The sequence below is a fragment of the Neobacillus sp. Fa239 genome, assembly GCF_055395235.1.
The window spans coordinates 5,243,015-5,473,700 of record NZ_AP041611.1 but is presented as its reverse complement, the minus strand read 5'-3'; the positions used below and the strand labels follow the sequence as shown (position 1 = coordinate 5,473,700).

Below are 230,686 nucleotides of genomic sequence, written 5' to 3'. Positions count from 1 at the left end.
TAACCCGGTAGCCGGAGGAGTAACCATTGGTTCAGGTGTCGGCCCATCAAAAATCAGCCATGTCGTTGGAGTTTGCAAAGCCTATACATCACGTGTTGGTGACGGACCATTCCCTACGGAATTATTTGATGACATCGGCAATCGCATTCGTGAAGTAGGCCGTGAATATGGGACTACAACCGGACGCCCGCGCCGTATCGGCTGGTTTGATAGTGTGGTTGTCAGCCACGCCCGCCGTGTCAGCGGATTAACGGACTTATCCCTTAACTCCATTGATGTCTTAACAGGCATTGAGACGTTAAAAATCTGTACAGCTTATCGCTATAAGGATAAGATTATTACAGAATATCCGGCGAGCTTGAAGATCTTGTCTGAGTGTGAACCGGTATATGAAGAGTTACCAGGCTGGACAGAGGATATTACCGGCTGCAAATCATTAGATGAATTGCCAGTAAATGCACGACACTATGTAGAGCGTGTCACTCAGCTGACCGGGATTCCATTATCCACCTTCTCCGTCGGACCGGATCGTGAGCAAACCAATGTTGTGCGCAGTCCTTGGAGACAGATCTAATATGAAATGAAGAGCCCTCCTTTTATGTGAGGGCTCTTCCTGTTTGTAAGGGCAGGAAGAACAGTTTCTATTGTCTTTGGAGCTGTTTTTTTATCGATATTGGTCAATTAAAGAACCTCTAAATGCCTGTAATGCAGCATTATTGAGGATCTCGGTAAAATAAGGGGCACTCTAAATGCCCGAGCGCCAGCAATTTTGGTGATCTCGGTAAATAAGAGACTCCTTAAATGCCCGAGCGCCAGCAAATTTGGTGATCTCGGTAAATAAGAGACTCCCTAAATGCCCGGGAGGCAGCAAATTTGATGGAATCGGTAAATAAGAGGCACTCTTAATGCCCGAGCCCTGATCTTTTCATGTATTTCGGGCATTAAGAATGTTCCCAAAAGGCCTATTACTATCTATTAGAGTGCAAAAAAATTAATTATAGGTTACCATTATTAATTTTTTTAAAAAAACTATTGCATATATTATTAAATCCATGATATTATAAAAAGCGTCGTCACGAAACGATAAAGAGTACGAGCCATTAGCTCAGTTGGTAGAGCATCTGACTTTTAATCAGAGGGTCGAAGGTTCGAGTCCTTCATGGCTCACCAAAGTTTTTTACGGAAGCAAAATAACTTCCATTGTTAGGCCCCTTGGTCAAGCGGTTAAGACACCGCCCTTTCACGGCGGTAACACGGGTTCGAATCCCGTAGGGGTCATGGCACATAGCGGTCGGTAAGCGACTGGCAAGGACGGTTGCCTTGCTGACTGCTATATTCAAAGTTTGGTCCGGTAGTTCAGTTGGTTAGAATGCCTGCCTGTCACGCAGGAGGTCGCGGGTTCGAGTCCCGTCCGGACCGCCACTTTTACATAGATAAGATATGGCTCAGTAGCTCAGTCGGTAGAGCACGTTGAATAAGCTACATCGAATCAACAACAGCGTACCCATCGAATTGCATCTTGAATAAGCACTCTGAGATGGGGACGAAGGACGACCACTATCAAAGTTTAGGACACAATTTTATATATGGCTCAGTAGCTCAGTCGGTAGAGCAAAGGACTGAAAATCCTTGTGTCGGCGGTTCGATTCCGTCCTGAGCCATCCTTAAATTAAAAAGAAGCTAACCCTCTGGGTTAGCTTCTTTTTATTTGTAGAAGTTTTTTGTAGGAAAATGTCAGTAATTATACATTTTGGTTACATTTCCAATACAAATAAAGTTTTTTATATAAATTATGGTAAATTGGAGAAGTCGAAATTTGTAAAAAAATATTTAATAGATTAATAGAACTAGTTTATTAGAATCATCGTTTATGGAGGAACAACTCAATGATACAATTGCTAAGAATGGCAGTAACCTCCGCCATCGCAGCCTCTGCCATCATCTATTCCACTGGTCCTGTACATGCTGATGAAGCAGCCTTACATAAAAGTCCGGATCTGACAGAAGCAGCCGCTATTACCGTTAACGGCAAGCCGATTGTTTTCTTAAATAACGAAAAGTCCGCTGAAGACGTAATTGAAAAACTTAAGCTTCAATATGTGACAAAGGATCAATTAAATAAGCTAAATACATTGGCCAAAAATTCACTGCCCCCGTTAAAGAAGAATGAAACTCGGGTTTTAGGTGTGCAGTTTTCTGAAAACGTTACCATTCAGGAAGAAAAAGCTTCTGCCAATAAAATTCTCACAGAGGAAAAGGCAATCGCCTTGTTACAAAAAGGGACACTATCAGAAGAGCAATATGTTGTGAAAAAAGGCGATGTCCTAAGTTCCATTGCCAAAAAACACAATTTAAAGCTCTCAGAATTATTAGCCTTAAATCCAAAGGTTAAAGTGACCTCCATCATTCAAATCGGTCAAAAAATAAATATTACGGTTCCGAAACCATTTGTTCATGTGTTGGTTGAAAAAGAAGCCAATAAAAAAGAAGTGATTCCATACCAAACCCAGGTCATCAGCCAATCATCCTTACCTAAAGGCGAAACAAAGCTAAAACAAAAAGGCAAAACAGGTGAAAAAGATGTTACATATATGATTTCGGAACAAAACGGGCTAACGGTTAAAAAAACAGTCGAAGCTCAAAAAGTTCTACAGAAGCCAATAAATAGCATTATCATTAAGGGAACAAAAGAGATTCCATCAAGAGGGGATGGCACGTTTGCCTGGCCGACCAATGGCGGCTATATTTCCAGTACCATGGGATATAGATGGGGCCAGTTTCATAAAGGAATTGATATTGCCAGACCCAATAATCTAACCATCAAAGCGGCTGATAATGGTGTCGTGATCTTCGCAGGCTGGGATGGAGATTTTGGGAACAAAATTGAAATCGACCATCGAAATGGATTTCATACGATTTACGGCCATATGTCTTCACTAAAGGTCCATGCCGGTCAAACGGTTAAAAAAGGCCAGGCGATTGGCATTATGGGCCAAACCGGCGATGCGACAGGGGTTCACCTGCATTTTGAAATTCATCAAAACGGAGTCTTAAAAAATCCGCTTTCCTATCTTAAATAAAACCAAGAAGAGGCTGTTTTTTTAACATCCTCTTTTTTTTTCCCAATGTTGAGAAATGCTACTAATAGGTGAATTTAAACAGAAACAATGGTAAAGTAAAATAGAGTATATATGACTTTTAAAGGATTTTTCATAATTAGCATCCATTTGAACAAAGGAGGAATGAGTATGGAGAAGAAAATTCTTGTCGTCGATGATGAAAAGCCGATTGCAGATATTTTGCAATTTAACTTAAAAAAAGAAGGATACAATGTCTTTTGTGCTTATGATGGAAACGAGGCCGTTAAAATGGTGGACGAGATCCAGCCGGACTTAATTCTATTGGATATCATGATTCCATTATTAGACGGGATGGAAGTATGCCGTGAAGTCCGCAAGAAATATGAAATGCCGATCATTATGCTTACCGCAAAGGATTCTGAAATTGATAAGGTCCTCGGACTTGAGCTCGGCGCAGATGACTATGTCACAAAGCCGTTCAGCACACGGGAATTAATTGCCCGTGTCAAGGCGAATTTGCGCCGCCATCAACAGTTTAACTCCCCGCCGGATGAAGAGGAGGAAACAAATGAAATTGAAATTGGTTCTCTGGTCATCCATCCCGATGCTTATATCGTCTCAAAACGAGGGGAAACGATTGAATTAACCCACCGCGAGTTTGAACTTCTCTACTATTTGGCCAAACATATTGGTCAAGTCATGACAAGGGAACATTTATTGCAAACCGTTTGGGGATACGACTATTATGGAGATGTACGTACCGTGGACGTTACCGTCAGACGACTGCGGGAAAAAATTGAGGATAGCCCAAGCCATCCAACCTGGATTGTCACCCGACGAGGGGTTGGATATTATCTGCGCAATCCTGAACAGGAGTAAATGCCTTCATGAGAAAGGTTGGTTTCTTTCGCTCAATACACGTTAAATTTGTCATCATCTATGTTCTGCTTCTTTTGGTTGCCATGCAAATTATTGGTGTTTATTTTGTGAAGCAGCTGGAAGAAACATTAAGGACTAATTTTCAAACGTCGTTAAAAGAGCGCGTAAATTTACTTGCTTATAATATTGTAGAAGAAATGCAAAAGGAAAGAGCACCTGAAGACCCGCCGCTTGAAGAAGACATAAAAAAAATCCTTAGAGATTTTTCAGCGGGCGATATTTCAGAGGTACGGGTGATCGATGCCCGGTCGTTAAAAATTCTTGGTACCTCTGACCCTAATAATCAAGGGATTGTCGGTGAAAGGACAACAGAGTTAAGGATCAAACAATCCATTACACTAGAAGAGGAACAAAGCAGTATTTTAATTGACCCGCAATCAGGGCACCGGATTTGGGTCCTCTCTACGCCAATCAAATCGGGGAAAAAGGTAATCGGGGCCATCTACCTTGTCGCCAAAATCGAAAATGTCTTTCAACAAATGAAGACGATCAATGGAATCTTTGCTTCAGGGACAGCGATTGCTTTATCGATTACGGCCGTTTTAGGTATTCTGCTCGCCCAAACCATCACAAGGCCGATTGCCGATATGAAGAAGCAGGCATTGGCGATGGCCAAAGGGAACTTCTCCCGGAAGGTAAAAGTATATGGATTTGATGAGATTGGTACGTTAGCCATTACGTTTAATAATTTAACGAAAAAGCTCCAGGAAGCACAAGCGATGACAGAGGGTGAAAGACGAAAGCTTTCCTCTGTTTTGTCCTATATGACAGATGGAGTCATAGCGACAGACCGGAAAGGGCGCGTCATTTTGATCAATGAACCAGCAGCCGAAATGCTAGATGTTTCACGTGAAACAGTCCTTTCGCAGCCGATTGTCTCTCTGCTTGGTCTAAGTGATACCAATACCTTCGAGGACTTGCTGGAAGAAAGTGATTCGTTAATTTTGGATTATAGTACAAAAACGAAGCCCTATATTCTCCGTGCCAATTTTTCCGTGATTCAAAAAGAAACGGGCTTTGTGAATGGCTTAATTGCCGTTCTTCATGATATTACCGAACAGGAAAAAATTGATGCGGAACGAAAAGAATTCGTGGCCAATGTGTCCCACGAGCTGCGAACACCGTTGACAACGATGAGAAGCTATTTAGAAGCGTTAGCGGAAGGTGCCTGGCAGGATGAGGAGCTTGCTCCGAATTTTTTAGAAGTTACGCGCACTGAAACAGAACGAATGATTCGCTTAGTCAATGATCTTCTTCAATTATCAAAAATGGATAGTACCGATTATAAGCTGTCCAAAGAATGGGTTAACTTTGTTGATTTCTTTGATCGCATCATTGATCGGTTCGAGATGTCGAAGGAACAAAATGTTACCTTCAAGAGAAAGCTTCCAAAAGAAGCGATTTTCGTTGAAATTGACGAGGATAAGCTGACACAGGTTCTGTACAATATTATTTCTAACGCCTTAAAGTACTCTCCTGAGGGCGGAAAAGTTACCTTCTCTATTAAGGAAGAGGAGGAAAGAATTATTGTCAGCATATCAGATCAGGGAGTGGGAATTCCGAAGGAAAATATCGGAAAGATTTTTGACCGTTTCTATCGGGTCGATAAAGCAAGAACCAGGAAGCTGGGCGGTACAGGTTTAGGTTTGGCCATTGCGAAAGAAATGGTGAATGCACACGGGGGAGCCATCTGGGCTTCGAGTCAGGAGGGAAAAGGAACCATCATCTCCTTCTCTCTGCCATATGAACGTTCCGAAGAGGATGAATGGTCATGAGATACGAAAATATTAAGTCAGCTATATTAACAATTCTCGTGTTACTAAGTATCGTGTTAACTTGGAATTTATGGACATATCAGCCTGATTACGAAACGATGAAAAACAGCAATGTGGTCGCAGAGGTTTCGATCAGTGAAAAACAAGAGGTACAAAAGATCATTCGTCCTGACCAAGTGCTTTATCATATAAAAGGTGAGCATTATGGGACGACCAATTCAACCGATTTAGATAAAATGGTTAAACAAATGAGTCAGTGGAGTTTCTCTGCTCTCAAAAACGATTCTGGTAAAGTGGGTAATGTTGACGACTTGGCCCATGCAAACGGGAATGTTGAACTTATTTTCCCTGGAGAGGTACCCATTGCCTTATATCGAAGTGTTTTAAATTTTGAAGAGAGAAAACTACCTGATTTCAACTTTGACCGGATTATTATTAATGCTGAGAACTCAGGAAAGGATAATGGAATCGTTTATTTTGCTTCATCACAGCACCAGCAGGTTTATACCAGCCATATTTCTGCTACCTTTCTAAGGGATTTCAACCGGAATTATTATAAAAATGCGGTACGTCTGCTGCGGTATTTTTCCTATAAAGCCTCTTCGAAACGGACGATTTTTTTACCTGAGAGCACAACCGTCATGAATGAATATAAATATTTACCTGTTACCCTTGATTCTGAAGTATTCAAAGAAGCGCTCTTCAGCGATCCAAGCTTTGTTCAAAAGAACTTGGTTCCGCAGGGAGAAGAATACACGAATGGTTCCAGTAAAATGAATGTCTATTATGATACGAATATGCTTTCATATGTGAATCCGACCGCTGAAAGTGGTTTTTCGACAAATGCCTATGACTTAGTGAAGAAAAGCATTGATTTTGTTAATGAGCATGGAGGATGGACAGATCCATACCGTTATGTTTCAAAGGATGAGGCAAATCAATCGGTTATTTTCCGTTTATACAGCCTTGAAGGGTATCCAGTATTTAATAATCAGGGCAATTCCGAAATTAAAGAGGTTTGGGGAAAGAATGATATTAATCAATATGTACGTCCGGATATTTCCATGGAACTCCCACTTAAGTCAGAAACACAAAAGATTACCATTCCCTCCGGACATGAGATATTAAAATATTTAGAAAGCAAAAAGGATTTTAAACCTGAACTGCTTAATGGAATGACTTTGGGTTATCGCATGCAAAGGGATGAAGTGGAAGGCAGGCTGATTCTCTTAGAACCCGCCTGGTTTTACCTTTATAATAATAAATGGACCGAGATTACAATGGATGACTCTGGAGGCTTAGGGCATGGATTGGAGTAAAATTAAAACCATTTTTATTATTACGTTCTTAATTTTAGATGTCTATCTTTTATTTCAATTCCTGCAAATCCGTGATGCTAATAAATATGAATTGGTGACCGAGGCCACATTCGAGGAAAAACTGAAAGCAGATGAAATTAAGTACGTAGACTTTCCAAAGGCACCCATTAAAAATCAATACCTTAGTGCAAAACCGAAAATATTTAATAAAGGAGATTTGGCAAAGTTAAAGGGAAAATCCTTCCTCTTAAAAAATGGAACCAGCATTCAAATGATATTGGACAAGCCCCTTCAATTGAGCACAAAATTCGAACCGGCAGAGCTTGCCGACCTTTTAAAAGAGAATGTCCTATACGGCGATCATTATCAATTTTGGGAAGAAAATAAAAAGCGAAAAACGATCACCTATTTTCAAGAATATGACAACTTCCCTTTGTATCAAAACATTAATGGAATGATTACCTTTCATATTAATTCTGATAATCAAATTGTTTCTTATGAACAAACCTATCTTGAGGGAATGGAAAAGCTGACAGCCAAAGAGGAGATTCTCCCGCCATTGAAGGCGATTGAGACGTTGCATCAAAAGGGAATCCTCAAATCAAAAAGTAATATTACAAAGATTGAGCTTGGATATTCAACCTTGATTCAGCTTACGGCTTCTCAAGTTCTGGCACCAACATGGCGTTTTGTCGTAAATGATAAAGAGAGTTTGTTTGTCAATGCATTTGAAGGGCAGATCATCCAATTTTCGAGCGATGGAAAAAGTACAGTGGAGTGAGTAGAATGTCATTACAATTCAGCATCTTAGCAAGCGGAAGTACAGGGAATGCCCTTTATGTGGAGTCAGAAGAACATTCCTTTTTAGTCGACGCCGGTTTTAGCGGAAAGCAAATGGAAGGTCTTTTTCAGCAAATTGGCCGGGATATGAGTAAGCTTTCAGGCCTTTTTGTAACGCATGAGCACAGCGACCATATTAAAGGAATTGGCGTGCTGGCCCGCAAATATAAACTGCCTGTCTATGCAAATGAGAAAACCTGGCGGGCAATGGACGGATTGGTTGGCGAGATTCCAACAGATCAAAAGTTTATTTTTAATATGGAGACAGTTAAAACGTTCGGTTCAGTTGAAATTGAATCCTTTGGCGTCTCTCATGATGCGGCTGAACCGATGTTTTATGTGTTCCATCATGCTGACAAGAAGCTAGTCCTTATTACAGATACCGGCTATGTCAGCGATCGGATGAAGGGCATCATCTCGAATGCAGATGCTTATATTTTTGAATCCAACCATGATGTGCAAATGCTCAGAATGGGAAGATATCCATGGAATATTAAGCGAAGAATCTTAAGTGATGTCGGCCATGTTTCCAATGAGGATGCAGCAGTTGCGATGAGCGAAGTGGTCGGTGACAAAACGAAAAGAGTCTATCTGGCTCATTTAAGTCTGGATAACAATATGAAGGATTTAGCCAGGATGTCGGTTGCACAGACCCTTCAGGAACGTGGATTCATTGTCGGTGAACAATTCGATTTATATGACACAGATCCAAAAATACCAACGGCTTTAACAGCCGTATAGACGGAAAAAGAGTGAAACCTTGCTAACAGGTCTCACTCTTTTTTGCTTTTATCGAATGAAATAAATTAGCAGTTTGGTGTGCATAATGATACATATAAGCCAAAATAGAAATATTTTTTTCATTGGTAAGAGAGGAATGGTGTGATTTGGGTTATTATGATGATCATTCAGGCAGAGTGAAAAGAGGCCGGAGCGGCATTTTGATTTCCAGTATTGTGAGTGCGATTCTTGGAGCAGTTCTGGTGATTATTGCAATTCCGGCATTGTCCAATCAAGGAATTCTCCCTTATAACATTCAACCCCATCAGAATCTTGCAACCGATTCGAATATGAATAATCAGCCAAATGTGGTTCAGGAACAAGTGGCCCTTAATGTAAATACAGGTACGACACAGGCGGTTGCAAAGGCTGCTGATGCTGTAGTTGGTATCACCAATATTCAATCATCGAATTTTTGGTCGGACAATGGCAGCAAATCGGATCAAGCAACAGGGTCCGGTTCAGGAGTTATTTACAAAAAGGTTGGGAATAGAGCTTTTGTTGTCACAAACCATCATGTGGTGGAAGGCGCCACGAAGCTGGAGGTCAGTCTGTCCAATGGGGTCAAACTGCCAGCAAAGCTCTTGGGCAGTGATATTTGGACCGATTTAGCCGTAGTGGAGATTGACGGAAGCCAGGTCAAAAAAGTAGCGGTTTTTGGCGACTCTGATAAATTAAAGATGGGTGAACCCGTAATGGCGATCGGAAACCCGCTTGGACCAACCTTTTCCGGTTCTGTGACAGAGGGAATTATTTCAGGTCTTAAGCGGACGATTCCTGTTGATATTAATCAGGATGGCGTCATTGACTGGCAGGCAGAGGTGCTGCAAACCGATGCAGCCATTAACCCTGGTAATAGCGGCGGTGCTCTCATCAATATTGGCGGGCAAGTAATTGGAATCAATTCGATGAAGATTTCTCAAACAGCCGTTGAAGGAATTGGACTTTCCATTCCGATTAATTCTGCGAAGCCGATTATTTATGATCTTGAGCATTACGGAAGCGTCAAGCGGCCCTATATGGGGGTTGATTTAAAATCTGTTTCGGAAATCCCTGCCTATTATCAATCTGAAGCATTAAAGCTGCCTCATGATGTAAATTATGGTGTAGCCCTTAGACAAGTGGAATCCCATTCACCAGCAGCGCAGGCAGGATTAAAAGAATTAGATGTGATCGTGGAAATTGACGGGCAGCGGGTAAATGATGTCATCGATCTTCGAAAACATTTGTATGAGAAAAAGAAAATTGGCGATCTCATGAAAATAAGATTTTACCGGGCCGGAAAATTGATGGAGACTACCCTAAAATTAACCGGTGCTGTTACCCAATAACAGGATTTAGTGAAGCAGGAAAGTGAGTTGGAGACTTCCCTGCTTTTTTTTGTGGTATGATGGATAAGGATTTCCGGCTGAGTATGACGGAAGTAGATAACGTAAACAATAGGACTATTGGAATTTTTAGTGGGAAAGGTGAAGATGAATGATTTATTGCTGTGAAGAACATGTGGAAATTGCCTTGGATGAGGTTGTGGATGAATATGAAACTTATCCTGTTTTATCGAAAGTAGATGTGGATAACTTATCTACAAGCTGTGAATATTGTCAAAATGCGGCTGTATATATTGTGGCGAACAAGTGATTCCATACAAGATGTGGATAAAAAATGTGTATATGTGGATAACTTTTGTGGATAAGTTGTTTGTAACCTGTTTGTAATCATTTTGTAAAGGGCTGTGGATTGTGAATATCTCGATCATAACGGTTGGCAAATTAAAAGAGAAATATTTAAAGCAGGGGATTGAGGAGTATTTAAAAAGATTAACCGCCTACGCAAAAGTAGAAGTTTTCGAGGTAGCCGATGAAAAGGCACCAGAGGAATTAAGTGAATCAGAAATGTTGCAGGTGAAGCAAAAAGAGGGAGAAAGAATTTTAGCAAAGGTCAGCCAAGATACATATGTGATTGCGCTCGCCATAAACGGCAAAATGCAATCATCGGAAGAACTGGCGGATACGCTCGATAAATTAGCTACATACGGCAAAAGCAAAATCGCTTTTATAATCGGCGGGTCATTGGGGCTGAGTGAGGAAGTATTAAGGCGATCGAATGAACAGCTGTCTTTCTCGAAGATGACTTTTCCCCATCAGTTGATGAGATTGGTTTTGGTGGAACAGATTTACCGGGCATTTCGGATTAATCGGGGAGAACCGTACCATAAGTAAATTTAGTCAAATGCCTCCCCTTAAGGTTGGGGAGGCTTGAATATAATAAGTTTTCGGATGGACTGTGATCCGCTTTTCTTTCGTGAGGATCCGCTTTTATCGGTTGGGTGATCAGGTCAATCATCCAAGCTGATAAATAGACGGAGAAATTCCGCTTAATTGGTAAATAAAATAAAAAATTGCTTAAATAGATGGAGAGATTCCGCCTATTGACTTGAAAAACATGAAAATAGGGCCATTTTGCTATGTATAATCGGAAAACTTCCCCTTATTTTCCCCGAAAAGAGCTCCATTCTGCATTTAACCGAAAAACCTCCGCTTATTTTACTATCGCTCTTTACTCAAATTAAGGACAAGAATTCCTATTTAGATGAAAACCATCGCGGGACGACTATTAAAGGTCTACAAGTTCACTTCAACCTGCTTTGCAACATAAATTTCCCCTTTTTGCTGATACTTTAGGATAAAACTAGCCGGGACGCAATTATATGTGATGGTTAAACCTACATCCGCGATCAATTGATTACCGGCTACCTTCCAGTTGACAGATTGATGTAACGGGAATCGGTGGTGATAATAGGTTTTGCCGCATTGATTCTTCGCTTTCCACAATTGCTTACGGCCCTTTACCTGTATGGTTTTGTCAGTAGCCTTAATCATGAAATCACGCTCAATTGTGTGTACGGGGTCATCGATATCCATTTCTTCGTAAGCTTTTCCGTCTGCTGTTTCTACACGCTGAATGATATGTGCTTCTTTTTGTACTACCGATGTACCAGTACCTAATGTTAAGATGACCACAATTTCTTTTTGACCGTCATGATTAATGTCAACCACATGTAATTCTGGTTTGCGCTCTTCTCTCATTTCCACTTCCCATCTATACGTTTCAACCATCTCATTCTTAATTTTTACATGAAAGTCTTTATAGATGTTTTCTTGGAGGTTAGGAGTCGCGTAAAGGTAGACCCCTTCTTTCTCATTACTGGCAACCAGTTTTTGCTTCGGCACCGGTGGTTGTTCAGCAAAAACACCACTTGAATCACAGAGCAATATCGTACAAAGAATTGCTAAGATTCTTTTCATTACATGCCCCTCTTTCCTGTTATCTTGATTTAGTATGTTTCAAGGCGAACTTTTAATTCTCCTTGTATTGAAAGGGAATCTCTATACATTTAAAATGTATAGACCGCAAAATTAATCAAATATTATTCTTATTAATAATGATTTTTGGGGGTCTATTCGTGTTAAAGAGGGTTTTCCAAATCTATCGAGAAGATCTCTTAAGTGTTGCCACTAACTGGGCCGCAGCAGCAATCATTCTTGCCTTAATAGTTCTGCCATCGCTTTATGCTTGGTTTAATATTGAAGCCACATGGGATCCGTATGGAAATACCAGGGGGATCCCCATTGCTGTTGTTAACAACGATACCGGTGCTGTATTAAAAGGCCGGGAGATCAATATCGGCCGAGAGGTTATTCAAGCCCTCAGGAAAAATAAGTCGCTTGGTTGGAGATTTGTTGATTCAGTGGAGGCTGACAGCGGAGTGAAGCAAGGGAAATATTTTGCGAGTATCACAATCTCAAAAGACTTTTCATCCAAAATTGCGACTATCCTAAGCGACAACCCCAAAAAGCCTGTGCTAATCTACACAGTAAATGAAAAAATAAACGCCATCTCTCCTAAAATTACCGTTAAAGGAGCAGAAGGTCTGCAGGATGAAATCAGTAAAAATTTCGTTAAGACAGCTAGTAATGTCATTTTTACCATTTTTAATCAACTTGGAATTGAACTTCAGAAGAATTTGCTGGATATCGAAAAATTAAAAACCATGATTTTTTGGCTCAACGACCATTTAGAAGAAGCTGAAACCATTATTCATACAGCCGATCAGGACTCAGCTCAAGCACAAAAAATTGTAGGGGACCTGCAAAGCTATGTGACAGAAGTGCAGGGCATAATAGACGAAGCCAAGGGACTATCTGGACAAGTAACAAACTTTCTTGATAAAAATAAAGAAGCATTTTCGAATCTTGGACCAACAGTTAAACAGAATCTCCTCTATATGCAGCAAAATGCGGCTTCTATCGAACAATTAACAGGGCTACTATTATCTCCAACCGCCAGTCAAGAAGATAAAAAGAACGCTTTAAATGACAGTGTAACTCGGTTAAACACGCTGATTCATTTGGAAACATTATTGATCAACCTGTTTGAAAATTTAAATGGATTAGGAAATAACCCTGTTTTTAGTCAACAGCTAGCCAGCATGACTAAAGAAAAGGCAACTTCAGAAAATCTATTACATATGTTAACCGCCATTCAAACCCAGGCTGGCCCTTCACAAGCACTCGTCAAGCAAGCGGGTGAGGCGTCAAAGGCTGTTACATCAAGACTTACTCAATTGACGGCCAATTATGATACGGAGTTGGCACCGAAAATTCAACAATTGAGTGAGTCTGTAGAAAGCATCCCGATACATGCTAATGATTTCTTCACTAAAGCAGATCAAACACTGCCACAGATTAAGAGAATTCTAAATGATGCATCAAACGGCATTGCCATTGGTCGAAGGGATATTGCTCTGATTAAACAGGATTTTCCCGGTGTGAAACATAAGATTGCTAAACTCGCGAATCAAATTCGCCAATTTGAAAAAACGGCTAACATCCAGGAGATAATTGATTTGTTGCGAAATAATGCGATGAAGGAAAGTGATTATTTTGCAGAGCCGGTTTTAATGAAGGAAAAACGATTATTTCCTATTCCAAATTACGGTTCAGCGATGTCACCCTTTTATACGATATTGTCGCTCTGGGTAGGGACAACGCTATTAATTTCACTGATCCCAGTTGAGATTCCAGCAAATGAATTCAGCCCGAACCAGGTATATTTGGGAAGGTTTTTAACCTTTTTTACATTTTCCTTATTTCAGTCGATTATCGTCACTCTAGGGGATCTTTATCTATTAAAGACATATGTAGCTGCGAAACTATGCTTTGTGTTATTCGGGTTATTAATTAGTGCAATATTTATGTTAATTACGTATACACTAGTATCTATTTTTGGAAATGTAGGGAAAGGATTGGCGATTGTTTTACTCGTTTTACAAGTATCAGGTTCAGGTGGAACATTTCCGATTCAAATTATGCCGCCATTCTTTCAAAGACTTAATCCGCTTCTGCCCTTTACTTATGCCATCAGCCTCATGAGAGAAAGTGTTGGTGGCATTCAATGGGACGTAGCCAAAAAGGATCTTGCTATTTTCCTGTTCATTGTGATTATAACCCTGTTGTTTGGGTTGCTCCTGAAAGGACCCATTGATAAATGGGGCAGCGGGTTAAAAAGAAAGGCGAGAGAAAGCCGGCTTATTCACTAGTCGTAGCCTTTTCCATTGAAGCGATTAAGAAAGTGTTCGATCCAACTGGATAACCAAAAGGGGCTGTACTAAAAAACCATTTTGGTCTTATAGTACAGCCCCAACTATTTTTCGAAGATTAAATATCCAGCGATGCCGAGGATACCTTAAATACTTTGGTTATTACAAATAAATAAACGGCACCAATGATAATCCAGACCACGCCAAGTTTAATGGCTGTTGGATCCATTCCTTTTATAACATAGCCAATGACCAGGAATCCAATAAGCGGTAGGATCAGGTGACGAACATACTGCTTTGATTTTTGACGAATGATATAGTGATTAATAACGGATACATGAAGGACAAGGAATCCGGTAAGGGCCCCAAAATTTACGATATTGGTTAGGACATCAATTCTGCTTTGGAAGAATAATCCCACGGCCAACGAAACAACTGCGACAAGAATCGTGCTAATGTAAGGGGTTTTGAACTTCGGATGTACCTTTGCAAGGACAGCAGGCAATTTCTTATCGCGGGCCATCGAATATAAAATTCTCGAAATCGCAGCTTGAGCGGCAAGCGCGTTGGCAATTCCCCAAGAAAACGCAGTTGCAACAATGGTTAAATTCTTTAACCAGGTACCACCTGCTTTACCGGCAATTTCATAGAAGGCTGTGTCGAGATTAGCTAATTTCATTCCTGCACCAAGGTCGCTGGCAATCCATGTCTGAATGATAAATAATGCGCCTACAACAAGAAGGGCTGTAACGGTTGCTTTTCCGATTACTTTACTACCACCTTTAACTTCCTCAGATAATGTGGAGATTCCATCAAAGCCCAGGAAAGATAATACAGCGATCGAAACGGCACCCATCACAAGTGATAAATTAAAGGAGCCTGGATTATAAAGCGGCTTCGTTGTTAAATGTCCATTTCCCATTCCGTGAGAGAGTGCAACAAGACCGACAACGATGAAAATTCCCAATACAATAAATTCTAAAATTAAGATGATTTTATTGGCCTTTGCTGTAAACTCTACGCCAAATACGTTAATTACTGTATTTATCGCGATAAATAAAACCAGCCAGACCCAAATCGGGATAGACGGGATTAAAGCGGTTAGGGCTGCAGCACTGACAAGATACAAGAGCGCTGGAACCAAAATATAATCTAGCAAAATGGCCCATCCGGCAAGGAAGCCTACTTTGTCATTAATTCCTCGCTGGGCATATGCATAAACGGATCCAGCAATTGGGAAAGCTTCGGACATTCTTGCATAACTCAGCGCTGTGAAAATCATTCCGAACATCCCGATCATATACGCCAAAGCAACCATTCCCTTAGAGGAATCGGTAATATAGCCGTACACACCAAAAGGGGCGATAGGGACCATGAAAATCATTCCGTATATCAATAAATCCCAAAATGTTAGTGCTCGTTTTAACTCCTGCTTGTAACCGAAATTTTCTAATGACATGCTGTTTCCCTCATTTCTTTAGATTGTAATTTCGAGCTGTCGAATGATAGACATCGGTAATTCAAAACGTGCGGTTTTCAATGGGTCGACCACCTGCGAAATCTGTAAATTCCCGCCAATGCTTAGCAGGAAAGTCGCGTCATGCTTGGAAATCCCAGCTTCTGCTTCCAAAAATGCCACCATATTTTTAGTTGCAGCAACGGCTGAGTCATCAAGACTTTTTTCAGAAGCAATAGTATAAAGTGCATGCTCTGTTTTGACCATTGGAACGTTCCACTGCTTACCTTTGATGACGTTGACAGTAACGGTGACTTCCCCTGCAATTTCTACACCGCAAACGGAAACCTCTCCATCACCCATTGCTGCATGAAGGTCTCCCATTGCTAACAGGGCACCAGGAACATTGACTGGTAAATAAAGCGTTGATCCCTCAGTAATCACTTTTGAGTCCATGTTCCCGCCGTGTTTATCAGGAGTTCCACAGGAAATCGATTCTCCATTCGCAGGAGCTGTTCCAATAACGCCGATCATTTTATTTAAAGGCAATTCGATTTTATCTAATAAAATCACCTTTTCTTCACGAATGGGAACCATCTGGATAACATTTTCGCTTAAATCCTCTCCCAGAACCCCAAGACCTGGTCCAGTCATCATAACACCTTGGTCAGTAAGATGGATTTTTTCAATTTTTACCTCCAAGATATCTCCCGGTTCTGCTTCTTCTATAAAAACGGGTCCGGTTGCAGGGTTGATGCGGTCCCAGTTTAATGAATGATAAGGGGTATCAATGGACGTAATCTGATCTTCAAAGCAATCACAGGTTTCAAATACGACAGTTGAACCGTTCTCTACTGAAAGAACTGGTTTATTTTGATCCGACATAGCGTAAATTAAATTCTTTTTTTCAACTCGATACATAGTAAATCCTCCTCATAAATAGTTAGAAAATATCTAGGTACTCCTTTAATTCCCAATCCGTTACATGAAACATGTATCGCTCGAGTTCTGCCTCGCGCAGTGCAAGATAGTCATTGATAAAGGACTCACCGAGCATTTCCTTGAAAAATGGATCCTGTTTTAAATCATTCAGTGCCTCCCATAATGACCTAGGAAGCGGTTCAAAGTCAGCCGTGTAAGCATCCTGACTTTGCAGGGGAAGAGCAGGCTCTATCTTATTGCGAATACCGTCTAGTCCCGCTGCCAGGATAGCGGCAAGTGCTAAATATGGATTGGTGTCTGCTCCAGGGAGCCGGTGTTCCAACCTGGTATCTATTCCCCGATTATTAGGGATTCGGATCATGGCACCGCGATGTTCATATCCCCAAGTGTTGGTCGACGGAGCAAATGAATACGGTTTCAGTCGCTTGTAACTGTTTACTGTTGGATTGACAAGTACACATAAGGCTCTGGCATGCCGCTGCTGCCCGCCAATAAACCAGCGGCACAAATCGGACAATCCATCCGGTGCAGATGCATCTGCAAATAAGTTCCCGGCTTTTTCATCATGAAGCGATAAATTTAAATGAGCACCACTGCCGCTCATATCGTTGACGGGCTTGCTCATGAATGTTGCTTTATAGCCTTTTTCATGGAGAATTTCCTTAATGCTTGTCCGATAATAAAAAGCCATATCGGCAATTTCTAAATTCCAAAATGGGGAATGGGTCACTTCAAATTGACCGGAACCATACTCCGTATTGGCTACTTCTGGACCTGCCCCCATTTCAGCAAGGCCTTTCAGTAACGAAACAAATATATCTTCCACTTGAGATTGTTTCGTTTCTGAAAAACAGTGTAATCCTTTCCACGAAGGTTCCAGTCCATTTTCCGTTTCTTTAAAAGCGTAAAATTCATACTCAAACGCTCCATAGACACGAAGACCAGCTTTTTTATATTCATCGAGAACTCTCCTCAACACGTAGCGCGGGGCAGTTTCGATTGGTGTTCCATCTGCGTTGTAAAGATCTCCAATCAGCCTCGCCATACCGGATTTATATGGGAGGGGACCAAACGTCGGGAAATCCGGCTTAATTTCCCAGCTTGGAAATCCCCCGTGAAATCCTGATCCAACTTTTGTTTGTACATGTTCAGATGTATCCATGGAAAATAGCACGGAAGGAAAGGAAATACTTCCATTTTGCCCCATCTCCAAAAACTTTTGTGCCGGTATATAACGTGCGCGTGCGATATTGGAGTTATCATTCAGAGACATTCTTACAGTATGAATTTGGTGATCTCGAATCATTTGTTGAATATGAGTCTGCCAATCAGATTCTAGCAATCTGCCTCTCTCCTCTTTTCATTTATGAACCATTTGCGTTAACTTATTTTTGAATATACAGTAAATTTATAATTATTTCAACAATTTTTATTTTCGATTATTGACGTTGGTTAAAAAATGAACCATAATATTATGAAAGTATTAATTTAACGGCGGTTCATTATTGTTTGTATTTTTTGTAATTGAACCAAAAATGAGGTGTAATAGCTTGGATTTCTCTTATATTGTAAAAAGCCCTTCAAGTATCAAGTTATTTGAAATGATCAAACGTCTAGCCAATTTTCCAACAACTGTTTTAATTGAAGGTGAAGTAGGGTCAGGAAAAAAAATGATTGCCGAAAAAATTCATAGTTTAAGTGATCGGTCGAATCGGTCCTTTGTTAAAATAAGCTGTGGTTCGTTTACGGACCATGAGTCCGACCCTGAGTTATTTGGAACGGACCACACATCGGTTCCAGCCGTTAAAAGAAATCCAAGTTTGGTAGAGTCTGCCGATCAGGGGACACTTTTTCTTGAAGAAGTAGGGGAATTAAGTTCAAAATTACAAGTTAAGTTACTGCGGTTTTTACAAGAACGGGAAAATGATAGGGCTGGTGGAAGCTGGTCTAAAAAATTAAATATACGGATCATTGCGAGCTCAACCATACCTATCGCTCAACTCGTCAAGGAAAAGAAATTTCGAGAGGATTTATTTTATCGACTGAATGTCGCTTATATTCCTGTATCTCCATTGCGCAATCGTCCAGAAGAAATCTTGCCATTGATTGATCATTACCTTCAATATTTCTGTAAGGAATACAAAATAAAGAAGTGGTTCAAAAATGAGACGCTAGAAATTTTAAGAGTTTATCCCTTTCCCGGTAATATCCTTGAACTGAGGAATTTAGTTGAGATTCTTTGCGTCAATACCACTGCGGAATATATTGAGCCATCAGACCTTCCCGGCTATATTCATCCGAGTCCTGTGCCCGCAGGGTCATTGGATTCACAAGTGGGTGAGTTTGAGAGTTTGCTGATTAAACAGGCTCTTGAAATGGACGGGAGTATTCGCAAAGCCGCAGGCCGTTTGCAAATTAGCCATGCTACCTTATTGCGGAAAATGCAAAAATGGGGAATTGAGAAGTAAGGAAGGAGGACAATGTATCGTACGATAAACTTTGTTTAGAAATCACCTAGAATTAAAGCCCTTGGTTACTTCTATTGATAGTAACCAAGGGCTTTTGGTACTGAGTAACTTTTTAATACTCAGTTACCGTCTTGGCTGTAGTGGAATAGTACCTTTTTTAAAAATGCAGGATTCGTGATATGATATTCTAAAAAATCTTTAAAGATAGATATAAGGTGTATGATATGCTTGGAAATTAAACAATTAGAGTGTTTTATTGAAGTTACACGTACAGGTAATTTTACCAATGCTGCTGAAAATCTGTTCATGACGCAGCCTGCCCTCAGTAGGATTATCAAATCATTGGAGGATGAACTCGGAACCCCTCTTTTTATTCGATCAAGAAAAAAGCTGACGCTAACAGATGCAGGACGTGTTCTGGAAAACCATGCATTAAAAATTGAAAAACAATTACGGCTTTTGGATGCTGATCTCGATAAGATGCTTATGCTAAAAAGAAGACATGTCCGTATCGGTCTACCTACGATCACCAGTACCATTTTTTTCTCAGAATTAATTGCTTCGTTCCATCAAGAATATCCAGAGGTGACATTTCAATTGGAAGAGGATGGATCAAAGCTGATTGAAGAGAAGATTGTTAATGATTTACTCGATTTTGGGGTTGTTGTTCTATCTGAAAAAAACGATAATCTCGATAGTTATAGATTTGTCCATGAGAAATTAAAACTAGTTGTACCCTCGTCACATCGTCTTGCGGGGAAACAGAAGGTGTCCTTGCAAGAGCTTAAAGAAGAGGGATTTATTATGTTCAACCGGGATTTTGAGTTAAGAAGTCTTGTCATCACCGCTTGCAGAGAAGCTGGTTTTCAACCGATTATTGTTTCGGAAACATCACAATTGGATTTCATTCAAGAATTGGTTGCATACAATATCGGTATCACTTTACTTCCTGAAAGTACATGTCTGGAACTAACAAATGATTTTCATACGGTAGCCGTAACCGACCCGACGATTGAATGGAATCTAGCCATGATATGGAAAAAAGACGCAAACTTATCACAGGTTGCCAAAGAATTTATCCGATTCGCAAAAGTAAAGCTGGCGGAGGCTGATCCGAACCAAGGTTTATAGATTGAGTCCATATTGTAAGGAGGTTGTCTGTATGACAACCTCTATTTTTATGTTTAGGCTAAGAAGCGCTTTCATACAGTTTTGTTATGCTTTCTATGTCCTATTGGCATTGTATCTTACCACTGAGGATGTATTATAATGACCTAGTCAAAAATTCTAATGCTGAAGTAACACTTCAAAAGCATTTTTATATAAGGTGATAATAAATGGAAACAAAGAAAATAAAAGAAACGCGTGTAGTTCAAACCGATCAAGTACTCATTAATGATTTAAACAATTATTATACATTATTCGGTGGAGTTTTAATGAAGAAGATGGATGCTTGTGCGACGCTTTCCGCCCGCAGGCATTCACGAGTAAAGGAATGCGTTACGGCATCGACCGACTCCGTTAATTTTCTTGAACCGATCCGAGTTAGTGATTCGGTTTGTATTGAATCATTTGTCAGCTATACAGGTAAAAAGTCAATGGAGATTTTCTGTAAGGTGATTGCGGAAGATCTTGAATCTGGAAATCGTAGAATCGCGGCTACAGCATTCTTCACATTCGTTCCTTTGGATGAAAATAAAAGACCGAAAGAAGTGCCAGCTGTTGTTCCAGAAACAGAGGAAGAGAAATTTCTTTATGAAACAGGAAAAGAACGGGAAAGTATCCGCAAGATAAAAAGGGAACAAAATAAAGAACTCGTGTCCAAGCTTACACTGGATAAACCATGGGATTAATACGATTCAAAGGGGAGATATTATATGGTAATCGCAACAAGTTATAGCGAATTAAAAAATGCGCAAATGGCGATCGAAAACTTTATTGAAACAAAACCATCTATTTATGAAAAATTTATCAATATCATTAAACTAACTCGTCAATTTCAGTATGGTTATCAATATATGGGCTCATTAATAATGGATGAGGATTCAAGTAAATTCCAACCTATGTCACAGGATAATTATGTATTGTCTGTCTATAAGCGTGAAATTGAAAAATTAAAAACAGATAATAGATTCTTAGATTTAAAACAGCTCCTAAAAACGTATAAACCCGTTAGTTATGCTAATATTAGCAAGTTGGCATTAGGAGAAAACCCAAGAGCATTAGTTGGTCCAACGGTGGTCCATTAATAGCTTGAAAAGCATAAAAAAGGGCTGGCTCAAAAGTCATTTCTCAATGACCTTTTGAATCAGCCCTGTTCAATTTCAGATTGGCCGTTTCGCTTTTGAATCGGCGCATAAACGGTTTTCGCCCGAAAAGAAATCCTTTATGCTTTCTTGAATGATATTCTAAAATCCCTTCCCCTAAAGAAACAAAGGAAAACATGGATAAAGTGATAAAAAGAGAGCTGAATAAAGGAACCCATGGAAACGCATCAAAGTCGATTAAAACATCGAACAAAAAACTCGGCCATATTATAGCAGTATTATCCATTAAATAAGCACCGCTTATTTGTTGGATAAATTTCTGGGAAATAAAAATTCCAAAAATCCCAAGCTGACCTAGTAAAAATAACATACTTCCCAAATGCTGCACAAAATAGGCAACCCACTGAGGATAACAACCCGGCCAATAATATCGTTTCCACAGTCCGAATGGTTTGGACCCGGCTACAATCCCTGCCTCAAAATAGCTTTCTTTTTGAATGAGTGTCACGCCTTTATAGACAACTTCTCCTACTTTTCCCAATTCAAAGATAATAAGAAAGCTGATCATCCAAATCGCCCGGTGCGGCGAAAAGATAAAAAATGGAATGGTCGATACGATAATAAAGTAAAAAAATAGGGGTATTCTTGAAAATAAATAATTCCATCCCTGTAACAACACCCTGAAAAAGGGCAAATGGGCTGAAGCGACACCAAACGGGATCGCAAGTAAAAAGGTAATAAAAGAGATGGAAAGAACGGCCGTTAAGGTCCCGCGGGTACCCATAATGAGGGCACTATAGATATCCCTGCCGGATTTGTCGGAACCTAATAAGAAATCTTGATTTGGAGCAAATGGAGGGATCCTAAAATCCAAATTGCTCTTTGGCCCTACGACATATTTATGTGGTGTGACATGTGGATCGACATGAGGCAAATAAGGACCGAAGATAAAAATGATGGCAAAGATGCTGCAACCTATTATTCCGATCCATAAAGAGGGGATCTTTCTCATTTGAACATTCCCCCTTTTTTTGGATTAAAAACAAATTCAAGTATTTGGTTGATCCACTGTGCGAAAAGCAAAAGAACCAGAATCAGTAAACTAAAGCCAATGACAGCAGGTACATCAATGGGAAAGGACTCACCAGCAAAGAAAATACTTTTAATATGTATGGCCGTTATTAAACGATAACCGATACCGTGATACATGGTTAAAAATTCGACGACAAACATACCGGAAAATAATATTAAGGTAATAGGCATAAAATGCTGAAGTAATTTTGGATAGCAATTTTTTAGAATATGTTTCCAAAGCATTACTCGGTCAGGAACACCTTTTGCTTTTGCTGTTTTAATATAATCTTTTTCATCTTCTTCTTCTAATGCTTGGAAAGTATATTTTGCGATAATAAACGCCGGGTACATACTTAAAAATACGATTGGCAAAAAGGGGCTGTACCATTCATCATTCCCGTACATATGCAATCTAGGAAAACCATAGTGCATGGCCAGGTATAAAAGGGTCTGAAAGAGGAAAATCAGGAAAAAGTCAGGAACTGATTGCCCCAGCCATGTAGAGCCTCTTCCCAAAAAACTCCCCAATTTATTGGTTTGAAACCGATAATCGAAGACACCTTTGCAGATTCCTGTAAAGATACTAAGCAGCATGGCAGGAAGCAGAACGATAATACTCCTTTTAAAATAAAGCCAAAGTTCCGTTTCCACAGGTTCATTATAAATGGTCGTCCCAAGGCTTTTTTCGATTTGTACTTCTTTCAAATAATCATAAATATTTTGTTTATAATGATCCCAAGTAAAATGATAGGACATGACATCGGTAACACCAACCCGGTGGGATTGTGTCTCGCGTGGCAATAAGACTATTAGGATGATGATGATGGCCATACAAACCCAAAGTAGAAGACTGCCTAATAAACGTAAAAAAAGATTCAATGATCCAATTACCTCCAAAATACAGCAAGGAGGAGTTCCTCTATCCATAATATTACAAATCAATCTATTAATTCAATGTTTTTTCTAATAATTCTAACTTTTCTTGAAAGTAAACAAATGCGTTTACACGTTTACGAAAAGTATACATGTGGTGCACAAAGACGTTTACATGTTTACAAATGTGTTTGCATCCTTTGATACCAATATGTATACGAATTTAGTTTACATATACACATATTTGTTTACATGTTTACTCTACCTTCATAAGAAGCTCCTAATCTCTCTTAATATTTTGGATGAGTTAAAAGTATTTGTTGGAATTGGAATGCATATAAACAAATGTATTTGACATAGCCAATTTTTTATATTGGATGTTTTCTAAAAGATTGTGGTTTAAAAAGTTTATGTGAGAAGTAGATTGGAGTGGAATGTGTGAGACTCCTCGAAAAAGCTATCACATTCCTTTGTGTGGGCGGTGAGTATCATAGTGACAAGTGTAAAAGGCAGCCTGTCACTGTAAAGATAATTCTTGGAAGCTTTCCTCAGCGTAGCGGTAATCATCCACTCTTCTTTTTAGTTAAATAGCAACAAAGTTTACGAAAGCAGCTTTTAAATTTGATTTGATCTATCCATTAAATTCCCCCCCACTTAAAAGGAGGTCTTACCAAAGGATAGATTAACGAACTGGCCAGGGAACGGCAAGTAGGCTATTTGTTAATGCAACCCAAACGTTAAAGAATATATGTAAGGAGATTTAGTTGTGGCAATAAGATAAAACAGGAAGGGCTGTCCCTTATTACTTTGAAAGTCAGACATTGAAAAATGGTATCTGTTTACAAAAAGCGTTTACGTGTATACGAAAAGTAAACATAATGTGCACAAAGGTGTTTACACGTAGACAGATGTGTTTACATCCTTTGAGATCAACATTTATAAGGATTTGTCTTGCATTTACCATATATGTTTTCAAGTTCGCTATAGGATATTGTAAAGCTTCAAATTTTGGATGTGTTAATGGTAATTGTTGAATTTGGAGCGCATATAAACAAGAGATTTTGATACAGCTAACTTTTTATATTGGTTGTTTTCAAAAAGATTGGTGTTTTTAAATAGTTTTTGTTAGAAGTTGATTAGAAAGGTAGGTAAGACTCCTCGAAAATGCTATCGCATTTCTTCGGACGTATGTAATTTTCTTGGATGCTATTCAATCTTCTTCGGGAGCAAAAAAGAATATATGTGAGGAGATTTAGTTGTGGCAATGAGATAAAACAGGAAGGGCTGTTCCGTATTAGTGACTGTCCCTTATTGCTTTCAATATCAGAAATTAGGAAAAATATATCTGTTTACAAAAACGTTTACAAGTATACAAAAAAGTAAACAAATTGTATACATTTATGTTTACGTGTTTACGAATACGTTTACTTCCTTAAATGACAACATGTGTACGAATTTGTTTACTTGTATACACAAATGTTTACAAAACAGCTTCAGTTTACAAGATGTTTACAGGTTTACAGTTTTATTTCTTTTTGCTTTTGCTCATTGTAGAATTTATTAAATTTTTATACTCTATTTATTGTGGAATCTATTAAATTTCTATACTCTATTAATTAGTAAATAGATAAATAATTACTTAATCTATTAAAAAAGGAAGGCTGATTATAATGAAATCTAGAATTGCGGCTGTTGATGTAGGAAATGACTCGATTAAGGCTATTTTTGGAGAAATGGATTATGAATTAAATATACCTAACATTGTTGCAAGAGATACTGAGGATCGTCCTGTAATAGGCATAGAGGAATTAGATACGAAAAACCCCCTTGAAGGAATTCATGTCAAGGTGCACTCCCCTGCCTTGAAAGAAAATAATTCCATTTATCGTGTGGGTCACTTGGCTACCAAAATGAATAATGCGACAGAATTGGATCCAGGAAGCAGTAAATCAGAAGAAGACCAAACACTAGTCATGCTGTTTACCACACTGGCCTTAGATGCAGTGAGATCACAAAATGCCAATGTGTTCACCAGAAATAAGAATGTGATTGATGCGAACTATACGCTCGGAACCGGTCTCCCCCTTCGTGAAGTGAAGGAAGGAAAGGATGCTGGATATCGCTCTAGATTGGTTGGTTCTGTGCATCAGGTGGAATTTCTCGTTACACCAAAGTACCAAGGTTTAAAGGTCAATATTAAATTCGAAGAAGTAAAGATTTATCCGGAAGGATTTGCCGCATATATTAATCTGTTGATGGATAGTCAGCTAAAGATTATTAATAAAGATTTAATTGATAAAAGAATCATCATTCAAGATATCGGAGGATTATCGACAGATATCGCGGTCATTAAGAATCGAAATGTCGATGATGATAAGGCACAAGGATTTAATCTCGGGGTATCGGAATCATTAGAGGCAATCAGAGAAGAAATTAGATCGAAGCATGGTGTAGAATTAGACAGCCGCCGGGATGTCGTTGAAATTATTACGAGGAAAAATGACCGCAATCATATTATGGTTCGAGGAAGCCGGACTAGTGTTCATGATATTACGGACCGCATCCTTCTTGAACTAGCCAAAAAACAATATCGATTATTGCGCAATGTATGGCTGAAAAACTCGCAAACAGAAATTTGCTACTTTGTTGGCGGCGGGGCGAATGTATTAAAAGAATATATTAAGACATTAAATAATAATTTAGATGGATATAATATAGAATTCTTTGAAGACGAAAAAGAAAGTATTTGGATGATGGCAAATGCTTATTATAAGCTTATTACTGATTTTATCAGAAAGACCGAGAAGCCTAAGGTGCCACAAGAGGTAATTAAGAAATAATATAGGGTGATCATATGAAAAAATCCACTGCCAGTGAGATTAAACGGGGCCAAGCGATTTCATTCCGCGTCCCTTCGGATACACCTGACCATTTATTAAAGCATTTGCAAAAACTAAAGGATACGGAGAGAAGAAACTTCTCCAGTAAAATTGCTGAGTTTGTCATGCAGGGTGTCGGCCATTCTTTCACAAGGGAAAGGGAAACAGTTACGGTTCCCCTCCCCCATCGATTAAGTAAAGCACAAAGAGATTGGCTAAAGCATGAACATTCGGAGGCATTGCTGGGCAGTATTATTTTTCAATTGCTTTCAGACCCTGTTCGTGCTTCTTCACTGCTTGCTTCAATGAATAGTAATTCATTGAATATTGACGACGCATTGTACCTGCAGGAAGAATTTATTTCAAAGGAAATAAAGACTGAAAATCCAATAACTTTTGCGGAAACTGCTGCAGCTGCTGATTTAGATAACCTCGATGATGACTTGGATGACTTTGACTGGGAAAACGCGAAACAAAGTCAGCCTGCCATCGAGGAAAAAGAAACAGAAGAACAAGAAAATGATCTGGACAGCCTCTTAGGCGATTTTCTGGCTAAAATGAATAAATAAAGGGGTCAGTCCCCCGCTGCTTTAAAGCAGCGGGGGACTGACCCCTTCTTTAAATCCAGCCTTTTTTCTCCGCGATGCTGGCGGCTTCTGTTCGATTTTTGGCATTTAGTTTATGGATGATTTCGGATATATAGTTGCGGACTGTACCTGATGATAAATAGAGCTCTGAAGTGATTTCTTTGGTGGATTTACCTAATGCCGCGAGGCGCAAAATTTCTTGTTCTCTTGATGTGAGCGGATTCTCCTCGCGAATCACATCAAATGTCAGCTCCGGACTGAAAATTCGTTTCCCTGTTATACATTTACGGATGGCACTTGCCAGTTCGTCAATCTCACCATCTTTAAGAAGGTAACCGTGCACCCCAATTTTAACGGCACGTTCAAAATATCCGGGGCGGGCGAAGGTTGTTAAAATGATGACCTTTGACCGCGAGGCCTGCCGCACCAGCTCCTCAGCCACCTCCAACCCGTTCATAACAGGCATTTCAATATCCATTAAACAGACATCCGGCTCAAGCCTTAGAATGGAGGAAAGTGCTTCTTCGCCATTCATCGCCTGGCCAATGACCATCATATCCTCTTCCAAATCAAGTAAGGAGCCGAGCGCTCCTAACAGCATTCGCTGGTCTTCAGCAATAAACAGTCGAATCAAATTGCTGCCCCCTTTTCAGCTTTTTTAATAATTGGGAAGGAAATTTTCAAGACGGCACCGTGATGGTTTGAGACCGCAAGTCCACCGTCAATTAATGCCAGTCTTTCTTCCATCCCTCGCAGCCCATTTCCAAAAGATTTACTTTTATTAAGACCCATCCCATCATCCTGGATCACAATGATCATTTTTTCAGTAGATTGAGAGATTGATATTTTGCAATGTGTCGCCCCGCTATGTTTCACAATATTCGTGGCTGCTTCTCTTATACACATGCTGACAATGTTCTGCGTAAAGGGAGGGATATTTGATAAATCGACCTCACCATCATACTGATAGGTAATTCCAGCTGCCCTTAAAATGGGCTGAATTTGGACGAGCTCCTCGGCAATCGTGATCGCCCTCATATCGGAAACGAGTTCGCGGACCTGCTTTAAGGCGGACCTCGAGGTGATTTCCATTTCCCTTGCTTCCGCCTTAGCACGCTCCGAGTCGACGGTAACTAACCGTTGGACAAGCTGACTTTTTAACGTCAGAAGGGAGAGTGTGTGCCCGAGTGTGTCGTGAAGATCGCGGGCAATGCGCACGCGCTCTTCCCTTTTCACGAGCTCCTCAATTTGCTGGTTCGCCTGATCAAGCTTTCGCTCCAGTTCCATCCGTCTATTCATCGAGCGAATGCCAAAGGGGGAACATAGGATGATGACAATAAAAGGAAGGAAATAAAACAGCTGTGCAGGTGATTGTACCGATTTAATGTGATAGAGAAAGGGAATCAATTCAACAAATGCAAGACTGATCAGTCCCCTGTTAAATTTTGTTTTTCCACGATAAAAGCCAATAAAGTTTGCAGGAAAAAAGCCGAGAAAAATATAATTTATGTTATAAAAAAAGCTAAACAGGAAAATAATAGACAGCTGCAGGGCCAGCCAGTAGGTAAATGCCCTTTTTCCCATGCTGCAATACAGCTGTCGATATGTGATTAAAAATAAAGCCACTAGGATAAAACCGATCATTTGTTTCAACCCTGTTTCCGTTGTTAAAGAAAAGATCGGGAATAATAGATAAATGAGGAAAATATAAGGAAAAAAGCCAAATTGCTTCGGAAATATTGTGATCCTTTTTTCTGGCATCCGCATCACACCGCTTCTTGTTTTCTTCTAATATATTTAGATATTACCATGAACAAGGCAAGGTAAGTGATTAAAATTAGAATGTTTTTCCAGTCAGGCGAATTGCCACTGACAATCTGCCATGCGCCGTTCCCAAAATGATAGGAAGGAAGCCAGTGGCCGATATTCTGCATCGTCTTCGGCATCATTTCAAGCGGAGTCCACATACCGCCGGCTACGGCTAAAACCATATAGATGACATTGCTGACACCTGAAGCGGTTTCGACTCTTTTCACCATTCCAATCAATGTACCTAAAGCCATAAATGGAAGTGCTGCGACTAGAATCCATAATCCGCTTGCCAGCCATTCGATTGGTGACAGCGATATGCGATTGATGAAAGCTCCGGCTATAAAGATAACGATAATGGATAAAAGGTGTATCACACTTTGACCGATGAGCTGTGAAGCAAAGTACACGCGGTCGGAAAGTGGTGTGAGACGAATATAAGTCGACCAGCCTTGAGTGCGTTCCTGCACGATGCGAATCCCGAGAGTCATGATGGATGAACCCATCACACTAAAGGCAGTCATTGACATTAAATAATGCGCCTGCCATTCTTTTTGGTCCACAGCATGCGTGTTCACCACTTTTGTAAAAATGTAATAGAAGATAATCGGCATGGCGAGGGACCAAAACACAAAATACCGATTCCTTAAGACTCTCTTGATTTCTGCTTTGCATTGCATTTGAAATGCCTTCATTTTACATTTCCTCCTTATTGCCGCTTGTTAATTGTTCAAACGCTTCTTCCAGGTTTCCGCGCTCAATTTGAATATCATAAGCTCCGATCTTTGCCTCGAAAATGAGTTCAAGCAATCTGTCCGTATTGTCAGATTCCAGATAAACTCGGTCATTTTTTCTAAAAACCCGTTCAATTTCCGCATGCTTATACAGCATCTCCAGCGGTTGTTCAGGTGTTATCATAAAGGATATCGACTGCTTTCTAATGCTGGCTTTGATTTGCATGGGTGTTCCATCTGCAACGATTTTGCCTTCTTTTAATAATAGGATTCTTCCTGCTGCATCGTCTGCCTCCTGTAAATAGTGAGTCGAAAAAATAATGGTTTTTCCTTGTTCACTAAGAGAGCGGATGGTTTGCCAAAAGCGGCTTCTTGAAGATATATCCATACCGACAGTCGGCTCGTCGAAAATCATTAATTCCGGGTTGCCTGCCAATGCCAAGGCAAAGCTGAGGCGGCGCTTTTGCCCCCCGGACAATTTTTCTGCTCTCGTTTTCAAATCCTGCTCAGTCAGTCCTGTTAAGCTGATTAGTTCGTTTATTGGCAGTGGATGCGGGTAATAACTGCAGATAAGTTCCAGTATTTCACTAACCTTTAACCCTGGGATGACACTAATCTCCTGCAGCATGGTTCCAAGTTTTTCGCGAACCAGTTTCTTAGCGGGATCCTGTTGAAAAAGCTTAATTTCTCCGACCGTTGGTTTAAGCAGCCCGAGGATCATCGAGATCATTGTTGTCTTTCCAGCCCCATTCGGTCCGAGAATGGCCACCACTTCACCCTTTCCAATCGAAAAACTCACCTGATCAACCGCTGTTTTATGCTGAAACACCTTGGATACCTGCAATACACTCAACACTTCATTCATCATCCGAACACCTCCAGTTTTCTTACTATCATTGTATAATGCTGGAAATGGGAATCTTAGTAAGCATTGTCATCAATATCAGGTGACAAATGTCATAAAAAGAGGGGTCATTCCTCCGCTGCTTTAAAGCAGCGGGGGAATGACCCCCTATATTTTTGCAACGTATTGGTCGCTGTGCCGTAGGCCGCGGTCGTCCTGCCGTCCCTTGGGCACCAGGTCGAGGAATTGGTAGGTGATGTTCATCATGTCAATGCCGCGGGCATAAGTGGAGTAGGTATGAAATATGCTTCCATCTTCATCTTTGTAGAATACACTTACACCTTCTCTGTCCGTGCTCATTGGATTTTGGCATGTGTAGTTGTAATAGGCTTCATTCTTATCTACTTCCTCTTCCGTGAAGGAAGCTTGGAAATCATAATTAAAATCCGTATACTGTGAAGAATACCAAGGAAACGACCAGCCCATCCGCTTTTTAAATGCATCAAGCTTTTCCAGCGGTGCCCGGGAAATACAGATGAAGGTGACGTCACGATGATTTAAGTGGGGGATCATCCCGCTGTAGTGATCTGCCCAGAAGGAACAGTGCTTGCAGCCTTGATCCCAGTCAGGATTGAACATGAAATGATAAACGATCAGCTGACTTCTTCCTGCAAACAGGTCCGTCAATGGCATCTGGCCATCAGGCCCGTCGAATTGGTACGACTTACTGACGGTTTCCCATGGAAGTTTTCTTCTCGCATTTGTTAGTTCATCCCGCAATCTGGTAAATTCCTTCTCTTTTTGAAGCAGTTCTTTCCTTGCTTCAATCCACTGATCATGCGGCAGGATTTTGTTTCCGTCCATAACAACACCTCTTTTGCGACTTTACCAGTCCTATTATCTCCCATGCGGAAAGAGATATGCTTTGCTTTCAATCTGGAATAAATGAAAAGTCTCTTTCTGAGCAAATGATAAATCGATTATTGGGAAAAGGTGTATAATAGTAAAGTTAATTTATTTGAGCGGGAGTAGAGATCATTGGATAAACAAAATAGCAAGTATCGCTGGGTTGTCTTTGCCTCGGTACTGTTTACTTATTTTTTAATCGTAAGCCAAAGAACGGCACCGGGATTAATTACCGATCAGTTGATGAAGGATTTCAGTGTGTCCGCCTCGATGATTGGATTAATGACCAGCATTCAATTTTTGGCCTATGCTGGTTTGCAGATTCCGGTCGGAATCCTGGCGGATCGCTTTGGTCCCAATTTTTTCCTTGTTTGTGGGGCATTGCTTAATGGATTGGGAACTGTTATATACAGTTTAGCCCCGAACGGAACCGTCCTCCTCTTTGCGAGATTATTGGTGGGAATTGGCGATGCGACAATATGGGTCAATTTGGTTCTGATCTTAAGCCAGTGGTTTAAAGTAAAGGAATTTGTCGGATTACTTGGTATTGCTGGCGTGACAGGGAGTTTGGGCTTCTTATTGGCGACCGTTCCTTTTTCGGCATGGATTTCCTTAACGGGATGGAGAATGCCATTTTTGACAATCGGAATTCTTTTATGTCTTTGTGGTTTAATCCTTTATTTTGTCCTCGTGAAAAAACCAAAACAAACCATAAAGTCCGCTTCTCCATCGATGAAAATAGTCAAAAAACAAGAAAATATTATCCTTTTATTAAAGCGGATCTTTTCTGACCGCCAAGCATGGGCAACCTTCTTCTGTCACTTCGGTGCTGTTGGTACATATGTTGGTTTTATCGGTTCATGGGCCGTGCCGTATGGGATGCACGTTTATGGAATGACGCGTTCAGGTGCGAGTCAGCTTATTATGCTTGGTTTAATAGGGGCCATTATTGGCGCACCGTTGACATCATGGATATCAAGCCGTATGGATTCGATCAAACGTCCCTATGTCACGGTTCATATCTTCATTTTTTTAAGCTGGGCATCTTTCATTTTGTTTAATGGCAAGCCGCCGGTTTACATGCTGGTCATTCTCTTTTTCATTATCGGATATGGAAATGGTGCCAGCGCTTTAACCTTTGCCGTTGTTCGTAAATCCTTCCCAATGAAAGAGGTCGGAGTGGTTTCAGGATTTGCCAATACAGGCGGCTTTTTAAGCGCTGTATTGTTACCGAGTATCTTTGGGAAAGTATTGGATCATTATCACACTGCTGCAAGCAGTGTCGGGTACCACTATGGTTTTATTATTCCGGTCCTATTCTCATTTTTAGGCTTTGTTGGGGGAGTTCTTATTAAGGAAAAACCACAAAAGGAAACGCAAAAGGCAGCTTTGGAATAGTTTGGCTTATTTTTTAGGTTGACGATTGGATTCCGGTTCATTATGATGGTTAGAAGAGAATACCCGTACTGTGACGGGAGAGGTTCATAGCTGAAACCCTCTATAAAAAACTATGGATATATGGACTTTTTCCTATCCTCGTTTTTTATTGATTGGTTTACAAGCGGCTCTCTTGAAAGGTGGCGGGTTCCATTTTTCAAGGGGGTTTTTTCATGTCAGGACGTAAGCACGAAGAAGGATTAGAGGATTTAACCCTATTAGGGAATCAACATACACAATATTCATTTGAATATGCACCGGAAGTATTGGAGGCAGTAGATAATCTCCATTCCAATCGCGATTATTTTGTTAAATTTAATTGCCCGGAATTCACGAGTCTTTGCCCATTAACAAAGCAGCCGGATTTTGCAACGATGTACATCTCGTATGTGCCGGATAAGAAAATTGTCGAAAGTAAATCACTGAAATTGTATCTTTTCAGCTTCCGAAACCACGGTGACTTCCACGAAGATTGTGTCAATATCATCATGAACGATCTCATTAAGTTACTGGACCCAAGATATATTGAGGTATGGGGAAAATTCACGCCGCGCGGAGGTATTTCCATTGACCCATGGTGCAATTATGGAAAACCAGGCACGAAATATGAAGAAATGGCCCAATTCCGCTTGATGAATCATGATCTATATCCAGAGAAAGTGGACAACCGTTAAGCTTAAAAAACAAGAAGACCTTGGATTCCAAGGTCTTTTGTATTTAAATTGATAAATAATCCTAATGGTCCTGTAAACAAGCTGAAAGATACCCTATAATTATTTGATGGTGGCAGGCACCTGAGAAAAATTCCTAAATACTTACAATTAATATTCGATTAAATTGCTTTATAATAATGGAGGATAGTCATATAATTAAAGTTGCGAATTTTTTAGATGTGTATGAATTTGATAGAATTAGAACTTAACTGAAATAACAACTAGATTACATTTGTTTTATTCTAGATAAATCAATGAATGCCTCGTGGCCCATTTTTTTGGCGGGACGAGGGCAGGACATAAAATGGGGAGAAGAACGTATGAATAATAAGGCAGTTATTTTAGGATGCAATTATTATATCGGCCTGAGCGTAATCCGCTGCTTAGGAACGAACGGGATCCAGACAGTGGCGGTGGATTATTCGGATGAAAATACTTACGGGGCAAAATCAAAATATACTACTGAACGGCTGATCGCCCCTCATTATAAAAATGAATCAGAGAAATTTGTTCAATTTTTAATAGATTATGCAAAGAAACAAAGTGCCAAGCCCGTATTGTTTCCGTGCCATGATTCCTATGTGGAAGTCATTGATGAATATTTGGATGAAATCCGAAAATATTACCTGATTCCACAAACAGAAAAAGGCCTTTATACGAAGGCAATGAACAAAGAAGTCCTGCACAGGATTGCTATGGAAAAAGGAGTTAATGTTCCAGAGACGGTAAGGGTCAATGAAGAAAACCTTTTTGAAAAAGTGGAAAGCATCTTGAAATACCCTTGTATCGTCAAACCAACGGATTCGCCGACCTTCGTGGCAAAATTTAGAAGGAAACTTTTTAAGGTTCATAATCGTCAAGAATTACAAGAAGCGTTAAAGAAGGCCGAAGAGGCTGGCTTGGAAGTCATCATACAGCGGATTATTCCCGGCTTTGATGACCATATGCACACGTTTGATGCGTATTTAGACCAAAATTCAAAGGTCACCCATTGGGCAACCTTTCAAAAGTTCCGTCAGTATCCGATCAACTTCGGTGCGTCCGTTTATACGGGTCAAAAATATATCCCGGAGCTGTATGAAATCGGCGGTAAATTTTTGGAAGAAATCGGCTGGAAGGGCTTTGCCGAAATTGAATTTAAAAAGGATGCCGAAACCGGCAAGTTCTATTTAATTGAAATCAACGTGCGGACGACTAATTTTAACACGCTCATCAATAAAATCGGCCTTAATATGCCTTATATTGCGTATCGCGAGTTGACTGGAAACCCGCTTCCGCCAAAGGCCATCAAAGAGAATACCGGCCAGGTGTTCTGGTACGGGTATGAAGATATGCTGGCAGTAAAGGATTATATTAAAGAAGGTCAGCTTTCCGTCGGCAACGTATTTGCCTCCTATTTTAAAAAGCATGCCTATGCGATTTGGGATTGGAAGGATCCTGCTCCAGGAATTTCCTATGCAGGGATTATTGCCGGTAAGTTTGCCAAGAAAATTTTCAAGTAAATTTCAAAGAGGATAATGGAGTTGATTAAATGTTATTGACCGAAGTAATGAAGGGCCTAGAGTTTGAGCCGATTAAGGGAGATGTAAATATTGAAGTAAACTCCATTGCCTATGATTCAAGAGAAGTAGTAGAAAATGGCCTTTTCGTTGCCATTTCCGGCTTTACCGTTGATGGCCACCGCTTTATTGAAAAAGCGATTGAAATGGGTGCGACCACCATCATTGTCGAGCAGGACATTTGGGTGGAGGATTATGTCACCATCCTGAAAGTCGCCGATTCCCGTAAAGCATTAGCAAGAATTTCTGCAAATTTCTACGGGAATCCGACGGAAAAATTAAGCTTAGTTGGAATTACCGGAACGAACGGAAAAACTTCGACAAGTTACTTTATTAAATCGATCTTTGAACAGGCGGATAAATCCATTGGGCTGATTGGTACAATCGGAACGCTGATGGATAATAAGCTCATCAAGACTCAAAATACAACACCAGAATCGTTGAACCTGCAGCGGACATTTTCGGAAATGGTTCAGTTAAATACAGATGAATGCATTATGGAGGTCTCCTCCCATTCCTTAAGCTTAAACCGAGTGGCTTATTGCCATTTCAACACCGGGATTTTTACGAATCTATCTCCAGATCATTTAGAAATGCATCATAGCATGGAGGAATATTTTGAAGCAAAGGCCATGCTATTTGACATGACCCGCGATTATAATATTGTCAATCTCGATGACCATTATGGCCGCTTGCTGATTGATCGAATTAAAGACTATCATGTGAATCTAGTAACCTATGGAATGAATCAAGACGCTGATATATTTGCCACGGATATTGAATACCATGCCGACTATACGAATTTTACAGTCCATACACCGAAGGGAAGCATTGGCATCCGCGTCAATATTCCAGGGGATATTTATGTTTATAATAGTTTAGCGGCGATTGCATGTGCGTACTGTCACAATATTACGTTGGAAGAAATCCAGCAGGGAATTATGGCGGTTGAAAACATAAAAGGTAGATTTGAAGTGGTCTATAAGGACAAGGACTACCGAATTGTGATTGACTTTGCCCATACGGAAGATGGGCTGGAAAAGGCGCTGACGATGCTTCGGACCCATACGAAGGGGAAATTAATTGTCGTCTTTGGTGTCTATGCACCTGATAGTGAAATTGGTAGATTAAAGCGGCGAGCCATGGGTAAAGTGGCAGCGAAGTTTGCCGACCTGGCGATTGTCACCTCCGATAATCCGAAAGATCTTGATCCGAATTTTATTATTGAAGAAATAGTCGAGGCCATCGAAGAAGAGGATGGAAACTATAAAGCCTTTGTCGACCGGGCCGAAGCGATTCAATATGCCATTTTAACGAGCAGTAAAGAAGATACCATCTTAATTGCCGGCAAAGGGCATGAAACAGCCCAAATTGTTGGGAAAAAAGAAATTCCCTTCAATGAAACAGAAATAGTCATGGCAACCTTAAGGGATAGTAAACAATTAGTTTATTAATATCATAACGGATAATAATTAAAGCATTACGAAAGGTGACGAATATGTGTGGTTTTGTAGGTTTTGCAGATACAAAGGCTAACTTGGATAAAGCAGCAACAATTAATAACATGATGGACACCATCATCCATAGAGGACCGGACAGCGGCGGCGTATTTACTGATGATCGAGTGGCTTTTGGCTTTAGACGTCTTTCGATTATTGACTTATCAGACGAAGCAAGCCAGCCAATGTACAACGAAGACAAAAGCTGCGTCTTGATTTTTAACGGTGAAATCTATAATTTTGAAGAAATCAGAGAGGACCTTGTTGCTAAGGGTCATATATTTAAGAGCCACACTGACAGCGAAGTCATCATCCATGGCTATGAAGAGTATGGCGTTGATTTACTGCAAAAGGTTCGCGGAATGTTTGCCTTCTCCATTTGGGACTCCAAAAAGCAAACGATGTTCCTTGCGCGTGATTTCTTTGGGATCAAGCCGCTTTACTATACTCAAAATACAAACGATCAATCATTCATTTTCGGTTCTGAAATTAAAGCATTTTTGAAGCACCCTGAATTTAAGAAAGAATTGAATAAGGATGCCTTAAAGCCATACTTGACATTCCAATATTCCGTACAGGATGAAACCTTCTTTAAAGGTGTTTATAAGCTGAAGCCTGGCCATTATATGATTTATAAAGATGGCAAAACCGAAATCAAGCAATATTGGGATACCGGCTTCGACGAGAAGGAAGACAGCTTAGAGCATTATGTGGAAAAAATCAAACAGGCAGTGGAAGAATCCGTTAAATATCACAAAATCAGTGATGTAAAGGTTGGTTCGTTCTTATCAGGCGGGATTGATTCCAGCTATATTACGTCCCTATTAAAGCCAAACAAGACGTTTTCTGTCGGCTTTGCAGATCACGAAGGTATTTTTAATGAGACAAACCTTGCAAAGGATTTATCCGATATTTTGGGGATTGAAAACCACAAGACCGTGATTAATGCGGATGAGTGCTTTGAGAAGCTCCCTACGATTCAGTACCATATGGATGAGCCGCAATCCAATCCATCTTCTGTACCGTTGTATTTCTTAGCGGAGCTTGCCAGCAAGCATGTAACCGTTGTGTTATCAGGTGAAGGCGCGGATGAAATTTTTGGCGGTTATGAATGGTACCGTCCGACTCCGGCAATGGCGAAATATGAAAAAGTCCCATTTGCGGTTCGCCGCGGTGTTTCGAGAGTGGTAAAGAAGCTTCCGAAAAACCGAATCACTGCCTTCCTTGAAAAAGGCGGCTTAAAAGTGGAAGAAACCTTTATTGGCGAGGCAAAGGTTTGGGATGAGAATGATGCTTTAAATGTATTAAAGGATGATTATAAAAAAGCTCCTTCCGTTCAAAGCATTACCAAAAAGGTTTATGACAAGGTTCAAAACAAAGATGATGTCGCGAAAAAGCAATATCTTGATTTGAAGCTTTGGCTGCCGGGAGATATTTTATTAAAAGCGGATAAAATGAGCTGTGCCCATTCGATTGAGCTGCGCGTTCCGTTCTTAGACAAGGCTGTCATGTCAATGGCTTCAAACATCCCAACTCCGCTTCGCGTAAACGAGCAAAACACAAAGTATGCCCTACGGACGGCCGCAAAAGAAGTATTGCCGGAAGAATGGGCCAACCGTCCGAAAGTCGGCTTCCCGGTTCCAATCCGTTATTGGCTCCGTGAAGAAAAATACTACAATCTTGTCAAAGATATGTTCACATCCGATATGGCCAAGGAATTCTTTGACACTGATGAATTGATGAAATACCTTGATGCCCACTACAACGAAAAGAGCAACTATGCTCGTTATATTTGGACTGCTTATGTGTTCCTCGTTTGGTATAAGAAGTTTTTTGTGGAATTATAATCTTTTAGAAAAGCAGGTGGTAGAATGAAAAGCTTGGGCGTTATCGGGGGGATGGGACCGAAAGCAACCTCAGTATTTTTTGATAAAGTTGTGGAAAGTACGGCTGCCGATAAGGATCAAGACCATATCGATATGGTTATCCTTAACCATGCCACCTTACCCGATCGAACAGAAGCCATCTTGACCAATCGTGAAGCATTATTTTTAGAAGCCGTGAAAAAGGACTTCAAGCTTTTAGAATTAGCAGGGGTTGCGAATATCGCCATCCCTTGTAATACATCTCATTATTTTTATGAAGAAATGCAGGCGCTGACGGATATCCCGATTATCCACATGGTGGATGAAACCTTGAAGTCCATCTATTTGACCTATGGCGAAAACACCAAAGTCGGGATTTTAGCTACAAAGGGGACAATCAGCAGTGGCATATATGAAAAAGAATGTAATAAATATAATATGAAGCTGCATGTTCCGAATGAAGCTGTCCAAAAACAAACGATGGATATCATTTATAACATTAAAGGCGATGTTGCCATCGATCCTAATTCGTTAGAAGATCTAGTCCGCGATCTCATTTTCCATGAAAATTGCAGCTGTGTGATTCTCGCCTGCACAGAGTTGTCTTGCATTCAGATAAGTTCAGATGTAGCAAAGTACTGCGTCGACGCAATGAATGTCCTTGTTGAGCGGTCCATTGAGTTGTCTGGAGCAATATCTAAAAATGCAAAAAATAATGCGATTCCTTTATTTTCGTAATTTGCTAGTTTGGAGGATTCGTAGTGGAGGGTGGGATAATGATGGTAACCAATCAAGCTGAAAAATTTGCTGAATTTTTGTCGGAATCGTTTCGTGATGGTGTCAGCTTTCGTGAACTGAGGCTTTCCGTGGAAGAAGTGGATTATCTGAAAAAAAGATATCCCAAAGCCAGTGTGAAAAAGAGTCCAGCACGACAATACGCGGAGGATAAGTCCTGGTATGAAGTCAGCCTCATCTCCTCTATGCATTCTGTAAACGAAACCGAACTGGAAGCAATCCAAAGAGAAAATCAGAAATTAAAACAAGAGCTGGAGACGCTGAAAAAGTCGATAGCAATTTTATAAAGAGAAATTGCCCACTAAAAAGCCCAAACAAATCGTTGGGCTTTTTTTTATGAATTGGAATAAAATGTACATAAAAAGAAAATTTGTTGGAGGGAATATGGAGCTGCCAAAAAATCTTATTCTATCAAATGGATCGCTAAATGGTGATATAATTTTGAAAAAAGAAGTCCTTTATAAAGGGATAAACGGCAATCTTGTCGAACGGTTCTATCTTTCTCCAACGGAAAGCTATGTGTTTAAGCCATTATCGGGTAATGGGAGTAATGAGGTATGGGTCTATGAGCATGTCCTCCCTACGTTTCCACTAATCTATCCAAAAATGATTGCTCATTCTTCCAATTGGGTCATTTTTGAGGATCTTGGCGAGCTATCCCATGATTTTCAGGAGGAAAGTGTGGTCGGAGTTGTCAAGCAGATGGCGAACTGGCACTCTCTCCCCTTCGAGCACTTACTATCAGCACCTTTAGCAGGCCTAAAACCAAGCTTTGAGAAAATAGTGGCGGACGTCCTCTCGAAAAGACAGGAAATGGAGCAATTATTGCTGAAGTTGAAGATCGAAGAAAAGTTTATTTTCAGTGTTTATTCCCTGCTTGAAACAGTGGAATTTTCTCGGGAAATAGTTTTGTCTCATGGGGATCTGCATATTGGGAACTATGCAATCAAAAATAACCGTCTCATTGTTTTGGACTGGGAGCATGCCCATATCAACCTGCCCTACTGGGATTTATACCATCTGCTTGATATGTCCCATCCCCTATTTCCTAAAAGGATGACCAGTGAACTTCGCCGGCAGGCTCTGGATACCTATCTGGATAACATAGCCGCTGCGGTTGACTGCGAGGCCTTCATCAAGGAGTATCATTTATTTTCATCCGCCTTCTCGATATGGATGCTATTACTTATTTTCAATGACCTGCATTCTGAAAAAATGATATGGCCGAAGGAACGGCTCGAGGTGCAGTTGGAGGAGACGGTATTAAGCCTGGTTCAATGTGGAAGTTCATTATTATAACTGTGCAAAGAGGATGACCTGTCCGGTCATCCTCTTTTGATTGGTTATGCTCTTTGTTCAAATGTAGCCGCAATCCCTACAACAACATTAACGGCTTTTACCATGTTATTAACGGAAATAAACTCGAATTTCCCATGGAAGTTTTCGCCACCGGTAAAAATATTTGGGGTTGGCAAGCCCATGTAGGAAAGCTGCGAGCCATCTGTACCACCGCGGATCGGTTTAATCAATGGCTTAATATCCAATGTCTCCATTACCTGTTGGGCAATATCGACGATTTCCTTAACAGGCTTAATTTTTTCGCCCATGTTGTAGTATTGATCCTTCAATTCAAGCGAAATCTTATCTTCGCCGTATTTTTCTTTTAATTCATTTACAATCTGCTCAATAAACGCTTTTCTGGCGTTGAATTTTTCCCGGTCGTGGTCACGGATAATATAGTTCAGCTTTGTTTGTTCCACATCACCATTGAAAGAAATCAGGTGATAAAAGCCTTCATATCCTTCCGTATATTCCGGTGCTTCTTCTGCCGGAAGCTTGCTATGTAATTCCATGGCAATTTTTGCAGAGTTGATCATTTTGCCTTTGGCGGAACCTGGGTGAATATTGTTTCCTTGAATCGTGATTTTTGCACCCGCTGCGTTAAAGCTTTCGAATTCCAGCTCTCCTAGCGGACCGCCATCCACCGTATAGGCAAACTTGGCATTGAACGCTGCAACGTCAAACTTATGCGGTCCTCTGCCGATTTCTTCATCCGGTGTGAACGCAACGCGGACCTTACCGTGCTTAATTTCCGGGTGCTGAATGAGGTACGCCATTGCAGTCATGATTTCGGTTATTCCAGCCTTGTTATCGGCGCCGAGCAGTGTGGTGCCGTCCGTAGTAATCAGTGTATGGCCTTTATATTCTTGAAGACTTGGGAAATCCTTTGGTGAAAGAACAACCTTTAAAGCCTCATTAAGAACGATGTCACCGCCATCATAGTTTTCATGTACTTGCGGTTTGACGTCTTTGCCAGTGAAATCTGTCGCCGTATCCACATGAGCAAGGAATCCGATAGTTGGGACTTCTTTATCCGTATTGGATGGAAGCGTTGCCATTAAATAGCCGTTTTCATCCAAACTCACTTCCTGCATTCCGATGGCCTTTAATTCATCCTCAAGCATATGCAGCAATGTCCATTGTCCAGGCGTCGAAGGACATGTTTCACTGCTCTCATTCGATTGTGTGTCCACTTTTACATAGGAAGTAAATCTTTCAATGATCTCGTTCTTCACTTTTGCATACAACTCCCTTTTTGTGTTTCGTACATGTTTTATAATAGCACTTTATGGGTGGCGGTACACCTTTTTGAGTAGGGATAGTGTGAAGAATAGGCGGCTGCAATTGTCGCATAGTGAGTGCCAACTGTCGGATGGGTGCTTCCAACTGTCGCATAGCGAGTGCCAACTGTCGGATGAGTGCTTCCAATTGTCGCAAAGCAATCCAATTGTCGGATAGGCGGTTCCAACTGTCGCATAGCGAGCTCCAACTGTCGGATAAGCAACTCCAATTGTCGCTTTAAATTTTGCTAAGGTCCATTATATATGATCGATGTCGAAACGACCCTTCAATGTCCATATCCATACTTTGCAAAATGCGTTTTGCCATTTGAATATCCTCAACTTTTAGAAACTCCCTGCACTCACGATTTGTTATACTTCTTTGAAACAGTAAAAACCATTCAAGTAATGCTCTTTGATGGGCTAGTTGGTCAGTCGCCTGGCAAAACGGGCAAACCCATGTCCTAGGATGCTTCACCATCCCAATTCTACCGCACTTTTTACAAATGGCCCCTGGCTTAATATCCCCGAACGGTATGTGATAGGCTTCGCAAACTGGCTTTGGTATATAACGATGATGACTGTTAAGGAGCTCGGTGGTCAGCCAGTTAAAAGATCTAAATCCAACTTTTTGGCTTGTTGTGGGATGCTTCTAATATAGGAGGGAATCAAGTTGGGGAATAAGATCTTTGTTTTCGCCGGGGGAACGGCAACGATTTGTTTTGGATAAGCAAGGACTACCGCACCGAAAACGGGGAGGCTTATATTGTGACGTCGGAGCCATACGCCCATCAGCTCACAATTCCGTTCCAATTGAACAACCGGGCTTTCAAATCCATCCTTTTGACCATTCTCCCTTGTGCGAATCAATTGAGGTGGATTATCCTTGAACTCCAAAATCCCGGCTATATTTTTCACCTCGAGGACAACCCCATAAGAAGGTGTCATAAACCATGTATCAATTTGAGAGTCTGAAGTAGGCGATAAATCGTGGAAAATGCGGTGCTCGAATGAAAAAGGATGCTTGCGGAAGAGTTCTGCAACCCTTTCCTCTCCGCCAATTCCGGCTTCAAGCGAGGCTTGTTTCGCGGCTAACACTGGGAGGATGGGATGGCCACACGACAACCGATTTTGTGCGGAAATGATGCCTTCCAGTGAAAGGGACCAATCTCGATCTTTTACACTAATATGCTTTCACCTCCTTACACACCCATCTTAACACACCTCAAAAATTTAGGCTAAAAATTCCATTGACCACTATTGACCTAACTGGTCAACGTAGTTACAATAGCATTGACCAAATAGGTCAATGGAAACTAGAAAGAGGGCTGCCAGAATGTTTTCAAAATTTATGAACCTCGACCCAGAAAAACAAGACCGCATCATCAATGCTGCTATGAATGAATTTGCCCAAAAAGGCTACAATCTTGCATCGACCAATGAAATCGTGAAGGAGGCTGGCATTTCAAAGGGGCTGCTGTTCCACTACTTCGGAAATAAAAAGCAAATGTACTTGTTTTTGTTTGATTATTGTTATGACATCATTGCCGATGAGTTTTACAAAAAAATCAATCTAAAAGAAACCGATTTTTTTAACAGGATTCGTGAAGCAATTATTATCAAAATGGAGTTAATGAACAAATACCCAAACCTATTTAAGTTTATGGAAGAGTCTTATATGGAAGACTCTGCCGAAATAAAAGTGGAAGTTGAAAAAAGGTTCAAGGAAGCGACGGGCATTAATATGGGTAAGGTTTACGAGGGCATTGATTTTACAAAGTTCCGTGAGGACATGGATATCCAAAAGATCATGAAAATCATTTCATTTACCTTTGAAAAACTTAGTGAAGAGGAACTCCAGAAAGCGAAGCAAACCCCTTCACACCAGCTTGATTATCAAAGGATTCAACAGGAAGCTGAAGAATATTTCGAAATTTTAACAAAAGCTTTTTATAAATAGAGGGGGCTGTCACGATGAATGTGATTGAGCTTAATAACCTGACAAAGACATATGGAACACAAAGAGGCATATCGAACATCAGCTTTAGCGTCGAAGAAGGTGAAATCTTCGGGTTTATTGGCCCAAACGGTGCCGGCAAATCAACGACGATCCGAACGCTTCTTTCACTCATTTATCCCACCAGCGGCAGCGCCACTATTTTTGGAAAGGATACCATCAAATTCGCTCCAGAAATTAAAAAGGAAATCGGCTACCTGCCATCCGAAGTCTTTTACTATGACAACATGAAAGTAAAGGACCTGCTGAAGTACTCCGCCAGCTTCTATAAAAAGGATTGCCGCAAAAGGATGAATGAATTAGCAGAAATCATGGACCTTGACCTCAACAAGAAAATTGATGATTTATCCTTTGGGAACAAGAAAAAGGTCGGGATCGTTCAGGGGCTGCTGCATGAACCAAAGCTCATCATACTGGATGAACCGACAAGCGGCTTGGATCCCTTAATGCAGCAGAAATTCTTTGATTTATTAAAAGAAGAGAATCAAAAAGGAACGACGATTTTATTCTCCTCCCATATTTTGAGTGAAGTTCAAAAACTTTGCGACCGGGTTGCCATCATCAAGGAAGGCAAACTGATCAAATTGGAAAAAATAAGTACCTTAAAAGAAAATAATCATAAAAAGTTTAAGGTGGAAACGAAGGCGCCAATTGAGCATTTCAATATACCGGGTGTCACCAATCTGGAAGTGAAGGACCATCATCTCAGCTTTTTGTATAGCGGCAATATCAACCTGATCATGAAAAAACTATCGGAAATCGATCTGACCAATCTTTGGATTGATGAGCCGGACCTAGAGGAAATCTTTATGCACTATTATGAGAAGGAGTAATCGGCCATGAATATGTATCTCCATGAGTTGAAGGCCTATCGGAAATCAACGATTATATGGACGGTTTCTGTTGTGGCATTAATGGTCTTCTTTATGTCTCTTTTTCCTGGTTTAACAAAGGATGCCGATCAATTCAAAAAGCTGCTTGAAGCCTATCCGGAAGGGGTAAGGAAAGCCTTGGGCATTTCACTAGACAGCATTACCTCCCTATTAGGCTTTTACTCTTATACGTTTTCTTATGTGGTATTATGCGGATCGATCCAGGCTATGAATCTAGGAACCTCGATTCTTTCAAAAGAGATTCGTGAAAAAACGGCGGACTTTCTGTTAACAAAACCGGTCACGAGGAAACAAATTGTCACCGCCAAGCTGATGTCCGTGTTGACCTCCATCGCGATCACCAATATCGTCTATCTGGCAGCAGCCGTTATAACGGCAGATGCCGTCAGCAAAAAGTCATTTGATATGAACAGCTTTTTATTAATTTCACTTACGGCGTTCTTCATTGAATTGATGTTTATTGCACTGGGAATATTTATTTCAGTGCTTGTGCCGAAAATTAAATCCGTTTTGCCGATCTCACTTGGGACGGTATTTGGCCTTTTTATCTTAAATTTGTTTGGCGCGGTGATTGGCGAAAAGGCTGTTCGCTATCTCACACCATTTAAATATTATGACACGGCTTATATAATAAAGCACTCAAACTATGAAGCTGCCTTTATCATCGTTGAAGTGGTGTTCATTATTGTGACAATAGCCGCGAGTTACCTGATTTATTCCAAAAAGGACATACATGCGGTATAAGGGGGTGCGGTCATGAATTTATTTTTACGGGAAATGAAAGCGACGAGGAAATCATTGATTATTTGGTGTATCTGCCTTTTGTTTATGGTAGTAGCCGGGATGAGCAAGTACGAAGCGTATTCTAGTTCCTCGGGTCAATCGATCAACGAGTTGATTTCGCATATGCCGAAATCCCTGCAGGCGCTGATGGGGGCAGGAGTTTTAGATTTATCCTCCATCATTGGGTTTTATGGGATGGTGTTCGCTTATTTACTAATAATGGCGGCCATTCACGCGTTAATGCTTGGTGCGAATATCCTGGCAAAGGAAGAGCGCGATAAAACAGCCGAATTTTTAATGGTGAAGCCGATTTCGAGAACGAAGATCGTCACGGTTAAGCTTGTGGCGGCACTTGTCAATATCCTGATATTTAACCTTGTTACCTTAATCTTTTCTCTCATAATGGTGGCTAAGTATAGTAAGGGGGCACCGCCGCATAAAGAAATCTATCTCTTACTCACCGGATTGTTTCTCTTACAGCTCATTTTTATGACTATTGGCACAGGAATTGCTGCCGTGAGCCGGAAGCCAAAACGGGCTGCTTCTTTTGGCACAGGAATTCTCCTCATCATGTATATTCTATCGATTGCCATTGATATGAATCGTAAATTGGAAGTTTTAAAATACCTGACTCCTTTTAAATATTACGAAGCGAAAACGGTATTGGTAGACGGAGCGCTTGATCCCGTTTTTGTGACAGTGACTTTTGCTGCCATCGCTGTTCTAATGGCTGTTACGTATGTTTTTTATAAAAAAAGAGATCTTCATGTTTAAAGGATAACCGACATTCGTTCGATTATTTTTTTTATTGCATATTTATTATTTTGTTTGTCGGAATTTAACGAATAATTTATTTTTTCTAATATAATAAATAGATTGACTATTAAATAAATTCTGAATTAAACTAGAGGTGCTATCCAAAAAATAGAAAAGGGGGAAATTTTTTAGCAAAAAAATAGTAGTTTTATAGTATGAAAAAAGGGGGAAAAATGGTGAAAAAGAGAAGTTTACCGCTCTTATTGATTTTACTAATGGTATTCTCTAGCGTTGCACAAGCCGCACCGCTGTCAGCAGGACAGAGCGTTGCAAGCCAAGTAGCTAAAGCTGTGCATAATTATTCAAAATCAATAAGTAATAGCACTGAAGGAAAGAAATATAAATTTGGTGATAAGGTTCGTGTCATTGTTGAAGTTGATGGAGCTCCGGCCATTACATATGCAACTCAGCAAGGCAAACAATATAGTGAACTATCAAAATCTGTAAAAGCACAACTACAAAGCAAAATACTTAATAAGCAACAGGCTGTTAAAAATCAGATTGAGCAGAAATCAATCTCGATGCAATATAAGCAAAATTTCACAACTACATTTAATGGATTTAGCGGTGTGGTTGAATATGGGCAAATCCCAGCCATTAAAAGCATTGATGGAGTTACAAATGTAACGATTGCTCATGAAATTCAGCGCCCTGAAGAACAGCCTGATTTGAAATATAGTAAGGCGATTGTGCAGGCACAAGAAGCATGGGATAACTATGGCTACAAAGGTCAAGGGATGGTTGTTGCCATCATTGATACCGGAATTGACTATACCCATAAGGATATGGTTATAAGTGATCCTTCTCAAGCTGCTTTAACGAAAGATAAAGTAGATTCACTTGTTGCTGAAAAAGGGCTGCCTGGTAAATTCTATACAAATAAGGTTCCATACGGCTATAACTACTATGATGAAAATAGTGAAATCAGGGACCTGGGTCCAAATGCCTCCATGCACGGAATGCACGTTTCCGGTATTGTTGCCGCAAATGGTGATGAAAACAATGGCGGAATTAAAGGGGTCGCCCCTGAAGCACAATTACTTGCTATGAAAATTTTTGGTAACGATCCTGAAATGAAATCTACTTGGAGTGACATTGAAATCAAAGCCATTGATGATTCAATCAAACTTGGTGCCGATGTCGTTAATATGAGCTTGGGTTCTACAGGCGCATTTGTTCAGCCTGATGATCCTGAACAGGAAGCTATTCAAAAAGCAGTAGATAATGGCGTGTTAATGTCCATTTCAGCTGGTAACTCCAATAACATTGGTGACGGTTATGCAAATCCATTCGCGACTAACCCAGATAAAGGTGTAGTAGGTGCACCTGGATTAGCGAACAGCTCTATTCAAGTAGCTTCTCTTGAAAACAGCTATATTGATTTAGATGCGATTACCTATTCCGTTGACGGAACAGTAGGTGGAAAGGCTCCATTCCTTTCTGCAAGTTCAGTAGATCCGAATAAACAAACACAAAAGAAATTTGAAGTCCTTGCGGCAGGAATTGGTAACCCTTCCGACTTTGAAGGTAAGGATTTCCATGGAAAATATGCATTAGTTAAACGTGGAACGCTTAACTTTGTAACTAAAACATTAAATGCCCAAGCTGCGGGCGCTGCAGGGATCATCGTTTACAACAATACAGATGGCTTTGTCAGCATGGCAACGGAAGCAGACATCACCATTCCTCAATTATTCATGTTAAAGAGTGACGGAGACAATCTGAAAGCACAATTAGATGCTGGCAAAAAAGTAGAAGTGGAATTCCAGGGTGACAAAACAACTGCTGTCAATCCAACAGCAGGCCAAATGTCTAGCTTCACATCTTGGGGTGTAACACCGAACTTAGACTTCAAACCTGAAATCACAGCACCAGGTGGAAATATTTATTCCACTTTAAATAACAACACTTATGGTGTAATGAGTGGTACTTCAATGGCTGCTCCACACGTTTCAGGCGGATCTGCATTAGTGCTTGAACGCGTGAAAAAGGATTTTGCTAACCTTACAGGCGCTGAAAAAGTACAAATGGCGAAAAACCTATTAATGAACACAAGTCAGGTTGTCATTGATAAGGGCAGCACATATAATAAAGCTCTCGGTCTGAACAACCCATATTCACCTCGACGTCAAGGTGCCGGTTTAATGCAATTAAATGCGGCTTTAAGCACACCTGTCGTGGTAACAAATACTGCAACAAATGAAGCAAAAGTTGCTTTAAAAGAAATTGACGGCAATAAAGCAACATTTACGCTGAAAGCTCAAAACTTCTCTGACAAAGATGTAACCTATAAAGTGAATGGGAATGTGCAAACTGATTTAGCATTATTTAATAAAGATGGTGTACCTGTTGACCAAGGCGAAGCTCAAGGAATCTATAAAGCAGATGGCAACTTTGATCCTAATACAGGTGTTGGCGAATTCCCAATTTCATTTAGCCAGGATCAACTAACCGTTCCTGCGAATGGAACTGCAACTGTTGACGTTACTGTTGATTTATCAAATAACGTTGATTGGGCATATGGCGCTCCACTAGACCAAATTTTCAAAAACGGCTATTTTGTTGAAGGTTTCGTATCTTTGACAGATGTGAGTGATGTAAATCCAGTTATTTCTGTACCATACGTAGGCTTTAAAGGTGATTGGAATAAAGCACCGATCTTAGATGACATGATCTATGACAGTAAAGCTGTTACTTCCTTCTATAAGCAAGCAGGAATGCTTACTCATGCTGGGAAAGATCAAAATGGCAACGACAATTTCGATTACTTAGGATACAATCCAGTAGATGCTTCTTTAAAATCCAGCACAATCGCTATTTCTCCTAATGGAGACGGTGTGAATGATGATGCAATGGCATATCTATCATTCTTGCGTAATGCAAAAACAGTAGAATATAAAATCGTAGATAAAGACGGAAATGTTCTACGCAAAATTAAATCCGACGAATATGTTCGTAAAAACTTTAATGATGGCGGAAGAGGACTTCAAGTTTACTTAGATCCATCAACTGCTTGGGATGGAAAAGTAAATAACAAAGTCGTTCAAGATGGTCAATATTATTATGAAATTGACTCTACCCTTGATTACCCAGGAAAAGATCCGCAAGTATTGAAGGTTCCAGTTACTGTTGATACAGTGGCACCAAAAGTTTCCGCAAGCGTTTCTGGTGACAAACTAACGATCAATGGATCGGATGATGGTTCAGGTATCGCTTATTATGATGTTTTGGTAAATGGTACTTCTGTTTTTGGTGAAAAGGATAAGCCATTAGCAGGAAATACTACAAGCTATACATTCAAGGAAACTCCAAAGGTTGGTTCGACAGTTGATGTAGTGGCATATGACTTTGCAGGAAATAAAACGGATACAGTGGTAGATGGAGTTAACGATACAACGATTCCTTATATCTACGTTACATCCATTGGTGCAACAAATGCTTATACTACACATGAATTACCTGTTTCCGGTTATGTGACCGATGAATCAAAAATTCGTGAAGTAACAGTTAATGGTAACCCTGTTGACTTAACATGGAACGCTGATAAGAAAGAATATGATTTCAGCACAAAAGTTACCTTTGATAGTGATGGAATTTACGCTGTTCCTATTTCAGCTACAGATGTAGCCGGAAATACCATTTCTTATAAGGTTCGCGACTTAATTATTGATGCAACGGCACCTGTCATTAATGTCGATGCCCCAACAAACGTGAAAGCGGATGTGGATTCTGTAGACCTTCATGCAACGATTTCGGATAATTTTGATCAACTCCGTTATTTTGTAAATGGAAATGAAGAATTCTACAAGCCTTCTAATGGATTATATGAAATGAATGGCGTCAGCCAGGATGTAACCACACATGTTTCACTTGAACCAGGTAACAATACCTTCACGCTTAAGCTTGTTGACCGTGCGGGTAACGTTACAACGAAAGAAGTCAATATCTTCCGCCGTGCAGCGACACATAATGTGAGCTATATTTATAACGGCCAAACATATTTGAAAGTACCTGTTGCTGATGGTGGTACCGTAACAGCACCACAGGTTCCAAGCTTCCCTGGTTATACGTTTATTGGCTGGTATAAAGATGCAAGCTTCAGTGCAAAATATGACTTTAACGCTCCGATTACAGATGATACAAATATTTATGCACTTGTCGTTCCAAATCCTGCTGCACCAGCATCTGCTAAGGCGGCATCTGCAGGATATGATAAAGTAACCGTCAGCTGGTCTAAAGTAGCCGGTGCAGTTGGTTATGATGTATACCGCTCAACATCCAAAACAGGTACATTTACAAAAGTTGCAACCGTAAGTGGCAGCGCAAGCAGCTACACGAACAGCGGTTTAACAACTGGTAAAACTTATTACTATAAAGTTGTGGCTTTTGCGACTGTTGATGGAACAAAGGTAACTGGTTCTGCTTCAGCAGTAGTAGGTGCTGCACCAGTTCTTTCCGCACCAACAGGTCTTAAAGCTTCAAAAGTCAGCAGCACTTCAATTAAGACTTCTTGGTCTTCAGTGAGTGGTGCAACCGGCTATGAATTGTACCGTGCCACTTCTAAAACTGGCAGCTATACGAAGGTGAAATCTATTTCTTCTACTAGCTACACTAATAGTGGCTTAGCGAAAGGCAAAACTTATTATTATAAAGTTAGAGCCTATCGTTCTGTGAGTGGGTCAAATGTATACAGCTCATACTCCAGCGTTGTATCACTTGGCTTATAAAAATAATTGATAGCAATGGTTTGAGGATGCCTTTCGTTTTGGGGCATCCTCTTTTATTATTCTTCTCTTCTTAATAACTGTCGAAAAAATATTACCTTTTATGAAATATCGACATTCAAGGGCTAATTCTGGTCCTTTTTTGTTTTGTTGAGGGCTTTTTTGTAAAGAAATAACCTTTTTGTTTTACCAAAATATTACTAATTTTTCAAAAAAATAGTGATAAAATTCTTTTTGTAACTAAATCTACTACAAAAGGACTATGTTTAAGTTTTAGTAGTTTTTTAAAAGTAGATTGAATCTTAAAAAAAGGAGGGGCATTCTAGCTTACAAACAGATATCAGAGGGGGAGAAAAGCAATTGGTTAATTGGAAAAAATCACTTGGCATGACCGTACTATCTGCAGGACTTGTTTTTAGTTCATTTGCACCGATTTCTTTTGCGAAGACATCGACATCGCAGCCACTAATTATGCAAAAATTCATTAAAAAGCAAACGAATAGTGATACGGCAAAATTGCCCTTTCTTGATCAACATAGCGGGGGTCCATTCGATATGGGACTCGTAAATGAGGACAAAATACTTAAGCTTTTAATCAAGCAAGGTATTGTAAGTAAAAATGCTTCTAAGCGTGTGAAAGAACTGCAGATGCAGTCTTATTTTGCAAAGCGTGCGGATAAGGCTGCAGCACTAGGTACGAATCAACAAGAAATGAAGAAAGTCCGGGCAGCTATGCAGAAAAAAGCAGGGCTTAAGATTAAACCTGCAGGGGTCCCAAAAGCCGAAAGTACAACAAAATCAAATGTAGTTGCGAATAATTCCTCCGTAGTTGGACCTCTTAAAAAGGATAATTGGACGGGTACAGAGCGAAAAGATAAGGTTCTTGTTTTGTTAATAGAATACCCTGATGCACCACACAATCAAATTACGGAAGCAGACAATCCTGTGTTACTGTACAGCAATTACAGCAAGCAGCATTATCAAGATATGATCTTTGGAAACAATGGTTATACGGGGCCAAACGGTCAAAAATTCCTCTCGGTTAAACAATATTATGAACAGCAGTCAGGGGGAAGCTATACCATAGATGGTCAAGTATCAGATTGGTATCAAGCAAGCCACAATGCAGCCTATTACGGTGCAAACGACCCGCAGTATGGAAGTGATCAAAACCCGCGTGCCTTAGTCCAGGAAGCATTAGCACACGCGGCTCAAGATCCTTCTATTAATTTAAAAGATTATGATCAAGAGGATCCGTTTGATCTAAATGGTAATGGTAATTATCATGAACCGGATGGAATCATCGACCACCTCATGGTGATCCACTCTGGTGTGGGAGAAGAAGCCGGCGGTGGTTCGCTGGGTGCCGATGCGATTTGGTCACATAGCTGGGATTTAGGCCAACCGACTGCCATTCCAAATTCACAGTCAGATGTTGATTATTGGGGAGGCCAAATGGCTGGCTATGCCTATACCATTGAACCTGAAGACGGCGCCTCTGGTGTTTTTGCCCATGAGTTCGGACATAATTTGGGATTGCCGGATGAATACGATACTGGCTATACACATGGCGGAGTTGGAGCGCCAACTGGGGCCTGGACCATTATGTCGCAGGGTAACTGGGCAGGGAAACTTCCTGGAACAGAACCGACAGGCTTTAGTCCATATGATAAGAGCTATCTCCAATCCACGATGCCAACACTGAACTGGTTTAAGGATGTTGAATATAACCTTAATGATCTTAAAAACGGAAAGAACGTTAAATTAGATGAAGCAAGTGTGAAGGGGACCAATGCGGATGGCGTCAAAATAAAACTTCCGGATAAATCCACAACGGTTAATAAGCCTACCAGCGGTCAGTATGAATACTTTAGCGGCAGCGGTAATAATCTAGTCAACGGTATGATTACCCCTGTTGATTTAGCAGGGAAAACCTCTGCACAATTAACATTTAAAACATGGTATAACATTGAAAAAGATTTTGACTATGCCTATGTAGGAGTTTCGACAGATGGGCAAAATTTCATTCCACTCCCGGGAAATATCACATCAAATGATAATCCATATGGCCAAAATCAAGGAAATGGCATAACGGGTAATTCGAATGGCTGGCGAGATGCAACTTTTGATCTTTCCGCATTTGCAGGACAGCAAATATATCTCATTTTTGCTTATGTGACGGATCCTGGCGTTGCCTTACCTGGCTTTTATGTAGATGATATTCAGTTGACAGCAAACGGAAATTCCGTTTTAAGCGATGATGCTGAAGGGACGAATTCGCCATTTATGTTAGCTGGATTTGAGAAGAACAATGGTATTACCATGACCAGTCAATATTATCTATTAGAATGGCGTAACTATGCCGCCGCTGATGTCGGCTTAGCTCATTTGGCAGAAGGAAACTCCTTATTGAGCTATGATCCTGGTCTTGTTGTCTGGTATGTTGATAATAAGTATACCGATAACTGGGTCGGGGATCATCCTGGCGATGGATTCCTCGGGGTGGTGGATGCCCACCAGGAAACAGCCTATTGGAAGGATAGCAACCCGTATGATGGATATGATGAATTCGGGCCTGCAGGAACATTTGAGCAAATTCAGGATGCTGCCTTCTCATTACGCAAAACGGATAATACTTATTTAGACTATAGAGATCTTTTCGGAACCTATCTGTCTTTAAATTCACAGCCTGCAGCGACTGTATTTGATGATTCAAGGGATTACAGCAATGCTGGTCAAATCTATGCAGGCCGCGACATTCCTCAGTTTGGCTTGAAGATACATGTTACCGGTCAAGCGAGTGATATGTCTGTTGGAGCAATCGAGCTTCATGCAGGTACCAGTCATTCTATTCAGCTAAATCCATTAAGCAAGTCAGTGTATTCTAACCAAAAAGGTTTTAACCAAGTATCTGTTTCGGGACTCGTCGATGATGACGGTTCTGGTGAGAGCTTGAAAGTGAAATATGAATTACTGAATAGTAAAGCAAAGGCGATCTCCAGTTATACTGAGACCTTAACAGGACTCTATCAATCTTTCGTCCATACCCTTACATTGCCTAGTAAGACAACTACAGGAAATTATTATGTAAAGGTGACAGCAACCGATGAAAGCGGAAAGTCAATATCTAAACAATTAAGCTTCAAAGTGGATAACGATGCGCCAACTGTAATAGTAAATCATAACGGCAGCACCACGGCAGTAAAAACTGTATCTGTAAAAGTCACTGTTAATGGAGCCGTGTCAAGCACACTCGGTTATGTTTGGACGCAGTCACAAGCAGCCCCTGCCACTGGCTGGAAGACCTTTAAGAGCGGTTCAACCTTAACCCTTTCAGGTAAAAAAGGAAAATGGTATTTACATGTACGGGCGAAGGATTCAGTGGGGAATTCAATCAATTGGAATTCGAAGTCCTTTAGTTTAAAATAGTCTAGCAAAGACATTCAGGCTGAACCTAAAGGTCATTACCTTAGACCTTTTAGCTCAGCCTTTTTTTTATTTCGCCATTTGTATCCATTTATTAGCCATTCTATGGCTTCCTTTTTTTATGCAATTTCCATTTTCTATTTTAAGTATATATGTTTTTTTTTGGAACATAATATGTTTTTGTAGTGAAGTTTACGTCCAATAAGTATTGGGCGTGAGCTTTTAAAATTTAATTATATTGATTACATGTGTTAATATAGTTCAAAAAGGAGGAGAAATACATGACTGAAAATCAAGCCTTACCACCGAAAACCTGTACAATTGATCGACTTGTAACGGTAGCAGACGATGTTCAAAAGGTTCTTACAGGAGCCAAAACAGCAACGCGCCGCAATGGAAGATACGCGGATCCAGGGGAAATTATGACCCTTGAGGGCCGTCAATTTATTGTGGAAAAAGTATATTCGCAAAGCTTGGGTGAGCTGACAGATGATGACGCCCGCCGCGAGGGCTTCGAATCTGTCGAAGACTACAAACAATCGATTCTCGCCATGCACCCGGGTATGCCGTGGCTGCCGCAAATGAGGGTGTGGGTGCACGAGTTTCGTCCTGTAGAATAATAAGTACATATATGGGTTTTTGGGCAACAGTTCTTTTGATTAAAGGACTGTTGTTTTTTATTAATGGGCGGTTCCAAATGGCCAAAATAAGAAAAAATGCAGCTGTTCGGTAAATAGGAGCGTCTCCAAAAGCCCGAAATGAGGAAAAAAGCGGCTGTTCGGTAAATAGGAACAGTTCCAAACTGTTTAAAAATAATTCGCATTCCGAAGTTTTAAAATTTGTTTATTGAATCAGGTCGAAATTATAATAGATTTATCTATCAAAATACTTCCTCATTACAAAACCAGGGGTGAACATAACGTGAAATTTCTTAACAAATATATAAGGAAGTATTGGAAGCTTTTTTGTACTGCCATTTTATTTGTAACCTTTGAGGCGATTTGCGACCTGTTGCAGCCGACCATCATGTCTAAAATTATTGATATTGGGGTGGCGAGCCGTGACATCCACTATGTTTTGAAAATGGGCGGGGTTATGCTCTTGATAACGGCATTCGGAGCAGTGTCGGCCTCGACCAGAAGTGTCGTGGCCAGTACGGTTTCACAAAACTTTGGAGCCGAGCTGAGGTCCGATTTATTTAAAAAAATTCAGACGCTCTCCTTTAGCAACATTGATAAGTTTGACCGCGCTTCCTTAATTACACGGTTAACCAATGATGTAAACCAGGTTCAAGTTTTTGTAAACGGTTTAATGCGCGTCTTTGTAAAAGCCCCGTTATTAGCCATCGGTGGATTGATCATGGCATCCCGCTTAAATCTCCGCCTTGCGGTCGTCCTTGCGGTTGTCGTTCCAATCGTGGCGCTTTTGATCGTCTTCAATATGAGAATGGGCTTCCCGCTTTTCTCGAAGGTGCAAAAGGCGTTAGACCGGGTCAACGGTGTTATGAGGGAATATTTATCAGGCGTCAGGGTGGTTAAGGCTTTTAATCGGATTGATATTGAAATCGAAAAGTTCGGCGTGGCTAATAATCACTTTAAAGATCAATCGATTTCAGCTACAAGGTTAATGTCTATTTTTAGCCCTGCCATCATGCTCACCGTAAACCTTGGTATCGTTGCTGTGCTATGGCTGGGGGGGCTGGGAGTGAGTTCAGGCCATATTCAGGTTGGTCATATAATTGCATTTACCAACTACATGACCCAGATTTTATTTTCATTAATGGTCGTTTCCATGGTTTTCAATTGGTTTGTCAGGGCCAGAGCCTCAGCCGGAAGAATTGGCGAAGTTTTCTTAGAGGATAATCTGCAAACCTGGAAGGAAGAAGTGGGCGAACTTCCATTTGAAAAAGGAAGAATTGATTTTGAGAATGTTTCCTTTTCCTATGAGGGGATGAATGGTGAGGCTGTTCTAAAAAATATTAATCTGACGATTCTCCCTGGAGAAACTGTAGGAATCATTGGTTCAACAGGATCAGGAAAAAGCACGCTGGTCGGGCTGATTCCTCGCTTTTATGATGTAACCTTGGGAGCCATCAAAGTGGATGGTGAGGAAATTGGGCAGGTGGATCCGAAAAGGTTAAGAGAGAAAATTGCGATGGTGCCGCAAAAGACGATCTTATTTACAGGTAGTGTCGCTGAAAATATTCGCTGGGGCAGTGAGCAGGCAAGCACGGAGGAAGTCGAAGCGTCCGCAAGAATAGCTGGAGCCCACGAATTTATATCAGCTGCACCGGAAGGCTATGATACATTAATCGGTCAAGGCGGCGTCAATTTTTCCGGCGGCCAAAAGCAGCGGATTTCGATTGCCCGTGCGTTAATCAAAAATCCGGAAATATTAATATTGGACGACAGCACTAGTGCAGTCGATGTCGCTACTGAAGCGAAGATTAAGGAATCCTTGAAAAAATACGCAAAAGGACTTACCTGCCTGTTAATTGCCCAGCGGATAACCTCCATTATGGACGCCGATAAAATTGTCGTATTGGATAATGGCGAAATTGTCGGAGTTGGCAAACATGAAGCATTGTTAAAAGAAAGTAAAGTCTATCAGGAAATCTTTCAATCTCAAATGGGTAAGGAGGTGCTGTAAATGGCGAAGGAAACTGTACAGCCGCAAACCCCCCCGCCCATGCCGGGCAGACCTGGCGGCTTTGGAGGTGCCAATCGCAGAGGTGCCCCTGTTATTAAGCCAAAAAACTTAAAGGGAACTCTAAAGAGGCTGTGGCATTACGTTGGGAAAGAACGAAACATGCTTACCGTTATTTTTCTGTTTATTGTGATTGATTCTGTGATAACGCTCTTAGCCCCTTACCTAATTGGTAAAGCAGTTGATGCCATGAGCCTTCATAAGGGGAAAGTGGATTTTAGTGTACTTGAAATAACAATCGTATTATTAATCATCGTCTATTTCTCAGATGCGATTCTTACCTTTTTGCAAGGCTGGCTGATGGCAGGTGTTTCACAGCGAATTGTGAAGAACCTCAGAGATGCCCTTTTTAATAAAATGCAAAAGCTGCCGATTGCCTTTTTTGATTTAAGAACGCATGGCGAGCTGATGAGCCGGCTGTCGAATGACGTAGATAATGTAAGCAATACGATTTCTCAATCCACCACACAGCTCATGTCGGGTTTGGTAGTAATTGCAGGATCGCTGATTATGATGATTGTTTTAAGCCCTATTTTGACGTTAGCGAGCTTAATTACCGTTCCTCTTGTCTATTTACTGACCCGGACGATTGCCAAACGGACGAGTGTCTTGTTTAAAGGAAACCAGATCCAGCTGGGGAAATTAAATGGTCATGTGGAAGAGACCATCTCAGGTATTCATGTCGTCAAGGCATTTAATCATGAAGATAAAGTGATCGAAGAATTTGACGAGGTCAATGAGAAGCTCCGCGAGGTCGGCCTCAGGGCGCAGATTTGGTCCGGCTTTTTGATGCCGATCATGAACGTCATCAATAATCTTGGCTTTGCGGTTGTGGCCGTGGTCGGGGGAATCCTCGCCGTTAAAAGCTTAATCACGATTGGAGCGATCGCCAGCTTCCTTACCTACTCAAGACAATTCGTCCGGCCGCTTAATGACTTGGCCAATATTTTTAATGTATTGCAGTCAGGTGTGGCGGGTGCTGAGCGGGTTTTTGAAATCCTCGATGAGCAAGAGGAGCCGGCGGATAAAGAGGGTGCGATACAAATAGAAAACCCCAAAGGTCATGTTATCTTTGATAATGTCACCTTTGGGTACCGACCTGATGTGCCGATTTTAAAAAATATCAATTTTGAATCGCCAGTTGGAAGCAGTACCGCATTGGTAGGGCCGACAGGGGCTGGAAAGACAACGGTTGTTAATTTATTAACGCGTTTTTATGATGTGACGAGCGGCAGGATTCTTTTAGACGGCCGAGATATCCGCGATTATACGAGGGACTCCTTGCGCAGATGCTTTGGCTTTGTTCTACAGGATACGTATTTGTTTTCAGGAACAATCAAAGAGAACATTTTGTACGGAAAGCCTGATGCGACTGACGAAGAAGTCGAGGCGGCGGCTAAAATGGCCAATGCCGATCCCTTTATTAAGCGCCTGCCCAATCAATACGAAACCGTTTTGTCGGAAAATGGCGGAAACTTAAGCCAGGGACAGCGTCAGCTTTTGGCCATTGCAAGGGTGATTTTGGCAAAGCCCTCCCTGCTTATTTTAGACGAAGCCACGAGCAGTATCGATACACGCACCGAACTGCATATCCAGTCAGCCTTGTTAACGTTGATGGAAGGCAGAACGAGCTTTATCATTGCCCATCGATTGAATACCATCCGTGATGCCGATACCATCATGGTGATTGATCAGGGGCAAATCATTGAAAGCGGTAGTCACGATGCCCTCATGCAGCAGCAAGGCAGGTACTATCAAATGTTTTTCAATCAGTTTAAAAATATGGAAGGGGCATTGGATTGACCGTGCTCCCGTAGGTCTGGTTCGCTATAAAATGCGAATCAGACCTTTTTTCGGTCGGGAAAATTTTAATCTATCGATAAGATTTGGGAAATATGGTTCGTTCCTTTCGGAGCGAACCATATTTTTTTGTCGAAATTTTAGGACAACTGTAAAGACACGTGTTAAAATACTAAATGGCAATAGATGCACTTTTCATACCTAAAACTACTTTTAATGGGAATAATTTTATTAATGAATCTCTAACTGGGGGGAACGATGTGATCAACGAACAGGATATTTATAAAAGAGGGGCAGCAATAAACAAAGATGCCTCCAGCCGGAAATTGCTTGCCATTGCCGGGACAGGCTGGATGTTTGATGCCATGGATGTGGGAATGCTTTCCTTCATCATTGCGGCGCTTAAAGAGCAATGGAAGCTAACCCCTGAGCAAATGGGCTGGATTGGCAGTATCAATTCAATCGGAATGGCTGTTGGTGCCTTAATCTTTGGGTTAATGGCGGACCGAATGGGCCGGAAAAATGTCTTTATGATTACCCTTTTGATTTTCTCCGTTTGCAGTGGAGCATCAGCCTTCAGCACAACACTCACGATTTTCCTTGTACTAAGGTTTTTCATTGGGATGGGGCTTGGCGGTGAACTTCCAGTCGCGTCGACACTTGTCTCCGAAAGTGTACCGGTTGAAAAGCGCGGAAGAACGGTCGTTTTATTAGAAAGCTTTTGGGCGGTTGGCTGGTTAATTGCCGCATTGATTTCCTATTTCATTATTCCAAAATTCGGCTGGCAGGTAGCCATGCTCATTAGTGCAATTCCGGCATTATATGTGCTCTACTTACGTTTAGGTTTGCCTGATTCACCCCGCTTTACGTCGGTAACGAAAAAAGAAAAGATCTCTGCCTCACAGGGTCTTGCCAAATTATTTTCTAAAGATTATAGCCGGCAGACCACCATGCTGTGGATTGTTTGGTTCTGCACCGTATTTTCCTATTACGGAATGTTCCTATGGCTTCCAAGCGTCATGGTCTTAAAAGGTTTCACCCTAATTAAGAGCTTTGAATATGTCCTAATTATGACATTGGCACAGCTGCCCGGCTATTTTACAGCGGCATGGTTAATTGAAAAGTTCGGACGAAAATTTGTTTTGGTCGTCTATTTAATTGGTACCGCTATAAGCGCTTATTTCTTTGGAACAGCCAACACAACGGCCCTTTTAATGGGATCCGGAATATTATTATCCTTCTTTAATCTTGGGGCATGGGGCGGCTTATATGCCTACACCCCTGAACAGTACCCAACCATCATCCGCGGAACCGGAACCGGAATGGCTGCTTCATTTGGCCGAATTGGCGGCGTGCTCGGTCCACTCTTAGTCGGGTATTGGGTGGCACAGAAAATGTCCATTCCAACGATCTTTACCATCTTCTGTATTGCTGTCTTAATCGGGGCTGTCGCAGTCTTTTTCTTAGGTAAAGAGACAAAGAAAAAAGAATTAGTATAATGTTTTAAGGAGAGATTTCTTTTACGGGAGTCTCTTTTTTTACTTTATAAATAATATCAGAATTATTCGAAATTCAAGAAAAAACAGGTTTTGACATGATTTTACTACGGTAACGTGATAAAAACACTACGGAAACCGTAATAATTTAAATATTGTCTTTTTTCAAAACTATTTTAAAATAATGGACAATTTTACTAGACTTATAGAGATATATTTTGTACAATGTTTTCAGAATATTATTTTTATTAGGAACAGTAAGATAAAAAACAAACAGGGGGTAGACTTATGAAGAAGAAAAAAGTAACAGGCGTTATCGCATCATTTTTGGTTGCGGCAAGTGTTATGGCCGGCTGTAGTGCTTCAACTAGTGGAAATGCCGGGGGAAACGGAGATAAAGTAATTAAAATTGGAGCAAACCTTGAACTATCCGGCGGTGTAGCTTCTTACGGTCAATCAATTAAAGAAGGTATTGACTTGGCAATTGCTGAAATCAATAAAAAAGGAATCGATGGAAAAAAATTAGAGCTTGTTAGTGTCGATAATAAATCCGATGCTTCAGAAGCAGCAAACGGCGCCATCAAGCTTGTCAGCCAAGATAAAGTATCCGCGATCATTGGTGCGGCAACAAGCGGTGATACATTAGCGCAAGTACAAATTGCCCAAGGTAATAAAGTGCCTATCTTGACTCCTTCTGGAACAAGCCCAGATGTTACTTTTAAAGATGGCAAGTTAAATGATTTCGTATTCCGTACATGCTTTATCGATCCATTCCAAGGAACGGTTGCAGCTAACTTTGCAACAAATGAACTAAAAGTGAAAAAAGCTGCCATCATGATTGACAATGCAAGCGATTATGCAAAAGGTCTTGCGGCTTCCTTCACAACCGATTTAACTAAAAACGGCGGATCAGTTGTTTCCAAAGAAGCTTATGTGGCCAAGGATACTGATTTCCATGCAACATTAACACGTATCAAAGCTGCAAATCCTGAATTTATCTTTATCCCTGGTTATTATGAAGAAGTGGGGCTGATTATTAAACAAGCCCGCGAAATTGGTCTCAATGTTCCAATTATCGGTGCTGACGGTTGGGATTCTCCTAAACTTGTAGATTTAGCAGGAGCTGCTGCCTTAAATAATACGTATATCACCAACCACTATTCTTCTGGTGATACAGATGCAAAAGTACAAGATTTCGTAAAAGCATTCCAAGCAAAATATTCGAAAGCACCAGATGCCTTCAATGCATTAGGTTACGATTCAGCTAACTTTATCGCGGATGCGATCAAACGTGCCGGCAGTGCTGACCCGCAAAAAATTCAAAAAGCACTTGCAGAGACAAAAGGTCTTTCACTTGTAACTGGAACAATGACACTTGATCAAAAACATAATCCTATTAAATCAGCTGTTATCCTTGAATACAAAGACGGCAAACAAACATTTAGAACAAAAGTTAATCCTCAATAAAATAATGAACTAAAAGAATAGGGAGAATTTATGTCTCCCTATTCCAATTTATAGAGAATTGAAAATCAAAATAGTTGAATGTCCTTTTGAAGGAGTGTATAGGATGGAATATATCCAGCAGATAGTCAACGGCATTTCCTTGGGCAGTATTTATGCTTTGATTGCCTTAGGGTACACGATGGTATACGGTATAGTAAAACTTATCAATTTTGCTCATGGAGACGTCTTCATGATTGGGGCATTTATTGGATTTTATTCAATTACTGTTTTTCATTTAAATTTTTTCCTGGCTTTAATCATTTCCATGGTGGTTTGTGCGATTATCGGAGTCCTTATTGAGCGGATTGCGTATAAACCATTAAGAAATGCGACTAGGATTGCAGCCCTTATAACCGCGATTGGGGTATCACTCTTTATTGAATACGGGACCATTTATGTCCGCGGGGCACAATTAGCGGCATATCCCGACAATCTTGTTCCATTTAAGGATATTAAAGTATTTGGTGTAATCATCAGCGGACAGTCCTTGCTCATTTTGGGAACATCGATTGTTTTAATGCTATTGCTTCAGTTTATGGTTCACCAAACCAAAATCGGGAAAGCAATGCGTGCGGTTTCTCATGATATGGATGCTGCGCGGTTAATGGGGATAAATGTTAATAATACGATTTCCGCAACCTTTGCGATTGGATCGGCACTTGCTGGTGCCGCTGGTGTTATTTTTGGCATGTATTATACGAAAATTGACCCGCTAATGGGGATTATTCCAGGATTGAAAGCATTCGTTGCCGCTGTATTAGGCGGAATTGGCATCATCCCTGGTGCGATGGCGGGTGGGCTTGTGCTGGGCGTAATTGAGTCGCTCGTAAGTGCATTTGGCTTCTCATTGTGGCGTGATGGTGTAGCATTCGTGGTTTTAATTTTAATCCTGATTTTCCGCCCGGCCGGTCTTTTTGGAAAAAATATCAGGGAAAAAGTATAGGGGGTGGCTAAACGATGAAAATATTAAAACAAGCTAAGGGATTCTGGGGCTCAATCGTTTTAGCCGTAATCTTCGGAGTGGTAACACAAGTTCTAATCAATGGCGGAACTTTAAACATCTTCTATGTAAATACATTGTTTAATATTGGAATTAATATTATTCTTGCAGCAAGTCTGCATTTAATCATTGGAATTACCGGTCAGTTCTCCATTGGCCATGCCGGATTTCTGGCAATTGGGGCGTATGCTTCTGCCATAATGACCATGAAGTTTTCGATGCCGTTCCCGATTGCCTTATTGGTCGGAGGTGTCGCAGCTGCTATTGCAGGTCTTATTATTGGCATCCCAAGTCTTCGTTTAAAAGGAGATTATCTTGCGATTGCCACGCTGGGCTTTGGAGAGATTGTCAGAATTATCTTTTTAAATATTGATTATATCGGTGGCGCGAGCGGGATGACCGTTTCCCACCTCACCACATGGCCATGGTTGTTTGCCTGCGTGCTGGTGTCCATTGTAGTTATCGTCAACTTTACTAATTCTACACATGGTCGTGCTTGTATTTCCATTCGTGAAAATGAAATCGCGGCCGATGCCATGGGGATCAATACCACCTATTATAAGGTCGCAGCCTTTGCGATCGGCGCATTTTTTGCCGGTATTGCCGGTGTGTTATATGCACATAACTTTTATATCATCCAGCCGACAAACTTTGGATTTTTGAAATCATTTGATATTTTAATCTTTGTTGTGCTTGGCGGTTTAGGCAGTATGTCAGGTGCTGTCATTGCAGCGATCCTTTTAACGATCATTTCAACCTACTTACAAGACTTCCCGGAACTGCGAATGGTTATCTACAGCTTAGTATTAATCGTGATGATGCTTTACCGTCCACAAGGATTATTAGGAACGAAAGAAATTACCTCTTTCTTTAAAGGCCGGAAATCCGTTAAAGGAGGAGTTCAAGATGCAAGCAAACAAACCGTTGCTTAAAGTGGAAAATGCAGGAATCCGATTTGGCGGATTAAAAGCAGTATCAGACGTCAACCTTGAATTAAAGCAGGGCGAATTAGTTGGATTAATTGGACCAAACGGAGCTGGTAAAACTACTTTCTTTAACCTTTTGACAGGTGTTTATGTTCCAACAGAAGGAAGTGTTAATTTAGACGGGGAAAAATTAAATGGCCTGGCTCCCTATAAAATTACCAAAAAAGGAATCAGCCGTACCTTCCAAAATATTCGCTTGTTCAGTGAATTATCAGTTCTCGATAACGTAAAGGTTGCCTATCATTCGCTTGCGAAGCATTCCATGTTGAGCTCGATCTTTCGCCTCCCTTCCCATTTTTCCGGGGAAAGGGAAATGGAAGAAAAGGCCATTGAATTCCTAAAGATTTTTAATCTAGAAGGATTTATGCATGAAAAGGCAAAGAACCTGCCGTACGGTCAACAGCGCCGGCTCGAAATTGCCCGTGCGCTTGCGGCAAATCCTAAGTTGCTGCTTCTTGATGAACCGGCTGCCGGGATGAATCCGCAGGAAACCGAAGAATTGATGAAATTGATCGCATTAATTCGCGAGCGATTCTCGTTAACCATCTTACTAATTGAGCATGACATGGGTCTTGTAATGGGTGTATGTGAACGCATTTATGTACTAGATTCCGGTCAGCTAATTGCTGAAGGTAACCCTGAGCAAATTAGGAATAATCCTAAAGTCATCAAAGCATACCTCGGTGAGGAGGTCGTCTCTTAATGTTAAAAATAAATGATATTGATGTATATTATGGTAATATTCATGCCTTAAAGGGTGTTTCCCTAGATATCAATCAGGGTGAAATTGTTACATTAATCGGTGCGAACGGTGCGGGGAAAAGTACTTTGTTAAAGACAATTTCAGGATTACTAAAGCCGAAAAAGGGTGAGATCCTTTTTGAAGGAAAAGCCATCGGCGGCAAAGTGGCGCAGTCGATTGTGAAGCTTGGTTTATCCCATGTTCCAGAAGGACGCCGTGTGTTTTCTAATATGTCCGTTGAGGAAAACCTCGAACTAGGCGCATACCTAAGGAATGATAAACAAGGCATTCGTGAAGACTTTGAAAAAGTTTATCAGCTTTTCCCTCGCCTTCATGAGCGGAAGAAACAGCTGTCCGGCACGCTCTCAGGTGGAGAACAGCAAATGCTCGCCATGGGCCGCGCTTTGATGGCACGCCCTAAGCTTTTACTTTTAGACGAACCGTCAATGGGACTTGCCCCATTATTAGTGAAAACGATTTTTAAAATTATTCAAGAAATCAATCAAACCGGAACGACCATATTGCTGATCGAGCAAAACGCGAATATGGCGTTATCGATTGCTGACCGTGCCTATGTCATTGAAACCGGAAAGATTGTCGTCTCCGGCTCATCTCAAGAGCTTAATCAGAGCGATCAAATCAAAATGGCCTATTTGGGCGGACATTAAGAAAAGGGGTATCGATGTCGATACCCCTTTTTCAACATTAATATTATTTTTCTAGACCAGAGTGCTCTCGATCCAGGCTCTCAAAGATAGAAGCATCAGTTTTTTTAACAGAAGTGTCCTCGAGGCATGCGTTCAAGGACACAAGTCGTAGATTTTTAGACCGAAGTGTCCTCGACCAACCATTTATTATTATATGTCCAGATCCACCTGCTCCCGTTGTTTCGGGCTCAATTGATGTCTGATTTTTATCGCGTAATCCTCAAAAAGCTGCTCTAATCCCACCGAGGCAAGTGAAAATACATCCGCATAGTTCTTCGTGACTTCCCATTTCAATTCATTTTTCCCGCAAATGCTATAGCGGTTTAATTCTTCAATTTCCTTCTTAATCTTCGCTAATTCCCCAGCCTGCTTCTCTTCGGCAAGGGCGAGCAGCTGATCAATTTTATCAATATAAGTCATTGATTTTTCAATTTTCTTCTCAATATCAAGGAAACCAGCTGGATCGATTAGCCCATATTTCAGCTTAAATTGATTGAGCCGGTTTGCCGCCTCATAAGTGGCTTTAACAATATCGTCTCTTGTCATTTCATTGGTTTCATAGCTTAACATATGCTTCCAGGAAGGCTGTGCAATCGCCTTGCGGTGGTCTTCAAGCGTACGGCAGAATTTTTTGTAGCCGTACCGTTCCGGATGCTCAAAGGCCGGGCTTGCCGGATCAAGGAAAGGTGCAAGCGGAGCAACAAAGTAATAGAGTCGTTGATTCTGCCCGCAGTCAAGATGAATTTGCTCGCAAAATTCGATGTTTTCTAAGGCGCTCTCATAGGTCTGACCGGGTATGCCGACCATGAAAAATAAATCTATTTTTTTGCAGCCGTGTTTTAATGCGAAATTTAGCGTATCAATGACCTTTTGATTGGTACAGTTAAATTTCCCGTTTAAACGCCGCAAATCTTCATCATGGGTTTCAAGCGTGATTTCAATACTATATTTTGGAACGCTTTCATTGATTTTTTCAAAGTATAGTTCATCGGCATATTGAAACAATTCAAAGACAATTTCATTTTTTACTTTGACTTTTTTAAGACGGCTAAAAAATTCATCCACATATTCCGGACCGCCCTGCCGGAGGTCATGGAGAATAAAAATAGGTGCGCGGCTAAAGCGCTGGATAAATTGAATATCTTCGATCAGCTTCGCCGGTGATCTTAAGGCAAGGGCATTTCGTTTGCAATTTTCGTGATAGGCATCCCTTGAACCACCGCAGATGAGGCAGTTTTGCGTGCAGCCTCTCGCTGTGAGTAAAGCCGTGTTAGGGTATTGCAGCCAGCCGTTATAGGGCAGCGGGTCTAGGAAACTATGATACTTGAACACGGAACGAATGGTATACCGGTAGCCAGGCACATCAAACTCATCCAGATCCTTCGGGACATAGGTAAGCGGATTGCAGCCGTATTCGTTGCCGTTCTTCCAGGTGAGGTTCGGGATATCTGTGTAGTGGGTATTTCCTGCTTCAATTTTGTTCATTAATAGGAGCATAAGCTTTTCAGTGGAGTCACCGCGCATCACAAAATCGACGCATGGATATTCAATGAGCTCTGTATGATAGTAGGTTGCGGATAGTCCGCCAAAAATAATGGGAGTTTCTGGGTGGAGTTTTTTCACAATTTTGGCGAGTTCAATGCTGCCATGGGCATGGGGGAGCCAGTGTAGATCAATTCCAAAAGCACTTGTATGAAGGCCGCGCAATTTTTTTTCTACATCAAAGTTTTGATTCATCAGCATCCGATTGGCAATATTGATAATTCTCACCTTTAGCCCATACCGTTCCAGGTAATCAGCGATGCTGGTCAGTCCAATGGGATACATTTCAAAGACCGGTGATGACGGTACCACGTCACTAATAGGTCCTGCAAGGAGGGAATTTTTGCGGAAATCATAAACACTTGGTGCATGCAACAAAACTAAATCGTATTTCATCCAAGTCACCTTCTATTGTAAATTATTCCAATTCACTTTAGTTTACAATAATTTTTGTTTCAGTGAGTGACAAAGAAGTGACAATTTTTAGGTGATTCTATCGAAAAGAACCCTGAGGATCATTTTTTTCCTGCTATAATAAATTTATAAAATTTGTCGGTAAGGGGTGGATGAAAATGGCACAAGCCAAAACAAATGCCATGCGCATTCTCGATGCCAAAAAGATTTCATATGAGATGCATACATACGATAACAAAGATGGAAAAATTGATGGGATTTCTGTGGCTGAGAAAATTGGCAGAGATCCAAAAGAAGTATATAAAACCCTTGTGGCCCAAGGAGCGAGCAAGGCCATTTTTGTTTTTATTATCCCTGTAGAAGAAGAGCTGGATTTGAAAAAAGCAGCCAAAGTGACTGGAGAGAAGAAGGTTGAAATGATTCCTGTTAAGGATATCCAAAAGTGGACTGGCTATATACGAGGCGGCTGTTCTCCGATCGGGATGAAAAAGGAATATCAAACTTTTCTTGATGAAAGCGCCATGAAGCATTCATCCATTGCCGTCAGCGGCGGGAAAATTGGCGTCCAAATTGTGTTAAAGCCTGAGGATATAAAAGAAGTGGCAAAGGCTGAATTTGTTGATTTAATTAAATAGCAAAGGAGCGCCGAGGATGCTCCCGGACTTCACCGGGGAAAGCGGGTGCCCTGAGCGGAGGTCCAGCCAAAATAAAAAATAGGCACTCACCTATATCATGACTTTGAATATGATAGGTTGAAACCACGATAAAGGGTGTGTCAACAAGTGGCTGGAAAAATTAAAAATTACTTCGCCGGCGGCAATACGGCCAGGGGATTTCATAGTCTTTTTGATTCCAATCTTCAAGGGCTTGACCGTTTATTTATTTTAAAAGGCGGACCTGGAACCGGAAAATCCTCTTTAATGAAAAAGCTTGGCAACGAGTTTGTTGAAAAAGGCTATGATATTGAATTACTGCATTGCTCTTCAGATAACAATTCAATTGATGGTTTAATTATCCCTGCCTTAAAAGTAGGGATTGTCGATGGCACGGCACCGCATGTGATTGAACCAAAGGCGCCTGGCGCTGTCGAGGAATATATTAATCTTGGAGAAGCTTGGGACAGAGCTAAACTTTCCCAGCATAAGCTAAAAATTCAACGGCTGACCAAACAAATAAGTGAATCCTTCCAGACCGCATACGCTACTTTTAAGGAAGCGTTAGACATCCATGATGAATGGGAGAAAATCTACATTAGCAACATGGACTTCGATAAAGCCGATCAATTGACCAATAATTTAATTGACAGCTTTTTTGGAAAAATAAAGCTGAATAAAGAAGCCAATATTCGCCATCGGTTCCTCGGCGCGGCAACACCAATGGGAGCTGTTGATTTTGTTCCGAATTTAACGGAAGAAATACCAAAGCGTTATTTTATTAAAGGCCGTCCCGGCTCCGGTAAGTCGACAATGCTGAAGAAGCTTGCAGCTGCTGCTGAAACAAGAGGTGTCGATGCAGAGGTTTACCACTGCGGCTTTGATCCAAACAGCTTAGATATGGTGATTTTCAGGGAGCTTGGCATTGCAATTTTTGACAGCACAGCCCCTCACGAGTATTTCCCAAGCCGGGACGGTGACGAGATTATTGATATGTACGAAATCTTGATTGCATCAGGGACAGATGATACTTTTGCAGAGTTTATCAGCAAAATTTCTGCTCAGTATAAAGAAAAAATGACAGAAGCTACATCCTATTTGGCAAAAGCCAAGGCTTTGCATGATGACCTCGAAGACATCTATATTTCTGCCATGGATTTTACTGTCGTTGAAAAAATTCAAGCCAGAATTGGCCGGGAAATAAATGAGCTTGAGTCCATAAACAGCTAGTTGCTGGCTTATCACCTAAAATAGGCAAAGTGCATACTTTAAAAGGAATCTAGATAGAAAGGAGTAATGTCCTTGAATTATTTTTATTATCCGTATTTCGGATATGGCTATCTATCACAAAATCCTTATGAAGATGCTCTGAGACAGCAAGGGGTTGTGCCTGGGCACGGTTTCCCAACCTCACCACCGCCGTCCGGGGGTGGCCACCATGGGTTTACGCCGCCACCGCCACCGCCGCCGCACGGGGGAGGCTTCGATCATGGATTCCCGCCGCATCATGGGGGAGGACATCATGACGGGCCGCCAACTGCACCGCCGCCATCCTTCATCCCTCATGAAACAGTTGGAGCATATGCGGTTGATCCTGGCGGAATCAGGCATTGTTTATATCGCTACACCTATATTTGGCTAAACAACGGCAGGAGCTTTTGGTTTTATCCAACCTATGTTGGCAGAACCTCCATTGCAGGATACCGCTGGCGAGGCAATCACTGGCAATATTACGGAATGGATCTAAGACAAATCCGCTCGTTTAGCTGTCAATAAAAAAAGGTGCCGGGGTTCCGGCACTTTTTAATTTAGTGAAAGTAAAACAAAAATGTAAACGTTTAGATTTTGAATATTGACGAAAATTGGTATAATTTGATATGATAAAGACAAATGATAGCGGTTTCATATGGGAAAAAAGCTATAAATATATGAAATCTAGTAAAAATGTAACATATATAACATTATTAAAATACTAAAATCTAAACGGTTACATTTACAGGTGGTGTTAATCTTGAGTTCAACTATACGGGATGTTGCAAAACTTGCAGGAGTATCAGTTGCAACAGTTTCCCGAGTAATAAATAAATTAGGCGGTGTCCGGCCGGAAACAGAAAAGCGAATTGAATGTGCAATGGAGGAGCTTCATTACATTCCCAATGTATTAGCCAGAAGTGTAGCCTCTAAAAAAACAAAGCTGATTGGCATGATTGTTCCTGACGTTGAAAATCCATTCTTTGCCGCGGTGTATAGCGGAGCGGATAAAGCTGTCAGGGAATATGGTTATACCACCTTCCTCGGAGGCTCAAATGATACGGAGGAACGGGAAGATGAACTTCTGCAAACGATTCTTGAGCATCAGGCCAGTGGAATTTTGTTAACTCCTGCAAGAGTGAAAACGGGTTGGCTGGACCGGATTGGCAGCCGCGTTCCCATTTGTTTAATTGATCGTGATACCCCTGGTGCTGATTGCGATCGTGTATTGGTTGACAATCGACGTGGAACCTATGAAGCGACAAAACTGTTTATTCAAAAAGGGCATAAAAAATTATCCATTATTACAGGACCGATGGATAGTACACCAGGCAGAGAGAGATTTGAAGGATTTAAACAATGCTTGGAGGATTTTGGCATTGAGTGGGATCCGGATTATATTCAGATAGGGGATTTCCGGGAAGGTTCAGGCTACCAATTAGGAAAACGGCTGCTGGAGATGCCTGATCCCCCGACAGCGATTCTTAGCAGTAATAACTTAATGACAATTGGATTGTTGGAAACGATTCATAATAGCAACTTCCAAATAGGGACAGACGTTGGAGTGATTGGGTTTGACGATCTTCCAATCGCAACGCTGATGAAGCCAAATTTAACGGTGGTCTCAAGACCGATGCGTGAAATGGGTGAATGTGCAGCAGACATGCTGATGCAGCGTATTCAAAATCCAGAAATGGCAAAACGAACCGTCATTATGACACCGCATTTAATTGTGCGGGGTTCTGAATCGATTCATCGATAAAAAGGGAGTGTTCATATGGAGAATCAAAAAAATGGTGTAGCAGTTATTGGCAGTATGACAACTGATGTGACAGCAAAAGCGGCGGCCTTACCGCGGCGCGGTGAAACCGTTTTAGGAGAAGAATTAACGATTGTCTCCGGAGGGAAGGGTTCCAATCAAGCTGCCATGGCGTCGCGAATGGGAGTAAACACATGGATGGTTGGCTGTATTGGCACGGATGCCTTTGGGAACGTCGTACTTGATAGTCTCCATGAACATGGTGTGAATACTGATTTTATAGATCAATTAGCAGATCAAAAAACAGGTGTGGCTCATATCCGAGTGGATCATACAGGGAATAACGATATTGTGATTGTGCCAATGGCCAATAACCAAACAAATCCAGGACGGGTGGACCGTTTCTTTGCTTCAAATTCAAGTGTCAACACCCTTTTATTGCAGTTGGAAATTCCAGTTCCAACCGTTGTGTATGCGGCAAAAGCAGCAAAGGAGAGAGACCTTACCGTTATTTTCGATCCGGCTCCTGCTGCTTCCTTCCCGGATGAACTTTATCAATATGTTGATATCGTCACACCGAATGAAACGGAAGCCTCGGCATTAACCGGCATTGAAGTCTCTGATTTGGATACAGCGAAAAAAGCAGCTGCGATTCTATTAGAAAAGGGTGTCAAGCTGGCTATTATCACCCTTGCCGAAAATGGTGTGTTAATCGCTGATGCCAATTCCGAGCGCCACCTCCCTTCTTTTAATGTAGAGGTTGTAGATACAACGGCTGCTGGCGATGCCTTTACAGGAACGCTTGGGGCTTGTATTTCTGAAGGGAAAACCATTGAAGAGTCTGTCCAATTTGCGATGGCTGCAGGGGCGCTGACTGTTACAAAAATCGGGGCACAGCCTTCGTTGCCGACAAAAGATGAAGTCATCAAACTAATGAACGGGGGATTATAAGATGAAAAGTACAGGTGGAATTCTCAACCCGCAGCTATCAAAAGTTATTGCGGAAACAGGACATACGGATTACATAGTCGTTACGGATGCTGGACTGCCGATCCCTCAGGAGGTAGAACGAGTAGACCTTACCATTCAGCCAAATCTGCCAAAGTTTTTAGATGTGTTAAAAGCAGTTTTAAGTGAAGTAGTGGTAGAAAAAATTATTCTTGCCGAAGAATTACCAACCATCAGCCCGGAAATGCATGAAGAAATTTTGGCACTTTTTCCAGAGGATTTAGAAGTCGTTTATCTTCCGCATGTGGAATTTAAGCAAACGACAAAGTCTGCACGGGCAGCAGTTCGATCCGGTGAGTTTACACCATATGCTAACATCATTTTGCAGGCGGGAGTTGCGTACTAGAAAGGTGGTATTCCAATGAGCATTCGTCTCGAGCATATCAAAAAAAGCTTTGGGGATAACGATGTACTAAAAGGAATCAGCTTAAACATTGAACCTGGCGAAGTCGTTGCGCTTGCGGGAGAAAATGGAGCAGGAAAATCTACGCTCATGAAAATCTTGTCAGGTGCTTTACACCCTGATTCCGGTCAAATTTTTGTTGACGAACAGCAGGTAACTTTTCATACCCCGCAGGATGCAATGGCCTATAATATCCGAATGATATATCAAGAAATGAATTTAATGAGAGATTTGACCGTTGCAGAAAATTTATTTCTTGTCGATGAAAAGAAACGGTACGGGAAGTTCCTTTCCAACAAGAAGAAAATGTTCGAAGATGCAAAAGCCTTTTTAGGGGATATGGGGCTGAATATAAACCCGAGAATCCCGGTTTCACACCTTGCGGTAGCTGAACAGCAAATGGTTGAGATCTCCAAATCTTTGGTTAAAGAAGTAAAGCTTTTGATTATGGATGAGCCAACCGCTGCTTTAAATAAAGAAGAAACCGATCGATTATTTGATCAAATACGCCGACTTAAAAGCAAAGGAATTTCAGTCATTTATATTTCCCACCGACTGGATGAAATTTTTGAATTGGCGGATCGAATTGTCGTCTTGCGAGATGGACAGTTAGTTTTGGAAGCACCCATAAAAGAGGTTGATCAAAAACAAATTGTCACATCGATGGTTGGAAAACAAGTTGATAATTTTTATCCAAAGGAACACAATACAGATCCATCAGTCAATCGATTTGTTGTAAGAGGGCTGACGAAAACGCCGTACTTCGAGGATGTCTCCTTCCATATTGCCAAAGGTGAAGTACTTGGGATTGCAGGTCTCTTAGGCTCAGGGAAAACGGAGTTATTAAAAGCTTTGTTTGGTGATCTGAAGATAGATGCCGGCGATATGACAGTAGATGGAAAATCTATCAAATTAAATCGCCCTATTCATGCGATTAAGCAAGGAATAGCGTATTTAACTGCGGATCGTAAGCAGGAAGGATTAATTATGGATCTATCAATCTATAACAATCTTTCACTATCATCTCTAAAGCAATTTTCAGGTGGTTTTGGCATTGTAAATCGGAGAAAAGAACAGAAAGTATCCGATGATTTTATTCAGCAGGTGAACGTAAAAGCAGCATCACCACATATTGCGGTCCGCAGTTTAAGCGGCGGAAACCAGCAAAAGGTCGTATTTGGAAGATGGATGATGACCGGCCCGAAAGTTTTCATTATGGAAGAGCCAACACGTGGGGTAGACGTTGGTGCCAAATCCGAAATTTATCGAGTCATTAATTATTTAACGGCTCAGGGCATTTCAGTCCTGCTCGTAAGTTCCGATATTCCAGAATTAGTGGCGATGTCCGACCGGGTGATTGTATTACGGGAAGGCAGCGTCATTCAAGAGCTGACGGGAGATTCCATCACCCAACATAATATTCTGCATTATGCACTAAGAGGGGGAGCACATTGAAAGCGATCCGAGTACTATTTTCAGAGATGCAGGCACTCGTTGTCTTAATCATTTTGGTTATCATTGCAGCATTTTTATCACCGGTATTCTTAACCATCACCAACCTGCTCAATATCTTGTTAATGGTTGCTGTAACGGCGATTCTTGCGATTGGACAAACCTACATTATTATTCTTGCAGAGATTGATTTGTCTGTCGGTGCGGTTCTCGGACTATCAGCAGCGATTACGGCAGGATTTCTCTCACATGGAAATTTAATAGTAGGTTTATTAATAGGACTGCTTGTAGGACTTGTCGCAGGACTAATTAATGGACTGTTGGTAACGGTTGGAAAACTGCCATCGTTCATTGCTACTTTAGGAACGATGACAGCCTTCTCAGGTTTGACTCTTGTCTATACACAAGGAAATCCTATTTCGATTTCATCGACATCATTCTCCTTTATCGGACAGGGATTTATTGGAGGGGTTCCATTCCCTGTTTGGTTAATGATTATTCTTTATGCGGTATTTTGGATTCTATTACACAGATCACATTTTGGCCGTTATGTTTTTGCAACAGGAGGAAATGAAGAAGCTAGCCGTTTATCAGGTATTAACGTAAAACAAGTGAAACTATGGTCATTTGTTATGGCTGGAATATTATCAGCCATCGCTGGTTTTATCATCACCTCCCGCTTAAACTCTGCTGAGCCAACATCTGGCAGCGGATTAGAATTGGATGCCATTGCTGCCGTTATTCTTGGTGGTACAAGCCTAACCGGCGGGAAAGGCGGTTTGATTGGGACAGTTATTGGAGCAATCATTTTGGGCGTTTTAGATAACGGAATGAATTTATTGAATGTATCAGCATTCTATCAAGGTGTAGCGAAAGGGGTGATTATCCTCTTAGCAGTGTTACTGGACCGTAATATGAAGTCATTGTCATCGCTTGCTCGTATTGCCAGCTTTAAAAAATCTGCCTAAAACATTGGAGGTATTCAAAATGAAGAAATACGTTGCCGGAGCTTTAAGTGCTTTATTAGTAGGAGGAATCCTTGCAGGGTGCAGTTCTCAATCGAATACTGATGGAAAGTCAAAAACGGCTTCTTCCTCAGGTAGTAAAGAAGTAGATATGATTATCAGTACACTTAACAATCCATTCTTTGTTTCGTTAAAAAATGGTGCGGAAGCAGAAGCGAAAAAACAAGGTTTCAATTTGGTTATTCAAAATGCAAATAATGATAACCAAACAGAGTTAAACTTGATTCAAACCGATATCTTGAAAAAGCCTGCTGCGATCGTAGTGGATCCTGTAGATAGCAACGCGATTGTTGCATCGATTAAACAAGCCAACCAAGCTAAAATCCCAGTTTATGCATTTGACCGTAAGCCGGATGGCGGCGATTTAGAAACCTTTATTGGATACGATGCCATTAAAGCTGGCCAAACAGCAGCTGATGCTTTAGCAAAATCATTAAATGAAAAAGGAAATGTCATTGAAATCCAAGGAATTATGGGCACAAACGTGGCACAAGATCGCAGCAAGGGATTTGAGGATGAAATTGCCAAATATCCTAATATTAAAGTAGTTGCCAAACAACCGGCAAACTTTGACCGTGCGCAAGCGCTTAATGTTATGACTAACCTCATCCAGGCACATCCGGATGTAAATGGAGTATATGCAGCGAATGACGAAATGGCGATGGGGGTTGTTTCTGCATTAAAAGCTCGTAATCTGACTGGAAAAGTTCTTGTCGTTGGAAATGACGGTATTAAGGATGCATTAGACGGCATTACAAGTGGTTCATTGGCAGCAACAAATGCCGAATCACCATTCTATTTAGGAATGCAAGTTTCTGACATCGCTAAAGACATCCTTGATGGAAAGAAAGTTCAAGCAGCAACTACATTAGAAGGGCAGCTTGTAAATAAAGATAATGTTAGTCAATATTGGGATCACCTAAAACAAATTGGCGATCCGCAAGATTAATTACCTTATAAAAGGTGCCGGGGTTCCGGCACCTTTTATTGTGGGTTTGTTTTGGCTTTCTGGCTCTTTACATTTTTTTTATTTCCTTTGCTGCTGTCACCGCTCATAAATTCGCTGGAAAACTCATTTCCCAGTTGAGGGGCATTTTGATTTTTGCTGCCTTTATTAAACTTTTTGGTCATAAATAAACTCCTTTCTAAATGGCTACTATTATTTTTTCTATAATTACCTTCTTTATGTATGGTGATAGTGGTCTTGAGAGATAAAATTCTTATTGAGTTGTATCTTTTTAATCCCTCAATTTGGTAAAATGTACAAAACTGCCGTAAAAATGTACAAACCTTTCGGAAACATGTACAAAACTCGCAAAATCATGTACAAAACTACCAAAAACATGTACAAAACAAGATTTGTCCATATTAAAATTGAAACAAATGGAAAATGTGAGGTTATGGCCAATGCAGTATATAGAATTGATTACAAATCTATTTGAAAAAAGCCGTAATGTGGCCAATTCAGGACCTATGGAAAAATATATGAAGAACCATCTTCCGTTTTTGGGGATTAAGATGCCGGAACGAAAAGAGCTGGAAAAGCAATTCTTTAACGAAACGGGTCTCTTAAAAGAGCCGTTTAACAAGGATTTTGTTTTACAGCTATGGGAAATGCCGGAACGGGAATACCAATATACCGCCTTAACCTATATCGGAAAATCATTGAAAAGGCTGCAAAAATCCGATTTAGGATTCATAGAAAATTTGATCACCACGAAATCGTGGTGGGACACGGTGGATACGATCGCCCCAAACTCTGTCGGAGCCATTGCACAAAGGTTTCCGGAAGTGATTGGTGAAACGATTGATAAATGGTCTACGAATGAGAACATGTGGCTGAGACGAGCGTCTATCCTTTTTCAACTAAAATATAAACAGGAAACAAATGAGCATCTTCTCTATCAATACATACAGAAAAATGCCGACAGCAAGGAATTCTTTATCCAAAAGGCAATTGGCTGGGCATTAAGGGAGTATTCCAAAACCAATCCGGCTTCCGTTAAAGCATTTATTGAAAATCATCAGCTTGCTCCATTAAGCGTCCGGGAAGGCAGCAAGTATGTATAAGCTGAATTTGGGCGAGAATATTCTAATAATTCCATTTTGTATATTGTCAGCAACAATATCGATGGAAGGGGACTTCCCCGGAAAAAATTGGGTGGATTTGAATTAACATATGGATAGCTTTGATATATAATTTTTACAAAAAGGAAGGTTTCACATGAGCACAAAAAGTAACCAATTGCAAAAGGGATGGACACTGATTGCCCATGCTTCCTACCAAGTTTACTCCAATAAAAATGGCTATGTCCTTATTGATGAAGACAACGATGTGGCACTAAGGTTTGCCTTACAGGAAAATGAGGTCGAAATCCTCGGCAGCAATTGGAATTTGAATTATAAAATCAATCTTGGCTTTAAAACGATCAAGATCATAAACACGCCGGATGAATAGGATTCGGAAGTGGTTCCCGAGAGTAAATGCGCGGTATCCGAGAGTAAGCGCACGGTACCGTGAGTAACGAGAGGCTATCCGAGAGTAAAGCCGCGTATCCGAGAGTAACCGCACTGCATCCGAGAGTAACCCGACACTATCCGATAGAAAACCTACACTTTCCAAAAGTAAAAAAGGGCCATCACAACGCGTGAGGCCTTTTTTCTATAGAATTTCAATTTTTAACGAATTCACTTGGGACACGAGCAGGTCTTCATATTTTTGCTGGGCTTCGTAATCGATTTCTTGGATGCCTGCTTTTGGATTTTCTTTTTTAGCTTGGGCGAGTAATTCCTGCTGTACTTTTTTAGTTAGGACAATTAACGTATATTGCTGTTTTTCGATATCCCAGAATTTCTTTTCACCGTGGGCTTTAATCATCGCTTCAGCTGATTTATACGTTTTGTACTGCTCACGGGCTTTGGTTAACTCTTTGGTTACTTCCGCATCGGTTGCGGTATAGCCTTTTTCCTTCGCAATTAAGCCCATGGCGCGCAGGCGGATGATTTGCGTTAGGATTTGGTTTTTATCTTCAGCCATTTTTTCCTGTGATTTCAAATAGGCCAATTCTTCATCAAGCTTTTTGCCGCTGAATTGCTTGTGTGCGGCCTCACGGTTGATCGCAAGCTGCAGATAATTGATAAATTTATAGAAGTCGACATCGTCATTGGTAATCCATTTTCCATTAATCAGTGCCACACCAGCGGGCTTTTTCACCGTAAGGTCAACGGTTTGTTCCGTTTTCTTGCCGCCTTTTTCAAACGTTAAGTCGGCCTCGTATTTTCCGGTCATTGGTAGCTTTACTTTACCTGAATAAGTGCCGTTCTGTCCTTCTGTTAACGTCGCATTATAAGTGCCGTGGTCCATATTGGCCATCGTAAATGCCGCCTTCACCTTAAGGCCGGTTACGGCTTTTGTGTTTTCGGTTACTTTTATTTTAAAAGGGGCAGCCTTATCCTGATGAAAATAAAGTGGCTTTGTAAAATCAATTTTGTAATCGGGGCTTGAGCTGCAGCCCGCGAGCCCGGCAATCAATAGCAGGATCACCAGCATGAGTGATTTCTTCACGATTCCATCCCTCCTAAGTTGTGAGTGGTTAAAAATTCCTCTACCGAGTATTTTTCCATTTTTCCATTATTTAAATAGGCAACATGTGTACAAACCTGTTTGATTTCATCAAGATGGTGGGAAGAAAGCAGGATTGTTTTAACATGCAGCGACTTTAGCACGTCTAAAATTTCTTTTCGTCCCATTGGGTCAATGCCGCTTGTCGGTTCATCCAGTATCAGCAGGCTTGAATCCTGATAAAGCGTGATGGCAAGGCCAAGGCGCTGCAGCATCCCTTTTGAATATTCTTTGACCTGGACATTGCGGTCATCCCATAAGCTGACCGAATTCAACACTTGCTCAATCCGCATCTGATCCGATGTCTTTGAAACCGCCTCGGCAAAAAAGGTCATATTTTCAAGGCCGGTTAACATCGGATAAAGCATGAATTTTTCGGGCAGGTAGGCAATCGCCTTTTTCCATTCCTGATTTTTCTTGGTGACTTCAATGCCATTAATCGAAATGGTTCCCTTTTTGACGGGAAGAAGTCCAAGCAGGCTGTTAATGAATGTTGATTTACCGGCACCGTTTCGTCCGACAAGGGCACAAATTTCATTCTTGCTTACCTCTAAATGAATCGAATCGAGAACCGTCTTTTTTCCGTAGGATTGGATTAAATCCGTTACCTTAATCATTCAAAGCCCTCCTTGCGGTGAAATAGGATCGCAGCGGCCGTTGAAACAATCAACCAGAATACGAGATTTCCTAATAGGAAGAACACTGGCTTCGTCCACATGAAGGCCTGAAGGAGGCGCGACATATGGCCGAAGGAATAAACGCCCATTCCTGTTTCTAAAAACATCCGGACCGCCTGAAGCGGATTTAAAAAGTATGCGCTCGAAAATAGGTTTACATTTTCATGGGTTACATGTGGAAGAAAGGATAGCATGATAAAATCATGTAAAAAGAAAAAGTAAAACCAGACAAAAATCGTATAGCCGATAATTTGCATTCTGGAACGGCTGAAGCTGCCAATTGCCGCGCCCATTTGGATAAACACAAGGGCCATCGTGACAATTGCCGCAATAAAGATGAAATAGCTTTTGATATCAAGCTGAAAGTTAAATTTTAAGAAAGCTAGATAAAGAACGAACCAGATCAATAATGGAACAAGAACGACGGTATAGAGACCGAGGCTTTTCTTGACCAAAAAGCTTGGATAGCTGTCTCTTTTCGTTAGCAGCATGATTAACGTTTTTTGTTCCTTTTCTTGAAAAATCGAAAAGGCGCCGATAAACAAGCAGAGAATCGGGATGAAATAAATGATTGAATCGAATAAATTGATTAAGAGAATATAGAAGCCTTTATCAAATGAAAGGGCACTGGAACGAAACAAAATGCTGACAGAAATGAGAACAATGATGCTTAAACTGAGCCAAAGCCCTTTACCCCTTATATTTTCCTTCCATTCCTTCCAAATGTATTGCATAGTTGATGTCTCCCCTTTAGTAAAATCAGCACTCCGAGCAGTGCGATTACAATGACAATTGCTGTGGTGTGGCTATTCTTTGCGCTTCCTACCAGTGGGTGCGGATCGTTAAACATCACGTCTTCTCCCTGCACGAGGGCATTCATTTTTTCAAAGATAGAAAGTGCAGGACTTTTTAAAAATAAACTGGTTAATTCCTGATCCTCCATCAGTTGATGAAGCGAAGATTGATAGGTTATCGGAAAATCCCCGATGCCGTCCTGGTTTAAATCGGTAAGGGGGAAGCCCCGACCCCAGTCATTTCCTTTGCCATTTTGGCTCCAGGCGTTGTTTTCTCCTTGTCCTCCAAGAGTCACTGCGGGAATCGTATTTTCGGTAATTTGGTTTAACGTAAACGTCTGTTCATTGGAGCTGGCCCAAAGCTCGACGCCAATTTGGTTTTGAATGATTTTATTGTGGCGAAATAGATTTCGCGTTGCTTGATCAATATATAAACCTCGTTGATTCATGTAAAAGGTATTGTTTTCGATTTTATTGTCATTTGCTGACAAGAGCATTAGACCAAAGGACTGATTTCCGTAGTTGATAATAAATTGGTTGTTTTCCAAGTAAAGATGGTTCGAGTTCATGATCGAGGCGCCGCCGGTGTTCATCGTAAAAATATTGTTTTTAAAAACATTGTTATCCGAATACATGTAATGCAGACCGTAACGCGTGTTGCTAATCTTGTTGCTGTAGCTTTTGTTGCCATTCCCGTAGATGAAGTACATCCCGTCACGGGTGCCTTCAATGGTATTGTGAGAAAGGACATTATCATGTGAATAGGACACATTTAGCCCGTTTCCCTGACCGGCAATTTCGCCTTTACCCATCCCTGTAATATGGTTATAGCGGATGGTATTATAGTGAGCCTTGCTTAAATAAATCCCGTGAAAAGAGCGGCGGATGTCCATGTGTTCGATCAGATTATGATTCGTATAAATCTTGATTGCGGCATATTCCTCACTGGAGTTGCGGTCCATGCTGCCATCGGTTACTTTGAGATGGCTCAAGTGCACATGCGGTGCCTTCACCTCGATGACATTCCCAGTGAAGTCCCCTTTAATCACGGTGTTCGCTGCGCCGATAATGGTCATTGGTTTTTTGATGACAATATCGCCGACATAGGTTCTATTTTCAAGCTTCAATACCGCTCCCTCTTTCGTGGAGTCGATGATTGATTGCAAGTTGTCGGCTGCCAAATTTTTCTCAGGTTTCATAAGGAAAAAGAGAGAAAAAACGAAAAGAAGAAGCGTCCATTTTTTCATTTTTTTCGATCCTTCCATAAAGGAATCAATAGCAGCATAAAGCCTGCTATTAAAAAGTAAGCGCCATAGCCGAGAGAGCTATGTGTAATAAAGTTGGCGACTCGGTTTTGCCCTAAGATCGGCGGAACAAATGGGGCAATTTTTATTGGTGCATGCGGGTCGAGATTGGTTCCAAAATCATGGAGGGCTTTATGAAGATCAAGAACGCCAAGTGTGCCGCCAAGAATAAGCCCGACAATTAGGATATAAAGAACCAGTTTTTTTCTTAAAATGGCCGTTAAGAGTGTAAAGGCTGCTAATCCCCAACCAAGGTAGGAGAGGTACGACAATTCGGGAAAGTTTTTTGCACTGAAATTCTTCATCCCGATGTAATGGTTCAGCCCGTTTATAATATCGATTTGTCCTTCAAGCTTATTCGGATAAACGATAATGTTTAATCCTTCCGGGTATTGAGGTGCAATAAACAGCATCTTCCACCATGGGAAATGAAGGGAAATCACAAATAAGACAGCCGAAACAGCAATTATTAACGAAGAAATAATCGATAATTTATTGTGTGAATCAGCTTTTTCGTTTTTATTCTTTGAAGGTACCGATAATTTTTTGTGAATAGCATTCAAGTTAACCACTCCTATATAGAAAAGCGGAAGCGCCTTGGTCAGCCCCGACAAGCGCTGGAGGGCCAGACGGTGAAGTCGTTCTTTGACTTCATCGGCTGGACCGAAGCGACCTCGAGGGGCTAGGCGCTGCAGCTAGACAATTCTAGTGAAAACGTGAAATGGATGAGGGTATCAATCTTCTAAATTGATACCCTTACATCTAAGTGTCCTAGTTTTTGCATCTGGGTAAGATGCTGTGTCTAATGTGTTATTGCTTAGGTTTTACAAGGAAATAACCGTTCATTTCTTGGTGTAGCGCAGAGCAGAAGTTTGTGCAGTAAAGCGGGAAGGTACCAGCTTTATTGGCATAAAAATCAAGTGTATTCGTTTCACCAGGCTGAACTTCCATGTTCAAGTTGTAGTCATTAATCGCAAAGCCGTGGGTGATATCTTCATCGAAATCGATGTCGGTTAAGTGGATAATGACATGGTCACCTTGATTGACCTCGATTGTGTCAGGCCGTTTGGCTTTATGGTCAAAGACAAATCGGGATCTCATCGCGATACCGTAAACTTCGACGGTGTTTCCATGACGGACAATTCGTGTATCCGATGTTTTGTAAACCGCATCCTTATTATTCGGATCCTTCGGATAAACGTTAATGCTGTGAATCTTATCGGCCTTAATCATTTGCGCATAGTGCGGTTCAGGATTAGATGGAACTGTATCAACAACCTTCATTTTCGGACCACTGATATCAATTAACTGCATCGTTTCCGGATGTGAAGGTCCAACAGATAAGAAATTGTCTTTTGACAGCTTGTTCAGTGCAACGAGCCAATGTCCATCAGGGGAAACTGTGTCACCTTCAGCAGCAACAGAGTGTCCTGGAGAATATTGAACTGGCACGCGGTCTAATACTTCACCAGTATTTGGATTCCACTTCACGATTTCAGAAGAAATGAACATCGTGGTATAAGCCATACCTTTGTTATCAAATTGTGTATGAAGTGGTCCAAGAGCGTTTTCTGGGTTAACTTCACGCTGCATGACAGATTTGTAATTTAAAACTGGAATACCATTTCTTGTGCCGGCAAAATCTTTGTTAGCAATAGCCTTAAATGCTTTTTCAAATGAGAATACGGTCATCGAAGGTGCCAATTTACCGGAGGCAATGAAGTACTTGCCATCAGGCGTAACGTCAACACCATGTGGTGATTTGGCAACCGGCACTAAATAAATGCCGCCTTTTTGTTTTTCAGGGAAAATCATTTTTTGGCCGTTAACATCAGTGTACTTGCCTTCCTTCACCATTTGCGCAAGCTCTTTCCAGTTGAAAAGAACGATGTAGTCACGGTCTGCCTGTGATGCATTGATTTCCTCTGTTGTTGTTGCTTCTTCTGTATTATAAGTGGTTAAAACAGCCCAATCGCCGGAGCTTTTCTTACCAGCGTCGGATAAGTCATAGGACCATGGTGGAAGGGCAACCTGATAAGCGATATTTAACTTTTCCTTCTTCTGGTCAAACGTTAACGCGCTCATGACGCCGCGGTATTTGGAATGATAATTATCAAGCGATTCATATTTCTGTCCTAGCGGAACCGCAAAGCGAGTTGGTAGGAACATGTACTCTGTGTTTTGCGTAACGAAGGCCGCACAGTGCGGACCGGCTGTATTCGGAACCTTGATAATGTCTCTTGTTGTCCAAGTGCTTAAATCGATGGCCGCTGCACGGCTGTTTCCTACGTCTGTGGCAAACAGGAACTTACCATCGTAATCACCGTTTGTTTCGGAAAGGGCTGGATGGTGAAGATCTCCCCATGTATAGCCGCCAAGCATTTTTTTGGTTCTGGAATCAAAGCCGTATCCTGTTGCCGGATCCGGTGAGAAGACCGGTATCGTACGAATTTCACGCATCGATGGCACACCGTATACAAATAACTGACCAGAGTGACCGCCGGAATCGATTAAGTAATAATCATCTTTTTTCCCAAATGGGACATAAACTTTTTCTGCATCGCTTTTATTGGTGCTGCTTACTGCTGCGGTATTTGTTCCCGAAGAGAAGTTAGCATAGGAGATCGTTGCGGCCAAGAATCCAGCAGCAAAACCCGAAGCGATTGGAATCCATTTCTTCATTCGTTTGCACCACCTTTTTTATTTCGTTTCAGATGCTTTCTTCAGTAATGCTATAACCTGCTTACGCTCTCCGTTGGTTAATGGTCTGCTTCCAAGTACACCTGACATAACAGCAGAGTTTGGTTTGGTTAGGAATTGTTCAATCGGAATACCGTGTTTATCTTTTACTTCAACATAGGCATGTGACAGGTCCGGACCAACTTGACCCCCATGTATATTTAAGGCACTCACGGAGTGACAGCTGATGCATCCTCTTTTTACGATGATGTTATCTTGATTAGCCGAAACCGTTGTCGCAGCTGGTTTAGATGTATCAGCACTTTGAGCCTTAGTGGAAGAGGTATCTGTTGTTTGCGTTTGCGTAGCAGCAGCTTGAGACTTTCCTGAATCGCCCATCATCACTTCAAACACAAGGTAGCCAAGACCAAATCCGAGTACTGCAAAAATAACAAAACTGATTAATGCCTTTTTCACTTTTTTCCCTCCTTTTATCTCTAATGAACATCTTCATCGTAATTTGTATTGAATGGCAATCATGTGACGTACGTCACACTGAATTTTGGGATTTTGAACGTTATGTGAAATGGCTTTCAAAGCCTTGCTATAGCAGGGCTTTGAAAAATTGAACGTTTTGTGAATCTCGTCACTTCTTCTTATTAGGATGTTGTTTACAATGGTATTACCAATAACTTTGAAAAGGATGGTGGAATAAGGATGATTCGAATTGATTGTTTAAAAGACCCGTACTTAACGGTAGTTCATAACGTCAAAACGGAGGAGCTTTTGCGAAAAATCGATATTTTTAAAGATTTATCGCCGCAGTCTCTAAAGGTTGTTGAAAAACGAATCCAATCATTTTCGTATAAAAAAGGAACAAGGATCATTACGGAAAATGATGCGGCCAGAGGTGTTTTCTTCATTCACAGCGGTGCCGTAAAGCTGACCAAACAGGATGAGAACGGAAATGAGGTCATTGTCTGCATCAAACAAAAAGGAGATATTTTTGCGGAGGCCTGCTTGTTCACCAAACGTGAAGAGTGCTATCCGGCCACAGCAACGATGCTTGAGGATGGCCGCCTGCTGTTTTTAGATAAACATGAGCTTGAGCGGGATTTATATGAAAACCCCGAGCTCTCGATTCAAATGATCCGCTACATGAGCGATAATTTGCGGGAAATGACGTCCACTTTAAGGGACGTGGCGCTGCTTGATGTGTACGCGAAAACCATAAAGCAATTAGAACGGCTCGGGAAAAAGTTTAATACGGGCGTGAACCGCTGGAATATTGAAATCCCCTTAACAGTTCAAGAGTTTGCGACGGTCGTAGGAACCACACGCGAAAGTGTCAGCCGCGTTTTCTCCACATTAAAAAAGCAGGAAATGATTGAAATGAAATCACGGAAGATTATCGTTCTTGATTGGTGCAGATTTTGCACGCTGCTGCATCCGGAATTGTAGATTTTAGTTGGGTGTGTAAGTCTAGTTTAGGGAGATTATAGAGTCGGGGACAGTAGCAAAGGTTCCTTTTTATAAAAAAATGAAGCCCTTCACGGTGAAGGGCTAGTTGAATTTGTAGGTCCAGAAGCGCTCGTTGTTGATCCAGTTCATGACTTGCGGATCTTTGTTGGCCAGTTTTTCGGACATGTTGCCGATCATTTGCTCGGTTTGGGAGCGATGGGCTTGAATGGCAGCTAGCTTTTTTTCAGCTACCGCATTGATGTTGTTGATGATATCCGGTTCGCCAAGCTCTTCGACACAATTATTTGAGAAGGCGACGCAGTGCAGTTTTGGCCGTGCGGCCTCAGGAAGCTTTTCGACAGCGCGAATGACGGCCGCACCGGTTGCCTCATGGTCTGGATGCACGGAGTAGCCTGGATAAAACGTGATAATAAGCGAAGGATGTAACTCATCAATTAAGGATGAAATGACATTCGTCAGTTTTTCATCGTCTTCAAATTCGATCGTTTTATCGCGGAATCCCATCATTCGTAAATCCTGGATGCCCAAGACGGCCGCGGCGTTTTTTAGTTCTTGTTTTCTAATTTTCGGCAGGTTCTCCCTGTTGGTAAATGGGGGATTGCCCATGTTTCTGCCCATTTCACCAAGCGTCAGGCAGGCATAGGTAACAGGGGTTCCATTCTGAACATGTGTGGCAATCGTCCCCGACACACCAAATGCTTCGTCATCGGGATGGGGAAAGACAACCAACAGCTTACGTTCTTTTTCCATAAGACATTCTCCTTTCCGTTCTTTATTCGAATGGGGTCGGGCTGATTTCTAAAGCGACGGCAAGCTTGCCTTTGCTGTCATGACCGGCGAGAAGCAAGCGGCCCTGCTCATCGATTTCAGAATGCGTAATCCCTTCTGCATATACCCAACCGAGGTTTATTTTAAGACCCACACGGTATGGGCCGTTTCCGGTAATTTTCCCTATTTCATAGCGGACAAGGGCATTGCGGATATATGCCCCCGCTGAAAAGAAGGATTGGTCAAAGTGGGACGCATAGGCACCGTTGGTCGTTTCAAGGTGAATATATACATCTTGATTGGCAAAACGATTGATAGCTTCTTGGACGCTGGTAAGATCAATGATTTCCAAAGCTCATGGCTCCTTTCCCTTCAAAACTGACGAAAGATTCTCTAACCTATTTTTATTTAATAATGTTACTATCATACTAAAATCAGTTGGAAAATGCGAAATCCTTGCTTAAAAAAAGTTGAAGTTCGAGGGATTACTGTAAAATTTCCCATAAGTATATTATGATTATTTTATAGAAGAAATAAGAAGGTGCGTTCATGAAGGCAGCGGCAATTATTTTATCGGGCGGGAAATCGAGCAGGATGGGCTCGAATAAAGCCCTATTAAAAATAAATGAACAAACCAATATCGAGAGAATGGCCGGGCAGCTAAGCACCTATTTTGATGAAATAATTCTGGTTACAAATGAACCGAAGGACTATCAATTTCTGGGGTTAAAAACAGTCGCCGATCAATATCCCGGCATGGGTCCGTTAGCAGGACTTCACGCCGGGCTAACGGCGTCCAACTATGAAATGAATTTCATAACAGCTTGTGACCTGCCGTTTCTTTCCGGCAAACTGGCTTCAGACCTTGTGAAAAAAATAGCCGATTATGATGCGGTCGTGCCCGTCATCGACGGGAGGCAGCAGCCGCTGTTTGCCGTTTTTCACAAAAGAATTACCAAACTGGTTGTCCAATGCCTCAAAAGCGGGGAACTAAGAATGTCGGAGCTCTTGGCCAAACTTCATCCGTATTACATTACTGAAAAAGAACTGCAAATCGCCAGTCCTGAGCGGGTCTTTTTTAACATGAATAACCCTTCGGAGTACGAAAAAGCAAAGAAATGGGCACAATGCGAGGAGTAACAGTGGAGTATTGCGACAGGGAGATTGAAAGCAATATAATAAGAGTATCGCCTATGAAAGAGGTTAACTATGAATTACGAAATTTCAAAAGAGCCGATCAATATACAGCAGGTCATAGATAAAGTCATCCAGCGCGAGGCCGGTGCTATCACCACATTCATCGGAACGGTCCGCGAATTAACGTATGGGAAAAAAACCTTGTTCCTCATCTATGAAGCCTATGAATCGATGGCGGTGAAGAAGCTCGAGCAAATTGGCACGGAAATCGAGGCGCGCTGGCAAGGCTCCAAGGTGGCGATTACCCACCGGGTCGGAAAGCTGGATATTACCGATGTAGCGGTCGTCATTGCGGTTTCAACGCCGCACCGTGCGGACGCCTATGAAGCGAACCGCTATGCAATTGAACGCATTAAGGAAATTGTCCCGATTTGGAAGAAGGAGCATTGGGAGGATGGCGAGGAATGGAAGGGAAACCAGCTGGAAACCGTGGCCTATCCAACAGGAAAACCGGAGGAGAGCGATTTACGTGAATAAAGTGTTGTTTTTTGCTCATTTGCGCGATGCGGTTGGCGAGGAATCGCTAACGGTAAAGGCAGTCGGCAAAACCGTTGCTGAGTTAAAAATAGAACTGACAGCCATCTACAACCTGATGCAGCTGGATACGGTGATGACGGCGATTAATGAAGAGTTTGCTACAAACGAGGAAGTTATCCGCGATGGGGATGTTATTGCCTTTATTCCGCCGGTAAGCGGTGGCTGATCGGGGGAATTAAGATGAATGATCGTTATTCAAGGCAGATTCTTTTTTCGGGAATCGGACAAGCCGGTCAGGAAAAAATCCGTCAAAAACATGTGCTGATCGTCGGGGCAGGGGCACTGGGTTCAGGAAATGCCGAGGTACTCTCGCGTGCCGGAGTCGGCCGGATTACCATTATAGACCGGGATTATGTCGAGCCCAGCAATCTTCAGCGCCAGCAGCTCTATACGGAAGAAGATGTCGCTGAAAAGCTGCCAAAAGCAGCGGCGGCAGAAAAGCGGCTTAAGGCCATCAACTCGGAAGTAACGGTAAGTGCTATCATCGGCGATGCTACCGCTGCGCTCCTCGAGGATTTAGTGAAGGGTGTCGACGTCATGATCGACGCGACCGATAATTTTGAAACGCGGATGGCGATGAATGACGTCGCGCAAAAGCATGGGATTCCCTGGATATATGGGGCCTGTGTCGGCAGTTTTGGGATGAGCTTTTCAATCATTCCTGGGGAAACGCCCTGTCTTAATTGTTTGCTGCGCTCCATACCGTTGCAGGGAATGACCTGTGATACAGGCGGGATTATCGCACCGGCTGTGCAAATGGTGATAGCCCATCAAACAGCCGAAGCCCTTAAAATGCTCGCCCAGGATTGGCAGGCCGTTCGGACGGCTTTTGTCAGCTTTGACCTTTGGAGAAACCAATACACAAGCATGAAAATGTCAAAGGCGAAAGACCCCGGCTGCTTATCCTGCGGCGAAACGCGGACTTATCCCTATTTGGAGCAGGAAAATTGGACGAAAACGACCGTTCTTTGCGGGCGGGATACCGTGCAGATCCGACCATCCATTCAAGGAGAGCTTTCCCTTGAAAAATTAGCCGGACAGCTTACATCCCTTGGACATTCCGTAAAGGGAAACCCTTATTTATTGTCCGTTGAAATGGGGCCAGAACGGATGGTTATTTTTAAGGATGGCCGCGCGCTTATCCATGGTACGAAGGATTTGACCCATGCCAAGGCGGTTTACCAGCGAATATTTGGATAAAGTTGCCCGCACCCTCCGTGAAGTGCGGGGTTTTTTAAAAAAATGGCAAAATCCGACGTGTTCCACGTGAAACATGTCGGATCTGAGGAGTAATCAATAGATGGACATTTCAATTGAAAAATTATTAACAAAAATGGAGGAAGAATTGAGCCTCGCCCACGGTGAAAGCTTGCGGGAACGGGTTTACTCTATTAAAATATTATGCGAGCTGATTCTTGATGAAATGCAGCCGAATGGCCAAGCGACAGTGGGTCGGGTCATCCAGCAGCCTGCGCAAGGATATTCGGATATAAATCAGCCGAAGAAAATGCACATAGACAACGAAGCAAACGGGGATTCATTATTTGATTTTTAAAAAGTAAAGGAGGAGAACGATGAAGGTATTTATTATTATTGGAGCACTCAATGCATTTCTGGCCGTTGCGCTCGGAGCCTTTGGTGCTCACGGACTGGCAAACAGGCTGGAGCCGAAATATTTAGAGATTTGGAAAACTGGCGTTACATACCAAATGTTTCATGCAACCGGGCTATTGGTGATTGGTCTGCTTCTCGGTCGTGTGGCGGCAAGCTCCTTATTCACATGGTCCGGCTGGCTGATGCTGGTTGGAATCATCTTTTTTAGCGGAAGCCTGTACATTCTCAGCTTAACAAAAGTGGGAATCCTAGGAGCCATCACTCCAATTGGGGGAGTCTGCTTTTTAACAGCCTGGATTCTGATGGTTGTTGGAGCCGTAAAAAACTTTTAAATAAAAACAAAAAGGGTCAGACGTGGGTCTGGCCCTTTTGTTTGATTATCTTGGCGGATGAGTGGTCAATCCCGGTGTTCCGAATGGATATTCATACTCGATTGGTTCATCAAAAGTAATATAGTCAACTGCTACCATTGGGATGAGAAAACGCATGCCTGTTTGCGGGTCGCTCAAGATCACATGATCCCGTCCGGCCGCTTCAATCACACCTTTAAAGGTTTTGGCATTCCATTGGGAATTTCCTTCAAAAGTAGCATAGACGGTGGCCAGTTTTCCTTTGTTTAAACGTAAAATGTTTTCGATGTATGATTGCTCAATTGGCAGTTGCCCAGGCAATTGTCCTGCAGGGTGTGCCGGAAGTGTCGTATGCGTCATATGTGTCGGATGTGCGGTATGCGCAGGATGATGTGTCTGACGAAAATCCTGCTGAAAAGGTGGTAAATACGCAGGCTGACCGGTTGAATCTGCACCTTGCTGCCCAGGATAAGGCTGAAATCCGTAATATTGATTCATCTGTTTCCCCTCCTAAAAATAACTCGCGATTGCCCAACATTCTATTTATACTCCCAAACCTACGATTGGTTACAATGGGCGATAATGTCCCCCAAACTATCGCAATACTTTGACTCGCTGTTTTATTTGTATGAAGGGTAAAGTGGAAATATGACTGGCTTATTGACGAGGAAAAGGAAAAAAGTCCCCAGCAACTGAGGACTTCCATATTAAACGTGCAAGAATCTTGGTACGCGTTCTTCTTCTAAAATATTACCGACGAAGAAAGCGCCGAATTCACCATAGCGGGCACTTACTTCATCAAAGCGCATTTCATAGATTAGCTTTTTAAACTGTAGAGCATCTTCGGCAAAAAGGGTAACGCCCCATTCATAATCGTCAAAGCCGACTGAACCGGTAATAATCTGCTTCACCTTGCCTGCATATGTACGGCCAATCATGCCATGGCTGCGCATCATGCTGCGGCGATCTTCCATCGGCAGCATGTACCAGTTGTCATTGCCTTGGCGGCGCTTGTCCATTGGATAAAAGCAAACATGCTTCGTTTTAGGCAATTTTGGATAAAGTCGGGCCAAAATTTGCGGATTTTGATAAGGGTCTTCCCCGGCAGGCAGATAGTTGCTGAGCTCGACAACTGATACATAGGAATGGGCCGGAATCGTAAACTCTGCAAATTTCGTTTTATTAAACTCGGTTTCAATTTCATTTAACTCTTCCATAGTTGGTCTTAGAATCATCATCATAAAATCAGCCTTTTGACCAACGATTGTATATAAAGCATGGCTGCCTTCATTGCGTTCCTGTGTTGTGTTCCATTTTTCAACGAGACTTAAAAACTCGTGAATGGCGGACTCGCGCTCATCGCTGGAAAGCATTTTCCACGTTGTCCAATCGACAGTCCGGAAATCGTGCAAGCAATACCAGCCATCGAGCGTTTGTGCTGCTTCACTCATGATCATCACTCCTAAATCATCATTCTACTTGTTTAACAATATTTACTATAACATAGTCTGACCAAGAAACGTCGGAATAAACACTTACGGATAATTTTAAAAAAGGAAGTAAATAGTAAAAGGATGAGGGCAATTTTTTGAAAACAAAAACATTTGTCATGAAAACGTTATCTGTGATGGATATTCTTGAAATTTTCAACAGGTAAAGTATGCTAAATAAGTAGTTTTTTTAGGGAGGATTTCGTTGTGAGCGATTTATTTGAAGGATTAAAGCAAAAAGTATCCGGCCGTGATTTGAAGATTGTTTTTCCGGAAGGATTGGATGAACGAATCGTCAAGGCAGCAAGCAGGCTTGCCGAGGAAAAATTAATTACCCCGATTTTGGTTGGAAATATCGATGAGGTTCAGGCGAAAGCGAAAGATCTCGGAGTTTCATTAGATGCTGCCGAAATTTATGATCCAAAGAGCTATGCGGGAATGGATGAACTAGTGGCTGCCTTTGTTGACCGCAGAAAGGGTAAAGTGACAGAAGAGGATGCCCGCAACATTCTTTTGGATGAAAATTACTTTGGAACGATGCTCGTGTATTTAAATAAAGCAAACGGACTTGTCAGCGGTGCGGCCCACTCGACAGCGGATACCGTCCGCCCTGCCTTGCAAATTATTAAAACAAAAGAAGGCATTAAGAAGACTTCCGGCGTCTTTATCATGGTCCGCGACGATGAAAAATATGTGTTTGCCGATTGCGCGATCAATATTGCCCCGGACAGCCAGGACTTGGCGGAAATCGCACTTGAAAGTGCCAAGACGGCTAAAATGTTTGACCTTGAGCCACGCGTTGCCATGCTCAGCTTTTCGACAAAGGGCTCGGCAAAATCGGAAGAAACGGACCGCGTTGCGGCAGCCGTCGCGGAAGCAAAGCGCCGTGAGCCAAGCCTCGTGCTCGATGGCGAGTTTCAATTTGATGCGGCATTCGTGCCGTCTGTTGCGAAAAGTAAGGCACCGGATTCAGTGATTCAAGGGGATGCGAATGTCTTTATCTTCCCAAGCCTTGAAGCTGGAAATATCGGTTATAAAATTGCCCAGCGTTTAGGAGGCTTTGAAGCGGTCGGTCCTATTCTACAAGGGTTGAATCAGCCGGTTAACGACCTATCACGCGGCTGTAATGAAGAAGATGTTTACAAGCTCGCCTTGATTACGGCTGGACAGGTGTTGTAAGATGAAAAAGTCAGGCGGTGCCTGGCTTTTTTTGATTTTGTACGTGGATTTGTAGATAAATTTGAAATTTTGTAGATATCCTCGAGATTTTGTAGATAAGGGTTAGATTTTTGTAGATATAATTTAAAATTTGTAGATATCCTTTAGAAATTTGTAGATATTCTCTTCAAAGGTCATCCACTTACTATAGGATTTTATTAAAAAGGGGTGAAACGGATGGAAAAACCACTTCATTTGCTCCGCCAACCACAGTGGCGGGTTATTGATCAGTCCGCCGCAGGCAGCCATTTTCAAGCATTACAGTCATTTGGGACAGATGACACGCTTTGTGCTTCCATCGGTGCCGGCGAAGCACCTGCAACGGCCAGAACCTGGGTCCATCACAATACAGTGGTGCTCGGGATCCAAGATACGAAGCTGCCTTTCTTAGATGAAGGCAGGCAATTTCTCCATGAGCAAGGATTTCAGTCGATTGTCAGAAATTCCGGCGGTCTCGCGGTCGTCCTTGATGAAGGAGTCTTAAATATTTCTCTCATTTTACCTGAAGCGGAAAAGGGAATTGATATCAATCGCGGGTATGATACGATGTGGCAGCTTGTGCAAAATATGTTTGCTGATTTCCGGCAGCCCATCGAGGCGAAGGAAATCGTCGGCTCCTATTGCCCGGGAAGCTACGATTTAAGCATTGCTGGAAAGAAATTTGCCGGCATTTCACAGCGCCGCTTAAAAAGAGGCGTTGCCGTGCAGATCTACCTCTGTGTGAACGGCAGCGGCAGCAAACGAGCCGAATTAATCAGGCAATTTTACAAGATTGCCAAAAAGGGCGAGCCAACCAAATATATCTACCCGGAGATCGTTCCCGAGGTTATGGCCTCCCTCTCGGAATTGCTTAATCATAACTTCACCATCGCCGATGTCATGATGCGGCTGCTGAAAGAATTAAAACAAAACAGCGAATTTTTATATGCGGGCGGGCTAAACCAATACGAACTCGAGCTCTTCCCAGGGTATTATCAGCGGGTGATCGAGCGGAATAAGTAAGGGGGCCAGTCCCCCGGTGGTTTAATGCGTTAAACCACCGGGGGACTGGCCCCCAAAAGGATGCTTTGCCTTTTCTCCCTATTCCGCTAATTTTTCTAGATTGCCGTTGCGGTCCATTTTGAATTTTGTGGCGGGGCGTTCTTCTTCCTCGAACAAGACGAGCTTTCTGGCGCGGTTCATGATTTTCATGAGCGTCTCGTAATCTTCTTGAATGGTCTCGGTGTTTTGTTCGAGGTCACCGATTTTTGCCGACATTTCTTCATTGTACCGTTTTAATTCGGCGATTTCCCTCTTCAATCTTTCATTCTCACTTTTTAGTGCTTCATTTTGCAGATTGGAATGATTAAAGTTTTGTAAGAAATCAATAACGGCATCCATGGTAAGCGGGCCGCTTGAGCGTGGTGCCTGCCTGTAAACCTGAACAGCTGGCATTGCGTGCGTCTCCATGGCCACTTCTGCTGTTAAATCTAAATCCGGCATTTGCGTCAATTCCGTCATTTCCTCTTCCACCACGGTAAAATCCTCTGTAGTCGTTACCGGTGGACTGTAGAGCAGCTTTTTCTTGCCGCCTTGGTCTTTTCCTAACACCCTTTGCCGCTGTTTACGCTGTTTTTTTGATAGCTGCAATGCTTTTTCATAGCGATGACGTACGACGGCATTCCATCTAAAGCCACAGGCTGCCGAAGTCCGGTTCAGCTTATCACCAACCTCTTCAAAGGCGTTCAACTGTGTACTGCCTTCTCTTACATGTCTCAGAACGGTCTCAGCCAGAAGTAGATCATTCTCATCTGTCCATGCATCTTGACGAACTTTCATTTTTTCAACTCCCTTACAATTTTAAAAGTTCTAGTAGTAGGATGGACAATATTTACCAGCTTTATACCAAAATGTTGCAAGGATAGTAGATTTTTTTAGAGTTTACTAAGAAGCACCGCTTGATTTCAAAGATAAGAAAATGTAAAATACCATAGGAGTTAAAGTATGATAATATTTTGCAGAAATTGGCTAAAATAATATAGAAGATAGTTTGTATAGATGAAAGGGTTGTAAGCTAATGTCCAATGAATTTCGAGTTTGCGATGATTGCCAGGCCGTAAATTTAAAGACATTAATCCCTCGTTTGAAAGAGATTGACCCTGATGCCGAAATTAAAATTGGCTGCCAATCCTATTGTGGACCCGGCCGGAAAAAGACCTTTGCCTTCGTCAATAACCGCCCGGTTGCTGCCTTGACCGAAGAGGAATTAATGGAAAAAGTTAATAAAAAGATAAAATAATCACCGCCCTTAGGTGATTTTTCTTTTTCTCATTTTGTCGAATTTTACTGTAGAAATTTGTGGGAATTTTGAGTGATTTCCCTTTTAAATGGGGATATAATAGTAGCAAAGCAAAAAGAGGGTGAACCAATGGTCTATGCACAGGAAAAATTGAGTGAAGAAAAGGTTTTTAAAGACCCCGTTCATCGCTATGTTCATGTCCGCGACCTTGTGATTTGGGATTTAATCGGCACGAAGGAGTTTCAGCGTTTAAGGCGGATCAAGCAGCTCGGAACCACGTTTTTGACCTTTCACGGTGCAGAGCACAGCCGTTTCAACCATTCTTTGGGAGTCTATGAGATTGTCCGCCGCATCATCGATGATGTGTTTGCCGGAAGACCGGAATGGAACGATGACGACCGCCTCTTAACCCTTTGTGCAGCACTTCTCCACGATTTAGGGCACGGCCCGTTCTCCCATTCCTTTGAGAAGGTTTTTGGGCTCGACCATGAAGATTTCACACGAGCGATTATTTTAGGAGAAACTGAGGTAAACAAGGTCTTAACAAAGGTCCAGTCTGATTTTCCAAAACAAGTCGCCGAGGTGATCGCGAAAACCTCCGACAAGAAGCTCGTCATCAGCCTTATTTCCAGTCAAATTGATGCCGACCGAATGGATTATTTGCAGCGGGATGCCTATTTTACAGGGGTCAGCTACGGTCATTTTGATATGGAACGAATTTTAAGGGTTATGCGCCCCCGCGAGGATCAGGTGGTTATCAAAAAGAGCGGCATGCATGCAGTAGAGGATTACATCATGAGCCGTTACCAAATGTACTGGCAGGTGTATTTTCATCCGGTGTCCCGCAGTGCAGAGGTGATTTTAACGAAAATCCTCCATCGTGCAAAATACCTTTTTGAGCAAAATTACTCGTTTAAACAGCAGCCCATTCATTTTTATTCTTTTTTCCATAATCATGTAACTTTAGAAGACTATTTAAAATTAGATGAAGCCATCATATTATATTATTTTCAAATTTGGCAGGAGGAGGAAGATTCGATTTTAAGCGACCTCTGCAGCAGGTTTGTCAATCGGAATCTCTTTAAATTTGTCGAATTTGATCCTGCGAAGGAATATAAAAAGCTCGCCGAACTCAACTCCTTATTTAAAAAAGCAGGGTTGGACCCTGAATATTATTTAGTGGTCGATTCGTCATCGGACTTACCGTATGATTTTTACCGTCCGGGTGAAGAAGAGGAGCGCCTGCCGATTCATTTGCTGATGAAGAACGGAGAGTTAAGGGAGCTTTCCCGCGAGTCGGAGATTGTCGATGCGATTTCCGGTAAAAGAAGAACGGATCACAAGCTGTATTATCCAGCAGACTTTCTGTTGGACCAATCCTTCAAGAAAAATAGTAAAAAACAAATTTGCGCTCTTTTGGATTTATAGGAGATATCGTTTATTCGGAGTAGGAGATGACGAATTGTGTTAAATGATCATGCGAAGCTGATGCAGGCGATTATGGTATCCGGTGAAATTGTCGGAAGAAAAAAGCTGCAGAAGATGATATATATTGCAAAAAAGATAGCCTACCCCTTCCAGGAGAGGTTTCAGTTTCATTTTTACGGCCCGTATTCGGAGGAATTAACACTGCGAGTAGAAGAATTATGCAATATGGGCTTTTTGAATGAAGTGAAAGAGAAAAAGGGCGGGTATTATCAATATCGCTACTCCCTGACCGATCCGGGACGCGAGTTTTTGAGTTTAAATGAAATCAACATGCCCTTTTTGGAGGATTGCCTCCTGGATATGAATCATCAAAATGCTAGATTTTTGGAGCTCGTTTCGACGGTTTTATATTTTGATAATCTAGCGAAGGATGAAGTGGCGGAAAAGGTGTTTACCTTAAAAAGCAAGCAGCGCTATACAGAGGCGGAAGTAGAAGAAGCTTATCAATATATTGAAGCGTTGAAGGAAAAAGCTAAGCTCTAATAAGAAAAGCAAAAGCGCCTTGAACAGGGGCGACAAGCATAAGACGAGCCGGCGGGAAGGTTGCTCTTTAACCTTCTTTCCGGCTTGACTTATGACCTCGAGCCCCTAGGCGCTGTAGCTAGACAAGGGCTTAGCTTTTTTTGACTATTTATCGCTGGCTCTTACGCCGCCAACTGCATAGTTATTTTTGGTCATTTCTTCGATAAACACGGTGATATTTCCGGCTGGCGCTCCGGTCGTTTCACTGACAGCAGCGGTCACCTTTTCGACGAGTGCTCTTTTCTGGTCATCTGTACGGCCTTCGAGCATTTTTACAGTAACGTATGGCATGATGTTTCCTCCTTTTTATGTAACTAACTTTATTGTTTCATTTTGGATAAAAAAGTTCAAGACCAGTCAACCAATTTTCATTTTTGCTGCGATATCCTGTATACTTATAGGAAAATAATACGATTTCCCCGGAATATAGAAAAAGAGGAGGAGAACGGGTTTGGATTTTTTAGCCTATCCATTGAAAGTAATTCCCTATGTGGCGATCACGCTGATGGTTGCGTTCACGTTTCATGAATTAGCCCATGCCTATGTTGCCTATAAATTTGGGGATCCGACTGCCAAAAAACAGGGGCGCTTAACATTAAACCCGCTTCAACATTTGGACCCGATTGGCACGCTGTTAATTTTTATCGCCGGATTCGGCTGGGCCCGCCCTGTACCGGTGAACCGCCATTTCTTTAAAAAGCCGCGGCTTGCCGGTGTTCTCGTTTCGGTTGCAGGTCCAATTAGTAATTTTGTCTTGGCATCGCTTGGCTTTATCATCTGGTACGGATTGAACCGTGCTGGTGTTAACCTTTCTGATAACTTTTACACATTTATGAACATATTTATCGACCTTAATGCCGTTTTGTTTATTTTTAACTTGCTGCCGTTTCCGCCGCTGGACGGCTATCGGATTATTGAGGATTTAGTCCCCAATGGAGTGCGGGCGAAAATGTCCCAATTTGAATCGTACGGCTCGCTCATTTTTTTAATTTTAGTGATTACACCACTGAGTTCCTTCACCATCCAACCCATTTTTGATGTGATTCTCCCATGGATGCGGGAAGGTTTAGGTGAATTTTATCATTCGTGGTTTTTTTAGAGTAGGAGGTTAGCCAATATGGATGAAAATAAGAAAAAGCTTGGTTTTAATATTATTAAAAGTGACCCGACTGACGGGCATCGCGGCTATGGAAAGGGAGCGCTCAGCCTTGATAATGTTTCCCCTGTGATCATTGATGTGGATGCCGGGGAAGCGGAGATTGATGTGGGGGCGATGCATGCCCGCAGCGTGGTGGAAAAAGGGATTAAATTCCTGCCTAATAAAGACGAGGTGCCGAACGCGAAACCGTATTGGCTAGTTTGGGTGACGATCGACCGCAATATCGATGGTCCGTATTACGCCGGCGTCACGGCCTGTGAAATGACGGTTGACCGGGAAATCCGCCGCGGCTACAAATCGCTTCCGGAACATGTCAACCGGATGGATAAGTCGCTGAAACGACAGATCATTGTCGATCATATGGATGAAAAATCGAAGAATATCCTCGCTGATTTTCTCCGCAACCACAATGCCGAATTGTGGAAAAATTCTTCTGAAGTATTGAAGAAGGGTCTGGGTTCTGTTTAGATATTTTTTACAAATATGCCAAAAATCACTTGTAGTTTTACAGAAAATTAAGTAAACTTATTACCAACGTGAATACACGTAAAACTAGGACACGAAAAGCTCCGGAGGCATCCGGAGTTTTTCATTTTGTCCAGCTAAAAAAAATGCACACGAGACGCCGTGTGCATTCTTTGTTGTTCGAACTAACCGCCCCAATGGAAAATCCGCTTGTACCAAGGGATTTTCTTTTGGTCCGATTTAGCCAAATGATCATTCGAACGATTTAAGTGATCGGTGCTATATTCAGTCGGCTGGGTGCCGGCGACATAATACGTGAATCTTTTTACAGGGCTGTCCTTGGTAGCAAGCTTGCCATTCTCCGGGTCGACATAGACGCCGACAACTCCCTCGTGAGGCGGCCTGAACGCTTGAACAGGCTTATCCTTTAACGCATCCTCCATAAACTCGGCCCATACATTTTTGGCATACGATTTTTCGGCGACAACGTCAATCGGCTTGCCGGCATCATAACCGGCCCAAACAGCGGTCACGAGCTGTGGCGAAAACCCAATCATCCAGCTGTCGGTCTCCGTGGAGCCAGATTTACCTGCATACGGGCGGGTCAAATCATTGGCGACAGTGCTCCCGGTTACTTTCGCATAGCCGTTTAGCTTTGGATCAAAAATACCGGTCATCATTTGGGTCATGACATACGCCTTCGCCGGATCTAACACCTGTTTATTCTCCGGTTCGCTTTCGTAGATAATCTTTCCGCTATAATCTTCCACTCTTGTAATCAAGGTCGGGTTTACCTTTTTTCCGCCGTTGGCAAACATGCTGTAGGCGTTTGCCATGTCAATGACGCGAACCCCGGAGGTACCGAGGGCAAGCGAAGGCACCTTGGCCATTTTGGTGGTAATCCCGAATTTTTTCGCGGTATCAATCAATGTTTCTTCACCCAAATACAAATGGGTCTTCACGGCATAAATATTATCCGATAAGGCAAGGGCCTGGGCGAGGGTGATTTCCCCATTCGCATATTTGTTGTTAAAATTATGCGGCGTATAATCCGGTGTGCCGTCATCAAAATGGAAGGTCGTAAACTCGCTCCTCATCGTAGAAGATGGAGTAAAGCCGTCAGAAAGTGCTGCATAATAAAGGAGCGGCTTAATCGTTGACCCCGGCTGCCGGATCGCCTGAACGGCCCGGTTAAACGGGCTTTTTTCATAGTCGCGGCCGCCGACCATCGCCTTGACGTTGCCATTTTTGGGGTCCATCGCGACGAGGCCCATCTGGATTTGCGAAGTGTCCGCCACATATCTTTTTATTTCTTTTTCCGCAGCTTCCTGATCTTTTAGATTAAGGGTGGTATAGACCTTTAACCCGCCAAGCGCAATCGTGCGGTCATCTAAATGAAGCTGGTTTTTCAACGCATTTTTTACGGCATCCTGAAAATATGGCGCTACCTTCACATGCTGCTGCGGATGGGCGCCGACGAAAGCTAGCGGTGTTTTTAAAGCTGTTTTGGCCTGACTTTCTTTAATATAGCCGTTTTTCACCATGCTTTGTAAAATAATGGCCTGGCGCTTTTTGGCGTTTTTCAAGGAAACAAGCGGTGAGTATAGACTTGGCCCTTTCGGAATACCGGCAAGCATGGAGGCTTCCGCTAATGAAAGCTTGGAAGCATCCTTGCCAAAATAAAATTGACTGGCAGCCTGGACACCGTACGACCGGTTTCCGTAATAGATCGTATTTAAGTAACCCTCCAGGATCGATTGCTTCGTGTAATTCATTTCAAGGCGGATCGTGTAAAAGGCCTCAAGTATTTTTCGCGTCCAGGTTTTATCATGCTCGAGAAAAAGATTTCTGGCATATTGCTGGGTAATCGTACTCGCGCCTTGAACTTTGCCGCCGGCTTTAATATCGGCAAGGACGGCCCCGCCAATCCGCTTCATGTCGAAGCCGTGATGGTGGTAAAAATTGCGGTCCTCAATGGAAAGGGTCGCATCGACCAAATCAGGGGAAATATCCTTTAACGAAACCCAGTAGCGCTTTTCCCCGTTATTACTCTCGCCAATCTTCGTTCCATCATCTGCAAAAAACAAGGTGGATTGCGGAACGGCAAGCGGCGGTGCGCCAAGGATTTTTGCATAGGCTAAAATGCCAAAGAAGAGAATCAGCATGCAAATCATGCCTATCAAACTGATGATGATAAACGCACGTAAATACTTGATGGTTTTTCGGAACCCGTGATCAGTCATGATTTCCATATTTGTCACCCCGCTGTGGCTTTAGAATTTGTCCATTCGAAAGAAATTAATAGTCTTAGTATGAAAAAAATGGCTGTGTTTTAAACATTTCCCAAGGGGGAATGAAAATTTTTCTTGAAATTTTGCTAGATTCCTCTATACTTTTTCTTGTTTGTAATTTAAACGTTTGGGTACGATAAAAAAATGAATAAATATAGATATTAGTTGGAAGGAAGATGAACATGACAATTTGGTTTACAGAAAAACAAACCGAAAACTTTGGTATCACAATGAAAATCAATAAAACCTTACATACAGAGCAAACAGAATTTCAAAAGCTTGATATGGTGGAAACAGAAGAATGGGGCAACATGCTGCTTTTAGATGACATGGTGATGACAAGCGTTCGCGATGAGTTTGTTTATCACGAAATGGTGGCGCACGTGCCATTATTTACTCATCCAAATCCTGAGAATGTTTTGGTTGTCGGCGGCGGCGATGGTGGTGTTATTCGTGAAGTGTTGAAGCACCCAAGTGTGAAAAAAGCTACGCTGGTTGATATTGATGGAAAAGTCATCGAGTATTCGAAGAAGTTTCTTCCAGAAATCGCTGGCATGCTTGATGACCCTCGTGTGGACGTTCGTGTTGATGACGGCTTCATGCATATTGCCAAAAGCGAAAACGAATATGACGTGATCATGGTTGACTCAACAGAACCGGTTGGTCCTGCAGTTAACTTATTTACAAAAGGATTTTATGCAGGAATTTCGAAGGCATTAAAGGAAGACGGAATCTTTGTCGCACAGTCCGACAATCCATGGTTTAAGGCCGATTTAATCCGCAATGTGCAGCGCGATGTGAAGGAAATCTTCCCAATCACACGTTTATACGTTGCTAATATCCCAACATACCCAAGCGGCCTATGGGCATTCACCATCGGATCCAAAAAACACGACCCGCTCGAAGTAAGCGAAGACCGCTTCCACGAAATCGAAACCAAATACTACACAAAAGAACTCCACAAAGCAGCCTTCGTGTTGCCGAAGTTTGTTGGAGATTTAGTTAAGTAAGGGGCCGTTAAGGGGTCAGACCCCCGACGGAGTAATGCGGTGAAGCATTGGGGGACAGTCCCCCGATAGAGTAATGCGTTAAAGCGATGGGGGACAGTCCCCCGACGAGGTAAAGCAATGGGGGTTAGACCCCAAAAGGTAATCCCCAAAAGGAGCGTTGTTATGCGGTTTGATGAGAGTTATTCAGGTAATGTGTTTATTAAGAGTCATCCGAGTTTTGAGGAGAGTAAGGCGGTGCTGTACGGGATGCCGATGGATTGGACGGTTAGTTACCGCCCGGGTTCGAGATTTGGTCCGACCCGTATCAGAGAGGTATCGATTGGCCTTGAGGAATATAGCGCCTACCTGGACCGTGAACTGGAAGATGTAAAGTATTTCGATGCGGGTGATATTCCGCTTCCATTCGGAAATGCACAAAAAAGCTTAGATTTAATTGAAGAATTTGTTGATAAACTGCTTGATGCAGGGAAATTCCCTCTTGGCATGGGCGGAGAACATCTTGTTTCGTGGCCGGTCATGAAAGCCGTCTATAAAAAATATCCGGACCTGGCGATTATCCATTTTGATGCCCATACCGACCTGCGCGAGCAATATGAAGGGGAGCCATTATCCCACTCCACCCCAATTCGCAAAATCGCCGAGCACATTGGACCGAAAAATGTGTATTCGTTCGGGATCCGTTCCGGAATGAAAGAAGAATTCGAATGGGCGAAACAAAATGGCATGCATATATCTAAATTTGAAGTTCACCAGCCATTAAAAGAAATTATGCCAACGCTTGCCGGACGTCCTGTCTACGTTACCATAGATATCGATGTCTTGGACCCTGCCCATGCGCCTGGAACGGGCACGGTCGATTGTGGCGGCATCACATCAAAAGAGCTGCTTGCCTCCATCCATGAAATCGCCCGATCAGATGTAAGGGTTGTCGGCGGCGACCTCGTTGAAGTGGCTCCAATCTACGACACTTCCGAACAAACTGCCAACACAGCCAGCAAACTCATTCGGGAAATGATTCTCGGCTGGGTAAAATAATTGACATAAGAGGCTGTCTCAAAAGGGTCAGACCCCCCTTGCTCAACACTCAATATATAGCGCCTTTAAGAAAAGTTCAGCTATATATTGTTGTTGTGGGGTCTGACCCTTTGTTTATGTGACAGCCCCTTTTGAATTGAAGTCTTTTTTGGGTATAATAGTACAAGTAATGATTAAAGGGAGTGCTGTTCAGTTGTCAATCCCTCAACTACCTGTAAAAATCAACGTAAAAACAACAATTGACCACGAGGAAACTTTTGAGTTAGTGTTATTTGGTCAATATTATAAAAAAGAGAATGCCTCCTATCTGCAATATGAAGAAGTCATGGAGGAGGGAAGCGTCCGCACGATCGTCAAAATGACCGCTGGGGAAGGCTTGATTTTGCGCAGCGGCGCGGTGAAAATGCGTTTGCCCTTTCAAGTAAACAGGAAAATGAACGGCAGCTACGAAGTGCCGTTTGGCCGGTTTGAAACAACGACGAAAACGAAAAAAATCGAACACAGCTTTGACAATGGCCAAGGCCGTATTGACATACTTTATGATTTCACCATGCAGGGATCGCCTGCCGGTACATACCATTTAGAGATCACGTTCCAGGAGGATATGAAATGAACATAGTTGAGCAGGTTCAAAATAAGATTAAGGAAGAAATTAAGGCAGCTGTTTTAAAAGCAGGCCTTGCGTCGGAAGAGCAAATTCCCGACGTCATTCTTGAAACCCCGAAAGAAAAAGCACACGGCGACTACTCAACAAACATGGCGATGCAGCTCGCCCGTGTTGCCAAGAAAGCGCCGCGAATGATTGCGGAAGCCATTATGGAGAACTTTGACCGTTCGAAAGCTTCCATTGAAAAAATTGAATTAGCAGGACCGGGATTTATCAATTTTTACATGAATAATAGCTATTTAACCGAATTGATTCCGACCGTTCTGAAAGCGGGCGAAAAATATGGGGAAACAACGGCCGGCAATAAGCAAAAGGTCCAGGTCGAGTTTGTTTCAGCGAATCCGACTGGTGATTTGCATCTTGGACATGCCCGCGGTGCGGCCGTCGGCGATTCCCTCTGCAATATTTTAGCGAAGGCGGGCTATGATGTTTCCCGCGAGTACTATATTAACGATGCCGGCAACCAGATTAATAATCTCGCATTATCCGTTGAGGCTCGCTATTTCCAAGCGCTGGGTCTTGAAAAAGAGATGCCTGAAGATGGCTACCACGGAGCAGACATTATCGGAATCGGCAAAACCCTTGCTGAAGAGTTTGGCAAACAGTACGTGGAAGTCGATGAGGCGGAGCGCTTTGAATTTTTCCGCGAATATGGCTTGAAATATGAAATGGAAAAATTAAAACGCGACCTCGAGGATTTCCGTGTCGGCTTTGATGTCTGGTATTCGGAAACCTCCCTCTATAAAAATGGCAAAATCGATGAGGCTTTGAAGGCGCTGCGTGCGACCGGCTATATTTATGAGGAAGAGGGCGCAACCTGGCTCCGTTCAACGGAATTCGGTGATGATAAAGACCGCGTGCTCATTAAACAGGATGGCTCTTACACCTATTTGACACCAGATATTGCCTATCACAAAGATAAGCTCGACCGCGGCTTTGAAAAATTGATTAATATATGGGGAGCGGACCACCACGGTTATATCCCGCGGATGAAGGCGGCCATTCAGGCTCTCGGCTATGACCGCGATGCCCTCGAGGTCGAAATCATCCAGCTGGTTCACCTCTATAAAAACGGAGAAAAAATGAAGATGAGCAAACGGACCGGAAAAGCCGTAACGATGCGGGATTTGGTCGATGAGGTCGGCCTCGATGCCACCCGTTACTTCTTTGCGATGCGAAGCTCTGATACGCATTTGGATTTTGATTTGGATTTAGCTGTGTCCGAGTCGAATGAAAATCCGGTATATTACGCTCAGTATGCGCATGCCAGGATTTGCAGTATTTTACGTCAAGGCGGCGAAGTGGATCTGAATGCCAACTTTGCTCTCATTGATTCCGAAAAGGAAATCGACTTATTGAAAAAGCTTGGCGAGTTCCCGCAAGCCGTCGGTGAGGCCGCCGTGAAGCGTGTGCCACACCGCATCACGAACTATATCTTTGAGCTTGCCTCGACCTTCCATAGTTTTTACAATGCCGAAAAAGTTCTCGACAGCGAGTATCCGGAACGCTCAAGCGCTCGTATCGCGCTCGTAAAAGCCGTCCAGATTACCTTAAAGAATGCACTTGCCTTAATTGGCGTTTCGGCTCCGGAAAAAATGTAAAAGGGTAGGGTCAGACCTCCTCGCTCAACATTCTATTTATAGCCGCTTTTAAGATAAGTTCAGCTATAAAATTATGTTGTGGGGTCTGACCCTTTGTTTTAGGCGGCCTCTTTTTCTTTGAAAAATAAAATCCCCTCCCAAGAATATCATCCAAAAAATAACAAATATTAATATAGAAAATGAAGCTGAGGAGGGGACCAAATGAATGTAGGAAGAGCGAAGGAAATAGCTGAGTCTGCAGAAATGATCCAGGTTACCTATCAAGGGACACCCGTTATCATTCAGCACGTCGATGAAGCGTCGAAAATGGCGAGAATTTATTCGCGGAACAATCCAGAAAACGAACGGGACGTTCCAATCTTAAACCTAATTGAAGAATAAAAAAAGCATCGGCAAATTTTCCGATGCTTTTTCTTTTTAATTGTGCTGATTATTAGGTAGCTGTTTATCAGGATGGCCTTTGCCCTTCTTTTTGTTTTTCTCCTGCTTCTTCCGATCCTCGTTTAATTTTTGAACAAACTCATTGGTATTCTCCATTCATCATCCCTCCTTGATAATTGTTACTGTAACCATTTACCGCGGAAAACATGTACACACAAATTGGAAATCACTTCACCTCAACGGCTGCACCGCTGATCCGTTTCACGCCACGGGTTTTGCACAGGTCTTCCACTAACTTTAAACATGCCTGGTCCTTCGCTTTTGCTTCAATCATAAAATCTACATCCTGACCAACCTCACGAAGCAGCTTGAAAAAAGGGATAATAAATTCCAAATCAACAAAATCAGCATGGGACCGAAATTCCTTCTCCGATTTGGGAGAAGAAATATGGATTTTCGGCCGGTGCAAACGCTCAGACCATGTTGCAAAAATCCGCGGCAGCAAATCAGCCAGCGGCGCCTCACATAAATTGGCCATATGGTGATGATAGTCAAACACAAAGGGAATCGCTTCTGTTTCACATGCCGTCAGGGTTTCCTCAACATTGTAGGTTTTATCATCATTTTCTAACGTCATCACTTGTTTGATAGGTTCGGGCAGCCCCCGCAAATTCTGATGAAACCGGCTTAATGCCTCCACTTTATCCCCATAGGCACCGCCAATATGAATATTAATCAAACCGGAATCTTCCAACCCCATCGCTTCCAGCATTCGATAATGGTACCCCATATCAACAATCGCATTATTGGTAATGTGCGGCTGCGGTGAGGTAAACAACGTAAATTGATTGGGATGAAAGCTGACCCTCAGCTGCTTTTTTTTGACGAGTGTGCCAATTTCCTGCCATTCATTCTGAAAGGGTGTCACAAAATCCCAACGCACCTCCGGATGAGTAGCGAGAGGGACAATCGAGCTGGAGAAACGGTACAATTCAATTTCATGTGCCACATTGTAATAAAGCATGCGGATGGTATGCAGAAGATTCTGCTTCGTCACCAACAGCAATTTTTCTCGGCGCTCCGCCTCGTCCAGCTGCTGATAACGGGTAAAGGTAACCGTTTTAGCCGGCGAGGCGTCCCATAAACTAATCGCATGTGAAACATAACCAAAGCGAATCTTCATACTGAAAGCTCCCATCTCTTATAAAAAAAAAGAAATAGCCCCGGCAATTAATTCCTTACATGACCTGAACAAATTGGGCTTATTTAAATCCGCTAGCGTCAAGGGCTTGGAATCGAGGATGTCCTTTTGTAAAACAGTCTGCAGCCGGGCGATAAAGGCTGGGTCATACAAATAGCAATTGATTTCTTTGTTTAAAAAAAGACTGCGTTTATCAAAATTGGCTGTTCCGATATCGCACAGCTTGTCATCAATCATAATCGTTTTGGCATGATAAAATCCGTTTTTATATTGAAAAACCTTGGCACCTTCCTTAAGCAAAATCCTTAAGTACCGAAAAGAAGCCTCCTGCACCAAAGGATGATCTGCGGTATAAGGAACAATGATCGAGAGCTGGATCCCGCGCCTTAGCGCCTTAATCAGCGCCTGAAGCAGGGGGGTGCTTGGAATAAAGTAGGGCGTTCCAATCATGATCGATTCCGTTGCCAGATCAATCAGCCGTAAATATTTCCCCTCCAATGTCGAGGCTTCTGACGGCACAAATTGATGGCGGACGGTGCCCTTTGGCTGCTCCGGAAAATAGGTGGATTTTTCCTTAATATCCTCCCCGCCATACTCCTGCCAATCAATCAAAAATTGACTTTGTAAAAACGTCACACTCTCACCGGTGATTTTTAAATGATAATCACGCCATGGGCTCAAGACCGGATCTTCATCAATATATTCCTTCCCAATATTGAAGCCGCCGAGATAGCCAATCTTTCCGTCGATAATCGAGATTTTCCGATGGTTTCTCACTTGAGAGGAATAGAAAAAGTATGGGGGTCGAATTGTGTTGCTAAAGGCAAACTGGATTCCTTTTTCACGGAGGGAACGGACCGTTTTCTTCTTGATCCTTTTGCTGCCGATTCGGTCAACAAGCAGACGTACCTCGACTCCCGCCGCGGCCTTTTCTTTTAAAATAGCAAAAAACTCCTGGCTGAAAGCGTCGTCCTTGACGATATAAAAAAGGATATGAATATGCTTTTGCGCTCGCTTTAATTCGTTAAAATAATCAGCAAAAAGGGCCTTCCCATGCGGAAAAATATCGAAGTTTCCGTGAATAATCGGCGTTTCGCTGTTTTTACATAACGAAAGATGCTTCTTTCTGCCAAGCTTATAATCGATAACAAACCAAATAAGGATACAAAGCAGGATAAGGGCGAAAATCATCGAGATTTAATCCTCCGTTTCGTTCTTTTATGTTTGCCAAACAGAAGGATTTCTATGAATGGGGATAAACTTTTCAAAAATCCCTTTGACTGAATGCTCATTCATTATATAATAGGGATAGAGATGATTCTGAAAATTAATTTGTTTTAAAATTTTCTACAAAAGGGGGCATTTGTAGTGAAGGTTCTTTTATGGATTAATCTTATTGCGTTTCTAGCTGTAACCGCTTACGCAATCAGTCTATTCGTTTATGTTGTGAAAACGCGGATTGCCTTTATTAAACTGGGCAAGAAAGTCGATTTCGATAACAATGTCAAAGAGCGGCTGCAAAAGATATGGGTCAATGTGTTCGGCCAGAAAAAATTATTAAAGGACAAAAAGAGCGGCACCATCCACGTGATGTTCTTTTACGGCTTTCTTCTTGTCCAATTTGGCGCGCTTGATTTTATTTGGAAGGGGTTACATCCGGGTTCGCATTTGCCGTTAGGGCTGTTATATGCCGGTTTTACTTTTTTCCAAGAGATTGTCACGCTGGTGATTTTGGTTGCTGTAATTTGGGCTTTTCACCGCCGTTATATTGAAAAATTAGTCCGTTTGAAGCGGAATTTTAAATCCGGGTTAGTCTTATTGTTTATCGGCGGTCTGATGATTTTTGTCTTGCTCGGCAATGGCATGGATATTGTTTGGCATGGTGAGGGGACATCTTGGAACGAACCGATTGCCTCGCTGATTAGCATCATTTTTACTGGAATCGGCAAAACCTCAGCCATCGTTATTTTCTATATTTCCTGGTGGATGCACTTATTTTTCCTTTTAGGGTTCTTGGTGTATGTGCCGCAGTCTAAGCACGCACACTTAATCGCTGGACCGGCAAATGTTTATTTTAACCGTTTGGAAAATCCGGGGAAATTGAAAAAGATTGATTTTGAAGATGAAACACAGGAATCCTTTGGGGTAGGGAAAATTGAAGATTTCACTCAGCTGCAAATGATCGACTTTTATGCCTGTGTAGAATGCGGGCGCTGTACCAATATGTGTCCGGCCACCGGAACAGGCAAAATGCTGTCACCGATGGATTTCATCGTGAAAATGCGCGACCACCTCACCAATTACGGGGCTTCGGTGACTTCGAAACAGCCGTGGGTGCCGACGTTTGCGTTCTCGAATACAAAAGGAAACCAAATTGCATTAGCTGCTGCCGGTCAAGGGGCAGAAGAAACCGCTGCAGCGGGTATTTACAGCCCAAGCCTCATCGGGGATGTCATCACAGAAGAAGAAATTTGGGCATGTACAACATGCCGCAACTGTGAAGACCAATGTCCGGTGATGAACGAGCATGTTGAAAAGATTATTGACCTTCGCCGTTACTTGGTGTTAACCGAAGGGAAAATGGATGCGGATGCTCAGCGTGCCATGACGAACATCGAGCGTCAGGGGAACCCATGGGGTTTAAACCGTAAAGAGCGCGAGAATTGGCGCGAGGTTCGCGATGATGTTCACGTTCCAACGGTCAAAGAAATGAACAAGGCCGGCGAAGAATTCGAGTATCTTTTCTGGGTTGGTTCGATGGGATCCTATGATAATCGCAGCCAAAAGATTGCTTTATCTTTTGCTAAATTAATGAACGAAGCAGGCGTGAAGTTTGCCATCCTTGGCAACAAGGAGAAGAACTCCGGTGATACCGCACGTCGTTTAGGAAATGAATTTTTATTCCAGGACCTTGCGGTGAAAAATATTGAGGAATTCGAAAAGGCCGAGGTCAAGAAAATTGTGACCATCGACCCGCATGCCTACAATATTTTCAAAAATGAATACCCTGATTTCGGCTTAACGGCTGAAGTGTATCACCATACAGAGATTCTATATGAATTGGTCCGTGATGGAAAGCTTGTAGCTAAGCATGAGGTAAATGAAAAAATTACCTTCCATGATTCCTGTTATCTTGGCCGTTACAATGACGTGTACGACGCGCCTCGTGAAATCTTAAAGGCGATTCCGGGTGTTCAGCTCGTTGAAATGGAACGAAACCGCGAAAAAGCGATGTGCTGCGGCGCAGGCGGCGGTTTGATGTGGATGGAGGAAGAAACCGGCCACCGCATTAACGTAAGCCGGACTGAGCAGGCTCTTGCCGTCAATCCAACGGTGATCAGCTCTGGTTGTCCGTATTGCTTAACGATGCTTTCCGACGGAACAAAGGCGAAGGAAGTAGAGGAACAGGTATCGACTTATGATGTCGCTGAATTGCTTGAGAAAGCAGTATGCGGCGAGCTAAAGGCAAGCTAATTTTTAGAATAGTAGTGGTTGATTGTATATTACGAATTCGTTAAATTTTAGGAATTGCGTGAAAAAACATTTCAACTTCTACTATTTTTTGTGTAAAATAAGATTATAATAACGCTTTCATTGCGTAGGCACATGCCTGCGTTACTTTTTGAAAAGGTTTCGAGCGAGCGTTCAGTCGAATAATGAGAAAAAGGAGTGTTTTAAATGGGGAAAACAGTCATTTTAAGTGGAGTAAGAACGCCTTTTGGAAAAATGGGTGGAGCATTAAGCAGTTTTACAGCGTCTGAGCTTGGCGGATTTGCGGTGAAGGAAGCATTAAAACGCGCAGATGTCAGCAACGAAGATGTACAGGAAGTGATCCTCGGCACCGTCTTGCAAGGGGGCCAGGGGCAAATCCCATCCCGCCAGGCATCAAGATTCGCAGGCCTTCCATGGGAAGTAAAGACGGAAACAATCAATAAAGTTTGTGCTTCAGGCATGCGCAGTGTCACGCTCGCCGATCAAATCATCCGCACGGGCGATGAGGAAGTCATCGTGGCAGGCGGAATGGAATCGATGAGCAATGCGCCGTACATTCTTCCGAAAGCAAGATGGGGACTCCGCATGGGGGATTCGACGGTAAAGGATTTAATGGTTCATGATGGCTTAACTTGCACTTTCACCGGCGTTCACATGGGAACCTACGGCAACTCGACCGCGAAGGAAATGGGACTGAGCCGTGAAGAGCAGGACCAATGGGCGTTAAGAAGTCATTTGCGTGCCATTGAGGCCATTGAAAGCGGAAAGTTCGCGGAAGAAATTGTTCCGGTTGAGGTATCGCAGCGTAAAGGCTTGCCAATTGTGGTGGAGCTCGATGAGGCACCGCGCAAAGATACGACCATCGAAAAGTTGGCAAAGCTTGCCCCTGTGTTTAATTTTGACGGAACAATCACGGCCGGAAATGCTCCGGGAGTAAATGACGGTGCGGCAGCCCTCGTTCTCATGAGTGAAGAACGCGCCCTCCGCGAAGGCAGAACACCTGAAGCGGTCATTTTGGGCCATGCGGCCATTGCAGTTGAAGCGAAGGACTTCCCGCAAACACCGGGTCTTGTCATCAACGAATTATTGCGGAAAACCGGCAAAACGCTTGAGGAAATTGACTTATTTGAAATTAATGAAGCCTTTGCAGCTGTGGCTTTAGCGAGTGGGAGAGTAGCAAACCTTGATCCGGAAAAGGTCAATGTCAACGGCGGTGCGGTCGCCCTTGGACACCCGATCGGGGCAAGCGGCGCGCGGATTATCCTTACCTTAATGCACGAGCTCAAGCGCCGCGGCGGCGGGATCGGTATTGCTGCGATTTGCAGCGGCGGCGGCCAAGGGGATGCGGTTATGATTGAGGTTCCGAAGGCTTAGTATGGGGGGAACTTTCGAGTTTTGTTACAAAATTTAGGAAAATGTACAAAACATTCGATTTCATGTACAACACTTCCGAAATGATGTACAAAACTCGAAAGAACATGTCCAAAACTTTAAAAAATAGATCCAAAACTCAAATATAAAATGAATTCGTTCGGAGGAGAAAACATGAAGGTTGAAAAAGTGATGGTAATTGGTGCGGGGCAAATGGGCTCCGGGATTGCCCAGGTTTGTGCCCAAGCGGGATATCAGGTTTTATTAAATGACATAAAGCCGGAATTTGTGGAACGCGGATTAGGCGTGATCAATAAAAACCTCACAAGAAATGTTGAAAAAGGCCGGTTAACCGAGGATCAGAAGCAGGAAGTATTAAGTCGCCTTACAGCTTCAACTGACCTGCAAGATGCAAGCGAGGTCGACCTTATCATTGAAGCAGCCATTGAAAATATGGAAATCAAGGCGAAAATCTTTGCCCAGTTAGACGAGATTGCACCAGAACACGCGATTTTAGCGAGCAATACCTCTTCACTGCCTATTACGGAGATTGCTGCAGCGACAAAACGTCCGGAAAAAGTAATCGGCATGCATTTTATGAATCCGGTTCCAGTGATGAAGCTGGTTGAAATCATTCGCGGGCTAGCTACAGCGGATGAAGTATATCAAGTGATTGAAGATATGACGAAAACGTTGAGCAAGGTCCCTGTCGAAGTAAACGACTTCCCTGGATTTGTTTCCAACCGTATTCTTATGCCGATGATCAACGAAGCGATCTATACCTTGTACGAGGGTGTGGCAACGAAGGAAGCGATTGATGAAGTGATGAAGCTTGGCATGAACCACCCAATGGGACCCTTAACTTTGGCTGATTTTATCGGGCTGGATACCTGCCTATACATTATGGAAACCTTGCATGAAGGCTTTGGCGATGATAAATACCGTCCATGCCCGCTGCTTCGCAAATATGTGAAAGCCGGCTGGCTGGGCAAGAAAACAGGCCGCGGTTTTTACAGCTACGAATAATCTTCCCTGGAGAAGGAGAGTCAGAGATGAATCTAACCTTTACTGAAGAACAACGAATGATGCAGAAAATGGTTCGCGATTTTGCGGCCAAGGAAATTGCTCCCTTTGTTGAAAAAATGGAGCAGGGGGAGTTTCCCAGGGAAATTATTCGCAAAATGGGCGAGCTTGGCCTGATGGGAATCCCGGTACCGGAAAAATACGGTGGCGCAGAGATGGACTTCATTTCCTATATTCTCGCCATCCATGAGATTTCAAAAGTAAGCGCTACCGTCGGTGTTATTCTTTCTGTTCATACATCGGTAGGCACCTACCCGATTCTTCTTTTTGGAACAGAGGAGCAAAAACGCAAGTTTGTACCGAAGATGGCAAGCGGTGAATATTTGGGAGCATTTTGCTTAACGGAGCCAGGTTCAGGATCGGATGCCGGCAGTTTAAAAACAAGGGCAGTCAGGGATGGAGACCACTATGTTTTAAACGGCTCGAAAATCTTTATCACCAACGGCGGGGAAGCCGATATTTATATTGTGTTTGCCAACACCGACCCACGCTTGGGCACCAAGGGAATTGCCGCATTTATTGTGGAAAAAAATACGCCTGGTCTCATTATCGGGAAAGATGAAAAGAAAATGGGCTTGCATGGCTCAAGAACGGTGCAGCTGACTTTCGAGGATATGAGGATCCCGGTCGAAAACCTTCTTGGCAAAGAAAGCGAAGGCTTTAAAATTGCAATGGCTAACTTGGAAGCGGGTCGGATTGGCATCGCCACCCAAGCGCTCGGAATTGCGGAAGCCGCATTGGAGGCAGCGACTGCCTACGCAAGGGAACGCCAGCAATTTGGCAAGCCGATTGCAGCTCAGCAGGGTGTGGCCTTTAAGCTGGCTGATATGGCAACAAGTGTGGAGGCTGCGAAACTATTAATCTACCGTGCTGCCGATTTAAAGGCACGCGGCGTAAAATGCGGCTTTGAAGCTTCCGTTGCGAAGCTGTTTGCCTCACGGACAGCGGTAGAAGTGACAACAGAAGCAATCCAGGTCTTTGGCGGTTACGGCTATACAGAGGATTACCCGGTCGAACGCTATTTCCGCGATGCGAAAATTACCGAAATCTATGAAGGCACGAGTGAGATTCAGCGGATTGTGGTAAGTAAGCATCTTTGATTTGTAGATAAATCTCGGGAGTTTGTAGATAAAATTAAAAGTTTGTAGATAAAGTACTGATGTTTGTAGATAAATTTAAAACTTTGTAGATAACCATCCAATATTTGTAGATAACGCCCCAAAATTTGCAGATAAACCTTAGGAGGACTAACTAAAATGAACTTTAAACTTACTGAAGAGCATGAAATGATCCGGAAAATGGTTCGCGACTTTGCGAAAAACGAAGTGGCGCCAACGGCGGCGGAGCGCGATGAAGAAGAGCGCTTTGACCGTGAGATTTTTGACAAAATGGCGGAGCTTGGCTTAACGGGAATTCCTTGGCCGGAAGAATACGGCGGAATCGGCAGCGACTACCTTGCCTACTGTATTGCCGTTGAAGAGCTTTCCCGCGTGTGTGCGTCAACAGGGGTAACACTTTCCGCCCACACTTCACTTGCCGGCTGGCCAATCTATAAATTCGGTTCTGAAGAGCAGAAGCAAACCTATCTTCGTCCAATGGCCGAAGGAACGAAAATTGGCGGCTACGGCTTAACAGAGCCAGGCAGCGGCTCGGATGCAGGCGGCATGAGAACGACGGCGCGACTTGAAGGCGACCATTATGTTCTAAACGGCTCGAAGATTTTCATCACTAACGGCGGAATAGCCGACATCTATGTCGTATTTGCCTTAACCGACCCAACCAGCAAACAAAAAGGCACAACAGCGTTTATCGTTGAAAGCGACTTCCCAGGCTTCTCTGTAGGGAAAAAGGAAAAGAAACTCGGGATTCGTTCCTCACCGACAACGGAAATTATTTTTGAAGATTGCAAAGTTCCCGTTGCCAACCGACTTGGCGAAGAGGGAGAAGGCTTTAAAATTGCGATGATGACGCTTGACGGCGGTCGGAACGGGATCGCTGCTCAAGCAGTTGGAATTGCCCAAGGTGCTCTGGATGCAGCGGTTGATTATGCAAGAGAGCGCCATCAGTTTGGCAAACCGATTGCGGCCCAGCAGGGAATCAGCTTTAAGCTTGCCGATATGGCGACTTCTGTGGAAGCAGCAAGACTATTAACCTATCAAGCAGCATGGCTTGAATCAAATGGCCTTCCATATGGAAAAGAATCAGCGATGTCGAAGCTGTTTGCCGGTGATGCAGCGATGAAGGTGACAACGGAAGCTGTTCAAGTATTCGGCGGCTATGGCTATACAAAAGACTATCCGGTTGAAAGATTTATGCGCGATGCGAAAATCACGCAAATTTATGAGGGAACACAAGAAATTCAACGTCTCGTTATCTCAAGAATGATTACAAAGTAATAGGGAAGCGGGCAAAGGCGGTTTTATACATGACGAAAAAAAGGGAAGTTCAGGCTTCTGTGAAGGATGAGCGACTGGTTGAAAAAAGGCGCGAACAGATGATCAAAGGAGCCGTTACACTTTTTAAACAAAAGGGGTTTCATCGGACGACAACGAGGGAAATTGCGAAGGCGGCGGGCTTTAGCATTGGAACACTTTATGAATACATCCGTACAAAGGAAGACGTCCTTTATTTGGTATGTGACCACATTTATGAACATGTCAGCGAACGCTTGCAGCAGGACCTGGATAAGAAAAAGGGGACCCTGGAAAGCTTGAAGCAAGGAATTGCCAACTACTTTCGAGTGGTCGACGAATTGCAGGATGAAATTCTCATCATGTATCAAGAGGTTAAATCGCTTCCTAAGGATGCACTCCCATATGTTCTGAATAAAGAAATGGAAATGGCGGCGATGTTTGAAAAGCTAATCAGCCTTTGTGTGGAAAATGGCGAGCTTGATTTATCCGAAAAGCAGCAAAAAATCATTTCCCATAACATCATTGTCGATGGGCATATGTGGAGTTTCCGCCGCTGGGCACTGCAAAAACAATGTACACTTGATGAATATATTGAATTACAAACAAAGCTATTATTCTCAGGCTTTCACCAACAAGGGGGAAAACGATGAGCACGACAAAAGTTTATCAGCCAAAGCATCATATTCGATTTGTCACTGCATCCAGTCTGTTTGACGGTCATGATGCTTCGATCAATATCATGAGAAGAATTCTTCAGTCGAGCGGGGCTGAAGTCATTCATTTGGGCCACAACCGTTCGGTCGAAGAAGTGGTCAATGCCGCAATTCAAGAGGATGCCCAAGGGATTGCAATTTCCTCTTATCAGGGCGGTCATGTGGAATATTTTAAATACATGTACGATCTATTAAAGGAAAAAGGCGCGCCGAATATCCGCATCTATGGAGGCGGGGGCGGCGTCATCATCCCGAAAGAAATTAAAGAGCTTCATGATTACGGAATTGCCTGGATTTTTTCACCGGAAGACGGCAGAACGATGGGCCTTCAGGGGATGATCAACCGGATGCTTGAGGAATGCGATTTTCCAACAGTTACCACCGAGGCTGCTGAACAGATTGAAAAGCTCCCTTCAGGCGATGTGAATGCGATTGCCAAGCTGATTACTTTGGCGGAGCTTCATGTTGACGACAATAAAGAAGTGGCAGCCGCTGCTGAGCTTGTTCTTGACCAGGTGAATTCCTTGACGAAAACCATTCCAGTGGTTGGGATTACCGGTACGGGCGGCGCCGGAAAAAGCTCTTTGACGGATGAGTTGATCCGCCGCTTTATCAATGAATTGCCTGATAAAAAAATTGCGGTTCTGTCTGTTGACCCAACGAAACAAAAAACAGGCGGCGCGCTCCTTGGGGACCGCATCCGCATGAATGCAATTTTCTCATCGAATGTGTATATGCGCAGTCTTGCAACGCGTTCATCTAAATCAGAGCTTTCTCTAGCGATTAAAGATGCGGTGGCCGTTACGAAGGCGGCTGGCTTTGATCTTGTGATTGTCGAGACAAGCGGAATCGGCCAAGGGGATGCCGGCATTACCGAGATTTGCGATGTGGCCTTATATGTCATGACAAGCGAGTTCGGGGCTCCTTCCCAGCTTGAAAAAATCGATATGATTGATTTTGCTGACTTGATCGTCATCAATAAATTTGAGAAAAAAGGCTCCGAGGATGCCAAGCGCCAGGTGCAAAAACAGTTCCAGCGCAGCCATATGCTGTTTGAAAAGGATCCTGCCGACATGCCTGTGTACGGCACGATTGCCAGCCAGTTTAACGACCCTGGCACCAATGCCCTGTTTGCCGCATTAATTGAAAAAATTAATGAAAAGATGGCGACTGAATGGGAAACTTCTTTTAACAAACAGGCGCTGGTGGAAAAGCAAAATGTGATCATTCCGACCGACCGCCGTTACTATTTACGGGAAATCTCGGATACCGTCCGCCGCTATCATCAAAAGGCGGAGGAGCAAGCGAATTTGGCTCGGAAAATATTCCAGCTTGAAGGTGCGATCCTTGCGGTGAAAGAGCCGGAAATCGTGGCTGCGTTAGAAGCCATCAAGCAGGAAACCGAAGAAAAATTAACACCGGAGTCGAAAAAAATCCTCAGCGGCTGGGAAGCTACGAAGGAAGCTTATTCCAAGGACCAATTTGTCACAAGAATTCGCGATAAAGAAATCATTACCGTTTTAAAAACAAAGAGCCTCTCCGGCCTGGATATTCCAAAAGTGGCCTTGCCAAAATACAAGGATTACGGGGAAATCCTCCGCTGGGTATACCGTGAAAACGTACCGGGATCGTTCCCGTACACGGCAGGGGTATTCCCATTCAAGCGAGAGGGGGAAGATCCGAAACGGCAATTTGCCGGCGAAGGAACACCGGAACGGACGAACCGCCGCTTCCACTATTTATCGAAGGATGACTCGGCAAAACGCTTGAGCACCGCGTTTGACTCCGTTACTCTTTACGGGGAAGATCCGGACCACCGCCCGGACATTTTTGGGAAAATTGGCGAAAGCGGCGTGAACGTTTGTACGCTGGACGATATGAAAAAGCTTTATGACGGCTTTGATTTATGCCATCCATCCACATCGGTTTCGATGACGATTAATGGTCCGGCACCGATCATTTTGGCGATGTTTATGAATACTGCGATTGACCAGCAGGTTCAGAAGAAGGAAGCCGAGCTTGGCCGTGTGTTAACCGTTGAAGAATTTGCCCAAGTAAGAGATTATACGTTAAAAACCGTCCGCGGTACGGTTCAAGCCGATATTCTAAAAGAAGACCAAGGACAGAATACCTGTATTTTCTCCACTGAATTTGCACTAAGAATGATGGGCGATATTCAGCAGTATTTTATTGATAAACAGGTCCGCAATTATTATTCCGTTTCGATTTCGGGGTACCATATTGCTGAAGCGGGGGCGAACCCGATTTCACAGCTGGCCTTTACCTTATCCAACGGCTTTACCTATGTGGAATACTATTTAAGCCGCGGCATGAAGATAGATGATTTTGCGCCAAACCTTTCCTTCTTCTTCTCGAATGGTCTCGATCCGGAATATACTGTGATCGGCCGTGTTGCCCGTCGCATTTGGGCAACGGTGATGCGTGAGAAGTATGGTGCGAATGAAAGAAGTCAAAAGCTGAAATATCATGTGCAAACATCCGGCCGTTCCTTGCACGCCCAGGAAATCGACTTTAATGATATCCGCACGACCCTTCAGGCGTTAATGGCCCTGCAGGATAACTGTAACTCGCTGCATACCAATGCCTATGATGAAGCGATTACGACGCCGACGGAAGAATCGGTAAGAAGAGCTATGGCGATCCAAATGATCATCACGAAAGAACATGGCTTAACGAAAAATGAAAATCCGCTTCAAGGAGCGTTTATTGTCGATGAGCTGACAGATCTCGTTGAAGAGGCCGTTCTGCAGGAATTCGAGCGCTTAAACGACCGCGGGGGCGTGCTCGGCTCGATGGAAACCCAGTATCAGCGCGGGAAAATCCAGGACGAATCGATGTACTATGAAATGAAAAAGCATACTGGTGAACTGCCAATCATCGGGGTCAATACGTATTTGAATCCGAATCCTCCTTCCGAAGAGGATGTCAACAGCATGGAGCTGGCAAGGGCATCGTATGAGGAAAAGGAATTGCAGATCACGAATTTGCGCGCGTTCCAAGAAAAACATGCAGGTGTGACCGAACAGGCTCTCAAGGCTTTAAAAGCAGCAGCCGTCAATAATGGCAACATTTTTGCAGCATTAATGGAAACGGTGCAGGTGGCAAGTCTAGGACAAATCACCAGAGCCCTTTATGAAGTGGGCGGGCAGTATCGTAGAAATATGTAAGGAAAAGACAACGGCTTCCATCTGAAGCCGTTGACTTTTTGTTTTTCCAAAATCGCATTTTTCTTATATAATCGTATTTGTGAACAAACATATGATTCCCAGGCAGGTGAAAACGGATGAAGTTAATCTATATAATTATTGTTTTAATAGTTTTTGCCTGGCCGTTATATTATCTCTATCAGCTTCAATTGGGTGCTATTTCCTTTCTGCTGCTGGCGATTTTCTTTCTAGTGATCGCTATGAAGCAAAATAAAAAGCACAAACGGCAGAGGGAAAAGGAACAAGAGAAATCACGCCGGTAAAAATTACAGTGAAACAGTAGCATAAACGGGAAGATTTTGTTTATAATGAAGAATATGTATTTTTATAGAAATGCGAAAGCGCCTTCGGAACAAGAGAAAGGAAGTGCCAAAATTGAGTTTAGCCAATTACTCAAAAGAGCAATTACAAGAGTTATCTCTTATTGAAATGGCCTATGAATATTTAAAAAATAGCAAACAAGCCATTTCGTTCAATGATTTAGTAAAAGAAATTGCATCAGCTGCCGATATTTCTGAGCAGGAAATTCGGTCAAGACTGGCTCAATTTTATACCGACATAAATATTGATGGCCGTTTTCTATCATTAGGAGAAAATCGTTGGGGACTTCGCGTCTGGTATCCGGTTGATACGGCGGAAGAAGAAGTTGTCACTCCGATTAAGTCGAAGAAGAAAAAGGCGAAGAAGGTTGTCGATGAGGAAGATCTTGACGATTACGATGAAATCGATGACGAGGATTACGATGATATCGACGATTATACCGATGATGAAGATGACCTTCTTGAAGATGACGACGATGTCTTCGATGAATTAGATGATGTCGATGAAATCGATGAGGATGAAGACGAAGTCCTTGATGCCGATGATGAGTTTGAGTTGGATGAGGATGAAGACCTCGACGAAGATGATCTCGATGAGGACATGGACGACGCCGATGAATTTGAAGACGAGGAAGAGGAAAAGTAATTTCCTTGACTTTTTACTCACAGCTAGGTAGAATCTTTTTTGGGCTCCTTAAATAAGGAACGATTCATTTATTTAACGGTTATGCGCTCCCTTGCACAAATGTGTAAGTGGAGCGCTTTTTTATTTTTATCGGCAAAAATCGTTTATCTCCCCAGCGAAAAATCAAATATTTTTTGAAAAATAGCCTAAAACTATTTGGATAAGGCACAAACTGTAAATGAGGGGGATTATTGATGACAAAGTATATTTTTGTAACGGGCGGTGTGGTTTCATCACTAGGAAAAGGGATTACCGCTGCATCCTTGGGGCGTTTATTGAAAAATCGCGGCTTGAACGTGACGATTCAAAAATTTGACCCGTATATTAACATTGACCCTGGTACGATGAGTCCGTATCAGCATGGTGAAGTATTCGTGACCGATGACGGGGCGGAAACCGATTTGGACTTAGGTCACTATGAACGCTTTATTGATATTAATTTAGGCAAGTACAGCAACGTAACCACCGGAAAAATTTATTCTACTGTGTTGCGAAAAGAACGCCGCGGAGATTATTTAGGCGGAACCGTACAGGTTATTCCTCATATTACGAATGAAATTAAGGAACGTGTCTTCCGCTCCGGAAATGAAACAAATGCTGATGTCGTGATCACAGAAATCGGCGGAACGGTAGGGGACATTGAGTCGCTGCCATTCCTTGAAGCCATCCGCCAAATCCGCAATGATATTGGCCGCGATAATGTTATGTACATTCACTGTACGTTGATTCCATATATCAAAGCAGCCGGTGAGATGAAAACGAAACCGACCCAGCATAGTGTGAAGGAATTGCGCAGTTTAGGGATTCAGCCAAATATCATCGTGGTTCGGACAGAAATGCCGGTTTCACAAGATATGAAGGATAAAATTGCCTTGTTCTGTGATATCGATGCAGCATCCGTGATTGAGTGCCGCGATGCGGACACGCTTTATTCCGTTCCGCTTGCCCTGCAGGAGCAGAACATGGACCAAATCGTCTGTGATCATTTGAAATTAACAACGAAGGCAGCCGATATGACGGAGTGGAAGGCTTTAGTCGATCGTGTGCTTCATCTTTCTACCAAGACGAGAATTGGTTTAGTCGGAAAATATGTGGAGCTTCAGGATGCCTATATTTCGGTTGTGGAAGCACTGCGTCATGCCGGATATGCCTTTGATTCCGATGTGGAAATTAAATGGATTAATGCTGAGCAGGTAACGGCAGAAAATGTGGCAGAGCTTTTAAATGATGTGGATGGAGTCCTTGTGCCTGGCGGGTTTGGAGACCGTGGGATTGAAGGGAAAATCCTCGCTACACGCTATGCCCGTGAGAATAAAGTGCCATTCCTTGGCATTTGCTTGGGCATGCAGCTGGCAACGGTTGAATTTGCGCGCCATGTGTTGGGATATGAGGGAGCGCATTCTGCCGAGTTTGTACCGGAAACGAATTATCCGATTATTGATTTGCTGCCGGAGCAGAAGGATGTGGAGGATTTAGGCGGAACATTGCGCTTAGGTTTATACCCATGCCGTTTAGTGGAAGGAACGAAGGCGTTTGAGGCCTATGAAGATGAGGTCGTTTATGAGCGTCACCGTCACCGCTATGAATTTAACAATCATTACCGCACAGAGATGGAGGACGCCGGCTTTGTGTTCTCCGGAACAAGCCCGGACGGCCGTTTAGTGGAAATTATCGAGCTGAAGGATCATCCTTGGTTCGTGGCATCGCAATTCCATCCGGAATTCGTGTCCCGCCCAACGCGTCCACAGCCGTTGTTTAGGGATTTTGTGAAGGCGACGTTGAAAAAATAGATGGCAGAAAAGGGTCAGACCCCCGACGTTGTGGGGTCTGACCCTTTGAATTAGATGGACTTTGATTTTATATTTGCCACTCTCCGAAATTACTCTTCCTCATACTCCGCAAGAATCTCTTCAATCGTGAATTTCAAGCCATAATACACAAACAATGCCGCCATCGATGACGGATACCCGTACCGATTTCCGACATCATCCGGAAGAAGGCCTTTTGTAAGCCTCAAATTGATATGGACATCAGCCAGGTCCACCAAAGGTCCTTCAGAGTCCAATACTGTCGAAACCGCCACAAACGGCACATTTTGTTCCCGAAGCTTTTCAGCGAGTGCCACCGCCTCCGCATCAGAAGAGGTCCGCGTAAAAATCAGCACCCGATCTGCGCCTGACAGCTCTGGTAAATCCGCTTCCGTCAGCACTTTTGCTCCTTTTAGTGGCTCCGCACCCTCCACAGCCTCAAACTCGACGGCTTTCATTTCGCGGGAACCATAAAAATAAATCGCACTTCCTTGGGCAAGCAAACGGGCGCCGTCCTCAAACGAAAAGTCCTCTTCATCGGCGATTTTTTTGAACACGCCGGTTAATTGGGTTGTAAACATTTTTAACATGAAAATACTCCTCCTATCACCCAATTAGTATAAACTTTTTTACAAAAAAGAGGAATTACCACAAAATAACACCGAAGAAAGGCAGGAATTTTAAAAAAAAAGGTCGAAGTTAACAAAGAATAATGAGAAAATAAATAGATAAATGGTTGGAATTTAATGAAACGGGAAGAGGTGGAGTTATGAAAGAAAAGATTTTAATCGTTGACGATCAGTTTGGAATACGGATTTTACTAAATGAGGTTTTCCAAAAAGAGGGGTATCAAACATATCAGGCAGCTAATGGCGTTCAGGCCCTCGATATTGTTAAGAAACATGACCCAGATCTCGTACTCCTCGATATGAAAATTCCAGGAATGGATGGAATTGAAATTTTAAAAAGAATGAAGGTCATTGATAAGGATATCCGCGTGATCATCATGACGGCTTATGGAGAATTGGATATGATCCAGGAAGCGAAGGACCTTGGTGCCATCACCCACTTCGCGAAGCCATTCGATATCGATGATATACGTGCTGCAGTCAAAAAACACATGCCGCAAAAAGCGTAATTTTTGCGGCTTTTGCCGATAAAAATCAATTGATATAAATGGTCACGCTTTCATTATGACAATTCAAAAAATTAGGTTTGAATGATAGCAATTCCTCCTTCAGTTTGGTATGATACATATGAAATTTTACTGGTTGTCTATTCTTTTCGATGGATACATAATCGTGAAAATTACAGGGGAACCTTTATATGGAAACCCTAACTCGAAAGACGCCAACCCATACTAAGGAGGAAATGATATGCCTTTAGTTTCAATGACAGAAATGCTCAAAAAAGCAAAAGCGGAGGGCTATGCTGTAGGGCAGTTTAACATTAATAACCTGGAGTTCACCCAAGCCATCCTTCAAGCGGCAGAAGCAGAAAAATCACCGGTTATCCTTGGTGTTTCTGAAGGAGCAGGCCGTTATATCGGCGGTTTCAAAACGGTAGTCAAAATGGTAGAAGGTTTATTGGAAGATTATAAAATTACCGTACCGGTTGCCATCCATTTAGACCACGGTTCAAGCTTTGACAAATGTAAAGAAGCAATCGATGCCGGCTTTACATCTGTCATGATTGATGCTTCCCACCACCCGTTTGAAGAAAACATTGAAACAACTTCAAAAGTGGTTGAATATGCTCATTCAAAAGGTGTATCAGTTGAAGCAGAACTTGGAACAGTTGGCGGACAGGAAGATGATGTTGTCGGTGGAATTATTTACGCTGATGCGAACGAGTGTGATGAACTAGTGAAACGCACCGGTATTGACTGCCTTGCACCTGCTTTAGGATCTGTACACGGCCCGTACAAAGGTGAGCCAAACCTTGGCTTTAAAGAAATGGAAGAAATCGGTAACCTAACTGGTGTACCATTAGTTCTTCATGGTGGTACTGGAATCCCAACAAAGGATATCCAAAGATCGATTTCCCTTGGAACAGCTAAAATCAATGTCAATACAGAAAACCAAATTGCTTCGGCTAGAGTGGTACGTGAAGTATTAGCAGCAAAACCAAATGAATACGACCCACGTAAATACTTGGGACCAGCACGCGATGCGATTAAAGAAACCGTAATCGGCAAAATGCGTGAATTTGGTTCTGCCGGCAAAGCGTAATTTGATAGATTGAAACCGTCCTTGAATAGAAAGGGCGGTTTCAATATGTATAGAGAAATTAGAGAAATAAATCGAAATTCGTCGAAAATTTAGGAGGTTAATGATGAACTTTTTTATTGATACTGCCAATTTAGAAGAAATTCGTGAAGTACATGAACTAGGCTTACTCGCTGGTGTAACCACCAATCCATCCCTCGTGGCAAAAGAAGGAAATGTATCGTTCCATGACCGCATCCGCGAAATTGCCGAGTTGGTTCCGGGTTCAGTCAGTGCCGAAGTCATTTCACTTGATGCGGAAGGCATGATCAAGGAAGGTCTCGAATTAGCAGCCATTGCGCCAAATGTAACCATTAAGGTGCCGATGACTCCGGATGGATTAAAGGCTTGCCATGCCTTCTCGAAAAAAGGTATCAAAACAAATGTAACGCTTATTTTTAGTGCAAACCAAGCGCTGCTTGCTGCCAGAGCGGGAGCTACTTATGTTTCACCATTCCTTGGCAGATTGGATGATATCGGTCAAAATGGCTTGGAATTGATCTCCGCCATTTCCGAAATTTTTGCTGTTCACGGCATTGAATCCCAAATCATTGCTGCATCCATCCGCAACCCAATTCACGTGACAGAAGCCGCTTTAAGAGGGGCTGACATTGCCACCATTCCATATAAAGTATTGATGGGCTTATTCCACCACCCATTAACAGACAAAGGAATTGAAGCTTTCCTTAAAGACTGGGAATCTCGCTCAAACGCTTAAGCTGGTAATTTGTGGGAGTAACGCTCTTTTAATGCGAATCCCCATTCCGGCGCCTATCTCACGGCTTTCCATTTTCGGATAACTTTTTTTAATATTAATACATGAAAATAAAATTTTCGTGTAAACTATATAGATAGACAAGCTGTCGGAAAATGCCTTTTTCTGTTGGAAAAACATGCCAATAAAGAGAATTTGTCGACCAATGTCATTAACTCTGAATGACGTGCAACAGGCTTAGAAGGGAGTCGAAAATGGAAAAACTAAAGATTGCAGGCGGTTATCCATTATCAGGTACGGTAAGAATAAGCGGTGCCAAAAACAGTGCAGTTGCTTTGATTCCTGCCACTATTTTGGCCGAATCACCAGTAACCATTGAGGGATTACCACATATATCAGATGTAGAAATTTTAAAAGACTTGCTGGAAGAAATCGGTGGAAAGGTTCAGCTCTCAGAAGAAGAGATGACGATTGATCCATCCAAGATGATTTCGATGCCGCTGCCAAATGGGAAAGTTAAAAAACTTCGTGCTTCCTACTACCTAATGGGTGCCATGCTCGGCCGTTTCAAAAAAGCGGTGATTGGTCTTCCGGGCGGATGCCATCTGGGACCAAGGCCGATTGATCAGCATATCAAGGGCTTTGAAGCGCTTGGGGCCAGCGTGACCAATGAGCAGGGGGCAATCTATCTGCGCGCGGATGAATTGCGCGGTGCCCGGATTTACCTGGATGTTGTCAGCGTTGGAGCGACCATTAATATTATGCTCGCAGCTGTTCGTGCCAAGGGTCGAACCGTTATTGAGAATGCGGCAAAAGAGCCGGAAATCATTGATGTCGCGACACTTTTGACCAGTATGGGCGCAAAGATTAAAGGAGCAGGCACGGATGTCATTCGGATTGATGGCGTCGACACGCTTCATGGCTGCCGCCATACGATCATTCCAGATCGGATCGAAGCGGGGACCTATATGATTCTTGCTGCCGCGATGGGCAATGGGGTGTTAATCGACAATGTCATTCCACAGCATTTAGAATCTTTAACCGCAAAATTGAGGGAAATGGGCGTACAAATTGAGTCAGGCGATGACCAAATTTTTGTAAGCGGTATCGGTAAACTCAAGGCGGTTGACATTAAAACGCTGGTGTATCCCGGTTTCCCTACCGACCTTCAGCAGCCGTTTACGTCCCTTTTGACAAAGTCAACCGGATCGAGTGTGGTTACCGATACGATTTATGGTGCCCGTTTTAAACATATTGATGAATTAAGAAGAATGAACGCAAATATTAAAGTGGAAGGCCGCTCAGCGATTATTAACGGCCCTATTCAGTTGCAAGGTGCCAAAGTGAAGGCCAGCGACCTGAGAGCGGGTGCTGCTTTGGTGATCGCCGGTCTAATCGCTGAAGGAATAACCGAAGTGACAGGCCTTGAACATATTGACAGGGGCTATAGCAATCTTGTTGAAAAACTCAATGGTCTTGGCGCAACGGTTTGGCGCGAAGCTATGACAGAAGAAGAAGTCGAGCAATTAAAAAACACATAAGCAGTGTGGAATTTGGGAGATGAACGACCAATGGAAAGAAGTTTAACGATGGAGCTGATCCGCGTAACTGAGGCTGCTGCTCTTGCCTCTGCGCGCTGGATGGGCCGCGGAAAAAAAGATGAAGCAGATGGAGCGGCTACATCAGCAATGCGTGATGTTTTTGATACGATTCCAATGAAGGGGACTGTCGTCATTGGTGAAGGGGAAATGGATGAGGCACCAATGCTTTATATCGGCGAGAAGCTGGGGACCGGCTATGGTCCGCGGGTAGACGTCGCCGTTGATCCGCTGGAAGGCACGAATATTTTAGCGGCAGGCGGCTGGAACGCCTTGGCTGTTTTGGCGATTGCCGATAATGGAAACCTGCTTCATGCACCGGATATGTATATGGAAAAAATCGCGGTCGGACCGGAAGCGGTCGGACTTGTCGATATTAACGCTTCCGTGCTGGACAACCTTAAGGCTGTAGCAAAAGCAAAAAATAAGGATATTGAGGACGTTGTCGCAACCGTTCTTAATCGTCCGCGCCACGAGCATATCATTGCCCAGCTTCGCGAAGCCGGGGCCCGAATTAAATTAATCAATGATGGCGATGTGGCAGGTGCCATCAATACCGCTTTCGATAACACCGGTGTGGATATTCTATTCGGTTCCGGCGGTGCCCCTGAGGGTGTCATTGCTGCTGTTGCCTTGAAATGTCTCGGTGGCGAGCTGATGGGGAAACTTTTACCGCAAAACGACGCGGAGATTGAACGCTGTATGAAAATGGGCCTTGACGTAAACAAGGTGCTTCGCATGGAAGACCTTGTTAAGGGTGATGACGCGATCTTTGCTGCAACAGGTGTGACAGACGGGGAACTATTGCGCGGAGTTCAATTTAAAGGCTCATACGGCTTGACACATTCCGTCGTCATGCGTGCAAAATCCGGAACAGTCCGTTTTATTGATGGACGCCACAGCTTGAAAAAGAAACCTAATTTAGTGATTAAATAAGAGATAACCATGAAGAGGCTGGACCTCCCAAATTCCGGTCTCTTCATGCAATTCATGAAAAATTCCTTCCACAATAAAATTTTCCATTCATGTAAATGAAAAATAGATTGATTAAATTTTTACACAGAGGGTAAAATAGAAATTGTTTTTGAAGAGGCAATCTATCTACAATTCTATTCATTTCTTCGATACTTCTTTTTCTATTCCTCGAGACCCAATCGCGATCAAATGAGTGTGAAAACAATCCAACGAGCGAAAAATATTAAAGAGTGGTGTACAAATGGACTTAACAATATCTAGTTTAGAAAATATGAAGCTGAAGGAGCTTTATGAGCTTGCCCGCGAATATAAAGTGACCTATTACAGCAAATTAACCAAAAAGGAATTAATTTTTGCCATCCTGAAGGCTCGCGCCGAACAGCAGGGTTATTTTTTCATGGAAGGCGTCCTGGAAATCATCCAGTCAGAGGGCTTCGGATTCCTGCGGCCAATTAACTATTCCCCAAGTTCGGAGGATATTTATATTTCGGCATCGCAAATCCGTCGTTTCGACCTTCGGAATGGGGATAAAGTTTCCGGTAAAGTTCGTCCTCCAAAGGAAAACGAACGATATTACGGATTATTGCATGTGGAAGCCGTGAATGGGGAAGACCCTGAATCGGCGAAAGAACGCGTGTATTTCCCTGCTTTAACGCCTTTATATCCAGATCGTATGATGAAGCTGGAAACAACTCCAAAATTTATGTCAACGCGAATTATGGATTTAGTGGCACCGGTCGGTTTTGGGCAGAGGGGCTTGATTGTCGCACCGCCAAAGGCCGGTAAAACGATGCTGTTAAAAGAAATTGCCAACAGCATTACCACCAACCATCCAGAAGTAGAACTAATCGTTCTCTTGATCGATGAACGTCCGGAAGAGGTTACCGACATCGAGCGCTCCGTGGCCGGCGATGTCGTCAGCTCTACGTTTGATGAAGTGCCGGAGAATCATATTAAAGTGGCCGAGCTTGTGCTAGACCGGGCGATGCGTTTAGTGGAACACAAACGTGATGTTGTCATTTTAATGGATAGCATTACCCGTTTGGCCCGCGCCTACAACTTGGTCATTCCGCCAAGCGGCCGTACGCTATCCGGGGGGATTGACCCGGCAGCCTTTCACCGTCCAAAACGGTTCTTCGGGGCAGCAAGAAATATCGAAGAAGGCGGCAGCTTGACCATTCTTGCCACTGCGCTAGTTGATACGGGCTCGCGCATGGACGATGTAATTTATGAGGAATTTAAAGGAACCGGTAATATGGAGCTGCATCTAGACCGTTCGCTTGCTGAGCGCCGAATTTTCCCTGCGCTTGATATCCGTCGTTCCGGTACGCGGAAAGAAGAGCTCATTCTTCCAAAAGACCATTTGGATAAATTATGGGCGATCCGTAAATCAATGTCCGACTCCCCGGATTTTGCCGAGCGTTTCTTGAAAAAATTACGCCAAACAAAATCCAATGAGGAATTCTTCGCCCAGATCGGGGAAGAGATGAAATCCCGTCGCTAAACCAGAAAAACCCAGCTTGCAAAAGTGAGTCCATGTTGTTATAATGGGTACAGTGTGTTTTTAGTATTTCAGAGGATTATCCTCTTATGATAACTCTGTTTCGAAAGATTCAGGGCGGAAGGAGCTGAAAAGAATGAAAACAGGAATTCACCCAAATTATAAAACAGTTACGGTGACATGCGCATGCGGAAATACGTTTGAAACTGGATCAGTGAAAAAAGAGATCCGCGTTGAAACTTGTTCTGAATGCCACCCATTCTATACTGGTCGCCAAAAATTCGCTGAAGCTGGCGGACGTGTTGATCGTTTCAACAAAAAATACGGCATTAAAACACAACAACAGCAATAATGAACGCCCAAAACAGGCAAGATGCAACATACTTGCCTGTTTTTTATTGGATAGATTTTTACAAGGAGAGACCGTTTATGTATATCATGAATCAAAGCGGATGGGTTGAGGTTATCTGTGGCAGTATGTTTTCAGGAAAATCGGAGGAATTGATCCGCCGTGTTCGCCGAGCTCAGTTCGCCAAGCAAAAAATTGCTGTTTTTAAACCAAAAATAGATAATCGCTATCATGAGCAATCAGTAGTATCCCATAATGGCTCTTCTTTTATTGCAAAGGCAATTTCTCACTCCGTTGAAATTCTCCATCATGTCGAAGCAGACATGGATATCATCGCCATCGATGAAGTTCAATTTTTTGATGAGGGAATTGTCCGGGTTGTCGAGCAGCTTGCCGACAGCGGCCACCGCGTCATCGTCGCAGGTCTGGACCTTGATTTCCGCGGCGAACCGTTCGGACAAGTCCCGGCACTTATGGCCATCGCTGAGCATGTGACCAAGCTCCAAGCCGTTTGCACAGTCTGCGGCTCTCCATCGAGCCGGACTCAGCGGCTAATCGACGGCCGCCCAGCCTCCTATCATGATCCAATCATTTTAGTCGGCGCATCCGAGGCCTACGAGCCGCGCTGCCGCCACCACCACGAAGTGCCAAACAACGCCGGCAACCGTGTGGGAATTGTAGAGAAAACTGTTTAAAACCGTCCTTTGGGGGCGGTTTTTTTTGATGGGGTGTTTTTTGATGAATAATTGGTTAGGTCAGCGGAATTAACCTAGATTTCTGCTGAATCACATGAGTTCGCGGGAAAAATCAAAAATGCCGCGGAATAATGTGTGAAGTGCGCGGAAATAGCGTAAAAACCCGCGGAATCCTATTCAACTCCGGCGGAATAACCTCCAAAAACCGCGGAATCCTCTCTTTCCATGGAAAGAATTCTCTCGCAAAGTTACCGATTTGGCCGGGCATGATAGTAATGGAGGTGTAAACATTGAAAAAGTTTATTTTTCCAACGATATGTCTTTCCATGCTGCTGCTCGGCGGGTGCCAGAGCAATAAAAACGTGAACCAAGCTTCCTACGATTTACGCAAGGACCGTAATGTTCAGAATATGTCCAATCGCCTGGACAATGGGGACAGACGAATAGTCGGCTACGATGCAACGGATCAGAACCCTAATTTTCTTAACCTCCAAGGAACAAGAAACGGCAGCGCATCCGGCGACTCTGGAAACATCGGTGTGGATACTGATAATGCAAAGCAGGTCATTGCCTCCACAAAGGAGTTCACAACCGACTCTATCTGGGTTAATGGCGACCGGATGTGGGTAAAGGTTTATAAAAAAGGTCCTCTTACTCACAAACAAAGAATCGATGCCGAAGCACGCCTCCATAAAAAATTAACGCACGCCCTGCCGCGCTACAATATCGAAGTTAGAGTCCAGGAAAGCCGTAGATAACATGCTCTGATTCAGGGCATGTTTTTAATTTGTAAATTTAATGATCACATTTTAAGAAATACTGGCCACTTTTTATGAAATACTGGTCAATTTAGAAAATTTACTGGTCGGACAAACAAAAACCCACAATATTTGGTTTTGACGCGTGCAAATCACCTATACTATAATTAGAATGTTATGGACTAAAATCTGAGGTGAATATCTGTGTTTGATCGTCTTCAATCCGTTGAAGATCGCTTTGAAAAGCTGAACGAACTTTTGAGCGATCCGGAAATCATTAATGATTCAAAAAAACTTCGTGAATATTCAAAAGAACAATCTGATATACAAGAAACCGTACAAACCTACAGGGACTATAAAAGTGCAAAAGAGCAGCTTCAAGATGCGAAAACCATGCTAGAGGAAAAGCTTGATGCTGAAATGCGCGAAATGGTCAAGGAAGAGGTAAGCGAGCTTGAAGCGCAAATCGGGGAGTTAGAAGAACGTTTAAAAATTCTCCTCATACCTAAGGACCCGAACGATGATAAGAACGTTATCTTTGAAATTCGCGGAGCTGCCGGCGGGGAAGAGGCCGCACTTTTTGCAGGTTCACTTTACCGGATGTACAGCCGTTTTGCGGAAGCACAAGGATGGAAAACGGAACTCATTGATGCCAGTCCAACCGGCCTAGGCGGATACAAGGAAATTACCTTTATGATCAATGGTACAGGGGCCTATTCCAAATTAAAATTTGAAAATGGTGCCCACCGGGTTCAGCGTGTTCCGGAAACAGAGTCCGGCGGCCGCATTCATACTTCTACCGCTACTGTGGCTTGTTTGCCAGAAGCAGAAGAGGTGGAAGTGGAAATCCATGATAAAGATATTCGCTTTGATGCGTTTGCATCGAGCGGTGCCGGCGGACAGAGCGTTAACACGACGATGTCAGCTGTTCGGTTAACCCATATTCCAACGGGGATCGTCGTATCGTGTCAGGATGAAAAATCCCAGCACAAAAACAAAGACAAAGCGATGAAGGTTTTACGTGCGCGTGTCTACGATAAGTTCCAGCAAGAAGCACAGGCAGAATACGATCAAGTCCGGAAATCGGCAGTTGGGACAGGGGACCGTTCTGAGCGGATCCGTACTTATAACTTCCCGCAAAACCGGGTAACCGACCATCGCATCGGTTTGACGATTCAAAAGCTCGATCAAATTTTAGAAGGCAAGCTCGATGAGATTGTCGAAGCTTTAATTATGGATGATCAAGCAAAAAGATTGGAAAGTGCCTCCAATGAGTAAAAAAGTCTACGAAGCTCTGCAATGGGCTTCTTCTTTTTTAATAAAAGCAGGGCGCGATGAGAATGCTGGGGAACTGCTGCTTCGGCATTTTACCGGTATGTCCCGCTCTCAGCTGTTTGCGAATATAAGAGATGATTTAGCACCGGGAGTTTGGCCGGCTTTTGAAAAATCGGTCCTTGATCACCTGAAAGGGGTGCCGGTTCAATATATCATCGGCTCGGAGGAATTTTACGGGCGGTCTTTTATCGTCAATCCTGAGGTTCTCATTCCAAGACCTGAGACTGAGGAACTGGTCTACGAAACGTTAAAGAGAATCAAAGGGGAACCGAAAAGGCTGGCCGATATTGGGACGGGCAGCGGGGCTATCGCGATTACCCTTAAGCTCGAGCAGCCATCACTCGAAGTCTATGCCACGGATATTGCGGAGGACTCGCTGACAGTTGCTAGAGAAAATGCACGCCAGCTCGGTGCAGAGGTTGAATTCATTCAGGGAGATCTGCTGCAGCCGCTTTTCGGGAAAAAGTTGGATGTCGTCATCTCGAACCCGCCGTATATTCCAGTAGGCGACATGGCAGACATGTCAGAGGTTGTCACCGAGCATGAGCCACACCGGGCCTTATTCGCAGGCGAGGACGGCTTGGATTTTTACCGGAGATTTATGACCGAGCTCCCCGCTGTCCTCGCACCGGGAGCATTAGTCGCCTTTGAAATCGGAGCCGGTCAAGGCAAAGCCGTAGCAGCGCTCCTCCAAAAAACCTTCGGGCCAATCAACGTAGAAATCATCAACGACATAAACGGCAAAGACCGGATGGTTTTTGCTGGGGTCTGACCCCCAATGCAGTAAAGTGGTAACGCAACGGGGGACTGACCCCCAATACAGTAAAGCGTTAACAGAACGGGGGACTGACCCCGTTTTTTGTCCCCCTTTTTTATCCCTATTTTTAAAAATATTAAAATTTACTAGTTTAAGATTCTTGGCATTTGTCCACAATGGGGGTAGAGAGGGCGGTGCTGGGGAATGCAAAGTAAAACGTTGGTTTGGGCTTATTTATTAATTCTATCATTAGGAACTATTTTAAGTTTATATATACCGAAGAATGAAGCGATGGCGAAGGAGTCGGTGGTGATTCCGGGGAATGCCATCCGCCTTCGGATTCTCGCAAATAGTGATACCCCATCTGATCAGCAGTTAAAGCGCGATGTGCGTGACGCTGTCAATGCGAAGATTACGCTTTGGGTGAAGGATTTAACATCGCTGCCAAAAGCAAAAGAGGTCATTCATTCAAAGCTTCCGGAAATACAGGGGATTGCGGAAAAAGTGGTCAAGGACCATCACTCCAATCAAACGGTTCACGTGAAGTTCGGCAAGGTTCAATTTCCGACGAAGCTGTATGGAGAGTTTTTGTATCCGGCAGGAGAGTATCAAGCGATTTTGATTACTTTAGGCAAAGGGGAAGGCGCCAACTGGTGGTGCGTGCTGTATCCGCCGCTATGCTTCCTGGATTTTTCAAATGGAGTCGCCGTCAGCACGGGGTTTGATGATAAGCAAAAGGTGAAATCGGAGCTCGACATCAAACCGAAGACGACAGATGAAGGGCCATCAGTAGAACCAAAAATGTTATATAGTGCCGACGAAGAGGCACCTGATCAAACAGCAGAAGTAGAACAAAAGCCAGAAGAATCATATGATGCGCCAAAGCAGGAAGAATCAGTGGATTCATCTTATGATGCGCCAAAGCAGGAAGAATCAGTGGATTCATCTTATGACGCACCGAAGCAAGAAGCATTAACTGATGAACCAACGCAAGTAGAAGTACCAAAGGCAAAAGAAGCTGCCTTGGATCTATCTAATACAGCGCCTGACCAAGAATCATCCGTAACTTCAACAGGAGAACAAACCGCTCCGGTATACACATCAGAAGATGAGCAGCCTGTGAAGGTAAAGTTTTTTATCGTAGAATTATGGGATAAGTTATTTCATTAAGTCGGCCTGAAAGCGGGTCGACTTTTTCTGTTCTATTCTATCAAATGATTCATATTCATAGATTAGAATCTAAAAAATGAGGTGGATATGGATGATTTGCGTTGCGGAAGGGAAAGATTTAAAAAGATTGACGGAGTTTTTGACAAGTGCAGGCCTTGGAACGGATGGATTGACGGAGGAAAAGATGGATTCCTTTTTACTGCTGGAGGGCCCTGACGGCCGATTGACCGGATCGCTCGGAATGGAAGTTTTTGAGGAATTTGGGCTGCTGCGGTCATTGGTAGTTTCAGCCGGACAAGGTCAGAAAGAAATCTTTTTCCTGTTTGACCAAATGATGCTTCTGGCAAAGAATAAAGGCGTGCGCGAGTTATATTTGGCGACGAATAGACAGGAGTCGCTGCCATTCTTTAACCTGTTGGGCTTCGCCCAGACAAGCAAGGAAGATTTGCCCAGGGAATTCTATCAATCTGAACATATTCACCATATTTTAAATGTGGATAACTCCTTATTTTTAAAATTCACCTTATAGTTGTGGATAGATGTCTCAGAGTTATCCACTGTTTTCACTTAGTTATGCACAAATTGGGGATAAAAACTTGTTTTTATCCACACCATCTTTTATACTTTCAAACGTAACAACTCGAATATATGAGTCTAGGTGCCTAAATTCGGCAAATTTCGCTAAGAGACTCATTTGACTAGTAAGGTGGATAACTATGAATACAAAACTATGGAAAGTGGATAAGTTTGTGGATATCTCGGTAAATAATCCACAACTTGTGGATGCAGCCGAGCTTTTACGGAAAAATGAAGTGGTGGCCCTGCCGACGGAAACCGTTTACGGTCTAGGGGGAAATGCCCTAAGTGATGAAGCGGTGTCGAAAATTTTTGCCGCGAAGGGCAGACCTGGGGATAACCCGTTGATTATTCATATCGCGGAAAAAGAACAGCTTCACCAGTTTGTTTCGGAAATTCCTGAAAAAGCGGTGACCTTAATGGATGCTTTTTGGCCAGGTCCATTGACGATAATTTTTAAAAAGAAAGACGGCATCCTTTCGGAAAAAGCAACCGCCGGGCTCGAAACGGTTGCGGTCAGAATGCCGGATCATCCCGTTGCGCTGGCATTGTTGAAAAAATGCGAACTGCCGATTGCGGCTCCGAGTGCAAACAGCTCGGGAAAACCCAGTCCGACCCATGCGGAGCATGTCATGGCTGATTTGGCGGGGAAAATTGCCGGGGTGCTTGACGGCGGCCCGACAGGCGTTGGCGTGGAATCCACGGTCGTCGACTGTACGGAACAAATCCCGGTCATTTTAAGGCCGGGCGGTGTAACAAAGGAACAGCTCGAGAAAGTAATCGGAGAGGTTCACATCGACAGGGCGTTGACGGATGCGGAATCGAAGCCGAAATCCCCCGGAATGAAATATCGCCATTATGCTCCGAACGCTCCTCTTTATTTAGTAGAAGGCAGCCAAGCGTTTCTCCAGGGGCTTGTGGACGAGAAGCAGCGAGAAGGGCTGAGGGTTGGAATTCTGACAACGGAAGAGAAAGCGGCCGAGTACCGGGCTGACATTGTTCTTTCCTGTGGCAGACGGTCCGAGCCGGCAACCGTGGCAGCTGCGTTGTATGATACATTGCGGACATTTAACGATGAGAAGGCTGATATTATTTTTAGCGAAATGTTTCCAAGCACCGGAGTCGGCCACGCCATCATGAACCGCCTGCAAAAAGCGGCGGGGAATAAAGTGATCAAAGAGGATTGAAATGAAATGCGCACGATAAAGTGTGCATTTTCTTATTTATGAAAGGTCCTTCCGTGTCCTAAATTCTCCTGGACGTGCATATGTTGAAATAGCAAGTCCAAGGGGGCGGGAACTATTGACGGAAATGATTGGCGAAATGGTAACACTCGTAATTATGGCAATGGCGCTTGGAATGGATGCCTTCTCGGTTGGACTGGGCATGGGAATGTACAACCTGCGCTTAAGGCAAATTTTTAAAATAGGCTTAACGATCGGCCTTTTTCATGTGTGGATGCCACTTGTCGGCATGCTCGCCGGCAAATATTTATCGGCCAAGTTTGGGACCTTTGCTTCCTATATCGGCGGATTGCTCTTAATCATCCTCGGCGTGCAAATGATTTGGTCCAGCCTGAAAAAAGGCGAAGAAAAGATCATGACCCCGGTTGGTTTTGGCCTGCTTGTATTTGCCTTAAGCGTGAGCCTTGATAGCTTTTCATTGGGGCTTACTTTAGGAATATACGGCGCCAAAGTGGTGATGGTTATTTTATGCTTTGGCATAATGGCAACACTACAAACATGGATCGGTCTGTTGCTTGGCAGAAAGGTTCAAGGCTGGATTGGCCCGTACAGCGAAGCGCTCGGCGGGGCGATTTTACTTGCCTTTGGCTTTAAATTGCTGCATCTTTTTTGGTAAAATGAATGTAAAAGGGGGCGAACAGATTGCAGCACATTTTGTTTGTATGTACCGGAAACACGTGCCGGAGTCCAATGGCCGAAGCAATTTTAAAAAGCAAGAACATCGCCGGGTTGGAAGTAAGGTCTGCGGGGATTTTTGCCGCAAACGGCTCTGAAGCATCAGCGCATGCCAAGCAGGTCCTAGTGGAAAATGAAATTCTACATAATCATCAATCGAGCCTGCTTAGGGGCGAGGACGTGGAGTGGGCAGACTTGATTTTAACGATGACGGGTTCTCACAAATCGGCGATCCTCGGAAACTTCCCTGAATCTGCCGCGAAGCTTTTTACATTAAAGGAATTTGCTGGTGAAATCCCGTTACAAGATGTTGCCGACCCATATGGGGGGACGCTCGCGATGTACCGCGAAACCTTTCGGGAATTGGAAGAATTAATTGAGCAGGTAATTGAAAAATTGGAAGAATAAAGAGGAGGTCAGACCCTTTTGGGACCTCCTCTTTCTTTATCTTTTTTTAACAGTATGTCAAAATGGTAGAGAATTCGAATTCGAGGAGGGCTATTGATGAAAGTAGCATTGGCATCGGACCATGGTGGCGTCAATATTCGAAAAGAAATTGCACATTTATTAGAAGAGCTAGGGATTGAATATGTTGATTTTGGCTGTGACTGCAGCACGTCTGTGGACTATCCGGATTATGCGCTGCCGGTTGCGGAAAAAGTGGCGAGCGGCGAGTTTGACCGAGGCATTTTGATTTGTGGGACCGGCATTGGTATGAGCATTTCGGCCAACAAGGTGAAGGGGATTCGCTGTGCTCTTGTGCATGATACCTTCAGTGCGAAGGCAACGCGCGCGCACAATGACAGCAATATTTTGGCGATGGGTGAACGCGTCATTGGCCCGGGCCTTGCAAGGGAAATTGCCCAAGTATGGCTGACAGGGGAGTTCGAGGGCGGACGTCATGCCGATCGCATCGCAAAAATCAGTGAGATTGAAAAAAAGCAGCTGTAAAGGAGGTAAAGGCTGATGATTCAGGAATGGGAAGCCGAATTGGCAGCAATTTTGGAAGAGTTTAACGCTTTTAAACCGGGACAGCTGTTGGTGGTGGGCTGCAGCACCAGTGAAGTTCTGGGCGAACGAATTGGAACCTCGGGGACGCTTGAAGTGGCGGAAATGATTTTTCGCCAGCTGAAAAAATTGGCGGACGAAACAGGAATCGAGCTGGCATTCCAGTGCTGTGAGCATTTGAACAGGGCGCTTGTCGTCGAAAGGGCGGTCGCACTTGAAAGAGGTTTGGACGAGGTATCTGTTGTGCCGGCCCGAAAAGCGGGGGGCGCGATGGCAACCTATGCGTTTGAACAGCTATCAGATGCGGTTGTGGTCGAGTTTATCAAAGCAGACGCAGGAATCGATATCGGCCAAACCTTTATTGGTATGCATTTGAAACACGTGGCCGTTCCCGTCCGGGTTAAGCAAAAAACGCTTGGCCACGCCCATGTGACATTGGCGCGGACACGTCCGAAGCTGATTGGCGGCGAGCGGGCTGTTTACGTAAGGAACAGCAGTAATTTAAGCTGTTCATAGTAATTCATTTTCATAACGGGAAAAGTGTGTTAAGATTGATGATGGAATTTTCAAATTGTTACGGATACATACGAACACAAGGGGGATTCACAATGAAACACTTATCACAGCAGGACGAGCAGGTATTTCAGGCAATTCAGCAGGAACTAGGCCGCCAGCGTGCGAAGATTGAATTAATTGCCTCAGAAAATTTTGTAAGTGAAGCGGTTATGGAAGCACAGGGGTCCGTTTTAACAAACAAATATGCGGAAGGGTATCCGGCAAAACGCTATTATGGCGGTTGCGAATATGTGGATATCGTCGAGGATTTGGCGCGTGACCGTGCGAAGCAGATTTTTGGCGCAGAGCATGTCAATGTTCAGCCGCACTCCGGCGCCCAAGCGAATATGGCAGTTTACTTTACGATTCTTGAACATGGCGATACAGTCCTTGGCATGAATTTGTCACACGGCGGCCACTTAACACACGGCAGCCCGGTCAACTTCAGCGGTATTCAATATAAGTTTGTTGAATACGGTGTCGATGAAGTAACGCAAACGATTAACTATGAGGATGTTCGTGCAAAAGCGGTTGAGCATAAGCCGAAGCTGATTGTAGCTGGCGCAAGTGCATACCCAAGAGAAATCGATTTTGCGAAATTCCGCGAGATTGCTGATGAGGTTGGCGCTTATTTGATGGTGGACATGGCCCATATCGCCGGACTTGTTGCTGCAGGTCTCCATCAAAATCCAGTGCCATACGCTGATTTTGTCACTACGACTACCCATAAAACATTGCGCGGTCCTCGCGGCGGCATGATCCTTTGCCGTGAAGAGTTTGGGAAAAAAATCGATAAGTCAATTTTCCCTGGCATTCAAGGCGGTCCGCTTATGCATGTGATTGCCGCCAAAGCGGTTGCATTCGGTGAAGCCCTTCAAGAGGATTTCAAAGTATATGCCGGTAATATTGTGGAGAATGCGAAGCGTTTAGCTGAAAGTCTTCAAAAAGAAGGACTGAAGCTTGTATCCGGCGGTACTGACAACCATCTTTTACTAGTGGATGTTCAAAATCTTGGCTTAACAGGCAAAGTGGCTGAGCATGTGCTTGATGAAATTGGTATTACCGTTAATAAAAACACGATTCCTTTCGATCCGCAAAGTCCGTTTGTCACAAGCGGTATCCGCATTGGTACAGCTGCTGTTACCTCCCGCGGCTTTGGTTTGGAAGAGATGGACGAAATTGCCTCCATCATCGCGTTTACCTTGAAAAACCATGACGATCACGCGAAGCTTGAAGAAGCAAGTGCCCGTGTTGAGGCGTTAACCAGCAAGTTTGTTTTATATCCAGAATATTAATTAGCTGAAAAATCGGCCTTTTAAAAAGGTCGGTTTTTTATTTGCTCATTCGGATTTTTTTCTGTAAAATGAGACGAAGTAAATTTTAATAAAGGGGCGATATTGGTGGCAAAGGTATACGTCTTCGACCATCCACTCATTCAGCACAAGCTGACATACATACGCGATAAAAACACAGGAACGAAGGATTTCAGGGAATTGGTAGACGAAGTGGCGACACTGATGGCTTTTGAAATCACGAGGGATATGCAGCTTGAGGACATTACGATTGAAACACCTGTCTGCCCGGCTAAATCAAAGGTTCTTTCCGGTAAAAAGATCGGCCTTGTCCCTATTTTGCGCGCCGGAATCGGCATGGTAGATGGAATTTTAAAATTAATTCCAGCAGCAAAAGTGGGCCATATCGGTTTATACCGCGACCCTGAAACATTAAAACCAGTAGAATATTATGTTAAATTGCCAAGTGACGTGGAAGAGCGCGATTTCATCGTCGTGGACCCAATGCTCGCAACAGGCGGTTCCGCAAATGAAGCGATCAACTCCTTGAAAAAGCGCGGTGCCAAAAACATCAAATTCATGTGCCTGATTGCCGCTCCAGAAGGTGTCGAAGCAGTCAAAGAAGCACACCCGGATGTTGATATCTACATCGCAGCCTTAGATGAAAAATTGAACGACCACGGATACATTGTGCCAGGTTTGGGCGATGCTGGGGATCGGTTGTTTGGGACGAAATAAGATTTTTAAGGAAACCAAGTGGACGGGTGTCGTCTGCTTGGTTTTTTTTGGTTGGTTTGGTTCCAAATATTGTAAAAATGTACAAAAGGTTAGGAAACATGTACAAAATTCATAAAAGTATGTACAAAATTTTAAGAAACATGTACAAAACCCTTTAATTTATGTACAAAAAAGCCAAAAACATGTACAAACCCAAACATTCTAGAAAAAGTACATGTAGACCTCCTTCTAAATATTGTAAAAATGTACAAAAGTCTTAAAATCATGTACAAAACTTCAAGAACTATGTACAAAACCCTTTAATTCATGTACAAAAAACCAATACCCCAAACCCTCTAGAAAAATTCACATTTTTTTCAGAAGGATTTTGCTGAAAACCCTCGAAATTTGAATTGAACTTACCTAATGAGGAGATGATTCTATGATTATGATGGATTTAAAGGTACCCATTCAGGCGATTCAGTGTATTGCCCTAATGCGGAATCTCCCAAAAATTCATTCAAAGAGACCGCAAATTGAAAAAGATCTAAAAGCCTGGTTAAAAGGGTACTATGGTGAAAAGTATTGCAAACATTACTTGTCTTTGTTGCCGGAAGATCAATATTACATCTTTCATGGATTGCGTCTACAGGATCGAAAGAAATTTCAGATGGATTTACTGCTACTATCACAATTCTTTGCCCTAATTTTTGAAATCAAGAATTATTCAGGAACCCTATGTTTCGATCAACACTCAAAACATGTCACTAGAATATTTGATGGGCATGAAGAAGGGGTACAAAACCCGATCCTGCAAGTAAAGAGGCATCATTATCAGTTTAAAAACATCTTAATTAAGAAGCAGCTGAAGAGTCTGCCTATTATTAGCATGGTGATGATAAGCAAAACATCAACAAAAATCCACACAACAGATGCTGATATTTTCAACGACTTAATTTATTCAGAGGCATTGTTAGAGAAAATAAAAGAATTAGAAATTACGTATCAGACCCCACATTTAAGTAAAAAGAAACTGGTTACCCTTGCTGATACACTTTTACAGGAGCACCGGCCGTTTATCCCCAACATTCTAAAAACTTACAGGATCTCCCCAACAGAGTTACCCACTGGAGTTCATTGTCCTAAGTGTAAAAGAGCCCCCATGATTTATGTTTCAGGAACATGGCACTGCACCTGCTGTAAATACACTTCGAAAACAGCTCATATCCAAACAGTGGATGATTACTTTCTTCTCCAAAGTGCAAAGATTACCAGGAAACAATTTCAAGTACTTTTACAAATGGACTCACCTACAATAGCAAGGAATTTACTGCTATCTCTAAAGCTCCCTTCCAAAGGAACAAAACGAGGCACCACCTACCATCTCCCCAAAGATCGAATCTTCACACTTCCGGAAGAAGATTTATTTGAATAAGCATATTTCCCCCACCCAAAGAAAACCCTATTCAAAAAAGGGGAAAATCGTACATATGAAAAAATTTATCCTGCTGCTTATACTCACCATTTCCATTCCTTCACCAACCACATCCCATTCACTCATACCGCCCGTACCCAATCAAACGACTACCGCCATTGTCGTAACCGAACGGCCGCAAACACGGCAGCAAATTCAACAGATGCTCATCCCCTACAAAGACATCAAGCTGCGTTATGTTTTTCAGGAGGCACTTTATGGTTTTTCAGTAGTCGGCCCGCGGGAATCGATCGCGAAACTGAAAAGAAACCGTCAAGTCCAAACGGTTTCCCCCGTCACCCAATACAAAGCAGAAACGGAAGAGAATGTGAAAATCATTGGCGGGGAGGAGGTCCGTCGTTTTTTCTCCCCGAAAAATCAACGCTTAACCGGAAAAGGGGTGACTGTTGGGGTCATTGATACGGGCGTCGACTATACCCATCCGGATCTGCGCCGCAATTATGGCGGCGGGCATGATTTGGTCGATGGCGACAGCGATCCGATGGAGACGCAGGCAATCGGCAGAGCAACGATTCATGGCACCCATGTTGCGGGGATTATTGCCGGCAACGGGAAAATCCGCGGAGTTGCCCCAGAGGCGAAAATCATTGCTTACCGAGCGCTTGGTCCAGGCGGCGGCGGGACGACTGAGCAGGTGCTCGCAGCGATTGACCAGGCGATTAAAGATAAAGTTGATATTGTCAATCTCTCGCTGGGAAACGATGTCAACGGCCCGGATTTGCCGATCAGCATCGCGCTGAACCGCGCGGTGGATAGGGGAATTGTCGCAGTCGCGGCAAATGGGAATGCGGGGCCGAATGTCTGGACAGTCGGCTCACCAGGCACCGCTTCAAAAGCCATTTCCGTTGGGGCTTCCACACCGACCCTTGAGATTCCATACGTCATCACACCGGACGAAAAGCTGAGGATACAGCCGATGGAGGGATCGAAGGAATGGAAGCTGGACCGTTCTATGGAGCTTGCCGACGGCGGGTTAGGCCGGAAGGAAGACATGAAAAATGTGAAGGGCAAGCTGGTTCTCATCGAACGGGGCCGCCTGACTTTTACGCAAAAGGCCAAAAATGCCCTGGCTGCGGGGGCCAAAGCGGTGCTGATCTACAATAATATGAGTGGAAACTTTATGGGGAACCTTGAATCACCGCTGACCATCCCAGTGGGCTCACTCTCTAAGCGTGACGGAGGCATTTTAAAAAAGAATGGTCTTTCCGTAAGAGTCGCCACCCTGGAGGAGCGGGACCGCTTGGCTGAGTTCAGCTCAAGGGGGCCGGTGACAGGCACCTGGGAGATTAAGCCGGATATTGTGGCGCCGGGGGTTGCGATTAATTCGACGATTCCGGGAGGGTACCTTTCCTTGCAGGGGACGAGCATGGCAGCACCGCATGTGGCCGGGGCCTGTGCGCTGATCAAGCAGGCACATCCCGATTGGACGCCGCTGCAAATCAAGGCGGCGCTGATGAATACGGCGAAGCCGCTTTTAAGAAATGGCATCCCGTATCGGACCTTTGAGCAGGGGGCGGGCCGGATTCAGGTGGATGACGCCGTTATGGCCCAAACACTTGTAACGCCAAGCTCGATCCATTTTGGGAAATTCACCAATGACGAGGCGGTGCAAAAAGTTAATTTACATGTGGAAAATACGAGTAATTCCCCGACCCATTATGCCTTTGATATTCCCGGACGAGCGGAGGGCTTAAGCTGGAAGCTGCCGCTTTCGTTTAACCTGGAAGGGGGACAGACAAAGGATATGGCCATCGAGTTAACGGTGGATACCAAGGAGTTCAAACAAAAGATCCATGATGGCTGGCTGACCCTGCATGCCGGGGCATCCACCATCCGCATACCTTATATATACGTGCTGGAGGAACCGAATTACCCAAGAGTGATGGGCTTTCATTTCGGGGAAGGCGATGTGCCGGGGCAATACATGTATGAGGTATATCTGCCGGGAGGGGCCGAGGAGTTTGGCATTGCCTTGTTTAACCCAGAGGATTACCGCTTTGTCGGATTCCTGGATACGATTCAAAATGTGAGGAAAGGCCTGATCAAGAAGGAAGTCCCCAGCATGCATGAAGGAACCTATCTGGCCAAAGTGTTTGCAAAAAAGGCCGGCAGGGAAGATTTTATCGAAACCAAAATCACCATTAAACCTCCTAACAATTAGGAGGTTTTTTGGAGGAATAAGTATTCGAATGGTTAATTTTCAGAAAATTTAATATTCTAATATACCTAAAATGAATGGGAAATGCAAGTGAATATTTCGTTAAAATCAATTGACTTTGAATAGTCGCTATTGTATGATTACAAAGGGTGTAAATGATAAGGTTTTCACAAACGATTTAGGTCATATTTATAGTGGAAATGTTATTATCATCATGCCTCATTCTCCTATTGTGAGGATGCGATAAAATGAGAAATAATAACCGCAACCCCTTTCAAGCAATGGCACTAATGTCTGCCATCGTTTCCCAACTAGTAGGGTCCATTCTGATTGGTATTTTTGCCGGGAGATGGGTAGACCAGCATTGGGGTACAAGTCCAATTTTCTTAATAATCGGATTGTTTATTGGTTTAGCATCAGGGACTTATGCCATGGTGTTATCAATCCGAAAATTTTTTTCGGGAGAGTAAACAGTATGCCGGAATTTATGCAGATGTACAATAGACAACGGAAAGGGCTTTTTTATTTGTTGTCTATCTATGTTCTGGGCTGGGGTTTTACTCCTTATCATTCTGTATTTCTAGGTTTAATTCTCGGCACCGTCTTCAGCTTCTTTAATTTGTGGCTGATGATTAGAGAAATGAATAAGTTTGATAAAACTATCACAAAGGGTAAAAAGGTGCGTTCAGTTGGATCTTTTTCCAGAATGGCATCAGCTGCTCTCGCTGTCGTGATTGCGTTAAAATACCCCCACGAATTTCAAATCTTATCTGTTGTATTGGGATTAATGACAATTTATGTTGTCATTATGATAGATTATTTAGTTCATTCTTTGATTTTACATAGATAAAAGGGAAGTGAGGTGAGATTACATGGAACATGGAGCGCCTATAGTAAAATTTTTGGGCCTATACTTCAACTTGGCTAACATTTTGATGATTTCAGTTGCTAGTCTAATTGTTTTTATCATCGCCGTCGTTTCAACACGAAGGCTTGCAATGAAACCAACTGGAATGCAGAATTTCCTCGAATGGGTAATGGATTTTGTTAAAGGACTTATTAAAAGTACAATGGATTGGAATGATGGGGGAAGATTCCATATTCTTGGGATTACATTAATTATGTATATCTTTGTATCCAATATGCTGGGACTACCATTTGCTATCGTCATCAAGGGTAACCTCTGGTGGAAATCGCCTACGGCGGATCCGATGAATACGCTGGCGTTGGCAACAATGGTTATGTTGCTTGCCCATTTCTATGGGATTAGGTTAAAGGGAGCAAAAGAATATGGAAAAGGATTTTTAAGTCCGTTGCCATTCTTATTTCCTTTAAAACTGATTGAGGAATTTGCCAATACTTTAACACTTGGTCTGCGGCTTTACGGTAACATTTACGCAGGTGAATTGTTATTATCACTCCTTGCGGGTGGTCTGGCATGGACTGGTGCAGCAGGTATGATAGCAGCCGTACCGTTGACACTAGTTTGGCAAGGATTCTCTGTTTTCGTCGGCACAATCCAAGCCTATTTGTTTACTATGCTGACAATGGTTTATTTATCACACAAAGTGAGTCATGATCATTAAGATATTCCTGTTCATTTCATGAGCAAAATATAAAATAAATTATTCCATACAATTTTAAGGAGGAACTTTAAAATGAATCTTATAGCAGCAGCAATTGCAGCGGGTTTAGCAGCAGTAGGTGCAGGTATCGGTAACGGTCTTGTTATCGGTCGTACAGTGGAAGGTATTGGACGTCAACCAGAAGCACGTGGATTACTTCAAACATACATGTTTATCGGGATTGGTCTAGTTGAAGCATTACCGATTATCGGTGTCGTTGTAGCGTTCATGGTATTAAACCGATAAAATCAACAGAATTTTTCAGGTGGCGAAGATGTTACGCAAAACTTCGCCATTCATTTATGTGACGGTAATAAAGCGTTTTTTTAAAGTCAACGACTCTTGAAGGGAGTGAATCGAGGGTGTTAACAAGCAATCTGGTATTGGGTGCAGCAGAAGCAGGCGCCCATTTCAACGGCGGAGATATGATCTTCCAATTAATTATGTTTTTAATCTTGTTAGCATTGCTTAAAAAATTCGCGTGGAAGCCTTTAATGGGCATCATGAAACAGCGTGAAGAGCATATTGCGAGTGAAATTAATGCCGCTGAACAAAGCGGTTTAGAAGCGAAAAAGCTTTTAGAAGAGCAAAGAACACTTTTGAAAGAAGCACGTACTGAAGCGCAAGTGTTAATTGAAAATGCTAAAAAGCAAGGCGATATTCAACGTGAAGAAATCATTGTGCTTGCTCGTTCTGAAGCAGAACGCATTAAAGAAGCAGCAAAACTTGAGATTGACCAGCAAAAAGAAAAAGCTGTTGCCGCTATTCGTGAACAAGTGGCGTCCCTGTCTGTTTTAATTGCCTCTAAAGTGATTGAAAAAGAACTGGATGCAAAAGATCAGGACCAGCTCATTAACGAATATATTAAAGAGGCAGGAGAAGAGCGATGAGCAACTCCATAGTAGCAAAACGCTACGCGTCGGCTCTTTTTCAAATTGCAAAAGACCAGCAGATTCTAAGTACTGTCGAAGAAGACCTTCGTGTTGTCAAAGAAGTGTTACAAACGAATGCTGATTTAACAGCTGTCCTTAACTCTTCAAAGCTGACGAAACAGCAGAAAAGAGAAATGATTCGGCAGGCTTTTGTCTCTGTAAATGTATATGTTGTTAATACACTACTCATTCTTATTGACCGTCACCGTGAAAACGATATTGTGGAAGTGGTAAACCAGTTTGTTGAACTGGCCTATGAAGAGATGGGCATTGCGAAAGCTGATGTTTACAGCGTACGCCCGCTTTCAGAATCTGAACGTGATGCGATTTCTGCCGTCTTTGGAGCAAAGGTTGGCAAGAAATCATTGAGAATTGAAAATTTCGTGGAATCCGACCTGCTCGGTGGCGTTAAGCTCCGCATCGGAAACCGTATATATGATGGCAGCTTGCGCGGCAAGCTCGATCGACTAGAACGTAAATTGTTAAGCTAGGGGTGAAACTCATGAGCATCAAAGCTGAAGAAATTAGTGCCCTGATAAAGCAGCAAATCGAAAATTATCAGGCTGAAATTCAAGTGACAGATGTCGGTACAGTTATCTCTGTTGGTGACGGTATCGCACGTGTTCATGGCCTTGACAATGTCATGGCTGGAGAACTTGTTGAATTCGCAAACGGCGTTATGGGTATGGCACAAAACCTGGAAGAAAGTAACGTCGGTATTATCATCCTTGGACCTTTCACTGATATCCGTGAGGGCGACGAGGTTCGCCGTACGGGCCGCATCATGGAGGTTCCAGTTGGTGAAGGTCTAATCGGACGTGTTGTAAACTCATTAGGACAACCAATCGATGGTTTAGGTCCAATCAATACAACATCTACTCGCCCTGTTGAAGCAGTAGCTTCAGGCGTTATGGCTCGTAAATCCGTTCATGAGCCATTACAAACTGGTATCAAAGCGATTGACGCCCTTGTGCCAATCGGCCGCGGTCAGCGTGAGTTGATCATCGGGGACCGTCAAACAGGTAAAACATCTGTTGCGATCGATACCATCATCAACCAAAAAGGTCAAAACATGATCTGTATCTATGTTGCGATCGGACAAAAAGAATCAACAGTACGTGGTGCGGTTGAAACTCTTCGTAAAAATGGCGCATTAGAATACTCCATCGTTGTATCTGCGTCTGCTTCACAGCCTGCTCCAATGCTATTCTTAGCACCATATGCAGGGGTTGCAATGGCGGAAGAGTTCATGTATGCCGGCAAACATGTATTAATCGTATATGATGACTTATCAAAACAAGCGGCTGCATACCGTGAGCTTTCCTTGTTGCTTCGTCGTCCTCCAGGTCGTGAAGCTTATCCAGGGGATGTATTCTACTTGCACAGCCGTTTACTAGAACGTGCAGCGAAATTGAGCGACGCGCTTGGCGCTGGTTCAATCACTGCCTTACCATTTATCGAAACACAAGCAGGTGACGTTTCTGCTTATATCCCAACAAACGTTATCTCCATCACTGATGGACAAATTTTCTTGCAATCTGACTTATTCTTCTCCGGTGTTCGCCCAGCGATCAACGCAGGTCTTTCTGTATCTCGTGTAGGTGGTTCTGCACAGATCAAAGCAATGAAGAAGGTTGCCGGTACACTGCGTCTTGACCTTGCGTCTTACCGTGAATTAGAAGCATTTGCTCAGTTCGGTTCTGACCTTGATAAAGCAACACAAGCGAAATTGAACCGTGGTGCACGTACCGTTGAAGTACTAAAACAAGACTTACACAAGCCGCTGTCTGTTGAAAAACAAGTAGCGATCCTATATGCATTAACACGCGGATTCTTAGATGACATTCCATTGCAGGACGTTCGTCGTTTCGAATCAGAATTCCATAACTGGTTAGACCACAACCGCAAAGAACTACTAGACCATATCACCAAAACGAAGGACCTTCCATCAGATGAAGATATGGGCTCTGCAATCAACGCCTTCAAAAAGACGTTCGCAGTTTCTGAATAGGGGTCAGACCCCCACCGCATTAATGCGTTAAAGTAACGGGGGTCAGACCCCCGAAAAAGGGTGGTGAGAACCTATGGCATCATTACGCGATATTAAAACGCGGATTAATTCGACGAAAAAGACGAGTCAGATTACGAAGGCGATGGAGATGACCTCGGCTGCGAAATGGAACCGTGGAGTTATGAATGCGAAGTCATTCGTGCCTTACATGGAGAAAATCCAGGAAGTGACCGCCGCTATTGCGAACGGAGCAAAGGGTGTACGTCATCCCATGCTTCAAGCTCGTCCTGTAAAGAAAACCGGTTATATCGTCATCGCTTCTGACCGCGGTCTTGCGGGCGCTTTTAACAGCAACGTGCTGCGCCGCGTCCTCCAAGATATCAAAAGCCGTCATAAGTCAAATGATGAATTTGCGGTCATTGCAATCGGCCGAGTTGTGCGCGACTTCTTCGTCAAACGGGGCATGAATGTCGCACTCGAAATCACTGGTGTTTCAGACCAGCCGAATTTCGCCGATATCAAAGATCTAACCAGCAGTACAGTAGGCATGTTCGCCGATGGTACATTCGATGAACTTTACCTTTATTACAATCATTATGTTAGCGCGATTTCACAGGAAGTAACCGAGAAGAAACTATTGCCGCTTGCGGAAATTAAGACTTCCGGCAAACTCATTTCCTATGAATTTGAGCCGGACGCGAAAGCGATCCTGGAAGTTCTCCTCCCGCAATATGCAGAAAGCTTGATTTTCGGTGCTCTTTTAGACAGTAAAGCAAGTGAGCATGCTGCCCGGATGACAGCCATGAAGAACGCAACGGACAACGCTAAAGAATTGATTAAGAACTATACATTGATTTACAACCGTGCCCGTCAAGCAGCGATTACACAAGAAATCACGGAAATCGTTGGCGGTGCGGCCGCACTAGAATAGTATTTTTTCAAAAGCCATTGGGAATGATTCGTTCATTCCCTACGGCGTGTTGGACGGATACAAGTAAAGAGCGATTCAATAGGTTCCTTTTTAAAAAAAGGTTTTGAATCGAAGAGAGTAAGTTAGGAGGGAAAATGATGAACATTGGACGCGTTGTTCAGGTTATGGGTCCGGTTGTTGACGTAAAGTTCGAGAACGGTCAACTTCCAGAGATTTATAATGCGTTGAGAATTAGTACTGAAAGCATCAAGCTTACCCTTGAAGTAGCCCTTCATTTAGGTGATGATACAGTTCGTACAATTGCGATGGCTTCCACTGACGGTTTAACTCGTGGTTCGGAAGTGGCAGATACGGGTGCTCCTATTTCTGTACCGGTTGGTGAACCAACTCTTGGCCGTGTATTTAACGTACTAGGTGAAGCCATTGACCTTAAGGATGATATTCCGGCTTCAGAACGCCGTGATTCGATTCACCGTGAAGCACCAACTTTCGAAAATCTTTCTACTGAGGTAGAAATTCTTGAAACAGGGATTAAGGTAGTAGACCTTTTAGCTCCATACATCAAGGGTGGTAAGATCGGTCTATTCGGTGGTGCCGGTGTAGGTAAAACCGTATTAATCCAAGAATTGATCAATAACATCGCGCAAGAGCACAGTGGTATTTCCGTATTCGCCGGTGTAGGTGAGCGTACGCGTGAAGGAAACGACCTTTACCACGAAATGACGGATTCTGGCGTTATTAAACAAACTGCGATGGTATTCGGACAGATGAACGAGCCGCCAGGTGCACGTATGCGTGTGGCCTTGACTGGTTTGACAATGGCTGAATATTTCCGTGATGAGCAAGGACAAGACGTGTTGTTCTTCATGGATAACATCTTCCGTTTCACGCAAGCAGGTTCTGAGGTTTCTGCGCTATTAGGCCGTATGCCTTCTGCCGTAGGTTACCAGCCAACCCTTGCTACTGAAATGGGTAAATTACAAGAACGTATTACTTCTACTAACGTAGGTTCTGTTACATCGATCCAAGCGATTTACGTACCAGCCGATGACTACACTGACCCGGCTCCGGCTACAACATTCGCTCACTTGGATGCAACAACAAACCTTGAGCGTAAGCTTTCTGAGATGGGTATCTACCCAGCGGTGGATCCACTTGCTTCGACTTCTCGTGCCTTGTCACCAGAAATCGTTGGCGAAGAACATTATAATGTTGCCCGCCGCGTACAACAAACATTACAGCGTTACCGTGAATTACAAGATATCATCGCGATCCTTGGTATGGACGAACTTTCAGATGATGATAAGTTAGTCGTACTTCGTGCCCGCCGTGTTCAGTTCTTCTTATCGCAAAACTTCCACGTTGCGGAACAGTTTACAGGTCAGCCAGGATCTTATGTGCCGGTTAAAGAAACGGTTAAAGGATTTAAGGAAATCCTTGATGGTAAATATGATCACCTTCCAGAAGATGCATTCCGCTTAGTCGGCCGCATTGAAGAAGTAGTTGAATCTGCAAAACGCATGGGCGTTGAGGTTTAATAATGAATACAATCAAGGTCAATATCGTAACTCCCGATGGCCCGGTGTATGAATCAGATGTGGAAATGGTAATTGCCAGGGCGACAAGTGGTGAACTAGGGATTTTACCTGGTCACATTCCATTGGTTGCTCCGCTGAAAATTAGCGTAGTCCGCCTGAAAAAAGCCGGCAAGTATGAGCTTGTGGCCGTTAGCGGCGGCTTCTTGGAAGTCCGTCCTGACCAGATCACTATTCTTGCTCAGTCAGCTGAAACGGCTGAACATATTGATGTTCAACGTGCCCTTCGTGCGAAAGAACGCGCTGAAAAGCGTCTTCATAATCAGCACCAGGAGCACATCGACTTCCGCCGCGCCGAACTCGCCTTGCAACGTGCGATCAACCGCCTCGGCGTAAAAGATACGAAATTATAGATTCATGTGGGGCCCCTCTTTTTGGAGGGGTTTTTTGTTTTGGGGAGGTGTGGGTGAGTGAGTGGCACATAAATCGAGGGAAGTGGCACATAAATTGAAAGAAGTGGCACATAAACTGATAAAACCGGCACATAAACCATTTAAACCCGCACATAAACCCAAAGTCCCCATCCCTCACAATAGAAGAATGATTTCCCCAATCGAGAATATGATGGTACAAGAACAAGCCAATTTTAACAAATTATTGACAATCCAAGCCAAACGCCTAAAAGTTTGTTAGATGATGAACAATTAATGACAAATCTCACTGACAGTGTAAGAGATTTGTTGTTAAATAGGGGTTGTTGTCGAATAGTCTGTGTTTTGAGGTGGTGGAAAACCCTTGTAATGTAAGGATTGGAAGGACCATTATGTAAGTAAAATGGGGAAATTTCGCCTTTCGAAATTAAAGTGGAAGGCTTGTCGACACGCTATTCTAACAATGCTATAATGAATTCGATTACATTATTCACTAATGAGAAAATTTTAAAAATTGGAGGGGATAGACATGGAACTTCTAAATTTGTATCAGAATAATTATCTGATAGTTTTTGTGTTCCTATGTCTCGGTGTGCTGCTGCCTGTCGTGGCGTTATTTTTAGGTAAGCTTCTGCGTCCGCATAAGCCAAGTGAAGCGAAGTATACCACATACGAAAGCGGTATTGAGCCATTTCACGATTCCCGTGTACAGTTCAATGTCCGCTATTATATTTTTGCCCTTATGTTTGTTATTTTTGATGTGGAAACAGTGTTTTTATATCCATGGGCAGTTGCTTATAATAAGCTGGGCCTATATGCATTAGGCGAAATGTTTGTATTCGTTATTATGCTGTTGATTGGTCTGGTCTACGCTTGGAAGAAGAAGGTGCTACGATGGATCTAAAATTAGACAATATTTCACCACAGGAAATGGAAGAATTACAAAGAAATGTGTTCTTAACAACACTAGAGCAAGTTAAGGCGTGGGCGCGAAGTAATTCGATCTACCCGCTGACATTTGGTCTAGCTTGTTGTGCGATTGAAATGATGGCAGTCGGTTCCTCACATTATGACTTGGACCGCTTTGGATCGTTTTTCCGAACCTCTCCAAGACAATCGGACTGTATGATTGTTTCGGGAACCGTTACGAAAAAAATGGCGCCTATTCTTAGACGTTTATATGATCAAATGCCTGAACCAAAATGGGTCATTGCAATGGGTTCCTGTGCAACAGCGGGCGGACCGTATGTGAAGTCCTATTCTGTTGTAAAGGGTGTTGACCAAATTGTTCCCGTTGACGTTTATATACCAGGGTGCCCTCCAAACCCGGCTGCTTTAATTTATGGAATTAATAAATTAAAGGAAAAGATTCGGTACGAAGCGAAGACTGGGAAGAAGGTGATGTAATCAATGAGCGGGGAAAAAGATCTCGAGCAATTAAAGAGAGAAGCGGTAGAAAAGGCGAAAGCAGCAGCAGCTGCTAAACGCGCCGCCAAAGCAGCCGGACAAACTCCGGAGCCGCCAAAAGCGGAAGAGCCACCGAAAGTGGAAGAACCGCCAAAAACTGCCGCGCCTGAAGCAGGAGATGACCTGGCTGCGCAAAAAGCCGCCGCTGTTGCCGCTGCCAAAGCTGCAGCTGCCGCGAAAAGGGCCGCCGCCCAAGCACCAACAGAAGCACCAGCACCTGCATCAGCGGAAGACCTGGCTGCGCAAAAAGCCGCCGCTGTTGCCGCTGCGAAAGCCGCAGCTGCCGCGAAAAGGGCCGCCGCCCAAGCACCAACAGAAGCACCAGCACCTGCATCAGCGGATGACCTAGCTGCACAGAAAGCTGCCGCCGCAGCCAAGGCCGCAGCCGCTGCGAAAGCGAAAGCCGCCGCAGCCGCGAAAAAGAAAGCAGCAGAACTTGCAGGCGGAGCAGAACCGGAAGCAGCAGGCGATGATGATCTAGCCAAGAAAAAAGCCGCCGCCGTTGCCAAGGCAAAAGCTGCCGCAGCCGCCAAAGCTAAGGCCGCAGCAGGTGGGACAACCGCCGCAGCAGACGGAGACGACGAAAAAGCGAAGGCAATTGCCGCGGCAAAAGCGAAAGCAAAAGCAGCCGCTGCAGCCAAAGCAAAGGCCGCAGGCAAAGCAGACGAAGCGCCGGCACCTGCCGCAGAAGCAAAACCATCTCCAAACCAGCCGTACCTGGATAAATATCGGAAAGTTATCGAAGAAAATCTAGGCGGGGAAGTCTTGGAAGATTCTTATATTAATAAACTCTCGAAGGACGTTCCAACCCTTGTGGTGAAGCGCGAAAGCTACTACAAGCTGGCTCAATTTTTAAAATACAATGAGCTGTTGGGGTTTGATTATTTATCGGAGCTTCATGGAACAGACTTTGTCACACATATGGAAATCTATGTTCACTTATACTCATACAAGAACCGTCAATCCGTCGCCCTGAAGTGTAAGATTGACCGGGATGAACCAACAATCGAATCCGTTACGCCTCTATGGGCCGGAGCGGAATGGGCAGAATGTGAAGCTTATGATTTGCTAGGAATTAAGTTTCCAGGACATCCGGACTTACGCCGGATCTTGCTCGGTGAAGATTGGATTGGCTATCCACTTAGAAAAGATTATGAGCAGTACGATGTGGAGGTGTAGCGGGTGATCAGAACAGAAGAAATGATGCTTAACGTGGGCCCTCAGCATCCAAGTACGCATGGAGTTTTCCGTCTAGTCGTCAAAATCGATGGGGAAATTATAACGGAAGCAAAACCTGTCATCGGTTACTTGCACCGCGGAACAGAAAAATTAGCTGAAAGCCTGCAATATACACAAATTATCCCTTATACAGACCGCTTGGACTATGTATCAGCCATGACCAACAACTATGTTCTCTGTCATGCTGTTGAAACAATGATGGGTATCGAAGTTCCGGAACGAGCCGATTTCCTGCGGGTCATTGCCATGGAATTAGGCCGGATCTCCAGCCACCTGCTTTGGTGGGGGACATTCCTATTGGATATGGGAGCCGTCAGTCCATTCCTATATGCTTTCCGTGAACGGGAAATGATTTTGAACTTCTTAAATGAATTATCAGGAGCACGCTTAACCTTCAACTATATGAGGGTCGGCGGCGTGAAATGGGACGCACCTGAAGGCTGGATTGAAAAAATCCAAGACTTTATCCCTTACATGAGAGAGCAGCTGAAAGGCTATCATGAACTGGCAACAGGCAACGAAATCTTAAAAACTCGTATGTACGGTGTCGGGAAATATACAAAAGAAGACGCCCTCAATTATTCATTGAGCGGAATCAATCTTCGCTCAACCGGCATCAAATGGGATCTTCGTAAAGATGAACCATATTCGATATACGACCGCTTTGATTTCGACGTTCCAACCCGCGAGGAAGGCGATGTTGCCGCACGCTACTTCCTGCGCATGGAGGAAATCACAGAATCGCTGAAAATTCTCGAACAGGCCTGCGAGCAATTCCCGGCTGAAGGGGAAATTCTTGCAAAAGTGCCGAAAATTATTAAGGCACCAAAAGGAGAGGGCTTTGTCAGAATCGAATCACCACGCGGAGAAATTGGCGTTTATATTTATAGCGATGGTAAAAAAGAGCCATATCGAATGAAGCTTAGAAGACCATCATTCTATAATCTGCAAATTCTCCCGAAACTATTAAAAGGAGAAAATATCTCGAACCTCATTGCCATTTTAGGAGGAATTGATATAGTCCTTGGGGAGGTGGACGGCTAATGATACAGAATTTACTCCATTCGAGTCCAGGATTGCTCAACTTCGCAATTTTCTTTTTACTCGGAGTGATCTTACTTTTAGTCGTACTTGGCTTCGTAACATATGGTATCTTAGCAGAGCGGAAGGTCATGGGTTACATGCAGCTCAGGCATGGTCCAAACCAAGTCGGCGGAAGATGGGGGCTCTTGCAGACCGTTGCTGACGTTTTAAAGCTTTTATTAAAAGAAGATATCATCCCGAAAATGGCCGATCGACCCTTATTTATCATCGCGCCGGTCATTGCCTTTGCACCGTCGTTCATGGTGCTTGCTGTAATTCCATTTACTGACAAATTCCAATTTGCCGATATCGGAGTGGGCTTGCTTTACTACATTGCCATTTCAGGTTTAACCACCCTCGGCGTTTTAACAGGGTCATGGGCATCCAATAACAAATACGCCCTTCTTGGGGGCATGCGTGCTGCGGCACAAATGATCTCCTATGAGGTACCGCTTGTGATGTCTGTACTGGGGATTATCCTAATAACGGGAAGCCTGAACTTGAATGCAATTGTCCATCAACAAACTCACGGCTGGTTCATTCTTGTACAGCCAATTGGTTTTATTATCTTTTTTATTGCATCCGTGGCAGAATTAAACCGGACGCCATTCGACCTTCCAGAATCGGAATCAGAGCTCGTTGCCGGATATCACGTTGAATATACTGGCTTCCGCTGGGCCTTCTTTATGCTAGCGGAATATGTCTACTTATTCGCGATGTCCGCACTTATTGTTACGCTATTCCTTGGAGGCTGGCTAGCGCCGTTTCATTTCCTTAACTTTATCCCGGGCGCCATTTGGTTCTCACTTAAATTTTCCGCAGTCGTATTTGTCTACATATGGCTACGCGTAGCATTCCCGCGTCTTCGGGCCGATCAATTAATGGAAATGGGCTGGAAAGTATTATTGCCAATCGCATTGGCAAACATTTTCTTAACTGCGTTAATTAAATCGTTATTCTTTTAAAAATGAACTCATATCGCTGTGCGATACATATCGCCTGGCGATACAAGCGATATTTTTGAAGAAAAAGAACCCATATCGCCTAGCGATACGAGCGATATCTTTGGAAGATTTATCATTTTTAACAGGAAAAAGGGGTGAAAAACATGCAAGGTTTATTTAAAGGCTTGAAATATACCCTGAAAAACTTAACTCGCGAAAAAGTCACATATGACTATCCAAATAAGCCGATGCCAATGCCTGACCGGTTCCGCGGTATTCAAAAGTTCTATCCGGAAAAATGTATCGTTTGCAATCAGTGCATGAACATTTGCCCGACGGAATGTATCGATTTAGTGGGGAAAAAACACCCGGACCCAACGAAAAAAGGGAAAATCATCGATACATACGATATCAACTTTGAAATCTGCATCCTTTGTGACCTATGTACCGAGGTTTGCCCGACAGAAGCGATTATCATGACCAACAACTTTGAACTCGCAGAGTACAGCAGGGACATGTTATTTAAAAATCTTGAATGGTTAGATGAAAACGACGAAAACGTACGGCAGGTGAATAAACCATGACATTCTCAGGCGAGTTTCTCGCATTTATCGGCCTTGCCTTAGCAGCGGTCATCGGCGGCGTTCTTCTTTTGAACCTGACCAAAGTCATGCATATGGTGGTTGCCCTGATCTTTACGTTCGTCAGCATTGCCGGCATATACGTGCTGCTATCGGCAGAATTCGTCGCCGCGGTACAAATCTTAATTTACTCTGGGGCCATCACGATCATCATGCTGTTTGGAATCATGTTAACGAAGCATGATGCCGAAGAAGAACCATCACCGGGCAAATGGAGAAAGATTCTATTGTTCTTGGGTGTGATCGGCTTTGCCTTTACCGTCTACATCGGCATTTACAACTTTGACATTCCGCAAGGAGCAAGCAGTTTGCATGTGAACAACACGCTGCAAATTGGTAAAGCCATGTATACCAAATGGCTGATCCCATTTGAATTGGTTTCTGTATTACTACTAGTCGCCCTAATTGGTGCGATCGTCTTGGCGAAAAAAGATGTGAAGGAGGCGGATTCCGAATGAGTTCAGTACCCGCTTCAGCCTTCCTGGCGTTAGCGCTCATTTTATTTTGCATCGGACTGTACGGTGCTCTTTCAAAACGCAACACTGTCATCGTCTTGATTTCAATCGAATTAATGCTCAATGCGGTTAACATTAACCTGGTAACCTTCAGCAAATACGGCTTAACTCCATCGATCACAGGACAAATCTTTGCCCTCTTCGCGATCTGTGTGGCCGCCGCCGAAGCAGCCATTGGTCTTGCGATTCTGATTTCATGGTATAACAACAAGAAAACGGTAAATATCGATGAAATGGATTCGATGAAGAACTAATTTTGAACAATTTGTGAATAATTACGCAGGTAGTGAAAATATACCTGATAATTGTCCCGCTACATAAGCGGGCCCAATCTGGCGCGCAATTTTTATAAAAAAATCTCAGGCTCAATCGCGCGTTTAAAAAAGGGGATAGTGATAATGATGGAAAGTGCATGGATCATACCGCTTTTCCCGCTATTATCGTTTGTGATCCTTCTTCTATTTGGTAAGCGGCTGAAGGAAGCGAGTACCTACGTGGGGATTCTGCTCACGCTTGCATCGCTTGTCTACTCGGTGCTGGTGCTATTCGAACGCTTCAGTCAACCAACATACCTGTCAAAGGTAGACTGGCTCACCATAGGAGATCTTCATTTAACAGCGGGATTTGAAGTGAATCAATTAAATACATTAATGCTGTTTATTGTATCGCTCGTCAGCTTCCTGGTACATACATACTCAAAAGGGTATATGCACGGGGATGAGCGGATTCCAGTATTCTATGCCTATTTAGGATTATTTACGTTTGCGATGCTTGGACTGGTCCTTTCGCCAAACTTATTGCAAACTTATATTTTCTGGGAGCTTGTCGGTGTCGGTTCCTTCCTCTTAATCGGTTTTTATTTTTACAAAGATGAGGCAAAGGCTGCCGCGAAAAAAGCGTTCATCATGACCCGGATCGGGGACGTTGGACTCTTCATCGGCATGGTTCTATTATTCTGGCAAACAAAAAGCTTTGAATACAGTGATATTTTTGCCGCGGTCCAAAACGGCACAATCTCACATTCAATGATTACCCTAACAGCGATCCTCATTTTTATCGGAGCTGTTGGTAAATCAGGTCAATTCCCCCTGCATACATGGCTTCCTGACGCGATGGAAGGTCCAACACCAGTTTCGGCGTTAATCCACGCCGCGACAATGGTTGCTGCCGGGGTATACTTAGTAGCGGCGCTATACCCGTTGTTCTTAGCGAGCAAAACTGCATTGATGACGGTTGCCGTCGTTGGTGGCTTCACCGCCATTTTTGCCGCAAGCATTGGCATAGTGCAAACAGATATTAAGAGAGTTTTAGCTTATTCTACAGTCAGTCAGCTAGGCTACATGATGCTTGCCTTAGGTTCTGCAGGTTATGTCGCTGGTGTCTTCCACCTTATGACGCATGCTTTCTTTAAAGCATTATTATTCCTTGCTGCCGGAAGTGTCATCCACGCAGTCCATACGCAGGATATCGAAGAAATGGGCGGACTTTGGAAAAAGCTTCGCTTAACAGGACCATTATTCTTAATCGGAACAATGGCCATCAGCGGTGTACCATTATTATCAGGTTTCTTCAGTAAAGAATCGATTTTATCAGCAGCATGGGAAGCCGGGCATCCAATCTTGTTCTTGCTTGCGCTCATTGCAGCATTCTTTACGGCATTTTATATGTTCCGCTTGTTCTTCTTGGTGTTTACCGGAGAAGCGCGCGGTAACCAAAAACATGTTCATGAATCACCAACAAATATGATCTTCCCGATGATCGTTCTTGGTGTTCTGGCCATCATTGGCGGTTATGTCAATACACCATGGTTCGGTGAATTCCTTGGCGACTGGCTTGTGAAAGGAAACCCAACGCTTGAAGCTCACGCTCATATCGAAAGCCCGATTTGGATTACCATTCTTGCTACTGTCGTTTCGTTGGCAGGTATTTACTTTGCTTGGCTCGTTTACGGAAAACGTTCCGTTTCCCGCAACTGGTTAAGCGGCCGCGGCGGTACATTGCATACCATTCTTTACAACAAATATTACATTGATGAATTCTATCAAATGTCGATTGTAGCTCTTACAAAAGGAATCAGCTACATCTTACATTTCATTGATACGGTTATCGTCGAAGGACTCGTGAAACTTGTAACCGGTATTGTCCATGGACTTGGAAGACTCGGCTCCAAACTGCAGACCGGACAGGTTCAAACATATGGCGCAGTGGCCTTCATCGGCCTTGCTGTATTAGCTGTCATCTATGCGTTAACAGGGGGGTACTTAAAATGAACTTAACATCTGTTCTTTCTATCCTAGTATTCTCCCCAATGCTTGGTATCGTGGTTCTGGCATTCATGCCAAAAACACAGGAAAAGGCCATCAAGGCTGTCGGCTTTCTTTTCACCCTGCCGGCACTATTGCTGGCACTTGCGATTTATCTGCATTTCCAGGCAGGGAAGGACCTGCACGATTTTGCCGTGTCAGTGAAATGGATTCAATTCCGCGGTATCATCGGAATCAAAGATCCGCTGTTAGCGGTTTACTATGAACTAGGGATTAATGGCTTCCAGCTCGTGCTTGTTATTCTAACAGCTGTGATTGCGACGCTGTCGGCCTTAGGTGCAATGAAATTTGTGAAAAAAGAATGGAAAGGCTATTTCATGCTCTTCCTTCTTCTTGAAACAGGGATGCTTGGTGTTTTTACCGCTGAAAACTTAATCTTGTTCTTTATTTTCTTCGAGGTTACCTTAATTCCAACGTTCTTCCTCGTCGGAAAATGGGGTTATTTTGAAAAAGAAAAAGCAGCTTTCAGCTTCTTAATCTATAACGGATTTGGTTCAGCGATTCTATTAATTGTCATCATGATCCTATTTGCGAAAACAGGTACAACCAATATCGAGCACTTGCAGCATATTGTGAACGTCAAGGGCGGTCCGCTTTCCGCCGGATTGAAGCTTGGCTTGTTCATCTCATTATTAATTGCTTTCGGAGTCAAATTACCGATTTTTCCATTACACAGCTGGATGCTGCGCGTACACGTACAAGCACCGCCATCTGTCGTTATGATTCACTCTGGTATTCTTTTAAAAATTGGTGCGTACGGGTTAATCCGTTTTGGAATGGGCATCTTCCCGGCGCAGTTTGAAAAGCTTGCGACGCTCATCGCTATTCTTGGTGTGATCAACCTACTCTACGGGGCGTTTCTGGCGTTCATTCAATCTGATTTTAAAATGGTTTTGGCTTACTCTTCGATTTCTCACATGGGAATTGTGTTAATCGGCCTTGCCGCCATGAACCAAGCAGGGGTCCAAGGGGCCATTTTCCAAGTGATTTCACACGGATTAATTTCTGCTTTGTTGTTCTTCCTTGTTGGAATATTTTATGAGCGCACGGATACATCGCATATCGAAGCCCTTGGCGGAATGGCAAAGGGGATGCCGGTTGCGGCTGGGTTCCTGCTCGCAGGCGGTTTGGCTTCACTTGGACTTCCTGGCATGTCCGGGTTCGTCAGTGAATTCATGGCCTTCCTTGGCTTGTTTGATAAAATGCCTTGGATCGCGGCAGTTGGTACGCTCGGTATTATTTTAACCGCTGTGTATTTACTCCGCGCCGTTCTTGGCATTACGTTTGGCAAGGCAAACCGTGAATTTACGGGAATTCTTGATTTAAAAGGCGTGGAAGTCGTGCCTGTAGTGGTTCTTATGTTACTGATTGTGTTAATCGGTGTATACCCAAGTGTTCTAAGCTCACCGCTTCATACTACACTTGAAACTATCTTGCCTGGAATAGGAGGGTGATGAAGGATGAATTTACAATCCTATAACTGGAGCGTCATGACACCGGAATTCATCATCCTGGGTGTTGCCGCCGTTCTTACCGTACTCGATTTGTTTATGCCTAAAAATCAGGACCGCAGAATTTTTGGCTGGATCAGCATCATGGGCATTTTTGCAGCGATCATTTCCGTCGTGGGCATGCTGGACCAAGGCGTTGTCTCGATCATTGATGATACGTTCCGCCTGGACGCCTATGCGAAGGCCTTTAAATTACTGCTTCTTGTTGGGGCCGGACTGGTGATGTTCTTGGCCATCAGCTACAAACCAAAAGATGGCATGGAGGAGTACCGCGGCGAGTTCTATTATTTGTTTTTAACTGCCTTGCTCGGAGCCATGATGATGGCATCAAGCGGAGACTTGATCACCTTGTTCGTCGGCTTGGAATTACTATCGATTTCTTCTTATATCTTAGCGGGTATTCGCAAACACCATTTAGGTTCAAACGAATCCTCTATGAAATACGTCATTAACGGCGGGATTTCAACAGCGATTACGCTGTTCGGGATGAGCTATGTGTACGGTTTAACTGGCACAACGAACCTCATTGCGATTGCGAACAAGCTGTCTGCCTTAGCGGACGGCCAACAAGCCTACTTGCTTGGCCTTAGTTTCTTAATGATTTTCGTTGGTTTATCCTTCAAGCTTGCCGCTGCTCCATTCCATATGTGGGCACCGGACGTGTATCAGGGGGCACCGACACCGGTTACTGCGTTCTTGAGTGTTGTTTCGAAAACAGCCGGTTTTGTTATCGTGATTCGGATTTTGTTATCCGTATTCGGCGTAGCTGCCTCTGAAGGACCTGGCTCACTGCCAATCTTACTAAAAATGCAGGACTACATTGTTGTCGTTGCTGCCGTCACGATGATTGTCGGTAACGTGATTGCCTTGAAGCAAACGAACATCAAAAGAATGTTTGCCTACTCAAGTATTGCCCATGCCGGTTACATCCTGGTTGCGTTCGCAGCAATGAGCTCGAACATGATCTATGCGATCTGGTTTTACCTATTGGCATACTTGTTCATGAACCTTGGCGCCTTCGCGGTCATCCAGCTGATTTCAGAAAAAACAGGATCAGAAAATATTTCTGATTTTGCCGGCTTGTACCGCCGTTCACCGGTGTTAGCTGTAGCGATGGGAATTCTCTTGATTTCCTTGGCCGGCTTCCCGGGTACCGCTGGTTTCATTGGTAAATTAAACATCTTTATCGGAACATTTGTCGGCACACCGCACTATATTTTGGCCGCCATCATGATCGCCACAACCGTCGTATCTTATTTCTACTACTTCGGCGTCATGACGCAAATGTTCTTCCGCCCGGCAAGCGACGAAAGCAAATTTGGCAGCATTCCATTAGGAATCATCGTCGTCCTAATCGTGGCAGTGGTCGCTTCCGTCCTATTCGGTGTAGCACCAAACCTAGCAATGAACTTCTTACAAAACCACTTTAATGAGTTCTCGGACTTTTTGAAGTAACTTAGATGGGGCCCGCGCAGTGATGCGTGGGTTTTTTTCTGTTTTCGGTTGTTGGTAGGGTTTTTGGTTATTGGCTATTAGAGTTTTGGTGGGGTTTTGGTGTGGGTCGGGAGGAATTCCGCGGGTTTTGAATGGAATTCAACGGGTTTCGATCAGTATTCCGCGAGCTTCCTTCGGAATTCCGCGAGATTTCTTCGGAATTCCGCGACTTTTGACCATGATTCCGCGGAAACCCACCATAATTCAGCGAAACAACAAAAAAAGAAGAGGCCTATTCCAACTACTTCGGCAATTCCTATAAAATTCCCACACAAAAGTTCACAGAACAGACACAATTGTAGCCAAATCGAATGTACAAAAAATTAACATTAACGAAACTTTTAAGATTTTCCCACGTCAATATGATAGAATATGGTTTGGTCACTTTTTCAAGGAGGAGGCAGATTGGTGAATGATTTTGGTCAAATAGCACTAGTTAGTATTATTTCCCATTTGGCGTTTATTTCGCTGGCATGGTGGGCGCTGCAGGCGATCCGGTTGGAGAAATTGCTAAAAGCGGGTCATGTAATCCAGGCTCGATTGCTTTATATATTATTAGCCATTGTCATTGGCTCCAATGTTAGTAACTTTTTCCTTGACTATCTGCAATGGTCAAAACAACTGCCATTGATTCTACAGTTCATACAATTGGAAAAAATTTAGGTCTTAGTACATGTTCCTTTTTTCGGACATTTTGAGTACAATTCTCTTTGTGTGTTATTTACATACAATGATTTGTGAACTACCAAACTTATCGAATTTTGACGAGAATTCCCAAGTATGCTCTCACCCTCATTGGAGACAATGGTAGTAAGGGGGAGAGTAAATTGAAGAGATATAGCAAATTTCTATTATGTATCATTGCGATTGTAATCTTTATGGGGAATCGAAGTACGAATGCCGCAGAAAAAGGCCTTGATTTGATAAAAATTGGTTCCGTTTTTCAAACAGAAAATATTATGCTCAGTGAATGGTCATTGTATGCACGAGAACATTTGGTTGACCTGAAAAGTGAAAAAGAAGTACAGGTTTATGCGAAGGAGCTTCAGCGTAAGTTTCCCGATTGGGATTGGTCCACGACTAACACCAGCGAAAAATGGGAAGTAACAGCAGTATCTCCAGCTTCAGACCACCACAAAGAAACACTTCAACTTATGGCAACCCACACAAAACAACCTGTCAATGCGTATATAGTATATAGGGTCAGCGGTAACGTGTGGAATAAGGAGACAGAGTCCTTTTTCACTACGGATCAATTCAAAACTAGGCTAAGCGACGTATTTCGAGGAAAAGTAACATTTTTCTCTTGTATGAAAGGCAGCGTCAGTGATAAGATTGATAAAGCTTTACCAACAAAAGTAAACAAGTTACTGTCTGATTTGCATGCAAAAAAAATCGAAGCGTTAAAAGAGGAGACGTTCATGTCTGTGACTGCTTTTTCTCCGATGTTTTCAGAAGAGCTCGAAAGTGGAAAAAAAGATATGAATCTACAAATTGGGGTACGCTCCGAAGGATTGGGCGCTAAGACGACTATCGTAATTGGCACACCAATCATAACGATTGAATATTAATATAGAGAAAATGGACGCGGAGGGGAATACTCTTGGAAAAGATTATCGTCCGCGGCGGACAAAGGCTTACTGGAACGGTGAAAGTTGAAGGTGCAAAGAATGCCGTTTTGCCTGTTATCGCTGCAACATTATTAGCAAGTGATGGAAAAAGTGTAATTCGTGATGTGCCTACACTCTCCGATGTATACACAATTAATGAAGTATTACGTAACTTAAACGCTGAAGTGGTGTTTGAAAATAATACAGTTGTAGTCGACGCATCCAGAGAGTTAAAAGTAGAGGCGCCATTCGAGTATGTTCGAAAAATGCGGGCGTCTGTCCTTGTCATGGGATCACTATTGGCTCGTAATGGCCGGGCTCGGGTCGCTTTACCTGGCGGCTGTGCCATTGGATCCCGCCCTATCGATCAGCATCTAAAAGGCTTCGAAGCTATGGGTGCAACCGTAAAGGTAGGGAACGGCTTTATTGAAGCGGAAGTAAATGGCCGCTTAAAAGGTGCAAAAATTTATTTAGACTTCCCAAGTGTTGGGGCAACCGAAAATATCATGATGGCGGCAACTCTCGCAGTTGGGACGACCATCATCGAAAACGTCGCGAAGGAACCTGAAATCGTCGACTTGGCAAACTTCCTGAACAAAATGGGCGCGAAGGTAAGAGGCGCCGGAACAGGCACACTTCGTATCGAGGGTGTCGATGTGCTATTTGGTGCAGACCATAACATCATTCCGGACCGTATCGAAGCGGGTACTTTCATGGTAGCTGCCGCGATTACAGGGGGAAATGTGCTGGTTAAAGGAGCTGTGCCTGAGCACTTATCTTCTTTAATCGCAAAAATGGAAGAAATGGGCGTCACGATTTTTGAAGAAGAAGATGGCGTTCGTGTCATCGGTCCTGATCGCTTAAAGGCTGTTGACATCAAAACGATGCCACACCCAGGCTTCCCAACCGATATGCAATCACAAATGATGGCGCTCTTGCTTCGCGCAGATGGAACTTCCATGATAACCGAAACGGTCTTTGAAAACCGTTTTATGCATGTAGAGGAATTCAGACGCATGAATGCCGACATCAAAATTGAAGGACGTTCCGTCATCTTAAACGGCCTATCCAACCTGCAGGGTGCCGAAGTTTCTGCTACAGACCTTCGCGCAGCTGCCGCCTTGATCTTAACAGGATTAGTTGCTGATGGCGTGACACGCGTAACAGAATTGAAGCATTTAGACCGCGGCTATGTTAAATTTCACGAAAAGCTGGCGGGACTAGGTGCTGACATCGAACGCATCCTAGAACAAGACGAAACCTTTACAATCATTGAACCACTAATTTCAGACCTAAATGCCTAACTCATAAAGAAAACCGGAGAATGAAAAATTCTTCGGTTTTTTTGTCATAAAAGCTTGTCCCCCTCCATAAGTATGAAATGTGATGGATAAGACAGCAGTGTCCACCCCACGTGGACATTTTTGTGTTTTGTCCACGAACGGTGCCTGTCACCGCAAATTTCAAACTTGGAGGCACAGTCATGAAAAAATTCAAACCACTCGTCGTACTAGTATCATTTTTAGTTGCCGTAACGTTGATGATTCCCACGGTCCTGGTATTGCCGTATATGGAGGGCAAAGCGACCGGAAAATTGGGTGAAGATCTGACACAGGCTCCGATTAAAAAAACAGCTGCTTCTTCTGCCGATGCATCTGTGGAAGTCGCTGTATATCGGGCGGCCAAAGGGAAAATTGAGACTGTACCAATGGAAAATTACCTCGTCGGAGTGGTTGCTGCTGAAATGCCGGCTGAATTCAATGAGGAGGCCCTCAAGGCCCAGGCCCTCACTGCGAGGACTTATATTGTCAATAAAATGATTACGAAAGAAAGCCTTGGTGTTCCAAAAGGAGCAGAGGTAACGGATACACAGCTCAACCAGGTTTATAAAAGTGATGATGAGCTAAAGAGGGAATGGGGAATCGATTACAGCTGGAAAAGAAAAAAAATCCTTGATGCCGTAAAAGCGACAAGCGGACAAATTATAACCTATAAGGGAGCCCCAATTGATGCATCATTTTTTTCGACAAGCAACGGCTACACGGAAAATTCCGAAGATTATTGGTCTGGAAAAATCCCCTATTTAAGAAGCGTCCCAAGCCCATGGGATTTAAAATCACCGAAATTCACCTACCAAGAAGTGAAAACCGTTTCTGAGTTTGAAGCGAAGCTTGGGGTCAAGATAGGTTCAAGTTCCAATATCGGCACGATCATTGATCGAACAGCAGGAAATCGCGTTGGAAAAGTCAATATAAATGGAAAAATCCTTACCGGAAGAGACATCCGTGACAAACTTGATTTAAAGTCCTCCGACTTCACCTGGAAGCGCAGAGGAAACGATATCATCATCACAACACGGGGCTTTGGCCACGGCGTCGGAATGAGCCAATACGGAGCCAATGGAATGGCGTCAGAAGGCAAAAGCTACAAACAAATTGTCAAGTATTACTACAAAGGCGTACAGATCAGCTCCGCCCAGGGTATGCTCGCGAAAATCTAGAGTCAGGCACTTTGTGCCTGGCTTTTTTTGTGTGTTAAGTTTTGGTGGAAAATAAAATAGTCAAATTGGCAAATAAATCGGTGGAAGTGGAAAATAAAATCTCTAAAGTGGACAATAAAAAAGGAATCCAATGAAAAAGGTAATTGGATTCTTAAAAAATTGAATGAGAAATTGAGAAAATAAATGAGGCATTCTTTGAAAAGGTATGAGGATCCCTTAAAAATTGAGTAAATTACATGAGATGGAAAATAAAATAGTCAAAGTGGCAAATAAATCGATGGAAGTGGAAAATAAAATCTCCAAAGTGGTAAATAAAATGCCCCAACAATTATAGCAAAAATAAACCATACAAAAAAACACAAAAAAGGTCAACTTTTGCAGGGTTTTCTATTACAAATAAAGAAATTGTTAGAAAAATAGAAAGGATTGATGCTTTTGATAGAAAAACCTTGCGCACTTTCATGGAGAATCATTAAACTTTACACACTAAAAAGGAGGTATCCTCTTAATTTTCCGAAATGGCCCGATATTGCTACGGAACTTGTCAATAGAATTTTAGGATACCAAGGGGAGAAATCGTTGGATTTTTACTTGGACCAGCTGTCGACGACAAAATATACTATTTTTCATGATATTCGCCTATTTGATGGAAAATACTATTTTCAAATTGATATCCTAATCTTATGTAAGAGATTTGCATTGATACTTGAATCAAAGAATAGGGGCGGAGAAATCGTATTCGAAAGGGATATTAATCAAACTACAATTAAGAAACACAACAAAAGGAAAAGAATCGCAAATCCAATTTTGCAGGCACAGCTCCAAGCGATAAAGCTGAAAAAATGGCTGCGGGAGCACAACTGTGCGGAGCTTCCAATTAGGTACCTTTTTGTAAATTGTAAAGAAGAAACGTTAATTACAATGGAACACAATTATGAACACGCTCATCATATTTGCAATAGTGAAGGATTGATAGAGAAAATAGGTGATATCGCAAGTGAATATAAAGATGATAGTATTGACACAAAGGAATTTCGAAAAATCAAACGCCTCATTTTAACGAACCACACTCCTGACAATCCTGATATTCTTCAACAATTTAATATTCCTTCAAAAGAGATCCTCACTGGAGTGTTTTGTCCCTTTTGTGGATTTCTACCGGTCAATTATCATTATGGGAAGTGGCGCTGCACAAATTGCAAAAAGACCTCAAAAGATGCTCATGTTCCGGCAATCTACGATCATTTTCTCCTTATTAAACCCACGATAACGAATAGCGAATTACGTCAACTTCTACATATTCAATCCATAAAAGTTGCGAATAAAATCCTTAACTCCATGAATTTGCCCTATACAGGAGTAAATAAGGGCCGAGTCTATGAACAACCACCAATGGAGGAGTTTCATACGATCCTTTGCGACCTAATTAAATCGGAAGAAGAGAAGGAGAAAAAACTTTCACCACCCCATGCATAAAATCCCACCCACCAACAAAAAATAATTCTAAAAAAATTTTCTGACTAGTGTATATAATTCTACTTAAATGTTCAGAATGATTGCTGAGGTGATGAAAATGAGAGAGGAAGAAAACAAACGATCTTCTCAAAAAAGCTTTTTCAAAAAGCGTTGGGTATTTCCAGCCATTTATATCGCAAGTGCAGCAATCATTCTGACCGGAGTTCTTTGGTATCAAAGCGCGAGCAAGCCATCTGACAAGTTCGGCTACAATACATCGAACCAAGCTGGCCAAAAGAGCGACAACCAAGCCGCTGTTGAAGTAAACCAAACTTTGGAGAACTTCCAAATGCCGGTGAAAAATTCGGACTCTGCTGTCATCGAAAAGAAATTCTATGATTTCAATGCCAGCACAAAGGATCAGGAAGCAGCTCTAGTATTCTACAACAACACTTACCAGCCAAACACTGGTATCGACCTCACGATGAAGGACGGGGAAACATTTGATGTCGTTGCAGCACTAAGCGGTACCGTTACAAAAGTGAACGAGGATTCCGTTTTAGGCAATGTCATCGAAATCGAGCATGACAAAGGGGTTGTTACACAATATCAATCCGTTAAAGACATTAACGTCAAGGTTGGCGATCAAGTAAAACAAGGACAAGTCATTGCCAAGGCTGGACAAAGCTTGTTCAACGAAAAAGCTGGTACCCACGTACATTTTGAAATTCGCAAAGATGGGGTAGCTGTCAATCCGTCAGACTACTTCAACAAACCATTAAGCGCATTGCAAGATGCAGCTAGCACGAATCAAAAAGTCAAAGAAGATAAAGCCAAAAACATCATGAATGATGGTTCTGGCACACCTTCTGACAACTCTACTGATTCAACTGACAACACAAACTCATAATTTTGGAACAAAGGAGAAGGGGAAACCTTCTCCTTTTTTTATTTGAAAAGCAACAAAATTGGCTCCTGCCCAATATATGTTAAAATAATAGAATAAAGGGGGAGGACGTCTTGAAAAAAGTACTAGGGCTCCTGCTGCTAGTCTTTCTGGCAATACTGGCCGGCTGCAGCAAGGAACCGACACCACAGGATCGATTTGCTTCATATGTCGCATTATGGAACCAACAAAAATTTGATAAAATGTATGATTACCTTTCCGATAATGCCAAAAAGAAGATTACCAAAAAAGATTTTACGACCCGCTACAAGAAAATCTACAATGACCTACAAATCAAAGACCTCAAGATTGACTTCAAGAAGCCAAAGAAAGACGGCGTTACCGTTTTTCCTTTTACGGCCAAAATGAACAGTGTCGCTGGACCGATTCAATTCACCGAAAAAGCCAATATGAAAGAACAGGATAAAAACTGGTATGTAGACTGGAATACTGGGTTCATTTTTCCAAAGCTGGAGGAGGGGGACAAAATTTCACTCCACACGACCAGCCCTGTGCGCGGAGCAATCCTTGACCGCCAAGGCAAACAGCTGGCCGCAAACGGTCAAGTGTACGAAGTCGGTGTCGTTCCTGGAAAGATGGGTACCCAGAAAGAACAGGTGATTAAGAAGTTAGCAAGCTTATTAAAGCTGACACCTGAACAAATTAACAGTGATTTGAATGCGAGCTGGGTGAAGCCTGAACTGTTTGTGCCTCTGGGAAGGGTTTCCATGGAGGACCACAAGCGGATTGCGGAGCTCGTGAAATTGGACTCTGTACGTACGATGAAGGTAGGGGCAAGGGTATATCCTTTGAAAGAGGCAGCTGCACAACTGACTGGCTATGTCGGTCCGATTACGGCAGATGAGCTGGCCGCTCGAAAGGATCAAGGCTATACCGCTGAGGATATCATCGGTAAGCGCGGCCTCGAGCAAGTGTATGATGAAGAGCTTCGCGGCAAAAGCGGTGTGAAGATCACGATTCAAAAGGCGGATGGCAGTGAACAGGTTCTGGCGGAGAAACCAGTTGAGAACGGAAAAACGATCAAACTGACGATTGACGCCAAGTTGCAGGTGGCGCTGTATGATCAACTGAAGGGGAATGCAGGCGCATCAGCGGCCATGAACCCGATGACTGGGGAAACCCTGGCGCTCGTCAGCAGCCCGTCGTTTGACCCGAATCAAGCCACCTTAGGCTTCTCCGCGGATGAATGGAATGCTCTTCAAAAGAACCAAGCCTTGACAACGCGCTTTAAGCAAACGTACGCCCCTGGTTCGGTCATGAAGGCGATCACCGCAGGGATAGCGCTTTCGGATAAAGCGATTGACCCTGGCAAGGGCGTGGCGATCAGCGGGCTGAAGTGGCAGAAGGATAAGTCGTGGGGAAAATACTTTGTGACGCGGGTGCACGCAGCAAGCCCGGTCAATTTGGAAAAAGCGCTGTTGTATTCGGACAATATTTATTTTGCGCAGACGGCCTTGAAAATGGGCAGGAATGCCTTTATGGATGGCTTGAAAAAGTTTGGCTTTGAAGAGGAGCTGAATTATCCGTTTCCATTGGTCAATTCGACAATAGGAACTATGGGCAGTGAAATCGCGCTTGCGGACTCCGGATACGGGCAGGGGCAAATCCAGATGAATATCGTTCACTTGATGTCGTCCTATACGGCGCTTGTGAATGGTGGAAATATGATGAAGCCGATACTACTCGCGAGTGATGCGAAGAGCCAGGTATGGAAGAATCAGGCTATGTCAGCGGATGTGGCCCGAATGATTGCTGCGGAACTTAGAAAAGTAGTCGGCAATCCAAGCGGCACGGCCCATGCTGCCGAGATTCCAGGCTACCCGCTGGCCGGCAAAACAGGGACAGCCGAGATCAAGGAAAAGCAAGGGGAAACCGGCAAACAAAATGGCTGGTTCATCGCCTATAATACGACGAAGCCAAGCTTGATGATCGCGATGATGGTCGAGAACGTTCAGAAGCGCGGCGGCTCACAAGTGCCGGTCAAGAAAGTGAAAAAAGTATTTGAAATGATGAAGTAAAACCAGGCGGATGCCTGGTTTTTTTGCGCGTGTATAAAGTGGCAAATAAAATGGCCTATTTCTAAAGTTCCGGCTGGTACAAATATTTATCCAAATCCACTGTGTTTCGCGGCCCGACTTCAATTCCTTCGCTCTCCAGCAAAAACACTTGCTCCTCATTGTCCTCCAAGCCAATTTTCCCCTGCGAATTGATGACGCGATGCCACGGCAGCCGATGCTTCTTGCTCATGGAATGAAGAACTCGGACGACCTGGCGCGCCGCCCGTGGACTACCCGCACATTTCGCAATCTGGCCATAGGTCATGACCCGGCCGTCGGGAATATTTTTAATAATCGTAAGTACTTTTTCAGTAAATGGTGTCATGGCGATGTTCCTTTCCTGCTTCTGCCTCATTATACATCCAATATTTCCGCCTCGACAAATTTCTTCGGAAATAATGGAATTTGAATCAATTTCCATAAAAAACCCATGTGTAGTAAGGTTTGTAGCCGTGTCGAATGATGAAATTATCTATTTATTCTGAAAATAAGGCATCTCCAATTGTCCCATTTTCAAAAATCTTCCGTCAATATTGAGTTTTCGTGCATATTCTCGTATCCAAGCTAATAAAATGTTACAAACCTTTACAAAGAGTGTGTTTGAGGTGAGGAGTCGTTTGAAGGGTGCGGTGAATGAAGTCGGGGACATGATTATACGATGTATTTAAGCCGTGTGGCAACATTCGGCAGCAGAATTTCGTCTTAGTGATAAGCGGGTCTCATTTCACACTACTCACTACCAATTTAGGGAGGGCGAGAGTGTGCACGATTACATCAAAGAGAGAACTATCAAGATTGGAAAGTATATCGTGGAGACGAGGAAAACAGTTCGCGTTATCGCGAAGGAGTTTGGCGTATCCAAAAGTACAGTCCATAAGGATTTGACAGAGAGGCTTCCTGAAATTAATCCAGAGCTGGCGAATGAGGTAAAAGAAATTCTAGATTATCATAAATCGATCCGTCACCTCAGGGGCGGGGAAGCAACCAAGATGAAGTACCAGAAAGAAGAAAGAGAAGGCGAGACAGTAAAATAATCATTAATGAAAAATTAATCCAAAATTTATTAAAAAAACGTTGTAGATTAGCCGTTTTTAGGGCATTCTCTAATAGTCCTCCTTTTCCGACATGATTCTGCAAAAATCACCATATTTCTGTAATAAAAGTATGGAATTTTTAAAGAATGTGATACAATTAACCATTAGGAAAGTATGAGGAATCCGTTCAAGGAGGAAAGAAAAGAGAATGTTTGCAAGGGATATTGGAATTGACTTAGGTACCGCTAACGTGTTAATTCACGTTAAAGGTCGTGGAATTGTCTTAAATGAGCCTTCTGTCGTGGCAATTGATAAAAATACAAATCGAGTTTTGGCTGTGGGTGAGGAAGCTCGCCGCATGGTCGGACGTACACCAGGTAACATTGTCGCGATCCGCCCGCTTAAAGACGGTGTAATCGCAGACTTTGATGTAACAGAAGCAATGTTAAAGCATTTTATAAATAAATTGAACGTGAAAGGCTTTTTATCAAAGCCGCGTATTTTGATCTGCTGCCCAACGAACATCACAAGCGTTGAGCAAAAGGCGATCAAGGAAGCTGCTGAAAAAAGCGGCGGCAAAAAGATTTACCTTGAAGAAGAACCAAAAGTAGCGGCCATCGGTGCGGGAATGGATATATTCCAGCCAAGCGGCAACATGGTCGTGGACATCGGGGGAGGAACAACAGATGTTGCCGTCCTATCAATGGGTGATATCGTGACTTCTTCCTCCATCAAAATGGCCGGCGACAAATTCGACATGGAAATTCTCAACTACATCAAGCGCGAGTACAAGCTCTTGATCGGCGAGCGTACGGCTGAGAATATCAAAATCAGCATCGGAACCGTCTTCCCTGGCTCTCGTTCAGAGGAAATGGAAATCCGCGGCCGCGATATGGTCAGCGGACTACCTCGTACCATCTCTGTTCGTTCCGAAGAAATCGAACAAGCATTGCGCGAGCATGTCTCAGTCATCGTCCAGGCGGCAAAGAGTGTCCTTGAGCGTACACCACCGGAATTGTCTGCCGACATCATCGACCGCGGCGTCATTTTGACTGGCGGCGGAGCTCTGTTGCACGGAATCGATATGCTTTTAGCGGATGAATTAAAGGTTCCAGTATTGGTCGCTGAAAATCCAATGGATTGCGTCGCCATCGGTACGGGCATCATGCTCGATAATATCGACCGTCTGCCAAAAAGAAAATTAGGGTAAGCGATGTGAAAAGTCTGATGACAGAAGAGGTCATTGGGCTTTTTTTGTTTGGTGTGGTTTGGTTTGGCATATAAGTGGCTTGAAGCGACACATAAACTTAAAGAAGCGGCACATAAATTGGTGAAAGCTGCATATAAACCACTCAATGTGACACATAAAATATGATCGACCCTATCCAGACAGCAACCATAATTCGAGCAATTTTTGCATGAATCGACTTTTTCCTAAAAAAGTTAATGTGGATTTTAAAATAATTTTTTATAATAGAGGTATATTTATAATAGGACCTACCGGAATCGCTAAAAGGGGAATATGAATGTCTGAACAAGTGAAATCGAGGGAAGCATATAAAAAATTAAAATATCAAGAAAACAAAGAGACTCAAGCGGAAGTGCGCCCAAGTAAGCAGCAGGTCAGGGTCCGGCTGATTCCTATTTGGCTTCGGCTCATTCTCTTGGTTGTTTTCATCTTTATAAGCTTGGCAGCGGGGGCTATGGTTGGTTATGGAGTGCTTGGAAACGGAAAAACGCTGGATGTGTTTAAAGAGTCCACTTGGACCCACATTCGCGATCTAGTCGATAAAAAATAGGAAGGGGTAACCCTTCCTTTTGTCTTATTTTAATAGTAGAATGTTATTATAACCTAATATTAGTAGGAGGTACTAAAATGCTTGATGTTACTCAAATTAAAGAAATCATTCCGCATCGCTACCCATTTTTATTGGTCGATAAAATTTTGGAGGTAGAAGAAGGGAAAAGTGCAGTTGGGATTAAGAACGTTACTGCTAATGAGGAATTCTTTAATGGCCATTTTCCTGACTATCCCGTTATGCCGGGTGTTTTGATCGTTGAAGCTCTTGCACAGGTTGGGGCCGTGGCTATGTTAATAAAGGAAGAAAACCGCGGACGCTTAGCCTTTTTTGCCGGAATTGATGGCTGCCGATTCAAAAGACAAGTTAAGCCTGGCGATCAACTGCGCCTTGAAGTGGAAATCATCCGCCTGCGCGGACCAGTTGGAAAAGGCAAAGCCGTTGCCACAGTCGACGGAGAAGTTGCCTGCGAAGCCGAAATCACCTTTGCATTAGGTGAAAAGAAAGAATGACCGGAATTCTCCGGTCATTCTTTTTATGGGTAGTGTCCACCCCGTATGTACAAATGGGGTCAAAATGTCCACGAACGGTGCCTGTCACCTAATTTTTTAATTTCGGTTTGCTTTTCATTTTGTCTCTGAATTCGGTGAGGAGGGCCGGGCCGTTTAGGCCTTTTTGCAGCAGGTTCTCGAGCAGGAGCTCGGAGTAGTCGCGGCGGTAGCGGCGCAGGCGGCCTTCGAGCAAGACGCCGATATGGTTTTCGAATTTATTTAATGTGCTGACTTTGGTTTGAAAATAGGCAGGATCATTTTCCTTTTTCGTAATCACAGCCTCCACGATGATGTCGCGTTTTTCATCGGTAATTTTCTTAAAATAATCATAGAGAGACAAACTGGTATAAGCCTCAAGCAGCCAGGTGGAGCCTTCGTCTTCCTTATTGATAATCAAACCATCCTCTAACGGAACGACCACTGAATTGTTTTCTTCCACTACTTCCAGCGAGATTAGCTTAAAGGTTTTCATCACATCAGCCTCCTTGCTTCAATTTTATTGAAATACATTCATAAATAAAAGCCATCTAAATTATACCATACCCCTAGACAAGGCAATTGTCGAAAAAAAAATGTCGACTTATGCAAAAAAACCATTTTTGACCTAAAAATGCTCCCAAAAAACCCTATTACTCTGGACGAAACGACCTTTTTCAGGCGATTTCCAGCAAGAATAGGACTTTTCCCCCATTTTACAGGGGATGTGGAATGGGACTATGATAAAGCCATAACATGTGAGAGGAGATGAAATATGATCAATCAAGTTATACTTGTTGGCCGATTGACGAAGGACCCCGAGCTGCAAAAGACGCCGGAAGGGACGGCGGTCACCCATGTGACCTTGGCTGTCACCCGTCATTTTCGAAATCAAAATGGCGAGCTTGATGCCGATTTTGTCCAATGCGCCATATGGAGAAAGGCAGCTGAGAACACGGTCCAATATTGCCGAAAGGGCTCAGTCGTCGGGATCACCGGAAGGCTCCAAACCCGTCACTACGATAACCGAGAAGGAAAACGAATCTATGTGACAGAGGTGGTAGCGGAGCAAATTCGCTTTTTAAGTTCAAAGCCAAGCGGACAACCTGTAAAAAAAGAGGAAGTGCTGGTTCATGTATCACAATGATGAAGGGCGGCTCCTGGAAACATTAATAAAAATGGTAGGAAAAGCAAATCAAAATGTCGATAGCCTGCAGCGGCGTGTCAACCAGTTAGAACGGTTCATTAAGGAACAAATCATGGAGCAGAGCACGATTGAAATCCATCCACCACATCCACCGATCCCCCACCAAAGAATAGTAAGCTGAATGGTTTCCAAAAAAATTTCCCCATAAAATAGTTTCCTTATTAGAAAAAATCAATCATCTCTTCGCAACTATCCTTCCGATTTTCCCGGCAGTCATGTCGGGAATTTTTGCTATTGATGAATAATATCATTCCTATTGGTTATACTCTATAGAAAACCCCCCTGTTTTTTTGATAAAGGCTGCTGAATCCATTTCAGCGGCCTTTTGTAATTATTATTGAAATTATTGTATGGTAATGGAAATAAATGTAATAAAGGGAGGATTTTATCGAATGGAATCAAAGAGGAGGAAGCAAGAAAATAGATTTCTTCAAATTCTTTCAATTTCAATAAAGATAATATTCTCGTTTTTTTCTACAAAAAAATCAAAACTCCGGACCTCGCATGGAGGGATTTCCGCCATTAAATTTTTCATTCCTGCTTCGTTTCGATAGATTAACCACCAGTCACCACAAGCTTCCATCATGCCTCTGCAGGGAATGGACGGGAGGAAATTAGCGATGAGCAATCGCCCGCCCGGCTTCAGATGAGAAAACAGTTTGCTTGTAAGTTTGCTCGCAAATTTAGCGGGCAAATAATCATATAGACCTGCTGAATAAATGAAGTCGAATGTAGAGAGCGGAATCCTGCCGCGAACGATCTCGACCACGGAAGCCGGAATCATTTCTCCAAAATTTTGAAGAATTTCTCCTGCGACAGTAGGGGATTCCTTGTCTTGATCAATGGCCACGAAATGACCAAAGGCGTTTTTCGGAAAATCCATCAGTTCCCGCAAATGACCGGAACCGACAGATAGGATATGCGGTTTGAAGGTCCGGCCGATGGTCTCCTCGATCTTTTGCGAAAGGATCCTTCGCCGCTCACGAACAGCCCGACAGGCAGAACTAAGGGTGTTAAATTCTGTCACCTTTTTTCGAGTCGTGATCGGCGGGATATTAGGAATCATAATGTCCCTATGGCTCAAGCGATTTCTGCCCATTGTCAAAGATTTTCTTTCCGTGTTTAATGTCGTTCCCCCCATCATCATTACTTTATTCCTGATGGTCCCCGTAGCCGGCACGATATCTGCAAACGCCGTAATAGGTTATGTGAAGGAAGACATGGTGAATATGATTTTGCTTTATCAAATGATTGTTTTGGTGATCATGGGCATTCCATCCGTTCTGATCATGACAGCTGAAATCATCGACAAATTCAAAAGTGAGACCTTTATTGAAAGCTCCTATTTAATGGGAGCAGGTCATTTCCATGTGCTAAAAACGCATCTGAAGCCCTTTTTGAAATCATATGGCTTATTAATGTCGATGCAGCACTTGATCAATATGTTAGTACTGATGATGTTCCTCGGCGCCTTTGGCATTTATATCGGCGGGATGTCACAGGAGGAGGTGGTCGGGCTCGACACACCCAATTCGTTGACGAAGGAATGGGCAGGGCTCATCGGCCAAAACTATGGCGAGTTTTATCGATCTCCTTGGATTGTGTTTGACCCGCTTATTTGCTACTTTTTCCTGATTTTAATTATTAATATGATCAAAAAAGAGCTTGAATCGGCCATCGATCATCACGCATTTTTTAAAAAGAAAAAAGCCAAGAGGAAACAGCCAGCAGCTGTGGGTAAAAAAATCAGCACCGGGGATTTCACTTTACAAAGGAAGGTAAATTAAAAAGGGGTTGCTGCGGCAGCTCCTTTTTAGATATAATTTATATAAACTATACAGTCGGTTTATTAAAGGAGGAATAATTTATGAGAATTCAAAGAATCCAATGGGCGGGGATTTTGCTGGAGAACCATGAGGAGGTAGTGATGATTGACCCTGCTTTTAATAGTTTTGATCCAAGCTTTTTTGGCGAGCCATTGGAGGAGTTATTTGAACTGGATTCATTTGCGAGGCCTGATGTGATTGCGATTACCCATCTTCATTCCGACCATTTTGATCCGGGGTCAATCCGTAAACATTTTGGAGAGAATGTCAGCATTGTTGTCCCGAAGAAGTGTGTCGAGAAGGTTCATTCTGCGGGATTCCAGAGGGTCACGGGTTTAGAGGCAGGTGAAAGCTTTGTGCTGGGAAACTTCGAAATTTTTGCAGAGAAGGCAGTGGATGGTTTAGGGGACGAACAGGTTTCGTGGGTCATCAGAAACAAGGAGCAAACGTTCATCCATTGCGGTGATACATTGTGGCATGGCTATTGGTGGAAAGTCGCCGAGAAATACGGTCCGATGGATGTGGCTTTTCTTCCGATTAATGCAGCGGTGGTAAGGGATGATGGAATGATACCAAGCAACCAGCCGATTTGCATGGGGCCGGAACAGGCCATTGCTGCAGCGAAAGTCCTCAATTGTCAAATCGTCGTACCCATTCACTACGGAACCTTTCACAATCCACCCATTTATATTGAAACAGAATCTTCACTTGATCGATTGAAGGGAGACGTGGAAATAAAGGTTTTGAAAAATAAAGAAGGTTTTTTCTATAATGGAAAGCTGAATAAAAAAAGCAACCTGTGAGGTTGCTTTTTATCTGACTTGAGTTATTATTTCTTTGATTTTCATAACAACTGCGGCAGGACTAAACGGTTTGGCAATAAACTCATTTGCACCTAAATCAAATCCACGCTTTAAGTCTTCTTCGCCGCATTTGGCGGAAAGCATGATCACAGGTGTTTTTTTGGTCCGTCTAAGTTCCTCCAGAACCAGATAACCATCTTTACCAGGCATTAATACATCTAAAATGATCAGATCATAGTTTTCGTTTAACGCTCTTTCCAATCCGTGATCACCATTATTTTCAACATCAACATGAAAGGACTCCCGTTCCAAATACATCCGTAACAAATGACTAATTCTAATCTCATCTTCCACAATTAGAATCTTCAAAACAAAACAAAACAAAACCCCCTGTTATAAGTTGCGTTTTTACTAATTTTAACATATCGGGATGGTTTTCACTATGAAGATAGTGAAAACAAATCTGGTAAAATATATTTAAAAGGGGAGTAGAAACGAAATGGTCAGGTACTTTCTTATGTTAATTTTCTCAATCATTTTCATTATTGTAATGATAGGTTATTTATGGGTTATTTATACTGAAAAAAAAGAAAACGGAAAAATACCGATAATGAAAACTTTGGGAGCTATTATTGGTCTGCTGGTAGGAGGTTTTTTTTTCATAATCACGGTTCCAGATTTACCTGCTGTAGTGTTGCATCATACAGCAAAATATGAAGGTAAATGTGAAATCGACAAGTTTTCTGGCAAAGACGAACATGTAGAGGCCGATTTTGGAGAACATAGTATCTGGTTTGATGCTGATCAATACGATAAAGTACGTGCAGGAAGCTATTATTGTAAAGTTGAGTATTATCCTCATTCAGAAGTTGGCGATTCATTAAGACTTTACCAGACCAAGGATGGAAAAGAAGTTGAAACGAGGTAGCATGGGGGGGCTGTCCCCCGATGCGGTGACGCTTTAATTCGATGGGGGACAGGCCCCTACAGCAGGAATGGCAGGATAGGCAATAATATGGAAAGGAAGAGGGCGGAAGTAATCATGGCTACACTGCCCATCGCGGCTTCTTCTTCTCCCCAGATCAGTGAACGAGTTGCCCCCAGCATTTGTGCGGACATCCCCATCGCCAATCCCCTTGCCCCTTTGCTTCTGATACCGAAATGCTTAAATAAATGGGGACCGATCGTTAAGGAAATGAGGGCTGAAAAAATAACGAATAGAACAGTGGTGGAAGAGAGACCTCCAAGGTCAGTGGAGATGGTTAAGGCGATAGGGAGAGTGACGGATTTTGGGATGAGTGACGCAATTAGCTGCTGCTTTAATTGGAAAAATTGGGCTAAGGCTACCACTGAGACCATTCCTAGAATGGTACCGCCGATCACCCCGGTACAGATTTTTTTGTAATTTTTCTTTAAGAATGACCACTGTTTGTATAGTGGAACCGCTAAGGAGACAACGGCAAGTTTTAAAAGCTGTTGAAAGAACATGCTTCCCTGTTGATAAGAATCGGTATGCAGATGGCAGACCAGCAATAGGAAAATGAGAAGAGCCGATGCCGTAAATAGAGGATTTAACCAATCCCTTTTATATTTTTTATAAAGCTTTAATGCGAACAAATAACAAAGTAACGTGAAGAACACACAGTATAAAATGTTTTCAATCAATTTTCCTTCCTCCTTTTCATTTTTTCAAACCACTCTACAAAAAAAGCTGTCCCTAACAAACTGCAAATACTGCTCACAAGCAAAATCATCAGGATATACCAATGAAAGACCTCAAGCAATTTCGGCGATAGACAGAGACTGACAATCGGTGGAATAAAAAGTAAGGTAACATGCTTCAGCTGTAAAGTGGCTGCTTTTTCAATCCAGCGCAATTTCATCACGCCTGTCAGCAAGAATAGGAAGAGAAAAATCATTCCAACAACGCTGCCGGGCAAAGGGACATGAAAAACGGCGGTAATAAGACTGCCTAGCTGAAGGAATCCCAGCAAAATCAAAATCTGAAAAATCATCGGTCGGCCCTCCTTCTGTTCCCTTAGCTTAAAGCACATTGAGAATGATTTCAGTAAAGTTGTTAAAGTTCCTTACATATATTTTGTATGATTAACTGTTCATTCAAAAAAATGAAGGAGGGCGCTATGAAAGCAATTGTATGCACCAAGTACGGTTCACCCGATGTTCTCGAGCTCAAAGAGGTGGAAAAACCTGTACCCAAGGACAATGAGATATTGGTAAAAATTTATGCCACAACCGTCGCATCAGGGGACATTCGGGTTCGGAGTTTCAACAGCCCTGTCTTGCTATGGCTGCCGATGCGGCTCTTTTTGGGACTGAGAAAACCAAGAAAACCCATACTGGGCGTGGAATTAGCCGGGGAGATTGAGGAAATAGGGAAGAACGTGAAAAATTTTAAAAAAGGCGACCAGGTTTTTGCCATGACAGGGATGAATTTTGGCGGTTATGCCGAGTACGCGTGTTTGCCGGAAGACAGGGCAGTGGCTATCAAACCCGCCAATCTGACGTATGAAGAAGCCGCTGCCGTTTCTTTTGGCGGAACGTCTGCCCTATATTTTCTACGAAAGGGAAAGATCCAGGACAGACAAAAAGTTCTGATTTATGGGGCTTCCGGTTCGGTGGGGACTTCTGCCGTTCAGCTTGCCAAATACTTTGGCGCCGATGTGACTGCGGTATGCAGCGCCGCTAACTTTGAATTGGTGAAATCGCTGGGAGCCGACGAAGTCATTGATTATACGGAAGAAGATTTTACAAACAGAGAAGAGCGGTATGATATCATCTTTGATGCCGTTGGAAAAATCTCGAAATCCCATTGCAAGAAAGCCCTATCTCCGAACGGGACATTCGTCACAGTGGATGGGCAGGGGATCGCAAAGGTACGGACGGAAGATTTAATTTTCCTCAAAGAGCTTATTGAAACGGAGAAAATAATATCGGTGATCGATAAACGCTATCCGCTGGAACAAATTCCGGAGGCACATCGATATGTAGAAAAGGGACACAAAAAGGGAAATGTTGTCATTACGCTGGTTCCTGAGGACAATTAAGCGAAGGGCAGAATAGTGGAACAAGGTTTCGGTTAAAATGGACTAAATAGTCTATTTTAAGGAGGGAACTATTTGGATTGGTTTGGATGGTCGATTTTTGTTCTAATTGTCATTGTAGGCGTGATCATTGAAATAAAGAGATCTAAAAATAAAGCCGCAACCATTTCGGTAATAATCATTGTTCTCATTGTTTATTTCATTTATTTTGTTATTGGCCATTTGTTTAAAACGGACATCCTCAATGCGATTACTTTCCGTATAAATGGCGGAATTTCCATTAGCTTTATTGGAATCATTTTATTAGTTGGAACAACACTTTTAGTTACGTATGTCCTTTATAAATATAAGCGAAGATAGAATCCATCCATGAGTGCTTCATGGGTGGATTTTTTACGTATATGTTCAGACAGAATTCTTCGATGTACAGCGGTTTTTGTCTGTCACGAATTGTTGCTTTCCCCCCTTTTATGACAAATTGTGAAAGACTTTTAATCTATTTGTAACATTACTGGTATATTCTTCTGTTATAACTAGGTATAAAGGGGGAAAGTATATGCAATTGATAAAGCGTACGATTCTCATGGTGATTACATGTGTAATGTTTATATCGGGCTCGATGATTACACATGCACAAACCAGCAAACAGGCATTGCAAGTCGTTCAGCAGAAGCTTAACCAGCAGGCGAAAGAAAAGCAATCTGTTACAAACCAAATCTCAGCCATTAAAAAGCAAATGGATTCGATCAATACATACATTTCAAATAATAAAGAGGCAATGGCGGCAACAGAGCAGAAAATTGCCGCAACCAATCAGCTCATCGAAAAGAAAAAAGAAGAAATTGTCACCCGCGAGGATAATATCTCTGCCCGCAAAGTGGTCATGAAAAAACGGCTCGTGTCACTTCAACACGATGATAATGTAAGTTTGATCATTAGTGTAATTTTTGATGCTAAAAGTTTCGATGACCTTATCCAGCGTGCAAGTGCTGTTACAACTCTTTTCAATGCAGATCAGACCATTTTAAAAGAGCAGCAGAACGATCTTGAAAAAATAGAGGCAGATAAAAAAGAGATTGATAGACAAGGTCAGGTTTTAGCGGATGAGCAGAACAAGCTCGTTCAACAGCAGGGAGAGCTCAATCAAAACCTTCAAAAAAGACAGCAGGCTTTAACAGCCATGCAGTCAAAATACAGTACAATCGACAAGCAAATGGCGCTTGCCAATAAACAAAAGGCGGGCATTGTCGCCCAGATTAAAGCTGAACAAGAGATGATCCGGAAAGAACAAGAAGCGGCTAAAGCGGCAGCCGCAACGGCAAGGGCTGCTTCGGCATCAGCATCAGCAGGCAATCAACAGGCTCCTTCTGAGCCGGCAGGACAAGGCGAGGAAATGTATGTCACGGCGACCGCCTATACTCCATATGACTCAGGCAGTGTCACCGCTTTAGGCTACAACATAAAACAGAATCCGAATATGAAATTAATTGCCGTTGATCCATCGGTGATCCCATTAGGGAAAAAAGTCTGGGTGGAAGGATACGGAGTGGCGATTGCAGGCGACACAGGCGGCGCAATCGTCGGCCACCGCATCGACATCCTCATGCCAACAAAAGCAGCCGCAACACAATGGGGCAGAAAAACTATAAAAGTAATTGTTTTAAATTAGAAACGCTGACATAGAAAGACCCAACACTTTAGCGAAAAGTGTCGGGTCTTTTTCATGTTCCTCTTAACCTACAAATAAGAAAAGCAAAAGCGGCATCAAAAGTTGGTGTCCACCCAGCGTGGACATTCTTGGGGTAAATGTCCACGAACGGTGACAGGCACCGCGTTACCATCTTAACGTTTTTTACGGTCACGTTTCCGGTCCCGATCACGGCCGCTTTCATTATCACGTTTCCGGTCCCGATCACGGCCGCTTTCATTATCACGTTTACGGTCCCGGTCCCGATCACGGTCGCTATCATTATCACGGTTACGATCCCGATCCCGGTCACGATCACGGTCACGTTCACTATCATTCTCACGATCACTATCTTGATCGCCATTACTATTATTATCACGATCACTTTCATCGTTTTCTGTTGTGGAAGGGTTTATGACAATGTCGTTGATGGAGTCCCTTAGGACATCGCGGAATACGGCAGCGGCGACTTCATTGAAGTTTTTGAAGAGGTCTGATAAGTCATCATTAAAGTATTGAATGACACTTTTTGAAAATACCGGAAATACTCCGAAGGTTCCAGGGGAAATTTGTCTAAAGTCGGCAAATTTAAAAAAGTGATTCGTGTTTAGTGCGGCCTTAAATAATCTCACGAGCTGCCGCGGTGTAAATTCCTGATCCGATGGCTGGACCCCTTGCCCATCGAATATCACTTGAACATAGACATTGGTGCCGCCAAAATCTTTATGGAGATCTAGAATAGTCGCCAATGCTTGTGCTTTTTCCTGCTTATTCACAATCACTGGAATGAGATTCACACCATTCGGAAGCTGAATCATGTTTCCTACCGTGACCTGTGTGTCATTCCCAATCGAATTTTTCAATTTGTTAAAAAAAGTAAACTCAGGTGGGCTTAATTGCGGGGATTGACTCATTTCTTTCCCTTCTTTCAGCATTTGTTCCTATATCCTATGTGATAAGCTAGTTGCTTGCTCCACTTCAATAAAAAAGAACCTTCAAACCTGAAGGTCCTTCTTACTATTAACCCAAATACACCAAATCCTTGAGTTCATCGGTCGATAGCTCGGTGATCCAGTTTTCGCTCTGGATGATTTGGTCATTCAAAAATTGCTTTTTCTCGAGCATGGCATCAATTTTTTCCTCGAGCGTTCCGGTGCAAATCAACTTATGCACGTGCACAAACCGCGATTGTCCAATCCGATAAGCGCGATCGGTCGCCTGGTTTTCCACGGCCGGATTCCACCAGCGGTCATAGTGAATGACGTGATTCGCCGCTGTCAGATTCAGCCCTGTTCCACCCGCCTTCAGCGACAGCAGGAACACCGGAAACTCCTGATTCTGGAAGCGCTCGATCATCGTATCCCGCTGCGTTTTCGCCACGCTTCCATTTAAAAACGGCACCTCGACCCCAAACCGCTTCTTCATAGTCGAACGAATCATTTCGCCCATTTCAATATACTGCGTGAAAATCAGACAGCTTTCGCCCGCGTCCAGAACGGCGTCGACCAGCTCGACTAGCTTCTCCAATTTATTCGACCGCTCGAGCAGCTGCCGTCCCACTGACTTTTCCTTCAAATAGAGCGCCGGGTGGTTGCACAGCTGCTTCAACCGGCTCAACATCTGCAAAATTAAGCCTTTTCGCTCAAACCCGGACAATTTTTCAATCTCGTTGAATGTATCGCGGACGAGCTGTTCATACAGCGAAGCCTGCTCTGTCGTCAGCGGGCAGTACTCCTTCTGCTCCTGTTTATCAGGCAGATTCAGCGCGACCTCTTCATCTTTCTTCGTACGCCGCAGCAAGAACGGGCGGATCAATGCCTGCAGCTGCTGCACCTTTTCCTTTTTCTCATCCTTTTCAATCGGAATGACAAACTTTTTCTGAAATTGCCCGAGGCTGCCGAGATACCCATGATTGGTAAAATCGAAAATCGACCACAGCTCCGACAAGCGGTTTTCCATCGGCGTTCCCGTTAAAGCCACATGGTGCCGCCCCCTGAGCCTGCGCACCGCTTTCGATTGTTTCGTCTGTGCGTTCTTAATATTCTGCGCCTCATCAATCGCAATCGTGCTCCAAATCATCGATTCAAACTCGGCTGAATCCAAGTGACTCAACCCATACGAGGTCAGCACGACATCAACCTCTTTGACTCTCGAAGAAAAATCCTCTTCCTTCAACCGGTTCGAGCCGTAATGCAGATACACGTTCATCTCCGGCGCAAAGCGCTCAAGTTCTTTTTGCCAGTTTCCGAGCACGGAGGTCGGGCAGATAATCAGCGACGCCTTCGTAGGGAGTTTCGCAGCGGGCGCCTCTTCCGAATTCTTTCGGCGCCGCCCTGGGGAAGGCACGACCGGAGCCTCATCGCCGGTCTGTTCCTTCACCATTAACAAATAAGAAATCAGCTGCACTGTTTTGCCAAGCCCCATATCATCGGCCAGACAGGCACCGAACCCATACTGTCGCAAAAACCACAGCCAGCTCATCCCAAGCTGCTGATACGGGCGGAGTTCGCCATGAAAGGCATCCGGCACGGGCTCTTTTGGAAGCTCATTTACCTCGGAAAGCTGCTTGACCATTTGCTTCCACTGGCGGTTCAATTCAATTTGAATTTTGGCAAACGCCTTCGGATTTTCCAGCTCATCCTCTGTAGCGGTAGACTCCACCAGCTCCTGCTCCAGCAAATCGCGGACATGCAGGCCTTCTTTTTCCGCCCGCTTCATTAAATCCTGAATTTGGCGTATAAACTGCGGATCCAGCTTCACCCAGCGCCCGCGGATATAGACAAGACGCCGTTTTTCTTCGACAAGCTTGCCGAATTCCTCTTCAGAGAGGTCGACCCCGTTCATCGAAAAGCGCCAATTAAAATCGAGCATCGCCTGGAGTCCGACAAACGATGGTCGGTGGCTGGAGGAACCTTTGAGAGACGCCTTCACCTTCAGATTGGCATTTTTCATCGCCTGCCACCAGGAAGGGAGGAGGATCTCAACGTTGAGTGCCACCAGCGTCTCGCTTGCCTCTGTTAAAAACATCCACGCTTCTTCTTCGGTTAGGTGGGATTTCAGCGTTTGCTCATCCTCGTCTGCCAGCCACGGAATCAGCCGTACCCAGCGTGCCTGCTCCCGTTCGACTTTTTCCAAGAATGGCTTCCATTTCCCGGGAATTTTCGACTCAACGCCATACATCTCATCGACATTTTTTTTTCCTCGCAAAAACACATCCAAATTCCACGCGCCTTCCCCATCAGCCGGCTCCTCCAACCGTAGGCCGATCGTAAACGGGGTGTCGCTTTCCTTGATACCAACCCATTCGAGCCAGCTTTCCTCATCAAAAAAACGTGCGAGTTCGGCGCCGGAGATATTTTGTTTTTTCAATAAATCCAGCTTCGGCCCAAACAGTTCCTTCATGGCGGAATTCCGCGTCAAATAGGCATCGAGCGCATGGTTGTATAAGTCGGTAATAAAATGGAGTGCCGATTCGGGGACCGCTGCCGAGATATCCTGCTCCCAAAACGAGGGATCAAATTCATCCTTCACGCGCTCCGGGAGTCGCCAGTGAAAGTGCCCCTGCTCCCAAACCGAAAAATCCGGCATCCAATCCTTTTCCACAATCCCTTCATGACAGGCGTGGGCTGCAGCGAGGCAAATCTCCGACTCCTCGCTCCAATCCCACTCAATAAAGCGATTGAACGACTCCTTCGCAAACAGCGACACCAGGTGCCAGGCACTAATCGGGACACCCTCCACATTCCGTGCCATCTCCGTCTCCAGCAGCGTCCCAAAAAAACTCTCCTCATGGCGGCTGAACACAAGATTCTTCCAGACCGCCGGATTCAAATAGCGCCCGCTCTCATCCTGCGCCGCAAGAAAATACCGTCCGTCATCCAATTTACTTGTCAATAGTTTAATAAACCTAGTTTTAAGCATCCCAAACAGGCTCCTTCGGGGAAAAAAATCCATATTCCTTTATTATACCCAAAAAAATGCCGTTAGAGGAGGGGGAGGGAAGATAAAAGCCAGTCCTGTGTGGGGGACCGGCTTATTTGTTTAATTTGGGGTGGGGGTAGTTATTCCAAATATTGGTTAAAAGTACAAAACTCCCAAAAATATGTACAAAACCTCAAAAAACAGGTACAAAGCTCACGATAACATGTTCAAAACTTGCAAAAACATGTACAAAACTTTGAAATACCCCTGAAATAAGAGCAAAAAGCACCCTATGAAGGCTGCTTTTCAACAAATCTAATTTAATCCCAGATGTTTATTTGCGAATACCCTGAATTTATTTGCGAATCCAAAGATACCTAAATTCATCACCCCGAATGTCCACCTGGGGCGGACAAAGTGGGGTGATTTGTCCACGAACGGTGCCTGTCACCATCTCACATCACTCAACCCTCAATCAACTTACTCCGCCGGCATTCTTCGTGGAAGGCGCGCAGCCGCTTGGTCCTCTCAAGCAATGTGTCGAGGAAGTATTGCCAATCGTCCAGGCGTTTTGATTTTTTGTAGATGGTTCGCAGTTTTTTGAGATGCCGGACCGCCATTTTATAGCTCGACCGATTTTTTGCTTCGATCTCGCGCTGGGCCGATTGGTGAAGCATGGCGAGCAGTACCTCCGGCTGTTCCTTCTCCACCACCTTCACGCGGTCCTTTGGAATATCGTAAAAATTCAAACCGACAAACGCCTGGAGCTCACCCCATTTTTCAAACATCCCGCGCTCAAACAACATAAACTCATAATCAGCATAGCTATAGGGCAAAGTCGTCACCAATGCCTTCTCATACAAATCAAACCGATCCGTCTCCGCACAAAACGGCCCGATTGCCCGGATCGCCGTCCTTGTGAACGTCGAGCAGGCCTGGTAACCACTTACATGATCCAAATACCTTTTAATTTTTCCTAAAAATAGCTCAATAAATGGTCCGACCCGTTTCCACGCTTTCTGCGCACTCAAAAATTCAATCCAATGAATCATATAAGGCGCCAAAACCTCGTCCGTCATCAGATTGATCTTCCGCGACGCCTCTTCATCATTCGCAAGCAGCAAATTCAAGTGAACCCCGGCAACCATCAAGGGAACCGCATTTTCCCACTCCTGCAATTCCTTCCCACGCACGCGAATCTTCTCAACTTCCTCTTCACGCCACGCCTTCTTCTTAAACAAATGCGTCCAGAGCAGGCGGTACAAATAAATCCGTTCATACTCAAGCGCCTTTGCGCACGTCAGCACTTCAAACACATCGTCCTTTAATTTTAAAATAAACTCATCAAAGTCAAACGGTAGCGTCTGAATGCCAATTTTCTCAACAAGCTCCTCCGCATCATCCAATAAATTATCGAACAAATGGAGGTAGGCCCGCTTCACGACATCCTCAGCATAGTTCGTGGCTTCACTATAAACCGCCAGCTTCCGAAACGAAATCACCACTCCGACCAATTCGTACAAGAGGCGCCATTCCTGTTCAATCGGAGCACTGGCGCGAATCCGCCGCTCATAAATCCCGTACAGCTCCGGGACAACATAGGGGCTCGTGGACTTTTTCGAAGCTAGCAGTGTATCGAAGCTTACCTCAAACGATTGAACCCAGCGGCTGTATTCCGGCTTCAGCACCCCGTTTGCCTTCATCAAATCCTTCGCCTGCTGCAGCCCCCAGCTCGCGGCGGCTTGCTTTTCTCTCATCGGCTCCCGCCAAGTATCCACCCATTCCGACACACTATTGACACGTCCATATGCCGCAAAAAAAACAGCCATCTGATGGCGGCATATCTGATCGGCAGGGCATGAACACTCACTTAACGAAATAGCCGTCAAATCCAAATCCACATTCACCGGCGTTACATCCTGGACCTTGGCCCTGGCAAAATCATCCCCCACCACAAGCTGTGTCACCAAACCCTGCCGGTACAGCATTAAACCCTTTTGCACCAGCTTTGCATCCTCCGCCGCATGCGGATTCAGCAGGTCCGCAATGTCATCCGCAAAACCCTCTAACTGAGACACCAAAGTTTCGCCTCCTCTGAAAAAAACATATTCTTCTATTATACCCAAAAATGGACGGAAATGTTGTAAAATAAAGGAAAAGAGGAGTGTCGCCAAAATTGATTAAACCATTACTCATCATTCTCGCCCCGATCTTCCTTTTATCTTTCCTCGGAGAACGACTGCTGCGCAAAAAATTTAACATCGAGAAATCGGGCTGGCTCTATCACCCCGTCAACCGCCTGCACAAAAGGAGCCAAGTCATCTTGTACATCGGTTTTATCCTAACTTACCTTGTATTCGCCTTTAACAATTTGAAGTTTACATCCCATCTAATATTCGTCTTCTTACTTCTATTAAACGCCCTGCGCGCCAACACGGAATGGAAGCACGGCCGCCCGTCCAAGCAATACATCGTCTCCATATGGGGATGCTGCATATTTTTAATCACAATCGGGAGCCTGCTGCTTTTTGCTTAATTTTGGCAAAGCCCCCACCCAAACTTTATTCCTCTTCCCGAATCTCTTTAATGCTTCTGCCGCCTAAAAAGGCGTGGCCCATTCGCAGTTTTTCAATGGTTTGGAATCCATATTTCTCGTACACTTTTTCAACTCTTTCGTTGATGGGAAAGACCCAGAGGTTTTCAATTTCCTTTTTGGCTGCTTCCTTTTGAATAAAACGAATAAGTTCGCCGATTAATCCCCGGCCCCTGTATTCCTCTAATGTGGCGACACTTTCCATGCGGGCCTGCTTGCCGTTTGAAAAAATACAAGCCGTTGCACACGCAGTACCTTGATATCGCAATAGATAATGCTCAAAGTTTGGATGGCGGAATTCATGTTCAAATGCCTTTTCCCGAACCGACTTGCCGCCAAACTCCTTTATGCTGCACTCAATCGCCAATGTTTCCGAATAATTCTCCTCGGTTACAACCTCAATCGTAACACCCTCATCAGCTTCCTTTTTCACTAACTTGCGATCCCATAATTGCACGGGGCTAATTAATTCTTCATAGCCAAAATGATTTGCTTTTAATCTAGCAACCAGATTTTGCTGGGCTGCTAAATCATAGAGATAGATTCGTGGTCTCAAATTACGAGATTGGTAGAAATCAACAACCTCATCAATCATCTTCTGAGGATTCTCATAGGCACGATCAATATGGGCATGATTGGCATCAAAATAAGTAGGCTGGCTTTCATTTCAAAAGAAGGATCCCCATTCGGTTTTCGTTCGGTTTGTAAAGGTATCCAGGTAAGCAAAGTCGAGTTCAAGAATATCATGTAGTTTCATAGAAAAATCCCTCCCATTGCGCGCTCTTGCATTCGCATCGTATTAATCGATTTTAATGTCATTATATGATATAAGGTAATCAAGCACCAATTCGAAAAGGAGACATGAACAAATGACAATCGCCGTAATCTATGGGGGAACCCGTCCAAATGGAAATACAGAACTACTGACAGAAAAAGCTGTACAGGGAATTGCAGCCGAAAAAATTTATCTGCGTGATCATACCATTGAGCCAATCATCGATATGCGTCATGCACCAGAAGGATTTCAAGACCGAAAGGATGATTATAACTCGATCATTGACCGGATTCTGCCCCATGATATTTTAATATTCTCGACACCAATCTATTGGTACAGCATGTCCGGCACCATGAAAAACTTTGTTGATCGTTGGTCCCAGACATTAAGAGACCCGAATTATCCAGATTTTAAAAAGACAATGGCTTCCAAAAAAGCCTATGTCATCGCGGTCGGAGGGGATCGTCCAACCACCAAAGGCCTTGCGATGATTCAACAGTTCCAGCATATCTTTGATTTTATGGGAATCGAGTTTGGGGGCTATATTCTAGGGGAAGGAAACAGTCCTGACGCCGTATTGCAGGACAAAAAGGCTCTTTTCGCCGCAGCAGAGCTTCAGCAACAATTAAAATCCGAATAAGAAAGGGGTATTCAATTGAAATTGATTTCCATTTGTCCGAGTAATACCGAATTAGTCGCCTATTTGGGATTAACCGCGTCACTAATCGGAGTCGATAATTTTTCGGATTGGCCCGAAGAAATCAATGGATTACCAAGGCTGGGACCAGATTTGGACATTGACATGGACATGGTAGAAGAACTAAAGCCGGATTTAGTCTTAGCCTCCCTTTCCGTTCCAGGGATGGAACGCAATATTAAAGAGCTGGAAAAACGCAGGATCCCCTATGTCATTGTGCCGAATCCACAAACCTTGCAAGAAGTCGGGGACTGTCTTTTGTTTGTCGGAAACGCAACGGAAACCTATGACAAGGCAGTGCAGCTGTACGAAAAATTTAACCGTATCCTTCAAAACTACGAATCTTTAAGCCAGCAAGTAGAAAGACCAAAATCCCTTTATTGGGAGTGGTGGGCAAAGCCGATTTTTACTCCGGGGGCAGGGAACTGGCTGACGGAGATCAGCAGACTTGCAGGTGGAAGGAATATTTTTGAAGATCAGGCGGAAGCAAGTGTCCAAACAGATTGGGAGGACGTATTGCTCCGAAATCCAGACGTGATCTGTGTGGTATGGGTGGGCGTTCAGAAAAAGAAGGTGAATCCCAAGGTCATCCTCAAACGGCCAGGCTGGGAGCAGATGAACGCGATCAAAAACAATCAACTGCATATTCTCGATGAACCTCTATTTTGCCGGCCATCGCCCCGGCTGTTAAACGGTTTGGCTAAAATAGGGCATCTCCTTTTCCCTGATATTTATCCAAAATGGAACGAGGAAGAGGACGTACTAGAACAAAAAGCGTAGCTTTTTCTAACGGTTTCCGTTTCCTTTCGCAAAACCTAAAAATGCAATTGAAAATGTAGCCCAATTTGTACTGCCTTTTGTATCTGTTTTTGTAATTAAAAATTATATGCCTCACTACTGAGGCATTATTAATATCTATTTTTGGTAAAAGAGCAGTCCCAGTTGAGGGAATCAGGATGGTTTGACAAATAAGCGGAGAAATTTCTCTTAATTAGAAAATCACACTGAAAATAGCTAAAATAGACGGAGAGATTCCGCCTATTGACTCGAAAAATATGAAAATGGGGGGTTTTTCTTTGCATAGCCGGAAAACCTCCCCTTATTTACCCCGAAACGAGCTCAATTCTAAATTTAACCGAAAAATCTCCGATTATTTTAAATATCAATAGAATAGGCACTAAGGGTGGAAAGAATAAAATGAGAGATGCTAAAAATGAGCCAGGGTCTAGTAGTGAAACTTAAATACATTATAAAAGGAGCGGCTGGGAGGCTGCTCCTTTAACTTTGGATCCCGAGCAGACTGAACAAGGATTTGGCTGATTCTTGTAGAATTGTAATTGTATTGCAATTTTTTAGGGGTGGAAGGTAGATGAAAAATAAATTATGGACCGCAATTTTTGTTACGGGCGTTGGGATCTCCAGTATCGGAGACTTTATTTATATGGTTGTAATTAATGTGTTTGTTCTTGATATGACCCATTCCGCCACAGCCGTTGCTGGCTTATGGGTGGTTTCGAGAATTGCCGCTCTGGTTGTTGGTCCATGGGTTGGCAGCATTACCGATCGTTTTTCCCGTCGCAAGCAGTTGATTGGGGTTGAATTTTCTCGGGCTGTTCTTATTGGGATTCTGCCGCTTCTTACCCATTTGACATCCATATATGGCATCCTCTTTTTGCTAGGGGTTTTCAGTACCTTCTTCGGCAGTCTATTTTTACCATATCAGACCCTGTTGATCCCGAAGGAATCTCGAAAGCGGGTTAATTCCATTGTCAGTACGTTAAAATACAGCGCCTTCTTGACGGGCCCGGCCATCGCGGGAGTTCTCTTAACCTATGGGAATGCAGTTATTCCATTGTGGCTAGATGCTTTCAGTTTCCTGGCATCGGCACTCTCGTTTATCCTGTTACCCGAATTGGGGCTTCCGCAAAATAAGGCTGAGAAGCTGCATCCATGGCGGACGGTTCTTAAAGATTGGCGGGTGGCCTTTCAATTTCTGGGGAGTAACCGTATATTTACCGTGCTTTTTGTGCTAAATGCGCTCTTTTACATCTTTGCCCTTGCCGCTGACAGCCAGGAAGTCGTGTTTGCCAAACAAGCTTTGCACCTTGGACAACTGGGATTTGGAATGATGGTAACAGCGGCTGGCGTGGGATTCGTATCCGGCTCCATCATCCTGTCATTCTTAGCCAAACGTATTAAAACCGTATGGCTGATTGGCGTTGGATCATTGTTGAATGCCCTCGGTTATTTGGTCTATGCCTTGTCACAATCCTTTTGGTGGGCTGTCACGGGGTTAATCATCCTAGGTATCTTCGGGTCGGCAGCAAGCGTCGGATTTACGACCTATACGCAACAAGCCATGCCGGTTTCCCAATGGGGCAGGATCAACAGTGTGATTGGCCCGCCACAGCAGGTATTGAATATCCTGTTCGTTCTGATGGGAGGGTTTGTTTCGACCTGGTTGGGGGTTCGGCATTTAATGGTTGCCATGACCATCATGATGAGCACCGTTGCTATACTCATTTGCCTTCTCGTATTCTCGAAAAATAATAAAAAGGAAATGGAGAAACTTGAAGCTCATAATGCTTCCTAGGAGGGTACATATGGACATTGCAAATGATGAAGGGTATAGGCGACAAAACAGAAGTGGAAGGAGGGGCAATTGTCGCCAGCCAAAACACTTCTTTTCTTCCATCGGACAAGTGTCCACACGCCAATTCAAAACCAATCATAGGCTGTATATAAGAATATGTACGAAGGGAAGCAGAAGAAATTGGTGGAGAATGAGCATCAACCGGAACGAGAAATGGACCATTTTTCAAAATTTATGTTTGGAAACAGATTTCAAAGAGAAACTGACAATCATTCACAAGAAGCGCCCGAGCATGAAGAACCAGCATCTTTTGAAAGCAGGCCGAAGCCAAACGATGATTGGTTATTTGGGAATAGAAGAAATGGACATGGGCCGTCCACTCCAAATCAAATAGAAAATCTGCTTAATAATGTGGATTTGGTGCTGCTAATGGAAACGGTGGATATGTTTGTTGCGACAACAAATCAATTCAAACCATTATTGAAAGAAGTCACTCCGTTGTTGAGTGGATGGATTAATAAATTCAAATCCAAATCTTAACGCTTCCTTTTACTTGATCAGCTGCCATTTTGGTGGCTTTTTTCCTATTTATGCCGAAAAAGTTTCCCTTGACTAAAAAAAATAGCGGTATACAATTTAAGTAAGCAACATTTAGTACGATCCTTCATATACTTTATTTACAAATACTAAAAGAGCTTTTTTTTAGCCAAAAAGTTTCCTTAGGGAAAAATATTTAGATTGTACCAATACCCAGTGAAAGGGATGAAAATAATGAGTGAAAATGAATTAGCCCAAGAAGGATGGAGAGGAGAACAATCACAACCATCATTACCTGAAGTTTATCGAAGCCTTCGGATTCCAAAGAAGGGTTCGTGGATTAAGAAGTTTCTTGCTTTTGCGGGACCAGGATATTTAGTGGCCGTCGGCTATATGGATCCAGGTAACTGGGCAACGGATATAGCGGGAGGATCGTTATTCGGCTACACGCTGCTTTCGGTAATTTTATTGTCCAATTTGATGGCGATTCTGCTTCAGGCGCTGGCTGGTAAGCTGGGGATTGTTACGGGAAGAGATTTGGCTCAAGCGTGCCGGGACCATTACAGTAAGCCAGTCGCAATGGGGCTGTGGGTTTTATGTGAATTAGCCATCGCAGCCTGTGACTTGGCGGAAGTAATTGGATCAGCAATCGCCTTAAATTTGTTATTTGGAATTCCATTGGTTTTTGGCGTGATGATCACCGCTATTGATGTACTAGTGGTGCTGCTTCTGCAAAATAAGGGATTTCGTTTTATTGAAACGTTGGTGATTATTTTAATAATTACCATCGGTGGTTGTTTTGGTACTGAAATCTTTTTAGCGAAGCCTGATGCTGGAGGGATTTTAAAAGGGTTCGTTCCAAGCGCTGAGATCATCAGCAACCCCACGATGTTATATATTGCGATTGGTATTTTAGGGGCGACCGTCATGCCGCATAACTTGTACCTTCATTCTTCCATTGTCCAAACCCGAAAGTATTCACTAACCAATAGCGGAAAAAGACAGGCGATCAAATATGCCACATGGGATTCAACGATTGCGCTATTTTTTGCCTTATTTATCAATGCCGCCATCTTGATCGTTTCATCGGCCACCTTCCATCAAGCAGGTATGACCGGTGTGGCAGAAATCAATGATGCTTACAATTTACTGACTCCGCTTTTAGGAACAACACTTGGAAGTATATTATTTGGAGTGGCCCTGCTGGCTTCCGGGCAGAACTCTACTTTAACAGGCACGTTGGCTGGTCAAATTGTGATGGAAGGCTTTTTAAATATTCGTTTTCCTGCGTGGCTAAGAAGGCTGATTACCCGATTAATTGCGATTGTTCCTGCGGTCATTGTAACGGCATTGTATGGCGAAAGCGGTACGGCTCAATTGCTCATCTTAAGCCAGGTCATCCTATCATTGCAACTTTCATTTGCAGTCGTGCCACTCATTAAATTTACCAGTGATAAGAAGAAAATGGGTGAGTTCGTCAATCCATTATGGCTGAAAATCCTCGCCTGGTTTGTAGCCTTTGTGATTATTAGCTTAAATGTCTATTTACTGTTTAAAACGTTCTTTGGTTAAAAATAAAAGGCGTTGTTCTCAAGGACAACGTCCATTTCTTATTTCTTTGAACCTTGTGTCAGGGATTTTCTGTCGATCGCTTCAGGTTGTTCTTCCATCCATCCGTGTTTAACCATGATATTGTAACAAAAAGACGATTTTAAGAAAATATTTATAAACACATATTGCCATACTATCGCCCGAGTATTGAAGCCAAAGCGCGGATACTTCTGCAGCGGTTAAGGTGTTTGTCTGTGTTTTCTTAAAAATCCCCAAAAGGATTGCCTCCGATCATTTGTTTTTCTGAGATTATTTTATGGTATTGGTTATGAAGTATACAGACGTATTAATTAACACTGCAACCTTCGACAAGTTTCTTTTCAATTGGGGGCGGGAAATCCTTTATTTAAAGGGTTTTGTCCGAATTTAATCAAACGTTTGATTAACATGGAATTTTGTCAAAAAAGTAAGATAGATTGATTTTTTGTTGGTTTTAGAAGATTGGTTGCACGGAATGAACGAAGTCTTCGACAAAAAATTTTCTCGGAAATAAGCAAAAGTTCGTTTTTCAAAAGGGTTTGTGTTGAATTTAATCAAACGTTTGATTAGTGTCGAAAAAGACTGAATACGAGGAATTTAGCTCTCCTTTGTAGAATAAATAGTTGTTAAGGGAGGAGGTTGTTTTTATGGTAATTCAGTCTAATATGTCTTCAAAGGCGATAACCGAAGTGTGGGGAGAAACATTAGCGGTTTTCCGAAGATACAATGTTCCAATTACAGAAAAGACATTACAAGCATTGGTTGATGATAATCTCCTACCATTATTATTAGTTGAATTAAATAATGTAGTTGGCAGCTCCAATGAAACCTGCATTGATGGAGGATGACAAATGCCATTTATACGGGAATAGGTTATTCCTGGGATCGTTGCAATTTTTGATTCGCCGATAAAATGCTTCAATACGCCGATAAATGTCTTGGATTCGCCGATAAAGTACTTCAATTCGCCGATACAGTGTAAGATGCAAAAATCGAAAGTTTTTGAAAAACGGCTAAATTTTTAAGGAGATACACACATTATTATTGGAAAGAGGTGTGTGTCTTGTTAGAAAAAAGAATTTTGAAACAGCTCTGGTTGATTGGGTTGGTGCTTTCGCCTACTTTGTTTATGCAGCCGAGGAAAGATCGATGGCTGGTCTTTTTGTTAAATGGCTTTTTAAATATGTATATAGATAATTACTTGGTTTCCACCAAACGAATTCAGTATCCAAAAAGGTTAAATCGCTTTCCATTATTAACGAAAGGGAGCGTTTTATATGACAGTTTACTTTGTCCGCTGGTGACGACCTGGTATTACATTTCCTCCTGTAAAAGTAAAAATATCATGGATTTCTTCAAGAAAACTTGTTTATTCGTCACCCCCCAAATCGTAGTGGAAATTCTTTTAGAGAAATACACAAAAATTATAAAATACAAAAATGGTTGGAGATGGTACCATTCGTATGGAGCAGTTGCCTTAATAAAAGTATTTGTGGTGGGATTTGTAGGGTTATTGAATAAGTTAGGATCAAAATAAGCTGCCAATTTGGTGGCTTTTTATTTTGCTTTCGGCACAGATAAATTGAGGAATATAATCTATATTTTGGTAAAAGTTATTAAAAGGTGGTGTTCGTATGACCATTTTTAGGAAAAAGAGCCGTTTGATTATTCCGAGAAAGGAGCAGGAGGAACAGCTTAACACGCACATTTCCATTTCGCTGGAGAAGAATGTGGAGTGCATGAGGGGAATTTTGGGGGATAATGATGACCTCGTAGTTAAGCCTTTTCGGATATTTGGACAATATCAGGCGGCGATGATTTATTTTTCGAATTTGGTAAATCAAGAGATTATTAATAACGATATTTTGAAACCATTGATGTATGTGCCGGAGCATTTGATCGGCAGGGAAAAGCCGCTAAACTTTTTAATCGATATCATTATGAATGAAACGCTCTATCACAGTCAGGCGAGGCTGGGGGAGTGTGTGGATCCCATCATTGAGGTGCTGTTGCGCGGGGAAACCGTGATTTTTATTGATGGGGTCAAAGAGGCCATTCACATTGGCACGAGGGATGTGGAGAAGCGGGCCATTGGCCAGCCTGAAACGGAGCAGGTGATTTTAGGGCCTCGTGAGGGATTTATTGAAAACATTGCCACGAATATTGCGCTGCTTCGGTATCGTCTGCCGACGTCCGATTTCCAAGTGAAAACGATGAAAATCGGCAGGCTGACCAAATCAACCGTTGCGTTTTGTTATATAAAAGGGATCGCCGATGAGAAGGTCATTCAGGAAGTGGAAAAAAGATTAAAGGATATTGATATTGATGCCGTGATGGATGTGGGCTATATCGAGCAGCTCATTGAAGATAATCCTTTTTCACCGTTTCCGCAAATTCAAAGTACAGAACGGCCAGACAAAGCCGTAGCGAATTTAGTGGAGGGGAGAGTGGCCATTTTTGTAGATGGATCTCCCTTTGCCTTAATGGCTCCGGTGGTTTTCAATCAGTTCTACCAAACGGCGGAGGATTATTCTTCACGGTTTTTGATGGGGAGTTTTGTTCGGATTGCGCGTATTTTAGCGCTTGTGTTTTCACTTGTGTTTCCGTCGCTTTACGTTTCATTCATCTCGTTTAATCCGGAGCTGCTGCCGACTGATTTTGCGGTTGCCGTTGCCGGGGGACGAGCGGGGGTTCCGTATCCTGCCGTCTTTGAGGTATTGATTATTGAGATTTCGATGGAGGTTTTACGGGAGGCCACGGTCCGCCTGCCAAAACAAGTCGGGGGCGCACTATCGATCGTCGGGGTACTGGTGATTGGGCAGGCTGCCGTTGCCGCCGGTTTAGCAAGTCCTATCACAGTCGTGGTTATTGCGATCACAACCATTGGTTCCTTTGCCACCCCTGCGTACTCAGCAGCTTTTGCACTCAGGATGCTGAGGTTTCCGATTATGATTTTAGCCGGAATTTTCGGGCTATACGGTGTCATGATCGGCATCATCTTTATCTTTAATCACATGCTGAGCTTAAAATCCTTTGGTGTGCCTTATATGGCACCGGTTTCCCCAGAGAACTATCAAGGGATGAAGGACGTTGTCATTCGCGCTCCTTTATGGTGGATGCCAAAAAGACCCGAATTTCTTAAACCACGTAACCGTACTCGGCTTTCAAAAAATGAAAATACAGTATTAAAGCATAACAAAATCGGAAATGACCAGAGGGAGGAGACGAATAATGGAGGACACCAGGGAAGTCACGACCCTTCAGGCGACAACCATCTTAATTAGTACCATTATTGGCGTTGGGGTCCTGCCCTTGCCGTTGTTTGCTGTTCAAGCAGGTGAAACGGGAGCGCCCTTGGTGACCTTAGCTGGTATTGTTTTAGCCGCAATCGGGTTATTTATCCTGACACTGCTTGGGATTCGTCATCCACAAAAAACCATCATTCTTTACAGTGAAGAGATTATTGGCAAGTGGCTGGGGAGGATTTGCAGCGTATTTGTGATTTTCTTTTTTTTCATCTTAACCGGCCTGGCCGCCCGTGAATTTGGGGAAGTAGTGGTGGCTGCTGTTTTGCGGGAAACCCCCTTGGAGATCACCGTCATCGTCATGCTGTTACTCTCTACCTTAAGCGCGCGGAACAATTTGAATACGTTTGCCTATATACACAATTTTTATGTTCCCATTATCCTGGCCCCAGGTCTAATCATTGTGGCCTTATCATTAAAAAATGCCAACATCTTATATTTAAGTCCACTCATTGGAGGCAACCTGCAAAGTATGTCTGCGGGGATGTTAACCGTTTCTGCTTTGTTTCAAGGTTCCTTTGTGATCTCGATGATCATCCCGTCCATGAAGAAGCCGCAAAAAGCCATGAAGGCAAGCTTTTGGGGGATTTTTGTTTCAGGCGGGTTATACCTGTTAATTGTGATTGCTACGGTCGCTGTATTCGGAACAGAAGAAATCAAGCAAATTTTTTGGCCAACCTTAGAGCTGGCCCGTACCACGACGGTTCCAGGGAATATTCTGCAGCGGTTGGATGTCATCTTTTTAGCGGTATGGGTAACCGCTGTTTTTACCACTCTGTTTTCCAGCTATTATTATACGATTTTTTCGATCAAACAGCTTTGCCACCTTCAGGACCATAAAATGCTGTCCTATTTTCTCCTTCCCTTTGTGTTTGTTTCGGCGATGCTGCCAGAGGACATTTTACAAATGTACGATGTGATTCAATATATTGGCCGGGCGGGCTTGTTGATTACGATTTTGTATCCGGGATTCCTATTAATCATTGATTTCTTCAAGAGCTGGAGGCGGAAAAAAGGTGTTTCACAATCATCGTAATTGGCTGCTTACCATGCTTTTTTGCCTCCTCGTCCCCATGCTCTCGGGCTGTTGGGACAGCAAGGAAATTGATAAGCGTGCGAATGTGCTCGCCATTGGAATCGATCAAGCAAATTCGAAGGAACAAAAAAAGGAAGATACGATTGCCCATTCGAAAAATAAAATTCCCATTCCCAATAAGGAAATGATTAAACTGACGGCCCAAATCGCTGTTCCGGGACGAATTCCGCTTGGGCCTGAACAAGGGGGAGGAAGTCCCCAAAATCCAGTTTTGGTCATTCAAGTCGTGGGTCATACGATTGATGACGCGATCGTCAATCTTCAGCAGGAGGTGGCAAGCCAATTATTTCTGGGACATCTGCGTATTATTGTTTTGAACGAAAAGGTAGCCAGAAAAGGCACGCAGCGATTTAATGATTTTCTAAGGCGAAATCCTCAAATCCGGCGGACGGCGAATCTGGTCGTATCAAAAGAGAAAGCAGCTACTTATATGAAAGTTTCCCCGAAGCTGGAGCGAATTCCATCTCTGTATTTGGCGGACATGGTCGATAATTTGGCCTCTCAAGGGAAATTTCCACCCAGCTTCATCGGTCATTTTTGGACGCTTCTTTCTAGTAAAGGGCAGGATACCTTCCTTCCATATTTCACGATCAAGGATGCTTCAAACATCCAATTAAACGGTCTTGCCTATTTTAAAGGAGATCGCATGGCAGGTCATACTACCCCTCTGGAAATAGGGGACTTTATGTCCGTCATAGGTGTCAAAAAAGGCGGGTATGATGCCTTTAGTGAAGTGCCTGGTACAGATAAGGTCATCATGGTGAGCACCAAAACCCGTAAAACGAGAATAAAGGTGAATCTGAAGAATGGCAGACCGCATGTCTTAATCAAGATTCACTATGATTGTGAGATTCAAGAAAAGGAAAGCCCGAAGCTTTCGATTTCCAATACCAGTATGATTGAAAAAATTGAAAGGGAATTTTCGAAAAGTGTCGTGAAATCGATTCGGGGTTTTATCCATAAGACACAAGGGGCAGAATCCGATATTTTTGGTTTCGGAGAGCATTTTCGCGCGAAAATCCCTAAATATTGGAATCAACGTGTGAGAACCAAACAGAGGTGGGAAGAGATTTTTAAAGATCAACTTACTTTTGAGGTGAAAATCGATACTCAATTACATCGGGTCGGCATGAAAGCAAAATAGATTAGAAGGGATGTTGAAGGCTTGTCTATCGGGTATACAGGATATTTAATCGTCCTTTTTTTTCTAACAGGAGCATTAATTCTGATAACGGACGTGAAGGCCTATAAAAATGCAGAGCTGAAAAAGGAACAAAAGGTAGCCATGTTTTTAGGCTGGATTAACGTTTCATTGGGTTTTATGTTGATGGTGGGGAATTGGATTTATAAGTATTTCGTTTGGTAAACGTTAAAGGGTTCCGTTTTGAGGTGCATACTATAAAAATGACAATGAAAATGGCTCGCCAACTGACAACCGTTTTTTGGCAAGCCATTTTTAAGTTGTTTGTGTTCTTTTGACCAGGATCTGTATGGAGTCACATTAACCCTGGGAGTTTTCATTTCCCAGATTACCATCAGTAATAAAACAAGATTACAAACGATCACAAAACTTTTTTTCTTATTGAACAAAAGTCTAATAAGAAAAATGACCGCTGTAGCGATCATTCTTGAGTTCAAGCACTCGTTAGTTAAGGTACAATTCTTCTGTTAATAGCAAATAAACAAATTGAGTTTGTCGTAAGTCCATTCCCAAATAGACCCACCTAAATACAATAAGCAATTTCCTAAAACAGGGTTTCGACCATCTCATTAAATAAATTGGACTCCTTTATCAGCCAAATTTAATAATGGACGTGGGGGTACGGATAGTGGTGGTAGTACGGATAATGATGGTGATGGTAGTACGGATAATGATGGTGGTGATAGTACGGGTAATGATGATGATGGTAGCCCAATCCAACTCCTGGAGCTCCAAATCCAGCCCCTGGAGCAACACCCAATCCTGAACCTGGTCCACCTAATCCAACTCTTGCGTAATCTTCATAATACATAGGAATCACAGTCCTCCTCTTCATTTCTTTTTACATTAGAGCATATGAATTTTTGGGTATTTGTTCTTGGGTGTTTATCTTGATTTCTAAAAAGTTATGTAACAGATTGCGATGCTTTAAGAAGGGCATCGCTTTTTCTTTATTCCAAACGCAATCTTTTTGCATACTATAACGCATTAAATGTAAGGAGATGATTTCTTGGGGGAAAAAGAAGAAAATCACCATTCTCATTGCTTTGAACCATTCATAAGTCCCAATCCTATTACATCATTTAATCCCGTTCAACGCTTTCCGAAAATTGATCAAACCTCATTTGTAAGTCCGTTTACCAGTGTCATAGGTGATGTTACGATAAAAAACAATGTTTTTGTAGCTCCTAATGTGAGTATACGTGCGGATGAGGGGGCCCCTTTTTATATTGGATCTAATTCAAATCTCCAGGACGGAGTCGTTTTACATGGTTTAGTCAATAAACGGATTTCAGTTGGAGGAAAAGGGTATTCGATCTTCATGGGAAATGAAGTGAGCATTGCTCATGGTGCTCTTGTCCATGGTCCTTGTTATATTGGGGACAAAGTATTTGTCGGTTTTAATGCGATTGTTTATAACGCTATTGTCGGGAAAGGCTCCTTTATTTCTTATAATGCGGTCGTAACAAACGGCGTGCGAATTCCACCTAATCGATTCGTCCCGCCTGGAGCGAATATTGATTCGCAGGAAAAAGCAAATGCCCTTTCCAAAGTTCCGAAGGATAGTAAGGAATTTGCACAAGCAGTTCAACAGGTCAATCAGGAATTTCCTGCCTCTTATCACTTGCTATTTGGGGATAAGCGTTGCTCTTGTGGATTGGCCTATGGCCAGGATTGAGGGTTCTCCACTTTAATGCCGATTTTTATGTACCAGTTTGGCCTTTTGGTAACGTAGACTCCTCTAGGTGCCTATTTCTTCTTTCTCCATCTGCAAATGGTCACGTAGATACCTTCTAAGTGCCTATTTCTTCTTTCTCGACCTGCAATTGGTCACGTAGACTCTTTCTACGTGCCTATTTTTTCTTTTTCCACCAGCCACAGGTTACATAGATTCCTTCTGCTCTCCAGATTTTGGTCAAAGGTATAAGTCCCCTTTCTTTACTTTCCCTTTTTCAGGGCATAAAATAAAAACACTATTCAAAGAAAAGGAGATCTACTATTGAAACCCTATATACCCATACTTTTAATAGTAACTGCTTTATTACTATCCTCGTGCGGAGGAGCAATCAATATACCTAATTCACAAAAAATGATTATGAAGCCAGTAGGTGTTATACCGACCAATTCGGAATGGAAAACAACAGGGACACTGAAGCCAAATCAAAACGTTCATCTAACCATTCTAATAAAGGATAAGGCGAATAAACCGATTCAGTCATTTCGGGTGGTTAATGAAAAATTGATGCATTTGATCGTCATTAGTAAGGACTTATCTTATTTTGTACATATCCATCCAACATTTAAAGGCAACGGGCAATTTGATATCGATACAACGTTCCCTAAGGCGGGGGATTACAAACTTATTTCAGAAACTACCCCTAAAGGAGGAATTGATAGCAGCGTCGACACGCATTGGCTGCACATCAATGGAAATGTGCCAAAACCGAATCCGATTGAACCTGATCAAACCTTTGAGAAAGTGATTGATGGATTAAAAGTGAATCTTTCTTTTGATATGGTTCCAATGGCGAAAATGACAACCAATATGACCTTTACCTTTCACGACAGCAAGACCAATAAACCCATTACCAACCTTGAACATTATTTAGGAGTAATGGGGCATTGCGTGGCCATGAGCCAAGATTTACAGAACTATCTCCATATCCATCCGATGAAAACAAAGGGAAACGGTCCGAAGGTCACCTTTATGACTTATTTTCCTAAAAAGGGAATTTATAAAGTTTGGGGACAATTCCAATACCAAGGTCATGTGATTGTTGTGCCTTTTGTCATTTCAGTAGAGCATTGACGACATCAGGTATGTAATTTTAGAATAGTTCATTTTTCCAAATCGATTGAAGCATAAATATCAGGCGAGGACACATTCTATAAAGGTTGACTTAAATAATCTTTAGATTGAGGGGGATTTTTATGGGTGATCTTTTAGATATGTTCAAAGGTGATGAGCCACAAGAGTATGAAAAAAACAAAACCAGTTCGGACAGTGGTGCACTCCAGCTTCATAGAGAAGAGTTAGATATTTCGAAAAATAGAACTGATGCCGGAGAAGTAGTCCTTTCAAAAGATGTTGTGGAAGAACAAAAAACGGTCGACGTTCCTGTGATGCACGAGGAAGTTGTCATAAAAAGAACGAAATTGAATAACGAACGAAGTGATGGAGATTCCATCTCAGAAGAGACCATCCACATTCCTGTTAGCCAGGAAGAGGTGGACGTTAACAAATTTACAGTAACAACCGAGGAGATCTCTGTTTCGAAACGTCAAGTTGAGGAAACTCGGCAGATTCAAGAAACGCTTAAGCATGAAGAGGCTCATGTGAATACCACTGGAAGTGTGGATATTATTTCCGATGACTCGAATTTTACCGATATAAATAACGATTGATAAGACACATACACCTCTGTATTGCATAGCAATGGGGAGGTGTATTTTCTATGGAGGGAGATTATGTTGCCTGCAAAGAATGATCATAAAGACGAAGCTCATCTTCTACTACATAAAGAGGAATTAGAAGTAAGCAAAAAATGGATTGAGACAGCGGATGTGAAAGTATATAAAAACACTTATACCGAAGAGAAGCAGATTACTGTTCCTATTACTCATGAAGAGTTGGTCATTGAAAAAAGGATGGGCACTACGGGAGAACAATCGGAAACGATCCGTATCCCTATAAGCGAGGAACGAATTGAAGTCACGAAGCAGCCTGTCATTTTAGAAAATGTTGAGGTTTATAAAAACCAATTCGAAGAAATGATCCACATTAACGAAACCTTAAAAGAAGAAAAAGCTCGAATCGAAACAATTGGCGATATAAAGGTGGTGGATGAGAGCAAGTAATATATTACAAAATACCACCCGATATGGGTGGTATTTTGTAATTAGAATCCAAATGGTCCTGGTGGGCAGCAAGGATTGACGGGCATACCGCACATTGTATGTGTTTCACAACATTCATTTACACATGACTCAGTATGCGGGAAAAAATGTTGATGATTAATCATTTGCTTGTTGACTGTCGTTGTGTGAGACGGATGGACATGTGTGACTACTTTATTAAATAACTTCGTCTTAACATATTGTTGTCCAGGTGAAACCAACGGTGGATCATACTGAGTCGGAAAAACTTGTGGCGGGCAGTATTGCGGTGGACAGGGTGGCGGCGGACAGAACGGTTGTACAGGCGCTATCTGATTTGGCATATTTGGCATTACACCAAATCCATAATTTCTATTCATCATTAAATGACCTCCAGTTGTGTTTGTCTTGGTACAACAATAGTCTATGAAGCTTTTATTGTTTTGGACTAGTTTGGTCACCTATTTTATGAAACTATTTGTTATAAAAGCGAAGGTGCATGTCCAACTAAGCATTCTTATTAAATAAACACTGACATCAATTTAGGCTTTTTTTCATACTATATTTTGGGGGTGGAAAAATGCCGCGTGTAAATTACCGAAGTTCAGACGTTGACTTAATGGCAAGGATGATGAGAGCTGAAGCTGAAGGTGAAGGAAACCAGGGAATGTTATATGTTGGGAATGTAATCGTGAATCGTCTTGTAGCAAATTGTTTAGACTTTAAAGATTTAAGAACAATTAACCAAGTTATTTTTCAAGTACAAGGTGGAAATTTTTCCTTTGAAGCCGTTCAAAAAGGGAATGTATTTTATCAAAGATCAAGAACTGCTGAAAGACGATTAGCAAAACAGAATTTAAATTATTGGAGAGACTTCCCAGCGAAATTTGCCCTTTGGTATTTCAATCCACATGCTCCATGCCCTCCAACATGGTTCGGTCAACCTCAATCAGGTCAATTTAAACAACATTGTTTTTATGAGCCAAAACCTGGAACCTGTGATAGTGTTTATAGCAGTTAAATTTATTCTTTGAGTTTTTACATATATACTCAAAGTAAAATAAAACTTTTAGTAAGTTAAAGATGGGATTGCTGCGGCGGTCCCATCTTTTATTGTGTTTATGTAGGGTTTAAGTATATTGACATGAAAGTGAAAAAGGATTATTATTATCTCGAATTCGAGATAAATGTTTTTAATTTATAATTGTTAGTAAAAATTAGTAAGGAGAAATGTAAAAAAGGAGAGAAAGACGATGTTAAAAAAGATCGACAGCAAAAACATGGGCGCCGGTAATCATGGATGGTTAAGAAGTAAATTTCACTTTTCTTTCGCAGAATACTTTAATCCTGATAATATCCAATTTGGTGTTTTACGAGTCATCAACGATGATTTGATTGCACCCAAAACAGGATTTGATACTCATCCACATAGAGATATGGAGATTATTTCTTATGTCGTCAATGGTGAATTAACGCATGGGGACAGCATGGGGAATCAAAGCACCATAACACGTGGACAAGTTCAATACATGAGTGCGGGAACAGGTGTCCTTCATAGTGAACATAATTTAGGGGAAGAGACAGCTAGGCTTTTACAAATTTGGATTTTTCCAAATAAAAATGGGCTTCAGCCAAACTATGGTGATTACCGATTCAATTGGGAAGACAGAAAAAATAATTGGCTTCATATGGTGTCAGGATTAAACGGAGATGCTCCCATTAAAATCAATCAAGATGCCAATCTTTATTCATTGGAATTAGAACAAGGAAAAGAGATTACCTTCCCAGTAAAAGAAGGCAGGCAGGCTTATTTCGTGCAAATAGAAGGTGCTTCATCCATTGGCGATGTTGAGTTATCGGAACGAGATGGAATGGAGATGGTAGAAGAAACTATTACTATTAAAGCAATGGAAACTTCACATATTTTAATGATTGAAATGAAAAAGCAGACTGATTAAAAGCATCCGTAAGTTGTACAAGTTCATTAGACACTAAAGCGAGTTTGATAAATAAGCGGAGAAACTTCTCTTAAGTAAGAAATAGCACTGAAAATAGCCTAAATAGACGGAGGGATTCCGACTATTGACTCAAAAAACGTGAAAATGGGGAATTTTTCTTTGCTTAATCGGAATACCTCCGCTTATATCTGCCTCTTAAGCTCCCTCTAGATACATTAGCCGGAAATTCTCCGCCTATGAATTCTCAAATCTACACGAAAATCAATAATAACCTAAATCACAAATGATAGATTTGATTTAAGAAGATAACGTTCTATGAACTCAGCTAATCCATCATTTTCATGGTGCCCCGTAACAAAATCAGCAGCTGCTTTAACCTCTTCACTAGCGTTGCCCATTGCAACACCAGTTCCCGCATGGCGCAGCATCTGTATATCATTGGGTCCATCTCCAACGGCTACGACTTCACTTGGACTAATTCGAAATTCGCGAAGTAAGCTTCTGATAGCGGACCATTTGGAAACATTAGGAGCAAGGATTTCAAACCCGTCATTCCAATCGATGACTTCAGCTTCCATTTTAAACAAAGCGGATAATTCAGTACTTGGGGTACCGGTTCGAACACTATATTTAAGAACATCTTGATAATTTGCTTCTCTTAAATCTCCGATATACCGTGGCGGAATTTGCCCAACTTGTGTCCAGTAATCGATTTCCTCATTTGTTTTCTTACAATAAAGCCCATTTGCTGTGTGGATCATAACATTACAAGGATTTTCAGCGGTCAGGTGGTGGAATCGTTCTTCGTTCAAGTGGACGGTTTTCATTTGCATCACTCTGCCTGTTTCTGCCTCGTGAATAGAGGCGCCATTCAAACAGATCATGGGAGTCCGTAATCCAATTTGTTTATGGTAGGGAACGGTCACTTCATAGTGTCGACCAGTGGCCAGAAAAACCTTGACTCCCTGATGAACGAGCCTATTAATGGCTTCCATGTTTCGGTGGGAAATGTTATTTGAGGCGTTTAGTAGTGTACCATCCATATCAATAAATATCGCACGCACATTCATTTCTTTTGCCCCCTCATCCGTTGTTACAACAAGCATATCATCTGAATATTAAAGTCTTGTAAACTCAGTGTACGGATTAAATAAAGTTTAATTGGAAAAAGGGGAGGGGTTCTTTGGAAGGTCAAGCTTAATGTCGATTTTCTTCATTCTAATCGGTTTCGGTCAGTGAGAGGCACGATTGATGACTGGTTACTTATTTTCGAACCGATTTCAGTCACGTAGAAGCCATCTAGATGCCCGGTTACTTATTTTCGAACGGGTTTCAGTCACGTAGAAGCGTTCTAGATGCCTGGTTTCTTATTTTCGAACGGGTTTCAGTCACGTAGAAGCGTTCTAGATGCCCGGTTACTTATTTTCGAACGGGTTTCGGTCACGTAGAAGCGTTCTAGATGCCCGTCTTCTTATTTTCGAACGGGTTTCGGTCACGTAGAAGCGTTCTAGATGACCGGTTACTTATTTTCGAACGGGTTTCGGTCACGTAGAAGCGTTCTAGATGCCTGTCTTCTTATTTTCGAACGGGTTTCAGTCACGTAGAAACGGTATAAATGCCCGTCTTCTTATGTTCAAACCGATTTCGGTTAACTAAAAGCTCGATAGACGATGTTTTTTACTTCTTAAGCCAAGAAAACTCGCCATTACAATGACGAGTTGACGATATCGACGTGAATCCCTGCGCCTTCATTTTTCGATCAACTTTTGATGGATGTATTAAATCCTCTAATAATCAGCCACACAGCCAAAATCATTTCATTCGCAAATACCGGCAGTGCCAAAATCCCACCCCAAACAGAAACCTGTTGGATGTCACCGAACATTTCCAACAAGGCACTAATAAAAATAAGAGTCGCCCCTGTCATGCCCAAAATCGGGATAAACCGGGGGACAAGCCTGGATCGATAAAAGATATAACTGTACATCATGGTATTGATGCCCAGCATAAAATTGGGGCCAAGTAAAAAGGTCCAATCATGGACCGCCTTTAATGCAGTACCCGTAGCTTGAAAAGAGGCGATATTCGTTGTTGTTACTCCCTGGCTTAAAGTTAAAAGGGACAATACACTAATAATTCCAATGGTAATAATGATGGCCTCAAGAAACCTAAAGCACACATGCCAAAGTGCGATGGTTTCATTGTACTTCCTTAAAATCGGAAACATCGTTGTGGCCGTGCCGACCGCTGAAACAACGAGGATTAATTCCATAACGGCTCCCACGATTACCTGATTGGCATGTTTAGAACCATTCATCAGGTAATTCGGACCATTTAAAATCGGATTGTATAAAGTTAGACCGATGATAGCTGTAACGGCTGCAAGGATAAACAGGACCCCTACGATGATTGAACTCTTTTTGGTAGTAATAGGTTTCATCTCCTTTTTAAAGTTGTTATTAGTCATATATAAGAAAAAATTACCGAAATATGACTTCAACTAAGAAAAAGGAATTGTGGAGAATAATTACCTCTTACACTTTATCTGCACGCAGGCGCAGCCATTCCGTTAACCGATAATTCCCAAGCACAAATAGCAGCAATACCGGGTAGCATAAGGCTGAGTACCATAATTTCCACCTTGTATAGTAAAAAAATCCGGAACGCAACGCCCCCACTTCATAGACAAGACAAAAGGCTGTCCATCCCAAAATGTACAGCAGCTTTAATAATTTTCTTTTATCGAACGGAAAGTAATTTAAAAAAATGGCATTTATGGGCGGATATAAGAAAATGGGTAGAAATCCAGACCATTGATTACCTGGAGCGATGTAGCCGAACAGGTTTAATTTCAAATCCAACGTCATATCTGACATCGACTCAAGCACAAGAGAAAATAAGGAAACAGACCAGATTTGCAGCCACGATATCCGTTTCGGCATAAAAATGGCGAAACCATAGAAAATGATGAGTGATAAAATGAGAAAAAGGATTGCTACCCCCTCCTTTAACACTGGCAGTCTAAATCGGTTTAATCTACAATCTTTTTTGTATCACGTCTGACTCGCCAAATAAGGTATTCTGTCTGAAGCTGGGACCATATAAAGCCGCCTACCATTAAAGCAAAATACAACTTTCTATCTTGTTTATTTTCTTTCCGCCTATTCCAGCCTATGGTAGCAATTGAAGTGATAATATGTATGAATATGGTAAAAAAGGCAAGCTGTTTCACAAAAGCAGCTCCTAACGCAAAGGTTATTTTCCTTTATTATGTGTTCTTTCCATTTAATCATTCGGTAACAGTTAGTTTCCCGTAAAAAAAACACACATTTTCAAAAAACAATTGTAAATAAATGTAATAATTCATTTATCTGCTTGGGGCACCATACTAAAAAAACCACTAGATAGGATTCTAGCGGCTTTTTAGTCTTAATTTTTTAGATTTAAGAATTTGCGTATTTCTCCAATATAAGGGTCTTTTACATAGTTTCTATATAAAAGATCGGCTAATCGAACGGGATCCCCAAAAAAGTATCTTTCATATTGGGTTTGCCTTGTACCAAATGAACTCATGGTAAGATCCCATGCCAAACGGAATAGTTTGACTCGGTCCATGGCACTCATACTATCCGCTTGAAGATATTGGTCCAGGTCTGCCCTAATTTCAGAATCAAAGGCTCTTTCCGTTGGTAATGAAACCATTCCGCTGGCGCCAATTAATTGGACAATTTCACTGAAACGGGGGTAAATTCCTGGATAAATGGAACTTGCGACCTGCAAAGGAACCATACTGGGGCGCATATATCCCCATTCATCTAATTCTGCATCATTTTCTGACTTCTCTAATAGTGCTTTTATGGTTTCAAGACCAGTAATAATTTCAGAAAGTTTATCTTGTATATGCTGATATTCACCAACATTAATGGTTTTGACAAGCAGTAGAGCTACTCCAAGAACAAATTCTGTTTTGACCATTTGTCTGGTTACGGCTTGATGATAAGCGAATGGGTAAAAAGAGCTTATAATCAGAAAATCAGTAGCAGCATCGACATTATCATAATAAAATACACGATCCCACGGAACCAAAACATTGTCAAAGACAACGATGGAATCCATTTCTTCATATTTTGAACTTAAGGGATGATTGAAAGAAGAATCTCCTCCCACAAATGATTCCCGGCAAATAAATTTTAATCCCTTTGTATTAGAGGGAATGGAAAAGGCAAACGCCTCGCTTGGATCGAAATACAGTCTCGGAGCACCAAAAACTAAAATTTCATCCGTTAAACCACCTTGAGTGGCAAGTAAACGGGCACCTTTTATCACCAATCCTTTTTCATTTTGATCTACAACCTTAGCGGAGATTGGCTCACTCGAAAATCCAAAATTGGCTTGGGAACGATTTACCTGGGGGGTAATAAAGGTATGTGTAAACGAGAGGTCTTCCTCCATAGCCCTTTCATACAGGCGTTGAACATTTTCAGGAAAACAATTTTCTCTATCTTTTAAAAGGCCGGAGGAGGAGGCAAAACTCATAACTACCGTATTCATATAGTCAGGACTTCTACCCATCATTCCATTCGTTTGTCTTGCCCAATGTTCAAACATTTTTCTTCTTCTTTTTAAATCCTCTTTCGTTTTGGGCTGTAAGAAGGATAGTCCAATTGGGTCTTCTTTTTTTGGCAAAAAGAAAGTCATCTCATCCTTTATACCATCATTGTTTTGCAAATCATAAAGGGAAGCCTTTGACTTAAGAATCCCTTTAAAGGCAGGATGCTCTGAAATTTTACCCTTGACTTTTTCACCATCAAACCAAATTTCATTTTCCATTCTATCTAAACGATCAATAAAATCTTTACCATTTATGATTCCCATGTATTACAGCCTCCTTATAACTCGATGTTTTTACAATAGGCACCATACGAATGCTTTTGAAATTTCCGGGACAAATGAATCCCTCCTAAATATAGGTGGTAACTATATGTAAAATATGTAGTTATGACTGTGTTTGTGCCTACAAAAGTAAAAAAATTGTTCTAGGAGCACCTTTGCAGGTTATTTGGGAAAGGTTTTATATGGATGCTTAAATTGAAATTGCTTTATTTACAGCATTTGGAATCGGACATCTAGGATAGCCCTCATGCTTTTTCCAAAAAATATAAGGTGTCTATCATCCTTATAGAAGGGAAAATGAACATGAACAAAAAAGTGATATCGATTTTGACCTTATTGCTGCTTCTACCATTTTCTCAAGCCTTTGCCCAAAATAATCCTCGGAATACCTATGAAGTAAAATCAGGTGATACGTTATGGAAAATTGCCAATACCTATGGGACCACGGCAACGGATCTTAAATTGATCAATGGATTGCAACAGCCTGATCAATTGCTGGTTGGACAGAAATTGCGGGTTCCGATTATGTATCAAGTAGTGGCAGGGGATACGTTATGGAAGCTCTCCCAAGCGTTTAATTCCTCGGTTTCCTTAATCAAAACGGCAAATGGACTTAACACAGATGTCCTGCATGTGGGGCAAAAATTGAAGATTATCCCGACAAAACTGTCAATGAACGGGCAGTTTGTGCTGATGACGAGGGAGCAATTTAGGGATTGGCTATTTAATCAAAAAATCACGAGAAAAATTACGTTTTTCCAAGAGCATCACACTTACCAGCCTTCCTATAAGAACTTTAACGGCTCCAATCATTTTGATTTAATGAATGCGATGAAGGATTATCATGTGAATACGATGCACTGGAACGATATCAGTCAGCAATTAACGACATTCCCGGATGGAAGAGTCGTCGTGGGCAGACCATTTAACACACCTCCGCAAGGTTCGTTTGGGCTGCTAAATAAATCGGTCACACCAACCATTGAAGCAACGGCGGTCGCGACGGAAAACCTGGGGAACTTTGATATTGGAAACGATCAAATGACGCCCGAGCAAAGAGAAACCATCATTACGGTTGCGGCTTTATTTTGTATCAAATTTGGGTTAACGCCTTCCATTGACAGCATCCAATACCATCATTGGTGGGACATGAATACGGGGGAAAGAGTATTGGATAACAATAAAGGGCATGCAGTGAAAACATGTCCGGGTACAGGATTTTTTGGAGGTAACAGCACTACCGATGCGAAAAATAATTTTTATCCTCTTGTAAGACAAAAAATGCAGGAGATTTTAGCTACCATGTAATTTAGAAGAACGAAGGCGAGAGATCAATTGTCTTCGTTTTTTTATTGAATTAGCGATTGATATCTTTGAGCTATGTAAAGAAGAGGGCATATTTGCGACCAAAAAAGCTGGCCTCGTATCATATCGAATACCCTCAAGGACACTTTGAGCTTAAAAAACAGTCAAAGTGTCCTTGAGCCACGCCTTCGAGGACACTTCGGCCTAAAAAAACAGTCAAAGTGTCCTTGAGCCACACCTTCGAGGACACTTCGGCCTAAAAAAACAATCAAAGTGTCCTTGAACCCCGCCCTCAAGGACACTACGGCCTAAAAAAACAGTCAAAGTGTCCTTGAACCATGTCCTCGAGGACACTACGGCTAAAAAACCAGTCAAAGTGTCCTTGAACCCCGCCCTCAAGGACACTTCGGCTTAAAAAACCAGTCAAAGTGTCCTTGAACCCCGCCCTCGAGGACACTACGGCCTAAAAAAACATTCAAAGTGTCCTTGAACCAAGCCCTCGAGGACACCTCCACCCGAAAAAACACACAAACTGTCTTTGGACGATGCCCTCGATCTTGTTAAAATCAGCAACCGGTATATTAATTACATCCGTTTTGCTCTTTCATCAATTTCTCGAATATATTCATGTTTACCCTCAATATACTTTTCAATATCTGCCGGGTACTTTTGTGCTAATGCTTGTTTCAGTTCACTATATTTGTGTGCTTCCTCGGAATTGGCAATCATATAATCCCTAAAGGCCAGGTGTCTGTCGATTTCTTTATTGCCTGTCTCGAACATGTGAACATGGTGAGACCGATGATCCCCGCCTTTGATAAAGAATCTTCTTTCCGCTATTCCATTTTCCCCTTTGGCTTCATACCCGATCTGTTCCATTTCATGAAGGAAATCATCAACTCGTTCGATTTTTTTCACTTCCACTAAAATATCGATAATCGGTTTGGCTTGGATATTGGGAATGGCAGTGCTGCCAATGTGAAAAATTTGGATGATCTCATTCCCGAAAATGGCGTTTAAGTTTTCAGCTTCATCCTGAAACATTTTCGACCATTCTTCCCTATGTGCGACAACTTCAACCTTCCTCATAAAAACCCGCCTCTCTTTAAAAAGATTATAGCAAATTTCCCCTTCCTTAAAAAAACGAAGGAAGGAATTGGATAAAAGATAGGAAAATAAGTAAAAATGGTAAAAATTGTTCGCAGGTGGTGTGATGAAGTATGTCTAATAATCCCTCAATCTTTCGGAAGAAGGGGAATTCAAAAGCGTTTATAGATGCATATGAGGAAGTGTTGGGACTTTGGAAGGTTCCTTACGAAGAAATGATGATTTCCACTCGTTTTGGGGAAACGCATATCGTCGCAGCAGGGCCAAAGGATGCGGAGCCTCTTATTTTAATTCATGGCATGACCTTCAGCGCCACGATGTGGTACCCCAATGTGGAGGCGCTGACCAGCCGCTATCGAATCTATGCATTGGATACGATTGGCGACTTAGGGAAAGGGAGAGTAACACGGGTCATGAAAACTTCACAGGATGCGGTGGAATGGCTGGACGATATCCTCGCCGGACTCCATCTATCATCAGCTGTTTTTATCGGACATTCCATGGGTGGATGGCTTGCGATGAATTATGCGATTCACACTACTGAGAGAGTTGAAAAATTGATATTATGTGCGCCGGCAGCGGGCATTCATAAAGTCACGCCGAAATTTTTCTTCAAAGTGTATCCGGCTGTCCTGTTCCCGTCAGTGAAACGGATTCGGAAAGAGGTTTCGTGGTTTTTAAGTCCATCCTTTCAAACAGAGGAAAAATCGGAGAAGCTGATCCGTCAATTTGTCGTATCCGGTTTAAATTGTGTGCCTTGCATCCGAGTCGTGCCCACTGTTTTTTCGGATCATGAGCTTCAAAATCTCACAGTCGAAACGCTGTTACTAGTGGGTGAACACGAGGTCATTTACAATCCATTCAAAATGCTCGAAAAAGCAAAGCAGCTTATCCCAAATCTTACGACAAAACTGGTTCCGAATGCGGGACATTCATTGACAGTAGAGCAGGCGGAAATCATTAATGAAGCGATTATGGCTTTTTTGACGGATCATTAGAGATCTGTTTACTATCACACAACTAAAAGTAAGAGGATGAATTAAAAGGGAATCGTACTAGTAGAGTTCAATATAATCCCCGTTTTAATTATATTTATCTCAAAAGAGTAAACCTAAATCGAAAACCATTTAGGCTTTTTTCTGCTTCAATTCACTCTTTGATTGCTACTATCCCTCGACTGTTGAACAAACAACCGAACCAGTTTTAAAGCTAGAACAAGAATATAGAAAAGAACGGGATAGCAAAAGGAAGAGTACCAGTAAGTCCAACCATGATGATATAAATAGCCAGATTTTACAGCAGCAAATTCATAAAGAAGCGAAAAGCTGCTCCAAATTAATATGTATCCAAAGCCGATAAATAGTGCTTAAATTCGGCTAATAAAACTCGATTAATGATTTCACATTCACCGATGATTTCATTAAAAAAAATCAGGGTTGCTAATTTAGCAGCTCTTTTTTGTTGACTTAAACTAGGGTTTAAGTCGTATCATAATCCTGTCGACAAGGAAAGATAGAATTTGGAGGTCTCTGATGAAATATTGTTCAATTAGCGAAGCTGCAGCAAAATTCAATATTACAGAATCATCGTTACGTTATTATGAAAAAAAGGGACTACTGCCACTGATTGAGCGTGATAAAGCAGGGAGGCGGTTATTTTCAGAAGCTCAAATTTCACTCCTTGAAACCGTTATTTGTTTAAAAAATACGCACATGCCCATTAGTGGGATTAAGCAATATATTGATTGGGTAGTAGAAGGAGACAATACCATTGAACTCCGACTTGAAATGATGAGGAACCACAAGCAGGCAGTACTAGATGAAATTTCGTTAATGACAGAATCTTTAAAGAGGATTGACATGAAAATTACGAGGTATATAAAACGCACAATTTCAGAAAAGGTATAAAGTGAAGAAAATAATAGGAAAAGAGGAACTAACATGAAACCTTCAGGAAATACCATACTTATTACAGGTGGAAGTGCGGGAATAGGATTAGCTTTTGCTGAGCGCTTTATTAAAGCTGGAAATAAAGTCATCGTTACGGGACGACGTGAACACGTCCTGAAAAATGCAAAAGAAAAATTCCCGGACCTTATTACCCATGTAAGTGACTTGAGCACGGAATCTGAGCGTGTATCATTGTTTGATTGGGTAACAGAGAACTATCCAGAAGTGAATGTGTTAGTGAACAACGCAGGGATTCAACAACGTTTTAATGTGTTAAAAGCAGATGCGAAGAGCAAATGGAATTATTTCAATCAAGAAATCACAACTAACATTGAAGCACCAATACATCTGTCTATGCTGTTTGCTCCATTTTTTGCTACAAAAGAAGAGGCGACGATCATTAACGTCACATCTGGGTTGGCGTTTACTCCGTTTGCCATTGCTCCGATCTATTCAGCAACGAAAGCGGCACTTCATTCATTTACGATGAGTCTACGACACCAACTTTCTGATTCATCTGTAGAAGTAATTGAAGTAGCTCCTCCGGCAGTGAATACAGATTTAGGCGGAGCAGGGTTGCATACTTTTGGAGAACCGTTAGATGAATTCGCAGATGGGATTTTTAAAGGCTTAGAAGAGGGTAAACAAGAAATTGGATATGGTACTTCAGTGGAACGGCTACGCATGTCACGAGACAAAGTCGATGAACACGTAGCAAATATGTACAATGCAATGAAATATACAATTGAATAACGATCTTTGCTTCATGTTGGAACCTGAAAAAGCAAAACTCGCATTTCAACATAAACAACGATAGGACTTTACTTGGAGAGGTGGGTATGATGGGCTCGTTTGCCTGATGAAACAACTGCTTCAGCCTTTCAAGATAAATCGTACCCACAGAGGCTCCTAGTCAAGTCCTTAAACGCTATTCTTTGGTTACATATGCATCATATCAATGTTATAGGTTAGTAGAATAATAAAAAAATCGCTGTAGCTAATGCGCTCGTTACTTTAGGTGAATTGTTTCACAAAGATTTTTCTCACCTTTTACCTTTTTACCGGAACACTAGTTTATACTTTTACGCAGAAGTTTCACTCAATAATTTTCTTCTCAAATTTAATAGATTATCAAGTTCCTGACTAAGATTAATTGTTTCTTCAGATGTAAATCCTTTGGACATTCCTACTGAAATCATTCTTCTTCTCAGCTTTTCAATGAGTTCAAATAAATTACTATTCACCAATATTCGCCCCTTAATTACGTCAGTAAACTGATTCTAACAAATGAAAGCGAATACAATAAAATGGTTTTTGTCATCAATTATCGACATAAATTGCCCCTTTCATTAAATACTTTAATGGCTTAATTTTCTCTAGTACGAATTGAGAACTATAAAATGTACCCCTACAATTTTACTCTCAATTTGATATTCTTATCCTTTATTGAGTAACCAGTTATATTTAAAATAAGAGGAGATTTTTCGGTTATTTGCAAAATGGAGCTCGTTTCGGGGTAAATAAGGGGAGGATTTCCGGTTATGCAAAGAAAATTCCCCCATTTTCATGTTTTTCGAGTCAATAGACGGAATCTCTCCGTCTATTTTAGCTATTTTCAGTGCTATTTCCAAATTAAGAGAATTTCTCCGCTTATTTATCAAATCTATGCTGGATTCCCTCAACTGGGTCCGCTCTTTTACTAAAAATAGATATTAAAATAGATACAAAAGGCAGTACAAATTGGGCTACATTTTCAATTGCATTTTTGGGTTTTGTGACAGGAAACGGAACCCGTTAAGCACACCTGCGTTTTTTTAATTTTCGTGTAGGTATGAAAATTCATAGGCGGTGAATTTCCGGCTATTAAACCAATCCTCTTATATGCTGGACTATAAGCATTATAATTAGGGATCACGTTCATCCTTCTCATTTAATATCCATTGGATTTTTATTATTGAGGGTCTTCAAAAAATAATGTTTGGTTTTCGTATCACCTTTTACCAAGCTGTTTACAAATCCTTGATTATGAAGTAAGTTGTCCATCTGATTATAAATTATTTTTTTGTATGGAGGATTTTCTAATAAATCTGCAAACCATTCCTGCTCTGAAAGAAGGTTAATATTCTTTTCAACTCTTTCTCGGCGTAATCTTTCACGTTTTTTTCCAATTTTACTTTCCTTAAACTTCTCCACAACAAGGTCCAAAAATAACTCAATTATAGACTCAAAAAAATCCGACATTTCATTCCTTCCTTATAATTATTATGGTCTCTACCAACTAATACTAAGTTCAAATGCAGTTTATTTAATCTTTAACAAAAAGCTTTCTATAGAACTAGTGTAAGTATTTCGTGCCTTAACATACCAGCCAATTAGTCGAATAAGAAAAAGGGCTGCCGCAGCTTCTAGATTATTCAACTAAAGCGCCCGCTACAATAAGTAAACTCCTTCACAATCATTTAACGCTTCCTAATGGGTATTTTAGATTCAAAAATATTTGTAATATCTTTTAGTTTTGTGTAGAAAATTGATGGAAAAATATTCTATAATGCTTGTCCCTTATCTTATACAATTATTTCATGAGTATTTTGAATGATGAGAGGAGAAAGGGGATGGCACATACTCCTATTTTTCGTAGTACGGTGCCGAGTCAAGCAAACAAAGTGCATTGAATCTTCTTTATTTACTGGCATTCTCGGGGCAGGGACAAATGAGGTTATTCGGTCCGTCTAACGAAAAGTATCATGTTCGTGGAGGAAACGAACAAATCGTTCAATTGTTAGGGCAGCAACTGCAAAGCCAAATCCAGCTAAATTCAGCATTGACAGCAATTAAGCTTAATCAGGACAATACTTATTCATTAACCTTCAAAAAGGATTCTAGCAATGTTGAGGTAATAGCTGACCAAGTCGTAATAGCCATGCCCTTCTCAAAATTACGGAGTGTTGATTATTCAAAAGCGAATTTCAAGTCTGTAAAGCAGATTGCTATTCAGGAATTACAAATGGGGACAAATACGAAATTACATGTCCAATTTACGGATCGTTATTGGAAAAATTTCGCATGCAATGGAGAGACTTTTTCGGATATAGGCTTTCAAAATACGTGGGAAGTAACAAGAGCTCAATCCGGAAAAAACGGGATTCTTGTTGATTTCACCGGAGGAAATATCGGTGCGGATTCTGCGAAGTGGGCGGACCCGAATCAAGCAGCTAATGTATTTCTTAATCAACTCGATCCATTAATGCCGGGGATAAAGAATAAGATGAATCCCAATGCAGCCCCAACGATTGATTACTGGACCGGCTACAAATATACATTGGGCTCATACTCCTATTGGGGAGTAGGACAATATACAAAATTTGTAGGGGTAGAAAGTGAGCCTGAAGGCAATTGCCATTTTGCAGGGGAGCACACCTCCCTCGATTTTCAAGGCTATTTAAATGGTGCAGTAGAATCAGGAGAACGTGCTGCAAATGAAATTTTAAAAGCAATGAAAACGGCGGTGGCAAAATAAAGATGGAAAAAACAGAACGAGCGTTGTTATAAAGGCACAAATCTGATTAACATCGAAAATGTTACCAAATTATTAACCTATATTTATATAATGTAATATTTAAAAACTAATAAAGTTGAAAGGACCATTACAAATATAAAGGAGGTATACCAATGTTTTCGAATATAGGAATACCAGGATTAATTTTAATAGTAGTGCTTGCATTAATCCTTTTCGGACCCAAAAAGCTACCTGAGGTTGGGAGAGCTTTCGGACAAACGTTAAAAGAATTTAAAAATTCAGCTCGTGAGCTTACTCAAGAAACCATGAACGACAATGAAGATGAAAGGAAAAACTAAAGGGTGCAGTTCATTTCAGCTTTTAAGAGTATTTTTACTCTTCATTGCAATAAAGGGTTGAAATATTAGAGAATCTTCTGTAAATTATAGTTAAAAAGGGTGAGACATCATGAAAATTGCAGAAGTAAATGATCAGATTCGATCTAAAAAAGGAATTATCGGGATTGTGGAAAAGGTTTATGAAAACTCCGTTATGATTAAAATACATATAAATCCTACGGATATTTTTTATGATAATAATGTAACCGTTATCAATCATAAAAACTACGAAGTTATTAAAAAAGCAGCATTACAATTATAAAAAATTTAAGTGCCAATAAATATAAAAGCCTTTATCGATAATTACAACGATAAAGGCTTTTTCCTTATTGAAATAAAGCACTTTTTATTTGTTTACTCGGTAAATGTTACTATAGCCATACCTCTCTGTGAATTCTCTTGAGGTTTCTCTAACGCAATCAACAAAGGCATTAGCATAACAACGAAAAGTAACTTTTACATACAATTCAAATGTTCCTGTTCCCGCGATTTCCAACCGGTCATTACCTACTTTACGCGAATCTCCGACGATCCTTACATTGGATCCTTGAAGTGGATATAAAGTCCACTCATAAATAATGTCTCTGTCGGCACCACTACAGTTTGACCCTCTACACTGGAGATCTGCATCAGCAAAATAAAGACCAGGACGAATTCTTTTAATTCCAGGGTCTCTTAAATGAGAGCCAGAACAGCAACCCTCATTCGGTTGGCCAACTCCATTACAGTCACAATTACAATTACTTCGATTGTTTCTCATATCCGCCCAACCTGGTTCACTTCGATTATTGAGCATTGTAATCACCTCACTTTATGGTACTAACATTTTATTCGGGTTTTATTTTAGTTCTTGGACACATAAAAAAAGTAGACCACTTTAACCGCTCACTCACTTAACGGTAAATTATTGTTATGAAAGAAAAAAACCCCCCAGCAATGCTGGAGAGTTAACAAACTTTACTCTTCATTTTTCGATAAACATTCGTCACAATCCATCATATAACTTTCTGCTTGCTCTTGCATATGCTGCCCGCATTTAGGGCATTCCTTTTTTGGCAAATTACGAAAAAATTCAACTGGACTCATTAACATTTTAACTCCTCCTTTATTAATACAGCTAGTTGATATTTATGTTGTTATAATACAGTATAAATAAAAAAAAGAAAAATGTATAGACCTTTTTTAAGTAAATCATAAAAGTTTTAATATGTTCATCAACGCTATTTTTACCTTGTATTTCTCAATAGAAATCATCAGTATAATAATCCCAATCTAAGTTAGGAGAAACCAAAAATCCTTCACATGCTTAGGTATTAAAATATGGTGGGGGACCGGCCGGAAAATATATCAAATATTTTTGATTAAGTGGTTGACATTTTGTAAATATTGGAATAAAGTAAGTGTATCAAGATTATTTGATTAATTAAGGAAGGGGAGAATATGGAAGAGAAATCGGACTACACCATTGAATTACAGGACGTTTCACTGGACCGGGTATTTGAGACATACGAGCAAAAATTTAAAGCAATAGCCGATAAAAAAAGACTACAGATCATGAATCTGCTAACCAAAAATGGTGCCATGTGTGTATGCGACTTAGCACCTATGATTGACATGGCGCAGTCGAAATTGTCCTATCATTTAAAAATTTTATTAGATGCCAACATCATCAAAAAAGAAACAAAAGGAACATGGAGCTATTACGAATTAAACCAGAAAGAATTAAACCACTTATTGTCTCATGAGCTTTGTTGTCTGTTCAAACCGGACAGCTGATAAATTTTTTTACGCTTTATATCAATTTTTTTTGATTAATATATCAATATAATTTGATTAAGGAGGAGTTTACCATGTCTTTTAACGACTATGAAATCTATCAAATGGCGAAGCTGCGTCAAGAGGAAATTGAAAGGATTGCCCGCGATGCATGGAAATACGAGGGAGTAAAATATGAAACATTCTTTCAAAAGTTGGTTAAAAAATGGAGCAGCCATCAGAAATCAGTAACGGTGCAACAAACATGCGGCTGTGCAAGCCAATGCTAAGGGGGATCTATCTATGTGGCTGAACACATTTAAAAGCTTTTTATCGATTGCCCTTGAATTAACCGTATTGTTTATCGCCATTTCATTTGTCATCAGTCTTCTTCAAGGAATGATCCCGTATGAAAAAATCGAAAAAAAGTTAACCGGAAGGAATCAATTCATTGCCACATTCGCTGCCATCGTGTTTGCCTTTATTACACCCTTTTGTTCCTGCTCCACGATTCCAGTGGTGGTAAATATGCTCAAGAAAAAAATGCCTTTTGGGATCGTGATGATTTTCTTGTTCGCTTCACCTGTTCTCGACCCTACCATATTGACGATAATGACTGTTGCCTTGGGATGGAAAGTGACGATTATTTATACTCTATTAACCTCGATATTTTCCATCATCATCGGCTTTACCCTTGAAAAGTTAGGGTTTGAAAAATCCGTGAAAAACGTCGTCATGACTGGATATGAGGAAGAACATCCAACCTTCAGCCTAAAATATGCCCTCTCAGAAACGCTCAACTTAATGAAAAGTGTTTATCCCTATTTACTTCTTGGAGCTGCAATCGGTGCGGTCATCCATGGACTGGTACCAACGGAATGGATTTCAAGTGTATTTGGAAAAGACCATTGGTGGCTGATTCCGATTGCCGCCATCATCGGGATTCCACTCTATATCCGTCTTTCGAGCATGATACCCATCTCTCAGATCCTGATCGCAAAAGGGATGGCATTGGGTCCGGTCATGGCGATGATCATCAGCTCCGCCGGTGCGAGCCTCCCGGAAGTCATTCTGCTCAAATCCATCTTTAAAAAGCAATTGGTCACCACCTTTGTATTTTCCGTCTTTGTGATGTCGACCCTGTCAGGCTTTATCTTTTACCTGGTTTAATCGAAGGCTCTGATATAACTGAATGTTGATTTCACTGTGTTTGAAAAATAAACGGTAAAATTCCGCTTAAATTGGGAAATTCCCATATTTCCTTAAAAATAAAGGGAGTTTTTCCGTTTATATGATCCAAATCTCTGGATTTTGTCTTATTTAGAGCAGTTAATGGGAATTTCTCCGCTTATATCTGCTTCTTAAGCAGTCTCTATATACATTAGCCGGAAATTCTCCCCCTATGAGTTCCCATACCTACACGAAAATCAACAATGAATAATAATGAAGCCTAGTCGAAGGGAGGGGTTATTCATGTTAAAGATCTTTAAGAAAAAATCCAGCTGCTGCAATGTGAAAATTGAAGAAGTCAAACCACAAACTGAACAAAAAGGGAATGGTTGCTGCAGTAAATAATCATGTAGGGGAAAATCGATATGAAATATGCGCATGTTGGTCTTAATATAACAAACCTGGAAAAATCTATTGAGTTTTATAGCAATCTATTTGGTGTCGAACCTGTAAAAGTAAAGCCCGATTATGCAAAGTTCCTGCTTGAAACACCGGGATTAAATTTTACCCTAAATCTTCGAGATGAAGTAAGCGGAAATCAAGTCGGACATTTTGGTATTCAATTGGAAAGTACAGAAGAGGTAATGGCGCATAAGAATAGACTCACAGAAAACGGGATTCTTTCCCAATATGACGAAATCAACACAACCTGCTGTTACGCCCTCCAAGACAAATTCTGGGTTCATGACCCTGATGGAAACGAGTGGGAGTTTTTCTTCACAAAAGCAGATGTTGATATAAGCCGTGAAAATGCTTCTACCTGTTGTTCTACTGCTGCTCAAACCCACTAATCCACTGACTGCTGCTCTTGATTCTGATTTACGAAGGGTCTTACTTCTGTGAGACCCATTTTTATAAGAGGAGACGTATTATAGGACACTTTCAGCAGCGTCTCCATCTGTTTTGTCGCCTATAGCTAGGTTTGGCATGTTTCAAAGCATGGAGTCCGAAACTGGAGCTCTTGGTTAAAATCGTTAATAAAAAATCATTTCGAAAAACTACAATACTTACGAAAATAGCAAAGAAAAAAGACCTGTAAAGGTCTTTTTTAACAGCATCCCCCTGTATTTCCGATCATCGAAATCCCTTTTCCATCTCCGCTACGGTCAAGAATAAGGTCCTGGGTAATCGTTTCAATGATCGGATCAATTGCGACCTGTATATCATTGATGTTGACGATGATATCGTCTATTTCCGGCTCATCCAGAGCCAGTCCAATTCTTGGCTGGCCTCAGCCAAACCCTTCTAAATAGATTCGGATGTTTTGTGCATTCTCTTCTACGAACATTTGTTTTAACTTTTCACGAGCTTCGTCTGTGATGATCATGTCCGGATTCCTCCTAACAAATTTCCCGTCTTATCTTATCATTCCCCAGTTTCAGCGAAAGTTTTAATCCGGTCGCCGATTTCATCGCGAACGCGCTGGAAAAATGCCCATTTCTCTTCGTCTGTCCCTTCGGCTTTCGCCGGGTCATCAAATCCCCAGTGAACCCGTTTGACATGAGGGGGAGTGACAGGACAGTGGTCTGCTGCGTGTCCGCAGAGGGTGACGACCAAATCTGCGTTATTAAGGATTTCAGGGTCAATCACATCAGACGTTTGATTAGAGATATCGATTCCTGCTTCTTTCATCGCCTTAACGGCATTAGGGTTTAATCCATGTGCCTCAAGACCGGCGCTTTTGACGTTCCACTCATCGCTTAAGTATTTCTTTGCCCATCCTTCTGCCATTTGGCTGCGGCAGGAGTTTCCTGTACATAAGAAGTAGATGGTTTTGTTAGACATAGCGTTTTCTCCTTTATTTTTCGTGTAGTAGTTTATAAATGATTGCTGCACAACCTGCCCCTAAAATGGTTGCAACAATATACACCCATAAATAGTGGGTATTCCCTGATACCAATGCCGGACCAATTGATCTAGCCGGATTCATCGAAGCACCGCAGATGGGACCTGCGAACATGGCTTCCAGCCCGACTGTCGCGCCGATCGCGATTCCGGCAAAGCCTTTTACTGCTTTTCCGTGAACGGCTGAACCGAAAATGGCCATCATCAAGAAAAACGTTAGGATAAATTCCAATACAAATGATTGCGACCAAGAGCCTCTCGGCAGTGTAGCGCCGAGTGACGCCACGTTTCCAAATAAAGCCAATAACGTTGCGCTTGCCGCGATTCCTGCCAGGGTTTGAATCAAAATATAATAAAGGGCTTCCCGCTTTTGAATATCCCCTTGGAGGAGAAATCCGATTGTCACAGCAGGATTAAAGTGGGCGCCCGAGAGGTGACCGAAAGTGAAAATTAAGGCCATGACGACCAAACCGAATGTAAGTGCGATCCCGACATGTGTCAGGCTTTTTGTTATTTGGTCAATGACGACCGCACCCGTTCCGGCAAAAACAAGAAAATAGGTGCCTAAAAACTCGCTGATTAACTTTTTCTTCATTATTTTGCCCCTTAACAACCGCAACGAAGCGTCGGATTGCTTATTTCAATCTGTTTGATTTTTTCTGTCTGATCTGGCGCATGCCTTAATACATCATCAATTAGACCATACAAGTCACTTTGTGAATTCAAGGAATAATAGATCCACTGCCCTTTCCTTGATTCGTTTACAATGCCGGCATCCTTCAGCTTTCTTAGATGCTGGCTGATAGACGGCTGGCTCATGTCGAATACTTCTTGAAATTCACATACGCAGCATTCCCGCTGTTTGAGAAGGGCGACGATAGTTAAACGGGTTTTATCTCCCAGTAACTTTAAGCCATAGGCAGCTCGCTCCAGTTCCATCGGCATAACTCCTTTCACGCAAATAAACATATAACTATTTGCTTATATAGATTATATTAAAATGATCGCATCTTCAAGGGATGGTATGTAAAGTGTTTGTAAACAAAAAAGATAACCCTTATAAGGTTACCCGAATATCCATTCTTATTTCATTTCCCCAAACTTATTTTCCAGTTTCAAAATTTTATTTGCCACTTTTTCCATTTTAATTGCCGCTTTCCTATATTTATTTACACACCAACAATTCTACCAAAATATTGCGATTTCTTATTGGGATATTAGTGCTATAATTAATTATTATATTCGTATTTTCAGAGGACAAATTATGAAAAAATCGGGGCAAATTATTCTTGTTTTTATTTCTTTAGGTTTTACCGCCTTCCAGTATATTACTAAGGATCGTGATTTTTTTACGTACGACTTTTTTATTTTTACGCTGATTGCTTGGGCGGTTGGCTGGCAGTATGACCGTGCGCGCTATTTTGAAAAAAAAGCCCGGGCCAGTGAGGAAAGCTACAAGCAATTAGTCGATTCGCTGCCGGAGCCGGTTTATATTACAAGGGATCATATTTTTATTTATGCTAATAAAGCAGCCTTTGCTATGTTGGGGGACGATGATAAATCAGTTCTGATCGGCCACTCCCTTTTTGAATTTGTTGTACCTGAGTATCTCGAGCGGATGAATGAACGATATAATCAAGTAAAAAGAGAGAAAGGGCCGGTCAACACGATTGAATACAAAGCAAAACGGCCGGACGGCAAAACGGTATTCTTTGAGGTCTCGTCCATGAGTATTATCTTTGAAGGGAAAGCGGCAGTGCTTTCAATGGGTAAGGATATTTCAGAGCGAAAAGAAGAAACCGAGCGTCTTTTGCAAAAGTCGGAAAAGCTGGCGTTATTAGGACAGATGGCGGCGGGGATCGCCCATGAAATCCGCAATCCGCTCACCTCGATTCGCGGTTTTATTCAGTTGTTTAGGTCCAACACTGTTCGGGAAGAATACATAGATATCATGCTGTCGGAGCTCGACCGGATCAATGCCATCGTCGGGGAATTCCTGGTTCTCGCTAAGCCGAATGCGGCGGTTTTTGCGGAACGTGATTTAAAGGTACTATTGAAGGATGTTGTTACCTTAATCAATACGCAATCGATTATGAATAATGTGCAGATTTTCGTGGAAATTGAAAGCGATTTACCGAAGGTCAGCTGCGAAGAAAATCAATTAAAGCAGGTGTTCATCAACCTGTTGAAAAACGCCATCGAGGCGATGCCAGAAGGCGGCCTTATCGATGTGAGAGTCAAACGAAAAGAAGAGGGAAAAGTAGTGATTCAGATTATCGACAATGGGGTGGGAATCCCGCAGGAAAGAATTCCGACACTGGGCGAGCCCTTTTACACCACAAAAGAAAAGGGAACCGGCCTTGGCTTGATGACCTGCTACAGGATTATCGAAAGTCATAAGGGAGAATTGAAGTTTCATAGCCAGGTGAATGAAGGGACCACGGTTGAAATCATCTTACCGGCCATCGCACAACCATTACTGATTGTTTCATAGAATACTAAAAGGGTCAGACCCCAGGGGTCTGACCCTTTGTATTTTAATAGAACCTCTTAAACCCATCAAAATGCTGCTTGAAATAGGAATTATCCAAGCTGTTAATCGAGATGCCCAGTTTTTCATCGGCGTGGATGAATTGGTTGTTGCCTAGGTAGATTCCGACATGGGAAATGCCCGATTTGTATGTATTCTCGAAAAAGATGAGGTCGCCGGCTTTTGGCTTGTCTACATAGTAGGAGCGGTTGTAGTAGCCTTCTGCTGTTAAGCGGCCGATATTCATGCCGGCTTTATTGGCTATGTAATAGATAAATCCGCTGCAATCAAAGCCTGATGTCGTGCTGCCACCCCAGACATACGGTACGCCCATCACACTTTTCGCGGCGCCCAGCATTTGAGCTCCCAAATCGCTAGCAGCCGGCGTCGGATTCGTAGTAGGTGCCGGATTTGTTGTCGGTGTCGGAGTAGATTCTGTCTTTGAAACCCCATTAACCTTTAACTTCTGCCCGACATAGATACTATCTGATTTCAAGTTATTGAGTGTTTTCAACTGCTGGGTAGTCATGTCGAATTGTAAAGCAATTCCCCCGAGTGTGTCGCCGCTTTTAACGGTATAATCCGATACATTATTTTGAGCAGGTTGGCTCGGTGCCGGCGGGTTAACCTTTGGCGGCTGCGGCGTAACCGGTTTGGCCACCTTACCAGAAACCTTCAGCTTCTGCCCAACATAGATTTGATCGGATCTTAGATTATTAAGCACTTTTAATTGTGCAGTAGTGGTCTTGAAATGCAAGGCAATTTTTCCAAGCGTGTCGCCGCTTTTAACGGTGTAATCTGTCACCGGTTTAACGGTTGTACTAGTGGTCACGACGGGCTTCGCGAGGTAAGGCACCTTCAGTGTTTGCCCCACTCTGATTGAATCGGATCTGAGCATATTCAACGATTTCAATTGAGCGACAGTGGTTTTATATTTCACGGCAATCTTACTGAGGCTGTCCCCGCTTTTGATTACATAGATAGACGTCTGTGGAGTAGCACTCTTCACCACAACAGGTTTAGCGGTTGATTCAATCTTAAGGGTTACCTTTTTTGGTGCCGAAACCTTCAAAACTTGGCCAGGATAAATCATCGTACTGCTTAATCTATTCCATAGTTTAAGTTCACCAACCGTAATCTTGTAATGATTGGCGATTTTCACTAAGGCGTCGCCTGATTTCACGGTGTAGGTTTGCGGCTTGGCTGCCACTGTAGTGGTGGTGGAACCTGGAACGGTGAGCTTCTGATTCACATGGAGTGCATCAGATTTTAATCCGTTCATCGACTTTAAATGGCTGACAGTGATATGGTATTTGGAGGCGATTTTGGATAGAGAATCACCCTTTTGTACGTTATATGTAGCAGCCGAAGCAGACCCGGCATAAATAATCGAAAGAAGTGCGGCTGTCGACACAGCGCCGACGATGGTTCTTTTCACTTATTAATCACCTCGATGTAGTATAGTAGTTGATTAATATTTTACCATAGTTTACTAATTATCAGAACAAGAAATTGCAATTCATGACAAAAGACCCTCGAAAAATGGGGGAATGAATATTTCTTGTGGAAATAAAATGACCATTGAGACAATATTCTACAAATTCATTAAATTTTAACCAAATTATGACTTAACTTTTATTTACAACCACATCTAATAGGAATAAAATAGGAAATTAGAGAGCACGCAGGAGGGGAAAGAAAGTGGAGAGTACGGAGAAGAGTCACCAAATCACGTTTTCTGATATCGTAAAAAAGGCCTATGAAAAAGGTAACAGTGAAAATGAGCTGACGGTGAAGAGTTTAGTGGAGGTTTTGATGGCTGAATTGAAAAATATGAAAGTAAGTTAATCTTAGTGGTAATAGTGCCTAATGAAAGCGCCTACTATCACTTTTTTTATGCAAATGAAGCCTATGAAAATAATGGAATTGTCCATTTCCTCTTCAAATTTCTTACAAAAAGGTGTTTAATAGAATTTGTGAGATAAACGTGACAAAAAAACAAAATGATGACAAATTATGCTATAATGTTACATGTTTTGATTTATTGATTTATTTAGGAGGACACAATGGAAGAGACAATTAGTTTAAAAGAATTGTTAGAAACAATAAAAAAACGATTATGGATGATCGTTTCGATAACAATCATTGCCGCTTTAGCAAGTGGAATTGTAAGTTACTTTTTCTTAACCCCGATTTATCAAGCTTCTACACAGATTCTCGTAAACCAAACGAAAAGCGATCAATCCATCTACACCGGAAACGAAGTTCAAACCAACCTGCAATTGATTAATACCTACAATGTTATTATTAAAAGCCCGGCAATATTAGACAAAGTTGCAGCAGGCCTTAACTTAAACATGACAACCGATGAATTGAATAAAATTATTACTGTTGCCAACGAAACGAATTCACAGGTATTAAATGTATCTGTTACAAATCCGGATCCAATTGTGGCTGAAAAGATCGCAAACAAAACAGCAGAAGTTTTCCAAACAGAAATTCCTCATATTATGAAAGTCGATAATGTGAGTATTTTGGCAAAAGCGAATGTAGGTGACCACCCAGCACCAATCAAACCTAGAAAATCTTTAAATGTAGCCATTGCGGCTGTTGTTGGTTTAATGGCTAGTGTCGGTCTTGCCTTTTTACTAGAGTACTTTAATAACACCATTAAAAACGAACAAGACGTTGAAAAAGTTTTAGAGCTTCCGATATTAGGTGTCATTGCAACCATTGATGATCAAAAGATGGAAGAACTGAAATTACGAAGAGCAGCGAAAAAATCTTCAGTAAGAGGTGAGACACTTGGCTCTTAAGACAAAAAAGAAAAATAACACCGGAAATGATACAACTCGGAAGCTAGTGACATTGATTGATCCGAAATCACCGATTTCTGAGCAATACCGAACGATTCGTACCAATATTCAATATTCCTCTGTTGATAATGAGATCAAAGTCATCATGGTTACTTCTTCCGGCCCTGCAGAAGGAAAGTCAACAACTGCTGCAAATCTTGCGGTGGCGTTCTCTCAGCTTGGGAAAAAAGTATTGCTAGTAGATGCAGACCTTCGAAAGCCAACGGTCCATCATACATTTGGTCTCAATAACTTACATGGTTTTACTACTGTATTAACAAAGCAATCTACGCTTAATAAAACCATTCAAGACACGGAAGAGAATGACTTATTTATTTTAACAAGTGGTCCGATTCCGCCAAATCCGGCAGAACTATTAAGCTCTAAGTCCATGGAGCAGTTTATCGAAGAA

233 protein-coding genes, 4 tRNA genes, 2 pseudogenes and 1 riboswitch (2 of these 240 cut by a window edge) are annotated in these 230,686 nt (G+C 42.6%); of the genes and pseudogenes, 179 read left to right on the top strand and 60 right to left on the bottom strand.

Annotation, left to right across the window (positions count from 1 at the left end):
• The 14 genes from ACZ5XR_RS27035 to rlmH form a co-directional block, all read left to right on the top strand.
• Positions 1 to 574 carry the 3' end of an adenylosuccinate synthase gene (locus ACZ5XR_RS27035; protein WP_464499518.1) on the top strand. 719 nt of this gene lie to the left of the window's left edge, so 574 of the gene's 1,293 nt are visible here — the last part of the coding sequence; the start codon falls outside the window, past its left edge; it ends in the stop codon at positions 572 to 574.
• 520 nt (positions 575 to 1,094) lie between these two features.
• Positions 1,095 to 1,170 (top strand) — tRNA-Lys (locus ACZ5XR_RS27030).
• A gap of 36 nt (positions 1,171 to 1,206) precedes the next feature.
• Positions 1,207 to 1,278: transfer RNA gene (locus tag ACZ5XR_RS27025), tRNA-Glu, on the top strand.
• Between the two features lie 67 nt (positions 1,279 to 1,345).
• Positions 1,346 to 1,422 (top strand) — tRNA-Asp (locus tag ACZ5XR_RS27020).
• 166 nt (positions 1,423 to 1,588) lie between these two features.
• Positions 1,589 to 1,661: transfer RNA gene (locus ACZ5XR_RS27015), tRNA-Phe, on the top strand.
• A 225-nt stretch (positions 1,662 to 1,886) separates the two neighbouring features.
• Positions 1,887 to 3,080 (top strand): peptidoglycan DD-metalloendopeptidase family protein, encoded by a 1,194-nt coding sequence (locus ACZ5XR_RS27010; protein WP_464499517.1) that lies wholly within the window; start codon positions 1,887 to 1,889, stop codon positions 3,078 to 3,080.
• A gap of 168 nt (positions 3,081 to 3,248) precedes the next feature.
• Positions 3,249 to 3,959: a response regulator YycF gene (gene yycF / locus ACZ5XR_RS27005; protein WP_464499516.1), complete on the top strand. Its 711-nt coding sequence runs from the start codon at positions 3,249 to 3,251 to the stop codon at positions 3,957 to 3,959.
• 8 nt (positions 3,960 to 3,967) lie between these two features.
• Positions 3,968 to 5,794, top strand: coding sequence for a cell wall metabolism sensor histidine kinase WalK (gene walK / locus ACZ5XR_RS27000; protein WP_464499515.1), 1,827 nt, complete (start codon positions 3,968 to 3,970; stop codon positions 5,792 to 5,794).
• A complete protein-coding gene (locus ACZ5XR_RS26995) occupies positions 5,791 to 7,113 on the top strand; it encodes a YycH family regulatory protein (protein ID WP_464499514.1) in 1,323 nt (440 codons plus the stop codon). The genes walK and ACZ5XR_RS26995 overlap by 4 nt, the downstream gene beginning before the upstream one ends.
• On the top strand, positions 7,100 to 7,894 hold the full coding sequence (locus ACZ5XR_RS26990) for a two-component system regulatory protein YycI (RefSeq protein WP_464499513.1): 795 nt from the start codon (positions 7,100 to 7,102) through the stop codon (positions 7,892 to 7,894). The genes ACZ5XR_RS26995 and ACZ5XR_RS26990 overlap by 14 nt, the downstream gene beginning before the upstream one ends.
• A gap of 5 nt (positions 7,895 to 7,899) precedes the next feature.
• Positions 7,900 to 8,694, top strand: coding sequence for an MBL fold metallo-hydrolase (locus ACZ5XR_RS26985; RefSeq protein ID WP_464499512.1), 795 nt, complete (start codon positions 7,900 to 7,902; stop codon positions 8,692 to 8,694).
• A gap of 146 nt (positions 8,695 to 8,840) precedes the next feature.
• A complete protein-coding gene (locus ACZ5XR_RS26980) occupies positions 8,841 to 10,064 on the top strand; it encodes a S1C family serine protease (protein ID WP_464499511.1) in 1,224 nt (407 codons plus the stop codon).
• Between the two features lie 148 nt (positions 10,065 to 10,212).
• A complete protein-coding gene (locus ACZ5XR_RS26975; RefSeq protein WP_464499510.1) occupies positions 10,213 to 10,371 on the top strand; it encodes a CxxH/CxxC protein in 159 nt (52 codons plus the stop codon).
• A gap of 101 nt (positions 10,372 to 10,472) precedes the next feature.
• Positions 10,473 to 10,952 (top strand): 23S rRNA (pseudouridine(1915)-N(3))-methyltransferase RlmH, encoded by a 480-nt coding sequence (gene rlmH, locus ACZ5XR_RS26970; protein WP_464499509.1) that lies wholly within the window; start codon positions 10,473 to 10,475, stop codon positions 10,950 to 10,952.
• A gap of 402 nt (positions 10,953 to 11,354) precedes the next feature.
• On the opposite strand, the gene ACZ5XR_RS26965 is transcribed toward rlmH, so the two are convergent.
• Positions 11,355 to 12,038 (bottom strand): hypothetical protein, encoded by a 684-nt coding sequence (locus ACZ5XR_RS26965; RefSeq protein ID WP_464499508.1) that lies wholly within the window; start codon positions 12,036 to 12,038, stop codon positions 11,355 to 11,357.
• A 158-nt stretch (positions 12,039 to 12,196) separates the two neighbouring features.
• Here ACZ5XR_RS26965 and ACZ5XR_RS26960 point away from each other — a divergent pair, with 158 nt between their 5' ends.
• Positions 12,197 to 14,332 (top strand): YhgE/Pip domain-containing protein, encoded by a 2,136-nt coding sequence (locus tag ACZ5XR_RS26960; RefSeq protein WP_464499507.1) that lies wholly within the window; start codon positions 12,197 to 12,199, stop codon positions 14,330 to 14,332.
• Positions 14,333 to 14,450: 118 nt separating this feature from the next.
• On the opposite strand, the gene ACZ5XR_RS26955 is transcribed toward ACZ5XR_RS26960, so the two are convergent.
• From ACZ5XR_RS26955 to ACZ5XR_RS26945, 3 genes are read right to left on the bottom strand one after another with little or no spacing between them, the layout of a single operon-like run.
• Entirely contained in the window at positions 14,451 to 15,791 is a 1,341-nt protein-coding gene (locus tag ACZ5XR_RS26955; RefSeq protein WP_464499506.1) for an APC family permease, read from the bottom strand.
• 18 nt (positions 15,792 to 15,809) lie between these two features.
• Positions 15,810 to 16,709, bottom strand: coding sequence for an acetamidase/formamidase family protein (locus ACZ5XR_RS26950; RefSeq protein WP_464499505.1), 900 nt, complete (start codon positions 16,707 to 16,709; stop codon positions 15,810 to 15,812).
• Between the two features lie 22 nt (positions 16,710 to 16,731).
• Positions 16,732 to 18,072 carry a glutamine synthetase family protein gene (locus ACZ5XR_RS26945; protein WP_464499504.1) on the bottom strand — a complete coding sequence of 447 codons (1,341 nt, stop codon included), beginning with the start codon at positions 18,070 to 18,072 and terminating at the stop codon, positions 16,732 to 16,734.
• A 208-nt stretch (positions 18,073 to 18,280) separates the two neighbouring features.
• Here ACZ5XR_RS26945 and ACZ5XR_RS26940 point away from each other — a divergent pair, with 208 nt between their 5' ends.
• From ACZ5XR_RS26940 to ACZ5XR_RS26925, 4 genes are all read left to right on the top strand, one after another.
• On the top strand, positions 18,281 to 19,198 hold the full coding sequence (locus ACZ5XR_RS26940) for a sigma 54-interacting transcriptional regulator (RefSeq protein WP_464499503.1): 918 nt from the start codon (positions 18,281 to 18,283) through the stop codon (positions 19,196 to 19,198).
• 228 nt (positions 19,199 to 19,426) lie between these two features.
• A complete protein-coding gene (locus tag ACZ5XR_RS26935; RefSeq protein ID WP_464499502.1) occupies positions 19,427 to 20,329 on the top strand; it encodes a LysR family transcriptional regulator in 903 nt (300 codons plus the stop codon).
• Between the two features lie 206 nt (positions 20,330 to 20,535).
• Entirely contained in the window at positions 20,536 to 21,051 is a 516-nt protein-coding gene (locus ACZ5XR_RS26930; RefSeq protein WP_464499501.1) for an acyl-CoA thioesterase, read from the top strand.
• A gap of 24 nt (positions 21,052 to 21,075) precedes the next feature.
• Positions 21,076 to 21,447, top strand: coding sequence for a hypothetical protein (locus ACZ5XR_RS26925; RefSeq protein WP_464499500.1), 372 nt, complete (start codon positions 21,076 to 21,078; stop codon positions 21,445 to 21,447).
• A gap of 43 nt (positions 21,448 to 21,490) precedes the next feature.
• On the opposite strand, the gene ACZ5XR_RS26920 is transcribed toward ACZ5XR_RS26925, so the two are convergent.
• Both ACZ5XR_RS26920 and ACZ5XR_RS26915 read right to left on the bottom strand, forming a co-directional pair.
• Positions 21,491 to 22,477 (bottom strand): hypothetical protein, encoded by a 987-nt coding sequence (locus ACZ5XR_RS26920; protein ID WP_464499499.1) that lies wholly within the window; start codon positions 22,475 to 22,477, stop codon positions 21,491 to 21,493.
• Positions 22,474 to 23,418, bottom strand: a complete 945-nt coding sequence (locus ACZ5XR_RS26915) for an ABC transporter permease subunit (RefSeq protein WP_464499498.1) — start codon at positions 23,416 to 23,418, stop codon at positions 22,474 to 22,476. Before ACZ5XR_RS26915 ends, ACZ5XR_RS26920 begins: the two co-directional genes overlap by 4 nt.
• Before the next feature lie 1,661 nt (positions 23,419 to 25,079).
• Between ACZ5XR_RS26915 and ACZ5XR_RS26910 the strand changes: the two genes are divergently transcribed.
• Positions 25,080 to 26,252, top strand: a complete 1,173-nt coding sequence (locus tag ACZ5XR_RS26910) for an Alp7A family actin-like protein (protein ID WP_464502450.1) — start codon at positions 25,080 to 25,082, stop codon at positions 26,250 to 26,252.
• Between the two features lie 14 nt (positions 26,253 to 26,266).
• Positions 26,267 to 26,860, top strand: a complete 594-nt coding sequence (locus ACZ5XR_RS26905) for a hypothetical protein (protein ID WP_464499497.1) — start codon at positions 26,267 to 26,269, stop codon at positions 26,858 to 26,860.
• 49 nt (positions 26,861 to 26,909) lie between these two features.
• Here ACZ5XR_RS26905 and ACZ5XR_RS26900 read toward each other — a convergent pair whose 3' ends face one another.
• From ACZ5XR_RS26900 to ACZ5XR_RS26880, 5 genes are all read right to left on the bottom strand, one after another.
• On the bottom strand, positions 26,910 to 27,512 hold the full coding sequence (locus ACZ5XR_RS26900) for a response regulator (protein ID WP_464499496.1): 603 nt from the start codon (positions 27,510 to 27,512) through the stop codon (positions 26,910 to 26,912).
• On the bottom strand, positions 27,509 to 28,639 hold the full coding sequence (locus ACZ5XR_RS26895; RefSeq protein WP_464499495.1) for an ATP-binding protein: 1,131 nt from the start codon (positions 28,637 to 28,639) through the stop codon (positions 27,509 to 27,511). Before ACZ5XR_RS26895 ends, ACZ5XR_RS26900 begins: the two co-directional genes overlap by 4 nt.
• 5 nt (positions 28,640 to 28,644) lie before the next feature.
• Complete coding sequence (locus ACZ5XR_RS26890) at positions 28,645 to 29,382, bottom strand: ABC transporter permease (protein WP_464499494.1); 738 nt, start codon at positions 29,380 to 29,382, stop codon at positions 28,645 to 28,647.
• A 1-nt stretch (position 29,383) separates the two neighbouring features.
• Positions 29,384 to 30,286 carry an ABC transporter ATP-binding protein gene (locus ACZ5XR_RS26885; protein WP_464502449.1) on the bottom strand — a complete coding sequence of 301 codons (903 nt, stop codon included), beginning with the start codon at positions 30,284 to 30,286 and terminating at the stop codon, positions 29,384 to 29,386.
• A gap of 147 nt (positions 30,287 to 30,433) precedes the next feature.
• The gene (locus tag ACZ5XR_RS26880; RefSeq protein ID WP_464499493.1) at positions 30,434 to 31,129 is read right to left on the bottom strand and encodes a DUF899 domain-containing protein; all 696 of its coding nucleotides are present in this window, start codon (positions 31,127 to 31,129) and stop codon (positions 30,434 to 30,436) included.
• A gap of 174 nt (positions 31,130 to 31,303) precedes the next feature.
• Between ACZ5XR_RS26880 and ACZ5XR_RS26875 the strand changes: the two genes are divergently transcribed.
• The 8 genes from ACZ5XR_RS26875 to ACZ5XR_RS26840 all read left to right on the top strand — a co-directional run bounded on the left by ACZ5XR_RS26875 (position 31,304) and on the right by ACZ5XR_RS26840 (position 40,338).
• Complete coding sequence (locus ACZ5XR_RS26875) at positions 31,304 to 32,569, top strand: MFS transporter (RefSeq protein WP_464499492.1); 1,266 nt, start codon at positions 31,304 to 31,306, stop codon at positions 32,567 to 32,569.
• Between the two features lie 73 nt (positions 32,570 to 32,642).
• Positions 32,643 to 32,689: riboswitch (PreQ1 riboswitch) on the top strand.
• Positions 32,690 to 32,781: 92 nt separating this feature from the next.
• Entirely contained in the window at positions 32,782 to 33,282 is a 501-nt protein-coding gene (queF, locus tag ACZ5XR_RS26870; RefSeq protein ID WP_464499491.1) for a preQ(1) synthase, read from the top strand.
• Between the two features lie 359 nt (positions 33,283 to 33,641).
• Positions 33,642 to 34,823: a carboxylate--amine ligase gene (locus tag ACZ5XR_RS26865; protein ID WP_464499490.1), complete on the top strand. Its 1,182-nt coding sequence runs from the start codon at positions 33,642 to 33,644 to the stop codon at positions 34,821 to 34,823.
• A 29-nt stretch (positions 34,824 to 34,852) separates the two neighbouring features.
• A complete protein-coding gene (locus ACZ5XR_RS26860) occupies positions 34,853 to 36,334 on the top strand; it encodes a UDP-N-acetylmuramoyl-L-alanyl-D-glutamate--2,6-diaminopimelate ligase (RefSeq protein ID WP_464499489.1) in 1,482 nt (493 codons plus the stop codon).
• Between the two features lie 44 nt (positions 36,335 to 36,378).
• Positions 36,379 to 38,226, top strand: coding sequence for an asparagine synthase (glutamine-hydrolyzing) (gene asnB / locus ACZ5XR_RS26855; protein ID WP_464499488.1), 1,848 nt, complete (start codon positions 36,379 to 36,381; stop codon positions 38,224 to 38,226).
• A gap of 24 nt (positions 38,227 to 38,250) precedes the next feature.
• Positions 38,251 to 38,982, top strand: a complete 732-nt coding sequence (gene cuyB / locus ACZ5XR_RS26850) for a cysteate racemase (RefSeq protein WP_464499487.1) — start codon at positions 38,251 to 38,253, stop codon at positions 38,980 to 38,982.
• 38 nt (positions 38,983 to 39,020) lie between these two features.
• On the top strand, positions 39,021 to 39,326 hold the full coding sequence (locus tag ACZ5XR_RS26845) for a hypothetical protein (RefSeq protein WP_464499486.1): 306 nt from the start codon (positions 39,021 to 39,023) through the stop codon (positions 39,324 to 39,326).
• A gap of 97 nt (positions 39,327 to 39,423) precedes the next feature.
• Positions 39,424 to 40,338, top strand: a complete 915-nt coding sequence (locus tag ACZ5XR_RS26840; RefSeq protein ID WP_464499485.1) for a phosphotransferase — start codon at positions 39,424 to 39,426, stop codon at positions 40,336 to 40,338.
• A gap of 44 nt (positions 40,339 to 40,382) precedes the next feature.
• Here the strand turns inward: ACZ5XR_RS26840 and pepT are convergent, their stop codons facing one another.
• The 3 genes from pepT to ACZ5XR_RS26825 all read right to left on the bottom strand — a co-directional run bounded on the left by pepT (position 40,383) and on the right by ACZ5XR_RS26825 (position 42,758).
• Complete coding sequence (gene pepT / locus ACZ5XR_RS26835; RefSeq protein ID WP_464499484.1) at positions 40,383 to 41,615, bottom strand: peptidase T; 1,233 nt, start codon at positions 41,613 to 41,615, stop codon at positions 40,383 to 40,385.
• 38 nt (positions 41,616 to 41,653) lie between these two features.
• The gene (locus ACZ5XR_RS26830; protein WP_464499483.1) at positions 41,654 to 41,857 is read right to left on the bottom strand and encodes a hypothetical protein; all 204 of its coding nucleotides are present in this window, start codon (positions 41,855 to 41,857) and stop codon (positions 41,654 to 41,656) included.
• A gap of 403 nt (positions 41,858 to 42,260) precedes the next feature.
• Positions 42,261 to 42,758, bottom strand: coding sequence for a nuclease-related domain-containing protein (locus ACZ5XR_RS26825; RefSeq protein ID WP_464499482.1), 498 nt, complete (start codon positions 42,756 to 42,758; stop codon positions 42,261 to 42,263).
• Positions 42,759 to 42,996: 238 nt separating this feature from the next.
• Between ACZ5XR_RS26825 and ACZ5XR_RS26820 the strand changes: the two genes are divergently transcribed.
• The 15 genes from ACZ5XR_RS26820 to ACZ5XR_RS26750 all read left to right on the top strand — a co-directional run bounded on the left by ACZ5XR_RS26820 (position 42,997) and on the right by ACZ5XR_RS26750 (position 65,223).
• Positions 42,997 to 43,620, top strand: coding sequence for a TetR/AcrR family transcriptional regulator (locus ACZ5XR_RS26820; protein WP_464499481.1), 624 nt, complete (start codon positions 42,997 to 42,999; stop codon positions 43,618 to 43,620).
• Positions 43,621 to 43,634: 14 nt separating this feature from the next.
• Positions 43,635 to 44,510 carry an ABC transporter ATP-binding protein gene (locus ACZ5XR_RS26815; protein ID WP_464499480.1) on the top strand — a complete coding sequence of 292 codons (876 nt, stop codon included), beginning with the start codon at positions 43,635 to 43,637 and terminating at the stop codon, positions 44,508 to 44,510.
• A 6-nt stretch (positions 44,511 to 44,516) separates the two neighbouring features.
• A complete protein-coding gene (locus tag ACZ5XR_RS26810) occupies positions 44,517 to 45,314 on the top strand; it encodes an ABC transporter permease subunit (protein WP_464499479.1) in 798 nt (265 codons plus the stop codon).
• 12 nt (positions 45,315 to 45,326) lie between these two features.
• A complete protein-coding gene (locus ACZ5XR_RS26805; RefSeq protein WP_464499478.1) occupies positions 45,327 to 46,127 on the top strand; it encodes an ABC transporter permease subunit in 801 nt (266 codons plus the stop codon).
• A 215-nt stretch (positions 46,128 to 46,342) separates the two neighbouring features.
• On the top strand, positions 46,343 to 50,896 hold the full coding sequence (locus tag ACZ5XR_RS26800) for a S8 family serine peptidase (RefSeq protein WP_464499477.1): 4,554 nt from the start codon (positions 46,343 to 46,345) through the stop codon (positions 50,894 to 50,896).
• Positions 50,897 to 51,253: 357 nt separating this feature from the next.
• A complete protein-coding gene (locus ACZ5XR_RS26795; RefSeq protein ID WP_464499476.1) occupies positions 51,254 to 54,322 on the top strand; it encodes an immune inhibitor A domain-containing protein in 3,069 nt (1,022 codons plus the stop codon).
• A gap of 278 nt (positions 54,323 to 54,600) precedes the next feature.
• The gene (locus tag ACZ5XR_RS26790) at positions 54,601 to 54,939 is read left to right on the top strand and encodes an ASCH domain-containing protein (RefSeq protein WP_464499475.1); all 339 of its coding nucleotides are present in this window, start codon (positions 54,601 to 54,603) and stop codon (positions 54,937 to 54,939) included.
• A 301-nt stretch (positions 54,940 to 55,240) separates the two neighbouring features.
• Positions 55,241 to 56,968 (top strand): ABC transporter ATP-binding protein, encoded by a 1,728-nt coding sequence (locus ACZ5XR_RS26785; protein ID WP_464499474.1) that lies wholly within the window; start codon positions 55,241 to 55,243, stop codon positions 56,966 to 56,968.
• Positions 56,969 to 58,828: an ABC transporter ATP-binding protein gene (locus tag ACZ5XR_RS26780; RefSeq protein WP_464499473.1), complete on the top strand. Its 1,860-nt coding sequence runs from the start codon at positions 56,969 to 56,971 to the stop codon at positions 58,826 to 58,828.
• A 350-nt stretch (positions 58,829 to 59,178) separates the two neighbouring features.
• Positions 59,179 to 60,324 carry an MFS transporter gene (locus ACZ5XR_RS26775; RefSeq protein WP_464502448.1) on the top strand — a complete coding sequence of 382 codons (1,146 nt, stop codon included), beginning with the start codon at positions 59,179 to 59,181 and terminating at the stop codon, positions 60,322 to 60,324.
• A 285-nt stretch (positions 60,325 to 60,609) separates the two neighbouring features.
• On the top strand, positions 60,610 to 61,788 hold the full coding sequence (locus tag ACZ5XR_RS26770; RefSeq protein ID WP_464499472.1) for an ABC transporter substrate-binding protein: 1,179 nt from the start codon (positions 60,610 to 60,612) through the stop codon (positions 61,786 to 61,788).
• Positions 61,789 to 61,891: 103 nt separating this feature from the next.
• Positions 61,892 to 62,770, top strand: a complete 879-nt coding sequence (locus ACZ5XR_RS26765) for a branched-chain amino acid ABC transporter permease (protein ID WP_464499471.1) — start codon at positions 61,892 to 61,894, stop codon at positions 62,768 to 62,770.
• Positions 62,771 to 62,784: 14 nt separating this feature from the next.
• Entirely contained in the window at positions 62,785 to 63,759 is a 975-nt protein-coding gene (locus tag ACZ5XR_RS26760) for a branched-chain amino acid ABC transporter permease (protein ID WP_464499470.1), read from the top strand.
• Positions 63,734 to 64,516: an ABC transporter ATP-binding protein gene (locus ACZ5XR_RS26755; RefSeq protein WP_464499469.1), complete on the top strand. Its 783-nt coding sequence runs from the start codon at positions 63,734 to 63,736 to the stop codon at positions 64,514 to 64,516. The genes ACZ5XR_RS26760 and ACZ5XR_RS26755 overlap by 26 nt, the downstream gene beginning before the upstream one ends.
• Positions 64,516 to 65,223, top strand: coding sequence for an ABC transporter ATP-binding protein (locus ACZ5XR_RS26750; protein ID WP_464499468.1), 708 nt, complete (start codon positions 64,516 to 64,518; stop codon positions 65,221 to 65,223). Before ACZ5XR_RS26755 ends, ACZ5XR_RS26750 begins: the two co-directional genes overlap by 1 nt.
• A 189-nt stretch (positions 65,224 to 65,412) precedes the next feature.
• Here ACZ5XR_RS26750 and ACZ5XR_RS26745 read toward each other — a convergent pair whose 3' ends face one another.
• Positions 65,413 to 67,200, bottom strand: a complete 1,788-nt coding sequence (locus tag ACZ5XR_RS26745) for a TIGR04190 family B12-binding domain/radical SAM domain protein (RefSeq protein WP_464499467.1) — start codon at positions 67,198 to 67,200, stop codon at positions 65,413 to 65,415.
• 176 nt (positions 67,201 to 67,376) lie between these two features.
• Between ACZ5XR_RS26745 and ybaK the strand changes: the two genes are divergently transcribed.
• From ybaK to ACZ5XR_RS26700, 9 genes are all read left to right on the top strand, one after another.
• On the top strand, positions 67,377 to 67,853 hold the full coding sequence (gene ybaK / locus ACZ5XR_RS26740; RefSeq protein ID WP_464499466.1) for a Cys-tRNA(Pro) deacylase: 477 nt from the start codon (positions 67,377 to 67,379) through the stop codon (positions 67,851 to 67,853).
• A gap of 147 nt (positions 67,854 to 68,000) precedes the next feature.
• Positions 68,001 to 69,101, top strand: coding sequence for a PRK06851 family protein (locus tag ACZ5XR_RS26735; RefSeq protein ID WP_464499465.1), 1,101 nt, complete (start codon positions 68,001 to 68,003; stop codon positions 69,099 to 69,101).
• Between the two features lie 66 nt (positions 69,102 to 69,167).
• Complete coding sequence (locus ACZ5XR_RS26730; protein WP_464499464.1) at positions 69,168 to 69,647, top strand: transporter; 480 nt, start codon at positions 69,168 to 69,170, stop codon at positions 69,645 to 69,647.
• 235 nt (positions 69,648 to 69,882) lie between these two features.
• On the top strand, positions 69,883 to 70,884 hold the full coding sequence (locus tag ACZ5XR_RS26725; protein ID WP_464499463.1) for a LacI family DNA-binding transcriptional regulator: 1,002 nt from the start codon (positions 69,883 to 69,885) through the stop codon (positions 70,882 to 70,884).
• Between the two features lie 15 nt (positions 70,885 to 70,899).
• Positions 70,900 to 71,832, top strand: a complete 933-nt coding sequence (gene rbsK / locus ACZ5XR_RS26720; RefSeq protein WP_464499462.1) for a ribokinase — start codon at positions 70,900 to 70,902, stop codon at positions 71,830 to 71,832.
• A 1-nt stretch (position 71,833) separates the two neighbouring features.
• Positions 71,834 to 72,235 (top strand): D-ribose pyranase, encoded by a 402-nt coding sequence (gene rbsD / locus ACZ5XR_RS26715; protein ID WP_464499461.1) that lies wholly within the window; start codon positions 71,834 to 71,836, stop codon positions 72,233 to 72,235.
• Positions 72,236 to 72,250: 15 nt separating this feature from the next.
• Positions 72,251 to 73,747: a sugar ABC transporter ATP-binding protein gene (locus tag ACZ5XR_RS26710; protein WP_464499460.1), complete on the top strand. Its 1,497-nt coding sequence runs from the start codon at positions 72,251 to 72,253 to the stop codon at positions 73,745 to 73,747.
• 26 nt (positions 73,748 to 73,773) lie between these two features.
• A complete protein-coding gene (locus ACZ5XR_RS26705) occupies positions 73,774 to 74,712 on the top strand; it encodes an ABC transporter permease (RefSeq protein ID WP_464502447.1) in 939 nt (312 codons plus the stop codon).
• Between the two features lie 19 nt (positions 74,713 to 74,731).
• Positions 74,732 to 75,718 carry a sugar ABC transporter substrate-binding protein gene (locus ACZ5XR_RS26700; protein WP_464499459.1) on the top strand — a complete coding sequence of 329 codons (987 nt, stop codon included), beginning with the start codon at positions 74,732 to 74,734 and terminating at the stop codon, positions 75,716 to 75,718.
• Positions 75,719 to 75,753: 35 nt separating this feature from the next.
• Here the strand turns inward: ACZ5XR_RS26700 and ACZ5XR_RS26695 are convergent, their stop codons facing one another.
• On the bottom strand, positions 75,754 to 75,900 hold the full coding sequence (locus ACZ5XR_RS26695; RefSeq protein ID WP_464499458.1) for a hypothetical protein: 147 nt from the start codon (positions 75,898 to 75,900) through the stop codon (positions 75,754 to 75,756).
• 276 nt (positions 75,901 to 76,176) lie between these two features.
• Between ACZ5XR_RS26695 and ACZ5XR_RS26690 the strand changes: the two genes are divergently transcribed.
• The gene (locus ACZ5XR_RS26690; RefSeq protein ID WP_464499457.1) at positions 76,177 to 76,839 is read left to right on the top strand and encodes a DNA alkylation repair protein; all 663 of its coding nucleotides are present in this window, start codon (positions 76,177 to 76,179) and stop codon (positions 76,837 to 76,839) included.
• Between the two features lie 154 nt (positions 76,840 to 76,993).
• On the top strand, positions 76,994 to 77,227 hold the full coding sequence (locus ACZ5XR_RS26685; RefSeq protein ID WP_464499455.1) for a hypothetical protein: 234 nt from the start codon (positions 76,994 to 76,996) through the stop codon (positions 77,225 to 77,227).
• Between the two features lie 204 nt (positions 77,228 to 77,431).
• On the opposite strand, the gene ACZ5XR_RS26680 is transcribed toward ACZ5XR_RS26685, so the two are convergent.
• From ACZ5XR_RS26680 to ACZ5XR_RS26650, 7 genes are all read right to left on the bottom strand, one after another.
• Positions 77,432 to 78,334 carry a FixH family protein gene (locus ACZ5XR_RS26680; RefSeq protein ID WP_464499454.1) on the bottom strand — a complete coding sequence of 301 codons (903 nt, stop codon included), beginning with the start codon at positions 78,332 to 78,334 and terminating at the stop codon, positions 77,432 to 77,434.
• Complete coding sequence (locus ACZ5XR_RS26675; protein ID WP_464499453.1) at positions 78,331 to 79,008, bottom strand: ABC transporter ATP-binding protein; 678 nt, start codon at positions 79,006 to 79,008, stop codon at positions 78,331 to 78,333. Before ACZ5XR_RS26675 ends, ACZ5XR_RS26680 begins: the two co-directional genes overlap by 4 nt.
• Positions 79,005 to 79,802, bottom strand: coding sequence for an ABC transporter permease (locus ACZ5XR_RS26670; RefSeq protein WP_464499452.1), 798 nt, complete (start codon positions 79,800 to 79,802; stop codon positions 79,005 to 79,007). Before ACZ5XR_RS26670 ends, ACZ5XR_RS26675 begins: the two co-directional genes overlap by 4 nt.
• Positions 79,766 to 81,109, bottom strand: a complete 1,344-nt coding sequence (nosD, locus tag ACZ5XR_RS26665) for a nitrous oxide reductase family maturation protein NosD (RefSeq protein WP_464499451.1) — start codon at positions 81,107 to 81,109, stop codon at positions 79,766 to 79,768. Before nosD ends, ACZ5XR_RS26670 begins: the two co-directional genes overlap by 37 nt.
• Positions 81,106 to 81,729, bottom strand: a complete 624-nt coding sequence (locus tag ACZ5XR_RS26660; RefSeq protein ID WP_464499450.1) for a hypothetical protein — start codon at positions 81,727 to 81,729, stop codon at positions 81,106 to 81,108. The genes nosD and ACZ5XR_RS26660 overlap by 4 nt, the downstream gene beginning before the upstream one ends.
• A 247-nt stretch (positions 81,730 to 81,976) precedes the next feature.
• Positions 81,977 to 83,848 (bottom strand): Sec-dependent nitrous-oxide reductase, encoded by a 1,872-nt coding sequence (nosZ, locus tag ACZ5XR_RS26655; protein WP_464499449.1) that lies wholly within the window; start codon positions 83,846 to 83,848, stop codon positions 81,977 to 81,979.
• Positions 83,849 to 83,866: 18 nt separating this feature from the next.
• Positions 83,867 to 84,322 carry a cytochrome C gene (locus ACZ5XR_RS26650; protein ID WP_464499448.1) on the bottom strand — a complete coding sequence of 152 codons (456 nt, stop codon included), beginning with the start codon at positions 84,320 to 84,322 and terminating at the stop codon, positions 83,867 to 83,869.
• Positions 84,323 to 84,562: 240 nt separating this feature from the next.
• Between ACZ5XR_RS26650 and ACZ5XR_RS26645 the strand changes: the two genes are divergently transcribed.
• Entirely contained in the window at positions 84,563 to 85,306 is a 744-nt protein-coding gene (locus ACZ5XR_RS26645) for a Crp/Fnr family transcriptional regulator (protein ID WP_464499447.1), read from the top strand.
• Between the two features lie 102 nt (positions 85,307 to 85,408).
• Here the strand turns inward: ACZ5XR_RS26645 and bshB2 are convergent, their stop codons facing one another.
• A complete protein-coding gene (gene bshB2, locus ACZ5XR_RS26640) occupies positions 85,409 to 86,077 on the bottom strand; it encodes a bacillithiol biosynthesis deacetylase BshB2 (RefSeq protein ID WP_464499446.1) in 669 nt (222 codons plus the stop codon).
• A gap of 22 nt (positions 86,078 to 86,099) precedes the next feature.
• Positions 86,100 to 86,447, bottom strand: coding sequence for a YojF family protein (locus ACZ5XR_RS26635; protein WP_464499445.1), 348 nt, complete (start codon positions 86,445 to 86,447; stop codon positions 86,100 to 86,102).
• 197 nt (positions 86,448 to 86,644) lie between these two features.
• Here ACZ5XR_RS26635 and mobA point away from each other — a divergent pair, with 197 nt between their 5' ends.
• The 6 genes from mobA (at position 86,645) to ACZ5XR_RS26605 (ending at position 89,775) form a co-directional block, all read left to right on the top strand.
• Positions 86,645 to 87,235, top strand: coding sequence for a molybdenum cofactor guanylyltransferase (gene mobA, locus ACZ5XR_RS26630; protein ID WP_464499444.1), 591 nt, complete (start codon positions 86,645 to 86,647; stop codon positions 87,233 to 87,235).
• A 69-nt stretch (positions 87,236 to 87,304) separates the two neighbouring features.
• Positions 87,305 to 87,769 (top strand): molybdenum cofactor biosynthesis protein MoaE, encoded by a 465-nt coding sequence (locus tag ACZ5XR_RS26625; protein ID WP_464499443.1) that lies wholly within the window; start codon positions 87,305 to 87,307, stop codon positions 87,767 to 87,769.
• On the top strand, positions 87,762 to 87,995 hold the full coding sequence (gene moaD, locus ACZ5XR_RS26620; protein WP_464499442.1) for a molybdopterin converting factor subunit 1: 234 nt from the start codon (positions 87,762 to 87,764) through the stop codon (positions 87,993 to 87,995). Before ACZ5XR_RS26625 ends, moaD begins: the two co-directional genes overlap by 8 nt.
• A gap of 14 nt (positions 87,996 to 88,009) precedes the next feature.
• Positions 88,010 to 89,029 (top strand): thiazole biosynthesis adenylyltransferase ThiF, encoded by a 1,020-nt coding sequence (locus ACZ5XR_RS26615; protein ID WP_464499441.1) that lies wholly within the window; start codon positions 88,010 to 88,012, stop codon positions 89,027 to 89,029.
• A 100-nt stretch (positions 89,030 to 89,129) separates the two neighbouring features.
• Positions 89,130 to 89,384 (top strand): YwdI family protein, encoded by a 255-nt coding sequence (locus tag ACZ5XR_RS26610; protein WP_464499440.1) that lies wholly within the window; start codon positions 89,130 to 89,132, stop codon positions 89,382 to 89,384.
• 19 nt (positions 89,385 to 89,403) lie between these two features.
• The gene (locus ACZ5XR_RS26605; RefSeq protein WP_464499439.1) at positions 89,404 to 89,775 is read left to right on the top strand and encodes a DUF423 domain-containing protein; all 372 of its coding nucleotides are present in this window, start codon (positions 89,404 to 89,406) and stop codon (positions 89,773 to 89,775) included.
• A gap of 45 nt (positions 89,776 to 89,820) precedes the next feature.
• Here ACZ5XR_RS26605 and gerQ read toward each other — a convergent pair whose 3' ends face one another.
• Positions 89,821 to 90,291 carry a spore coat protein GerQ gene (gene gerQ / locus ACZ5XR_RS26600; RefSeq protein ID WP_464499438.1) on the bottom strand — a complete coding sequence of 157 codons (471 nt, stop codon included), beginning with the start codon at positions 90,289 to 90,291 and terminating at the stop codon, positions 89,821 to 89,823.
• Positions 90,292 to 90,500: 209 nt separating this feature from the next.
• Entirely contained in the window at positions 90,501 to 91,244 is a 744-nt protein-coding gene (gene hemQ, locus ACZ5XR_RS26595) for a hydrogen peroxide-dependent heme synthase (RefSeq protein WP_464499437.1), read from the bottom strand.
• 246 nt (positions 91,245 to 91,490) lie between these two features.
• On the opposite strand from hemQ, the gene pta reads away from it, so the two are divergent.
• Entirely contained in the window at positions 91,491 to 92,462 is a 972-nt protein-coding gene (gene pta / locus ACZ5XR_RS26590; protein WP_464499436.1) for a phosphate acetyltransferase, read from the top strand.
• A 216-nt stretch (positions 92,463 to 92,678) separates the two neighbouring features.
• Entirely contained in the window at positions 92,679 to 93,503 is an 825-nt protein-coding gene (gene lipL, locus ACZ5XR_RS26585; RefSeq protein ID WP_464499435.1) for an octanoyl-[GcvH]:protein N-octanoyltransferase, read from the top strand.
• Between the two features lie 78 nt (positions 93,504 to 93,581).
• On the opposite strand, the gene ACZ5XR_RS26580 is transcribed toward lipL, so the two are convergent.
• The gene (locus ACZ5XR_RS26580) at positions 93,582 to 94,319 is read right to left on the bottom strand and encodes an RsfA family transcriptional regulator (protein WP_464499434.1); all 738 of its coding nucleotides are present in this window, start codon (positions 94,317 to 94,319) and stop codon (positions 93,582 to 93,584) included.
• A 238-nt stretch (positions 94,320 to 94,557) separates the two neighbouring features.
• Here ACZ5XR_RS26580 and ACZ5XR_RS26575 point away from each other — a divergent pair, with 238 nt between their 5' ends.
• The 3 genes from ACZ5XR_RS26575 to ACZ5XR_RS26565 all read left to right on the top strand — a co-directional run bounded on the left by ACZ5XR_RS26575 (position 94,558) and on the right by ACZ5XR_RS26565 (position 96,750).
• Positions 94,558 to 94,779 (top strand): YuzB family protein, encoded by a 222-nt coding sequence (locus ACZ5XR_RS26575; protein ID WP_007087472.1) that lies wholly within the window; start codon positions 94,558 to 94,560, stop codon positions 94,777 to 94,779.
• Between the two features lie 129 nt (positions 94,780 to 94,908).
• Entirely contained in the window at positions 94,909 to 96,207 is a 1,299-nt protein-coding gene (locus tag ACZ5XR_RS26570; RefSeq protein WP_464499433.1) for an HD domain-containing protein, read from the top strand.
• 36 nt (positions 96,208 to 96,243) lie between these two features.
• The gene (locus ACZ5XR_RS26565; protein ID WP_464499432.1) at positions 96,244 to 96,750 is read left to right on the top strand and encodes a YwgA family protein; all 507 of its coding nucleotides are present in this window, start codon (positions 96,244 to 96,246) and stop codon (positions 96,748 to 96,750) included.
• Positions 96,751 to 96,894: 144 nt separating this feature from the next.
• Here the strand turns inward: ACZ5XR_RS26565 and ACZ5XR_RS26560 are convergent, their stop codons facing one another.
• Positions 96,895 to 97,080, bottom strand: a complete 186-nt coding sequence (locus tag ACZ5XR_RS26560; protein WP_464499431.1) for a 2-hydroxymuconate tautomerase — start codon at positions 97,078 to 97,080, stop codon at positions 96,895 to 96,897.
• A 214-nt stretch (positions 97,081 to 97,294) separates the two neighbouring features.
• Here ACZ5XR_RS26560 and ACZ5XR_RS26555 point away from each other — a divergent pair, with 214 nt between their 5' ends.
• Together ACZ5XR_RS26555 and ACZ5XR_RS26550 are read left to right on the top strand one after the other, a co-directional pair.
• Entirely contained in the window at positions 97,295 to 97,888 is a 594-nt protein-coding gene (locus ACZ5XR_RS26555) for a site-2 protease family protein (protein ID WP_464502446.1), read from the top strand.
• Between the two features lie 18 nt (positions 97,889 to 97,906).
• Complete coding sequence (locus ACZ5XR_RS26550; RefSeq protein ID WP_464499430.1) at positions 97,907 to 98,416, top strand: YwhD family protein; 510 nt, start codon at positions 97,907 to 97,909, stop codon at positions 98,414 to 98,416.
• A 182-nt stretch (positions 98,417 to 98,598) separates the two neighbouring features.
• Here ACZ5XR_RS26550 and ACZ5XR_RS26545 read toward each other — a convergent pair whose 3' ends face one another.
• Positions 98,599 to 100,665: a transglycosylase domain-containing protein gene (locus ACZ5XR_RS26545; protein ID WP_464499429.1), complete on the bottom strand. Its 2,067-nt coding sequence runs from the start codon at positions 100,663 to 100,665 to the stop codon at positions 98,599 to 98,601.
• Positions 100,666 to 100,886: 221 nt separating this feature from the next.
• On the opposite strand from ACZ5XR_RS26545, the gene speE reads away from it, so the two are divergent.
• From speE to ACZ5XR_RS26520, 5 genes are all read left to right on the top strand, one after another.
• Entirely contained in the window at positions 100,887 to 101,714 is an 828-nt protein-coding gene (speE, locus tag ACZ5XR_RS26540; protein WP_464499428.1) for a spermidine synthase, read from the top strand.
• A gap of 162 nt (positions 101,715 to 101,876) precedes the next feature.
• Positions 101,877 to 102,749: an agmatinase gene (speB, locus tag ACZ5XR_RS26535; RefSeq protein ID WP_464499427.1), complete on the top strand. Its 873-nt coding sequence runs from the start codon at positions 101,877 to 101,879 to the stop codon at positions 102,747 to 102,749.
• Between the two features lie 193 nt (positions 102,750 to 102,942).
• Positions 102,943 to 103,362, top strand: a complete 420-nt coding sequence (locus ACZ5XR_RS26530; RefSeq protein ID WP_464499426.1) for a YwiB family protein — start codon at positions 102,943 to 102,945, stop codon at positions 103,360 to 103,362.
• Positions 103,359 to 105,017 (top strand): arginine--tRNA ligase, encoded by a 1,659-nt coding sequence (gene argS / locus ACZ5XR_RS26525; protein WP_464499425.1) that lies wholly within the window; start codon positions 103,359 to 103,361, stop codon positions 105,015 to 105,017. The genes ACZ5XR_RS26530 and argS overlap by 4 nt, the downstream gene beginning before the upstream one ends.
• A gap of 201 nt (positions 105,018 to 105,218) precedes the next feature.
• Positions 105,219 to 105,398, top strand: coding sequence for an H-type small acid-soluble spore protein (locus tag ACZ5XR_RS26520; RefSeq protein WP_464499424.1), 180 nt, complete (start codon positions 105,219 to 105,221; stop codon positions 105,396 to 105,398).
• 36 nt (positions 105,399 to 105,434) lie between these two features.
• On the opposite strand, the gene ACZ5XR_RS26515 is transcribed toward ACZ5XR_RS26520, so the two are convergent.
• From ACZ5XR_RS26515 to cls, 3 genes are all read right to left on the bottom strand, one after another.
• Positions 105,435 to 105,554, bottom strand: a complete 120-nt coding sequence (locus tag ACZ5XR_RS26515) for a DUF4023 family protein (RefSeq protein ID WP_464499423.1) — start codon at positions 105,552 to 105,554, stop codon at positions 105,435 to 105,437.
• Between the two features lie 70 nt (positions 105,555 to 105,624).
• The gene (gene uvsE, locus ACZ5XR_RS26510; RefSeq protein WP_464499422.1) at positions 105,625 to 106,581 is read right to left on the bottom strand and encodes a UV DNA damage repair endonuclease UvsE; all 957 of its coding nucleotides are present in this window, start codon (positions 106,579 to 106,581) and stop codon (positions 105,625 to 105,627) included.
• Between the two features lie 18 nt (positions 106,582 to 106,599).
• Positions 106,600 to 107,790 carry a cardiolipin synthase gene (gene cls / locus ACZ5XR_RS26505; protein WP_464499421.1) on the bottom strand — a complete coding sequence of 397 codons (1,191 nt, stop codon included), beginning with the start codon at positions 107,788 to 107,790 and terminating at the stop codon, positions 106,600 to 106,602.
• 177 nt (positions 107,791 to 107,967) lie between these two features.
• Between cls and ACZ5XR_RS26500 the strand changes: the two genes are divergently transcribed.
• The 10 genes from ACZ5XR_RS26500 to ACZ5XR_RS26455 all read left to right on the top strand — a co-directional run bounded on the left by ACZ5XR_RS26500 (position 107,968) and on the right by ACZ5XR_RS26455 (position 121,694).
• Complete coding sequence (locus ACZ5XR_RS26500; RefSeq protein WP_464499420.1) at positions 107,968 to 110,073, top strand: (Fe-S)-binding protein; 2,106 nt, start codon at positions 107,968 to 107,970, stop codon at positions 110,071 to 110,073.
• A 204-nt stretch (positions 110,074 to 110,277) separates the two neighbouring features.
• A complete protein-coding gene (locus ACZ5XR_RS26495) occupies positions 110,278 to 111,465 on the top strand; it encodes an acetyl-CoA C-acetyltransferase (RefSeq protein ID WP_464499419.1) in 1,188 nt (395 codons plus the stop codon).
• A 171-nt stretch (positions 111,466 to 111,636) separates the two neighbouring features.
• Positions 111,637 to 112,488 (top strand): 3-hydroxybutyryl-CoA dehydrogenase, encoded by an 852-nt coding sequence (locus tag ACZ5XR_RS26490; RefSeq protein ID WP_464499418.1) that lies wholly within the window; start codon positions 111,637 to 111,639, stop codon positions 112,486 to 112,488.
• A gap of 26 nt (positions 112,489 to 112,514) precedes the next feature.
• Positions 112,515 to 113,645, top strand: coding sequence for an acyl-CoA dehydrogenase (locus ACZ5XR_RS26485; RefSeq protein ID WP_464499417.1), 1,131 nt, complete (start codon positions 112,515 to 112,517; stop codon positions 113,643 to 113,645).
• Positions 113,646 to 113,801: 156 nt separating this feature from the next.
• A complete protein-coding gene (locus ACZ5XR_RS26480; RefSeq protein WP_464499416.1) occupies positions 113,802 to 114,941 on the top strand; it encodes an acyl-CoA dehydrogenase in 1,140 nt (379 codons plus the stop codon).
• Between the two features lie 29 nt (positions 114,942 to 114,970).
• Positions 114,971 to 115,609, top strand: a complete 639-nt coding sequence (locus tag ACZ5XR_RS26475; protein ID WP_464499415.1) for a TetR/AcrR family transcriptional regulator — start codon at positions 114,971 to 114,973, stop codon at positions 115,607 to 115,609.
• Positions 115,606 to 118,860, top strand: a complete 3,255-nt coding sequence (gene icmF, locus ACZ5XR_RS26470; RefSeq protein ID WP_464499414.1) for a fused isobutyryl-CoA mutase/GTPase IcmF — start codon at positions 115,606 to 115,608, stop codon at positions 118,858 to 118,860. Before ACZ5XR_RS26475 ends, icmF begins: the two co-directional genes overlap by 4 nt.
• Before the next feature lie 116 nt (positions 118,861 to 118,976).
• On the top strand, positions 118,977 to 119,162 hold the full coding sequence (locus ACZ5XR_RS26465; RefSeq protein ID WP_464499413.1) for a hypothetical protein: 186 nt from the start codon (positions 118,977 to 118,979) through the stop codon (positions 119,160 to 119,162).
• A gap of 103 nt (positions 119,163 to 119,265) precedes the next feature.
• A complete protein-coding gene (gene rpoE / locus ACZ5XR_RS26460; protein WP_464499412.1) occupies positions 119,266 to 119,865 on the top strand; it encodes a DNA-directed RNA polymerase subunit delta in 600 nt (199 codons plus the stop codon).
• A 233-nt stretch (positions 119,866 to 120,098) separates the two neighbouring features.
• Positions 120,099 to 121,694, top strand: coding sequence for a CTP synthase (locus tag ACZ5XR_RS26455; protein WP_464499411.1), 1,596 nt, complete (start codon positions 120,099 to 120,101; stop codon positions 121,692 to 121,694).
• A gap of 89 nt (positions 121,695 to 121,783) precedes the next feature.
• On the opposite strand, the gene ACZ5XR_RS26450 is transcribed toward ACZ5XR_RS26455, so the two are convergent.
• Positions 121,784 to 122,302, bottom strand: a complete 519-nt coding sequence (locus ACZ5XR_RS26450) for a DUF2529 domain-containing protein (protein WP_464499410.1) — start codon at positions 122,300 to 122,302, stop codon at positions 121,784 to 121,786.
• 179 nt (positions 122,303 to 122,481) lie between these two features.
• Here ACZ5XR_RS26450 and ACZ5XR_RS26445 point away from each other — a divergent pair, with 179 nt between their 5' ends.
• From ACZ5XR_RS26445 to ACZ5XR_RS26200, 50 genes are all read left to right on the top strand, one after another.
• A complete protein-coding gene (locus ACZ5XR_RS26445; protein ID WP_464499409.1) occupies positions 122,482 to 122,850 on the top strand; it encodes a response regulator in 369 nt (122 codons plus the stop codon).
• Positions 122,851 to 123,088: 238 nt separating this feature from the next.
• Positions 123,089 to 123,943: a class II fructose-bisphosphate aldolase gene (locus ACZ5XR_RS26440; RefSeq protein WP_464499408.1), complete on the top strand. Its 855-nt coding sequence runs from the start codon at positions 123,089 to 123,091 to the stop codon at positions 123,941 to 123,943.
• A 103-nt stretch (positions 123,944 to 124,046) separates the two neighbouring features.
• Positions 124,047 to 124,697, top strand: a complete 651-nt coding sequence (gene fsa, locus ACZ5XR_RS26435) for a fructose-6-phosphate aldolase (RefSeq protein WP_464502445.1) — start codon at positions 124,047 to 124,049, stop codon at positions 124,695 to 124,697.
• A 251-nt stretch (positions 124,698 to 124,948) separates the two neighbouring features.
• Entirely contained in the window at positions 124,949 to 126,235 is a 1,287-nt protein-coding gene (locus tag ACZ5XR_RS26430; RefSeq protein WP_464499407.1) for a UDP-N-acetylglucosamine 1-carboxyvinyltransferase, read from the top strand.
• A gap of 30 nt (positions 126,236 to 126,265) precedes the next feature.
• Entirely contained in the window at positions 126,266 to 127,228 is a 963-nt protein-coding gene (gene glpX / locus ACZ5XR_RS26425; protein WP_464499406.1) for a class II fructose-bisphosphatase, read from the top strand.
• Positions 127,229 to 127,508: 280 nt separating this feature from the next.
• Positions 127,509 to 128,771, top strand: coding sequence for a transcription termination factor Rho (rho, locus tag ACZ5XR_RS26420; protein WP_464499405.1), 1,263 nt, complete (start codon positions 127,509 to 127,511; stop codon positions 128,769 to 128,771).
• 133 nt (positions 128,772 to 128,904) lie between these two features.
• Positions 128,905 to 129,120: a 50S ribosomal protein L31 gene (gene rpmE / locus ACZ5XR_RS26415; RefSeq protein ID WP_464499404.1), complete on the top strand. Its 216-nt coding sequence runs from the start codon at positions 128,905 to 128,907 to the stop codon at positions 129,118 to 129,120.
• Positions 129,121 to 129,197: 77 nt separating this feature from the next.
• Positions 129,198 to 129,812, top strand: a complete 615-nt coding sequence (locus ACZ5XR_RS26410; protein WP_464499403.1) for a thymidine kinase — start codon at positions 129,198 to 129,200, stop codon at positions 129,810 to 129,812.
• Between the two features lie 290 nt (positions 129,813 to 130,102).
• Positions 130,103 to 130,570, top strand: a complete 468-nt coding sequence (locus ACZ5XR_RS26405; RefSeq protein WP_464499402.1) for a hypothetical protein — start codon at positions 130,103 to 130,105, stop codon at positions 130,568 to 130,570.
• A gap of 204 nt (positions 130,571 to 130,774) precedes the next feature.
• Positions 130,775 to 131,848: a peptide chain release factor 1 gene (gene prfA, locus ACZ5XR_RS26400; RefSeq protein WP_464499401.1), complete on the top strand. Its 1,074-nt coding sequence runs from the start codon at positions 130,775 to 130,777 to the stop codon at positions 131,846 to 131,848.
• Positions 131,841 to 132,677: a peptide chain release factor N(5)-glutamine methyltransferase gene (gene prmC, locus ACZ5XR_RS26395; protein WP_464502444.1), complete on the top strand. Its 837-nt coding sequence runs from the start codon at positions 131,841 to 131,843 to the stop codon at positions 132,675 to 132,677. The genes prfA and prmC overlap by 8 nt, the downstream gene beginning before the upstream one ends.
• A gap of 189 nt (positions 132,678 to 132,866) precedes the next feature.
• Entirely contained in the window at positions 132,867 to 133,832 is a 966-nt protein-coding gene (spoIIR, locus tag ACZ5XR_RS26390) for a stage II sporulation protein R (protein WP_464499400.1), read from the top strand.
• A 91-nt stretch (positions 133,833 to 133,923) separates the two neighbouring features.
• Entirely contained in the window at positions 133,924 to 134,361 is a 438-nt protein-coding gene (locus tag ACZ5XR_RS26385; RefSeq protein WP_464499399.1) for a GNAT family N-acetyltransferase, read from the top strand.
• Positions 134,362 to 134,548: 187 nt separating this feature from the next.
• Positions 134,549 to 135,595 (top strand): L-threonylcarbamoyladenylate synthase, encoded by a 1,047-nt coding sequence (locus ACZ5XR_RS26380; RefSeq protein ID WP_464499398.1) that lies wholly within the window; start codon positions 134,549 to 134,551, stop codon positions 135,593 to 135,595.
• Between the two features lie 115 nt (positions 135,596 to 135,710).
• Entirely contained in the window at positions 135,711 to 136,268 is a 558-nt protein-coding gene (locus tag ACZ5XR_RS26375) for a manganese efflux pump MntP (RefSeq protein ID WP_464499397.1), read from the top strand.
• 26 nt (positions 136,269 to 136,294) lie between these two features.
• A complete protein-coding gene (locus ACZ5XR_RS26370) occupies positions 136,295 to 136,735 on the top strand; it encodes a low molecular weight protein arginine phosphatase (protein WP_464499396.1) in 441 nt (146 codons plus the stop codon).
• Positions 136,736 to 136,831: 96 nt separating this feature from the next.
• Positions 136,832 to 137,278 carry a ribose 5-phosphate isomerase B gene (gene rpiB / locus ACZ5XR_RS26365; protein ID WP_464499394.1) on the top strand — a complete coding sequence of 149 codons (447 nt, stop codon included), beginning with the start codon at positions 136,832 to 136,834 and terminating at the stop codon, positions 137,276 to 137,278.
• Between the two features lie 15 nt (positions 137,279 to 137,293).
• On the top strand, positions 137,294 to 137,851 hold the full coding sequence (locus ACZ5XR_RS26360) for a TIGR01440 family protein (protein WP_464499392.1): 558 nt from the start codon (positions 137,294 to 137,296) through the stop codon (positions 137,849 to 137,851).
• Between the two features lie 92 nt (positions 137,852 to 137,943).
• Entirely contained in the window at positions 137,944 to 139,185 is a 1,242-nt protein-coding gene (glyA, locus tag ACZ5XR_RS26355) for a serine hydroxymethyltransferase (protein ID WP_464499391.1), read from the top strand.
• 105 nt (positions 139,186 to 139,290) lie between these two features.
• Positions 139,291 to 139,920 carry a uracil phosphoribosyltransferase gene (gene upp, locus ACZ5XR_RS26350; protein WP_464499390.1) on the top strand — a complete coding sequence of 210 codons (630 nt, stop codon included), beginning with the start codon at positions 139,291 to 139,293 and terminating at the stop codon, positions 139,918 to 139,920.
• Between the two features lie 421 nt (positions 139,921 to 140,341).
• Positions 140,342 to 141,334, top strand: coding sequence for a nuclease-related domain-containing protein (locus tag ACZ5XR_RS26345; protein WP_464499389.1), 993 nt, complete (start codon positions 140,342 to 140,344; stop codon positions 141,332 to 141,334).
• Positions 141,335 to 141,389: 55 nt separating this feature from the next.
• Positions 141,390 to 143,555, top strand: a complete 2,166-nt coding sequence (locus tag ACZ5XR_RS26340; protein ID WP_464499388.1) for a S8 family serine peptidase — start codon at positions 141,390 to 141,392, stop codon at positions 143,553 to 143,555.
• Positions 143,556 to 143,800: 245 nt separating this feature from the next.
• Entirely contained in the window at positions 143,801 to 144,022 is a 222-nt protein-coding gene (locus ACZ5XR_RS26335; protein WP_464499387.1) for an AtpZ/AtpI family protein, read from the top strand.
• A gap of 5 nt (positions 144,023 to 144,027) precedes the next feature.
• The gene (locus ACZ5XR_RS26330) at positions 144,028 to 144,402 is read left to right on the top strand and encodes an ATP synthase subunit I (RefSeq protein WP_464499386.1); all 375 of its coding nucleotides are present in this window, start codon (positions 144,028 to 144,030) and stop codon (positions 144,400 to 144,402) included.
• A gap of 22 nt (positions 144,403 to 144,424) precedes the next feature.
• Positions 144,425 to 145,138, top strand: a complete 714-nt coding sequence (atpB, locus tag ACZ5XR_RS26325) for a F0F1 ATP synthase subunit A (RefSeq protein WP_464499385.1) — start codon at positions 144,425 to 144,427, stop codon at positions 145,136 to 145,138.
• 72 nt (positions 145,139 to 145,210) lie between these two features.
• A complete protein-coding gene (atpE, locus tag ACZ5XR_RS26320) occupies positions 145,211 to 145,423 on the top strand; it encodes a F0F1 ATP synthase subunit C (protein ID WP_464499384.1) in 213 nt (70 codons plus the stop codon).
• A gap of 116 nt (positions 145,424 to 145,539) precedes the next feature.
• The gene (gene atpF, locus ACZ5XR_RS26315) at positions 145,540 to 146,067 is read left to right on the top strand and encodes a F0F1 ATP synthase subunit B (protein ID WP_464499383.1); all 528 of its coding nucleotides are present in this window, start codon (positions 145,540 to 145,542) and stop codon (positions 146,065 to 146,067) included.
• On the top strand, positions 146,064 to 146,600 hold the full coding sequence (locus ACZ5XR_RS26310; RefSeq protein WP_464499382.1) for a F0F1 ATP synthase subunit delta: 537 nt from the start codon (positions 146,064 to 146,066) through the stop codon (positions 146,598 to 146,600). The genes atpF and ACZ5XR_RS26310 overlap by 4 nt, the downstream gene beginning before the upstream one ends.
• Positions 146,601 to 146,611: 11 nt before the next feature.
• Positions 146,612 to 148,120: a F0F1 ATP synthase subunit alpha gene (atpA, locus tag ACZ5XR_RS26305; RefSeq protein WP_464499381.1), complete on the top strand. Its 1,509-nt coding sequence runs from the start codon at positions 146,612 to 146,614 to the stop codon at positions 148,118 to 148,120.
• 73 nt (positions 148,121 to 148,193) lie between these two features.
• Positions 148,194 to 149,051, top strand: coding sequence for an ATP synthase F1 subunit gamma (gene atpG, locus ACZ5XR_RS26300; RefSeq protein ID WP_464499380.1), 858 nt, complete (start codon positions 148,194 to 148,196; stop codon positions 149,049 to 149,051).
• A 137-nt stretch (positions 149,052 to 149,188) separates the two neighbouring features.
• Positions 149,189 to 150,589 carry a F0F1 ATP synthase subunit beta gene (gene atpD, locus ACZ5XR_RS26295; RefSeq protein ID WP_464502443.1) on the top strand — a complete coding sequence of 467 codons (1,401 nt, stop codon included), beginning with the start codon at positions 149,189 to 149,191 and terminating at the stop codon, positions 150,587 to 150,589.
• Between the two features lie 2 nt (positions 150,590 to 150,591).
• Positions 150,592 to 150,999 (top strand): F0F1 ATP synthase subunit epsilon, encoded by a 408-nt coding sequence (locus tag ACZ5XR_RS26290; RefSeq protein WP_464499379.1) that lies wholly within the window; start codon positions 150,592 to 150,594, stop codon positions 150,997 to 150,999.
• A gap of 547 nt (positions 151,000 to 151,546) precedes the next feature.
• Complete coding sequence (locus ACZ5XR_RS26285; protein WP_464499378.1) at positions 151,547 to 151,921, top strand: NADH-quinone oxidoreductase subunit A; 375 nt, start codon at positions 151,547 to 151,549, stop codon at positions 151,919 to 151,921.
• Positions 151,912 to 152,424, top strand: coding sequence for a NuoB/complex I 20 kDa subunit family protein (locus tag ACZ5XR_RS26280; protein ID WP_464499377.1), 513 nt, complete (start codon positions 151,912 to 151,914; stop codon positions 152,422 to 152,424). Before ACZ5XR_RS26285 ends, ACZ5XR_RS26280 begins: the two co-directional genes overlap by 10 nt.
• A 3-nt stretch (positions 152,425 to 152,427) precedes the next feature.
• On the top strand, positions 152,428 to 153,663 hold the full coding sequence (locus ACZ5XR_RS26275; protein ID WP_464499376.1) for an NADH-quinone oxidoreductase subunit C: 1,236 nt from the start codon (positions 152,428 to 152,430) through the stop codon (positions 153,661 to 153,663).
• A 3-nt stretch (positions 153,664 to 153,666) separates the two neighbouring features.
• On the top strand, positions 153,667 to 154,767 hold the full coding sequence (locus ACZ5XR_RS26270; protein ID WP_464499375.1) for an NADH-quinone oxidoreductase subunit D: 1,101 nt from the start codon (positions 153,667 to 153,669) through the stop codon (positions 154,765 to 154,767).
• On the top strand, positions 154,767 to 155,771 hold the full coding sequence (gene nuoH, locus ACZ5XR_RS26265; RefSeq protein ID WP_464499374.1) for an NADH-quinone oxidoreductase subunit NuoH: 1,005 nt from the start codon (positions 154,767 to 154,769) through the stop codon (positions 155,769 to 155,771). Before ACZ5XR_RS26270 ends, nuoH begins: the two co-directional genes overlap by 1 nt.
• Positions 155,772 to 155,914: 143 nt before the next feature.
• A complete protein-coding gene (gene nuoI / locus ACZ5XR_RS26260; protein ID WP_464499373.1) occupies positions 155,915 to 156,334 on the top strand; it encodes an NADH-quinone oxidoreductase subunit NuoI in 420 nt (139 codons plus the stop codon).
• Entirely contained in the window at positions 156,331 to 156,849 is a 519-nt protein-coding gene (locus tag ACZ5XR_RS26255; protein ID WP_464499372.1) for an NADH-quinone oxidoreductase subunit J, read from the top strand. Before nuoI ends, ACZ5XR_RS26255 begins: the two co-directional genes overlap by 4 nt.
• Complete coding sequence (gene nuoK / locus ACZ5XR_RS26250; RefSeq protein WP_464499371.1) at positions 156,846 to 157,160, top strand: NADH-quinone oxidoreductase subunit NuoK; 315 nt, start codon at positions 156,846 to 156,848, stop codon at positions 157,158 to 157,160. Before ACZ5XR_RS26255 ends, nuoK begins: the two co-directional genes overlap by 4 nt.
• A 144-nt stretch (positions 157,161 to 157,304) precedes the next feature.
• Positions 157,305 to 159,176: an NADH-quinone oxidoreductase subunit L gene (nuoL, locus tag ACZ5XR_RS26245; RefSeq protein ID WP_464499370.1), complete on the top strand. Its 1,872-nt coding sequence runs from the start codon at positions 157,305 to 157,307 to the stop codon at positions 159,174 to 159,176.
• Positions 159,173 to 160,684 (top strand): NADH-quinone oxidoreductase subunit M, encoded by a 1,512-nt coding sequence (locus ACZ5XR_RS26240; protein WP_464499369.1) that lies wholly within the window; start codon positions 159,173 to 159,175, stop codon positions 160,682 to 160,684. Before nuoL ends, ACZ5XR_RS26240 begins: the two co-directional genes overlap by 4 nt.
• A 6-nt stretch (positions 160,685 to 160,690) precedes the next feature.
• Complete coding sequence (nuoN, locus tag ACZ5XR_RS26235; protein ID WP_464499368.1) at positions 160,691 to 162,196, top strand: NADH-quinone oxidoreductase subunit NuoN; 1,506 nt, start codon at positions 160,691 to 160,693, stop codon at positions 162,194 to 162,196.
• Positions 162,197 to 162,640: 444 nt separating this feature from the next.
• The gene (locus tag ACZ5XR_RS26230) at positions 162,641 to 162,898 is read left to right on the top strand and encodes a DUF1146 family protein (RefSeq protein WP_464499367.1); all 258 of its coding nucleotides are present in this window, start codon (positions 162,641 to 162,643) and stop codon (positions 162,896 to 162,898) included.
• 164 nt (positions 162,899 to 163,062) lie between these two features.
• Positions 163,063 to 163,806, top strand: coding sequence for a YwmB family TATA-box binding protein (locus ACZ5XR_RS26225; RefSeq protein ID WP_464499366.1), 744 nt, complete (start codon positions 163,063 to 163,065; stop codon positions 163,804 to 163,806).
• Positions 163,807 to 163,838: 32 nt separating this feature from the next.
• Positions 163,839 to 165,149, top strand: coding sequence for a UDP-N-acetylglucosamine 1-carboxyvinyltransferase (gene murA / locus ACZ5XR_RS26220; RefSeq protein WP_464499365.1), 1,311 nt, complete (start codon positions 163,839 to 163,841; stop codon positions 165,147 to 165,149).
• Between the two features lie 179 nt (positions 165,150 to 165,328).
• The gene (gene spoIID, locus ACZ5XR_RS26215; RefSeq protein WP_464499364.1) at positions 165,329 to 166,345 is read left to right on the top strand and encodes a stage II sporulation protein D; all 1,017 of its coding nucleotides are present in this window, start codon (positions 165,329 to 165,331) and stop codon (positions 166,343 to 166,345) included.
• Between the two features lie 429 nt (positions 166,346 to 166,774).
• Positions 166,775 to 167,821: a nuclease-related domain-containing protein gene (locus ACZ5XR_RS26210; RefSeq protein ID WP_464499363.1), complete on the top strand. Its 1,047-nt coding sequence runs from the start codon at positions 166,775 to 166,777 to the stop codon at positions 167,819 to 167,821.
• A 97-nt stretch (positions 167,822 to 167,918) separates the two neighbouring features.
• Complete coding sequence (locus ACZ5XR_RS26205) at positions 167,919 to 168,710, top strand: peptidoglycan DD-metalloendopeptidase family protein (protein ID WP_464502442.1); 792 nt, start codon at positions 167,919 to 167,921, stop codon at positions 168,708 to 168,710.
• Positions 168,711 to 168,820: 110 nt separating this feature from the next.
• Positions 168,821 to 170,785, top strand: coding sequence for a penicillin-binding transpeptidase domain-containing protein (locus ACZ5XR_RS26200; RefSeq protein ID WP_464499362.1), 1,965 nt, complete (start codon positions 168,821 to 168,823; stop codon positions 170,783 to 170,785).
• Between the two features lie 61 nt (positions 170,786 to 170,846).
• Here the strand turns inward: ACZ5XR_RS26200 and ACZ5XR_RS26195 are convergent, their stop codons facing one another.
• Complete coding sequence (locus ACZ5XR_RS26195; protein ID WP_464502441.1) at positions 170,847 to 171,149, bottom strand: MGMT family protein; 303 nt, start codon at positions 171,147 to 171,149, stop codon at positions 170,847 to 170,849.
• 436 nt (positions 171,150 to 171,585) lie between these two features.
• Between ACZ5XR_RS26195 and spoIIID the strand changes: the two genes are divergently transcribed.
• From spoIIID to fabZ, 4 genes are all read left to right on the top strand, one after another.
• The gene (spoIIID, locus tag ACZ5XR_RS26190; protein ID WP_071357605.1) at positions 171,586 to 171,858 is read left to right on the top strand and encodes a sporulation transcriptional regulator SpoIIID; all 273 of its coding nucleotides are present in this window, start codon (positions 171,586 to 171,588) and stop codon (positions 171,856 to 171,858) included.
• Between the two features lie 208 nt (positions 171,859 to 172,066).
• Positions 172,067 to 173,068, top strand: coding sequence for a rod shape-determining protein MreB (gene mreB, locus ACZ5XR_RS26185; RefSeq protein ID WP_464499361.1), 1,002 nt, complete (start codon positions 172,067 to 172,069; stop codon positions 173,066 to 173,068).
• A 316-nt stretch (positions 173,069 to 173,384) separates the two neighbouring features.
• The gene (locus tag ACZ5XR_RS26180) at positions 173,385 to 173,657 is read left to right on the top strand and encodes a DNA-directed RNA polymerase subunit beta (protein WP_464499360.1); all 273 of its coding nucleotides are present in this window, start codon (positions 173,385 to 173,387) and stop codon (positions 173,655 to 173,657) included.
• Positions 173,658 to 173,734: 77 nt separating this feature from the next.
• Entirely contained in the window at positions 173,735 to 174,169 is a 435-nt protein-coding gene (fabZ, locus tag ACZ5XR_RS26175; RefSeq protein WP_464499359.1) for a 3-hydroxyacyl-ACP dehydratase FabZ, read from the top strand.
• A gap of 88 nt (positions 174,170 to 174,257) precedes the next feature.
• On the opposite strand, the gene ACZ5XR_RS26170 is transcribed toward fabZ, so the two are convergent.
• Complete coding sequence (locus ACZ5XR_RS26170; RefSeq protein WP_464499358.1) at positions 174,258 to 174,680, bottom strand: YwpF family protein; 423 nt, start codon at positions 174,678 to 174,680, stop codon at positions 174,258 to 174,260.
• 279 nt (positions 174,681 to 174,959) lie between these two features.
• On the opposite strand from ACZ5XR_RS26170, the gene ssb reads away from it, so the two are divergent.
• On the top strand, positions 174,960 to 175,331 hold the full coding sequence (gene ssb, locus ACZ5XR_RS26165) for a single-stranded DNA-binding protein (RefSeq protein WP_464499357.1): 372 nt from the start codon (positions 174,960 to 174,962) through the stop codon (positions 175,329 to 175,331).
• A complete protein-coding gene (locus tag ACZ5XR_RS26160) occupies positions 175,318 to 175,512 on the top strand; it encodes a hypothetical protein (protein WP_464499356.1) in 195 nt (64 codons plus the stop codon). Before ssb ends, ACZ5XR_RS26160 begins: the two co-directional genes overlap by 14 nt.
• Before the next feature lie 309 nt (positions 175,513 to 175,821).
• Here ACZ5XR_RS26160 and ACZ5XR_RS26155 read toward each other — a convergent pair whose 3' ends face one another.
• Positions 175,822 to 176,457, bottom strand: coding sequence for a class I SAM-dependent methyltransferase (locus ACZ5XR_RS26155; RefSeq protein WP_464499355.1), 636 nt, complete (start codon positions 176,455 to 176,457; stop codon positions 175,822 to 175,824).
• Position 176,458: 1 nt separating this feature from the next.
• Here ACZ5XR_RS26155 and ACZ5XR_RS26150 point away from each other — a divergent pair, with 1 nt between their 5' ends.
• Positions 176,459 to 177,178, top strand: a complete 720-nt coding sequence (locus tag ACZ5XR_RS26150; protein ID WP_464499354.1) for a hypothetical protein — start codon at positions 176,459 to 176,461, stop codon at positions 177,176 to 177,178.
• Between the two features lie 80 nt (positions 177,179 to 177,258).
• Positions 177,259 to 178,020, top strand: a complete 762-nt coding sequence (locus ACZ5XR_RS26145; RefSeq protein ID WP_464499353.1) for an MBL fold metallo-hydrolase — start codon at positions 177,259 to 177,261, stop codon at positions 178,018 to 178,020.
• 9 nt (positions 178,021 to 178,029) lie between these two features.
• On the opposite strand, the gene ACZ5XR_RS26140 is transcribed toward ACZ5XR_RS26145, so the two are convergent.
• Positions 178,030 to 178,374, bottom strand: coding sequence for a response regulator (locus ACZ5XR_RS26140; protein ID WP_464499352.1), 345 nt, complete (start codon positions 178,372 to 178,374; stop codon positions 178,030 to 178,032).
• A 145-nt stretch (positions 178,375 to 178,519) separates the two neighbouring features.
• Between ACZ5XR_RS26140 and ACZ5XR_RS26135 the strand changes: the two genes are divergently transcribed.
• Positions 178,520 to 178,948 carry a hypothetical protein gene (locus ACZ5XR_RS26135; protein ID WP_464499351.1) on the top strand — a complete coding sequence of 143 codons (429 nt, stop codon included), beginning with the start codon at positions 178,520 to 178,522 and terminating at the stop codon, positions 178,946 to 178,948.
• A 56-nt stretch (positions 178,949 to 179,004) separates the two neighbouring features.
• Here ACZ5XR_RS26135 and ACZ5XR_RS26130 read toward each other — a convergent pair whose 3' ends face one another.
• On the bottom strand, positions 179,005 to 179,685 hold the full coding sequence (locus tag ACZ5XR_RS26130; protein WP_464499350.1) for an LrgB family protein: 681 nt from the start codon (positions 179,683 to 179,685) through the stop codon (positions 179,005 to 179,007).
• Positions 179,682 to 180,035, bottom strand: a complete 354-nt coding sequence (locus tag ACZ5XR_RS26125) for a CidA/LrgA family protein (RefSeq protein ID WP_464499349.1) — start codon at positions 180,033 to 180,035, stop codon at positions 179,682 to 179,684. Before ACZ5XR_RS26125 ends, ACZ5XR_RS26130 begins: the two co-directional genes overlap by 4 nt.
• A gap of 126 nt (positions 180,036 to 180,161) precedes the next feature.
• Between ACZ5XR_RS26125 and ACZ5XR_RS26120 the strand changes: the two genes are divergently transcribed.
• From ACZ5XR_RS26120 to ACZ5XR_RS26110, 3 genes are all read left to right on the top strand, one after another.
• The gene (locus ACZ5XR_RS26120; protein ID WP_464499348.1) at positions 180,162 to 181,085 is read left to right on the top strand and encodes an NAD(P)-dependent alcohol dehydrogenase; all 924 of its coding nucleotides are present in this window, start codon (positions 180,162 to 180,164) and stop codon (positions 181,083 to 181,085) included.
• Positions 181,086 to 181,157: 72 nt separating this feature from the next.
• Positions 181,158 to 181,442 carry a hypothetical protein gene (locus tag ACZ5XR_RS26115; RefSeq protein ID WP_464499347.1) on the top strand — a complete coding sequence of 95 codons (285 nt, stop codon included), beginning with the start codon at positions 181,158 to 181,160 and terminating at the stop codon, positions 181,440 to 181,442.
• Positions 181,443 to 181,638: 196 nt separating this feature from the next.
• The gene (locus ACZ5XR_RS26110; RefSeq protein WP_464499346.1) at positions 181,639 to 182,751 is read left to right on the top strand and encodes a 3D domain-containing protein; all 1,113 of its coding nucleotides are present in this window, start codon (positions 181,639 to 181,641) and stop codon (positions 182,749 to 182,751) included.
• A gap of 173 nt (positions 182,752 to 182,924) precedes the next feature.
• Here the strand turns inward: ACZ5XR_RS26110 and ACZ5XR_RS26105 are convergent, their stop codons facing one another.
• From ACZ5XR_RS26105 to ACZ5XR_RS26095, 3 genes are all read right to left on the bottom strand, one after another.
• Positions 182,925 to 183,704 carry a hypothetical protein gene (locus ACZ5XR_RS26105; RefSeq protein WP_464499345.1) on the bottom strand — a complete coding sequence of 260 codons (780 nt, stop codon included), beginning with the start codon at positions 183,702 to 183,704 and terminating at the stop codon, positions 182,925 to 182,927.
• Between the two features lie 85 nt (positions 183,705 to 183,789).
• A complete protein-coding gene (locus ACZ5XR_RS26100; RefSeq protein WP_464499344.1) occupies positions 183,790 to 186,690 on the bottom strand; it encodes a DEAD/DEAH box helicase in 2,901 nt (966 codons plus the stop codon).
• 464 nt (positions 186,691 to 187,154) lie between these two features.
• Positions 187,155 to 188,768, bottom strand: a complete 1,614-nt coding sequence (locus ACZ5XR_RS26095; RefSeq protein WP_464499343.1) for an SWIM zinc finger family protein — start codon at positions 188,766 to 188,768, stop codon at positions 187,155 to 187,157.
• 98 nt (positions 188,769 to 188,866) lie between these two features.
• On the opposite strand from ACZ5XR_RS26095, the gene ACZ5XR_RS26090 reads away from it, so the two are divergent.
• Complete coding sequence (locus ACZ5XR_RS26090) at positions 188,867 to 189,226, top strand: DUF4181 domain-containing protein (RefSeq protein ID WP_464499342.1); 360 nt, start codon at positions 188,867 to 188,869, stop codon at positions 189,224 to 189,226.
• 25 nt (positions 189,227 to 189,251) lie between these two features.
• Here the strand turns inward: ACZ5XR_RS26090 and ACZ5XR_RS26085 are convergent.
• Positions 189,252 to 190,040, bottom strand: a pseudogene (locus tag ACZ5XR_RS26085) (GNAT family N-acetyltransferase).
• A gap of 112 nt (positions 190,041 to 190,152) precedes the next feature.
• Between ACZ5XR_RS26085 and ACZ5XR_RS26080 the strand changes: the two are divergent.
• From ACZ5XR_RS26080 to ACZ5XR_RS26030, 11 genes are all read left to right on the top strand, one after another.
• Positions 190,153 to 190,698, top strand: coding sequence for a flavodoxin family protein (locus tag ACZ5XR_RS26080; protein ID WP_464499341.1), 546 nt, complete (start codon positions 190,153 to 190,155; stop codon positions 190,696 to 190,698).
• A gap of 15 nt (positions 190,699 to 190,713) precedes the next feature.
• Positions 190,714 to 191,535 (top strand): cobalamin-binding protein, encoded by an 822-nt coding sequence (locus ACZ5XR_RS26075; protein ID WP_464499340.1) that lies wholly within the window; start codon positions 190,714 to 190,716, stop codon positions 191,533 to 191,535.
• Positions 191,536 to 192,124: 589 nt separating this feature from the next.
• Positions 192,125 to 193,348, top strand: a complete 1,224-nt coding sequence (locus tag ACZ5XR_RS26070; RefSeq protein ID WP_464499339.1) for an MFS transporter — start codon at positions 192,125 to 192,127, stop codon at positions 193,346 to 193,348.
• A 180-nt stretch (positions 193,349 to 193,528) separates the two neighbouring features.
• Positions 193,529 to 193,888 carry a hypothetical protein gene (locus ACZ5XR_RS26065; RefSeq protein WP_464499338.1) on the top strand — a complete coding sequence of 120 codons (360 nt, stop codon included), beginning with the start codon at positions 193,529 to 193,531 and terminating at the stop codon, positions 193,886 to 193,888.
• A gap of 231 nt (positions 193,889 to 194,119) precedes the next feature.
• Positions 194,120 to 195,457 (top strand): Nramp family divalent metal transporter, encoded by a 1,338-nt coding sequence (locus tag ACZ5XR_RS26060; RefSeq protein WP_464499337.1) that lies wholly within the window; start codon positions 194,120 to 194,122, stop codon positions 195,455 to 195,457.
• A gap of 665 nt (positions 195,458 to 196,122) precedes the next feature.
• On the top strand, positions 196,123 to 196,323 hold the full coding sequence (locus ACZ5XR_RS26055; protein WP_464499336.1) for a hypothetical protein: 201 nt from the start codon (positions 196,123 to 196,125) through the stop codon (positions 196,321 to 196,323).
• A gap of 215 nt (positions 196,324 to 196,538) precedes the next feature.
• On the top strand, positions 196,539 to 197,012 hold the full coding sequence (locus ACZ5XR_RS26050) for a CBO0543 family protein (RefSeq protein ID WP_464499335.1): 474 nt from the start codon (positions 196,539 to 196,541) through the stop codon (positions 197,010 to 197,012).
• Between the two features lie 97 nt (positions 197,013 to 197,109).
• Positions 197,110 to 198,759 carry a spore germination protein gene (locus ACZ5XR_RS26045; RefSeq protein WP_464499334.1) on the top strand — a complete coding sequence of 550 codons (1,650 nt, stop codon included), beginning with the start codon at positions 197,110 to 197,112 and terminating at the stop codon, positions 198,757 to 198,759.
• Complete coding sequence (locus ACZ5XR_RS26040) at positions 198,707 to 199,816, top strand: GerAB/ArcD/ProY family transporter (protein ID WP_464499333.1); 1,110 nt, start codon at positions 198,707 to 198,709, stop codon at positions 199,814 to 199,816. The genes ACZ5XR_RS26045 and ACZ5XR_RS26040 overlap by 53 nt, the downstream gene beginning before the upstream one ends.
• Complete coding sequence (locus tag ACZ5XR_RS26035) at positions 199,797 to 201,020, top strand: Ger(x)C family spore germination protein (RefSeq protein ID WP_464499332.1); 1,224 nt, start codon at positions 199,797 to 199,799, stop codon at positions 201,018 to 201,020. The genes ACZ5XR_RS26040 and ACZ5XR_RS26035 overlap by 20 nt, the downstream gene beginning before the upstream one ends.
• A 21-nt stretch (positions 201,021 to 201,041) precedes the next feature.
• Entirely contained in the window at positions 201,042 to 201,242 is a 201-nt protein-coding gene (locus ACZ5XR_RS26030) for a CLC_0170 family protein (protein ID WP_464499331.1), read from the top strand.
• Positions 201,243 to 201,678: 436 nt separating this feature from the next.
• On the opposite strand, the gene ACZ5XR_RS26025 is transcribed toward ACZ5XR_RS26030, so the two are convergent.
• Entirely contained in the window at positions 201,679 to 201,888 is a 210-nt protein-coding gene (locus ACZ5XR_RS26025) for a hypothetical protein (protein ID WP_464499330.1), read from the bottom strand.
• A 198-nt stretch (positions 201,889 to 202,086) separates the two neighbouring features.
• Here ACZ5XR_RS26025 and ACZ5XR_RS26020 point away from each other — a divergent pair, with 198 nt between their 5' ends.
• From ACZ5XR_RS26020 to ACZ5XR_RS26005, 4 genes are all read left to right on the top strand, one after another.
• Positions 202,087 to 202,755, top strand: coding sequence for an LbetaH domain-containing protein (locus ACZ5XR_RS26020; RefSeq protein ID WP_464499329.1), 669 nt, complete (start codon positions 202,087 to 202,089; stop codon positions 202,753 to 202,755).
• A 321-nt stretch (positions 202,756 to 203,076) separates the two neighbouring features.
• Positions 203,077 to 203,886: a hypothetical protein gene (locus ACZ5XR_RS26015; protein WP_464499328.1), complete on the top strand. Its 810-nt coding sequence runs from the start codon at positions 203,077 to 203,079 to the stop codon at positions 203,884 to 203,886.
• Between the two features lie 122 nt (positions 203,887 to 204,008).
• On the top strand, positions 204,009 to 204,482 hold the full coding sequence (locus ACZ5XR_RS26010) for a YsnF/AvaK domain-containing protein (RefSeq protein ID WP_464499327.1): 474 nt from the start codon (positions 204,009 to 204,011) through the stop codon (positions 204,480 to 204,482).
• Between the two features lie 63 nt (positions 204,483 to 204,545).
• A complete protein-coding gene (locus ACZ5XR_RS26005) occupies positions 204,546 to 204,935 on the top strand; it encodes a YsnF/AvaK domain-containing protein (protein WP_464499326.1) in 390 nt (129 codons plus the stop codon).
• A 41-nt stretch (positions 204,936 to 204,976) separates the two neighbouring features.
• Here ACZ5XR_RS26005 and ACZ5XR_RS26000 read toward each other — a convergent pair whose 3' ends face one another.
• A complete protein-coding gene (locus ACZ5XR_RS26000) occupies positions 204,977 to 205,297 on the bottom strand; it encodes a CotD family spore coat protein (RefSeq protein ID WP_464502440.1) in 321 nt (106 codons plus the stop codon).
• Between the two features lie 236 nt (positions 205,298 to 205,533).
• On the opposite strand from ACZ5XR_RS26000, the gene ACZ5XR_RS25995 reads away from it, so the two are divergent.
• A complete protein-coding gene (locus tag ACZ5XR_RS25995) occupies positions 205,534 to 205,974 on the top strand; it encodes a cell wall hydrolase (protein WP_464499325.1) in 441 nt (146 codons plus the stop codon).
• A 232-nt stretch (positions 205,975 to 206,206) separates the two neighbouring features.
• Positions 206,207 to 206,911 (top strand): pirin family protein, encoded by a 705-nt coding sequence (locus ACZ5XR_RS25990; RefSeq protein ID WP_464499324.1) that lies wholly within the window; start codon positions 206,207 to 206,209, stop codon positions 206,909 to 206,911.
• A 272-nt stretch (positions 206,912 to 207,183) separates the two neighbouring features.
• Here the strand turns inward: ACZ5XR_RS25990 and ACZ5XR_RS25985 are convergent, their stop codons facing one another.
• The 5 genes from ACZ5XR_RS25985 to hpaB all read right to left on the bottom strand — a co-directional run bounded on the left by ACZ5XR_RS25985 (position 207,184) and on the right by hpaB (position 211,786).
• Complete coding sequence (locus ACZ5XR_RS25985) at positions 207,184 to 207,981, bottom strand: HAD family hydrolase (protein ID WP_464499323.1); 798 nt, start codon at positions 207,979 to 207,981, stop codon at positions 207,184 to 207,186.
• A gap of 689 nt (positions 207,982 to 208,670) precedes the next feature.
• Positions 208,671 to 209,351 carry a DUF4386 domain-containing protein gene (locus ACZ5XR_RS25980; RefSeq protein WP_464499322.1) on the bottom strand — a complete coding sequence of 227 codons (681 nt, stop codon included), beginning with the start codon at positions 209,349 to 209,351 and terminating at the stop codon, positions 208,671 to 208,673.
• A 94-nt stretch (positions 209,352 to 209,445) separates the two neighbouring features.
• Positions 209,446 to 209,853, bottom strand: a complete 408-nt coding sequence (locus tag ACZ5XR_RS25975; RefSeq protein ID WP_464499321.1) for a CBO0543 family protein — start codon at positions 209,851 to 209,853, stop codon at positions 209,446 to 209,448.
• Between the two features lie 89 nt (positions 209,854 to 209,942).
• Positions 209,943 to 210,143 (bottom strand): hypothetical protein, encoded by a 201-nt coding sequence (locus ACZ5XR_RS25970; protein WP_464499320.1) that lies wholly within the window; start codon positions 210,141 to 210,143, stop codon positions 209,943 to 209,945.
• Positions 210,144 to 210,340: 197 nt separating this feature from the next.
• Positions 210,341 to 211,786, bottom strand: coding sequence for a 4-hydroxyphenylacetate 3-monooxygenase, oxygenase component (gene hpaB, locus ACZ5XR_RS25965; protein WP_464499319.1), 1,446 nt, complete (start codon positions 211,784 to 211,786; stop codon positions 210,341 to 210,343).
• Between the two features lie 321 nt (positions 211,787 to 212,107).
• Between hpaB and ACZ5XR_RS25960 the strand changes: the two genes are divergently transcribed.
• Positions 212,108 to 213,112: a LysM peptidoglycan-binding domain-containing protein gene (locus tag ACZ5XR_RS25960; protein WP_464499318.1), complete on the top strand. Its 1,005-nt coding sequence runs from the start codon at positions 212,108 to 212,110 to the stop codon at positions 213,110 to 213,112.
• A gap of 582 nt (positions 213,113 to 213,694) precedes the next feature.
• Here ACZ5XR_RS25960 and ACZ5XR_RS25955 read toward each other — a convergent pair.
• The gene (locus ACZ5XR_RS25955) at positions 213,695 to 214,198 is read right to left on the bottom strand and encodes a GrpB family protein (RefSeq protein ID WP_464499317.1); all 504 of its coding nucleotides are present in this window, start codon (positions 214,196 to 214,198) and stop codon (positions 213,695 to 213,697) included.
• 131 nt (positions 214,199 to 214,329) lie between these two features.
• Here ACZ5XR_RS25955 and ACZ5XR_RS25950 point away from each other — a divergent pair, with 131 nt between their 5' ends.
• The 3 genes from ACZ5XR_RS25950 (at position 214,330) to ACZ5XR_RS25940 (ending at position 216,918) form a co-directional block, all read left to right on the top strand.
• The gene (locus ACZ5XR_RS25950) at positions 214,330 to 215,214 is read left to right on the top strand and encodes an alpha/beta fold hydrolase (protein ID WP_464499316.1); all 885 of its coding nucleotides are present in this window, start codon (positions 214,330 to 214,332) and stop codon (positions 215,212 to 215,214) included.
• 534 nt (positions 215,215 to 215,748) lie between these two features.
• Entirely contained in the window at positions 215,749 to 216,123 is a 375-nt protein-coding gene (locus ACZ5XR_RS25945; RefSeq protein ID WP_464499315.1) for a MerR family transcriptional regulator, read from the top strand.
• Between the two features lie 33 nt (positions 216,124 to 216,156).
• Positions 216,157 to 216,918 (top strand): SDR family oxidoreductase, encoded by a 762-nt coding sequence (locus ACZ5XR_RS25940; RefSeq protein WP_464499314.1) that lies wholly within the window; start codon positions 216,157 to 216,159, stop codon positions 216,916 to 216,918.
• A 329-nt stretch (positions 216,919 to 217,247) separates the two neighbouring features.
• Here the strand turns inward: ACZ5XR_RS25940 and ACZ5XR_RS25935 are convergent, their stop codons facing one another.
• Together ACZ5XR_RS25935 and ACZ5XR_RS25930 are read right to left on the bottom strand one after the other, a co-directional pair.
• Positions 217,248 to 217,409: an aspartyl-phosphate phosphatase Spo0E family protein gene (locus tag ACZ5XR_RS25935; protein ID WP_464499313.1), complete on the bottom strand. Its 162-nt coding sequence runs from the start codon at positions 217,407 to 217,409 to the stop codon at positions 217,248 to 217,250.
• A 682-nt stretch (positions 217,410 to 218,091) separates the two neighbouring features.
• Entirely contained in the window at positions 218,092 to 218,406 is a 315-nt protein-coding gene (locus ACZ5XR_RS25930; RefSeq protein WP_464499312.1) for a hypothetical protein, read from the bottom strand.
• 418 nt (positions 218,407 to 218,824) lie between these two features.
• On the opposite strand from ACZ5XR_RS25930, the pseudogene ACZ5XR_RS25925 reads away from it, so the two are divergent.
• The 3 genes and pseudogenes from ACZ5XR_RS25925 to ACZ5XR_RS25915 form a co-directional block, all read left to right on the top strand.
• A pseudogene (locus ACZ5XR_RS25925) lies at positions 218,825 to 219,682 on the top strand (flavin monoamine oxidase family protein); the annotation flags it as partial.
• Between the two features lie 152 nt (positions 219,683 to 219,834).
• Positions 219,835 to 220,020, top strand: coding sequence for a twin-arginine translocase TatA/TatE family subunit (locus ACZ5XR_RS25920; RefSeq protein ID WP_464499311.1), 186 nt, complete (start codon positions 219,835 to 219,837; stop codon positions 220,018 to 220,020).
• Between the two features lie 109 nt (positions 220,021 to 220,129).
• A complete protein-coding gene (locus ACZ5XR_RS25915) occupies positions 220,130 to 220,321 on the top strand; it encodes a DUF2187 family protein (protein ID WP_464499310.1) in 192 nt (63 codons plus the stop codon).
• 84 nt (positions 220,322 to 220,405) lie between these two features.
• Here the strand turns inward: ACZ5XR_RS25915 and ACZ5XR_RS25910 are convergent, their stop codons facing one another.
• Both ACZ5XR_RS25910 and yhfH read right to left on the bottom strand, forming a co-directional pair.
• Complete coding sequence (locus ACZ5XR_RS25910) at positions 220,406 to 220,855, bottom strand: hypothetical protein (protein WP_464499309.1); 450 nt, start codon at positions 220,853 to 220,855, stop codon at positions 220,406 to 220,408.
• A 161-nt stretch (positions 220,856 to 221,016) separates the two neighbouring features.
• Positions 221,017 to 221,151 carry a protein YhfH gene (gene yhfH, locus ACZ5XR_RS25905; protein WP_464499308.1) on the bottom strand — a complete coding sequence of 45 codons (135 nt, stop codon included), beginning with the start codon at positions 221,149 to 221,151 and terminating at the stop codon, positions 221,017 to 221,019.
• Between the two features lie 348 nt (positions 221,152 to 221,499).
• Here yhfH and ACZ5XR_RS25900 point away from each other — a divergent pair, with 348 nt between their 5' ends.
• The 4 genes from ACZ5XR_RS25900 (at position 221,500) to ACZ5XR_RS25885 (ending at position 223,835) form a co-directional block, all read left to right on the top strand.
• Positions 221,500 to 221,835 (top strand): ArsR/SmtB family transcription factor, encoded by a 336-nt coding sequence (locus tag ACZ5XR_RS25900; RefSeq protein WP_464499307.1) that lies wholly within the window; start codon positions 221,500 to 221,502, stop codon positions 221,833 to 221,835.
• Positions 221,836 to 221,909: 74 nt separating this feature from the next.
• On the top strand, positions 221,910 to 222,104 hold the full coding sequence (locus ACZ5XR_RS25895) for a hypothetical protein (protein WP_464499306.1): 195 nt from the start codon (positions 221,910 to 221,912) through the stop codon (positions 222,102 to 222,104).
• A gap of 13 nt (positions 222,105 to 222,117) precedes the next feature.
• The gene (locus tag ACZ5XR_RS25890; RefSeq protein WP_464499305.1) at positions 222,118 to 222,984 is read left to right on the top strand and encodes a permease; all 867 of its coding nucleotides are present in this window, start codon (positions 222,118 to 222,120) and stop codon (positions 222,982 to 222,984) included.
• 425 nt (positions 222,985 to 223,409) lie between these two features.
• Positions 223,410 to 223,835 carry an ArsI/CadI family heavy metal resistance metalloenzyme gene (locus ACZ5XR_RS25885; protein WP_464499304.1) on the top strand — a complete coding sequence of 142 codons (426 nt, stop codon included), beginning with the start codon at positions 223,410 to 223,412 and terminating at the stop codon, positions 223,833 to 223,835.
• A gap of 574 nt (positions 223,836 to 224,409) precedes the next feature.
• Here the strand turns inward: ACZ5XR_RS25885 and arsC are convergent.
• Genes arsC through ACZ5XR_RS25870 form a run of 3 tightly spaced genes read right to left on the bottom strand, consistent with a single transcriptional unit; the run spans position 224,410 to position 225,834 of the window.
• Positions 224,410 to 224,829, bottom strand: coding sequence for an arsenate reductase (thioredoxin) (gene arsC / locus ACZ5XR_RS25880; protein WP_464499303.1), 420 nt, complete (start codon positions 224,827 to 224,829; stop codon positions 224,410 to 224,412).
• A gap of 13 nt (positions 224,830 to 224,842) precedes the next feature.
• A complete protein-coding gene (locus tag ACZ5XR_RS25875) occupies positions 224,843 to 225,484 on the bottom strand; it encodes an MIP/aquaporin family protein (protein WP_464499302.1) in 642 nt (213 codons plus the stop codon).
• An 11-nt stretch (positions 225,485 to 225,495) separates the two neighbouring features.
• Positions 225,496 to 225,834: an ArsR/SmtB family transcription factor gene (locus tag ACZ5XR_RS25870; protein WP_464499301.1), complete on the bottom strand. Its 339-nt coding sequence runs from the start codon at positions 225,832 to 225,834 to the stop codon at positions 225,496 to 225,498.
• Positions 225,835 to 226,153: 319 nt separating this feature from the next.
• Here ACZ5XR_RS25870 and ACZ5XR_RS25865 point away from each other — a divergent pair, with 319 nt between their 5' ends.
• On the top strand, positions 226,154 to 227,383 hold the full coding sequence (locus ACZ5XR_RS25865; RefSeq protein WP_464499300.1) for an ATP-binding protein: 1,230 nt from the start codon (positions 226,154 to 226,156) through the stop codon (positions 227,381 to 227,383).
• Between the two features lie 43 nt (positions 227,384 to 227,426).
• Here ACZ5XR_RS25865 and ACZ5XR_RS25860 read toward each other — a convergent pair whose 3' ends face one another.
• Positions 227,427 to 228,857 (bottom strand): C40 family peptidase, encoded by a 1,431-nt coding sequence (locus tag ACZ5XR_RS25860; RefSeq protein ID WP_464499299.1) that lies wholly within the window; start codon positions 228,855 to 228,857, stop codon positions 227,427 to 227,429.
• Between the two features lie 263 nt (positions 228,858 to 229,120).
• Here ACZ5XR_RS25860 and ACZ5XR_RS25855 point away from each other — a divergent pair, with 263 nt between their 5' ends.
• The 3 genes from ACZ5XR_RS25855 to ACZ5XR_RS25845 form a co-directional block, all read left to right on the top strand.
• The gene (locus ACZ5XR_RS25855; protein ID WP_464499298.1) at positions 229,121 to 229,267 is read left to right on the top strand and encodes a hypothetical protein; all 147 of its coding nucleotides are present in this window, start codon (positions 229,121 to 229,123) and stop codon (positions 229,265 to 229,267) included.
• A gap of 218 nt (positions 229,268 to 229,485) precedes the next feature.
• The gene (locus tag ACZ5XR_RS25850; RefSeq protein ID WP_464499297.1) at positions 229,486 to 230,235 is read left to right on the top strand and encodes a YveK family protein; all 750 of its coding nucleotides are present in this window, start codon (positions 229,486 to 229,488) and stop codon (positions 230,233 to 230,235) included.
• Positions 230,225 to 230,686, top strand: partial view of a CpsD/CapB family tyrosine-protein kinase gene (locus ACZ5XR_RS25845; protein WP_464499296.1) — the 5' portion only. It continues 246 nt past the right edge of the window; the window shows 462 of its 708 coding nt (coding positions 1-462); its start codon is at positions 230,225 to 230,227; its stop codon lies beyond the right edge, outside the window. The genes ACZ5XR_RS25850 and ACZ5XR_RS25845 overlap by 11 nt, the downstream gene beginning before the upstream one ends.

Bases quoted from the DNA above. Each gene is read 5' to 3' on its own strand.
- ACZ5XR_RS26810 (WP_464499479.1), top strand. From the start codon at position 44,517: ATGAATATGTATCTCCATGAGTTGAAGGCCTATCGGAAATCAACGATT.
- ACZ5XR_RS25945 (WP_464499315.1), top strand. From the start codon at position 215,749: ATGAAATATTGTTCAATTAGCGAAGCTGCAGCAAAATTCAATATTACA.
- ACZ5XR_RS25865 (WP_464499300.1), top strand. From the start codon at position 226,154: ATGAAAAAATCGGGGCAAATTATTCTTGTTTTTATTTCTTTAGGTTTT.
- ACZ5XR_RS26240 (WP_464499369.1), top strand. From the start codon at position 159,173: ATGAACTTAACATCTGTTCTTTCTATCCTAGTATTCTCCCCAATGCTT.
- ACZ5XR_RS26890 (WP_464499494.1), bottom strand. From the start codon at position 29,382: ATGAAGGCATTTCAAATGCAATGCAAAGCAGAAATCAAGAGAGTCTTA.
- ACZ5XR_RS25940 (WP_464499314.1), top strand. From the start codon at position 216,157: ATGAAACCTTCAGGAAATACCATACTTATTACAGGTGGAAGTGCGGGA.
- ACZ5XR_RS26575 (WP_007087472.1), top strand. From the start codon at position 94,558: ATGTCCAATGAATTTCGAGTTTGCGATGATTGCCAGGCCGTAAATTTA.
- lipL (WP_464499435.1), top strand. From the start codon at position 92,679: ATGGAAAAACCACTTCATTTGCTCCGCCAACCACAGTGGCGGGTTATT.
- ACZ5XR_RS25985 (WP_464499323.1), bottom strand. From the start codon at position 207,981: ATGAATGTGCGTGCGATATTTATTGATATGGATGGTACACTACTAAAC.
- ACZ5XR_RS26615 (WP_464499441.1), top strand. From the start codon at position 88,010: ATGAATGATCGTTATTCAAGGCAGATTCTTTTTTCGGGAATCGGACAA.
- ACZ5XR_RS26695 (WP_464499458.1), bottom strand. From the start codon at position 75,900: ATGACCAAAAAGTTTAATAAAGGCAGCAAAAATCAAAATGCCCCTCAA.
- ssb (WP_464499357.1), top strand. From the start codon at position 174,960: ATGATCAATCAAGTTATACTTGTTGGCCGATTGACGAAGGACCCCGAG.
- ACZ5XR_RS25960 (WP_464499318.1), top strand. From the start codon at position 212,108: ATGAACAAAAAAGTGATATCGATTTTGACCTTATTGCTGCTTCTACCA.
- ACZ5XR_RS26985 (WP_464499512.1), top strand. From the start codon at position 7,900: ATGTCATTACAATTCAGCATCTTAGCAAGCGGAAGTACAGGGAATGCC.
- ACZ5XR_RS25995 (WP_464499325.1), top strand. From the start codon at position 205,534: ATGCCGCGTGTAAATTACCGAAGTTCAGACGTTGACTTAATGGCAAGG.
- icmF (WP_464499414.1), top strand. From the start codon at position 115,606: ATGAGCACGACAAAAGTTTATCAGCCAAAGCATCATATTCGATTTGTC.
- queF (WP_464499491.1), top strand. From the start codon at position 32,782: ATGTCAGGACGTAAGCACGAAGAAGGATTAGAGGATTTAACCCTATTA.
- nosZ (WP_464499449.1), bottom strand. From the start codon at position 83,848: ATGAAGAAATGGATTCCAATCGCTTCGGGTTTTGCTGCTGGATTCTTG.
- ACZ5XR_RS26170 (WP_464499358.1), bottom strand. From the start codon at position 174,680: ATGAAAACCTTTAAGCTAATCTCGCTGGAAGTAGTGGAAGAAAACAAT.
- argS (WP_464499425.1), top strand. From the start codon at position 103,359: ATGAACATAGTTGAGCAGGTTCAAAATAAGATTAAGGAAGAAATTAAG.
- ACZ5XR_RS26515 (WP_464499423.1), bottom strand. From the start codon at position 105,554: ATGGAGAATACCAATGAGTTTGTTCAAAAATTAAACGAGGATCGGAAG.
- ACZ5XR_RS26330 (WP_464499386.1), top strand. From the start codon at position 144,028: ATGCCGGAATTTATGCAGATGTACAATAGACAACGGAAAGGGCTTTTT.
- nosD (WP_464499451.1), bottom strand. From the start codon at position 81,109: ATGAAAAAATGGACGCTTCTTCTTTTCGTTTTTTCTCTCTTTTTCCTT.
- ACZ5XR_RS26440 (WP_464499408.1), top strand. From the start codon at position 123,089: ATGCCTTTAGTTTCAATGACAGAAATGCTCAAAAAAGCAAAAGCGGAG.
- ACZ5XR_RS25850 (WP_464499297.1), top strand. From the start codon at position 229,486: ATGGAAGAGACAATTAGTTTAAAAGAATTGTTAGAAACAATAAAAAAA.
- ACZ5XR_RS26275 (WP_464499376.1), top strand. From the start codon at position 152,428: ATGAGCGGGGAAAAAGATCTCGAGCAATTAAAGAGAGAAGCGGTAGAA.
- ACZ5XR_RS26360 (WP_464499392.1), top strand. From the start codon at position 137,294: ATGATTCAGGAATGGGAAGCCGAATTGGCAGCAATTTTGGAAGAGTTT.
- atpA (WP_464499381.1), top strand. From the start codon at position 146,612: ATGAGCATCAAAGCTGAAGAAATTAGTGCCCTGATAAAGCAGCAAATC.
- ACZ5XR_RS25950 (WP_464499316.1), top strand. From the start codon at position 214,330: ATGTCTAATAATCCCTCAATCTTTCGGAAGAAGGGGAATTCAAAAGCG.
- ACZ5XR_RS26495 (WP_464499419.1), top strand. From the start codon at position 110,278: ATGGGGAAAACAGTCATTTTAAGTGGAGTAAGAACGCCTTTTGGAAAA.
- ACZ5XR_RS26195 (WP_464502441.1), bottom strand. From the start codon at position 171,149: ATGACACCATTTACTGAAAAAGTACTTACGATTATTAAAAATATTCCC.
- ACZ5XR_RS26005 (WP_464499326.1), top strand. From the start codon at position 204,546: ATGTTGCCTGCAAAGAATGATCATAAAGACGAAGCTCATCTTCTACTA.
- ACZ5XR_RS26040 (WP_464499333.1), top strand. From the start codon at position 198,707: ATGGAGGACACCAGGGAAGTCACGACCCTTCAGGCGACAACCATCTTA.
- ACZ5XR_RS26925 (WP_464499500.1), top strand. From the start codon at position 21,076: ATGGTAATCGCAACAAGTTATAGCGAATTAAAAAATGCGCAAATGGCG.
- ACZ5XR_RS26920 (WP_464499499.1), bottom strand. From the start codon at position 22,477: ATGAGAAAGATCCCCTCTTTATGGATCGGAATAATAGGTTGCAGCATC.
- rbsD (WP_464499461.1), top strand. From the start codon at position 71,834: ATGAAAAGTACAGGTGGAATTCTCAACCCGCAGCTATCAAAAGTTATT.
- ACZ5XR_RS26745 (WP_464499467.1), bottom strand. From the start codon at position 67,200: ATGAAATACGATTTAGTTTTGTTGCATGCACCAAGTGTTTATGATTTC.
- ACZ5XR_RS26965 (WP_464499508.1), bottom strand. From the start codon at position 12,038: ATGAAAAGAATCTTAGCAATTCTTTGTACGATATTGCTCTGTGATTCA.
- ACZ5XR_RS25990 (WP_464499324.1), top strand. From the start codon at position 206,207: ATGTTAAAAAAGATCGACAGCAAAAACATGGGCGCCGGTAATCATGGA.
- ACZ5XR_RS26880 (WP_464499493.1), bottom strand. From the start codon at position 31,129: ATGGACGGAAACAAAATCCTGCCGCATGATCAGTGGATTGAAGCAAGG.
- ybaK (WP_464499466.1), top strand. From the start codon at position 67,377: ATGGCACAAGCCAAAACAAATGCCATGCGCATTCTCGATGCCAAAAAG.
- glyA (WP_464499391.1), top strand. From the start codon at position 137,944: ATGAAACACTTATCACAGCAGGACGAGCAGGTATTTCAGGCAATTCAG.
- cuyB (WP_464499487.1), top strand. From the start codon at position 38,251: ATGAAAAGCTTGGGCGTTATCGGGGGGATGGGACCGAAAGCAACCTCA.
- ACZ5XR_RS26805 (WP_464499478.1), top strand. From the start codon at position 45,327: ATGAATTTATTTTTACGGGAAATGAAAGCGACGAGGAAATCATTGATT.
- ACZ5XR_RS25890 (WP_464499305.1), top strand. From the start codon at position 222,118: ATGTGGCTGAACACATTTAAAAGCTTTTTATCGATTGCCCTTGAATTA.
- fabZ (WP_464499359.1), top strand. From the start codon at position 173,735: ATGCTTGATGTTACTCAAATTAAAGAAATCATTCCGCATCGCTACCCA.
- ACZ5XR_RS26125 (WP_464499349.1), bottom strand. From the start codon at position 180,035: ATGATTTTTCAGATTTTGATTTTGCTGGGATTCCTTCAGCTAGGCAGT.
- ACZ5XR_RS26450 (WP_464499410.1), bottom strand. From the start codon at position 122,302: ATGTTAAAAATGTTTACAACCCAATTAACCGGCGTGTTCAAAAAAATC.
- ACZ5XR_RS26895 (WP_464499495.1), bottom strand. From the start codon at position 28,639: ATGCCAGAAAAAAGGATCACAATATTTCCGAAGCAATTTGGCTTTTTT.
- hemQ (WP_464499437.1), bottom strand. From the start codon at position 91,244: ATGAGTGAAGCAGCACAAACGCTCGATGGCTGGTATTGCTTGCACGAT.
- ACZ5XR_RS26755 (WP_464499469.1), top strand. From the start codon at position 63,734: ATGCAAGCAAACAAACCGTTGCTTAAAGTGGAAAATGCAGGAATCCGA.
- hpaB (WP_464499319.1), bottom strand. From the start codon at position 211,786: ATGGGAATCATAAATGGTAAAGATTTTATTGATCGTTTAGATAGAATG.
- ACZ5XR_RS26135 (WP_464499351.1), top strand. From the start codon at position 178,520: ATGGTCAGGTACTTTCTTATGTTAATTTTCTCAATCATTTTCATTATT.
- ACZ5XR_RS25975 (WP_464499321.1), bottom strand. From the start codon at position 209,853: ATGCCGAAACGGATATCGTGGCTGCAAATCTGGTCTGTTTCCTTATTT.
- ACZ5XR_RS26950 (WP_464499505.1), bottom strand. From the start codon at position 16,709: ATGTATCGAGTTGAAAAAAAGAATTTAATTTACGCTATGTCGGATCAA.
- ACZ5XR_RS26700 (WP_464499459.1), top strand. From the start codon at position 74,732: ATGAAGAAATACGTTGCCGGAGCTTTAAGTGCTTTATTAGTAGGAGGA.
- ACZ5XR_RS26750 (WP_464499468.1), top strand. From the start codon at position 64,516: ATGTTAAAAATAAATGATATTGATGTATATTATGGTAATATTCATGCC.
- ACZ5XR_RS26990 (WP_464499513.1), top strand. From the start codon at position 7,100: ATGGATTGGAGTAAAATTAAAACCATTTTTATTATTACGTTCTTAATT.
- speB (WP_464499427.1), top strand. From the start codon at position 101,877: ATGCGGTTTGATGAGAGTTATTCAGGTAATGTGTTTATTAAGAGTCAT.
- ACZ5XR_RS26570 (WP_464499433.1), top strand. From the start codon at position 94,909: ATGGTCTATGCACAGGAAAAATTGAGTGAAGAAAAGGTTTTTAAAGAC.
- ACZ5XR_RS26475 (WP_464499415.1), top strand. From the start codon at position 114,971: ATGACGAAAAAAAGGGAAGTTCAGGCTTCTGTGAAGGATGAGCGACTG.
- ACZ5XR_RS25920 (WP_464499311.1), top strand. From the start codon at position 219,835: ATGTTTTCGAATATAGGAATACCAGGATTAATTTTAATAGTAGTGCTT.
- rpiB (WP_464499394.1), top strand. From the start codon at position 136,832: ATGAAAGTAGCATTGGCATCGGACCATGGTGGCGTCAATATTCGAAAA.
- ACZ5XR_RS26905 (WP_464499497.1), top strand. From the start codon at position 26,267: ATGAAAAAATCCACTGCCAGTGAGATTAAACGGGGCCAAGCGATTTCA.
- ACZ5XR_RS26580 (WP_464499434.1), bottom strand. From the start codon at position 94,319: ATGAAAGTTCGTCAAGATGCATGGACAGATGAGAATGATCTACTTCTG.
- ACZ5XR_RS26770 (WP_464499472.1), top strand. From the start codon at position 60,610: ATGAAGAAGAAAAAAGTAACAGGCGTTATCGCATCATTTTTGGTTGCG.
- ACZ5XR_RS26380 (WP_464499398.1), top strand. From the start codon at position 134,549: ATGAATACAAAACTATGGAAAGTGGATAAGTTTGTGGATATCTCGGTA.
- ACZ5XR_RS26045 (WP_464499334.1), top strand. From the start codon at position 197,110: ATGACCATTTTTAGGAAAAAGAGCCGTTTGATTATTCCGAGAAAGGAG.
- ACZ5XR_RS26670 (WP_464499452.1), bottom strand. From the start codon at position 79,802: ATGCAATACATTTGGAAGGAATGGAAGGAAAATATAAGGGGTAAAGGG.
- glpX (WP_464499406.1), top strand. From the start codon at position 126,266: ATGGAAAGAAGTTTAACGATGGAGCTGATCCGCGTAACTGAGGCTGCT.
- ACZ5XR_RS26815 (WP_464499480.1), top strand. From the start codon at position 43,635: ATGAATGTGATTGAGCTTAATAACCTGACAAAGACATATGGAACACAA.
- ACZ5XR_RS26780 (WP_464499473.1), top strand. From the start codon at position 56,969: ATGGCGAAGGAAACTGTACAGCCGCAAACCCCCCCGCCCATGCCGGGC.
- ACZ5XR_RS26645 (WP_464499447.1), top strand. From the start codon at position 84,563: ATGATTCGAATTGATTGTTTAAAAGACCCGTACTTAACGGTAGTTCAT.
- ACZ5XR_RS26345 (WP_464499389.1), top strand. From the start codon at position 140,342: ATGATTATGATGGATTTAAAGGTACCCATTCAGGCGATTCAGTGTATT.
- ACZ5XR_RS26685 (WP_464499455.1), top strand. From the start codon at position 76,994: ATGAGCACAAAAAGTAACCAATTGCAAAAGGGATGGACACTGATTGCC.
- fsa (WP_464502445.1), top strand. From the start codon at position 124,047: ATGAACTTTTTTATTGATACTGCCAATTTAGAAGAAATTCGTGAAGTA.
- ACZ5XR_RS26610 (WP_464499440.1), top strand. From the start codon at position 89,130: ATGGACATTTCAATTGAAAAATTATTAACAAAAATGGAGGAAGAATTG.
- ACZ5XR_RS26280 (WP_464499377.1), top strand. From the start codon at position 151,912: ATGGATCTAAAATTAGACAATATTTCACCACAGGAAATGGAAGAATTA.
- ACZ5XR_RS25900 (WP_464499307.1), top strand. From the start codon at position 221,500: ATGGAAGAGAAATCGGACTACACCATTGAATTACAGGACGTTTCACTG.
- mreB (WP_464499361.1), top strand. From the start codon at position 172,067: ATGTTTGCAAGGGATATTGGAATTGACTTAGGTACCGCTAACGTGTTA.
- ACZ5XR_RS26430 (WP_464499407.1), top strand. From the start codon at position 124,949: ATGGAAAAACTAAAGATTGCAGGCGGTTATCCATTATCAGGTACGGTA.
- prmC (WP_464502444.1), top strand. From the start codon at position 131,841: ATGAGTAAAAAAGTCTACGAAGCTCTGCAATGGGCTTCTTCTTTTTTA.
- ACZ5XR_RS26760 (WP_464499470.1), top strand. From the start codon at position 62,785: ATGAAAATATTAAAACAAGCTAAGGGATTCTGGGGCTCAATCGTTTTA.
- yhfH (WP_464499308.1), bottom strand. From the start codon at position 221,151: ATGTTAATGAGTCCAGTTGAATTTTTTCGTAATTTGCCAAAAAAGGAA.
- ACZ5XR_RS26160 (WP_464499356.1), top strand. From the start codon at position 175,318: ATGTATCACAATGATGAAGGGCGGCTCCTGGAAACATTAATAAAAATG.
- ACZ5XR_RS27010 (WP_464499517.1), top strand. From the start codon at position 1,887: ATGATACAATTGCTAAGAATGGCAGTAACCTCCGCCATCGCAGCCTCT.
- ACZ5XR_RS26105 (WP_464499345.1), bottom strand. From the start codon at position 183,704: ATGCTGAAAGAAGGGAAAGAAATGAGTCAATCCCCGCAATTAAGCCCA.
- ACZ5XR_RS25895 (WP_464499306.1), top strand. From the start codon at position 221,910: ATGTCTTTTAACGACTATGAAATCTATCAAATGGCGAAGCTGCGTCAA.
- ACZ5XR_RS26625 (WP_464499443.1), top strand. From the start codon at position 87,305: ATGAATTACGAAATTTCAAAAGAGCCGATCAATATACAGCAGGTCATA.
- spoIIR (WP_464499400.1), top strand. From the start codon at position 132,867: ATGCAAAGTAAAACGTTGGTTTGGGCTTATTTATTAATTCTATCATTA.
- ACZ5XR_RS25870 (WP_464499301.1), bottom strand. From the start codon at position 225,834: ATGCCGATGGAACTGGAGCGAGCTGCCTATGGCTTAAAGTTACTGGGA.
- ACZ5XR_RS25915 (WP_464499310.1), top strand. From the start codon at position 220,130: ATGAAAATTGCAGAAGTAAATGATCAGATTCGATCTAAAAAAGGAATT.
- ACZ5XR_RS26930 (WP_464499501.1), top strand. From the start codon at position 20,536: ATGGAAACAAAGAAAATAAAAGAAACGCGTGTAGTTCAAACCGATCAA.
- ACZ5XR_RS26845 (WP_464499486.1), top strand. From the start codon at position 39,021: ATGATGGTAACCAATCAAGCTGAAAAATTTGCTGAATTTTTGTCGGAA.
- ACZ5XR_RS26490 (WP_464499418.1), top strand. From the start codon at position 111,637: ATGAAGGTTGAAAAAGTGATGGTAATTGGTGCGGGGCAAATGGGCTCC.
- atpG (WP_464499380.1), top strand. From the start codon at position 148,194: ATGGCATCATTACGCGATATTAAAACGCGGATTAATTCGACGAAAAAG.
- ACZ5XR_RS26485 (WP_464499417.1), top strand. From the start codon at position 112,515: ATGAATCTAACCTTTACTGAAGAACAACGAATGATGCAGAAAATGGTT.
- ACZ5XR_RS26730 (WP_464499464.1), top strand. From the start codon at position 69,168: ATGTCCTTGAATTATTTTTATTATCCGTATTTCGGATATGGCTATCTA.
- ACZ5XR_RS25885 (WP_464499304.1), top strand. From the start codon at position 223,410: ATGAAATATGCGCATGTTGGTCTTAATATAACAAACCTGGAAAAATCT.
- arsC (WP_464499303.1), bottom strand. From the start codon at position 224,829: ATGTCTAACAAAACCATCTACTTCTTATGTACAGGAAACTCCTGCCGC.
- ACZ5XR_RS26445 (WP_464499409.1), top strand. From the start codon at position 122,482: ATGAAAGAAAAGATTTTAATCGTTGACGATCAGTTTGGAATACGGATT.
- ACZ5XR_RS26800 (WP_464499477.1), top strand. From the start codon at position 46,343: ATGGTGAAAAAGAGAAGTTTACCGCTCTTATTGATTTTACTAATGGTA.
- ACZ5XR_RS26520 (WP_464499424.1), top strand. From the start codon at position 105,219: ATGAATGTAGGAAGAGCGAAGGAAATAGCTGAGTCTGCAGAAATGATC.
- ACZ5XR_RS26000 (WP_464502440.1), bottom strand. From the start codon at position 205,297: ATGCCAAATCAGATAGCGCCTGTACAACCGTTCTGTCCGCCGCCACCC.
- rho (WP_464499405.1), top strand. From the start codon at position 127,509: ATGGACTTAACAATATCTAGTTTAGAAAATATGAAGCTGAAGGAGCTT.
- ACZ5XR_RS26210 (WP_464499363.1), top strand. From the start codon at position 166,775: ATGCTTTTGATAGAAAAACCTTGCGCACTTTCATGGAGAATCATTAAA.
- atpD (WP_464502443.1), top strand. From the start codon at position 149,189: ATGAACATTGGACGCGTTGTTCAGGTTATGGGTCCGGTTGTTGACGTA.
- gerQ (WP_464499438.1), bottom strand. From the start codon at position 90,291: ATGAATCAATATTACGGATTTCAGCCTTATCCTGGGCAGCAAGGTGCA.
- ACZ5XR_RS26690 (WP_464499457.1), top strand. From the start codon at position 76,177: ATGCAGTATATAGAATTGATTACAAATCTATTTGAAAAAAGCCGTAAT.
- ACZ5XR_RS26080 (WP_464499341.1), top strand. From the start codon at position 190,153: ATGACAATCGCCGTAATCTATGGGGGAACCCGTCCAAATGGAAATACA.
- ACZ5XR_RS26180 (WP_464499360.1), top strand. From the start codon at position 173,385: ATGTCTGAACAAGTGAAATCGAGGGAAGCATATAAAAAATTAAAATAT.
- ACZ5XR_RS26285 (WP_464499378.1), top strand. From the start codon at position 151,547: ATGGAACTTCTAAATTTGTATCAGAATAATTATCTGATAGTTTTTGTG.
- ACZ5XR_RS25910 (WP_464499309.1), bottom strand. From the start codon at position 220,855: ATGCTCAATAATCGAAGTGAACCAGGTTGGGCGGATATGAGAAACAAT.
- ACZ5XR_RS26385 (WP_464499399.1), top strand. From the start codon at position 133,924: ATGATTTGCGTTGCGGAAGGGAAAGATTTAAAAAGATTGACGGAGTTT.
- ACZ5XR_RS26560 (WP_464499431.1), bottom strand. From the start codon at position 97,080: ATGCCATACGTTACTGTAAAAATGCTCGAAGGCCGTACAGATGACCAG.
- bshB2 (WP_464499446.1), bottom strand. From the start codon at position 86,077: ATGGAAAAAGAACGTAAGCTGTTGGTTGTCTTTCCCCATCCCGATGAC.
- ACZ5XR_RS26465 (WP_464499413.1), top strand. From the start codon at position 118,977: ATGAAGTTAATCTATATAATTATTGTTTTAATAGTTTTTGCCTGGCCG.
- ACZ5XR_RS26710 (WP_464499460.1), top strand. From the start codon at position 72,251: ATGAGCATTCGTCTCGAGCATATCAAAAAAAGCTTTGGGGATAACGAT.
- ACZ5XR_RS26765 (WP_464499471.1), top strand. From the start codon at position 61,892: ATGGAATATATCCAGCAGATAGTCAACGGCATTTCCTTGGGCAGTATT.
- atpE (WP_464499384.1), top strand. From the start codon at position 145,211: ATGAATCTTATAGCAGCAGCAATTGCAGCGGGTTTAGCAGCAGTAGGT.
- walK (WP_464499515.1), top strand. From the start codon at position 3,968: ATGAGAAAGGTTGGTTTCTTTCGCTCAATACACGTTAAATTTGTCATC.
- ACZ5XR_RS26060 (WP_464499337.1), top strand. From the start codon at position 194,120: ATGAGTGAAAATGAATTAGCCCAAGAAGGATGGAGAGGAGAACAATCA.
- atpB (WP_464499385.1), top strand. From the start codon at position 144,425: ATGGAACATGGAGCGCCTATAGTAAAATTTTTGGGCCTATACTTCAAC.
- ACZ5XR_RS26885 (WP_464502449.1), bottom strand. From the start codon at position 30,286: ATGAATGAAGTGTTGAGTGTATTGCAGGTATCCAAGGTGTTTCAGCAT.
- ACZ5XR_RS26480 (WP_464499416.1), top strand. From the start codon at position 113,802: ATGAACTTTAAACTTACTGAAGAGCATGAAATGATCCGGAAAATGGTT.
- uvsE (WP_464499422.1), bottom strand. From the start codon at position 106,581: ATGAAGATTCGCTTTGGTTATGTTTCACATGCGATTAGTTTATGGGAC.
- rpmE (WP_464499404.1), top strand. From the start codon at position 128,905: ATGAAAACAGGAATTCACCCAAATTATAAAACAGTTACGGTGACATGC.
- ACZ5XR_RS26775 (WP_464502448.1), top strand. From the start codon at position 59,179: ATGTTTGATGCCATGGATGTGGGAATGCTTTCCTTCATCATTGCGGCG.
- yycF (WP_464499516.1), top strand. From the start codon at position 3,249: ATGGAGAAGAAAATTCTTGTCGTCGATGATGAAAAGCCGATTGCAGAT.
- nuoI (WP_464499373.1), top strand. From the start codon at position 155,915: ATGCAAGGTTTATTTAAAGGCTTGAAATATACCCTGAAAAACTTAACT.
- ACZ5XR_RS25955 (WP_464499317.1), bottom strand. From the start codon at position 214,198: ATGAGGAAGGTTGAAGTTGTCGCACATAGGGAAGAATGGTCGAAAATG.
- ACZ5XR_RS26790 (WP_464499475.1), top strand. From the start codon at position 54,601: ATGACTGAAAATCAAGCCTTACCACCGAAAACCTGTACAATTGATCGA.
- ACZ5XR_RS25930 (WP_464499312.1), bottom strand. From the start codon at position 218,406: ATGTCGGATTTTTTTGAGTCTATAATTGAGTTATTTTTGGACCTTGTT.
- speE (WP_464499428.1), top strand. From the start codon at position 100,887: ATGACAATTTGGTTTACAGAAAAACAAACCGAAAACTTTGGTATCACA.
- ACZ5XR_RS26010 (WP_464499327.1), top strand. From the start codon at position 204,009: ATGGGTGATCTTTTAGATATGTTCAAAGGTGATGAGCCACAAGAGTAT.
- ACZ5XR_RS26410 (WP_464499403.1), top strand. From the start codon at position 129,198: ATGTATATCATGAATCAAAGCGGATGGGTTGAGGTTATCTGTGGCAGT.
- mobA (WP_464499444.1), top strand. From the start codon at position 86,645: ATGAAGGCAGCGGCAATTATTTTATCGGGCGGGAAATCGAGCAGGATG.
- ACZ5XR_RS26155 (WP_464499355.1), bottom strand. From the start codon at position 176,457: ATGATTCCTAATATCCCGCCGATCACGACTCGAAAAAAGGTGACAGAA.
- ACZ5XR_RS26605 (WP_464499439.1), top strand. From the start codon at position 89,404: ATGAAGGTATTTATTATTATTGGAGCACTCAATGCATTTCTGGCCGTT.
- ACZ5XR_RS26335 (WP_464499387.1), top strand. From the start codon at position 143,801: ATGAGAAATAATAACCGCAACCCCTTTCAAGCAATGGCACTAATGTCT.
- ACZ5XR_RS26555 (WP_464502446.1), top strand. From the start codon at position 97,295: ATGGTTGCGTTCACGTTTCATGAATTAGCCCATGCCTATGTTGCCTAT.
- ACZ5XR_RS26290 (WP_464499379.1), top strand. From the start codon at position 150,592: ATGAATACAATCAAGGTCAATATCGTAACTCCCGATGGCCCGGTGTAT.
- ACZ5XR_RS26310 (WP_464499382.1), top strand. From the start codon at position 146,064: ATGAGCAACTCCATAGTAGCAAAACGCTACGCGTCGGCTCTTTTTCAA.
- ACZ5XR_RS26150 (WP_464499354.1), top strand. From the start codon at position 176,459: ATGTCCCTATGGCTCAAGCGATTTCTGCCCATTGTCAAAGATTTTCTT.
- ACZ5XR_RS26025 (WP_464499330.1), bottom strand. From the start codon at position 201,888: ATGTATTATGAAGATTACGCAAGAGTTGGATTAGGTGGACCAGGTTCA.
- nuoN (WP_464499368.1), top strand. From the start codon at position 160,691: ATGAATTTACAATCCTATAACTGGAGCGTCATGACACCGGAATTCATC.
- ACZ5XR_RS25875 (WP_464499302.1), bottom strand. From the start codon at position 225,484: ATGAAGAAAAAGTTAATCAGCGAGTTTTTAGGCACCTATTTTCTTGTT.
- ACZ5XR_RS26860 (WP_464499489.1), top strand. From the start codon at position 34,853: ATGTTATTGACCGAAGTAATGAAGGGCCTAGAGTTTGAGCCGATTAAG.
- ACZ5XR_RS26550 (WP_464499430.1), top strand. From the start codon at position 97,907: ATGGATGAAAATAAGAAAAAGCTTGGTTTTAATATTATTAAAAGTGAC.
- asnB (WP_464499488.1), top strand. From the start codon at position 36,379: ATGTGTGGTTTTGTAGGTTTTGCAGATACAAAGGCTAACTTGGATAAA.
- ACZ5XR_RS26830 (WP_464499483.1), bottom strand. From the start codon at position 41,857: ATGCGACAGTTGGAACCGCCTATCCGACAATTGGATTGCTTTGCGACA.
- ACZ5XR_RS26545 (WP_464499429.1), bottom strand. From the start codon at position 100,665: ATGGAAATCATGACTGATCACGGGTTCCGAAAAACCATCAAGTATTTA.
- cls (WP_464499421.1), bottom strand. From the start codon at position 107,790: ATGATTTTCGCCCTTATCCTGCTTTGTATCCTTATTTGGTTTGTTATC.
- ACZ5XR_RS26455 (WP_464499411.1), top strand. From the start codon at position 120,099: ATGACAAAGTATATTTTTGTAACGGGCGGTGTGGTTTCATCACTAGGA.
- nuoL (WP_464499370.1), top strand. From the start codon at position 157,305: ATGATGGAAAGTGCATGGATCATACCGCTTTTCCCGCTATTATCGTTT.
- spoIID (WP_464499364.1), top strand. From the start codon at position 165,329: ATGAAAAAATTCAAACCACTCGTCGTACTAGTATCATTTTTAGTTGCC.
- ACZ5XR_RS26820 (WP_464499481.1), top strand. From the start codon at position 42,997: ATGTTTTCAAAATTTATGAACCTCGACCCAGAAAAACAAGACCGCATC.
- ACZ5XR_RS26255 (WP_464499372.1), top strand. From the start codon at position 156,331: ATGACATTCTCAGGCGAGTTTCTCGCATTTATCGGCCTTGCCTTAGCA.
- ACZ5XR_RS26110 (WP_464499346.1), top strand. From the start codon at position 181,639: ATGCAATTGATAAAGCGTACGATTCTCATGGTGATTACATGTGTAATG.
- ACZ5XR_RS26340 (WP_464499388.1), top strand. From the start codon at position 141,390: ATGAAAAAATTTATCCTGCTGCTTATACTCACCATTTCCATTCCTTCA.
- ACZ5XR_RS26120 (WP_464499348.1), top strand. From the start codon at position 180,162: ATGAAAGCAATTGTATGCACCAAGTACGGTTCACCCGATGTTCTCGAG.
- ACZ5XR_RS26705 (WP_464502447.1), top strand. From the start codon at position 73,774: ATGCAGGCACTCGTTGTCTTAATCATTTTGGTTATCATTGCAGCATTT.
- ACZ5XR_RS26675 (WP_464499453.1), bottom strand. From the start codon at position 79,008: ATGATTAAGGTAACGGATTTAATCCAATCCTACGGAAAAAAGACGGTT.
- rbsK (WP_464499462.1), top strand. From the start codon at position 70,900: ATGGAGAATCAAAAAAATGGTGTAGCAGTTATTGGCAGTATGACAACT.
- ACZ5XR_RS26100 (WP_464499344.1), bottom strand. From the start codon at position 186,690: ATGCTTAAAACTAGGTTTATTAAACTATTGACAAGTAAATTGGATGAC.
- ACZ5XR_RS26070 (WP_464499339.1), top strand. From the start codon at position 192,125: ATGAAAAATAAATTATGGACCGCAATTTTTGTTACGGGCGTTGGGATC.
- ACZ5XR_RS26955 (WP_464499506.1), bottom strand. From the start codon at position 15,791: ATGTCATTAGAAAATTTCGGTTACAAGCAGGAGTTAAAACGAGCACTA.
- nuoH (WP_464499374.1), top strand. From the start codon at position 154,767: ATGATACAGAATTTACTCCATTCGAGTCCAGGATTGCTCAACTTCGCA.
- ACZ5XR_RS26840 (WP_464499485.1), top strand. From the start codon at position 39,424: ATGGAGCTGCCAAAAAATCTTATTCTATCAAATGGATCGCTAAATGGT.
- ACZ5XR_RS26145 (WP_464499353.1), top strand. From the start codon at position 177,259: ATGAGAATTCAAAGAATCCAATGGGCGGGGATTTTGCTGGAGAACCAT.
- ACZ5XR_RS26205 (WP_464502442.1), top strand. From the start codon at position 167,919: ATGAGAGAGGAAGAAAACAAACGATCTTCTCAAAAAAGCTTTTTCAAA.
- ACZ5XR_RS26865 (WP_464499490.1), top strand. From the start codon at position 33,642: ATGAATAATAAGGCAGTTATTTTAGGATGCAATTATTATATCGGCCTG.
- ACZ5XR_RS25980 (WP_464499322.1), bottom strand. From the start codon at position 209,351: ATGAAACCTATTACTACCAAAAAGAGTTCAATCATCGTAGGGGTCCTG.
- ACZ5XR_RS26995 (WP_464499514.1), top strand. From the start codon at position 5,791: ATGAGATACGAAAATATTAAGTCAGCTATATTAACAATTCTCGTGTTA.
- ACZ5XR_RS26055 (WP_464499336.1), top strand. From the start codon at position 196,123: ATGGTAATTCAGTCTAATATGTCTTCAAAGGCGATAACCGAAGTGTGG.
- ACZ5XR_RS26975 (WP_464499510.1), top strand. From the start codon at position 10,213: ATGATTTATTGCTGTGAAGAACATGTGGAAATTGCCTTGGATGAGGTT.
- nuoK (WP_464499371.1), top strand. From the start codon at position 156,846: ATGAGTTCAGTACCCGCTTCAGCCTTCCTGGCGTTAGCGCTCATTTTA.